The sequence below is a fragment of the Micromonospora sp. L5 genome (assembly GCF_000177655.2).
GTDB classification, from domain to species: Bacteria; Actinomycetota; Actinomycetes; order Mycobacteriales; family Micromonosporaceae; genus Micromonospora; species Micromonospora aurantiaca.
In genome coordinates this window covers 3,175,351-3,404,788 of record NC_014815.1, presented here as the reverse complement: position 1 = coordinate 3,404,788, position 229,438 = coordinate 3,175,351, and the positions used below count along the sequence as shown (strand labels likewise).

Genomic DNA, 229,438 nt, shown 5'->3' with positions numbered 1-229,438 from the left:
CGCGCGACGGCGGCGGTGACCGCGGCGTCGTCGCGGGCCGACTTGCGCTCGGTCAGCACCCGGCGCTGCTCCAACTCCACCTCGTGCGAGATGCGCAGGATCTCCAGGTCCTTGGCGACGGTGCCGGTGTGGCAGTTGACGCCGACGATCCGCTTGTCGCCCTTCTCCAGCGCCTGCTGGTAGACGAACGCCGACTCGGCGATGTGCCCGGTGAACCAGCCGTCCTCGATGCCGCGCAGGATGCCGGAGGTCATCGGGCCGATGGTGTGCGGACCCTCGCCGCCGAGCTGCTTGATCCGGGCGAAGATCTCCTCCGCCTCGGCCTCGATCCGGTCGGTGAGCGCCTCGACGTACCAGGAGCCGCCGAGCGGGTCGGCCACGTTCGTCACCCCGGTCTCCTCCATCAGCACCTGCTGGGTACGCAGGGCGATCTCGGCCGACTCGTCGGTGGGCAGGGCGAGTGTCTCGTCGAGGGCGTTGGTGTGCAGCGAGTTGGTGCCGCCGAGCACCGCGGCCAGGGCCTCCACGGCGGTGCGTACCACGTTGTTCACCGGCTGCTGGGCGGTCAGCGACACCCCGGCGGTCTGCGTGTGGAACCGCAGCCACTGGGCCTTCTCGCTGGTGGCGCCGTACACGTCGCGCAGCCAGCGGGCCCAGATCCGGCGCGCGGCGCGGAACTTGGCGATCTCCTCGAAGAAGTCCACGTGGGAGTCGAAGAAGAAGCTCAGGCCGGGGGCGAACGTGTTCACGTCCAGGCCGCGCGACAGGCCCAGCTCGACGTACCCGAATCCGTCGGCCAGCGTGTACGCCAGCTCCTGCGCGGCGGTCGAGCCGGCCTCGCGGATGTGGTAGCCGGAGACGGACAGCGGCTTGTACCGCGGGATCTCCCGGGCGCAGTACTCCATCAGGTCGCCGATGAGGCGCAGGTGCGGCTCGGGGTCGAACAGCCACTCCTTCTGCGCGATGTACTCCTTGAAGATGTCCGTCTGGAGTGTTCCGTCCAGCGTGGACAGGTCGGCGCCCTGCCGTTCGGCGGCGACCAGGTACATGCAGAAGACCGGCACGGCCGGGCCGGAGATGGTCATCGAGGTGGTCACGCCGGCCAGGTCGATGCCGTCGAACAGCACCTCCATGTCGGCGGCCGAGTCCACAGCGACACCACAGTGGCCGACCTCGCCGAGGGACTGCGGGTCGTCGGAGTCGCGGCCCATCAGCGTCGGCATGTCGAAGGCCACGGAGAGACCGCCGCCGCCCGCGCCGAGGATCATCTTGTAGCGCTCGTTGGTCTGCCGGGCGTTGCCGAAGCCGGCGAACTGCCTGATGGTCCAGGTCCGCCCGCGGTAGCCGGTCGGATACAGACCCCTGGTGTACGGGAACTCGCCCGGCCAGCCGATCCGCTCGAACCCGGGGTACGCGGTGTCCTCCGGCGGGCCGTACACCGGCTCGACCGGCATTCCGGACAGCGTGGTGAAGTCCGCGTCGCGCTTGCGGGCGGCGTCGTAGCGGGCCTGCCAGCGGGCCCGACCGGCGGCGATCTCGTCAGCGTCCATGCGCGGAGCTCCTTCTCAAGTCGTCGTCCCGAGTCCGAGTGTAGAGCGAGATCCTGAACGATCCTTAAGGGCTCGCGTACCGGCCGGTAACCCGGCGACCGGCCCCGCCGGGGCGACCCATCACCGTCGATCCGCAGGTCAGGGCGCTGTCTCACGTGGCGGACGACTGCCCGGCGCAGCCTCCCGGCAGCCGGGTTCCCGTGCCACACTCCCGCCGTGGGCAATCGAATCGCGACCCGGCTGATTACCTAGGCGGCGTACGCCTCCGCGTGCGTCGCCGGCCAAGCGATCCTGTCCGCTCGTCCTAGTGAGGCCCCGTGAGCGTGTCCGCATCCACCCCCGCAACCGTCGACCATCCCCGGCCCGCCCCCGGCCGCCCGTACGACGAGCCCGCCGCCGAGCACGGCACGCCGAGCACGATGGTGATCCACCTCGGCGTGGGCCACTCCACGACCGGCCTGCTCAAGGTGCTGTCCGTGCTGCACTCCCGCCGGGTCGCCGTCTCACACGTCCAGTACGTGCAGTGCCCCGACCGGTCCGCGGTGATGATCGTCGAGTGCACCCCCGGCACGGCGCCGCTGGAGACGGTCCGCAAGAGCGTCGCGAACGCCGTACCTGTCGTCAGCGTCAGCGTGCACAGCGCGCCGGCCCGCGACGGCGTCCGGCGCCTGCGGTCGGGCCGCGGCACCCACAGGTGACGGGTCAGCCGGTGGCCTCCGGGCCACCGGCGCGCATGACGTCCCGGGCGGTGAGCGCCACGTGCAGCGACAGGCGCCGCTCGCTCGAATCCAGGTCGACGCCGAGCACCCGCTCGATCAGCTCCAGCCGCTGGTAGAGCGCCGACCGCGACAGCGACATCGCATCCGCCGCGCGCCGCTTGTTGCGCCCCTCCACCAGGTACGTCTCCAGCAGCGCGACGTGGTTCGTGCCGTGGCGCTGGTCGTAGGAGAGCAGCGGGCCCAGCTCGCGCTCGACGAACGTCTGGAGGCGCACGTCGTCGCGCAGCAGGTACAGCAGGCCCCGGAGGCGGACGTCGTGCAGCCGGTAGAACGGGCGCGGCTCGGCGGTGTGCACTGTCGCATCGGCCACCTGCGCCGCCTCGACCAGCGAGCGCCGGGCCAGGTCGAGCGTCCGGACCACCGACCCGGCGGCGACCACGACGTCCGCGCCGGCCCGGTGGCCCGCCCGGGTGAGCGCGGCGGACAGGCTCCCCAGCGCCGCCTCGTCGGAGCCGGTCTCGTCGAGCGCGACGAGGAGGGTGACGCCGGTGCCGCCGGCCGCCTCGTCCACGTCGCCGGCGAGCGCGGCGAGCCCGCACTCGCGTACCGCCGTCTCCACCGCGTCGAGCAGTGCCCGCCGGTTCGCGTTCCCGTCGGCGCCGGTGCCCGGGGCCGGCCGGCGCCGCCGGACCACGACGCCGAGCAGCAGTCGCTGCTCCAGGACGACACCGAGCCCGCGCGCCCGCAGCGCCACGTCCCGGGTGGGCGCGGAGTGGTTGACGATGCTCAGCAGCAGACTGCTGCGGGCCTGCCGCTCGACCGACGACGAGTCCCGGGCGACGAGCTGGTTCAGCGCGATGGTGGACGCGGCGCGTTCCAGCAGCACCCGGGTCCGGGCCGGTGGCTCCTGGTCGCACAGCAGCACGAGCCGCCCCCACCGGTTGCCCCGCGCCTCGACGCTCGTCACCAGCCAGCCCGAGCGCGGCTCGTAGCCGGTGCCGGACGGGACCTCGACCGCGCGCGAGCGGGTCTCCCAGCGGTCGAGCAGCTCCTCGGCGGTCAGCGGGCCGGTCTCGTACGCCAGCACCTGGTGGGCGAGGTTCTCCAGCACCGCGGGACGCCGGGACAGGCGGGTGACCTCGCGGAGCACCTGCCGGGGCTCGGCGCCCTCCACCGACAGCTCGGTGAAGATGCGGTGGATCTCGTCCTTCGCGAGCAGGTCCGCCGTCTGTTCCTCGACGATCACCGAGTGGACGACCTCGGTCACCGCGACGAACCGCATCTCGCGCCGCAGCGCGATCAGGGGCAGGTTCCGGCTGCGGGCGTGCTCGACCAGCCCGGCCGGCAGCGTGCCGCCGAACCGGCGGCCCAGCTCGACCACCACACCCGCCACCCCGACGGCCGCGAGGCCGTCGATCCACCGGCGCAGGCCATCGTCGTCGGGGGGCAGGCCGATGCCTGTGGTCAGGACCAGCTCGCCACCGCGGAGCAGGTCGGCGATCTCGGGGATCTCGGCGACGTGCACCCAGCGCACCGGCGCGTCCAGCCGGTCCCGGCCCGCCAGGACGCGCGGCCCGGCCTGCTGCAGAGCCGGCAGTTCGAGCACGTCACGGACGGTCATCGGCATCGGAGCGCCTCCCCCTCTCCTCCGGCGCACAGTATGTGCGCTTCCCGCGGACGGGAACGACACAGTGCCCATTGCCCGGACCTGGGGAAGCACAGATGATCCCGGGCATGACCCAGACAGCACCCGGCACCGCGCCCGCTCCCGTCCCGCTGGAGCGGGTGACCCACTGGATCGACGGCAAGCCGTTCGCCGGCGTCACCGAGCGTACGGCCCCAGTTTACGATCCGGCGCTGGGCGCGGTCCGGACGGAGGTGCCGCTGGCCTCGGTCGACGAGGTGGACCAGGCGGTCGCCTCCGCCGCCGCCGCGTTCGCCTCCTGGCGGACCTCGTCGCTGACCAAGCGCACCCAGGTGCTGTTCGCGTTCCGGGAGCTGGTCAACCGGCACAAGCAGGAGCTGGCCGAGCTGATCACGGCCGAGCACGGCAAGGTCGTCTCGGACGCCCTCGGCGAGGTCACCCGCGGTCTGGAGGTCGTCGAGTTCGCCTGCGGCATCCCGCACCTGCTCAAGGGCGGCTACTCCGAGGGCGTCTCCACGAACGTGGACGTCTACTCGATCCGGCAGCCGGTCGGCGTCTGCGCCGTCATCTCGCCGTTCAACTTCCCGGTGATGGTCCCGATGTGGTTCGTGCCCATCGCCATCGCGGCGGGCAACACCGTCGTGCTCAAGCCCAGCGAGAAGGACCCGTCCGCGTCGCTGCTCGTGGCCCGGCTGTGGGAGCAGGCCGGCCTGCCCGCGGGCGTCTTCAACGTCGTGCACGGCGACAAGGTCGCGGTCGACCGGCTGCTGGAGCACCCCGAGGTCAAGGCGGTGTCGTTCGTCGGCTCCACGCCGATCGCCCGGTACGTGTACGAGACCGGCACCCGCAACGGCAAGCGCGTCCAGGCCCTCGGCGGCGCGAAGAACCACATGGTGGTGCTGCCGGACGCCGACCTCGACCTGGCCGCCGACGCGGCGGTCAACGCCGGGTTCGGCTCGGCCGGCGAGCGGTGCATGGCCATCTCGGCCCTGGTGGTCGTCGAGCCCGTCGCCGACGATCTGGTGGCCCGGATCCGGGAGCGCATCGCCACCCTGAAGGTCGGTGACGGGCGGCGCTCCTGCGACATGGGTCCGCTGGTCACCAAGGAGCACCGCGACCGCGTCGCGTCGTACCTCGACGCGGGTGTCGAGGCCGGCGCCGAGCTGGTGGTGGACGGCCGCGACGTGCGGGCCGACGGCGACGAGTCCGGGTTCTGGCTCGGGCCGAGCCTGCTGGACCGGGTGTCGCCGGAGATGAGCGTGTACACCGACGAGATCTTCGGGCCGGTGCTCTCAGTGGTGCGCGTCGGCAGCTACGACGAGGCGCTCGCGCTGGTGAACGCCAACCGGTACGGCAACGGGACGGCCATCTTCACCAACGACGGCGGCGCGGCCCGCCGCTTCCAGAACGAGGTCGAGGTCGGCATGGTCGGCGTCAACGTGCCGATCCCGGTGCCGATGGCCTACTACTCCTTCGGCGGCTGGAAGGACAGCCTCTTCGGCGACTCGCACGCCCACGGCGCCGAGGGCGTGCACTTCTTCACCCGCGGCAAGGTCGTCACCTCCCGGTGGCTCGACCCCAGCCACGGCGGCATCAACCTCGGCTTCCCCGAGAACGTCTGAGCAGCGGAGAGAGAACGCCGATGAGCAGCAGCGCACAACGCACCTACGAACTCGACCGGGCGCACGTCTTCCACTCCTGGTCCGCCCAGTCGCTGCTCGACCCGATGGTGGTCGAGCGCGCCGAGGGCTCGTACTTCTGGGACGGCGACGGGAACCGCTACCTGGACTTCTCGTCGCAGCTCGTCAACACCAACATCGGCCACCAGCACCCGGTGGTGGTCGCGGCGATCCAGGAGCAGGCGGCCCGCCTGTGCACGATCGCGCCGTCGTACGCCAACGACGCCCGCGGCGAGGCGGCCCGGCTGATCACGGAGCTGACCCCGGCCGGCCTTTCCAAGGTGTTCTTCACCAACGGCGGCGCGGACGCGATCGAGCACGCCGTCCGGATGGCCCGGCTGCACACCGGCCGGCCGAAGGTGCTGTCGCAGTACCGCAGCTACCACGGCGGCACCCAGACCGCGGTGAACCTCACCGGCGACCCGCGCCGCTGGCCCAGCGACAACGGCACCGCCGGGGTGGTGCACTTCTTCGGCCCGTTCCTGTACCGGTCGGAGTTCGGCGCCACGACCGAGGAGGAGGAGTGCGCGCTCGCGCTGCGCCACCTCGAACGCGTCGTGGAGATGGAGGGCCCGTCCACCATCGCGGCGATCGTGCTGGAGACGGTGCCGGGCACCGCCGGCATCATGCCGCCGCCGCCGGGCTTCCTCGCGGGCGTACGGGAGCTGTGCGACAGGCACGGCATCCTCTACATCGCCGACGAGGTGATGGCGGGCTTCGGGCGTACCGGTGCCTGGTTCGCGCTGGACCACTACGGCGTGACGCCCGACCTGATCACCTTCGCCAAGGGCGTCAACTCCGGTTACGTCCCGCTCGGCGGTGTGGTGATCGCCGAGCACGTCGCGGAGACGTTCGCCACCCGTGCCTACCCCGGCGGCCTGACCTACTCCGGTCACCCGCTGGCCACCGCCGCCGCCGTCGCGACCATCAACGTGATGCGGAACGAGCGGATCGTCGAGAACGCCGCCACGATCGGCGCCGACGTGCTGGGCCCGGGGCTGCGCGAACTCGCCGAACGGCACCCGAGCGTCGGTGACGTCCGCGGACTCGGCGTGTTCTGGGCGCTGGAACTGGTACGCGACCGCGGGACGAAGGAGCCGCTGGCGCCGTACGGGTCGTCGTCGCCGGAGATGAACGAGGTGCTGGCCGCGTGCAAGCGCGGCGGCCTGGTCGCGTTCGCGAACTTCAACCGGATCCACGTGGTGCCGCCGTGCACCGTGTCGGAGACGGAGGCCAAGGCGGGCCTGGCGATCCTCGACGAGGCGCTGACACTCGCCGACCGCCACACGGTCTGAGGCACTGCCCACCACCGCCCGCCGGGTCCACCCCGGCGGGCGGTCCCGTATCCGAGAGATCCGCGAGACGGCCGGCGACCCCGGTGACGCGGAGACCGACGCACCCAGAAGGTGACGAATGACTACCGTAGATCTCGCCGACCCACCGGTCACCAACCCCTTCACCGGCACCACCGACCTTCCGCGTACGTCCGAGGGCTGGACCCAGCTCGTCACCCCGGACGGGCGCCTGCACCCGGACGTCGACGCCGACCGCGACGCCCTCGGCCGCCTCACCCGTGACCTGTACCGGGGGATGCGGCTCGCACGCCGCCTCGACGACGAGGCGTTCGCGTTGCAGCGGCAGGGCGAGCTGGGCCTGTGGCTGCAGTGCCGCGGCCAGGAGGCCGCCCAGGTCGGCTCGGTCGCGGCGGTACGCGCCGACGACTACGTCTTCCCGAGCTACCGGGAGCACGCCGCGGCGCTGTGGCGCGGCATCGGCCCGGCCGACCTGCTGCGTCAGTGGCGCGGCGTCGCGCACAGCGGCTGGGATCCGGAGCCGTACTCGTTCCACATCTACACGCTGGTCCTGGCCGCCCAGCTGCTGCACGCCACCGGGTACGCCCTCGGGGTGCAGCGCGACGGCAGCGACACGGTGGTCGTGACGTACTTCGGTGACGGCGCCGCGAGCGAGGGCGACGCGAGCGAGGCCATGAACATCGCCGCCGTCAACGCCGCCCCGATGGTGTTCTTCTGTCAGAACAACCAGTGGGCCATCTCGACGCCGACGGCGTCGCAGACGCGTACCCCGATCCACCGGCGCGGCGCCGGGTTCGGCCTGCGCAGCGAGTGGGTCGACGGCAACGACGTGCTGGCGGTGTACGCGGTGACGTCCGCGGTGACCGAACACGCCCGGTCCGGCCACGGCCCCGCGATCGTCGAGGCCACCACGTACCGGATGGGTGGGCACAGCACGTCGGACGACCCGACCCGGTACCGCACCGACGACGAGCTGGCGGCGTGGCGGGCGCGGGATCCGCTGGCCCGGGTCGAGGCGCTCATGCGCGCCGAGGGCTGGAGCGACGAGGCGTTCCTCGGCGGGATCCAGGCCGAGGCGGACGAACTGGCCGACCGTACCCGCCGGGAGTGCCTGGCGCTGGAGGCGCCGGACCTCGCCGACGCCTTCGCCACAGTGCTGGCCGACGTGCCCCCGCTTCTGCGGGAGGAGCGCGACGCGTTCGTCGCCTACCGCACCTCCTTCCTCGACTGACGCCCGCCCCGATCGGAGAACTCGTTCATGCTCACTCTCTGTCAGGCACTGAACTCCGGCCTGCGCCGCGCCATGGAGGACGACGACAAGGTCCTCCTGATGGGCGAGGACGTCGGCCGGCTCGGCGGCGTCTTCCGGGTCACCGACGGTCTCCAGAAGGACTTCGGCGAGGCCCGGGTGGTGGACACCACCCTCGCCGAGTCCGGGATCGTCGGCACCGCCATCGGGCTGGCGCTACGCGGGTACCGCCCGGTCTGCGAGATCCAGTTCGACGGCTTCGTCTACCCCGCGTTCAACCAGATCGTCTCCCAGCTCGCCAAGATGCGGGCCCGCACCGGCGGCCGTACCGCCCTTCCGGTGGTGGTGCGCATTCCGGTCGGTGGCGGCATCGGCGCGGTGGAGCACCACAGCGAGTCGAACGAGGCGTACTTCGCGCACACCGCCGGGCTCCGGGTCGTCTACTGCGCCAGCCCGGACGACGCGCACTGGATGATCCGGCAGGCCGTCGCCGGTGACGACCCGGTGATCTTCTACGAGCCGAAGCGCCGCTACTGGGTCAAGGGCGAGGTGACAACCGCCGGGCCGCCGCTGCCGCTGGACCGCGCCCGGACCGTGCGGCCGGGCACCGACGTGACGCTGCTGACGTACGGCGGCACGGTCGCCACCTGCGTCGCCGCCGCCGAAGCCGCCGCTCAGGAGGGCCGCGACATCGAGGTGATCGACCTGCGGTCCATCTCCCCGCTGGACGTGGCGACCATCGAGGAGTCCGTGCGCCGTACCGGCCGGGCGGTGGTGGTCCACGAGGCCCCCACGTTCGCCGGGTTCGGCGCCGAGGTCGTCGCGCAGGTCACGAGCCGGTGCTTCTACTCGCTGGAGGCGCCGGTCGAGCGGGTCGGCGGCTTCAACCTGCCGTACCCGCCGGCCAAGGTCGAGGAGGAGTACCTGCCCGACCTGGACCGGATCCTCGACGCCGTCGACCGCGTCCTGGCCGCGTGAAGGGAGAGGTACCCGTGAGCGTTCAGCAGTTCCGTCTGCCCGACGTCGGCGAGGGCCTCACCGAGGCCGAGATCGTCACCTGGCGGGTCGCACCGGGCGATCCGGTCGGCCTCAACGACGTCATCGTGGACATCGAGACCGCCAAGGCCGTGGTCGAGCTGCCCAGCCCGTACGCCGGTGTGGTGGACCGCCTCCTGGCCGGGGAGGGACAGACAGTCGAGGTCGGCGCGCCGATCATCGCGATCCGGACCGGGGACGACGCGGACGCCCCGGATGCCGCGCCGGCCGCCGCGCCGCCGCCCGCCGACGAGCCGGCCGTGGAACGTACCGCGGTGCTCGTCGGCTACGGGGTGTCCGCGCAGGCGCGGACACGCCGGCTACGCCGCGCGACGCCGTCCGTCCGCCCGGCCGAACCCGCCCGCCCGGCGCACACGTCCCGGCCGCCGGTGCTCACCAAGCCGCCGCTGCGCAAGCTCGCCAAGGACCTCGGCGTGGAGCTGGCCGACGTCCGCGGCAGCGGCCCCGACGGCCGGATCACGCGCCAGGACCTGCTCGACCACACCACCGGCCCGGCGCCGGTGGCCGACCACCGGCGGGACGAGCGCCTGCCCGTGCGCGGGGTGCGCAAGGCGACAGCCGCCGCGATGGTCGCCAGCGCGTTCACCGCGCCGCACGTCACCGAGTTCCTCACCGTCGACATGACAGGCACCGTCGAGTTCGTGGACCGGCTGAAGCAGGACCCGGCGTTCCAGGGGGTGAAGGTCAGCCCGCTGCTCGTGGCGTCGCTCGCGGTGCTGGACGCGGTCCGCCGGTATCCGGACGTCAATACCCGGTGGGACGAGGAGAACCAGGAGATCGTCCGGTTCGCCGACGTCAACCTGGGCATCGCCGCCGCGACGCCGCGCGGCCTGCTGGTGCCGAACGTCAAGGCCGCGCAGAACCTTCCGGTACGCGATCTCGCGGTCGCCCTGAACGAGCTGGCGAGCACCGCGCGGGAGGGCCGCACCCGTCCCGCCGACCTGTCCGGCGGGACCATCACCATCACCAACATCGGGGTGTTCGGGGTGGATGCCGGCACCCCGATCCTCAACCCGGGTGAGGCGGCGATCCTCTGCCTCGGCGCGCTGCGCCGGATGCCGTGGGTGGTCGACGAGCAGGTCGTTCCCCGGTGGACGGCGCAGTTGTCGCTGTCGTTCGACCACCGGCTGGTGGACGGGGAGCTGGGCAGCCGGGTGCTCGCCCACGTCGGGCGGTTCCTGGAGGACCCGCTCTGGGGCCTGGCCCTGCGCTGAGGCCCGACAGACGGACGGCGCGTGGACAGACGAGGAGGTCCGTCCACGCGCCGTCGTCGTACGCGCGGGCGCGCGTCAGTCCACCACCTCGAACCCGACGCCGGCCGACGGACGCGGCGCGACGCCGCCCGCCGGTGCGATCGGCTCGCCGACCTCCTCGGACGCGGCGAGCCGGAACCGCACGTACTCCAGTTCGCCGGAGAACTCGTGCCGGGCCGGGTAGCTCTGTGACACCGGCGAGTGGATGCTGCGACCGACGTCCATGCCGGCGAACCCGTGGAAGAACGGCAGCAGTCGCGGGAACAGCGCCTCCCCCGCCGCCTCGCCGTCCACGTACAGGCGGCCGGTGCCCTGGCAGTCGGCGGTCTTCGTCAGCTCGAAGGTCAGCTCCACCGGGCCCAGCGGCAACTCGCCCTCGGACCGCAGCACGTAGTGGGTGCCGAGGTGGTTGTACTCGTACACCAGGTGGTTGTCCTTGATGTGCAGCACGTACCCGCCGCTGACGTTGCCGAGCACCACGATCACGCCGCCCTGCGCCGCGTCGGTGCGGTGCACGCGCGCGGTGATGGCGTGCGAGCGGTTCATCGTCGGCGGCACCGCCGCGCCGGAGATCGTCGGCACGCCGGCCAGGTAGGTGAAGTCCAGCCGGTCCCGCACCGATCCGGGGCGCGGCACCCGGGCCCGGATCGCGAATCCCCTGTCGTCCAGCGGCAGCACGTCGTAGCGGGCCGCCTCGATCCAGAACTCCTCGATGAGACGCCGCAGCACCTCCGGATGCTCGGCGGCCAGGTCCCGGCTCTCGGTCGGGTCCTCGTCGATCCGGTACAGCTCCCAGCGGTCCTCGTCCCAGGAGGTGCCCCGCTCGTGGAACGCGACAGCCTTCCAGCCCTGGTGGTAGATGCCGCGGTGGCCGAACATCTCGAAGTACTGGCGGTCCCGCGACGGCGGCGCCGCCGGGTCGCGCAGCCCGTCGCGGAAGCTGCGGCCGTGCAGCGGCATCTGCGGGACGCCCCGGCGCACCGCGGGCGGCTGCACCCCGACCAGGTCCAGCACCGTCGCGGTGACGTCGATGCTGTGCTGGAACTGCGTCCGCACCTGCCCGCCGGGTACGTCACCGGCCGGCCAGCTCAGCACGAACGGCACCCGCACCCCGCCCTCGTGGGTGTGCTGCTTGTAGCGGCGGAACGGGGTGTTGCTGACCTGCGCCCAGCCCAGCGGGTAGTTGCTCTGCGCCCGCGGGCCGCCGATCTCGTCGATCCGGTCCAGGCTGTCCTGGAGGTTCTCCGGCACCCGGTTCTGGAACGCGGTGGGGTTGAGCGTGCCGAGCGGCGTGCCCTCGGGGCTCGCGCCGTTGTCCGACATGACCACGAAGATCGTGTCGTCCAGCCGGCCGATCCGCTCCAGGAAGTCGACCAGGCGCCCGAGCTGGGCGTCGGTGTGGTCGACCATCGCCGCGTACGCCTCCTGCATGCGGGCGAACAGGCGCCGCTGCTCCGGCGGCACGTCGTCCCACGGCACGACGCCCGGGTTGTGCGGCGGCAGCGGCGCGTCCGGCGGGATGATGCCCAGCCCGATCTGCCGCCGGTGCCGGTCCGCGCGGATGACGTCCCAGCCGGCGTCGTAGCGGCCGCGGTACTTCGCCAGGTACTCCGGCGGGGCCTGGTGCGGCGCGTGCGCCGCGGCGTACGCCAGATAGAGGAAGAACGGCTTCTCCGGGGTGAACGACGTCTGGTCCCGGACGAACCCGATGGCCCGGTCGGTCAGGTCCTCGGTGAGGTGGTAGCCCTCCTCCGGGGTGGCCGGCGGGTCCACCTGATGGTTGTCGTACACCAGCTCCGGATAGAAGTTGTCGGTCTCGGCCTCCAGGAAGCCGTAGTACCGCTCGAAACCGCGCCCCAGCGGCCACTGGTCGTACGGCCCGGACGGCGTGGTCTGCTCCAGCGGCGCGACGTGCCACTTGCCGACCGCCATGGTGTTGAACCCGGCGTCGGCGAGCATCTCCGCGACGGTGGCGGCGGCGTGGGTGATCCGCCCCCGGCCGCTCGGGAAGCCGCTGTCGAAGTTGGACAGCATGCGCATGCCGACGCTGTGGTGGTTGCGGCCGGTGAGCACGCTGGCCCGGGTCGGCGAGCACAACGGCGAGGTGTGGAAGTTGGTGTACCGCAGCCCGGAGGCGGCCAGCCGGTCGATCGTCGGGGTGTCGATCTCGGCGCCGAAGCAGCCGAAGTCGGCGAACCCGACGTCGTCCAGCAGCACGTACACCACGTTCGGCGTACCCGCGGCGGCCGACGGCGGCGTGCTCCAGTGCTCCGTCGACTCGCCGTAGGTGCGTCCGATGGTCCCCTCGTACGGAGGGTCCGCCAGAGGTCCGGTCACGGTACGCCTCAGCCGGCCGTCGTGCCGCCGTCGAGGACGAGCGTGTGGCCCGTGACCATGCGCGCCTCGTCGCTGGCGAGGAACACCACCGCGTCGGCGGAGTCGCGCGGCGTCGCCATGCGGCCCAGCGGGATCGACGCCCGGAAGTTCTCCCGCGCGCTGTCCGGCACGTCACCCATCCCGCCCAGGAACGCCGAGAGCATCGGCGTCTCGGTCGCCGCCGGGGCGATCGCGTTGACCCGGACGCCGTGCGGCGCGAGTTCCAGCGCCAGCGCCTTCATCAGGCCGATGACGCCGTGCTTGGCGGCGGTGTACGGCGCGTACCGGGGGCGGGCGATGACGGCCTGGAGGGAAGCGGTGAACACGATCGCGCCGCCACCGGCCTCGATCAGCGCGGGCGCGGCGGCCTGCGCGGTCCAGAACGCCCCCTTGAGGTTCACGTCGACCACGCGGTCCAGCGTCGCCTGGTCCACCTCGTCCAGCGGGCCGGTGAACGGCGTACCGGCGTTTGCGTGCATGAGGTCGAGCCGGCCGAACCGTTCGACGGCGGTCTCGACGGCGGCGCGGCAGTCAGCGGCCCGGGTGACGTCGCAGGCCACGCCCACGACGGCGGACCCGAAGCCGGCGGCCGCCTCGGCGGCGCGGTCGCCGTCGAGGTCGGCGATGACGACGCGCGCGCCCTCCTCGACGAGCCGGCCGACTGTGGCCAGTCCGATGCCGCTGGCGCCTCCGGTGACGACGGCGACGCGGTCAACCAACCTCATGTGCTGCTCCTGTTGAATCGGTCCAGGAGGTCGCCGCTCAGGGTGGGCACCGCGGACAGCAGCCTCTGGGTGTAGGGGTGCCGGGGGTCGGAGTAGATCGATTCGGTGTCACCCGTCTCGACGATCCGGCCCTGGTTCATCACCGCGATCCGGTCGCAGAGGTACCGGACGACGGACAGGTCGTGGGAGACCAGGATCATGGTCAGCTTGAACTGTTCGGCCAGGTCGGTGAGCAGGTTGAGGATCTGCGCGCGCACCGAGACGTCGAGCGCGCTGACCGGCTCGTCCCCCACGATGACCTTCGGCCCGGCCGCGAGGGCGCGGGCGATGGCGATGCGCTGCCGCTGGCCGCCGGAGAACTGGTGCGGGTAGCGGGTCACCGCCTCCTCGGGCAGACCCACGGAGTGCATCAGCTCGGCGACGCGGGCCCGGTGGTCGCCGGGCAGGCGCAGCGCGCGCATCGGCTCCGCGATGATGTCCGCGACGCGCATGCGCGGATTCAGCGACGACATCGGGTCCTGGAGCACCATCTGCACGTCGCGGCGCAGGAACCCGAGCCGCCGCTCCGGTACGCCGCTGATCCGCTGCCCCTGGTAGAACGCGGTGCCGGAGGTCGGCTGGTCGAGGGCCATGAGGATGCGCGACAGCGTGGACTTGCCGGAGCCGCTCTCCCCCACGATGCCGAACGCCTCGCCCTCGTGGACCTGCACGCTCACGCCGTCGAGCGCGCGGATCGGCCGGCCCGGCGTACGCAGCGACCGCCGCGGGGCGCGGTACTCGCGCACCACGTCGACGGCTTCCAGCAACGGGGTGGTGGTCATGCGCTGGCCTTCCCGCTTCCTAGGGGCTGGTCGCTCTCGATCGGGTGGTGGCAGGCCGCCCGCTGGGTGCTGCCGGGCGGCGCCGTCAGCAGCGGCACCGTGCCGCAGACGTCGTCGGCGCGCGGGCAGCGGTTGCGGTACACGCAGCCGGTGGGGAACGACCCGAGCGACGGGACGCGGCCCGGGATGGTGGACAGCCGGCCGCTCCCGTCGGTGCTCTCCAGCACCGTGGACGCCCGCAGGCCCGCCGTGTACGGGTGCCGGGGCGAGTCGAACACCGTCGCCACGTCGCCGTACTCGACGATCGAGCCGCCGTACATGACGAGCAGTTCCTCGCAGATGCTCGCGACCACCGGCAGGTCGTGGGTGATGAGCAGCAGCGACGCGCCCTCCTCACGCACCAGCGTGTCCATCAACCGCAGCATCTCCGCCTGCACCGTGACGTCCAGCGCCGTGGTGGGCTCGTCCGCGATCAGCACGGCGGGGTCGCACGCCAGCGCGATGGCCAGGACGACGCGCTGGCGCTGGCCGCCGGAGAGCTGGTGCGGGTACTTGCGCGCGGTGCGGTCGGGCTCGGGCAGCTGGACCCGTTCGAGCAGTTCGACGGCCCGGGCCGAGGCCGCCGCGCGGCTCATCCCCTTGTGCAGCCGCAGCGACTCGGCGACCTGGTTGCCGACCCGCATCAGCGGGTTGAGCGCCGTCATCGGCTCCTGGAACACCATGGCGATGTCGTTGCCGCGGACCGCGCACATCTGCTTGTCGGACAGGTCGAGCAGGTTACGGCCGTTCAGCAGCACCCGGCCGGACGCTGTCACGCCGTGGGGCAGCAGGCCCATCAGCGCGAGCGCGGTCAGGGACTTGCCGCAGCCGGACTCGCCGATGAGTCCCATCCGGCGGCCCGGCCCGATCTCGAACGAGACGCCCTTGACGGCCTGGATGTCGTGGACCTCGACGACGAGGTCCTCCACCACGAGCCCGCTCACGCCGCTCACCGTCCTCTCAGCCGCGGGTCGAGGGCGTCGCGCAACCCGTCGCCCATGAGGTTGAAGCCGAGCACCGACAGGGCGATGGCCAGACCGGGCCAGACGGCGAGCATCGGCTGCACGACGAAGTAGTTCTGGGCCTCCTGGAGCATCCGGCCCCAGGTGGGGGTCGGCGGCGGGGTGCCGTACCCGAGGTAGGACAGCGCCGCCTCGGCGAGCACCGCGTGCGCGAACGACACCGACGCCTGCACGATGAGCAGGGCCGCGATGTTGGGCAGCACGTACCGGACCATGAGCACCACGCCCCGGCGGCCGTAGCTGCGCGCGGCCAGCACGAAGTCGCTCTGCAGCACCTGCATCGCGCCGGCCCGGGTGAGACGGCCGAACACGGGGACGTTCGCGACGCCGATCGCGATCATGCCGGTGAGCGTGGAGGCGCCGAAGCCTGCGGCCAGGATGATCGCCAGCAGGATGGCCGGGAAGGCGAACACGATGTCCAGCGCCCGCATCACCGGCTCGCTGAGCCAGCGGTGCCCGGTGGCGGCGAGCAGACCCAGGGGTACGCCGACGGCGGCGGCGATCGCGACGGCGACCACACCGACGAACAGTGTGGTCCGCGCGCCGACGAGGAGCTGGCTGACGATGTCCCGGCCGAAGTGGTCGGTGCCGAGCCAGTGGTCCCCGCCCGGGGACAGCAGCGTCTGCGACGGGTCGACCCGGGTGGGGTCGTACGGCGTCCAGAGGAACGACACCAGCGCGGTGAGGACGACCAGGCCCACCAGGCCGGCGCCGATCACCAGCGTGAGGTTCCAGCGGCGGCGCGGCTTGACGGGGCCGGCCGCGACGACGTCGGCGGTGGCGTCCGGTGGGGCGTCGGCGACTGATGTCATGCCTTGCTCCTCAGCCTGGGGTCGACCGCGTGGTACACCACGTCGACGACGAAGTTGATCAGAAGCACCGCGGCGGTCAGCACCATCACGGTGCCCTGCACCTTCAGCAGGTCGCGGTTGCCCACGTCCTGGAGCAGCATCCGGCCGAGACCGGGCAGGCCGAAGACGTTCTCGATCACGACGGTGCCGATGAGCAGCGTCGCGAGTTGCAGACCGAGGACCGTGATGACCGGGATGGCCGCGTTGCGCAGCGCGTGCCGGGTCAGCGCCTGCGAGCGGCTCAGCCCCTTGGCCCGCGCGGTCTGGATGAAGTCCTCCTGCATGACCTCGACCACAGCGGACCGGACGTAGCGCATCAGGATCGCGCCCTGGGCCACGCCGAGGACCAGCGCCGGCATCAGCAGGGCCTGCACGGCGCCGCCGACGTCGTCCCATCCGGTGAACCCGCCGGCGGGCAGCCACTGCAACTTCACCGCGAACACGGTGATGAGCAGGATGCCCAGCCAGAACGACGGCACGGCGATGCCGACCTGGCTCAGCGCCGACAGCGCCGTTCCGATCGCGGTACGGCTCTTCACCGCGGCGAGGATGCCCAGCGGTACGGCGATGAGCAGCGCCAGCGTCATCCCGGCCAGGATGAGCGGCACCGTCACGCCGAGCTTGTCGGCGATCTCCGAGCCGACCGACACCCCGCTGAGCGGCGAGATGCCGAAGTCACCGCGGATCAGGCCGCCGGCCCATTCGAGGTACCGCTCGGTGAACGGCCGGTTCGTCCCGAACTGCTCCCGCAGCGCCTCCAGCGCCTCCGGGGTGGCGTTGACGCCGAGCATCGCCTGCGCCTGGTCGCCCGGCAGCAGCGCCAGCATCGTGAAGACGAGGATCGACGCGGCGAACAGCGATACCGCGAGGATGGCCAGCCGCCGGACGAAGTAGATCACCATGCGTGTGTGCTCCCACTCCGAGTCATGGCCTGATCATCACCATCTTGGTCACGGTCAGCTCCTCCATGGCGAAGCGCGGTCCCTCCCGGCCGATGCCGGAGTCCTTGACGCCGCCGTACGGCATGTTGTCGGCGCGGAAGCCGGGCACCTCGTTGACGAGCACGCCGCCGACGTCGAGGCGGCGTACGACGTCCAGGGCGACAGCCAGGTCGCGGGTGAAGACGGCGGCCTGGAGCCCGTAGCGGGACCGGTTGACCAGCTCGACTGCCGCGTCCATGTCGGGCACCGACCGGACGCAGACCACCGGACCGAAGATCTCCTCCGCCCAGCACTCGGCGTCCTCGGGGACGTCGACGAGCACGGTCGGTTGCAGCACCCGGCCCTGCGCCGTACCGCCGGCCAGGCAGCGCGCCCCGGCGGCGACCGCGCGGTCCACCCACGAGTGGACCCGCTCGGTGGACGCCTCGTCCACCAGGGCGGACACCCGGGTGTCGGCGGACCGGGGGTCGCCGGTGGTGACCGAGGCCAGCAGCGGCCGGAGGCGGTCCAGCAGCGCCTCCCGGACCGGCTCCTCGACGATCACCCGCTGCACGCTGATGCACGCCTGGCCGGAGGCGTAGAACCCGCCGCGTACGACGGCTTCGGCGGCCCGGTCGAGGTCGGCGTCGCGGCCGACGACGAGCGCCGCGTTGGACCCGAGTTCGAGCAGCACCTTGCGCGGGGCCGCGGCGCGGGCGATCTGGTGGCCGACGTGCGCCGACCCGGTGAAGGACACGGCCGCGACGCCGGGGTGCGTGGTCAGGAGCTTGCCGACCTCGACGCCGCCGGTGACGAGCTGGACCCCGGCGGCCGGGCAGCCCGCCCGGCGGAACAGGTCGACCAGCACCAGCGTGGCCAGCGGCGTGTTCGGCGCCGGCTTGACGATCACCGGGCAGCCCGCCGCGACCGACGGCGCGACCTTGTGGGCGGCCAGGAGCAGCGGGTAGTTGAACCCGGTGATGCCGACGACGACACCGACCGGGCGGCGTACCCAGAAACCGAGCATGCCCTCGCCGGCCGGCTGCATGTCCAGGGCCACCGTCTCGCCGGTCAGGTGCCCGACCTCCTCGGCGGCCGTCTCCAGCGTGACCAGCGTGCGGGCGACCTCGACCCGGCAGTCCACGAGCGGCTTGCCGGTCTCCAGGACCAGCAGCTCGGCCAGCGAGCCGGCGCGGGCGCGCACCTCGGCGGCGACTGCCGTCAGGATCGCGCGCCGCCGGTGGCCGGGCAGCCCGGCCATCTCCGCGGCGATCTCCTGCGCGGCTTCGACAGCCGCTTCCGCGTCGCCGGGGTCGCCCCACGGCGCCTGGGTGACGGTGCTGCCGTCGTACGGGAAGCGCACCGGCGCGGTCTGCGCGGTGCTGGTCCAGCCCGCGCCGATCGGCAGGCCGGTGGGCAGCGCGGTCAGCAGCTCCTGCGCGGTCACGACGCCGCACCCGTCAGGGCGCCGGTGGCCCCGGTGAGGAAGGCCAGGGCCGCCTCGGCGTATACCTTCGTCTTGCGGACGACGTCGTCGACCTCGACGTACTCGTCGGGCTGGTGGGCGATCCACTTCGGGCCGGGTCCGTACACCACGTTCGGGATGCCGCTGTCGCGCCACAGGATGGTGCCGTCGGTCGCGCCGGGCACGCCGCCGAAGACGGGCTCGGCGCCGGTGACGGCGCGGTGCGCCTCGGCCACGGCGAGCGAGACGGGGTGGTCCTCCGGGGTGACCGCGCACGGCCGGTCGTCGACGACCTCGACGGCGAAGGTGACGCCGTGCCTGGTGCCGATGGCGTCGGCGTCGGAGCGGACGCGCGCGGCGAGCGCGGCGTGGTCGACACCGGGTACGGTCCGGCAGTCCACGCCGAGGACGGCGCGGCCGGGGATGACGTTGAGCTGGTCGGCGGAGCCGGCGTCCAGGACCGTGGGGGTCAGGTACGTCAGGCCGAGGTGCTCGTGCTCACCCGGGTCGGCCTGCAGCTCCTTCTGGTACCGGCCGAGCGCGGCGACCAGCTCGGCCACCGCCGGCACGGGGTTGCGGCCGTGCTGCGGCATCGCGCCGTGCGCCATCTTGCCGGTGCAGGTGACAAGCAGCCGGACGGCGCCCTTGGCGACCGCGCAGATCTCCTCCGCCTCCGGCTCACAGATGATCGCGGCGTCCACCTCGCGGGCGAGCGCGGTGGTGGTGAAGTGCTTCGCCCCGAGCATCTGGCCCTCCTCGTCCACCAGGGCCGCCACCACGATCCGGCCCGGGAACGGCCCGGCCAGCTCGACGGCCCGGGTCGCGTGGATCATCGCGGCGACACCGGCCTTCATGTCGGCGGAGCCGCGACCGTACAGCCGCCCGTCGACGATGTCGCCGCCGAACGGGTCGACGGTCCACTCCTCGGGAGCGCCCTCGGTGACGACGTCGGTGTGCCCCTCGAACATCAGCGTCGGGCCGGGCAGGCCGCCGTCCACCACCGCGACGACGTTGGGGCGCCCGGGGACGACCTCGGTGACCTCCGGCCGCCAGCCGAATCCCCGCATGACCTGCGCGACGAGTTCCGCCACTGGCTGCTCGCTACGCCCTCGGCCCGCGTCCCAGGTCGAGGGGATGCGGACCAGGTCCTGGGTGAGCGACACGACGGCTTGTTCGTCCACGAGATGGCCGGCGCGGAGGGAGGCGTGGGTGTCCGACGTCATGGCGTCGGAGGTTACGAACTCCGCCCTCGGAGGGGAACGTCCAGTTTCCGGGTCGGTGGGGGTACCAGCCGTGGCCGGACCTGGTCTTCTACGGCCGCGGCGACCCGCCGCACCCCCTCCTCGATGCGGTCCAGCGGCATCACCTGGTACCCCAGGCGCAGGTGGTGACGCGGGGCGGGCCGGGTCGCCCAGTACGGCGCGCCGGGGTCCAGCAGGACGCCCTGCCGGCGCAACTCCCGGGCCAGTTCTCCGGCGTCCAGCCCCGGCGGGCCGGTGATCCAGCGGGCCAGCCCGCCGCGCGGCACCGGCTGCGGTCCCCAGCGCACGTGCCGCTCGACCGCCCGCACCATCTCCTCGTACAGCCCCTGGTAGTGGGCGCGGACGCGTCGCACGTGACGGGCCAGGTCCCGGCTGGCGATCATCTGCGCGAGCGCGCGTTGCATCGGGCCGGGCGGGTGACGCAGCACGTAGCGGGAGCGGGCCCGCATGGCGTCCACGAGCGCCGGGGACGCCACCACGTAGCCGAGCCGCAGCCCGGGTGCCAGCAGCTTGCTGAAGCTGCCGAGGTAGACCACGCGGTCCTCGTCGTCGAGCGCCCGCACCGCCACCGCGGGCATCCCCCGGAACGTCATCTCCGGGTCGTAGTCGTCCTCGATCACGACCGCGTCCGCCGCGCCGGCCCGGCGCAGCAGCTCCTCACGCCGGGACGCCGACATGGTCGCGCCGGTCGGGTACTGGTGGCTCGGCGTGACGTACACGAGCTGGGCGCCGTGCAGGTCCGCCGGCAGGTCCTCGACGACCAGGCCGTCCTCGTCGACCCGGCCGGGCACCACGTCGGCGCCGGCCATCTGCATGATCGTCCGGGCGTCCGGGTAGCCCGGGTCCTCGACGAGCACCACGCTGCCCGGCCGGACGAGGACGCTCGCCAGCAGGTGCAGCGCGTGCGTCGAACCCAGCGTGATCATCACCTGATCCGGGTGGGCGGAGATGCCGCGCGCGGGCAGCACGTGCTCGCAGAGCTGACGCACCAGCTCCGGGTCGTCGGCCTGGCCGGCGTCCCCGATGACCCGGGACAGCCCGTCCTGCCGCAGCGCCTCACGCTGCGCCCGCTCCCACGCGCCGATCGGGAACATGGACGGGTCGGGCTGGCCGACCACGAACGGGAACGGCGCCCGCGCCCAGGCCGGATCCCGGTGCACCGGAGTGGGCGGCGGTTCCGGCAGCCGCGCCTCCCAGTCGATCGGCTGCATCGGCGAGCGGGCGGTCCGCCGCGCGGCCCGCATCCGCACCACCGCGTCGGAGGAGACGTAGAGACCGCGCCGCGGGACGGTCACGATCAGACCCTGCTCCATGAGCCGGTCGTACGCGGTCAGCACGGTGTTCCGGGAGACGCCGAGCGCCTCGGCCAGGCGGCGCGTGCTCGGCAGCGGGCCGTCGTCGTACTGCCCCGCGAGGATGGCGTCCTCGAGCCCGGTGATGATCTGCTCGTAGAGCGGAACCGTGCTCTGCGGGTTGACCGGCAGCAGGAAATCCGCCACCTCGACCTCCCACTCCCGCGGGGGTCTCGCCTCGTCCCGTCGTCGTACGCCCTGCACACGCCCTGTGCGTCCCGCTGGTACTAGCCTAGCCGGAGACCTGGACCTGTTGCGGAGGGCCCGTTCCCGCCACGCTTGGCCGGGCGATGGCAGGTGACGGTCTCCTGCACGCGGACAGGGGTGGACTCATGAGCGCCCAGCGAATCGCGCTGGTGCCCGGCGACGGCATCGGACCGGAGGTCACCGCGCAGGCGGTCAAGGCGTGCGACGCCGCCGCCCGACGGTTCGGGATCGACCTGGTCTGGGAGGACTACGAACTCGGCGCGGACTACTGGCGGATAACCGGCCAGGTCGTGCCGCCGGACGTGGAACAGGAACTGGCGAAGGCGGACGCCATTCTCTTCGGCGCCGTCGGTGACCCGTCGGTGCCGCCCGGCGTGCTGGAACGCGGCCTGGTCATCCACCTGCGGACCGCGTTCGACCAGTACGTGAACCTGCGGCCGGTCAAGCTGCTGCCAGGCGTGCCCACGCCCATCGGCGGGCTGCGCCCCGAGCAGTGCGACCTGGTGATCCTGCGGGAGAACACCGAGGGCGCGTACGTCGGCGCCGGAGGCTTCATCCACCGCGGCGGGCCGGACGAGATCGCCACCCAGGAGTCGGTGAACACCCGCAAGGGCGTCGAGCGCCTCATCCGGCACGGTTTCCGGCTGGCCCTGGGCCGCCGTAAGCACGTCACGCTGGTGCACAAGGCGAACATCCTCACCTATGCCGGCGACCTGTGGCAGCGGACCTTCGAGGAGGTCTCGGCGGAGTATCCGGACATCGCTGTGGACTACGTACACGTCGACGCGATGTGCCTCTACCTGGTGACGCAGCCGGAGCGGTTCGACGTGGTGGTCACCGACAACCTGTTCGGCGACATCATCACCGACCTGGGCGCCGCCGTGCAGGGCGGTCTCGGCCTGGCCGCCAGCGGCAACCTCAACCCGACCGGGTCGGCGCCGAGCATGTTCGAGCCGGTGCACGGTTCCGCGCCGGACATCGCGGGCCGCGGCTGGGCGAACCCCGCCGGGTCGATCCTCAGCGCCGCGCTGATGCTGGAGCACCTGGGTCACCCGGAGGCGGCCCGCAGCCTGGAGGACGGGGTGAAGGCGGTGCTGCCGCGCCTGGGCGCCATGCGCGGGCCGGAGATGGGCATGTCGACCGAGGACTTCGGCGACGCCGTCGCCGCCGTCATCGGCGAGGGCGCGTACCAGGCGGACGCCCTGCCGGCGTGACACGGATGTGAGCACCGAACCGGTCGATCCGGACGACGGCGGGGGCACTCCCCCGCCGTCGCCGTGTTGCGCGCCGAGACGCCCGCCCGCCGCCGGCACCGGCGCCGCGGCGGGGGCGAGCGCCGTCCGCTCACCACGAGGGGGTACGGACGACCTGATCGCGCTGCCCGGCGGCACCTTCCTCATGGGCACCGACGACCCGGAGGGCTTCCCGGAGGATCTGGAGGGACCGGTCCGCCCGGTGGCTGTGGCCCCGTTCGAGATCGCCGCGACGCCGGTGACGAACCGGCAGTTCGCCCGCTTCGTCGACGCCACCGGCTACCGCACGGACGCGGAACGGTACGGCTGGTCGTTCGTCTTCCACCTGCTCCTGGTGCCGTCCGCGCACCCGTACGTGCTCGACGCGTCGGTGCCGCAGGCGCCGTGGTGGCTGGCCGTCGAGGGGGCGTACTGGGCCGCTCCGGACGGACCCGGGTCGGACGTACGCGGGCGCGAGCAGCATCCCGTCGTGCACGTCTCGCACCGGGACGCCGAGGCGTACTGCCGCTGGTCCGGCACCCGGCTGGCGACCGAGGCCGAGTGGGAGTACGCGGCGCGCGGCGGCCTGTCCCAGGCCCGCTACGCCTGGGGCGACGAACTGACCCCGGACGGGCGGCACCGCTGCAACATCTGGCAGGGCGCCTTCCCCGCTGTCAACACCGCTGAGGACGGGTTCGCCGGCACCTCTCCGGTGACCACGTTTCCGCCGAACGGCTACGGCCTCTACGACGTCGCGGGCAACGTTTGGGAACTCACGGCCGAACCCTGGCGCGACCACCGCGGCCGTATCTCACCAGGTGAGAGCGTCATCAGGGGTGGTTCGTACCTGTGCCACGACTCTTATTGCAACCGTTACCGCGTGGCAGCACGGAGTCGGACCACCGTTGACTCCTCAAGTGGCAACACCGGGTTCCGCGTGGCGCGGTAGTCCGGCGCTGATTGGTACCTGCCGACCCCGCTGAACTGGCCCTTTTGCATCGGGTAGCACGCTCATAGTGTCCCGCCTCACAGGCTACGAGCGCCCTTGGCGTTCTTCGCGATGGGACACACGAATGAATCGGCTGAAGATAACGCTGCCCGCCGTGCTGCTCGCCACGGCGCTGGCTCTGACCGCGTGCAGTAGCGATGGTGACTCGGAGACCACCACCGGCGGTGGTTCCGGCAACGGTACGGTCACCCTCGGCGCCTACCTGGAGCCGGTGAGCCTCGACCTGACCGCCGAGGCCGGCGCCGCGATCCCGCAGGTCCTGCTCTACAACGTGTACGAGGGCCTGGTGCGCCAGAACGCCGGCACCGGCGAGGTGGAGCCGCTGCTGGCCAGCGAGTGGAAGGTGTCCGACGACGGCACCAAGTACTCGTTCAAGCTGCGCGACGGCGTGACCTTCCACGACGGCCAGAAGCTCACCGCGCAGGACGTGGTGTGGAGCTTCAAGCGGGTCACCGCCGAGGGCTCGACGAACCCGTTCAAGTCGCAGATGACAGTCGTGAAGACCGTCGAGGCGCCTGATGCCTCCACCGTGGACGTGACGCTGTCCCGGCCCAGCCAGAGCTGGCTGTTCGACGTCGCCGGCCGCGTCGGCGTGGTGCTCAAGGAGAACGCCACCGACCTGGGGACGAAGCCGAACGGCACCGGCCCGTTCAAGTTCGACAAGTGGAACCGCGGCGACAGCATCACGCTGGTGCGCAACGACGGCTACTGGGGTGAGAAGGCCAAGGTCGGCACCGCCGTCTTCCGGTACATCACCGACGCCAACGCGCTGAACAACGCGATGCTCTCCGGGCAGCTCGACATCGTGGCCAACATCCAGGCGCCGCAGCTGCTCGAGGTGTTCAAGGGCAACAAGCAGTTCGAGGTGGTCGAGGGCAAGACGACCGGTGAGGTCGTCCTGGCGATGAACAACGCCAAGGGCCCGCTGGCCGACGCCCGCGTGCGCCAGGCCATCCGCCACGCGATCGACCACGACGCGCTCATCAAGACCGTCTGGTCCGGGTACGGCACGAAGATCGGCAGCATGGTGCCGCCGAGCGACCCGTGGTACGAGGACCGCACCGGAGACTTCCCGCACGACCCCGCCAAGGCCAAGCAGCTGCTCGCCGAGGCCGGCCACGCCAACGGACTCACCCTGACCATGGACGTCCCGCCGCCCGGCTACGCCCGCGCCTCCGCGCAGTTCGTCGCCTCGCAGCTCGCCGAGGTCGGCATCAAGGTGACCCAGAACAACGTCGAGATGCCGCAGTGGCTCGACAAGGTGCTCGGCAAGGCCAACTACGACCTGTCGATCATCGCCCACGTCGAGCCGCGTGACCTGGTCCGCTACAGCCAGCCGGAGTACTACTACCGCTACAAGAACCCGGCCGTCACGCAGCTCATGAACGAGGCCGACACGGCTCTGGACGCGGCGACCCGGGACAAGAAGTTCGCCGAGGCCGCGAAGGTCATCTCGCAGGAGGCCGCCAGCGACTGGCTGTTCCTGCTGCCGAACCTCGCGGTGATCCGCGACGGCGTCGAGGGTTACCCGAAGGACGCGGTGACCCAGTCCTTCGACGTCACCAAGGTGTCCAAGAAGTAGCCCAGCACCACGCACAGAAGGACCTGGTGGGCTCCCGCCCACCAGGTCCTTCCGTCATTCCCCCGCTCCCCCTCCCCGCTCCCCCTCCCCGCGATCTTGCACTTGCTGCCCCTGGTGCGGGGGATTTGACCCCGTTCGTCGGGACACCAAGTGCAAGATCGACGGTCCAGGAGGGCCGGGGTTGTCCGGGAGCCGTATTCGGTGCGCAGTGGACTGACGCAGTCGAGGTGTTTTGCCTCCGTGAAACCCTGCGTGCCCGGGGGCTCGGGGCGTCGACACAACGCACTGCCGAGTGAGGGCTGAACCGCGGGTGTACGCGTTCCGCCCCGTCGACGACCACGCCCGGCCCTACGGTGTGGCCTCTGTGCTCTGCGCCAGCGCGACGCAACGAGCTGCCGAGGGCAGCTCGTTCCCGCTCCCTCGGCACACCGAAGGGCTGACGTGCTGCCAAGTGGCTCGGCTTTGAACGCCCTCCTCCGTCGATCTTGGAGTTGTGGCGCCTGGGATGCGCTGTATGCGAGCTGTGCGAGGTGCCACAACTCCAAGATCGACGGTCATACCGGGCGCGGACGATCCACCGGCCGGCGACCTGGGAACGACGCGAGGCGGGCCCCGTCCGGGTGGACGGAACCCGCCTCGATCGTCACGCGCCTACTGTGCCGGCGCGAGGTGAGACAGCGTGTGTGTCAGCTGAGCCGGGCGGACGGCGCCCGGCGACGACCCCGCAGGTGCATGCCCAGCAGGCCGACGCCGAGGACGGCGGCGGCCAGCAGGCCCGTGGTCACGCCCGTCGAGAGCGTGGGGCCACCGGTGTTGCCGGAGGCGAGAACCATGCCGTTCTGCGACTCCTGACCGGCGTCGTTCGTGGTGTTGCCCGCCGGAGCGGCGTTCGGCTTGCCCTTGTCCTTGCCCTTGTCGGCACCGGCCGGCGCGGGGACCGGGGTCTGCGCCAGCGCCTGGGTCGCCTGGGCAAAGGTCTCCGGCGTCACGTCCGGGGCGTTGCCCTGCGTACGCCACTGCTTGAGCTGCTTCATGCCCTTGCAGGCCGAGGGGTAGCGGTCGCAGTAGCTGGTGGTGTTGCCGATGCTCTCGGACGAGAGGACCGCCTTGGCGATGGCACGGGCGAGCGTGCTGGCGCCGGCGTTGAAGATGGCGTTGAGCTGGCGGCTGTCGGCCGGGTCGTTGATCTGGAGCGCCTCGCCCTTGCCGGTGGACACCGCGAACACGGTGTCGCCGTCGCCGAGCGTGTGGATCGGGCTGATCGCGCGGGCCATGCCGTCGTGCGCGTTGCCGGACATGCGCTGCGCGGCGGCCTTCTCCAGCGGGGCATTGGTGGCCACCACGGCGATCGTGGTGTTGGCCGGCTGCTCGGCGGCGGCGGCCGGCGGGGTCGGCGGGTTGCACTCCTTCTTCTTGGGAGCCTTGTACCCGGCGAACTCGTTGCCGATGCCGTACTTGACGCCGTACAGGGTGCAGTCGGCCGGGTCGACCGGGGAGCCGGCCGGGTTCACGATCACCATCGCGCCGACGTAGATGCCGTCGCCGAGGTGGACGCTCGCGGTGCCGACGCCGCCGCGCATGCCGCCGCCACGGGCACCGGTGCCGCCGCCGACGCCGCCCTGGCGGACGGGACCGTCCGAGGTGGCCTGTGCCGCGAGGTAACCCCACTCGGCGGAGGTGCGGGCCTTCGGGTCGCCGCCGCGGCCGAGGTCGAAGATGTCCGCGGCCGGCACGATCGGGGCCACGCCGCCGGCGCCGACGCGTACGCCCTCGCCCCGGTCCTCCAGCCAGCGGATGATGCCGTTGGTGGCCGACAGCCCGTACATGCTGCTGCCGCCGAGCTGGATCGCGTTGACGCCCGGGTTGGAGTTGAGCGGGCTGAGCAGGTCGGTCTCCTTGGTGGCGGGGGCGCCACCACGCTGGTCCACACTCGCCACGGACATCTGCGGCATGTAGACGACCGAGGTGCCGGTCAGGTACGGAGCGGTGTCGGACTGGACCTGGCCGACCTGGATGCCGGGAACGTCGGTGATGGCGTTGTGGGCACCCGGTGCGCCGGCGGCGGGGTTGGCCGACGCGGGCGACGCGACGAGCACGAGTCCCGGACAGACCAGGGCTGCCGCGGCGAGCGCGGCGAATCTGGACGACTTCATGCAGCTTCTCCCATGCGAAGCGGTGCGACCTCCGCCCCGATCCGGGGCGGTCGATGCATTGGGCAACTGGTGGTCCCCCGTGGTACACGACGAGATGTGGGGGAGGCTACTGGTCAGACCAGTTGAAGGGAAGAGCCTGCTCAGCTGATGGCCGCCTCGGATAATCCGAGGTCAGGCCACATCAGGCGGATTCAGAGCAATACGTCCACCATCGAGCGCCGCGCCTCCGGCACGTACTCGGCGTAGTAGTGGTGCAGCTCCTGGCGGGTCAGCCGGGCCACCTCGTCGGCCTCGCCCGCGCGCATCGCGTCGATGACCCGGCGGTGGTGCGCGAGCGTGCGCTCCATCAGCGCCTCACGATCCGGGGCCTCCGCGAGCTTCGTGGAGATCAGATCGAGCACCATGCTGCGGACCGCGTCGAGGCAGAGCACCAGAAGTTCGTTCCCGGACAGGCGGGCGACGTGCTCGTGGAAGCGGACGTCCGCCGCGCTGAACGCCTCGTAGCCGTCGGCCACCGCGTCCCGCATGCCCGCCAGCGCCTGCTCCAGTTCGTCCAATTCGGACGGTGACGCCTGCCGGGCCGCGACCGATCCCGCCGCCGATTCGATGATCATGCGGAACTGGAGCAGCTCCGCCACGCCGAGCCGCCGGCTGTCCACGACCCGCGCGAACAGCTTGCGCATCGCCGAGGCGGTCGAGGCGATCACCTGGGGCCCGAGCGGGTCACCGGGGCGCGAGCGGACCAGGCCGCTGCTCTCCAGCACGCGCAGCGCCTCACGCACGGTCGACCGGCTGACGTCGAACTGGGTCGTCAGCTCGCGCTCGCTGGGCAGCCGGTCCCCCGGCCGCAGATCGCCGGCGGCGATCCGCTCCTCGACCTGCCGGACGATCCCCTCGTACGCCCTCACGGTTCGCACTGGAGCGAACGAGACAGCCTTCGGCATGGCGAACCTCCCGACGCACGGCGGCCTCGCGCCGCTGGGAACAACGGTACGGGTCGTCTGCCCGCCGGAGGGGCAGGGTCAGGCGGCAGGAGGCGGCGAGCCCATCGCCACGTCGTCGACCTTGATGTTGATCTCGTCGACCCGCAGCCCGTACGCCTCGACGGCGGACGCGACAGCGGCCCGCACCTCGTCGGTGACCTGCGGAACCGGGTGACCGGCCGCGATCACGAGGACCAGGTTGATCACCGCCGCGCCGTTCGTGACGTGGGCCGAGCAGCCCCGGCGGGCGTCGCCGACCTGATCGAGCCCGACCCGGTCGAGCACCGCGTTGAAGAACCGGGCCACGTCACCGCCCAGCTCGGCCACCCCGGGCACCCCGCGGGTGGCGGCCACCGCGATCTTCTCCACCACCTCGTCGGAGACGTGCGTGGTCCCGCCCGCCACCGCGTCCGGCGTGATCGACAGTTCCTGGGTCGCCTCGTCAGCCATGCTCTCCCACCCGTCGCACCGCCCCGCGCCGACGGCGTGGGGCGGTGCGAGCGTACTAGGCGCGGGCGCTCCGCAGTGGACGGAGCCCGGTTCAGCGCGCCCCGGCCGGCGCCGGCTCGCCGACGATCCCGTCCAGCCCGCCGGAGGTGTCCGGCGCCGGGTGCGGCCCGGTTCCGCCGGCCGCCCGCTCCCGGCGCCGGAGCCACCAGTCGACGCCGAGGTTGAGCAGCAGGCCGACCGCTGCCCAGATCGCCACGACGGCGAGGTTCCGCCCGACGCCGACGCCGTCGAAGTAGGTGAGCGACCGGGCCGTGTCCACGGCGGCGGGCAGCGGCAGGACGCCCTGGAGCGTCCGGAAGAACTCCGGCACCATGTAGATCGACAGGCCGCCGCCGGAGGCCGGTACGCCGGCCATCATCAGCACCACCATCATCGGGACGATCGCGGCGAGGCCGAAGGTGCGGGTGAAGACCCCGGTCACCGACGACACGGCGAAGATGGTGAGGGCCCCGAAACCGATCATCTCCAGGGCGCTCCCGTCGACCGCGCCGATGATCACGTCGAACAGCAGCCACAGCCAGGTGGCCATGCCGATCGCCCAGCCGCCGAGGATCGGCAGGAACTGGCGCAGCCGCCGCAGGTGCGGTGCCCCGCCCCGGAGCACTGCGAGCATCAGGAACCCGGACATGATCCAGGACATGCCGACGTACAGGCTGTTGCTGCCCATCGTGTCGGTCCCGCTGAGCGGCGCCACGTCGGTGACCGCCAGCGGCGTCTGCTGCCCGGCGGCGACCTGGCGGAACATGGTCTGCACCATCATGTGCTGGCTGGAACCGGCGGCCGACGACGAGTACAGGGTCGCCTCGCCGCCCGGTGTCGCGGGCAGCACGTACGCGGCGACCAGGTCCTGGGCGAGGATGCGCTCCCTCGCCTCGTCCACCGACGCGGCCACGGAGATGTCGGCGACCCCGCCGAGACCGGCCCGCAGGCCGGCGGCGACCTGCTCCGCCTGCTCGGGGACGGCGGCGACCACGGCTACCGGGATGTCGTGCGGCTCGGGCTTGTGCATGGAGAAGCTCATCAGGCCCACCACGGCGACCAGGATGCTCAGCGGGAACGCCGCCACCGTCACGTACCGGAACCGCTTGGACCGCGGCGGGCCGCCGGCGAGTGCGGGCAGCGGCGTGTCCGGGCCGTCGACCTGCGGCGCCTGCGGGATCGGCGCCCCGCCGCGCTCCTTGAGCAGGCAGAGCAGCACGGCGGCGACGATCCAGGCGGCGAGCGTCAGCAGGTGGACGCCGATGCCCCGGCCGTCGAAGTAGAGCGCCGACCGCAGCGCCTCACCGGCCGCCGGCAGGGGCAGCACCCCGTGCAGGAACTGGAAGAAGCCGGGCATCGTGTCGACCGGCAGCGCCAGGTTCGACGCGGGCATGCCGAGCACGACGAAGAACAGCATCCCGAGCAGGACCGCCAGCGGCCCCATCACCTTGGTGAAGAGCAGCTGGGCGAGACCGACGGCACCGGTCGTGAGCATGCCGACGCCGAGGAACGTGAGGTAGTGGCCGTCGACCGCGCCCACACCGGGTCCGAGGATCAGCCAGATGATCGTGCTGGTCAGCGCCGACCAGCCGGCCGCCAACGGAACGAACCGCCGCAGGCGCAGCAGGTGCGGGGTGGCCATCAGGAGCATGCTCAGCGGTACGTAGCCGGCGAGCATCATGCCCATCGCGGCGAACAGCACCGAGATGCCGGCCCGGTCGTCGTCGGGCAGCGGCGCGACGTCCTCGGTCGTGGACGCCCACTGCTGCTGCACGGCGACCGGGGCGAGGAGCTGTTGCGCGGTGCCGGCGCGGGAGGCGCCGGCCGCCGACGCGGTGATGATCGTCGCCTGGTCCGAACCCGCCGCCGGGAGCTGCAACGCGCCGCTGATCTCCCGGTCCCGCAGGAGTTCCACGGCGGCGTCCCGGGACGCGACCAGCCGGGCCTCGACCGGCTCGCCGGCTGTGGCGTTCAACGCGTCGACGACGCCCTGGGCCTCGGCGCCGCTGCCGATCACCGCCACCGGCATCTGGCGGGGGTGCGGCGAGTGCATCGTTCCCACGTAGGTCGCGAACATCATCGTGACCATGAGGAACGGCATGACGAAGAGGGCGACCGAGCGGATGATCCGCTCCTTGCGGTCGGCGGCGGTCGGCTCGGCGGGCGCCGGGTCGGTGGAGGGCGGCACAGGCAGGCTCCGGAGGGGTTCACGGCTGCGTCGGCAGCCAAACGTAAGTCAAGTGACTTACGAAGTGTAGGTGACGCGTCCCCCGGAAGACGAAACGACTAGGTTTGGCCTGCGCCACAGCTGGGCGCCGGTCCAGGGGAAGAGAGGGTTCATGGCACGGTCGGAGGCGGCCCGTACCGCGCTGCTCGACGCCGCCGAACGCCTGTTCGCCGAGACCGGGATCGCGCAGGTCTCCGACCGCAGGATCGCCGAGGTCGCGGGCAACACGAACCACTCCGCGGTGCGGTACTACTTCGGCGGCCGGGAGGGCCTGCTCCGGGCACTGGTCGCCCGGCACATGGACGCCCTGGCCGAACCCCGCCGGGCCATGCCCGCGCAACCCGACTCGGTGCTCGGCGACGTCCGCAGCCTCGTACAGCCGTCCATGGCGGTGCTCGCCGGCCTGCCCCGGCCGAGCTGGCGGGCACGTTTCCTCGCCCAGGCCCTGCACGACCCGACGCTGCGGGTGCTGATGCGCGAGGCGTTCGAGTCGGCCTTCGTCGACCTGCCGGTCCGCGCCTCACTGGCGTCCCGCCTGGCGCACCTCGATCCGGGGGTGGTGGCCGGCCGGGCGGCGCTGATCGCCCGCATCGTCATGACCGCCACCGCCGAGGTCGAGGCCCGCGCCGAACAGGACGGGCAGGACCCGCGCTGGCTGGACGTCGGGGACTTCCTCGCCGACGCCATCGCCGGCATGCTGACGGCCCCGGTCAGCCGGGCCGCCGGAACCGCCAACCCGCTCACCGACGCGGAGATCTGAGAGGCCGGCCGGGGTGACCCCGGCCGGCCCGCGTCTCAGGAGCCGAGCTGGGAGAGCAGTTCCTCCGCCGCGGCGTACGGATCGATGGCGCCCTCGGCCACCTTGGCCGCGAGCGTCGGGAGCTGCGTACCGTCGCGCAGTGAGCCGATCCGGGCGCGCAGCACGCCCAGCGCGATGGCCTCGATCTCGGCGGCGGCCCGCGCCTCCCGGCGGCGGCGCAGCTCGCCGTGGCGCTCCAGCCAGTCGCGGTGCTTGTCGATCGCGGCGGCGATGTCGTCGATGCCCTCGGCGCGGGCGGCGATCGAGCGCACCACCTGCGGCCGCCACTCCCCCGGCCCGCGCTCGCCGAGCGCGATCATGCCCTGGATGTCGCGGACGGTGGCGTCCGCGCCGTCCCGGTCGGCCTTGTTCACCACGAAGACGTCGGCGATCTCCAGGATGCCGGCCTTGACCGCCTGGATCGCGTCGCCCATGCCCGGCGCGAGCAGCACGAGCGTGGTGTCGGCCAGCGAGGCCACCTCCACCTCGGCCTGCCCGACGCCGACGGTCTCGACGAGCACCACGTCGCAGCCGGCACCCTCCAGCACCCGCACCGCCTGCGGCGTCGCCGCGGAGAGCCCGCCCAGGTGGCCCCGGCTGGACATCGAGCGGATGTAGACGCCCGGGTCGGTCGCGTGGTCCTGCATCCGGACCCGGTCACCGAGGATCGCGCCGCCGGTGAACGGGCTGGACGGGTCGATGGCCAGCACGCCTACCCGGTGACCGCGCGCCCGCAGCGCCCGGACCAGCTCGTTCGTGGTCGTCGACTTGCCCACGCCGGGCGAGCCGGTCAGGCCGACCACCTGGGCGTGCCCGGCGTACGGCGCGAGCGCCGCCGCCACCTGCGGCAACACCTCGTCGCCGGACTCGACCAGGGTGATCAGGCGGGCCACCGCGCGGGGGTCGCCCGCGCGGGCCCGTTCCACCAGCATGGGTACGTCCCGGCTGCGGCGCACCGGGCCGGTGGCCGCCGCCGGGGCGTTACTCGCGTCGTTCAAGACAATCAGCTCTCGGCGCCGTTCGGTACGTGGATGATCAGCGCGTCGCCCTGCCCGCCACCGCCGCAGAGCGCGGCCGCGCCGGTGCCGCCGCCGCGCCGCTTCAGCTCCATCGCGAGCGTGAGGACGAGGCGGGCGCCGGACATGCCGATCGGGTGGCCGAGCGCGATCGCGCCGCCGTTGACGTTGACCTTGTCGGGGCTGATGCCGAGGTCACGGGTGGACTGGATGCCCACCGCCGCGAACGCCTCGTTGATCTCGATGAGGTCGAGGTCCTCGATGCTCAGGCCGCCCTTCTTCAGGGCGTGGTTGATAGCGTTCGAGGGCTGCGAGTGCAGGGAGTTGTCCGGGCCGGCCACGTTGCCGTGGGCGCCGATCTCGGCCAGCCAGGTCAGGCCCAGCTCCTTGGCCTTGGCCTTGCTCATCACGACCACGGCGGCGGCACCGTCGGAGATCGGCGAGGAGCTGCCGGCGGTGATGGTGCCGTCCTTGGCGAAGGCGGGACGCAGCTTGCCGAGCGACTCGGCGGTGGTGTCCGGGCGGATGCCCTCGTCCTCGCTGATCACCAGCGGGTCACCCTTGCGCTGCGGGATGACCACCGGGGTGATCTCGTCGCCGAAGTGGCCATTCTTCTGCGCGGCGGCGGCGCGCTGGTGGCTGGCCGCGGAGAACGCGTCCTGCTCCTCGCGGGTGATGCCGTGCTTCGCGCCGTGACGCTCGGTGGACTCGCCCATCGAGCAGCAGTCCCAGGCGTCGGTGAGGCCGTCGAGGGCCATGTGGTCCTTGACGGTCACGTCGCCGTACTTGTAGCCGGAGCGCTGTCCGAGCAGCAGGTGCGGGGCGTTGGTCATCGACTCCATGCCGCCGGCCACCACGACGTCGAACTCACCGGCCCGGATGAGCTGGTCGGCGAGCGCGATCGCGTCCAGCCCGGAGAGGCAGACCTTGTTGATGGTCAGCGCCGGGGTGGACATCGGGATGCCGGCCTCGACGGCCGCCTGCCGGGCCGGGATCTGCCCGGCGCCGGCCTGGAGCACCTGGCCCATGATCACATACTGGACCTGCTCGGGCGCGACGCCGGCGCGCTCCAGGGCCGCCTTGATCGCGATGCCACCCAGCTTGGTCGCGGGGAGGTCCTTGAGGTTGCCCAGCAGGCGCCCCATGGGGGTCCGCGCGCCGCTGACGATCACCGAAGCCATTGCCTGCCTCCGAGGGGGTGCCGACCTGTACGCCTTAACGATTGTTCGGTCAGACTAGCGTCATGGCTGAGAACTCCCCCGTCGAGCCCGCTGCCGAGTTTGTCACAGACATCGGCCTGCGCCGCATCGACCACGTCGGGATCGCCGTCGGCGACCTGGACGCCGCGATCGACTTCTACCAGCGCACGTTCGGGATGCGCTGCGTGCACACAGAGACCAACACCGAGCAGGGCGTACGCGAGGCGATGCTCGCGGTCGGCCCGGACGCCTCCGGCGGCATGGTGCAGCTGCTCGCCCCGCTCTCGCCGGACACCACGATCGGCAAGTTCCTGGACAAGCGTGGTCCCGGCATCCAGCAGGTCGCGTACACGGTGGCGGACATCGACGTGGCCTGCGCGGCGCTGCGCGAGCGCGGCGTACGACTGCTCTACGACGCGCCCCGGCGCGGCACGTCGGACTCCCGGGTCAACTTCGTGCACCCCAAGGACGCCGGCGGCGTGCTGATCGAGCTGGTCCAGCCCGCCTGAGCCGCAAGGAAGGGCCCCTTCTTAACAGACGTCTGTTAAGAAGGGGCCCTTCCTAACACGTGGGAACACGCGCGGCAGTGCGCGCTTGCACGTTCCCACGGACACCTCCACGCATCGGTGGATGCAGTTTTTCACAGAGGGGTTCCCGCTTTAGCTACCGTTCAGTAACGTCCGCCCGAACAGCAGCGGCGACCGGTGCCGGAAGTGTCGATTGCCGACATGGCGGTCCCGTCGCACCGGCGCCGACGATGGCAGCACCCCTGCCCGCGTCGTGCGGGTGCGGACTAACGGGAGGTCACCGTGCAGGACATCCTCGAAGCGATCATGGCGGCGGAGGGTTCGTCGCAGCCGGAGCGGGAGCTCGCCGGCCTCGCCGGACTGCCCGTGCCGGAGAGCTACCGGGGCGTGGTGGTGCGCGCCGAGGACACCCGCATGTTCGAGGGCATGGCCACCCGCGACAAGGACCCGCGCAAGGCGCTGCACGTGCAGGAGGTGCCCACCCCCGAGCTGGGCCCGGGTGAGGCGCTCGTCGCGGTGATGGCCAGCGCGATCAACTACAACACGGTGTGGACGAGCATCTTCGAGCCGCTGCCGACCTTCAAGTTCCTCCAGCGCTACGGCCGGCTCTCCGAGCTGACCCGCCGCCACGACCTGCCGTACCACGTGGTCGGCTCGGACGCCGCGGGCGTGGTGCTGCGTACCGGGCCGGGCGTGACCAAGTGGAAGGCCGGCGACGAGGTGGTCGCGCACTGCCTCTCGGTCGAGCTGGAGGACTCCGCCGGCCACGACGACACGATGCTCGACCCGCAGCAGCGGATCTGGGGCTTCGAGACCAACTTCGGCGGCCTGGCCGAGCTGGCGATCGTCAAGGCCAACCAGCTGATGCCGAAGCCGCGCCACCTGAGCTGGGAGGAGGCGGCCAGCCCGGGGCTGGTCAACTCCACCGCGTACCGGCAGCTCGTCTCGCACCACGGCGCGAACATGAAGCAGGGCGACGTGGTGCTGATCTGGGGCGCCTCCGGCGGCCTCGGCGGGTACGCCACCCAGATGGCCCTCAACGGCGGCGCGATCCCGGTCTGCGTGGTCTCCTCCCCGGAGAAGGCCGAGCTGTGCCGGAAGATGGGCGCCGAACTGGTCATCGACCGTACCGCCGAGGGATTCAAGTTCTGGTCCGACGAGCAGACCCAGGACCAGGACGAGTGGCGGCGCTTCGGTGAGCGCATCCGCGAGCTGACCGGCGGCGAGGACCCGGACATCGTCTTCGAGCACCCGGGCCGGGAGACGTTCGGCGCCAGCGTCTACGTCGCCAAGAAGGGCGGCACGATCGTCACCTGCGCCTCCACCAGCGGCTTCAACCACCAGTACGACAACCGCTACCTGTGGATGCACCTCAAGCGGATCGTCGGCAGCCACTTCGCCAACTACCACGAGGCGTGGCAGGCCAACCGGCTGGTCGCGCTCGGCAAGGTGCACCCGACCGTGTCGAAGACATACGCGCTGGAGCAGACCGGCCAGGCCGCGTACGAGGTGCACCGCAACGCGCACCAGGGCAAGGTCGGCGTGCGGTGCCTCGCCCCCACCGACGGGCTCGGCGTCCGCGACATCGAGATGCGTTCGCGCCACGAAAGCGCCATCAACCGGTTCCGCGGTCACTGACCGTACGGTCGCCCCGGATTGCCTTTCCGGCCGACCCGGTCACCATTCGACTGACGTACGCAACAAAGGGCCGCGGGTTCCGACCCGCGGCCCTTTCGCGCCACCTTCCCCGGTGACGTCCCACTCGACCGACCCGCGCGGGAGCTGCCAAGATCGCCGATTGGTCCGGTCCGCACGGCCGACGGAGTTGACCATGTAAACCGGACGCGAAAGCTGCCGACCACTCTTGCGAACCACCCTGGGGGGTCTGCGAGTATGTCCCAATGCCCCAGCAGCAGTCCTCCCCTCTTGCGTTCTTCGATAACGCGAACTCACAGCCCGATTTCACCGTTGGCCTGCGTGGTTACAACACCAACCAGGTCGACGACTTCATCGGCCGCCTCAGCGCCGCCCTGAGCCAGTCCGAGCAGGCCCGTGCCGAGGCCGAGCAGCGGATGAACGACGCGCAGCGCCGCCTGCGGCAGGCCGAGCAGCGCCAGAGCGCGCTGGAGCAGAAGCTCACCGAGACCAACAAGCAGCTCGAGGAGAACAGCCGGCCGACGCTCTCCGGCCTGGGCACTCGCGTCGAGCAGATCCTGCGGCTGGCCGAGGAGCAGGCCAACGACCACCGCAACGAGGCCAAGCGCGAGTCGGAGGGCATCCTCTCCGCCGCCCGCCTCGAGGCGCGTGAGATCACCGACAAGGCGCGCGCCGAGGCCGCCGCCATGAAGGCGACCGCCGAGCGTGAGGCCGGCAGCGTCCGCACCGCCGCCGAGCGCGAGGCCGCCGAGGTCCGCGTGCAGGCCCGCCGTGAGGCCGACACGCTGCGCGCCGACGCCGACCGCGAGACCAAGCAGCTGCGTACGGTCACCGCGCACGAGGTGGCCGAGCTGAAGTCGACTGTCGAGCGCGAGGTCGCCACGCTGCGCGCCACCGCCGAGCGGGAGATCACCCAGCAGCGGGCCAAGGCCGCCCGGGAGGCCGAGGAGAAGCGCGCCGAGGCGACCAAGCTGCTCACCGACGCGCGCGACAAGCGCGACAAGGACCTCCAGGCCCTGGAACTCCAGCTCGCCGAGCGGCGGGAGAAGGCCGAGCGCGAGGAGTCGGAGCGGCACGCCGCCCAGGTCGCGCAGACCCAGAAGCTGGTGAACGAGGCCGAGCAGCGGGCCCGTGCCGCGCAGGAGCGCGCCAAGGAGATCGAGCAGCGGGCCGAGGCCCGGCGGGTCGAGTCCGAGCGCACCGCCAACGAGACCGTCGACAAGGCCAAGGCGCTGGCCGACAAGACGCTCAACGAGGCCCGCGCCGAGGCGCAGCGGGTGCTCAACGAGGCCCGCACCGAGGCCGAGCTGACCACGCAGGCGGCCCGCCGCGAGGTCGAGGACCTGACCCGCCAGAAGGACGCGGTCACCTCGCAGCTCGGCCAGATGCTGTCCGGCCTGGCCGGCATCGTGCCGGGCGTGCCGGCCGGCGGCAAGGCCGAGACGCCGAAGGCGGACGCCTCCGGGCAGAAGGTGACGGCCGAGTCGGCCGGCTGATCGGAACACCCGCTGTCGGGGGCATGAGCCACGGCGCGGGGTGACACCGGGTGACCGGTGTCGCCCCGCGCCGTCATGCTTGTGCGGCCCGTTTCGCCAGGAGGGTGAAGTAGCTCCCAGAAGGGGCGTCCGTATCGCCCCAGCAGAGCCGGATGCGTGTGAGGATGGGGGCATGTCGCACGGCGAGGAACTGTTCGCGCTCGGCGGGGACGTGACGACGGAGCCCAGCTTCGAGTCCGCCCTGCGGGGATACGAGAAACGACAGGTCGACCGCTACGTCGCTCGCGCGGAGCACGAGATCGCGGCGTTGACCACCGAGCGGGAACAGGCGTACACCCAGATCCACAAGCTGGCCGGTCAGGTCGAGGTGCTCCAGCGCGACCTGGCCCAGGTGCGCAAGCAGGCGGCGGTCGTTGACCGGGCGTCGTTCCGGCACCTGGGTCCGCGCGTCGAGCAGATCCTCACGATGGCCGAGGAGCAGGCCGACGAGATCCTGGCCGCCGCGAACGAGGAGATCGAGGCCCGTCGCGCCGCCGCCGAGCACATCGTCGAGGAGGCCCGGGAGCAGGCCGCCCAGGCGCTCAAGGACTTCGAGATCGCGCTGGCGGCCCGCCGGACCGAGGAGGAGCGGCACACCGCCGCCCGCAAGGCCGAGGCCGAAGCCACGCTGAAGGCCGCCAAGGACGAGTCGGCGAAGCTGCGCAAGGACGCGCAGGACGAGTCGACGAGGCTGCGGACGGCGGCCCAGGACGAGGCCGAGAAGCTGCGCCGGACCGCCCAGGACGCGCTGGCGAAGGCCCAGCAGGAGGCCACCCAGCTCCGCGACACCGCCAAGGAGATCCACTCCCGGGCACAGCAGGAGGCCGCGCGGCTGCGCGAGGCGGCCAAGGAGGCGCTGGCCAAGGCCCAGCAGGAGGCGAGCCAGCTCCGCGAGGCGGCCAAGGAGGTGCACGCCAAGGGCCAGCAGGAGGCCAAGCGGCTCACCGACGCCGCCGCCGAGGCCGGCCGGGCCACGCACGCCAAGGCGCTGGCCGAGGCCAAGAAGATCGTGGACGACGCGGAGGAGGCCGCCAAGGCCACCCGCGGCCGGGCCCGCAGCGAGGCCAACCGGCTCACCACCGAGGCCGCCGACGCCGGCAAGCGCAACCGCGCCGAGGTCGAGGCGTACGTGCAGCGCATGCGCACCGAGACCGAGGCGTACGTGCAGCAGGCCCGCGCGCAGACCCAGCAGGAGCTGGGCGCGTGGCGGGCCGGGGTGGAGAAGGAGGTCGCCGAGCGGCGGGACGGCGCGGAGAAGGAGCTGGCCCAGCGCCGGGCCGCCGCCGAGCAGGAGTTCGCCAAGCGCCGCGACGAGCTGGACAAGCAGCACGCCAAGCGGCAGGAGGAGTTGGAGCAGGCGTACACCACGCGGCGCGACGAGATCGAGCGCACCGCCGCCGACGTCCGGCAGGCCGCCGAGGCCGACGCGCTGAGCATGCGGCAGCAGGCCGAGCTGGAGGCCGCCGAGCTGCTGCGCCGCGCCGAGGCGGACGCCGGCGCGCAGCGCCGCAAGGCCGACGAGCACGTCGCGGCCTCGCGCCGCCAGTTCGAGGAGTACGCGGCCACGACCCAGCAGCACCTCGCCACCACGCAGCAGCACCTGGCCGCCACCCAGCAGGAGGTGGCCGCCGGCCGGCAGCAGCTCGCCGGCGTGATGCTGGAGATCGCCAAGGCCCAGCAGGAGCTGGCCGACCTGCGTACCGAGACGTGGAAGTCGCGGCAGGAGTCCGACGACCTGCAACGCCGCCTCACCGACCTGCGGCGCGACGCCGACTCGGCCGGCATCGCGGCCACCCCGGTCGACCCGGACGATCTCGCCGCCGCCTCCACCGGCCGGTCCACCGGCGACGGCACGCCGGCGGGCGAGGGCACGCCGGTCACCAGCGGCGCGGAGAGCCCCGGCGACACCCCGGCCGGCGGCGGTGCGCCGGTGGCCGCGAAGGGCACCGCCACCGCGGTCCCCAACGGCGCCGGGCCGGCCAAGGGTGACGGTGAGCCCGCCGACGCGGGCAAGGCGAAGCCGGTCGGCGAACCGGTGACCACGATGGACTCCCCCGGCGGAGCAGGCGTCGACGGCGAGCCCACAGTGGCTGCCGTGCCGGGTGAGGGCGGCCGGGGCGCCACCCCCACGAAGATCACCAGCACCGGTGAGAACGGCAAGCGCCCGACCAAGCCGACCACCGACGAGCGCAGCGCCAAGCCCAGCACGGTGACGGTCGACAAGGACTGATCCACCCCGAACTGGCGGGCCCAGCGCCACGTCGGCGAAGTGGCGGCATCCCACCCACCCGGACCACACCACCTCCCCGAACTGGCGGGCGACCCGGCGGGCCGGCCCGCCGGGGCGGCCCGGCGGGACGGCCCGGCGGGACGGCCCGGCGGGTGGTGGTGGGATGGTCGGGGCGGACGGCGGCGACTACCCTGCGGGCATAGGGCCGCGCGTCGGCCGTGGACGGCACCGGCGGGCGAGCCGGGCAGCGGGGAGGCACGGGTGTCACAGGAGGGTTCCGCCGCCCGGGACGACGAGGCCGCGGACGTGAACACCTCCGGCTCCCCCACCGGCGACGCGAGGCCCGCAAGCGACACCACGGGCACCGCGAGTGAGACCACGCGCACCGCGGAGCACGCGCGGACCGGCACCGGTATGAGCGGCGAGCGGCCCGTCGACGTCGAGCCGGGTGAGTTCGAGCCGAGCGGGCGCTTCGGCGTACCGGGGCGGCCGCTGCGGCGCAGCGCCTTCCTGGTCGGGTTCACCGGCGCGCTCGGCGTGCTGCTCGCGTACGCGTTGTTCCTGGGCATCCGCAACGCCGCCGGCATCCTGGTGCTCGTGGTGATCGCGCTGTTCCTCGCGGTCGGCCTGCACCCGGCGGTGGTCCGGCTGCGCAAGTGGGGCCTGCCGCGCGGGCTGGCGGTGGCGGTGGTGACGCTCACCGTGGTGCTGCTGATCGTCGCCGGCCTGCTGGCGCTGGTGCCGCCGGTGGTGACCCAGTCCGGCCAGTTCCTCCAGCAGCTACCCGGCTACGTCGAGGAGCTGCGCCGCAATCCCACTGTCAACGACCTGGTGATCCGGTACGACGTGATGGAGCGGGTCCAGGCGGCGGCGAACGCGGACACGATCGGGCGGGCGCTCGGCGGCGTGCTCGGCGGGGCCCAACTGATCTTCGGGACGATCTTCCGCCTGCTCACGGTGCTGGTGCTGACGATCTACTTCCTGGCGTACTTCGACAAGCTGCGCGAACTCGGGTACGCGATGGTGCCGCGCTCGCGCCGGCAGCGGGTCCGGCTGATCGGCGACGAGATCCTCACCCGGGTCGGCGCGTACATGGTCGGCGCGCTCGCCATCGCGGTGCTGGCCGGGGTGACGACGTTCGTGTTCGCGCTGGCGGTCGGCCTGCCGTACCCGTTCGCCCTCGCCGTGGTGGTCGCGGTGACCGACCTGATCCCGCAGATCGGCGCGACGCTCGGCGCGGTGGTGGTGACGCTCGTCGGGCTCGCCACGGACCTGCCGGTGGGCATCGCCTGCCTGGTGTTCTTCGTGCTCTACCAGCAGGTGGAGAACTACCTGATCTACCCGAAGATCATGCGCCGGGCGGTGTCGGTCAACGAGGTGGCGGCGTTGCTCGCCGCGCTGCTCGGGGTGGCGCTGCTGGGCGTGGTGGGCGCGCTCATCGCGATCCCCACCGTGGCCGCGTTGCAGCTGATCCTGCGCGAGGTGGTGCTACCCCGCCAGGACGCCCGCTGAGCGGTTACTCGGCGCGCCGCTGGGCCGGGCCGGGAACCGGGGTGTCCGCGAACGCGGCGACGGTGCGGTCGGCGTACGCGCTGACGTCGCCGGTCTCCATCGGGCCGTCCCAGGTGGTCGGCAGCGGCAGCGGTACGCCGGGGGCGACCCGCCGGACGATCTCGTCCAGCACCTTCTCCGCGTCGCCGACCCACAGGTGCTTGGCGCCGTCCACGCCCACCACCTCGGCCTGCGGCACGGCGGCGAACCGCTCCCGGGCCTCCTCCGGGCGCAGGTAGTCGTCGAACTCGGGGACCAGCGCGGTGAGCGGCTTACCCGTCTCGGCCCAGACCCCCAGGTCCTCCGGCGCGGAGTAGCGCAGCGGCGGGGAGAGCAGGATCGCGCCGGCCACCGCCGGGTCGCAGCCGTACTTCAGCGCCAGGTCGGTGCCGAACGACCACCCGACCAGCCAGATGTTCGGCAGCTCGTGGAACTCGGCGTACTCGATCGCGGCGGCCACGTCGAACTTCTCGCCGACCGCGCCGTCGAACGTTCCCTCGCTGGTGCCGCGGACGCTGCTGGTCCCCCGGGTGTTGAACCGGAGCACGGCCAGGCCGGCCAGCGCGGGCAGCCGCCAGGCCGCCTTGCGGAACACGTGGCTGTCCATCATCCCGCCGTGGGTGGGCAGCGGGTGCAGGCAGACGAGCGTGGCGGCCGGTTCGCGGTCCAGCGGCCGGGCCAGCTCGCCGACGAGCGTCAGCCCGTCGGCGGTGTGCAGCTCGATGTCCTCCCGGCGACCGGGCAGGATCGACGACGCGCGAATCGGAGTGCTCACGCCTGCCAGTCTCCCGCGTCGGCGGCCCCGCCGCCCAGCGGGACGGGAACCGGGTGATCCAGATCGCTCAGCCGTAGCGTGGGGCGCCCCGGCCGCGCTGGAGGTTCGGCCCGCGCCGGTCCCGGGCCCGCCAGCAGCCGGAGTGCCAGTGCCGGCGGTCGGTCAGGTCACCCCGGTCGTCGGCCGGCCAGGCCACCAGATGTGCCACGCCGGGACGGATCTCCTGGTCACAGCCGGGACAGCGGTACGTCTTGACTGATGCCCCGCCGCTGATCGCGCGTACCTGCCAGTCGCCGTCGCGCCACTGCTGCACGGTCGGCACGCCGTGGCGGGCACGCTCGGCGTCCAGGCCGGGGTTCTCCTCCCGGCGAGGGCGGTTGCGACGAGGGCTCACGGTCACCAAGCGTACGGTCCGCCGGCCGGACCGGCCCGGGTCGGGCGGTCCGGCCGACGGGCGGCCGCTCAGTCCCAGGTCTCCGGACGGGTCGGGTCCGGCGCCACCTGCACGCCACCCAGCACGAGCGCCGCGTCGAGTTTGTCGAACCCCTGCTCCGGCCAGCCGTAATCGGCGAGCAGGCGCGACTTCGGCACGCCCAGCAGCTCGACCCGGCCCTGTTCCGGGTAGAGGTGGGCGGGCCGCCCGGCGATCGTCATGTTGCCGTCCACCGTGCGGGGCGAGATCTCGGCCGCGTACTGGTAGGAGACGCTCATCGTCCGGGTGGAGGTGCCGACGATGCCGAACCGGGCGGTCACCAGCCGCGGGAAGCCGGTCACGTCGACCCGGCAGCCGGCAACCCGGGCGCCGTCCGGCACGGTCGTGAGGCGGACGGGCGCACCGCAGCGGCGCGCCTCGGTCAGCCGCAACGCCTCCACCGCGACGGTCAGCGCCGTGTCCTGCGGCGCCCACACGCTGGCCCGCGCGTACAGGCCGGGGGCCGGCTTCCACTGCCGGACCTGGATCGGTAGCCCGTCGACGGTCGTGCTGCTGGTCCGGCCGTCGAACGCCGCTTCCTCGGCGAACATACTGATCTTGAAGGGCACCCCCTCGGCGCCGGACTCCCGTAGCGTCCGCGACGAGCGCGCCAGCTCGACGGTGACCTTTCGCCCGCCGCCGACGTCCAGCTGGGCGCTCTCCAGGCCCTGCGCCACCTCCCAGCGCAGGTAGCGGACCTTGGTGGTGTCGACGCCGAAGTGCAGCACTCCGGCATCGGTGCCGACGACCTCCGGCGCGGCCGCCGCTCCCGGCGCGGCCGGCATCAGCGGTGGCGCCGCCTCGGCCGGGATGGCCGGGGCAGCCGGGCCGGTGAACGGCCGATCCAGGCCCGGCAGGGCCGGGACGACGGCGAGGCCGCCGAGCAGCGCGACCAGGGCGAGACCGCCACCGAGCACGGCCCGGCGACGGCGTAGCCGACGACGGCCACCCGTCACGGCCCCGGCGGTCAGCCGGTCGATGTCCACGTCTCCTTCGGCCTGCTCCCGCAGCACCGAGGCGATCCGCTGGTCGAGGTCGGTCACGGCCGGCTCCCCTTGGTCATCGGGACGCCGCAGCGCTCCCGGAGGTGGGCGAGCGCCCGCATCGCGTGGGTGCGGACGGTGACCGGGGAGCAGTCGAGGATCTGGGCGATCGTGGCGTCGTCGAGATCCTCGTAGTAGCGCAGCACCAGCACGGCGCGCTGGCGGTCCGGGAGGGCGCGGATCAGCCCCCACATCTCGTCCCGGTCCGCCGCCTCGCCACCGAGGTCGCCGCGCTGGGGCCGGTCGGCGAACGTGTCCACCGCCAGCTCGCGGTTGGACCGCCGCCGCCACCAGGACGTGTTCGCGTTGACGAGCATCCGGCGCACGTACACGTCGGGCCGGTCGGCCCGGGCGATCCTCCGCCAGTGCACGTACGCGCGGGCCAGCACGTCCTGCGTCAGGTCCTCGGCCCGGTGTGTGTCGCCGGTGAGCAGCCGGGCCAGGCGCAACAGCGCCGGGCCGCGGCTGCCGACGTACTCCTCGAATGTCACACCAGGAAGACGCCGTCACCGCCGCCGGGCGTTGACCGGGATCAGCGCCGGGTGTGGTCGCGGAAGCCCCGGCCGGACTTGCGGCCCAGGTAGCCGGCCGTGACCAGGTGCTCCAGCAGCGGGGCCGGGGCGAAGCCGGGCTCGCGCAGCTCCAGGTACAGCTCCCGCTGGATGGCCAGCGAGACGTCCAGGCCGACCACGTCGAGCAGCTCGAACGGACCCATCGGGTAGCCGCAGCCCAGCTTCATCGCGTAGTCGATGTCGTCGGCGGTCGAGTAGCTGGCCTCCAGCATCTTCACCGCGTCGTTCAGGTACGGGAACAGCAGCGCGTTGACGATGAAGCCGGACCGGTCGCCGCAGACCACGCCGGTCTTGCCGAGCTTCGCGCAGACCGCGCGGGCGGTGGCCGACGTCTCGGCGGAGGTGCGGATGGTCTGCACGATCTCCACCAGCGGCATGATCGGCGCCGGGTTGAAGAAGTGCAGGCCGACCACGTCGGCCGGGCGCTGGGTCGCCATCGCCACGTCGATCACCGGCAGCGACGAGGTGGTGGTGGCGAGCACGACGCCCGGCTTGCAGATCTCGTCGAGGCTGGCGAACAGCGCCTTCTTGACGCTCAGCTCCTCGATCACGGCCTCGACCACCAGGTCGACGTCGGCCAGGTGCTCCAGCGTCGCGGACCAGGTGATCCGGCCCAGCGCGTCGTCCCGGTCGGTCTCGCTGAGCTTGCCCCGCACCACGCCCTTGTTCAGCGAGGTCTTTACCGCCTCGCAGACCTTCGCGGACTTCTCCGCGCCCCGGGTCACCGAGATGACCTCGTACCCGGCCTTCGCGAACACCTCGATGATGCCGGTGGCCATGGTGCCGGAGCCGACCACGCCGACCTTCGCGATGGCGCGGGCGCCGTCGGCGAGCGCGGCGTCCGCGGCGAGCGGCGTGTACTCGTCGGGTACGACCTTCGGCGAGCCGGGCCGCTCGTAGGTGTAGAAGCCGCGGCCGGACTTGCGGCCCAGCAGCCCGGCGGTGACCATCTGCTTGAGCAGCGGGGCCGGGGCGTGCCGCCGGTCCCGGCCGCCGCGCCGGTACATGGTGTCGAGGATCTCGTACGCGGTGTCCAGGCCGATCAGGTCCATCAGCGCCAGCGGGCCCATCGGCAGGCCGCAGCCGAGCTTCATGGCGGCGTCGATGTCCTCGCGGGTGGCGTAGCGGGCCTCGAACATGCCGACCGCGTGGTTCAGGTAGCCGAACAGCAGCGCGTTGGCGATGAAGCCGGCCCGGTCGCTGATCGTCACGTCGACCTTGCCGAGCCGCTCGCAGAGCGCCTCCACGTCGGCGACCACGTCGGCGGAGGTGACCACCGTGCGGACCACCTCGACCAGCTTCATCACCGGGGCCGGGTTGAAGAAGTGGATACCGATGACCTGGTTGGGCCGGGTGGTGGCGACGGAGATCTCGGTGACGCTCAGCGAGGACGTGTTGGTGGCCAGGATCGCCTCGGGCTTGCAGACCCGGTCCAGCTCGGCGAAGATCCGCTGCTTGAGGTCCAGGTGCTCGGGCACCGCCTCGATCACCAGGTCCACGTCGTGCAGCGCGTCCAGCCCGACCCGGAAGTCGACCCGCGCGAGCAGGGCGTCCCGCTCGGCCTCGGCGAGCTTGCCCTTGGCGACCGCCCGGTCGGTGGAGCCGGTGAGCGTGGCCCGGCCGCGTTCCAGCGCCGCGTCGGAGATCTCGACGGCTGTGACGTCGACGCCGTTGCGGGCGAACACCTCCACGATGCCGGCACCCATGGTGCCCAGACCCACCACGCCCACCCTGGTGAACTCCCGCGCCACGACCGGCCTCCCCTGGCTCGACTCCGCCGTCCGCGACATGAACGGCCGCTAAGGTTATGCGCCGGAGTCTGCCACGTGACGCTGTGTTGTCGAGACGCCGTGGGATATTTCACGCACCGCGCCTCACCCGGTGGCGTTCTCCCCGGCCAGCGCCAGCAGTTCGGCGACGAACTCCGCCGGCCGCTCCAGGTGCGGGCTGTGCCCGCAGCCGGGCAGCACCACCTCGCGGTACGTCCCGCCGGCCGCCGCGTACCGGTCCAGCACCGCGCGGGTCTGCCCCACCATCGGCTGCGGCGGGCACTCCGCCTCACCCGGCCAGCCGGGCACCACACCGAGCCGGCCGAGGTACGCCAGGTCGAACAGCGAGGTGTCCGAGACGATCACGTCGGCGTCCCCGCGTACCCAGGTCACCGGCGGCTTGACCGGCACGGCGACCAACTCGTCGGCGAGCCGGAAGTGGGCCGGGGCCAGCGCGTTGAGGACGCCGCGCGGCCCGGCGGCGGTCCCCGGCCAGTGCGCCGAGGCGACGGCCGTGCCCGGGTAGTTGTCGTCGCCGGTGGCGGTGGTCAGCATGCTCTCCAGCAGCAGGTCCTCGTCGTCGCCGAGTGACGCCGGGTCGGCCACGTACGCGGCGCGCAGCACCGCGCGCGGGCTGGTCGGGCCGTCCGCGCTCCGGTCACCGGCGGCGAGCCGGGCCACGAAGTCGGGGTTCGCGCCGCCGGCGCCGGTGCCGGCGAAGTCGGGCGTGGTGGGGGTGCCGTCGAGGTCCCGGGTGCCGCCGAAGCCGTACGGGGACACCGGCGCCTCCAGCAGCAGCGCGGCCACCCGCTCGGGGTGGCCGACGAGCAGCCGCATCGCCACGCCGCCGCCCAGCGAGTGCCCGGCCACCACCGGCCGGGCGCCCGGCGCGAACAGCCCCGGGGCGTCCAGCAGCGCGGCCACGTCGTCGGCGAAGTCGTCGAGCCCTCGGGTGGCGTCGACCGGCGCGGTGTCGGTCTCGCCGTAGCCGCGCAGGTCGGGCGCCACCACCCGCAGCGTCTCCGGCAGCCGGGCGAGCAGCGGTTCCCAGAAGGCGGAGGAGGAGACGTTGCCGTGCACCAGCAGGACCGGTACGCCGTCCGGTGGACCGGCCACGCGGACCGCCTGGGTGATGCCGTTGGCCTGGACGGTGAGCCGTGCGCTGCGCATCCGCGCATGCTGGCACGGGCACCGACCACCGGTCCATGTGCCCCACCGACACACCGGCCCGCCGAGAGGTGGGCGCCGGACCACCCCGCCCCCTCACCGCGTCGATCATGAGGTTGACGGCGACATATCGGACGCAGAACACCGCCAACTTCATGATCGACCGGGCCTGGGAGCCCAACCCATCAGCGGCCCCGAGGGCCCGGCGGATGCCCGGAGGTCTAGCTGACGTCGGCCGGCTGCGCCTCGCGCGCCTCGATCGGCTGGCGCGGCCCGGGGACGGGCAGCGGCAGGGTGGGACGCTGGTCGCGGCGCAGCGCGCCGAAGCTCATCCCGACCGGGTCGGTCCGGGCCACGCCCGGGTCGTAGAGGCGCAGGTCGGTGCGGCCCAGCCGGACCACGTCGCCGTCGGCGATCGCCACGCTGCCGGTGACCCGGGTGTCGTTGAGCCAGGTGCCGTTGGTCGAGCCGAGGTCGGTGAGCATCACCCCCTCCGGGGTGGCCCGGACGGTGGCGTGCCGCCGGCTCAGGTGCGGGTCGGCGAGCACGATGTCGGCGGTCGGCGCACGGCCGATCACCTGCGCGTCCTGGCCGACCCGGAACGTGAGCCCCCGCATCGCCCCGCCCGACACCGTCAGCAACGGCATCAGCTCAGGATGCTCCTCCATGGACAGTCGACCTCCACCCCACATCGCCCCGCGGCGTCAGCCTGCCACCTCACCGTAGTGGCTTGCACCACCGCGCGGTCACCCCCGCGACCCCGGCCGGTCATCTCCCGTTCGCCGTTTCGGACGGCACTTCCGTCGATGCGACGGCTGATCGTCGGCGCAGCGTACGGAGCGTTCGACACCTACCGGCGAGTAATCCTCGGGTCTAGACTTCGGCCATGACCGCTGTACACGTGCCGGGCGCCCCGCTCATCTCCGAGGGTCTATTGGTCTCGACCAGCCCGGCCACCGGCGCCGAGGCAGGCAGATTCCCGCTGGCCGACGAGGCGGACGTGCGTGCCGCTGTCGACCGCGCCCGGGCGGCCGGCGACTGGTGGGCCGGGCTCGGCTTCGCCGGCCGGCGGGACCGCCTCCAGCGCTGGCGCGGCGTGCTCGCCCGGCGGATCGAGGAGCTGGCCGACCTGATGCACACCGAAGGCGGCAAGCCGGTCGGTGACGCCGTGGTGGAGATCCTCACCGCGCTGGAGCACATCGACTGGGCGGCCCGCAACGCCCGGCGGGTGCTCGGGCCGCGCCGGGTCCGCTCCCGCCTGATCCTCGCCGAGTTCACCGGTCACCTCGAATACCAGCCGTACGGCGTGGTCGGCGTCATCGGCCCGTGGAACTACCCGGTCTTCACGCCGATCGGCTCCGCCGCGTACGCGCTCGCGGCCGGCAACGCCGTGGTGTTCAAGCCGAGCGAGTACACCCCGGCGGTCGGTCAGTGGCTGGTCGACCGGTTCGCCGAGGTGGTGCCGGAGCAGCCGGTGTTCCAGGCGGTGCACGGTTTCGGCGCGGTCGGTGCCGCGCTGTGCCGCGCCGGGGTCGGCAAGGTCGCGTTCACCGGCTCGACCGCCACCGCGAAGCGGGTGATGGCCGCCTGCGCCGAGTCGCTCACGCCGGTGCTGCTGGAGGCCGGCGGCAAGGACGCGATGATCGTGGACACGGACGCCGACCTGGACGCCGCGGCGGAGGCGTGCGTGTGGGGCGGGCTCACCAACGCCGGCCAGACGTGCATCGGCATCGAGCGGGTCTACGCGGTCGACCAGGTCTTCGACACCTTCGTGGAGAAGGTGGTGGCGAAGGCCGGGCGGCTCACTGTGGGCGCCGACGGGTCCGACCTCGGCCCGATCACCATGCCGTCGCAGATCGACATCATCCGCCGGCACATCGACGACGCGCTCAGCCGGGGCGGCCGGGCCGTGCTCGGCGGCCCGGAGGCGGTCCAGCCGCCGTACGTGCACCCGACGGTCCTCGTCGACGTGCCGGAGGACTCGGCCGCCGTGAAGGAGGAGACGTTCGGCCCGACGCTCGTGGTCAACCGCGTCCGCGACGTGGACGAGGCGGTCGAGCGGGCCAACGCGCTGCCGTACGGGCTCGGGGGTTCGGTCTTCGGCCGGGCGCGGGCGGTGGCGGTGGCGCGGCGGCTGCGTTCCGGGATGGCCTCGGTCAACTCGGCACTGACGTTCGCCGGGATGTCGACGCTGCCGTTCGGCGGCACCGGCGAGTCCGGCTTCGGCCGCATCCACGGCGAGGAGGGGCTGCGCGAGTTCGGCCGGCCCAAGTCGGTCACCCGCCGCCGGGCCCGGTCGCTGCTGCCGGCGATGACGTTCGAGCGCACCCCGGCCGACGTCGCCCGCCTGGTCAAGATCGCCAAGCTGATGTACGGCCGGGGCCGCTGAGGCGGCGCCTCAGAACAGCGTCAGCTCGTCGCGCTCGATGCCGCGCAGCTTGTCGTAGTCGACCACCACGCACCGGATCCCCCGGTCGGTGGCGAGCACCCGCGCCTGCGGCTTGATCTCCTGCGCGGCGAACACGCCGGCCACCGGCGCGAGCAGCGGATCGCGGTTCATCAGCTCCAGGTAGCGGGTGAGCTGCTCCACGCCGTCGATCTCGCCGCGCCGCTTCACCTCCACCGCCACCGCGCCGCCGACCGCGTCCCGGCAGAGCAGGTCGACCGGCCCGATCGCGGTCATGTACTCGCGCCGGACCAGCGTGTACCCCTCCCCCAGCGTCGCCGGGTTCGCGGCGAGCAGCTCCTGGAGGTGCGCCTCGACGCCGTCCTTGCGCAGGCCCGGGTCCACGCCCAGCTCGTACGAGGTGTCCTGGAAGATCTCCTCCAGGGTGATGCGCAGCTCCTCGCCGGCCTTGTTCACCACCCGCCAGACGCCGGGCGCCTCCTCCAGCCGGCAGGGCGGGCTCATCCAGTTCAACGGCTTGTAGGCCCGGTCGTCCGCATGGATCGACACCGACCCGTCCGCCTTCACCATGAGCAACCGGGTAGCCGGGGGCAGGTGGGCCGAGAGCCGTCCGACATAGTCCACCGAGCACTTCGCAATCACCAACCGCACCCGCCGAGGGTAGCCGAGGCCCCCGCGGACGCCGACGAGCGCCACTGGCGTACCGGTGCCATATTGAGATCGTGCTCGAAGTCCTCACCGGTTCCGGCCTGGCCGCCTCGGCGGGCCTGAACGCCTACATCCCGCTGCTGCTGATGGGGCTGCTGTCCCGCTACACCGATCTGGTCGAGCTGCCGAGCGGCTGGCAGTGGCTCGGCAACGGCTGGGTGGTGCTGATCCTCGCCGTGCTGCTCGCGGTCGAGGTGGTGGCCGACAAGGTGCCAGTGGTCGACCACGTCAACGACGTGGTGCAGACGGTGGTCCGGCCGACCGCGGGCGGGCTCGCGTTCGGCGCGGGCGCCGGCTCGGAGACGGTCACCGTGAGCGACCCGGACACGTTCTTCTCCACCCATCAGTGGGTGCCGGTGGTGGTCGGCGTGCTGATCGCACTCGGCGTACACCTGCTCAAGGCCGCCGCCCGGCCGGTCATCAACGCGACCACGGCCGGGGTGGGCGCGCCGGTGGCCAGCACCGCCGAGGACGCGACGAGCGTCGTCATGTCGGTGGTGGCGCTGCTGCTGCCGGTGCTGGTGCTGGTGTTCCTGGTCGCCCTGGTGTTCTTCGTACCGTGGCTGTTCCGCCGCCGCCGGGAGCGGCGCCGCGAGCGCGCCGCGGCCCGCGCGGCCGGCTTCCGCGTCTGACCCGCACCGACTCCCGAAACCCCTAAAATCGGGGCAAGAAACCCAAGGAGGTACGGGAGATGACCGCGTCGTTGGAGATGCCCCGGGTCCAGGAGTGCGCCGTCCGGTCCTGCGCCTACAACCACACGAACGACTGCCACGCGTTCGCCATCACGATCGGCAGCAGCGACCACGCGCACTGCCACACGTTCGTGGAGATGCCGGTGCGCGGCGGCCTCGACCAGTTGGTCGCGCAGGTGGGCGCGTGCTCGCGCGCCGACTGCCGGCACAACGCCGACCTGGAGTGTCACGCCCCGGCCATCACCGTCGGCCCCGACATGGACATGGCCGACTGCATGACCTACGAGAGCCGCTGACCCACCAGCGCGGACGCGGCGCCTGCTTGCGGGCGCCGCTTTCGCGCGCGGTTGTTAAGAAGGGGCCCCTTGCCTACCGGAGGCGTTAATAAGGGGCCCTTCCTTTCACGACAGGGTGTTCGCCTCGCGGATCACTGTGACCAGATCGTCGATGATGCCGGTGAGCGCGAAGTCCTTCGGCGTGAACACCCGGGCCACCCCGGCGGCCCGCAGCGCCTCGGCGTCGGCCGCCGGGATGATCCCGCCCACCACCACCGGCAGGTCGCCCCGCCCGGCCGCGCGCAGCCCGTCCAGCACCGCCGGCACGGCGGCCAGGTGCGAGCCGGAGAGCACGGAGAGGCCGACCAGGTCGACGTCCTCCTCCACCGCCGCCGCCACGATCTGCCCGGCGGTCAGGCGGATGCCCTGGTAGACCACCTCGAAGCCGGCGTCGCGGGCGCGTACCGCGATCTGCTCCGCGCCGTTGGAGTGCCCGTCCAGCCCCGGCTTGCCGACCAGCAGCCGCAGCCGCCCGCTGCCCAGCTCCCGGGCGGTCGCAACGACCCGCTCCCGCACCCCGGCGAGGGTCGCGTCACCGGCTGTCCCGACCGCCCCGGCCAGTCCGGTCGGCGCGCGGTACTCGCCGTACACCTGGCGCAGCGCGCCCGCCCACTCGCCGGTGGTGACACCGGCCCTGACACATCCGAGCGTCGCCGGCATCAGGTTCGCCGTGGTGGCGGCATCGGCGCGCAGCCGGTCCAGCGCCGCCTCGACCGCCGCCGCGTCCCGGTCGGCCCGCCACCGGCGTACGCCGTCGGTGGCCGCCTCCTCGACGGCCGGGTCCACCTGCTCGATCGCCTCCGCGCCGGCCGCTGTGAGCGGCGACGGCTCGGTCTCGGTGAACCGGTTGACGCCGACCACCACGTCCGAGCCGGACTCCATCCGGCGGCGCCGGTCGGCGAGCGAGGCCACCAGCGCGCTCTTGAGGTAGCCGGACTCGACGGCGGTGACCACGCCGCCCATCTCCAGCACCTTCTCCAGCTCGACCCGGGCACCGGAGACGATCTCGTCGACCAGCGCGGTCATCACGTGTGAGCCGGCGAACAGGTCCGGATACTCCAGCAGGTCCGACTCGTACGCCAGCACCTGCTGCATGCGCAGCGACCACTGCTGGTCCCACGGGCGGGGCAGGCCCAGCGCCTCGTTCCAGGCGGGCAGCTGCACCGCGCGGGCACGGGCGTCGCGGGACAGCGTGACGCCGAGCATCTCCAGCACGATCCGCTGGATGTTGTTCTCCGGCTGCGCCTCGGTCAGGCCCAGCGAGTTGACCTGGACGCCGTAGCGGAACCGGCGCTGCTTCGGGTTCTCCACGCCGTAGCGGTCGCGGGTGATCTCGTCCCAGAGCGCGCCGAACGCGCGCATCTTGGCGATCTCCTCGACGAAGCGCACCCCGGCGTTGACGAAGAACGAGATCCGCTGGACGACGTCGCCCATCCGCTCGGGCGGCACCTGACCGGAGTCGCGCACGGTGTCCAGCACGGCGACGGCGGTGGCCAGCGCGAAGCCGACCTCCTGCACCGGCGTCGCGCCGGCCTCCTGGAGGTGGTACGAGCAGATGTTCACCGGGTTCCACCGGGGCATCTCGCGCAGCGTGTACGCGATCACGTCGGCGGTCAGCCGCAGCGAGGCCGCCGGCGGGAAGATGTACGTCCCCCGGGACAGGTACTCCTTGATGATGTCGTTCTGCGTGGTGCCGGCGCAGCGGCTCAGCTCCGCGCCCTGCTCGGCGGCGACGGTGCCGTAGAGGCCGAGCAGCCACATCGCCGGGGCGTTGATGGTCATCGAGGTGTTCATCTCGGCCAGCGGGATGCCCTCGAACAGCGCCCGCATGTCACCCAGGTGCGCCACCGGCACGCCGACCCGGCCCACCTCGCCGGCGGCCAGCTCGTGGTCCGGGTCGTACCCGGTCTGGGTGGGCAGGTCGAAGGCGACCGACAGGCCGGTCTGCCCCTTCGCCAGGTTGCGGCGGAAGAGCGCGTTGGTGGCCGCGGCGGAGGAGTGCCCGGCGTACGTGCGCATCACCCACGGGCGGTCCCGCTCGGGCAGCCGTCCCGGCATCGCGTCGTCCATGGCCGGAGTTTAAGTTACCGTTCAGTAAAAGGGAGTGTGGAAAACCACACAACCCGATGCCCGCACCGGTGGGCCGGCGGGCGGCCGGCCCACCGTACGGGTCATTCGCTGCGGGCGGTCTCCGGGCCGGTGATCCGTTCCAGCAGCGGCAGGGTGGCGGCGACGACCGCGAGGCAGCCCAGGACGCCGAGGGCCGTCACCGCGGCGAACCCGATCCCCGGCAGGCGCAGGTCGTACTGCATCTGCGCGCGCAGGAACAACTGCGCGGCGACCAGTCCCATCCCGACCGCGACCACGGCGACGGTCAGCAGCGGCACCACGCTCTCCACTGCCACCACCCGGCGCAGCAGCCGTACCGGGGCGCCGCTGAGCCGGAGCAGGCTGAACGGCCGCTTCCGTTCACTGAGGCCGGCCGCCACTGCGACGGCCAGGCTGCATCCGGCGAGCACGAGACCGGCCACCACGACGATGTCGGCCAGCCGCTGCCAGCCCCGCATGGTGTCGGCGAAGTCGGCCTCGAAGTCGCCTGGCACGTTCGGCGCCACGAAGAAGGCGGGGAACGCCGCTTCGAGGACCGTCCGGGCCCGCTCCACAGCGACCGGGTCCGCCGCCTCGACCGCCACCGAGCCCGCCGGGAGCCCCGCGAGGGCCGCCGGGTCCACCGGGGACGACGGCCAGATCCGGTCGGCCGAGGCGGACCCCCGCCAGGGGATCAGGTCCGGCGGCACCTCGGCGACGCTCGCCCCCGGAGCGCACCGTCCGTAGGCGGGCGGGATGTCCGCGCAGGCGATCACGCCGAAGTCGCGGCCGTTCTCGCGTACCGGGTTCTCCCGCACGAGCACCGGGTTGCGGACGCCGGGAATCGCCGCCAGGTCGGCCGGCAGCGTGCCGGGTACCGGCGGGTCGTCCGTCAGCACCATCGACAGCCGGCCGGCCTCCAGGGAACCCCGGGGTGCGGGACCGCGCTCGTACGTGATCGTCCCCATCACCCCGACCGCCACCGTCGTGACGAACAGCGCGAGCATCACCCCGCCCACCGCGCGGAACCCGGCGGCCGGATTGTCGGCGAGCCGGCGCGCGGCGATGAGCGCGGCGGGCCGGCCGGCGCGAGCGGCCATCGCCCGGGCGCCGACCATGGTCAGCCACGGCCCGGCCGCGATCAGCCCGACCATGACCAGCAACAGCGCGGGCAGGAACAGCGCGGTCTGACCGTCCGAGGTGGGCGGCCGGTACACCAGGGCGAAGCCCAGCCCGGCCAGGCCGAGCGCGAGCGGGATCAGCCGGTACACACGGGGCGGCCGGGGCGTGACCCGGCGGGTGACGCCGAGCGGGGAGATCCGGACCCGGCGCAGCGCGATCCAGGCCGCGGCCGCCGCGCCCGCCGGCACGCCCACCGCCACCACGAGGGCCTCCGGCGCCCCGACGGCCATGTCCTCCGGGAAGAACGGCATGCCGGTGAACGGGATGCCGGCGAGCTGCCCGCGGAGCGCGAAGAACATCGCGAAGCCGACCGCCGCCCCGGCCGCCGCCGCGAGCGCGGCCTCGACGGCCGCGATGGCCGAGATCTGCCGGGGCGTGGCACCGACCAGCCGCATGGCGGCGAACCGCTGCTCCCGGCGGGCGGCGCCGAGCCGGGTCGCCGTGCCGATGAAGACGAGTACGGGGAACAGCAGGCCGCCCGCCACCACGCCGAGGATGAGGTCGACCGCGGCCCCGGGCAGCGGAGCGCTGTTTCCGTCGAGCCGGGTGACCTTCCGGACCTGGTCGAGCCCGCCCACCTGCTCCGGAGTGCCGCCGACCAGGACGAGCAGGGTGTCCGGCGAGGTGAGCGCCGCCGGCCCGACGGCACCGAGGTCCCGGCCCGGATAGCGGTCGGCGAGCTGGTCGGCGGGGACGGTCGCCAGCAGCTTCCGCAACGCCGGGGAGGCGTAGAACTCGCCGGGCCCCGGGGCTCGGGGAACACCGACCGGCGTGGGCGCGTCCGGGCCGGTCGCGGCGACGTCGACGCGGATGATCTGGTCGCCCCGGAAGTAGTCGGTCCGGGTGGACCACAGCAGCGGGTCGGCGGCCCCGTCGGCCGTCTCCTGCGGGTACATCGACGCGTACCGGGTGAGCTGGGCGTCGGTGGCGTGCACACCGGCGAGCGTGGTGAGCAGCAGCCCGGTGCCCACAGCGACGGCGGCGGCGATGGCGACCAGCCGGACCAGCGCCTCCCGCCCGCCGGCGACGGCGAGCCGGAGCGCGAGCCCGATCACGAGGCGACCCCGGCAGGGGCGTTGACCCGGCCGTCGCGCACCATGACCTCGCGGTCGGCGTACGCGGCGATGCGCGCCTCGTGCGTCACCAGGACGACAGTGGTGCCACGCTCGCGGGCGGCGTCCACGAGCAGCGTCATCACCTCCTCGCCGGTGAGCGAGTCGAGCGCGCCGGTGGGCTCGTCGGCGAACAGCACACGGGGCTCGGCGACCAGACCGCGGGCCAGCGCGACCCGCTGGGCCTGCCCGCCGGACAGTTCGCCGGACCGGCGGTGCTCCAGGCCGGCCAGGCCGAGCCGCTCGAACCAGCCCCGGGCGGCGCGCAGCGCCGGAGTGCGGCGGACGCCGCGCAGCAGCAGTGGCAACGCCACGTTCTCCGCCGCGGTGAGTTCCGGCACGAGCTGCCCGAACTGGAAGACGAAGCCGAAGCTGTCGCGGCGCAGCGTGCTGCGGTCGGCCTCGCCGAGGGTGTCGATCCGGGTGCCGTCGAACCGGACCTCGCCGGAGTCGGGGCGCAGGATGCCGGCCAGGCAGTGCAGCAGCGTCGACTTGCCGGAGCCGCTCGGTCCCATCACGGCGACGACCTCACCGGCCGACACGGCGAGGCTCGCGCCGCGCAGGGCGGGTGTCTCGCCGAACGCGTACGTGACGTCCCGGGCCTCGATCATCGGGCTCATGGCCGAACCGCCTTCCTCAGGGCGTCCAGCCGGGCGCCTGTCGTCTCGATCCACCGCAGGTCCGCCTCCAGGTGGTAGAGGCCGTGGTCGGCGAGCATCACGTCGACGAGTTCGCCGCTGCGTTTGATCTCGGTGAGTTCGCGCATCCGGCGCAGGTGGGCGGCGCGCTGGGTGTCCAGGTACTCCTCGGCCGGGCGGTCGAGCATCAGCGCGAGCACGACCTTGGTGAACAACAGGGTCTGGAGGTGCGGTTCCGGCTCGACCGGCTCGGTCAGCCAGTGCTCGACCTCGGTGGCGCCCCGGTCGGTGATGACGTAGCGCTTGCGGTCCGGCCCGGCGCCGGGAGCGACGTCCCCGACCACCACCTTGCCGTCGCGGGCCAGCCGGCTCAGCGTCGAGTAGACCTGCCCGTACGGCAGCGGCTTGCCGCGCCCGAAGAAGGTGTCGTAGTCGCGCTTGAGGTCGTAGCCGTGGCTCGGTTCGCGTTCGAGCAGCCCGAGCAGGGTCAGGGGAACCGTCATGACCGGAGACTACACCGAGTGTATACCCCGCGTATATAGCTGACCCGGCAGTGGAACGGGCGACCGCACGACGCACACTTGACGTCATGGAGAACGAGCTCGCGATTTCCGTGCGAGGGCTGCGCAAGGCGTACGGCGACAACGTCGCGGTCGCGTCGGTGGACCTGGACGTCCGCCGGGGCGAGGTGTTCGCTCTGCTCGGTCCCAACGGCGCCGGCAAGACCACCACGGTCGAGATCCTGGAGGGCTACCGGCAGCGCGACGCCGGCGAGGTACGCGTCCTCGGCGCCGACCCCGCCCACCCCGACGCCGGCTGGCGCTCCCGCGTCGGCATCGTGCTCCAGGGCACCGGCGAGTTCGACGAGCTCACAGTCGGCGAGGTGGTCCGCCACTTCTCCGGCTTCTACCCCGACGCCGACGACCCGGACAAGGTGGTCGAGCGGGTCGGGCTGGGGGCCAAGGCCAAGGCGCGTACGCACACGCTCTCCGGCGGGCAGAAGCGCCGCCTCGACGTGGCGCTGGGCATCATCGGCCGCCCCGAGCTGCTCTTCCTCGACGAGCCGACCACCGGCTTCGACCCGGAGGCCCGGCGCGAGTTCTGGGAGCTGATCCGGGACCTGTCCGCCGCCGGCACCACGATCGTGCTCACCACCCACTACCTGGACGAGGCCGAGGCGCTCGCCGACCGGGTCGGCGTGATCGCCGCCGGTCGGGTGATCGAGGTCGCCCCGCCGAACGCGCTGGGCAACCGGCAGGAGTCGCTCGCGACGGTCTCCTGGCGTACCCCCGACGGGACGCCGGCCTCGGCGGAGACCGCGACGCCGACGGCGCTGGTGGCCGACCTGGCCGCGCGCTTCGGCGGCGAGGTGCCCGGCCTGACGGTGACCCGGCCGACCCTGGAAGACGTCTACCTGCGGATGATCGGACACTCATGACCACCACGACGAAGCCGGCGGCCCCGGTCGCCGCCACCTCCGCCCGGCGGTCCGGGGCGGGCGCGCTGGCGCTGCGTCAGGGGCGGCTGGAGATCACCCAGTTCCTGCGCAGCCGGGAGTCCGTCGTGTTCACGATGGGCTTCCCGATCATCATGATCCTGATCTTCGCGGCGATCTTCAGCGACGAGATCGCCCCCGGGGTCAGCTACACCCAGTACTTCATCACCGGCATGATCGCGACCGGCCTGATGACCGTGAGCTTCCAGAACCTCGGCATCTGGATCCCGATCGAGCGGGACCGGGGCGTGCTCAAGCGCTACCGCGGCACGCCGATGCCGAAGTGGGTCTGGTTCGCCGGCAAGGTGATCATGGTGGTGGTCATCGGCATCGCCGAGACCGCGCTGCTGCTCGCCGTCTCGGTGGCGATGTTCGACCTGCAACTGCCGCAGACCACCGGCAAGTGGCTGACGTTCGCCTGGGTCGCCGTCCTCGGCGTCACCGCCTGCACGCTGTGCGGCATCGCCATCTCGTCGCTGGCCCGCACCGCCCGCAGCGGCTCGGCCGTGGTCACCCCGGTCGCGCTGGTGCTCCAGTTCATCTCCGGCGTGTTCTTCGTCTTCACCAGCCTGCCCACCTGGATGCAGCAGGTCGCGGCGATCTTCCCGCTCAAGTGGATGTGCCAGGGGCTGCGCTCGGTCTTCCTGCCGGACAGCTTCGGCGCCCGGGAGCCGGGCGGCTCATTCGAGCTGGGCACCGTCGCGCTGGTGCTGGGCGCCTGGTGCGTCATCGGCCTGGTGCTCTGCCTGACCACGTTCCGCTGGACCACCAAGCGCGACGGCTGAGGTGTAAGGAAGGGCCCCCTCTTAACGCCTGCGGTAGAGGAAGGGCCCCTTCTTAACGCGCGCCTCGCGGTGGCACACTCGCCGGCATGGCATCGACGCTGACCCGGCGTACCCTGCTCGGCGCCGCCGCCGGCGTGGCCGGCGCCGCGGTGGTCGGCGGCCTCGCCGCCCGGCAGCTCTCCGGCCCTCGCCCGGGACCGGCACCGGCCCTGCCGGACGCGCCGGCCGGCGACGAACGGCTCATCCGCATCGCGTCCGGCGCGCGCGGCCGCGAGGTGGACTTCTGGACGGCCGTCCCCGAGGGGTACGGCGACGGCCGCGGCCTGCCCGTCTGCCTGGTGCTGCACGGCGCATCGGCCACCCCGCGCGACTACGGCCGGTTCGGGCTGGCCCGCTTCCTCACCGACGCGGTACGCCGGGGCGCCCCGCCGTTCGCGCTCGCGGGCGCCACCGGCGGGCGGCTGTCCTGGCGCGCCGCCGGTGACGACGACCCGCAGCGGATGGTGCGCGAGGAGGTGCCCACCTGGTGCGCCCGGCGCGGGTTCGACAGCAGCCGGCTGGCCGTGTGGGGCTGGTCGATGGGCGGCTTCGGCGCGTTGCTGCTCGCCGAGACGTACCCGAAGTGGCTGCGGATGGCCGCGGCCTTCTCCCCCGCGGTCAGCGCCGGCGACGCGGTCTTCACCGGCGTGGAGAGGCTGCGCGGCACCCCGGTCGGGCTCTGGTGCGGGCGGCAGGACAATTTCCTGAAGGACGTGCGCGCGCTGGCCCGGGCGCTGCCCGAGGAGCCGGTACGCGCCGCCTGGGCCGACGGGCGGCACAACTTCGGCTACTGGGGCACAGTCATCCCGGACGCGTTCGCGCTGATCGGCGCCGCGCTCAACCCGCCCCGGACGTGAACCGGCACCGCACGTGAACCGCCCCCGGCCGCGCGGGCCGGGGGCGGAACGACGGGCCGGTCAGTACGAGTAGAAGCCCTGGCCAGTCTTGCGGCCCAGGTCGCCGGCGGTCGCCATGCGCTGGAGCAGCTCCGGCGGGAAGAACTTCTCGTCGGCGGTGTCGGTGTAGATGTTGCGGGTGGCGTTGAGCAGCACGTCCACGCCGGTCAGGTCGACCGTCGCGAGCGGGCCCATCGCGTGGCCGAAGCCCAGCTTGCAGGCGGTGTCCAGGTCCTCGGCGGAGATCACGCCGGACTCGACGAGCTTGACCGCCTCCATCGCCAGCGCGCAGATCAGCCGGGTGGTGACGAAGCCGGCGATGTCCCGGTTGACCACCACGACGGTCTTGCCGATCTCCTCGGCGAACGACTTGACCGTGTCCATGGTCGCGTCGCTGGTCTTGTAGCCGCGTACCAGCTCGCAGAGCTTCATCATCGGCACCGGCGAGAAGAAGTGCGTGCCGACGACCGACTCCGGGCGCTCGGTGGCGGTGGCGATCTGGGTCACCGGGATGGCCGACGTGTTGGTGGCGAGCACCGCGTCCGCCTTGCAGATCTTGTCGAGCGCGCGGAACACCTCGTGCTTGATCTCGATCTTCTCGAAGACCGCCTCGACCACGATGTCCGCGTCGGCGGCGGCCTCCAGGTCGGTGGTCGGGGTGATCCGGCCCAGCGTCGCCTCGACGTCGGACGCCTCGATCTTGCCCTTCTCGGCGAACTTCGTCAGCGACTTCCGGATGCCGTCCACACCGCGCTTCGTGGCCGCGTCGTCGATGTCGCGCAGCGTCACCTGCCAGCCCGCCTGCGCCGCCACCTGGGCGATGCCCGAGCCCATCAGCCCGGCACCGACGACCGCGAGTCGACCCGCCATCTGCTTCTCCCTCGCCGTGTTCTGCAACGTCTGGGAGAACCCTACTTAACGAGGGATAAGCCCCGGCCGTCAGATGGCCAGGTCCGGCTCCTCCGGCGCGGTGCCGCGCTCCACCTCGACGCCGAGCGCCCGCAGGTCGGCCACGAAGTCCGGATAGCCCCTGTCGACGTGGTGCACGTGCGAGACCTCGGTGAGGCCGTCGGCGCAGAGCCCGGCGATGATCAGGCCGGCACCGGCCCGGATGTCGGTCGCGCGTACCGGGGCGCCGGACAGCCGCTCCCGGCCGCACACCAGGGCGTGGTGACCGTCGGTACGGATCTCCGCGCCCAGCCGCATCATCTCGTTGGCGAACATGAACCGGCCGTCGAAGATGTTCTCGGTGATCAGCGAGCCGCCCTCGCTGACCGCCGCCAGCCCGATCGCCATCGGCAGCAGGTCGGTGGCGAAGCCCGGGTAGGGCAGCGTGACCACGTCGACCGCCCTCGGGCGGTCGTCCATGCGTACCCGGAAGGCGTCGCCTCGCGTCTCCACCAGGCCGCCGGCCGCGACCAGCTTGTCCAGCGCGACCTCCAGGTACGCCGGGTCCAGGCCGGTCACCGTCACGTCGCCGCGGGTCATCGCGGCGGCGAACGCCCACGTGCCGGCCACGATCCGGTCCCCCACCGTGGCGTGCCGGACCGGCCGCAGCTCGGGTACGCCGACGATGTGCAGCGTCGACGTGCCAGCCCCCTCGATCCGCGCGCCCATCCGGTTCAGCATCGTGCAGATGTCGACGATCTCCGGCTCCCGGGCCGCGTTGTCGATCGTCGTGGCGCCCCGGGCCAGCACCGCCGCCATGACCAGGTTCTCGGTCGCGCCCACGCTCGGGAAGTCCAGCACGATGTCGGCACCGTGCAGCCCGCCCGGCGCCTCGGCGATGACGAAGCCGTGCTCACCGGAAATCTCCGCGCCCATCCGGGCCAGCCCGGCGATGTGCATGTCCAGACCGCGCGAGCCGATGGCGTCGCCGCCCGGGTGGGCCACCCGGACGTACCCCCGGCGGGCCAGCAGCGGGCCGAGTACGCAGATCGACGCGCGCAGCCGCCGCACCAGGTCGTAGTCGGCTTCCGCACCCGGCCGTTCCGGCACGTCGATGAGCACCGAGCGGGACCGCTCCACACCGCCGTGCGCCACCATCGGGTCGACCGGGTCGTCCGGCCCGAAACGTACGCCGCAACCGAGCCGCCGCAGCACCTCGCCCATGATCGCGATGTCGGTGATCCGGGGCACGTTGGTGATCAGGCTGCGGCCGGGCGCGAGCAGCGCGGCGGCCATCAGCTTCAGCGCGGAGTTCTTCGCACCCACCACGTGCACGGTGCCGGCGAGCCGGGCGTCACCGCGTACCCGGATGACGTCGACGTCGTTGACCGCCGGATCTCCCGCGTCCCCCGGCCCCACCGGGCTCGGCCGGGCCGGGATGGTCAGGTCCGGTATCCGTAGGCTGTGCGTCATGGCCGTCCACCTCACGCGCATCTACACCAAGGCCGGCGACGCCGGCATGACCAGGCTGAGCAACAACGAGCAGGTGCCGAAGACCGATCCGCGCATCGCCGCGTACGCGGACGTGGACGAGTGCAACGCCTCGATCGGCGTCGCGCTCGCCCTGGGGCAGCTCTCGGACGAGCTGCGGGCCGTGCTGGAATCCGTGCAGAACGACATGTTCGACGTCGGCGCGGACCTGGCGACGCCTGTGGAGCCGGATCCGAAGTACCCGCCGCTGCGGGTGACCGAGGAGTACGTCGAGCGCCTCGAGGGCTGGTGCGACGAGTACAACGCGCGCCTGAGCAAGCTCGACTCCTTCATCCTCCCCGGCGGCACCGCGGGCGCGGCACTGCTGCACGTGGCACGGACGACCGCCCGGCGCGCCGAGCGTGCGGCATGGGCGCTGGTCGCACACGACCCCGATCGGACCAGTCCCCTCCCGGCAAAGTATCTCAACCGGCTCTCCGATTTGCTCTTTATCCTGTCAAGAACGGCAAATCCGGACGGCGACGTGCTATGGGTGCCGGGCGGGAAGCGCTGACCATCGGCGGCCTCCATCACGTGGAGGTGTGGGTACCCGACCTGGCCGCGGCCAGTCGTTCCTGGGGCTGGCTTCTCGGCGAACTGGGCTGGACGCCGTACCAGGACTGGCCCGCCGGCCGCTCCTGGCGGCTCGGCGCCACATACGTCGTGCTGGAGGAGTCACCCGCGCTCACCGGCCGCACCCACGACAGGCGTGCGCCCGGCCTGAACCACCTGGCCTTCCACGCCGGCCCGCCGGCCGCCGTCGAACGCCTGGTCGCTGCCGCTGGAGAGTACGGCTGGACGCTGCTGTTCCCGGACCGGCACCCACACGCGGGCGGCCCGGACAGCTACGCCGCCTACCTCACCGACGGGCAGGGGTACGAGGTCGAGTTGGTCGCGGAGACGTGAGAAAGGCCGGCACCCCGTTGGTTCGGGGTGCCGGCCTTCAGCTTGGTCTGACTTGTTGGTCTCAACTGTTCCAGTGCTGGGCGACGAGGTCGGCGGCCTGCTGCTCCCACTGGGCGTAGTGGTCCGGGTAGGCCGACACCTGGACGGTCTGGGCGGCCTTGGTCAGCGGCATGTCCTGCCAGCCGTCGACCTGCTTCAGACCCTTCAGGAACGCCGTGGTGGAGTATTCGGGGTCGGTGATCTGCTCCACCGTGCCCCACCCGCTGGACGGGCGCTGCTGGAACAGGCCCTGCGAGTCGTGGTCGTTACGGTCGCCGAGGTGGCCGAGGTTCTCCAGCTTCGACTCCTGCAACGCCGTCGCGATCGACACGACAGCGGCACGCTCGTCCATACCGGCCTTCTTCGTCGCCGCAATGATCGCCTTCACATTGGCGGTCTGCTCGTCGTTCAGGTCGATACGCGACTGCTCACCCTGCACACCGTGCGGGATCAGCTTGTCACCCTGCACGCTCACACTGACCGGCTTCGCCACATGCGTGGTCTCCGCCGCATGAGCGGCCACCGGACCGGCGAACACGCCACCGGTGAAAGCCAGACCAGCAACACCCAGAATGCTCTTACGCAGAATCGTGTTCATGGAGGGCTCCATTCGGGGGATCGACGCCCACACCGACAGGGGGGCCGGCGCGGGTGCGAGCACCGTCAGGCGCTCAAAAAAGTCTTCGGGGGATCCGGCTGCTCGCGAGGGCAGGGGGCCTCGTCGCGGCGCCGGAACACTGTTCAACGACCCGCCACCCGCCACCATTCCCGGAGGCACCACACGCCACCAGAAAGCGGCGGGGGTTCACGTCGTCGGAACCGTGTTCAACGACCAGCCGGCCAGGATGATTCCCTGGCCTGCGGACACCACCCCGCTCGCAGGGCGCGCCGCCGACGCTCGGTCGTTCACCCGGTTACAACGCCACCCACCCGCCCGCGATTCCACCCCCAGAGTGCCACCCACCACCCCCGAACCAGACACCCCGGCCCACACGGTCACAACACTCCCGCGCCCCGCACCTCGCGCCGTCGATCATGAAGTTGACGCCGACAAACCGGACACCAAACACCGCCAACTTCATGATCGACCCCGAGCCGGGCCGGGCTGCCCCGGGGCGGGCTGACCCAGGCAGGACTGACCCGGGGCGGGCTGGCCCGAGCGGGGCTGGCTCGGTGCGGGAGCGCGACGCCAATCGGGTCGCCCGCACGACCACCCGCGCGATCTTGCAGTTCGAGCCCTCTGGGCGTCTCATTTTGCGAGGTTTGCCGGGCACCAAAGTGCAAGATCGCGGGAGGTGCCGGGAAGGGTGCGGCGATCTTGGAGTTGTGGTGCCTCACTAATGGCGCGAACCGGGCATTTCCTGGCGCCACAACTCCAAGATCGGCGTCAGCGGCGGCGACCCGGCACGACCCCCGTGACCCGTTGACGGGGTGTTGGGGTGAGGGTCAGGCGGCGGGCCAGTCCTGGGAGGCCAGACGCGGCGAGGCCGCCCCGGGTGGGGCGGCCTCGAGCCAGGACAGGAATCCGGTGACCGTGGATCGCGCCATGGCGATCTCGATCGGCGCGTGGTGGCTGGTACAGCGCAGGATCACCCACTCGGCGGGCATCGACATGCGCTCCTGCCCCTCGGGCAGCCGGCGGCGCTCGACCGCCAGCCCCTTGCGGGAGAGCACCCGCTTGGGGCGCAGCGCGAAGCTGAACATGCGGTACCAGCGGAGTTCGTCGCCCACGAAGCGACCGAACCCGGGTGACCAGCCACGACCGTCGAGGATCGTGTTGACCCGGACGCTCAGCCGGATGATGCCACCGCTACGCGTGAACAGGGCCCGCCGGATGAAGAGGATCAGAAGCGCGACGACGACGATCGCGAAGCCGATTCCGATCCCTTCGACGATCTCCATCGGCGGGTCGGCTCAGCGGGCCGGGGTGGCGGGGGTTGCGCTCTCGGCGAGGACTGTGACGCCCTCACCGGTCACCGACAGGAAGCCGCCGGCCACGTCGTACGCGATCTGCTGGCCACCGGCCTGCTTGATGCGTACCTGGCTGGGTTCGGCGAGCTGGCCGAGCAGCGGTGCGTGCCCAGGCAGCACACCGAGCTCACCCTCGGTCGTCCGGGCGACGACCATCTCGGCCTCGCCGGTCCAGACCTTCTCCTCGACGGCTACGAGCTCGACGTGAAGCTGCTGTGCCACGCTGTCTCCTTGCTGCGGCGGCGGATTGCCGAAAGTCTAGTCGCGACCCCGCAGCCCACCCAACGCGGGTGGTGAGAGCCGGACCACCACGGTCCCGCACCCGCTCAGGCTACTTGGTCTTCTGCTTGAAGTCGGGGTGCTCCAGCAGGAATGCGTCGAGCTGTTCGGTACGCAGGGCGGTGAAGAAGTCCTCCGCCGGTTCGAGCAGTTGCTCACCCCGGTAGTTGCTGCCGGTACCGATCGGGCCGCCCGGCAGCTTGATCGTCTCGATCGCCTCGGGCCGGATGTCCTTCAGGGCCAGCCCGAAGTCGACCACGCTGTTGCCGCGGCCGTTGAACACCAGCGACTTCCCGGCCGCGCGCAGCACCCGGTCCAGCTTGACCGGGTTGGCCACCACGTCGGCGCTGAACGCCTGGCTCACCATCGCCTTGACGAACTGCTGCTGGTGCCGCTGCCGGCCGTAGTCGGCGTCCGGCACGCCGTTCTTCGGGTAGCGCTGCCGGACGTAGTCCAGCGCCTGCCAGCCCTTGAGGTGGGCGTTGCCCTTCTTGTACACGGCCTGCGGCCCGAGGTAGCCACCACCGCCGGGCTTGAGCTGGCGCGGCGTGCCGTCCGGCTGGAGGTGCTCCGAGCGCACCTCCCGCTCGATGTACATGTCGACGCCGCCCATGGCGTCGACGATCTTCTTGAAACCGCTGAAGTTGATGATCGCACCGGCGTCGAAGCGCTTGATGCCGGTGACCTCCTGCACGGTGTTGGCGAGCAGCTCGAAGCCCTGCGCGGTGCTGGGGTTCTGCCCCGGCACGTTGCTGCCGTGCGACATGGCCGCGTTGAGCCGGTCGTTGGCGCCCGAGTAGTCGGCCTTGGGGAACTCCGGGATGTCCACCCGCAGGTCACGCGGCAGCGAGAAGAGGTAGCCGCGGTCCATGGTGGCGGGCACGTGCAGGACCATGATCGAGTCGGCGAGCGGGCGGGCGGTCGCGGTCCGGGGGTCCACGCCGACGAGCAGGATGTTGAGCGGGCCCTTGATGTCGCTCTTCTTCTCGTTGGCGCCGGCGGCCTGGTCACCGAAGAGGTCGGCCTTGCCCACCGATCCCTCGTAGCGGGCGACGAGGGCGCGCGAGCCGATCAGCACGGAGCCGCTGAGCACCACCATGACGATGCCCAGGATCGTGCAGACGCGGGCCCACCGGGGCACGCCGCGCCACATGGACCGCTTCCCGCGATCCGCGCCGCCCTTACCGCCCACGAGCATCTCCAATCGTCGCGCCCACGGGTAGGAAGACGGGCGCGGGGGTCCGTTTGGTTGCAGAGATCAACGGCCGAATGTGAAGTCGTGTCAGGAACGGTACCGCGCGATCCGGCGAACTGCTTGCCGGAGAACCGGGCATCTGGTAGTGCAGTGCCCGGAAAAGGCGAAGGCCGCCCCGGCTTTCGCCGGGACGGCCCTCGTGGGTGTGAGCGGGCTCTCAGCCCTCCTCGCCCATCAGCTCCTTGGCCTTGGCCCGCAGGTCGTCCAGGCCGCCGCACATGAAGAACGCCTGCTCCGGGAAGTGGTCGAACTCCCCCTCGCTGATCCGGCGGAAGGCGTCGATGGTCTCGGCGATCGGGACCGTCGAGCCGGGCACGCCGGTGAACTGCTCCGCCGCGTACGTGTTCTGCGAGAGGAACCGCTCGATCCGGCGGGCGCGGCCGACGGTGAGCTTGTCCTCCTCGGAGAGCTCCTCGATACCGAGGATGGCGATGATGTCCTGCAGGTCCTTGTAGCGCTGCAGGATCCGCTTCACCTCGGTGGCGACGGCGAAGTGCTCCTCGCCGACGAACTCCGGGGCGAGGATCCGGGACGAGGACGCCAGCGGGTCCACGGCCGGGTAGATGCCCTTGTCGGAGATCGACCGCTCCAGGTTGGTGGTCGCGTCGAGGTGGGCGAACGTGGTGGCCGGCGCCGGGTCGGTGTAGTCGTCGGCGGGCACGTAGATCGCCTGCATCGAGGTGATGGCCTGGCCCCGGACGGAGGTGATCCGCTCCTGGAGCTCGCCCATCTCGTCGGCCAGGGTCGGCTGGTAACCCACGGCGCTCGGCATGCGGCCGAGCAGCGTGGAGACCTCGGAACCGGCCTGGGTGAAGCGGAAGATGTTGTCGATGAAGAGCAGCACCTCCTGCTTCTTCACGTCACGGAAGTACTCCGCCATGGTCAGCGCGGACAGCGCGACCCGCAGGCGGGTGCCCGGCGGCTCGTCCATCTGGCCGTAGACCAGCGCGGTCTTGTCGATGACGCCCGACTCGGTCATCTCGGCGATGAGGTCGTTGCCCTCGCGGGTGCGCTCACCCACGCCGGCGAAGACCGAGGTACCACCGAAGTTGCGGGCGACACGGGTGATCATCTCCTGGATGAGCACCGTCTTGCCCACGCCCGCGCCGCCGAACAGGCCGATCTTGCCGCCCTTGACGTACGGGGCGAGCAGGTCGATGACCTTGATGCCGGTCTCCAGCATCTCGGTCTTCGGCTCCAGGTCGGCGAAGGCCGGGGCCTTGCGGTGGATGCCCCACCGGTCGTCGGCCTGGATGGTCTCGCCCTCGGTGAGGTTGAGGCACTCGCCGATCGCGTTGAACACGTGGCCCTTGACCGCGTCGCCCACCGGCACGCTGATCGGCGCGCCGGTGTCGCGCACCTCGGTGCCGCGGACCAGGCCGTCGGTCGGCTGCATCGAGATGGCGCGGATCAGGTTGTCACCCAGGTGCTGGGCGACCTCCAGGGTCAGCGTCTTCTCACCGCCGGAGAGGGTCACGTCGACGTGCAGGGCGTTGAACAGCCCCGGCATGGCGTCGCGCGGGAACTCGGCGTCGACGACCGGGCCGATGACCCGGACCACGCGACCCGTGGCCGTCTTGGTCTCAACTGCGGATACAGTCATCACACTTCACTTCCCGACGCGGCCAGCGCGTTCGCGCCGCCGACGATCTCACTGATCTCCTGGGTGATGCCGGCCTGACGAGCCGAGTTCATCTCACGCGTGTACTTCTCGATCATCTCTTCGGCGTTGTCGGTGGCGCTCTTCATCGCCCGCCGACGGGCGGCCGACTCACTGGCCGCCGACTCCAGCAACGCCGCGAAGATCCGCGTGTTGATGTACTTCGGCAGCAGGGCGTCGAGCAGCGACTCCGGCTCCGGCTCGAACTCGTACGCCGGCAGCAGGCCCTCGGACCGGGGCCGGTCCTCGACCTGCATCGGACCGACGATCCGGGTCACCGGGTTCTGCGTCATCAGGGACTTGAACTCGGTGTAGACGATGTGCAGCTCGTCCACGCCGAGGATCCCGTCGGCGCCGGCCTCGTTGTCGGTGTCGTCCGCGCCGGCGGTGAACGCCTTGATCAGCGTCTCACCGACCTCGCGGGCGTCCTCGAACGACGGCTGCTCGGAGAAACCCGTCCAGCTGGCGGCGATCTGCCGGTTGCGGAACCGGTAGAACGCCACGCCCTTGCGGCCGATGACGTAGAGCACGGGCTCCTTGCCGTCGGCACGCAGGCGGGCGATCAGCGACTCGGCGGTCCGGATCGCGTTCGAGCTGTAGCCACCGGCCAGGCCCCGGTCGGCGGTGACCAGCAGGACGCCCGCCCGCCGCACCCGCTCGCGCGGGGTGAGCAGCGGGTGGTCGATCCGCGCGTTCGAGGCCAGCGCCGTCAGCACGCCGGTGATCGCCTCGGCGTACGGCAGCGAGGCCGCCACCTTGGCCTGGGCCTTGGCGATGCGGCTCGTCGCGACGAGCTCCATCGCCTTGGTGATCTTCTTCATCCCCTTGGCGGAACGGATCCGCTGCCGGAGAACGCGTACCTGGGCGGCCATCGGATCAGCTCTCGGCCGGGCGGTCGGTGGTGCCGTCGCGGAAGCGGGTCACCGTCTCGCGGGTCTCCTCGCCCTCCAGCGGCTTGGCCGGCGCGTCGTTGACCCGGACCTCGTCCTCCTTGCCCAGGAAGACCTGCTTGAACTCGCTGATCGCGGAGTCGAGCGAGGAGATGATCTCGTCGTCCCACTTGTTGTCGGCGATTCCGGCCAGGACGCCCTCGTGCTTGTGGCGGAGGTACTGGAGGAACTCGGACTCGAAGCGGCGGACCTCGCCGACCGGGACGTCGTCCAGCTTGCCCTCGGTGCCGGCCCAGACGGAGACGACCTGCTCCTGCACCGGGTACGGCGAGTAGTTCGGCTGCTTGAGCAGCTCGACCAGGCGGGAACCCCGGTCCAGCTGGGCGCGGGAGGCCCGGTCCAGGTCGGAGGCGAAGGCGGCGAACGCCTCCAGCTCGCGGTACTGGGCCAGGTTCAGCCGCAGCGAGCCGGCGACCTTCTTCATCGGCTTCACCTGCGCGGCGCCACCGACCCGGGAGACCGAGGTGCCGACGTTGATGGCCGGCCGGACGCCCTGGTTGAACAGGTCGGTCTCGAGGAAGATCTGGCCGTCGGTGATGGAGATGACGTTGGTCGGGATGAACGCCGAGATGTCGTTCGCCTTGGTCTCGATGATCGGCAGACCGGTCATCGAGCCGCCGCCCAGCTCGTCGGAGAGCTTGGCGCAGCGCTCCAGCAGACGCGAGTGCAGGTAGAAGACGTCACCCGGGTAGGCCTCGCGGCCCGGCGGGCGGCGCAGCAGCAGCGACACGGCGCGGTACGCCTCGGCCTGCTTGCTCAGGTCGTCGAAGACGATCAGGACGTGCTTGCCGCCGTACATCCAGTGCTGCCCGATGGACGAGCCGGTGTAGGGGGCGAGGTACTTGAAGCCGGCCGGGTCGGAGGCCGGGGAGGCGACGATGGTGGTGTACTCCATCGCGCCCGCCTCCTCCAGCGTCCCCTTGATGGAGGCGATGGTGGAGGCCTTCTGGCCGATCGCGACGTAGATGCAGCGGACCTGCTTCTTCGGGTCGCCGGAGCGCCAGTTCTCGCGCTGGTTGAGGATGGTGTCCAGGGCGACAGTGGTCTTGCCGGTCTTGCGGTCACCGATGATCAGCTGGCGCTGGCCACGGCCGATCGGGGTCATCGCGTCGACGGCCTTGATGCCCGTCTGCAGCGGCTCGTCGACCGACTTGCGGGACATCACGTTCGGGGCCTGGAGCTCCAGCTCGCGGAAGCCCTCGTTGGCGATGTCGCCGAGGCCGTCGATCGGCTCGCCGAGCGCGTTCACCACGCGGCCGAGGAACGCGTCGCCGACGGGCACGGAGAGCACCCGGCCGGTGCGCTTGACGCGCTGACCCTCTTCGATCCCGCCGAAGTCACCGAGGACGACGACACCGATCTCCCGGACGTCGAGGTTCAGCGCCACGCCGAGCGTGCCGTCCTCGAACTCCAGGAGCTCGTTGGTCATGGTCGAGGGGAGACCCTCGACGTGGGCGATGCCGTCACCGGCGTCGGCGACGGTGCCGACCTCCTCGCGGGAGACGTCGGCCGTGTAGGAGGAGACGTAGCGCTCCAGGGCGCCGCGGATCTCCTCCGTCGAGATGGTCAGCTCGGCCATCCTCTGCTTCCTTAAGTATCAGGGGCCCGGGATACCTAGTACCGACCGGTCCGATGGCGTCGAATCAGGGCTGCTAAGACGCTGGTCAGCGCTTCGCGAGCGCGTTGCGGGTCTCGTTGAGGCGGCGCAGGACGGTCCCGTCGTACAGGTCGGATCCGACCCGCACGCGCACTCCGCCGAGCACGTCGGGGTCGACCGTCTGCTTGACGGAGACCTCCCGACCGTACATCTGGGAGAGGCGGGCGCCGAGGCGTCGCTCCTCCTCGTCGTTCAGCGGAGCCGCCACGGTCACGTACGCGACCTGACGGTCCCGCCGGTCGGCGGCCAGCTCGACCAGCCGGGTGAGCGCACCGGTGAAGGAGCGTCCCCCGAAGCCGGCGAGCGCGGCCTCGACGAGGCGGACGGTGACCGGCCGGGCCTTGCCGGCCAGCAGCTGCTGGGCCAGTTCGGCCCGCCGCTGCACCGGGGCCATCGGGTCGGAGAGCGCGTTGGACAGCTCGCCGGAACCGGAGACGACCTTCCCGAAGCGGAACAGCTCGTCCTCGACCTCGCCCAGATCGCCGGTCGAGTCGGCGCTCGCGAGGAGCGCCTCCACGCCGATCCGCTCGACGCCGTCGAGCAGCTCCGACGGGGCCGACCAGCGACCGGAGACCAGCGTGGTGAGCAGGTCGAGCGCGTCCGCGCCGACCTTCCCGCCCAGGATCCCGGTGAGCAGAGCCGCGCGGTCCTCACCCGAGCGCGCCGGGTCGGCCAGCGCCCGGCGCAGCCGCGGCTCGCGCCGCAGCAGGTCGGCGACGGAGAGGATGTCGTCGGCGGTGGAGGCCACCGCCGACGGCTCCGCGCCGCGGGCGTACGCGTCGAGGCGCTCGGCCCCGGCGGAGTACGACTCCCGGCTGGCGGCCTGCATCAGCGGGCCCCCGTGCTCTCGAGACCGCTCAGGAACCGGTCGACGGTGCCCTTGCGACGCGCCTCGTCGGCCAGCGACTCACCGACGATCTTGCTGGCCAGGTCCACCGCGATGGTGCCGACCTCGGTGCGCAGCTCGCGCACGATGGTGGCCCGCTCCGCGGCGAGCTGCTCCTTGCCGGCGGCGATGATCCGGTCGGACTCCTCGCGCGCCTTGGCGAGGATGTCCTGGCGGATGCCCTCGGCGTCGGCCCGGGCGTCGTCCCGGATCTTGGCGGCGTCGGTACGCGCCTCCGCGAGCTGGGCCCGGTACTGCTCGAGCAGCTGGTTCGCCTCGGCCTGCGCGGCCTCGGCGCGCTTGATGCCGCCCTCGATCGCGTCGACCCGGGCCTGGAACGTCTGCTCCATGCGCGGGAAGACGAACTTCATCAGCACGAAGCAGAGCACGATGAAGGCGATCCCACCGACCACGATCTCCTGCCAGACAGGGATGATCGGGTTGTGGGTCGTCTCACCACCCTCAGCGGCGAGGAAGTACATCGGAAACCTCCCGGTCTCAGGGCCGAATTAGAGGTTGCCCTGCCAGATGAAGCCGAAGGCGATACCCAGCAGCGCGAGGGCCTCGATGACGGCGAAGCCGATCCAGACGTACGGCAGGGTCATCCGGGACGACTCCGGCTGGCGGGCGGTCGACTGGATGTAGGCCGAGAAGACCAGGCCCACGCCGATGCCCGGGCCGATGGCCGCGAGACCGTAGCCGATGGCGGCGGTGCTGCCCTCTACCGCGGCGTAGATGTCCATTGGTTGGTTCCTCCTGGTTATCACGCGTGACGGTCACGCGGGACGACAACGGTTGGTGCGAAAGATCGGATCAGTGCTCGTCGGCGAGGGCGCCCTGCACGTAGCTGGCGGTCAGCACCGTGAAGACGTACGCCTGCAGACAGATCACCAGGAACTCGAGGAAGGTCAGCGCCACAGTCATCGTCCAGGACAGCACCGAGACCGGTGCCAGCCAGGCGTTGGCGCTGATCATGGCGAACCCGCCGAGCGTGAAGACCAGCAGGAGCATGTGGCCGGCGAACATGTTCGCGAAGAGACGGACGGCCAGCGAGAACGGCCGGACGATGAAGGTCGAGAACAGCTCGATCGGGATCAGCAGCGGCAGGATGAACCAGGGCGCCGGCGGGACCAGAGCGTTCTTGAAGTACTTCACGAAGCCGTGGTGCCGGATGCCGACGTAGTTGAACATCACGTAGCTGATCACGGCGAGGAAGGCCGGGAAGGCGATGTGCGAGTTCGGCGAGATCTGGAAGAACGGCACGATCGCGAAGAAGTTCGTCAGCAGGATGAAGCAGAAGAGCGTGGTGAAGTACGGCGCGAACCGCACTCCCGCGTGACCGATCATGTCCACGGCGATGTTGTTGCGCACGAAGCCGTAGATCGACTCGGCCAGCCACTGCTTCTTGGTGGGGACCAGCTGCGGCTTCCGGTACGTGGCCAGGAAGAAGATGATCAGCACGCCGACGGCGATCCACACCATCGCCGTGATCTTGGTGAACCAGTACGAGTTCTCCGCACCCCAGGGCAGGATGCTGGGCAGGTAGAAGTCCCCCACGCTCGGTGGGAATTCCGCCTGGCCCTGAGCCAGGACGTTCGCCTGTCCGAACACCGCGTCCCTTCCTAAGTAGGCGTGCCAAGTCGGCGGACGACCAGGATGATCCCCCCGGCCATGCCGAGCACGACCCCGATACCGGTGGCGATGCCGCCGGTGTCGAGCCAACGGTCGACCAGCCAGCCGATGAAACCCCAGACGAGCATGCCCCCGATGAGGTATGAGAGCGCGGTCCAACCCTGACCGGCACCGGACGGAACGTCGCCCGAGCCGCCAGTGTTGGGGGGTTTCTGGTCACCGGCCATGACGGGGCGAACGATATCAGTCGAGCAGAAGAGGTTGTGCCTCACCCCCCGCACAACCTGGTTGTGTGGGACACGGGCGGGCGAAGTCGTCTGGAGGAACGGTACTCCTCCCCCGCCACTGAGAGAATGACCGATCGCGGACAGAACCACGCGTCGCCCGAAGGGTGGGACGGCTCAGCGCAGCATCCGTCGGGCATGGACGGTCGTGAGCCACCAGACGTGCACACCGGTCCAGACCACCACGCCCGCGGCGATGCCGAAACAGAACGGGATCAGTCCCGGCCAGCCGGTCGAGGCCACCAGCACCATCACCCCGCCGAGCGCGGTGATCTTGGCGACGTAGAGGCCCAGCCCGAACGGCAGCACGAGCTGCGGATCCTTCGAGTCCGCCCAGGCAAGCACCACTGTGGTGAGCGTGTAGCTCGCAGCCGTGACGGCCACCCCGGCCGCCGCGCCGAGCGCGCCGTCCGCGCCGCGCCACACCCCGCCGACCACCGCCGCGACAGCGGCCAGCACCGCCACCGCGGCCAGCAGCACCGGCAGATGGCGCAGTCGCCAGCCGCGGTCCGCCGTCGCCTCCGCCGCGCGCGTCCCGGGCTCAGCCACGGGGGTACGCCGGGAACTCGGTGACCAGCTCGGTCACGTCGGCGGCGATCCGGGTCAGCTCGTCGCCGCCCCCGGGGGACTCCGGATCGGTCCGCACCGCCCGACCGATCAACGTGGCGATCCGGCGCATCTCCCCTTCCCGCATGCCCTGGGTGGTGACGCTCGGCGAGCCCACCCGGATGCCGGAGGCCACCGCCGGCGGCTGCGGGTCGTACGGGACGGCGTTCTTGTTCAGCGTGATGCCGGCGGCGTCGCAGCGGGCCTCGGCCTGGGCGCCGGTCACACCGGTCTCGCGCAGGTCGAGCAGGGCCAGGTGGGTGTCGGTGCCGCCGGACACCGCCGGCAGTCCCTCCGCGGCCAGCCCGTCGGCGAGCGCGCGGGCGTTGGTGACCACCTGGGCGGCGTACGTGCGGAACTCGGGCTGCGCGGCCTCGCGCAGCGCGACCGCCTTGGCGGCGACGGCGTGCATCAGCGGGCCGCCCTGGGTGAACGGGAAGACCGCCTTGTCGATCCGGGCCGCCAGCGGCTCCCGGCAGAGGATCATGCCGCCGCGCGGGCCGCGCAGCACCTTGTGGGTGGTCGCGGTGACCACGTCGGCGTACGGCACGGGCGACGGGATCGCGCCGCCGGCCACCAGGCCGATGAAGTGCGCGGCGTCCACCATCAGGTACGCGTCGACCTCGTCGGCGATCTCCCGGAAGCGGGCGAAGTCGATCAGCCTCGGGTAAGCCGTCGCGCCGCAGATGATCATCTTCGGCCGGTGCGCGCGGGCCAGGTCGCGTACCTCGTCGTAGTCGATCGTCCCGGTGTCCCGCCGGACGGTGTAGCCGACCGGGTGGAACCACTTGCCGGAGAAGTTCACCCGGCTGCCGTGTGTCAGGTGCCCGCCGTGCGGCAGGTCCATGGCCAGCACCGTGTCACCCGGCTGCACCAGGGCGGCGTACGCGGCCAGGTTGGCGCTCGCCCCGGAGTGCGGCTGGACGTTCGCGTGCTCGGCGCCGAACAGCTCCTTCGCCCGGGAGATCGCCAGTTCCTCGGCCCGGTCCACCTCGGCGCAGCCGCCGTAGTAGCGCCGCCCCGGGTAGCCCTCGGCGTACTTGTTGGTGAGCGTGGAGCCCAGCGCGGCCAGCACCGCGGGCGAGGTGAGGTTCTCGCTGGCGATCAGTTGCAGGCCGCCGCGCAGCCGGTCCAGCTCACCCAGCACCACCTCGGCGATCTCCGGGTCGACGGTACTGAGCTGCTGAAAGTCCGGCCCCCAGAAGGTGTCCCTCGCGTTCTCCACAGCGAAGGAGTCTACGGAGCCGCACACTGGATGCCGTGAGATGCCTCGTCACCGGTGCGACCGGCTACATCGGCGGACGCCTCGCGCCCCGGCTGCTGGCCGAGGGGCACACCGTACGCTGCCTGGCCCGGACCGCCGGACGGCTGCGGGACGTGCCGTGGGCGGCCGAGGCGGAGGTCGTCGAGGGCGACCTCCGCCGGCCGGAGACGCTGCCGGCCGTGTTCGCAGGCGTGGAGGTGGCGTACTACCTGGTCCACTCGCTGGGCCAGCGTGGTTTCGAGGCGGCCGACCGGGAGGCGGCGACGAACTTCGCCGAGGCGGCGCGCGCCGCGGGCGTACGCCGGATCGTGTATCTCGGCGGGCCGGAGCCGGCGGAGCGCGACGGCCTGCCCTCGGCGCACCTGCGCTCCCGGGCGGAGGTCGCGCGGATCCTGCTGGACAGCGGCGTGCCCACTGCGGTGCTGCGCGCCGCCGTGATCATCGGATCCGGTTCGGCCTCGTTCGAGATGCTGCGCCACCTGACCGAGCGGCTCCCGGCGATGGTCACCCCGCGCTGGGTGCGCAACCGGATCCAGCCGATCGCGGTCCGGGACGTGCTGCGCTACCTGGCCGGCTGCGCGCACCTGCCGGCCGACGTCAACCGGGCCTTCGACATCGGCGGCCCGGACGTGCTGACGTTCTCCGAGATGATGCAGCGGTACGCCCGGGTGGCCGGGCTGCGGCGCCGGGTCATCCTGCCGGTACGCCCGCTCACCCCGTCGCTCTCCTCGCACTGGGTCGGCCTGATCACGCCGGTGCCGAACGCGATCGCCCGGCCGCTCGTGGAGAGCCTGGTGCACGAGGCGGTGGCGCACGAGCACGACATCGCCCGGTACGTGCCGGACCCGCCGGACGGGCTGATCGGCTTCGACCAGGCGGTCGCGCTGGCGCTGACGAAGGTGCGCGACGCGGAGGTGGAGACGCGCTGGTCGAACGCGAGCGGACCGGACGCGCCCGCCGAGCCGCTGCCGTCGGATCCGCACTGGTCCGGCGGCACCGCGTACACCGATCTGCGGGAGCGGACGGTGGACGCGCCACCGGCGGCGTTGTGGCGGGTCATCGAGGGCGTCGGCGGCGAGAACGGCTGGTACTCGTTCCCGCTCGCCTGGTCGGTGCGCGGCTGGATGGACCGCCTGATCGGCGGCGTCGGGCTGCGCCGGGGCCGGCGCGACCCGCACCGGCTCCAGGTCGGCGAGGCGCTGGACTTCTGGCGGGTCGAGGAGATCGTCCCGGGTGAGCTGCTGCGGCTGCGCGCCGAGATGCGGCTGCCCGGGCGGGCCTGGCTGGAGATGCGCGCCGAGCCGGACGGGGACGGCCGCAGCAGGTACGTCCAGCGGGCCGTGTTCCTCCCGCGCGGCCTGCCCGGCCACCTCTACTGGGCCTCGGTGGCCCCCTTCCACGCCGTCGTCTTCGGCGGCATGGCCCGCAACATCGCCCGGGGCGCCGAACACCCCGCCGGTTAGGACGGAGAGCCGTTCTTCAGTGCGGGGCCGAGGAGCAGCCCTCCGTCGATGACGTACTCGGCGCCGGTGATGAAGGCCGCGTCCGGCGACGTGAGGAACAACAGCAGCGCGGTGATGTCGGCGGGCTGCCCGAGTCGCGGGACGGCGAACGGCTCGGGCGAGTAGAAGTCGGCGATCGGGGCGTCGCTGCCGGCCGCCGGCTCGGTGATGAACGGGGTGGCGACCACGCCGGGGTGGATCGCGTTGACGCGGATGTTGTCGCGGCCCAGTTCGAGGGCGGCGGTCCGGGTGAGCCCTCGAACCGCCCACTTGCCGGCGACGTAGGGCGCGTAGAGGGCGGTACCGCCGAGGCCCGTGGTGGAGCCGATGTTGACGATCGTTCCTCCCCCCGCGCGCCGCAGCGCCGGGGCGGCTGCCCTGATGCCGAGGAACGTGCCGGTGAGGTTGACGTCGAGGATGCGGGCCCACGTGGCCAGGTCGGTGGACTCGATGACGGCCGGCGGGTTCTGCACCCCGGCGTTGTTGACGAGGATCGTGAGCGCACCGAATGTCTTCTCGGTCTCCGCGACGGCGGCGGCCCACGACTCCTCCCGGGTGACGTCCAGGCGGACGGAGAGGGCCCGGTGTCCCAGCTCGGCGGCGAGGCCGGCGCCACGGTCGGCGTCGATGCCACCGATGACGACGTTGGCGCCTTCGGCGTGCAGGGCGCGGACGTGGCTGGCCCCCTGCCCGCCGCTGCCTCCGGTGACGAGAACTGTCTGATCGGCGAAACGGGACATCGGATCCTCCGGTACGTACGGGACGACCACCCGGGACGGGTGGTGAGTCGAGCGACTCACCACTCGAAGCTACGCCCCTGCGGATGGTGAGTCAACCCACTCACCTCGCTATGATGGGCGCATGACCCCAGCGCCGTCGGCCTATCACCAGCGCGTGGCGGAGGAGAAGCGCGCGCTGATCCTGCAGGCCGCCACCGAGCTCTTCCTGGAGTCGGGCTACGACCGGGCGTCACTGGCGCGTATCGCCGAGAGCGCCGGCGTGTCGAAGGCGACGCTGTTCAAGCAGTTCCCGACGAAGGCGGCACTGTTCGATGCCATAGTCATCGACTCGTGGGCCCGCAACGACGTCGCCGACGTGCCGCCCGCCGGTGACCTGACGGCCGGCCTCACGGTTCTCGGGCGGCACTACGCGACGCTGTTGAGCCGGCCGGAGATGACCGATCTGTTCCGCATCGTGATCGCCGAACTGCCACGCTTTCCCGAACTGGCCCGAGCGCACTTCTCCCAGGGCAAACTGCCGTACTTCGAGTCCGTCCGGACCTACCTCGTGGCCGAGCACGAGGCGGGAGCCGCGGACGTCGACGACCCGGAGATGGCCGCTACGCAGTTCCTCGGGATGATCTCCAATTACCTGTTCTGGCCGCGCCTGGTCCTCCCGGACTGGACGGTCACCCCTGACCGCACGACAGCGGTGGTGGACGAAGCCGTCCGGACCACTGTCGCGCGGTACGGCAGGTCGACGAGCTGACGGAAGTCTCTCAGTTGCCGGTGCGCGGGCTGGTGTGCTGGAAGGCCACCGCCTGGCCGGGCGGGACGAAGTCGCGTACCGGCTCGTCGCGCAGCGACCACGCGAGGATGCGGCCCACGGCGGCGATCTGCCGCTTCTGCACGCCGCCGCCGACCGCGTCCCGGGGGTCGTCCGGGTTCGCGGCGATCGTCGCCACCGACAGCTGCGGGGTGAACGCGACGACCGTCTCGGTGGCGTTCCGCTCCGAGCTGCCGGTCTTGCCCGCCACCGGCCGGCGCAGACCAGGGGCCAGTTCCTCGGCGGTGCCGCCGTCGCAGCGCCGGTACATCGACTGGTCGCCGACCGGGCAGCGACTGGCGTCGGCCGCCGCGCGGGCCACCTCGGTGTCGAGCACCTGCCGGCAGTCGGTGTTCCCGGCCGGCACCGTCCGGCCGCCCGGATCGGTGATCGAGGTGACCGGCGTGGGCCGGCACCAGGTGCCCTCGGCGGCCACCGCGGCGTACGCGCCGGCCAGGTCCAGCGGCGTGGTGGCGGAGACGCCGAGCGTGAACGGTCCCCAGCTCTTGGCGCCCTCGCGGGCCATCCGGGCGTCCGCCGGGGCACGGAAGACGATGCCCAGCCGCTGGGCCATCTCGACCACCCGGTCCGCGCCGACGCGCTCGGTCAGCCACGCGAAGTACGTGTTCACCGACCGGCCGAACGCGTCCCACATGTCCCGGTCGCCGTCCATCCAGTAGGTGTTGGCGTTCGCCGGGCACCACCGGCCGCCGCAGCTCGCCGGGCCGGCGCCGACCGGGTACTGCGTCACGTAGACGCGCGGCGCGTCGAACTCGGTGTCCAGCGGCAGCCCGGACTCCAGCGCGGCCAGCAGGGCGAACAGCTTGAACGTGGAGCCCGCCTGATAGCCGGTGATGCCGCCACCACCGGCCACCAGCTGGTTGACCGTGTTCGGGTAGTTCTGCTGCCCGTCCGGGTTGGCGGTCGTGCCGTAGGTGCGGTTCACCGCCATGGCCAGCACCCGGCCGGTGCCCGGCTGCACCACGGCGGTCGGTGCCGCCCGCGCGATCGTCTCCGGGTAGATCTCCCGCACCTGCTCGCTCGCCTTGGCCTGCACGTCCGGGTCGAGCGAGGACACGATCTTCCAACCGCCGCGGCGCAGCGTCCGCTGCCGCTCGTCGACGTTCTCGCCGAACGCCGGCTGGGCGTTCCACCACTGGGTGAACCAGTCGCAGAAGAAGCCCCAGTCGTTGTGGTCGGCGGGCACCGCGGCGCAGTCGTTCGGTGTGGTGTTGGGCTTAAGGGCCAGCTCCGTTGCCTTCGCCGCCTCGGCGTCGGCCGCGCTCACCCGGCCGGTCTCCACCATCCGGTCCAGCACGTACGCCCGCCGCTGCCGGGCCGCGTCGGCGTCGCCGTTGATCGGGTCGTCGGCCGGGGACCGGACCAGCCCGGCGAGCAGCGCGGCCTGGGCCAGCGTGAGCCGCTCCGGGGTGGTGGAGAAGTAGCGCTTGCTGGCGGCGGCGATGCCGTACGCCCCGGCGCCGAAGTACGCGATGTTCAGGTAGCGCCCGAGGATCTCGTCCTTGCCGATCTGCCGTTCCAGCGTCAGCGCGTACCGCATCTCGCGGATCTTGCGCCCGACGGTGATCTCGGTGGCGGCGGCGCGCTGCTCCTCGGTCAGCCGGGGGTCACCGGCGAGCGCGTTGCGCACGTACTGCATGGTCAGCGTGGAGGCGCCCTGGCGGGTGCCCTCGCGGCGGTTGGCCGTGAACGCCCGCGCCACGCCGCGCACGTCGACGCCGTGGTGCTCGTAGAAGCGCACGTCCTCGGCGGCCACGATGGCGTCGCGCATCACCGGCGCCACCTCGCCGACCGGCACGTCCACCCGGTCCTCGACGTAGAACGAGGTGATGAGCGTCCGCCCGTCGTTGGCGTACAGGTTGGACCGCTGCGCCGGCTGCGGCGTCTTGAGCGCCTCCGGCAGCACCGTGTACGGCATCAGGTTCTTCACGCCCAGCCCGAAGACCAGCGCGGCCGGCAGCGCGGCTGCGGCCAGGGCCAGTCCGGCGAGCACGCCGGCGAGCACAACGGTGAACAGCTTGTCGAGATAGGCCCGGTTCATCAGCTCTCCCCGCAGGAGCCGGCCGTACGGACCCGTTCAGAATGACCGGAATGGCCGCTTTCGCCGCCGTCTTCCGCGAAATGCGCAGGAAGTTCGCGAGGAAGGATGAACCGCGATCAGGGGAGCAGCACGGCAGCCAGCGGCTGCACCGTCTCCTCGATCTCGTCGGCGACCCGGCTGAAGCACTGGTCGCCCCGCCCCCACGGGTCGTCCAGGTCGTCGGTGGGCAGCGCGGAGGCGTTCTGCCGCGCCGCGTCGACTGCCGCGACGAGGGCGACGCCGCGCGCGTACACGGCGTCCGGCGTCGGCTCGGCCGGCGGCAGGGCGGACCGGTCCAGCGCGCCGAGCAGGCGGCCGAACTCCCCGAGCACGAACGTGCGCGCGGCGGCGTCCGGTCGCAGCGCCACCACGTACTCCTGCTGGTCGGCGGTGGCGGTGAGCACCAGGTCGGCGGCGTCGATCAGGTCGGAGCGCAGCCGCCGGGCGGCGAAGCCGTCGGTGTCACCGCCGCGCGAGATCACCTGCCGGGCGGCGGGCGGGTTCATCTCCTCCCCCGCGTGCCAGCCGCCGGTGCCGGCGCTGTGGCTGTGCACGAGCGCGTCCGACCCGGCCGGATCGACGTCGAGGCGGGCCAGCCGCTCCCGGACCGCGAGCAGCAGCAGCCGCTCGGCCATCGGCGACCGGCAGATGTTGCCCATGCAGACGTGCAGGACGGTGAAGGGCGGCACTCAGACCCCCCGCTCGTCGAGGATGTCCGGCACGACCTCGCGCAGCTTCGCCAGCGTCACCGCGCCCTCGCGCAGCACCCGCGGCACGTCGCCGGTCAGGTCGACGATGGTGCTCGGCACCGGGTCCACCGCCGGCCCGGCCTCCAGGTACGCCCGGACGCCGTAGCCGAGCTGGTCACGCGCCTCCTCGGCGGTGAGCGCGGCGGGCTGGCCGATCTTGTTGGCCGACGCGACGGCCATCGGCCCGGTCTCCCGCAGCACCTCCAGCGCGACCGGGTGCAGCGGCATCCGCACCGCCACCGTGCCGCTGGAGTCGCCCAGGTCCCAGGCCAGGCTCGGCGAGTGCTCCACCACGATGGTCAACGCGCCGGGCCAGAACGCCTCGACCAGGTCGCGGGCCGCGCCGGGCAGCGAGAAGACCAGGCCGTCGAGCGTGTGCCGGGAACCGATGAGCACCGGGGGCGCCTGCCGGGCGCCACCCTTCGTGTCCGCCAGGGCCTTCACCGCGTACGGGGTGAAGGCGTCCGCCCCGATGCCGTAGACCGTGTCGGTCGGCAGGACGACGAGTTCCCCGTTCTTGACCGCCTCGATGGCAGCGGCGATGCCGCGGTCCCGGTCGGCGGGCGACCGACAGTCGTAGAGCATCACGAGGAGTCAGTCTGCCACGCCCGGGCGGGGTCGGCGTGGGTGCCGTCCGCCCGCCGGGACGCGCTCGCCCAGCGGGGCCGCCCGGCCAGGTCCCGGTGCTCTTCCACGCGGTCGTAGCGGCCGTCGCCGCGCAGCAGCGCGGGCACCGCCGCCGCGTGCGTGTCGTCGTGCTCGATGCCGATCGCCCCGCCCGGACGCAGCAACGCGGCGGCCCGGCCGACCACCGGACGGATCACGTCCAGCCCGTCCGCGCCGCCGAACACCGCCTCGTCCGGGTCGTGCCCGGCCACCTCCGGCGGCACCGCCACCGACCTCGGCACGTACGGCGGGTTGCACAGCAGCACGTCGACCCGCCCGGCCAGGTCGGCCAGCAGGTCCGGATCGGTCACGTCGGCGGCCACCACCTCGACCGGCCGGTCCCCGGCGGCGGCGCGCCCGGCCACGTTGCGCCGCAGCCACGCCAGCGCGGCCGGGGACCGCTCCACCGCCACCACCCGGGCTGCGGGCACCTCCTGCGCGACAGCGAGGGCGATCGCGCCGGAACCGCTGCACAGGTCGACCACGAGCGGCGCGGCGTGCTCCCGGGCACGCTCGATCCCCCACCCGGCCAGCAGCTCGGTCTCCGGCCGGGGCACGAAGACGCCCGGCCCGACGGCCAGCTCCAGGTGCCGGAAACCGGCCGAGCCGAGCAGGTGCTGCAACGGCTCGCGGGTCACCCGCCGCCCGACGAGCGCGTCCAGGCGGTCGCGTTGCGCCGGGGTGAAGCCGTCGGCGAGCGCCAGCCGGCCACGCGGCACGTCCAGGACGTACGCGGCGAGCTGCTCGGCCTCGGCGCGGGGTGCCTCGACGCCCGCCGCGGCGAGCGCGCGCGCCACCCGGATGATCACCAGCGAGGGGCGTTCGCGTTCTGTCCCTTCGGACGGGTGTTGCGGGAGTGCGGTCACGCAATAATCATGAGGCGTCGCGGCCCACCTCACGAGCGGGTGCGTCCGGGCGCACACCGCAGGGAGGTCGCGAGTGGGCTGGCTCGACCAGGTCGAGGACCAGGTTGACGCTCTCCGACGCGCTCGGTCACTCCAGGAGGCCAGCCGGTCCGCGGAGGCGTGTGCCCTGCTCGACCGCGTCATCCGCACCACCGACGACCCGTACGCCCGCGCCGACGCGCTCGTGCAACGCCTGTCCGCGCTGATCAATCTCGGCCGGACCGCCGAGTTCACCCGGGCCGTCGAGGACGCCTCCGCCGCCGTACGCGACCTGACCGAGCCCTACCTGCACGGGCACCTCAACGCGCTGGCCGCGCTCGCCGCACACCACCAGGGCGCGCTGGACCGATGCGTGATGCACCTGGTCCGGGCCGCCCGCGCGCTCAGCGCCGACGACACGCCCGACCGGGACACCGCCTGGGGCTGGCACGACCTGGCGATGGCGTACTCGTACCTGAGCTTCCACGGCCACGCGCTCGGCGCGATCGAGCGGGCCCGGGAGGTCGGGCTCAGCGTCGGCATCCCCGAGGAGACGTTCGCCGCCCCCGGGATCCGGCTGCGCAACGCGGTCGCGCTCGACCACAACGGCGACAGCGACGGCTGCCTGCGGGTGCTGCGCGACGTCGCCGGTGACCTCGCCCGGTTCCTGCGCGGCGGGGGTGCCGGCAACCTGCGCCCGAGCAGCCTGGCCGCGTACGGCTACGCCGCCGCCCGGCGGGCCGCGCTCGGCGACCGGGTGGAGTCCGCCGGGGACGCCGACCCGAACCGGCTGCTCGGCCACGGCGGTGACAGTGCCCGCGCCCGCGACCTGCGCCAGCTCGGTCAGGTCTGCCTCGCGGTGGCCGCCGGCCGCCCGATCGAGGCGGTCACCCGCCTGGACTCGCTGCGGGTATCCGACGAGACGCTCGGCGCGGCCGAGGCACCCCGGCTGCGCAGCGTGGCGCTGGCCCGGGCCGGTGACCATGCGGGCGCGCACCGGGCCGACCGGCACGCGTTCCGGCTGGCGGCGCGGCGCAGCGACCGGCTGCGGGACGTCTACATCGACGGCATCGCCGCCCGGATCGACCACGAGGAGATGCGCCGCGAGGCGGCCCGGTACGAGGGCGAGGCGCTCACCGACCCGCTCACCGGCCTGCCCAACCGGCGCCGGCTGGAGCGCTACCTGGGCGCCGTGGTGTCCCGGGGCGAGCGGGTGGTGATCGGCGTCTGCGACCTCGACGGGTTCAAGGCGGTGAACACCCGGCACGGCCACCACTCCGGGGACCTGGTGCTGCAACGGGTCGCCGGGGTGATCAACCGGGTGATGCGGCGGGGAGACTTCGTGGCGCGCTACGGCGGCGACGAGTTCGTCGTGGTGCTGCCCGACACCGGCATGCCGGAGGCGGTCGAGGTGGCCCGCCGGATCGAGGCGGCCGTCCGCACCGAGGACTGGGAGTCCCTGGTCCCGGGCACGCCGGTCGGGGTGACGATCGGCTTCGCCGAGGTCGACGGCAGCACCACCGTGAGCGTCCGGGAGGCGCTGGGCGCCGCGTTCGAGCTGGCCGACCGGGAGATGCTGCGCGCCAAGGCGCGCTTGCGGGCGAGCTGAGCCGTAAGGAGGGGGCCCTTGTTAACGCCTCCGGTAGAGGAGGGGGCCCCGCTTAACACCCCCGGCGGTCAGCGGCGGGACAGCTCGGTCTCGCCGGCCAGCCGGGCCGCGCGGTCCGCCTCGGCCAGCGCGTCGAGCACCCCGTCCAGTTCGCCGGCCAGCGCCAGGTCCAGGTTGTACGCGGTGTAGCCGATGCGGTGGTCGGTGATCCGGTTCTGCGGGAAGTTGTAGGTGCGGATCCGCTCGGACCGGTCCACGGTCCGGACCTGCGCCTTGCGGGCGTCCGACGCCGCCGCGTCCGCCTGCTCCTGGGCGGCGGCCAGCAGCCGGGCGCGCAGGATGCGCATGGCCTGCTCCCGGTTCTGCAACTGCGACTTCTCGTTCTGGCAGGAGACCACGATGCCGGTCGGCACGTGGGTGATCCGTACCGCCGAGTCGGTGGTGTTCACCGACTGTCCACCGGGGCCGGACGAGCGGAACACGTCGATGCGCAGCTCGTTCGGGTCGATGGTGACGTCCACGTCCTCCGCCTCGGGCAGCACCAGCACGCCGGCGGCGCTGGTGTGGATCCGCCCCTGCGACTCGGTGACCGGGACGCGCTGCACCCGGTGCACACCGCCCTCCCACTTGAGCCGGGACCAGACGCCGTTGCCGCCCTCCGGGACGCCCTTGCTCTTGATCGCCAGGGAGACGTCCTTGACGCCGCCGAGGTCGGAGTCCTGCGCGTCGATCACCTCGGTGACCCAGCCGTGCCGCTCGGCGTACCGGGTGTACATCCGCAGCAGGTCACCGGCGAACAGCGCGGACTCCTCGCCACCCTCGCCGGCCTTGATCTCGACGATCACGTCCTTGGCGTCGTGCGGGTCGCGCGGGATGAGCAGTTCCGCGAGCCGTTCCTCAAGGGCCGGCAGGGAGGCGGCGATGGTGTCCGCCTCGACGGCGAACGTCGCGTCCTCGGCGGCCAGTTCCCGGGCGGCGGCCAGGTCGGCGCGGGCCTGCTCCAGCTCACCGGCCGCCTTGTGCAGCGGGACCAGTTCGGCGTACCGACGGCCGACCCGCCGGGCGGTGCCCTGGTCGGCGTGGATGGCCGGGTCGGCCAGCCGCCGCTCCAGCTCGGCGTACTCGTCGAGGAGGGCGGCCAGGCGCTCACTGCTCATGCTGCGGATGCTCCTTGGGGGAGATGAAACCGGCGCAAACGGACGAACGCCCGTGCCCGGCAGGAGCCGGACACGGGCGTCGTCGACGGAGCTACTTGGCCTTCTTGGCCTGAACCTTGGCGTACTTCTGCTGGAACTTCGCGACCCGGCCGGCGGTGTCCAGCACGCGCTGCTTACCGGTGTAGAACGGGTGGCAGGCGCTGCAGGTCTCGACGCTGATGGCGCCGCCCTTGGCGGTGCTGCGGGTCGTGAACGTGTTGCCGCAGGAGCAGCGGACCTCGGTGGTCACGTACTCCGGGTGGATGTTGGGCTTCATGTCGCCTCGGTCCTTTCGTCGGTGGTCGCCGGGTCGCCGTCGGTGCGCCCCGTCGTCACGACGGGCTCGGGCGTGAACCGGAACCGGTGGCCGATTGACCAGTCTGCCACGGGCATCTTCCACCCGGCACAGGAGGTCCGCCACCCCCAACGCCGGCCCACCCGTCAGCATTCCCACCCCCACCCCACCCACTCCCCCACCTGCCCGGGGCCGGGCCGGTCCCCGGGCCGGCCCCGGGCCCGGCGATCATGAAGTTAGCGGCATTTCCTGTCGCTTTTGTCCAGGTCAACTTCATGATCACCGGGGCGAGAGCCAGGGCAGGACCGGGGGTTACGGGGTGGTGGTCACCTGGGCCTCGGCCTTCACTCCGTTCACCGTCACAGTCAGCTGGACCTGGGCGCCGGGGCGCAGGGCGGTCAGTTTGCCGGTCAGCGGGTCGAATCGGGCGGCGTGCCAGGGACGTACGCCCGCGGCGCCGCCGATGTGCAGGTTCGGCGACCCGGACCAGTCGGCGCTGACCGGCGCGGCGACCGGCACCACACGCCCGCTGGGCTGGGTGAGCGTGGCCGTGACGTCGGCCGGCGTACGCCGGGACACCTGCGCGGGTGCGGTCAGCGCGAGCCGGTCGACGTGCGCGTGCATCTCCGCGCTCACCCACCGCGGTCCCTCGGCCAGCGGGTCACGGCGGGCCCGCTCGGCCTCCCCCGGCGTCACCGGGTCCACCCCGAACTCGGTCCACCCGGTGAACCCGCCGAGCGCCGCAGGGGTGGACGGGTCCTTGCCCGAGTTGCCGTTGATCACGTACGGCACGCCGTCCACCCGGTCGGCGTGGAACGTGCCGACGTGGCCGTTGACCATCAGCGCGCCCTTGCCGGTGCGGTGCTGGAAGTCGGCCAGCCACTGCTCGACCAGTGCCGCCTCCTTGCGGTCGCCGAGCTGGCTGGCCTTGGCCGGGCTCGGGTCGCGCGGTGGGTGGTGGAAGAACACCGCTACCGAACCGACCGAGCGGTCGGCGGCGGCCTGATCGAGCGTCCGGCGCAGCAACTCCACCTGGTCGAACCCGCCGCCGCGCAGCGACCCGGTGGCGGTGCTCAGCGTCAGGAATCTGGTGCCCCGGTGGTCGAAGACGCGCGAGGTGTCCCCGAAGACGCTGCGGAAGTTGTCGATCGGCGCGCCCATGATCTCGTGGTTGCCGGGCACGTAGTGGTACGGCACCTCGCCGCCCAGTTCCTCGTCCAGGATGCGCTTGGCCAGGGCGAAGTCCGCCGGGTAGGCGGTGTCCACGAAGTCACCGTTGATGATCAGGAAGTCCGGCCGGGCGGCGCGGACCTCGCGCAGCGTACGGCGGGCCTGGGCGACCAGGTCGCTGTCCGGGTTCGCGGCGACGAACTGGGCGTCGGAGAGCACCGCGAAGCGCCAGGGCGCGCCGTCCACAGTGCCGTCACGCACCACCACCCGGTCGGTGCGGTTCGGCTCCGGCGGCGCCTGCACGTCCGGCGGCACCCGCGCCACCAGGTCGTCGATCACGACCTCGCTGCGGTACTGCTCGGCCGGGTCGGTCTCGGCCACGTAGAACCGGCGCACCCGCACCGGGTACTGCACGCCCGGCGGTACGGCGAACTCGACGTACTTCCAGCCGGTCCAGTCCAGGTACGGGCCGCGCAGCACGAACTGGGTGTCCTGCGCGTCGTGCAGGTGCAGGCTGGGCCACTCGCCGGTGCCGTTCGCCTTGATCCACATGCCGAACGCCTGCGGCTGGCCGGGTACGTCGATCCAGGCGGGCGGGTCGGCGTACGCGGCCCGCGTTCCGGTGGACTGGCTGAAGTCGTACGACATCCGCAGCCCGCCCCCGGTGTGCCCGTCGGCCGGTGCGACCGACCCGGAGGCGCGGGCCTGGCTGAACTTCCAGGACGCCGCGTCGTCGAACCCGGCCACCGGCACGTCGGTCAGCCCGACGGTCACCGGCAGGACCGTGGTGCGGTTGCCGACCCGCGCGGTGACCAGCGCCGAGCCGGTCGCGGCGAGCGCCGTGACGGACAGGTTGCCGTCGGCGGTGGGGGTGACGGAGAGCAGGTCGCTGTCGTACTCCAGCCTCAGGTCGGCCGGCTCGATCGGCGCGGTGTTGCCCTCGGCGTCGTAGCCGACGACGCCGAACAGGCCGCTGTCGCCAGCCCGGTCCAGGCCGACCCGGTCGACGGTGCCGTCGATGCGCGCGAGCGGGCCGAGCACCGTCAGCTCGATCGCGCCCCGGGCGCGGCCGCGGGCGGCGGTGACGGTGCTGCGGCCGGGGACGGCGGCCCGAAACACGCCGTCGCCGTCGACCCGTCCGTGGGTGGCGTGCCAGCGCGGCTCGCCGGCGGCCGGGCCGTACGTCTCGTCGTATCCGGCGGCGGTGAGCCGACGGGTGAGGCCGGGGAAGACCCGGTCCGGCCGGCCGCCGCGCACCGGCGCGACACCGGGTGCGGCGGTCGGGTCGCTGGCGGTCTCCAGCCAGTAGCCGGTGAGCCGGCCGCTGCCCTTCGGCGCGTAGACGGCGAGCCCGTTGGGCACCGGCCGCTCGCTGCCGTCGGACGGACTGTTCTCCACCTGGACCGTGGCCGCGCCCGGCTCCCGGGCGAGCAGCGTGGAGGAGCCGCCGCCGTCGAGGTTGAGCGCGTTCGCGGCGCCCAGCTCGGCCATCATGCGGCCCATCTCGGTCTGGGTGACGCCCCGGCTGTCCACCTGCCGGCCGTCCACGGTCAGCATGATCATCTTGCGGCCGTCGGCGGAGAAGCCGACAGCGGTCCGCGGGGCCAGCGACGCGTCGGCGATGCTCTGCACCACGCCGTCGCGGACCAGCACGTTGCCGCCGCCCACGGCGGCGCGCAGGTCACCGCCGTCGGAGGCACGCGGCCGCCAGGTCAGGTCCACCGCGTCGCCGGGACGCAGCGCGGCGAGCGCGTCGGCGCCGGCCTCGCGGCCGAGCAGCACGGTGCTGCCAGCCGGGATCGGCCCCTCGCCCGCCGTGGTGGCGACGCTCGCCACCCGGCCGCCGGTCAGCGTCACCTCGACCGTCCGGGCCGCGCCCTCCACGGCCCGCTTGCGGGTGTACGAGCCCCAGAGCGGCGTGAACACTCCGACGCCGTCGCGCTGCACCATGTTGTTGAACTGGGTGAGCGGCACCGGCCCGGCGGGCAGCGTCGCGGTGCCCTCGAAGCCGACCTGGACGACCCGGCCGATGCCCTGGGCGCTGATCCCGACGGCGTTGGGGTGCCCGGCGACTGGCGACTGCACCAGTTCGCCGGAGCGGACGCCGACGCCCTGGGCGGCTCCGGAGTTGTTGATGTCGAAGAAGTCGCCGTTCACCGCCGCGACGGCACGGGACCGGTCCACCGCGGCGCGCAGCGGCTCGTCCTTGGTGACCTCGCCGGAGTTCACGTAGTCGACTGTCAGCCCGCCGGCCAGGTCGGCGGTGAGGGCGTCGGCGCGCAGCCAGCCGGCCGCGTCGTACCTGTCGAAGGAGGTCAGGTCGAGGCCGGGCGCGACCGGCCGGGTGGTCTTGGCGGTCTCCAGGCCGCCGGCCGGTTCCACACCGGCCAGCGCGACGGCGGAGTCGGGGCGGGACGAGGCGCGTGGCGCGTCCTCGGCGGCGGTGCCCGGCGGCGCGACGGCCGACGGCGCTGCAGTGGCGGCGGACGGTGCCGGCGCGGTGAGGGTCAGCAACGGCGTCAGCAGCAGGACGCCGGCGAGGCGGGCGGGTCGACTGCGGGTTCGCATGGACGACAGTCAACCCGACGATGAACAGAAGTTTCAATACCTAGCGGCTTAACCGTAGAAAAACTTCACGACCTCCGACCCGGTACGCGACGAGGGGCACGGCCGATGCGGCCGTGCCCCTCGTTCGTCGGATCCGTCAGCTCACTCGCCCGGAGTGGACTTCGCGATCTGCATCAGGAACTCGATGTTGGTGCGGGACTGCTTGAGCCGGTCCAGCAGGAGGTCGAGCGCCGCCTGCGAGTCCAGCGAGTGCAGCACCTTGCGGAGCTTGTGGATGATCGCCAGCTCCTCCGGCGCGAGCAGGACCTCCTCCTTGCGGGTGCCGGAGGGGTTGATGTCGATCGCCGGGAAGACCCGCTTGTCGGCGATCTTCCGGTCCAGCTTCAGCTCGGCGTTACCCGTGCCCTTGAACTCCTCGAAGATGACCGTGTCCGCCATGGACCCGGTCTCCACCAGCGCGGTGGCGAGAATGGTCAGCGAACCGCCGTTCTCGATGTTGCGCGCCGCGCCGAGGAAGCGCTTGGGCGGGTAGAGCGCGGTGGAGTCGATACCACCCGACATGATCCGGCCGCTGGCCGGTGCCGCCAGGTTGTACGACCGCCCGAGCCGGGTCACCGAGTCGAGCAGCACGACCACGTCGTGGCCCAGCTCGACCAGGCGCTTCGCCCGCTCGATCGCCAGCTCCGCCACCGTGGTGTGGTCCTGCGGCGGACGGTCGAACGTGGCCGCGATGACCTCGCCCTTCACCGACCGCTGCATGTCGGTGACCTCTTCCGGCCGCTCGTCGACCAGCACCACCATCAGGTGGCACTCCGGGTTGTTGCGGGTGATCGCGTTCGCGATCGCCTGCAGCACCATCGTCTTACCGGCCTTCGGCGGCGACACGATGAGCGCCCGCTGGCCCTTGCCGATCGGCATGACCAGGTCGATCACCCGGGTGGTGAGGATGTGCGGCTCGGTCTCCAGCCGCAGGCGCTCCTGCGGGTAGAGCGGCGTGAGCTTGTAGAACTCCGGCCGGCGCTTCGCCTCGTCCGGCTCCATCCCGTTGATGGTGTCCAGCCGGACCAGCGGGTTGTACTTGTCGCGCCGCTGCTCGCCGTCCCGTGCGGCCCGCACGGCGCCGGTGATCGCGTCACCGCGGCGCAGGCCGTACTTCTTGATCTGGGACATCGAGACGTACACGTCGTTCGGGCCGGCCAGGTAGCCGGTGGTCCGGACGAAGGCGTAGTTGTCGAGCACGTCGATGATGCCGGCGACCGGGACGAGCACGTCGTCCTCGCCGACCTGCGGCTCGCGACCGCCACCGCTCTCGCCTTCGCCCCGCTCGCCGCGGCCGCGACGACGGTCCCGGAACCGGCTGCGCCGGCCCCGCCGGCCGCCGCCCTCGCCGTCGTCGTCGCCGTCGTTGTCCCGCTCGGCGCGCTGACCACGGTCGTTGCGGTCACCCCGGTCGTTGCGGTCGCCGCCCCGGTCACCGCGCTCGTTCCGGTCGTTGCGCTCGGCGCGCTCGCCCCGCTCGTTGCGGTCGCCACGCTCGGCCCGGTCGCCACGCTCGGCACGGTCACCACGCTCGGCACGGTCACCACGGTCGTTGCGCTCACCGCGCTCGGCCCGATCACCGCCGCGCTCGCCACGGTCGGCCCGCTCGCCGCCACGCTCGGCCCGGTCACCGCCGCGCTCGCCGCGCTCACGGCCCCGGCCCTCGTTGCGCTCACCGCGCTCGGCCCGGTCACCGCCACGCTCGGCGCGCTCACCGGTCTCGGCGGGCGCCTCCTCGGCGCGCGTCGTCTCGGCCGGACGCGCCTCGGTCGCCGGCGCCTCGGCCGGTCGCGCCTCGGTGGTCGCGGCGGCGGCCCGGCTGCGGCGACCACGGGTACGACCCTCGGTCACCTCGGCGGCCGGCGCCTGCTCGGCGGGGCGTGCCTCGGCCCGCTCCTCACGGACCTCCGCGTGCACCTCCTCACGGGCGGGAGCGGACGCAGCCGCCACCTCGGCTCGCGGTCGAGGGGTTCCGGCCGCGCCGCCCTGCTGCCGCTCGGTGATGGCACTGATCAGCTCGCCCTTGCGCATGCGAGCGGTACCAGAGATGCCGAGCGACGCGGCCAGGCTCTGCAGCTCCGGCAGCAGCATCGCCGACAGACCGGTGCCGCTCCGCCGGCGGCGCGTGGGGGCGGCGGTGGTGGCATCGCCAGCGACGTTGGAAACATCCGACGTCACGTCGGTGGTGTCGCTCAATGGATTCCTTCCCTCGATAGGCCGGGGCTGCCCGGAGTCGTGGAACCAGGTGGCCGGGCGGCCTCGGTGCACCCGCCTCGCATGGACGCGTCGCGGGAGTCTGTGACACAGCAGCCGGTGGTTTCCCAACTCACCACCATCGGTGAGCAGGTCTCGCCGTCTGCGGCGACCTGTGGAAACTGCGGTGCGGCGTGGGCCTTGAGCAGGGGTGACGGGCTACCGCCGAGAGCTTCGGGGGTGCGCCGAACCGCAGGAAGATCGCATGCTTCGCGGCTGTGCTAGGTCTAGAGCGTAATCGCCTCGTCCGACCTGCGGCAACAGGGCCCCGCTCGGCGTGTCAAAGTCTACCCCGGATGACCCGGGCACCGCTGACGTCTATCGGCAACTCCCACCGGCGCCAATCTGTTCCCGCCTGGAATCCCGCCGGGACCTCGGAGAGCGCCAGCACCGTCGGCCCCGCCCCACTGACCACAGCCGCCACACCCGCCGCACGCAGCTCACCGACGAGCGCCGCCGTGGCGGGCATCCCTGGCGCCCGCTGCTCCTGGTGCAGCCGGTCGACGGTGGCCGGCAGCAGCAGCGCGGGATCAGCGGTCAGCGCGTGCACCAGCAGGGCCGCCCGGCCCGCGTTCGACGCCGCGTCGGCGTGCGGCACGGTGGCGGGCAGCGCCGCCCGGGCCACCGAGGTCAGGCCGCGCTCGGCGGGCACGAACACGGTCGGGCGCACGGCCGGCGCCACCGGCAGCGAGACCGCCCGCGCACCGCCCGGTTCGGTCCAGGCGATCGTGAAGCCGCCGAGCAGACAGGGAGCGACGTTGTCCGGGTGCCCCTCCAGCTCGGCCGCCAGTCGCAGCGCGGCGTCGTCGTCCATCCGCCGGTCGCCGTCGGCCACCAGCGCGCGGGCCGCCAGCACCCCGGCCACGATCGCCGCCGACGACGAGCCGAGCCCTCGGGCCTGCGGGATGCGGTTGACGCACTCCAGCGCCAGGCCGGCCGGCTGCGCACCGAGCGCGTCGAAGGTGGCCCGCATGGCGGTGACGATCAGGTGCCGCTCGTCCGACGGCAGCTCGCCGGCGCCCTCCCCGGTGACCGACACCCGTACGCCGCCGTCTGTCACCTCGGCCGTGACGTCGTCGTGGCGGCCGAGGGCCAGCCCGAGCGCGTCGAAGCCGGGGCCCAGGTTGGCGCTGGTCGCGGGCACCCGGACCCGCACCGGGCCGGGGGTGAATGTGGTCGGCACCGGCTCATGCTAGGACGTCACCCCGACAGCCCGGCCGGACCGCCCGGAGCGTGGGACCGGCGTGTCAGGCGGCGCGCTCGGGGGCCGGCGCGTCGACCGGGTCGGTGAGCGAGAGCCGTCGGGTGGCGAACCGCCAGCCGATCGCGTACACGACGGTGACCAGGCCGCAGCCCGCCAGCACGGTGCGCTCGTCCACCCGGTCCACCACGAGCGCCACCACGAGCTGGCTCACCGCGATGGCGAGCGTCGCCAGCATCATGTCGGTGGCGAAGACCCGCCCGCGCAGCCGGTCCGGCACCTCGCCCTGCAACGCGTAGTTGGACAGCACCCAGTTGCTGCCGCCGCCCAGGTGGGCCAGGAACACCAGGACCAGCACCAGCGGGAACCAGGTCACCACCGAGGCGCCCAGGTAGGCCAGGCCGTACAACGACATGGACAGTGCCAGTCCGGTGAGCAGCCAGGCCCTGTTGCTCAGCACCCGGCGCATCATGATCGGGCCGACCAGGGCTCCGGCGCCGCGGGCGGCGAAGAGCAGCCCGGCGCCGACCGCGCCCACCCCGTACACCCCGGCGAGCAGCGGGAAGACGGTGAGCACGCCGTTGCCCAGGCCGACCGCCGACTTGACCGTGACCAGCGCCAGCACGCGCGGGCGGTGGGCGATGTAGCGCAGCGCCTCGCGGATCGCCGCCCAGGTGCGCGGCACCGTCGCCGCCGGGTCGCGCGGCGCCTGCAACGGCCGGCGGATCAGCGCGGCCAGGCCCGCGGCGGCGACCAGGCCGACTGCCGCCACCCAGAAGCTGGCGTACGGGCCCGCGACGGCGCTCAGGATGCCGCCGAGCGAGGCCCCGACCACAGTCATCGTGCCCCACGCCGAGCCGGCGACCGCGTTGCCCGCAGCCAGGTCCTCCGGGTCGACCACGTTCGGCAGCGCGGCCTGGGCAGCGGGCGAGTAGAACGCCTTCGCCACCGCCACCAGCGCGATCGCCGCCAGCGCCAGCCAGGCCGTGCCGGCGCTGCGCACGCCGAGCAGCAGCAGCACACCGGCCAGCGCGCCCACGTTCGCCACCATCATCACCTTGCGGCGGTCGAACCGGTCGGCGATCGTTCCGGCGTACGGGAGCAGCAACGCGGTCGTGCCGGTGTCCACCGCCAGCACCAGCGCGCCCCAGACACCGCTGCCGGTCAGGTCGGGCAGCAGCACCAGCAACGGCACCATGACGAACCAGTCCGCACCGAAGACCACCAGCTCGGCGAGGAACAGATGGCGGAAGTCGCGGTTGCGGACGAGGACCGAGAGGGTGGGTGACACGCGGGCACCCTACCGGGCCGCCCCGGGCGCGGCAGCGCGGCGCAGCAGGTCGGAGACCGTGACGAAGGTGTATCCCCGGGCCCGCAGACCGCCGATCATGTCGGGCAGGCCGCGGAGCGCGACGAGCCGGCCGTCGTTGCCGACGTCGTGGCCGAGCACTATCGTGCCGGGGCGCACGTCGGCGACGATGCGCCGGGCGTGCCCGGCCGGGTCGTGCGGGAACTCGCTCTCGACCATCTGGAGCGTCCAGAGCACCAGGCGGTAGCCCAGCCGGGCCGACGCGTACAGCACCGACCCGCCGAGGTGCCCCCAGGGCGGGCGGAGCAGCCGGGGCGCCGAGCCGGTGGCCGCCGTGATCGCGTCGTGGCTGCGGCGCAGGTCGTCGTAGACCGTCGCGGCGTCCATCCGGGCCAGGTCGCGGTGCGCCCAGCTGTGGTTGCCGACCTCGTGGGCGTCCATCCGGCCGCGGACCAGCGCGGCGTGCTCGCGGGCCCGCTCACCGACCAGGAAGAAGGTGGCCGGCACCCGGTGCTCGGCGAGCGTGTCGAGCACCATCGGGGTCCACTGTGGGCGGGGACCGTCGTCGAAGGTGAGCGCCACCAGGGGCTCTTCGGTGCGTACCCCCCAGACGACCTGCACCCCGCCGGTGCCGACGTCCTGATGGCGGTTGCCGAGCGTGGCGCTCGCCGGGCCGCCCGCGATCGGGAGCCTCCGGTCGGCCACCCAGGTGCTCTCGGCGGTCGCGACGGCGCCGACCACGGCCCCGCCGAGCAGCAGCGCGGAGCGGCGCAGCACGGTACGCCGATCCCACCGGCCCGCTCCCCCCGCCATCGCACCCCCGAACCGAAAGTAGGCAGCAGCTCACTGAGCGTACCGCCCGGCGCGGTTCGGGTGTGTCCCGCACGCCGAGGTGCCGGGAGGGGCCCGCGCGGGGCCCTTCCCGGTCCGTCACTCGGTCGGCGGGAGCGGCGACTGGCGGCTCTTGGGCAGGCGGAGCACCTCGAACTGGTCGGTGCCGTCGACCAGCGCGCCCGACGGGCGGGCCGGCGGCGGCGCCACCACGCCCCGCTCCTCGGCGCGCTCCCCGCCACCGACCGCCACCGGCACCGGGTCCGGCTCCGGCTGCGGCTCGACCGGCTCGGAAGCGCCGCCCCGCCGCCGGTTCCGGAACGAGCCCTTGGTGTGCTCGACCATCGTGTAGAGCGTCGGCACCAGCACCAGCGTCAGCAGCGTCGAGCTGAGCAGGCCGCCGATCACCACGATCGCCAGCGGCTTGGAGATGAAGCCGCCCTCGCCGGTCAGGCCGAGCGCCATCGGCAGCAACGCGAAGATGGTGGCGACGGCGGTCATCAGGATGGGCCGCAGGCGGCGCCGGCCGCCCTCCACCACAGCCTCGGTCACGTCCATGCCCTGGGCCCGGTACTGGTTGATCAGGTCGAGCAGCACGATCGCGTTCGTCACCACGATGCCGACGAGCATGAGCACGCCGATCAGCGCCGGCACACCCAGCGGCGTACCGGTGACCAGCAGCAGCCCGATCGCGCCGGTCGCGGCGAACGGCACCGAGATCAGCAGGATCAGCGCCTGGGTCAGGCTGCGGAACGTCGCCACCATGATCAGGAAGACGATCGCGATGGCGGCCAGCACCGCGAGGCCGAGGTCCGCGAACGCGTCGGCCTGGTCGGCGCTGACGCCGCCGATCACGTACGTGGCGCCCGGCACGTCCAGCGCGTCCAGCCGCTTCTGCAGCTCCTGCGTGGTGGCGCCGAGGTTCGAGCCGGTCGCCGTACCGGTGACCGAGACGCTGCGCTCCCCGTCGATCCGGGTCACCTGCTGCGGGCCGTCGACCTGCTCGACGTCCGCGATCGCGTCCAGCGGCACCGCGCCGACCCGCAGCGCCCGCAGCTCGTCGACTGTCAGCGGCGGCCGGGCACCGCTGCTCAGCACCACGCTCTGCGCCGTACCGTCGAGCGTCACCTGCCCGAGCGGCGCTCCCCGGTACGTCTGCGCGACGAGCTGCCCGACGGCCGCCTCGGTGAGACCCGCACGGGCCGCGGCCACCCGGTCCACAGTCACCTCGACGCGCGGCACCTGGGTGGCCAGGCTGCTGGTGACGTCCTCCACGCCCGGCGTGCCGGCCATCGCGCCCCGTACCGCCTCGGCCGCCCGGGTCAGCGTCTCCTGGTCGGCGGCCTGCACGACCACCTCGACCTGGTTGGCGGAGGCGTTCTGCCCGCCGCCGAACGTCAACTCGCCGACCTCCGGGCCGAGCGCGTCGAACTCCTTGCGCAGGCCCTGCCGTACCGCCGCGGCGTCGGTGTCGTCGGAGAGCGACAGCGACCAGGTGGCCTGGTCACTGCCGCCGCCGGCGAACGGGTTGTCCCCACCGCCGGCGCTGACCTGGTAGGTCTCCACCCCCGGGGTACGCCGCAGCACCTCCTCGACCCGGGCGGCGGCCCGGTCGGTGCCGGCGAGCGAGGTGCCGGCCGGCATCTCCTGCCGGATGGCGAGCGTGTCCTGGCCGGAGTCGTCCAGGAAGTTCGTCTCCAGCTTCTGCGCCAGGCCGAACGTGCCCAGGAGCACCAGCAGGCCCAGACCCACAGTGGCCCAGCGGGTCTTCCGCGAGCGGGTGGCGAAGTCGATCACCGGCAGGTACGCCCGCTGCAACGGGTTGCGCAGCTCCTTCTCCTCGGCGGCGCGCCGGGCGGCGGCGTCGTCCGCACCGCCCCGCGGCCGCAGGAACCAGTACGCCAGCACCGGGATGACGGTCAGCGACACCAGCAGCGAGGCGAGCAGCGCCACCGTCACGGTGATCGCGAACGGGGCGAACAGCTGCCCGACGAAGCCGCCCACCAGGGCGATCGGCGCGAACACGGCGACAGTGGTGAGCGTGGACGCGGTCACCGCGCCGGCCACCTCGCGTACCGCGGTGAGGATCGCGTCCCGCTTCGGTTCGCCGTACTCCAGATGGCGTTTGATGTTCTCCAGCACCACGATGGAGTCGTCCACCACCCGCCCGACCGCGATGGTCAACGCGCCGAGGGTGAGCAGGTTCAGCGAGTAGTCGCCGGACCAGAGCACGATCAGCGCGACCAGCACCGACAGCGGGATGGACACCGCGGTGACCACCGTGGAACGCACCGACAGCAGGAACACCAGGATCACCACGACCGCCATGACCAGGCCGAGCAGGCCCTCGGTGGTCAGGCTCTCGATGGACTTCTCGACGAACGGCGCCTGGTCGAAGACCACAGTCAGCTCGGCGCCCGCGGCGTCACCCAGCTCGTCCAGCCGGTCCCGGATGTCGTGCGAGATGTCGACCGCGTTGCCGTCCGGCGCGGCGGTCACCGCGATGCCGAGGCTGGGCTTGCCGTTGGTCCGGGTCAGCGAGGTGGCGGGGGCGAGCTGCTGCTCCACGGCGGCCACGTCGCCGAGGCGTACCGGGGCGGCGGGAGCCGTGGTCAGCACGATGCCGCGCAGGTCGTCGATGGTCCGGATCGGCGTGCCCACCTGCACCGGCAGCGACCTGTCGCCGTCGGCGAGCGCACCGGCCGGCACGGCCACGCCGTTGCTCTTGAGTGCCGACGCGATGGCGGTCGGCGCCACCTTGGCGGCGGCCAGCTTCGCCGGGTCCGGCGTGATCGTCACGACCTGGTTGCGGGCGCCGGTGACGTCCACCGAGCGGACGCCGTCCAGCGCCTCCAGCTCCGGTACGACGGCGTTGCGCAGCTTCTCCGCCAGCGCACGCTCGTCGCCGTCACCGGTCGCGGCGACCACCACTGCGGGCAGGTCGTCGGTGCTACCGGCGATCACCTGCGGGTCGACGCCCTCGGGGAGCTGGGAGTCGATCCGGTTGAGCGCGGTCTCCATCTTGTTGACCACGTCGTCCAGGTCGGTGCCGAACTCGTACTGCACCTGGACCGTGGCCGCGCCCTCGCGCGAGGTCGAGGTGACCTTGTCGAGGCCCGGGATGCCCTGGAGGCTGTTCTCGATCGGCTCGGCGACCTGGGATTCCACGATCTCCGGCGCGGCGCCCGGGTACGTCGCCACGATGAACGCGGCGGGGAACTCCAGCGACGGCAGGAGCTGCTGCTTCAGCGACGGCACGGCGAACAGGCCGAAGGCCGTGGTCACCAACGCGACGAGGGCGATCAGCCCCCGGTTGGCGAGGCTGAATCTGGCGAGCAGCGACATCGGCGTTACTCACTCCTGAAGAGGTGTCCGGCGGGGGTGTCTGAGTCTGCCGCACGCCCCGACACTCCCGGCATCCGCCCCAGCCGATGACACTTCCGCGCTCGGGGGTCGCCCGTGCCCGCCTTGATCGACTCCACCTCGCCGAAGTGGCGGCATTCCACCCACCCCGATCCCGCCACCACCCCGAACTGGAGTGGATCAAGACGGGGGATGCCACCACCTCCCCGAGCTGGTGCAGATCGGGGGATGCCGCCACCTCCCCCAAGTGAGGTCCGGCAGAGGAAGCGCGGAGGCCCGCGAGGTCCAGCGGAGTGCGTCGCCCGAGGCACCCCGGACGGAGGTGTGAATCGGGGCCGGGCAAGGCCCGGGGAAGCCGCGGGGACGGAGCGATCAGACCAGGTCGAGCGAGCGGGCGGCGGCCAGCGCGTCGTTGGCGATGGTCACCGGGGCCGGCGCGGTGGAGATGGCCCACTCCGGGTCCTTCAGGCCGTGCCCGGTGACCGTGCAGACCACCCGCGACCCGGCCGGCACCCGCCCGGCTTCGGCCTGCTGGAGCAGACCGGCGACGCTGGCCGCGCTGCCCAGCTCGACGAAGGCGCCCACCTCGCGGGCCAGCAGCCGGTACGCCGACAGGATCTCCCGGTCGGTGACCGCCGAGATCAGGCCGTCGGAGGCGTCCCGCGCGTCGATGGCCTTCGTCCAGCTCGCCGGGTTGCCGATCCGGATGGCGGTGGCGATCGTCGACGGCTCCGGCACCACCTGACCGGTGACGATGGGAGCGGCGCCGGCCGCCTGGAAGCCGTACATCCGGGGGGCCTTCGTGGCGTTGCCGTCGCGCAGGTCCTCGGAGTAGCCCATCCAGTACGCGGTGATGTTGCCGGCGTTGCCGACCGGCAGGCAGTGGATGTCGGGCGCGTCGCCGAGCGCCTCGACGATCTCGAAGGCGGCGGTCTTCTGGCCGTGCAGCCGGTCGATGTTGACGGAGTTGACCAGCGCGACCGGGTAGTCCTGGGCGAGCTTGCCGGCGAGCCCGAGGCAGTCGTCGAAGTTCCCCTGCACCTGGAGCAGCTTCGCGCCGTGCACGAGCGCCTGGGCCAGCTTGCCCAGCGCGATCTTGCCCTGCGGCACCAGAACCGCGCAGGTGATCCCGGCACGGGCCGCGTACGCGGCGGCGGATGCGCTGGTGTTGCCGGTGGAGGCGCAGATGATCGCCTTGTCACCGGCCTCGACGGCCTTGGAGACCGCGACAGTCATGCCGCGGTCCTTGAACGAGCCGGTCGGGTTGGCGCCCTCGACCTTGAGCCACACGTCCGCGCCGACCCGGGCGGAGAGCACCGGTGCCGGCAGCAGCGGCGTGTTGCCCTCGTGCAGGGTGACGACGGGAGTCGCCCCGGTGACCGGCAGCCGATCCCGGTACGCCTCGATCAGTCCCCGCCACATGTCGTGCTCCTCGCCTCCGTCGCCCCGCTCCGGGGCCTGTCACCAGCGTGGACCAGCCTGCTCGGCCGGCCACCGGCACACCCTGCTCTAACCATCAGGCGGGACGCGCGGGTTACGCGCCACCCTCCACCCGCAGCACACTCGTCACCGAACGGACGATGTCGAGTCCGCGCAGCTCACCGACGGTGGCCGCGAGCGCGGCGTCCGGCGCGACGTGAGTGACGATGACCAGTTCGGCGTCCCCGCCTGCCGGACCCTGCCGGACGGTGGCGATGGACACCTCGTGCCGGGCGAAGACGCCTGCCACCCCGGCCAGCACGCCCGGCCGGTCGGCCACGTCGAGGCTGATGTGGTAGCGGGTGAGCGCCTCGCCCATCGGGCGCACCGGCAGGTCCGCGTACGCCGACTCGCTCGCCGCGTGCACCCCGGCGAGGCGGTTGCGGGCCACCGCCACCACGTCGCCGAGCACCGCACTGGCGGTGGGCGCGCCACCGGCGCCCCGGCCGTAGAACATGAGCTGCCCGGCGGCGTCGGCCTCGACGAAGACCGCGTTGAACGCGTCGCCGACGCTCGCGAGCGGATGCGTCAGCGGGATCATCGCCGGGTGCACCCGGACGTTGACGGTCTCCCGGCCCTCCGCGTCGACGCCCCGGGCCGCGATGCAGAGCAGTTTGATCGTGCAGCCCATGGCCTTGGCGCTGGCCACGTCGGCGGCGGTCACCTCGGTGATGCCCTCGCGGTGCACGTCGGCGGCGGTCACCCGGGTGTGGAACGCCAGCGAGGCGAGGATGGCGGCCTTGGCGGCGGCGTCGAAGCCCTCCACGTCGGCCGTCGGGTCGGCCTCGGCGTACCCCAGCTCGGTGGCCTCCTCCAGCGCCTCGGCGAACCCGGCGCCGGTGGCGTCCATGGCGGAGAGGATGAAGTTCGTGGTGCCGTTCACGATGCCGGTGACCCGGGTGATCCGGTCGCCGTGCAGCGACTCGCGCAGCGGGCGCAGCAGCGGGATGGCCCCGGCGACGCTCGCCTCGTAGTAGAGGTCGGCGCCACCCTCGGCGGCGGCGTCGTGCAGGGCCGCGCCGTCCTCGGCGAGCAGCGCCTTGTTGGCGGTGACCACGCTCTTGCCGGCGCGCAGCGCCTCGACCAGCCAGCCGCGGGCCGGCTCGATGCCGCCGACCACCTCGACCACCACGTCCACGTCGTCGCGCTTGATCAGCCCGAGCGCGTCGGTGGTGAACAGCGCCGGGTCGACCGGCAGGTCGCCGCGGTCACGGCCGATCCGGCGTACGGCGATCCCGGCGATCTCCAGCGGGGCGCCGATCCGGGCGGCGAGGTCTTCCGACTGCTCGTGCAGCAGCCGGACCACGTCGCTGCCGACAGTGCCGCAGCCGAGCAGCGCCAAGCGAACCGGTGAGGTCATCCCACATCCAATGCCAGCAGGTCGTCTTCGGTCTCCCGGCGGACGATCAGCCGCGCCCGACCTTCGCGGACGGCGACGACCGGGGGCCGCGGGACATGGTTGTAGTTGCTCGCCATGCTCCGGCAGTAGGCCCCGGTGCCGGGCACCGCGACAAGATCTCCGGGCTGCACGTCAGCGGGCAGGAATTCATCCTTCACCACGATGTCCCCGGACTCACAGTGCTTTCCCACCACGCGGGCGAGCATCGGCGGCGCGGTTGACGTGCGGTTCGCCAGCGTGGCCGAGTACGAGGCGTCGTAGAGCGCGGTACGGATGTTGTCACTCATCCCCCCGTCCACGCTCACGTAGGTCCGCAGGCCGTCCACATCTTTCACGGTCCCGGCCTGATAGAGCGTGAACACCGCCGGGCCGACGATCGCGCGGCCCGGCTCGACGGACAGATGCGGCACGGCCAGGTTCTCCGCCGCGCACTCCCCGTCCACGATCTTGCGCAGCCGCTTCGCCAGGTCGTGCGGCGACGCCGGGTCGTCCTGCGTGGTGTACGCGATGCCGAAGCCGCCGCCCAGGTCCAGCTCGGGCAGCTCAACGCCGCGGGCGTCGCGGATCTGCGACTGGAGGGCGAGCACCCGGCGGGCGGACACCTCGAAGCCGCTGGCGTCGAAGATCTGCGAGCCGATGTGCGAGTGCAGGCCGCGCAGCTCCAGCACGTCCTCGTCGAGGATCTTGAACGCGGCCGCCGCGGCGGCCCCGCCCGCGAGGGAGAAGCCGAACTTCTGGTCCTCGTGGGCGGTGGCGATGAACTCGTGGGTGTGCGCCTCCACGCCGACGGTGACCCGGACCAGCACCTTGGGGCGTACCCCGCGCTCGCGGGCCAGCTCGGAGAGCCGGTCGATCTCGGTGAACGAGTCGACGATGATCCGGCCCACGCCGGCGTCGACCGCCCGGGTCAGCTCCGCCACCGACTTGTTGTTGCCGTGGAAGCCGATCCGCTCGGGCGGCATCCCGGCCGACAGCGCGGTGGCCAGCTCGCCGCCGGTGCAGACGTCGAGGAACATGCCCTCCTCGGCGATCATCCGGACCACGGCGCGGCACAGGAACGCCTTGCCGGCGTAGTAGACGTCCGCGTCCGGGAAGGCCGCCCGGAACTCGCGGCAGCGCTCGCGCAGGTCGTCCTCGTCCAGCACGTACGCCGGGGTGCCGTACTCCGCGGCCAGGTCGCGGACGTCCAGGCCCGCGACTGTGAGCGCGCCGCCGGAGCCGCGCGCCACGTTGCGCGGCCACAGTTGCGGCACCAGGGCGTTGACGTCGACCGGGGTACGCAACCAGGCCGGTCCCCGGGTGCCGATCTCGCCGTGCAGCGCGCCTGCCTCGTGAGCCCGCATGTCGCTACATCCGCTCCGGCGCGGACACCCCGAGCAGGTGCAGGCCGTTGGCGATGACCACCCGGGTGGCGTCGTTGAGCCAGAGCCGCGCCCGGTGGGTGTCGGTGATCTCCTCGTCGCCCTGCGGGGCGATCCGGCAGTTGTCGTAGAACCGGTGGTACGCCTGCGCGACGCTCTCCTCCAGGTAGCGGGCCACCCGGTGCGGCTCGCGCAGCTCGGCGGCGGTGGCCACCACCGCGGGGAACTCCGCGAGCGCCTTGAGCAGCTCGTTCTCCTTGTCGTGGCCGAGCAGCTCCGGCTGGAACGCGGCGGCGTCACCCCGGGTCAGCCCGATCTCGGCCGCGTTGCGGGCCACCCCGGCGGTACGGGCCGCGACGTACTGCACGTAGTAGACCGGGTTGTCGTTCTTGGCCCGGGTCCACAGCTCCACGTCGATGTCGATGGGCGAGTCGGCCGAGTAGCGGGCCAGCGCGTACCGGGCCGCGTCCACACCGATCGCGTCGACCAGGTCCTCCAGCGTGACCACGGTGCCGGCCCGCTTGCTCATCCGCACCGGGGCGCCGTCGCGGACCAGGTTGACCAGCTGGCCGATGAGGATCTCCAGGTTGCGCGCCGGGTCGTCGCCGAAGCACGCGGACATCGCCTTCATCCGGCCGATGTAGCCGTGGTGGTCGGCGCCCAGCATGATCACGACCCGGTCGAAGCCGCGCTCCCGCTTGTTCAGGTAGTAGGCGCAGTCGGCGGCGAAGTACGTCCACTCGCCGTTGGACTTGCGCAGCACCCGGTCCTTGTCGTCGCCGAACTCGGTGGTGCGCAGCCAGGTCGCGCCCTCGGACTCGAAGACGTGCCCCTGCTCCCGCAGCCGGTCCAGCGCCGCGTCCAGCGCACCCCCGTCGTGCAGGTCCTTCTCGTTGAAGTAGGTGTCGAACTCCACACCGAAGTCGCGCAGCGAGGACTTGATCTCGGCGAACATCAACTGGACGCCCTCGTTCCGGAACACCTCCTGGGCGGCGTCCTCGGGGAGGTCGAGCACGTCCGGCCGCAGCCGGACCACCTCGGCGGCGATCTCCGCGATGTACGCGCCGCCGTAGCCGTCCTCCGGCGCGGGCTCACCCTTGGCGGCGGCCAGCAGCGAGCGGGCGAACCGGTCGATCTGCGAGCCGGCGTCGTTGAAGTAGTACTCCGTGCCCACGTCGGCGCCGGTGGCGCGGAGCAGGCGGCTGAGCGCGTCGCCGACGGCCGCCCAGCGGACCCCGCCGATGTGCACCGGGCCGGTCGGGTTCGCCGAGACGAACTCCAGGTTGATCCGCTGGCCGGCGAGCGTGTCGCTGCGCCCGTACGCCGGACCGGCCTCAACGATGACCTTGGCGAGCTGACCGGCGGCGGCCGCGTCGAGGCGGACGTTCAGGAAGCCGGGCCCGGCGATCTCCACCGACTTGATCCCCGGCGCCTTGGCCAGTTCGTCGGCCAGCGCTGTCGCCAGCTCCCGCGGGGGTACGCCCACCTTCTTGCTGAGCTGGAGCGCCAGCGTCGAGGCGTAGTCACCGTGATCGGGATTACGGGGTCGCTCGACGGTGGTCTGCGCGGGCAGCGCGGCGCGGTCCAGTCCCCGCTCGTCGAAGACGGCGTGGGCTGCGGCGAGGACGACCTCGGCGAGTTCTGCGGGAGTCACCGAACCATGTTATCGGGGGTAGACTCGGGCACCGCGGAGGCGACCCAGCATGTGAACCGGCCCCGCGCTCCCCTGACCGACCGACCTGACGAGGCACGATGAGCATCAGCACCCCGGGCGGCCCGGAGCGCCGTCCCACCGTGGTCAGCACCGGCAAGAAGCCGGCCGCCGGCCGGCCCGCGGCTGCCGACAAGCCCGCCGCGAAGGCCGGCTCGGGCAAGGCCGGGGGCGGCAAGGGCACGCCACGGCAGGGCGCCGGGGGCAAGGGCCGCAAGCCGGTCACCCCGGTGAAGGTGAGCCAGGGCCGCTCCTGGGGCCCGATCGCCCTCTTCGTCGCGGTCGGCGTTCTGGCCGTGGGCATCATCGGCGTCGGCGCCTGGGCGGTCTACCAGGGCGGCCAGCCGTGGCAGAAGCGCGCCGAGGCGATCGACGGCATCGTCGACTACCGCGCGAAGGACAAGGACCTGGTCAAGGGCGGCAACCACCAGCCCGGCGCGATCAAGTACGACATCACCCCGCCGGTCGGCGGCCCGCACAACCAGGCGTGGCAGAACTGCATGGGTGACGTCTACGACGCCCCGATCGCCAACGAGCACGCGGTGCACAGCCTGGAGCACGGCACGGTCTGGATCACCTACCGCCCGGACCTGCCCGCCGACCAGGTGGAGAAGCTCCGCAGCAAGGTGCAGGGCAAGGAGAAGCTGATGCTCAGCCCGTTCGAGGGGCTGGACAAGCCGATCTCCCTCCAGGCCTGGGGCTACCAGCTCAAGGTCGACAACGCCGACGACGGCCGGATCGACGACTTCATCAAGACCCTGCGGGTGAACGCCTCCATCGAGGGCCCGAACGCGCTCTGCGACCAGGGCGTCACCGCCACCGGCACCACCCCGCGCGACAACCTCCAGAACACCATGCCCCAGCAGCCCACCCAGTAAGGACGCCGCGATGACCGCTCCGGTGACCACCGACAGCGAGACCGACGAGGCTCCGGCCGCCGACCAGGGCGGCCGGGGCGCGGTGCGCCGTTACGGCCTGCTGGCCGTGGCCGCCGCCCTCGTGGTCGGGCTGGTCCTCGGGTACGCGGGCGGCCTGCTCACCCCGACGCTCACCCGTCCGGGTGAGAACTCGGCGGAGGCCGGGTTCGCCCGGGACATGACCGCCCACCACAACCAGGCCGTCGCGATGGGTCTGCTGGCGTTCAGCCAGGGCCAGGACCCGGAGGTACGCCAGGTCGGCGTGGACATCGCCACCGGCCAGCAGGGCGAGATCGGCACCATGCAGACCTGGCTGCGTTCCTGGAAGCTGGACCCGACCGGTGACCAGGCCCCGATGGCGTGGATGAAGGACGGCGGCGGGTTGGTCAAGAACGGCCTGATGCCGGGCATGGCGACGCCGGAGGAGATGGCGAAGCTGCGCGCGGCGAGCGGCCGCGAGTTCGACGTGCTCTTCCTCCAGATGATGATCCGCCACCACATCGGTGGGGTGCACATGATCGACGGCATCCTCGACGAGGGGCACGACGACGACGTGCTGGCGGTCGCCCAGACGATGAAGAACACCCAGCAGAACGACCTGACCAACCTGGGCGCGGCGCTGAAGCGCCTGGGCGGCACCCCGTAACCACCCGCCCCACCCGATCCACCGAGGCCCGGTCCCCCTCCCAGGGGCACCGGGCCTCACCGTCCCCGCGCTCCCTCGCCCCCGCCCCGCGCCGCGCCGCGCCGCGCCGGCGATCTTGCAGTTGCTGCCCCGGTGATGCCGGATTCACCCCGTTATCGGAGGGCGGCAAGTGCAAGATCGCGGGGACGGGGGCGGCGGGGTCGCGCCAGGAGATCTTGGTACGGAGGGGCCCTCAGGAGGGCCGTTTCGTACCAAGATCTCGAACTCGGGAGCCTCAGGGCTGCCCGGAATGTTCTGTATGGGTGTTTGTAACGGTTTGGGGTTAACGGGTCATTGTGGAGGTTGGAGAGTTTTCTACCCACATATCGTGACCAGTTGCGATTCGGGCTCGTTGCCCAAGACGTGGGGGTTGCACTCAGAGACGCAGGGCGGTCGGTGACCAGCTGGTGCCGACGCCACACCATCGGCGGTGACGGAGCGGTGGCAGCCGTCCGTCGCGGACTGCGGCAGGGCGAGCCGGGAACGCTCAGCCGCGAACAGGAACTCGAACTCATCGACGTGCTCCGGGGGGTCCACCCCGACGAGTTCGGCCTCGACGAGGAGCTCTGGACACGACAGAGCCTGACCGCCCTCATCGAGCGCCGGTTCGGGCTGGCGATGGACGCCGGCACCGTCGGGGCGTACCTCCGGGCCTGGGGTCTGGGGCCGCGCGAGCCGCGCGAGCGGGCCTGCGGCCTGTGCGTCGGCGCGGTCGAGCGCTGGGTACGCAGCGAGTACCCGGCGATCACGCGGGCGGCCCAGGAGCACGCCGCGGAGGTCTACTGGATCGGCCGGGTACGCCTGCGCGGCACCATGCCCGCCGCCGACGTGGTGTCGGCGGTCTCCTCGCGGGGACGGGTGCGGTTCATGGTCACGACGCCGTCGGTGGATCCGCCACTGCCCCGGGACTTCGTGCTGCGGCTCAGCGGCACCGAGGAACGCACCGTGCACCTGATCGTGGACGGCTCGTGGCCGCGCAACGAGTGGCCCCGCCGGCTGCCCCGCCGGGTCGTGCTGCACCCGCTGCCGAGCTGCGGTCGCGCCGTCGCCGCGGCCTGATCCGACGAAGATCGACTCGCGGGGGTACCGATTCGGTGATCCGGGAGGGGGTTTGCTACTCTTCTCGGGTCGCTGAGCCCCCGTAGCTCAGGGGATAGAGCACCGCCCTCCGGAGGCGGGAGCGCAGGTTCGAATCCTGCCGGGGGCACCTTCCATGAACAGCACAAAAAGGCCCCTGACCAGGCGAAACCCGGTCAGGGGCCTTCATCATCTGTCCGGCCATGTCCGGCCGTCACCGGCCCATGGCGGGCATCTGTGCCAAATGCGTGCCACGGAACGCGGGCACCCTCAGCCGTGCCCGAGCGCTCTTTCGATGCGCTGCCGGAGAGCCGCGTCACCGCCGTCAAGGCACTTGGCATAGATCCTGAGCAACACCTCCACCGACTGCCCTGCCCACTCGGCGACCTGCGTTGGCGGCACTCCCCCGTTGAGCCACGTCGACACGGCAGCGTGCCGCAGGTCGTACGGGGTACGGGCCAGCGGCGAGGCATGCACCTCGGGCGTGAACACAGCGGCCCGCGCCCACCGCCACACGCGGTTGATCGTGCCCTTGGGAAGTTCCTCCTTGTTGCGCTCCCCCACGAACAGGCGACCGTTCGGTCCGTAGCCGAACAACCCGACGTGCGCGTGAATGATCGCGGTCAGCTCGGGCGGACAGGGAACCGTTCGCGTCTCCCCTCGCGCTCGCTGCTTGAGTTGTCGACTGTCACGGTTCTTTCCGCTGTCGGTCCATTCACGACCGGCGTGAGGATCGGCTCCATCAAGGATGAATTCCCCCCAACCTTTATCGGGCAGGTGGAGGTTCGGTTTGGCGAGGCGTACGGCTTCCTCCGGCCGGAGTGCGGCGTAGTACAGGCAGGCGTAGAAAGCCACCATTCGCGGACCGATACGGCCCTGCTCTCGCACCCCTTCCAGCAGGGTTCGCACCTGCACCGGGTTGGCGACCGAACGCCGGTCGATGGTGGAGACGGTTTTCGGTGGCTTCCACTTCAGCTTCGGGAGCGGGTTTGCCGGTAAGAGTCGCCTCTCCACCGCGTATTCGATCGCGGTATTGAATATCTTCCGGCGTCGGCTGATGACGCTCGGGGCGGCCGGCGCTCCGTCGAGTCGAACGGTGAGGCCGTCCAACACCGGGCGCAGCACCTCGGCGCGGCTGAGGCTTGCCACGTCACGGGTGTTCCGCCGCACCCAATCGAGCGTCTTCCGCACCTGTTCGGGCACGTTGTCGGCCGTGCGGCGCGGGGTGTTGAAGGCCCAGCGGCTGAGGGCGTGGCGGAGCACTTTGCCGTCTGGGCGACCCCTCGCGTTGCTCAGCATGAGCACGGTCAGCGCCGTCAGGGCTTCCGCATGTGTACGCCTGGTCGTGGCGGCCACGTGCGGCCATTTCATGTCGGCGAAAGCGCAAGCCAGGTCGTACCAGGACATGACGGCGGTGTCGCGGCGCATCGAGATCGGATAGCCCGTCTCGATATCGAATGCCTCACCCTTGCGGGACGCGGTGACCAGCTCCGAGCGGAAGCCTTCCGCGAGAGCCTTTGTCTTGAAGACCTGCTTCTGTCGTCGCTCGGCCACGCGCCAGCGGACGCGATAGGTGCGGCCCCTCTGCCCTTCGTACGTTTCGATTGACCAGATACGCACTTCGTAGGTGGTGTTCAAGCGGCCTCCTCATAGAGCGATTCAAGCCAGGATTCGTAGTCGCGGCGTTCGATCCGAATCTCGCCGTTCGGCAGCTTGCGGGCCGGTGGCCCCTTTCGCTTTGCTCGCCAGTCGTAGAAGGTTGACCGGCTGATTCCGAGGTCGTCGCAAACGTCGGCGATGGTGAGGTGACGAGCGGTGCGAGTCGTCCCCCGCTCCGGGCGCTTCGGGACAGTCATGGGCGGGTGTCCTCCCTCGGGGTGGCGTGGAGGTAGATGCGCTGGAACATCTGGGATCGGTGGTCGGGGTAGGGCTGGGAGACGTGGCGGATGTGCAGCACTTGGGCGATGGCGGTGAGCGCTGCGGCTGTTTCAGCGGGTGTGCCGTGCAGCCTGATTCGCACGGTGAGCGCCTTTCGGTCGGTGCGGGTCGGGTGTGGAGGGTGTGGGTGGCGGTGCGGCAGAACGGCGCAGAGCGGCCCGCTGAGAGCGACGGAGACGCGAGATCCGAGCAGGGTTGGTGTACGGCATAGGGCCGATCCGTCTCTGCGGCTCTCAGCGGGCCGTTTCCGGGCGGTGGCGAGGTCGGACCGGAGCGCGGCGGTCCGGGAAGCGTTGACACGTTGACAATCGGCCGACAGCAGCGCGTTTCCGCAGCTAGAGGCCAGTTTCGGAGTGTCAACGGCGGGCGTTGACAGGCGTTGACACCCGTTGACAGCTGAAGTGACCCCTATCGGCCGGACACCTCGATGTCTGTCAGGGACTCTTGGTGGAGCTTCTCGTAGGTGTCGGGGCTGACGTTACCCAGACGGCTGTGCCGACGGCGAGGGTTGTAGAAGCCCTCGATGTAGGAGAACACCTCCATCTCCAGTTCATGCCGCGATGGCCAGGCCCGGGTGTAGACCAACTCGGTCTTGAGGGTGGCGAAGAACGACTCGGCCATGGCGTTGTCGTAGCAGTCGGCGACCGAACCCATTGAGGCCAGGACGCCGCAGGAGCGCAGGGTGCGGCCGAACTCGAACGAGGTGTACTGGGTTCCGCGGTCGGAGTGGTGAACCAGCTGCTCGCGGGCGGGTCGGCGGTGCTGGATGGCCATGCCGACGGCGTCGAGGATCAGCTCGGTGCGCAGGTGATCGGCCATTGCCCACCCGACGACGCGGCGGGAGTAGGCGTCGACCACGACCGCGAGGTAGAGGAAGCCTTCCCAGGTGCGTAGGTAAGAGATGTCGGCGACCCAGAGCCGGTTCGGTGCGGTCGTGCTGAACTGCCGCTGGACCAGGTCCGGGGCGGTCGCGGTCGAGGCGGCTTTGCGGCGGGGCTTGCCGCGTCGGCGCCGGTGGGCGCCCTCGATGCCGGCCAGGCGCATCAGCCTCGCTACCGCTTTGCGGTTCCAGCGGTGGCCGCGCTCGTGCAGCTCTGCGGTCAGCCGGCGGGCGCCGTAGACGCCGCGGTGCTCCGACCAGGCCTGCCGGGTCAGCTCGACCCGGGCGTGGTCGTGGCGTTCTCTGTCGGTGGCGCGTTGCCGGCCGGCGCGTAACCACTGGTAGAAGGCGCTGTGGCCGACGCCGAGGAGCCGGCAGAGCAGACGGACCGGGTAGGTGGTCTTCTCCGCGTCGATGAACCGGTACACGTCGGCACGGTTCACCGCTCCGTCTCGCGTGCGAAGAAGACCGCGGCTTTTTTCAGGATCTCCTTCTCCAGTTCCAGCTGGGCGACCTGGCGCCGCAACCGGATCAGCTCGGCCCGCTCGTCAGCGGCCAGGTCGCTGGGCCGGCCGCCGTCGCGCTCCTGCCGCAGCCGGTCGACCCAGTTGCGCAGCGTCTCGTGGTTGACGCCCAACTCCCGACCGACGTCACGGATCGGGCGACCGGAGTCGAGCACCAATGCCGCGGCCTGGCGCCGGAACTCCTCGGGGTACTTGCTCTGTCGAGCCACAGCGTTTCCTCCTCCTCGGCAGAATGCCAAGTCAGGAGGTGTCCGGCTTCAGGGGGTCACTTCAAGCGGCCGAGGTGTCAACGCCTGTCAACGGCTGTCAACGCGACCCGTTGACAGCATCGCGGGCGTCCTGAGCTGCGGAAACGTCGTCGTTCGGGGCGGGTGTCAACGTGTCAACGCTTCCGGGGTTCTCCGCCACGGCGCGGGGGTGCAGTTCGTAGCGGCCGTCCGGCCCGTGGCGGACCCATCCGAGGGCGGCCAGTTCGGCGAGCACCGCCGACACCTCATCCGACTTGGGCAGTCGCCGGGAAACGCGGCGGTGCAGTTCCCGGCGGGTGAAGGTGGTCATGCCCTTGGTGGTGAGCACGCCGAGCACGTAGCGGGCGTTCTCTACCGCGCTGTCGGTGCCGATGGTGGTGAGCGCGGCCCGGTAGTGCGCGGCGAAGAACTCGGCGAGGCGTACGGCGTCGGCCATGCGGTCGGCGTCGATGGGGCATCGCCAGGCGTCGGCGGGGTGGTGGGCGACGTGCAGCAGTCCGGCCAGGCGCAGCGTCGCGCCGGAGAGCTTGTTGCCCCACTCCCGCATGTCGTACAGGCTCCCGCCGGGCCGTAGCTCTGTCTCCACCGCCTCGGCGGCGGCCCGCCGCACGGTGCCAGCCTCGGGGGTGAGGGCGACGACGGCCGGGTCTTCCCATTCCGCGAGGGTGGCGGCCAGATCGTGCACCCGCCGGGCGTAGCCGGTGGTGACCTGTTCGGGCACCGGATCACTGTCGACCGCCCGGTACCCGGCCAGAGAGCGCGGGAGCGCGAACAGGAACCGGGCCGGTAGGCCGCGTCCGGCGAGGTCGGCGTTACCGCCGAACTTGCGCAGCACGGTCGGTTGCGCCATCACGCACACGGTCAGCGCGGGCTTGTCGACCGAGGCACCCTCGCGGGTCTGCCGTTCGTTGCTCATCGGCTGCCCCGCGTGGCCCTTCAAGTAGGGGTCAAGGTTCGGGGCACCGGAGTAGCGGCCGGCGAGGGTGTCGAAGATGCCGCCCTCGTCGCTGATGATGGCCATGCGTCCGCCGTTGGCGGCCATCAGCCCGATGAGGGCTTCGGGGGTGGCGTCGTCCACGATCAGCCTCGGGAGGCCGGGCACGGTGATGGCCTCGGCGGCGATCGCGGCGGCTACCGCTTCGGCGGCGGCGTCGTCGCGCTTGTGCGGGTCGGTGGCCTTGGCCGCTTGGGCTTTGGCCTGTTCGGCTTGCCGGTCGGCGATGTCGCGCAGCGCGGCAGCCTCGGCGATGCGTGGCCGCATGGCGTCGGCCAGGGTGGATTGCGCGGCGAACAGCGGCGCGGTCATCGCCCGGTGAACGGGTGACTTGCGTTCGCCGGGACCGGCGATGACGGCGGCGAACACGTTGACCGGCTCGCGCCACCCGGCCACCGGCTCCACTTCCAACCGCCCGCCCGCGCACGCCGAGAGGACGGCGACCGCGAGGGTGCCGGCCATCGCGGGATCGGTCTGGGTGAACCGGGCGACGCCGGTCACCATGTCGCCGAGCCAGCGGGGGAACACGTCGACCGGGAACGGCGGCGGCGCGGTGTTCGCGCTGTTCAGGGGCACTGGAACATCCCACAACGGGGCGCCCGCGGCTTCCTCGCCGGTGGCGTCCGGGTGGTCGGTGACGAGGTGGAGGCGGGCGGTGCTCATGCGGCCACCTTTCGGGGTCGGCGGGAGCCAGCGGCTAGCCCGGATCGGATGGTGCGTGCGGTCTCGACGCGGCCGAGCCCGGCGGATGCTGCGGCTTGTTCCAGCACGCTTTGCGCGTCGGCCTCGGTGAGCGCGCCTCCGGCGGTGAGCTGGCCGAGGGCCACGGCGGCGATGTATAGCGACCGGTTGCGCTCCCCGGCGGGCGCGGCGGTGACCCGTGCCGTCTCCCGGTCGATCGCGGCTCGCACGTACGCGCCTGTGCGGTCGGCGGGCAGGTCGACCACCACCGGGCGTTGCGGCGGCAGCGGGGCCGGGGCGAGCAGCGCGGCGAGCCACCCGGGCAGCGGCGCGAGGTCGGTGTCCAGGTCGACGGTGTACGGGCGACCGGCCACGGTGGAGCCGGGGGCGACGACGTAGCCGCCGTGGGCGCGGGTGTCGACCATCGGGCCGAGCGTCCCGGCGGTGTTGCGCAGCGCCGGACCGGTGTCGGGGTGCCGGTAGTACAGGTGGGTGCCGCCTCGGCCGGTGGTCACGGTGTAGGTCGGGTCGATCGTGGCGGCGTGCGCGGCGGCCAGCTCGGCGAGCACGGTCAGGCCGTCACGCCCACCCGCCCCGCCGGTCTTCGGGGTGTCCAGGTCGACCACCACCAAGCGGGACGGCCCGCAGGCGAGGCCGATGCCGTACGGGCGGGCCGACCACGCGCGGCGGATGCGGTCGGGGTCGGTGGTCGCGCGGGCCTCCCACCCGACGTGACCGGCCCGGCAGCGCGGGTCACGGCCGGTGCAGTCGTCGGCCGCATGGTCGGGGAACGCGGGCCGCTTGTCGTCCGGGCGCAGCGGGAAGACGCGCCACCCCCTGGCGGCGTGGCCGAGGGCGGCGGTGAGCAGGTCATGCATTAGGGCGTCTCCTAGGCGGGTCGGCGGTGAGCGCGGGCGGCGTCAAGGTCGATCAGCGCGCCGCCCTGCTCCGGGCCGCGTGCGGGCCGCTTGGCGGCGGCGGTGACGGCCACCCGCAGATAGAGCCGGTGGCGACCGGTGTCCGCGCCGGTCAGCGCCCGGCGGGTGCCGCGCTGTGTGAGGTGCCCGGCGGCGATCAGGGCGGCGGTGAGGGCGTCCAGCTCGGCCGGGGTGCCGGTGAGCCACACCTCCGCACCGGACAGACGCGGATCGCGCGGTGACGCGCCGTCGCGGCGCGGGCCGCTCACCGCGCGGCCCGCCTCGGCCGAGGCCGCGCGGCGATCGCGGCACGGGTGACGGCCTCGCGCAGGTCGCCGAGCAGCCCGACCAACTGGCGGCGGGCGGACAGCTCCCCGGCGGCGAGCGCCACGCGGACGCGCACCTCGGCGTGCTCCCGCCCGGCAGCGGTCCGGACGCGCACCAGCACGGCGCGGGCGTGACCGGGAATGTCGACCACGATCTCTGGCGAGCGGTGCTCGCCGAGGCCGCAGCGGTGGTCCCGCCCGCACCAGTCGGTGTGAGCGTTGCGGCGGTTCATCGGTGGGCCTCGGCGCGCAGGCGGTGGAGGACGTTGTAGATGCGCCGTCCGGTGCGTAGCCGCATGCCTCGGTCGCAGCGGCGGCAGGTGCGCGGTCGGTGGAGGATGCGGGTGGTGGTGTGGCCGGTGCCGGCGCATCGCTGGCAGGTTTTGAAGGGGATGACCCAGCACAGCCCGGCGTAACCGAGCGTGATCAGGGCGAGGATGGTGGCGGTGACGCTAGCGAGGGTGAGCAGGGGGTCCACAAGTGCCTCCCGGGCCGGTTTTTGGGTGTGAGCGGCCGTGAGCTGCTAGCTACTAGCGGGCAGCTCATGATTCGGATGGGGTGCTAGCGGGGGTGCTAGCGCTAGCAGAGCGGGCCGCTAGCGCTAGCACCCTCAGACCGGGTTATCCGGCGGACCGTTTGCGGTCACGCTCCGCGATCGCGGTCAGGAGGTCGGCGTGCTTGATGCCGCGCCGGGTGACGGGCTTGCCGTCGATGCGGCGGCCGACGTCGGCGACCTTCACGGCCGGGTGGGGCTTGAGCGCGGTGGTGAGCTGCGCCGCCTCCCACCCGCCATAGACGTCGGGTCGCAGCTCTGCGAGGAGGCCGCACAGGGTCTCGTTCCAGGCGGCCTTGTCGTCGCCCGGCCACACGCGGGCCAGGTCGCCGAGCACGTCCGCGACCGGGGCAACCTCGCGGGTCTGCTCGTCCGGCTTGGGCAGCGTGCCGGCGGTCTGGCGCAGGGCGACGGCGCGGGTGACGATGCGGGCGGCGGCGGTGGTGTCGACGTAGAACGAGCGCACCGCCGACGCCTTCGGCCCGAAGCCGCGCAGGATGCCCCACCCGGCCTCAATGACCGGCTGGAAGACGGTGGCGCGGTAGCCGTTCTTGTAGGCCGAGGTGCCCAGGATCATGTCGTTCGCGGTCTGGTCGGCCACGCTCAGGCAGAAGCGGCTGTTGACGTTGCGGGTGATGCCGGTGGGCAGGCTGTCCTTGTCGGGGATCTGCGTGCCGATCATGATGATCACGCCGAGCGCCCGGCCGAGCTTGATGACCTTTTCCAGCAGTTCCCCGGCGTCTTTGCCGTACTTGCTGGTCATCAGCTCTTGCAGCTCATCGAACCACGCGACGAGGGGGTGAAGTCCGGAGCCCTTGAGCGACGCCAGCTCGGGCGTGACCTTGTTCTCGGGTGCCTTGCCCAACCTGGCGTAGTGCTCGATGCGCTTCGAGCGGCGGCGGCATTCCTCGTAGAGCCATTCGATGAAGCCGAAGCAGCGGGCGAGGGTGTCGTCATCGAAGCCGTTGCCGTACTCGGCCATCACCGGCTCAAGCACGGCGAAGTCCCCGACCCCCTTGAGTTCGTAGCCTCGGATCTCGGCGCGGGGGTCGAGGGCGGCGGCGAGGATCAGATCCCGCAACGCGAACGTCTTCCCGGAGCCGGGCTGCCCGCCGAACAGGAAGTTGCGGAACATCAGATCCACGCTCACGGCGTCCAGACGCGGGGTGGTGGCGAACGGGAACGCCTTGAACACGTCCACCTTCGCGGCGCTGCTCAGCAGCGGCCACGGCGGTTGCTTCATCTGCGACGCAGGCTCGTAGCCGACCCACAGCGCCAGGCGGCCGGTGTGACCCGGGGCGGGCTCGGGCCACACCTGATCCAGCGGCAGCCGCATCGCCGAGGCCAGCTTGCCTCGGCGGGCGACCACCTCGGCGGCCTCCACCCCGTACGGGAGGTCGACCACGGCGAGGTGGCCGGGGCCGTCCCGGTGGATGTCCACCGGGAAGCTGATCGCCTTCGGATCCTTGGCGACCGCACTGTTGATGCCGCTCATTTGCAGCGACGTGAGCGCCCGGCGCACCAGGTCGGCGGTGAGCTTGCGGTACCGGTTGCCCTCGGTCACCCGGTCGGTGAGCGGCTTGTCGGCCGGGCGGCCGAGGGTGGCCAGCAGCGGCACCACCAGGACGAGGGCGGCGTAACGCCACCAGACGGGACCGAGCGCCAACACCACCCCGCCGACCACGGTGGCGGCGGCCGAGGCGGCGAGTACCCACCACCGCCAGACGGTCTGGCGTTGGCGGCGGGCGTCGAGCTTCATCCACGTGTCCGCGTCACCCCGACTCGCGGCGGCTTGCCGTAGGTGCCAGTTGCCTTCCTCGGCGCTGGCCCAGTGCAGCGCCCGCCCGGCACCCCGGAACAGGCCCAGCGGCGCGTAGAGCGCGGTCTTCGCCGCGTACTTCGGCAGCCTGACTGCGTGGTAGGCGGTGACGTATCCGGCGTCCTTGACCTGATGCCGGGCAGCGGCGCGGAAGGCGCGCCAGGAGCGCGCCCAGTCGGCCAGGATCGGCCGGCGGTCTCGCTGCCGGGCCAGCACTTCACGGGGGATGTCGTCGGCGGTGTCGACCGGGCCGCCGTCGCGGTCCGGGCCGTCGTCCACACTCTCCGCATCGTCGGCGTCGGCGTCCGGGGCGTCGTTGTCGGCCGGGGGCCGCGGCCGGGGCGTGCGGCGGGCGCGGGCGTCGTCCAGGTCGACCACCTCGGCACCCTCACCGCCCGTGGGGTCGGTCAGGTCGGCTTCGGCGGCCTGCCAGTCGAAACGGTCGTCATCAGGGGCAGTCATGATGGGGGTTCCTCCGGTCATGGATCGGTGGGGTCCGGCGGCACGGCGCGGTTTGCGAGGCCAGGGCCGTGCCGCCGGGCGCGGGGGTCAGTTCTTGACGGAGACGCGGTTGCCGCAGTCGCCGCAGGTGGCGTAGGTGCGCCGGTCGTCGGCGGTGATGTCGCGCCAGTTGCTGTCGTTGCCGCAGGGCGGGCACCACAGCGTTGAGGTGCCGGTGGTGATGCGGCCGGTGGATCGGCCGATCGAGATGCGTGCCATCAGGGGTGTCTCCTTCGCGGGGTGACTGCCGGCGGGGGCGGGGTTAGGCGGCGCAGAACAGGGCGGCGATGAACAGGAAGCCGTAGTGCCAGGACTGGTCGAGGGCGTAGAGGCCGCCGCCTCGGGTCAGCCAGTGCGGGTCTTTGCCGAGCACCTCGGCCAGGCGGCGCAGCGGGGTACGCCGGTCGGCGATGTAGTGCGACACCGCCGACACCGCCAGCCCGATCCCGACGCCCCACAGGTCCAGGCGCAGCCCGGTCGCCAGAACGACGGTGGTCAGGGTGACGGCGGCGGTGAGGGTGTAGGTGGCCACGTGCGCGGCGCAGGCCAGGCGGCCGAGCCACCCCGGCTCGCTCTTGCAGTCGGCCTGCCACTGGGTCTGCACCCAGTGATCGGCGACCTGATGCGCGACGTAGAGCGCGGCGAACACGGCGGCGAACACGGCAGCACGCGCGCCGGTCGGATCTGCGAACATGAGGGGTATCTCCCGAGGTCGGTAGGTACGGCTGAAGGGGGGTGGACCGGCGGCACGGCACGGTTCCTAGGCCGAGGGGCCGTGCCGCCGGGCGTAGTCAGTCGGTGATGGTGATGCCGTCTGCGCGGCGCTGCCGCTCGTCGGCGGCCCACCCGTGGATCTGGCCTTGCACCTCGGGCGACAGGCTGCGGAACGCCTTGCGGGTGTTGTCGTTCCGGTGGATCTCCCGGACGGCCCATTCCGCGACGATGTTGGCCAGATCCTGCTCAGTGGCCTTGCGCTTCTTGGGCATGTCAGTGGCCCTCTCGGACGAGGTGCGCGAGCGCGGCGCCCATGCCGAGCACGGCGACCGGGAGGCAGGACACGAGGGTGGTGATCCACCATGGGGCGGCGGTGACGTCGTAGGCGGTGAGCAGGTGGTAGGCGACCTGGCCGAGCGCGCCGACCGCGAGGGACGCCAGCGCCGACCACTTGGCGAACGTGCGCGCCCGGGTCGGCACCCTGCCGGACAGCCACACGTACAGCGCGTACGCGGCGTACGCCTCTACCCCGATCGGCAGGGTGATCGCGGAGTCGATGGTGGCCCACGAACCCGGCTCCACGATCCCGGGCAGCAGGTCCACCTTCCCGAAACCGGTGAGCTTCCCGAGCCCGACCCAGCCGGACCACACGGCCACGAACGCGCCGAGGGCCATCAGCACCACCGGCCACACCACCGGACGGCGGCCCGGCTCGTCGGCGGTGGGCGTGTCCGGGCGACTGACCGGCGTGGCCTCGTCGTCCGGCTCGGTCGTCGCGCTCTCCGGGGCGGGCGTCGGGTCCACCGTGACCGGCGCGGCGGGTGCGGCGGGCTCGGGTGCGTCCGGCGCGGCGGCCGGGTCCGGGGCGGTGGTGTCGGCCGGAGGGGCGGTGGGCTCGGCCTTGAGCAGGGCCAGGAGTTCCCCGGCCTTGGGTGCGCCGATGCGGAACTCGCGCATGAGGCGGTTGCGCGACGGGAACGTCTCACCCTCGGGCAGGTCCAGCGCGCGGGCGGCGGGCAACAGGTCTTCGATCGGCTGTGGGTAGCGGGTGCCGTTGATCGTGGGGGCAGTCATGGCGAATGGCCTCCGGTCAGTGGGTGAGGGCGTGGGCGATGAGGTCGCGGTGGGCGGGGAACACGACGCCGCTGTAGGTGTCGGCCAGGTGCCGCACCACGGCGTAGAGGTCGTCGGCGGGGATCCAGGCGGCGCGGCGGGCGTCGTCGTGGCCGGTCACCTCGGGCAGGCCGCGGCAGCCGTCGCCGAGGTGGATGCGAACCGGGGTGGTGACCATCCACGCCTCATCCGAGGCGCGCGGGTCGGGCACGTAGCGGGCCGGCAGGGTGGTGTCGGCGTGGTTGCGGACGATCAGGCCGGTTTCCTCGGCCAGTTCCCGGTACGCGGCGGTGGTCGGGTCTTCGCCGGGGTCGACGTAGCCGCCGGGCAGCGCCCATCCGTGCCCGTCGGAGCGTTCGACCATGAGCAGCCAGCGGCAGCCGTAGCGGTCGGTGGCGGTGACGATCGCGTCGGCGCACTGCTGCTCCCCCCAGTGGCCCAGCTCGTTGCGGCCGTAGCGGATGCCGGTCGGGGCGTACGGGTTGACCGGCCGCCCGTCCACGAGCGGGAACGGGATGGCGGCGGCGGTCCGGCGGGGCGTCCAGTCGATGGCGGTGGGATCCATGGTCGGGTCGGCCCACGACGCCCCGGCGGCGATGCCGTCCAGGACGCTCGGGTGGGTGTAGGTGCGGGGGGTCACGCGGCAACCTCCAACGGGTATACGCAGCTCAGGCATTCGCCGAGCGAGCGCGGGATGTAGTAGCCGCGTACCTGCCGGCAGGTCGGGCAGGTACGGCGGGCGAGCAGCGCGGCGCGGACCGCGCGGAGTTGGGCGGGGGTGGCGGTGCGCTTCGGGGCGGCCAGGTCCAGCCGGTACAGGTAGGCGGCGCGGATGCCGCCGACCCCGGCCCAGAGGATCTGAGCGGCGACCGGCTGACCACCGGGACGCAGCCCGGCAGCGCGGAGTTGGCGGCGGGTGGCGTAGCCGGGCGGGGCACCGCGCCACCAGTAGGTGGGGATGCCGTACCGCGCTCCGTCCGGATCGTGGAAGGCGGCGCGGATGCGGGACATCAGGCCGCGCGGTGCGGGTCGGTGCGGGTGCTCAGGTCGGCGGCGGCGCGGGTGACCCGGGCCTCGGCCCGGCGCAACCGCCGCCAGTCCAGAACGGTCGGGCCGCCGTGGTCCTCGGCGTAGAGCATCGTGATCTCGGCGTCGAGCACGTCCAGCTCGGCGGCGATCAGCGGCCACTCCGTGTCGATCGCGGCCAGGTCGGCGGCGGTCGGCTCGGCGGCCACGGGGGCAAGGTGCTTCCTCACGGGAAACCTCCGGGAGAGTCGCTGAAGTCGGGAAAGCCCCGGGGCGCGACCAGACCGGCCGCGCCCGGGACGAACAGAAATCAAGAGGCAGAAGTCCATGCCGCGCGCCGGATCCGGCCCGCTCGCCCCGCTCGCCCGGGAAGACACCGGGGTCGGCCACCGTGTGGCTCAAGGCGGGGATGCCGCAGACGGATCTACGCGGCGCTTCTGCTGTTCAGTTCTCAATGACCAAGTGCGCGGGTGGCTCGTGGGCGCGCAGCGCTGCGAAGCGCTGCCTTCCCCGGGACCAACCGGCGGCGTAGCTGATTTCAGCGCTAAAATTAGCGCTGATGTTGTGCGGTGTCAACGAGGGTGGAGGAACTAGGATCAGCGGATCAGGCAGTCAGACAGGGAGGCAGTCGGTGGAGGATTGGCAGGCGGTAGCCAGTGCCATGAACAGCCGGATGACCGAGTTGCCGATGACCCAGCAGGAGTTGGCCGAGCGATCGAAGGTGTCGGTTGCGACCCTGCGTGAGCTGCAATACGCGACCGCGACTCGCAAGCGGTCCGCTCGCACGCTCGCTGCAATCTCTCAGGCTCTCGGCTGGCCGGACGACTACCTCCGAGCCGTGCTGACGGGGTCCGCACCGCCGAGCGGCAGCGGGAAGGCGGGACAGACGGACGGTTCCTCGTTGGTGCTCGCGCGGCTGGATCAGCTCCACGCCGAGGTACGGCGGCTCGCGGATGCCGTCGAGCGGATCGCGGTCGATGTCGGTCATGGCGACAAGGACACCAGTTCCGGACGCACATCCAAACGCCGTTCAACAGGCGAGTAAGCGCCGTTCACTAGGCATCAACTAGGCACGGGTGGTGCGCGTCCCGGTGCCTACGCCAGCAAAGGAGGGCGGCTATGCCTGCTCGCGCCAGAGATGCCACCCCGAATTTCGCGCTCTACAACCTCCGCGACGCTGCGGGTGAGACTCAGCAGGACGTGGCGGACGGGCTCAATCACCTTGGGGCGGGGCGCGGGAAGCGGTTGGCCGTCACCGCCAACCAGGTGAGCAGGTGGGAGCGGGGAATCACGTTCCCGTCGGCGCTCTACCGACAGCTCCTCGCCGAGCACTTCGGTGTATCGGTGCAGGATCTTGGCCTGACGCGGCAGCGCGTCACGCCGCAGCAACGCGATAGTCCCGAGAACGACTCTGGAGGTTTCGCGATCCACCAGGAATCCGAGTCTCACCCGCACGCCGAGGAAAGCCAGGAAGAGTGGCGGGCTGTCCGCCGGAAGCTGAACGTCCACCGGGTGCAGCTCGCGCGGGAGGCAGCGCGGCTCTACGACGCGAAGGACCGGGTAGGCGACACTGGCCTGATCGCGCCACCGGAATGGCTGCCGTCGACCCCCATCGAGTTGACGCAGTTCGGCATCGACCTCGCGCCGGAAGAGACCACCCCTGCCGTCACCGGTACCGAAGACGCGTCGGCCTGCGTACGGCCGTTGGCGTCGGACGGACGGCGCCACCAGCGCTACAGCCTCGCCCTGCGGGACGTCGAACAGCCCCGGCTCTTTGAGAACCGGCTCGCCTGGCATCTCGCGGGAGTCGACTGGAGCCAGCCCGACCAAGCACTCACCTTCACCACCGGCACGTACTTCGGTGGTGTCGACGTCTCAGAGGCGCTCGCGCACGAGATGGCGATGTACCACGTTGCCGGCGACGGAAGCGGCGTCCTGCCGGCGTCCTGGCGGAACCTGGGCTTTCGGCGGCTTGTCGGTGACCCGTTCACGCCGAGCCGTCGGCCGACGGCACCGTCAACCGACACGCTCACCCTACGGGTGGACGAAGACGGGGTGTCCTTCGTGCTGCACAACCGGGCGGCCGGCAACGTAGCCGTGGCTGGGGGAATGCTGCACATCATGCCGGCGGGGGTTTTCCAGCCGTCGAGCGTCCTACCTGCGGCCTTAGCGGCCGACTTCGACCTGTGGCGCAACATGATGCGGGAGTACAGCGAGGAATTTCTCGGCACGGCCGAGCACGGTGGTGACGGTGAGCCGGCGGATTACACCGCCGAGCCGCTGGCAAGCTTCCAACGCGACTACGCGGCGGGTGGGATACGAGTCTTCTGCCTCGGCGTCGCTCTCGACGCCCTCACTCTCTGGGGCGAAATCTTGACCGTAGCGGTGTTCGATGGCCCCACCTATGACCGCCTATTCGCCGACATGGTCAGCGCCAACGACGAGGGGACCGTGGTGAAGACCGGGCGGGTGCGGCCCACGTCGGCACTGCCATTCACCCGCCACACCATCGACGAACTGACCGCCAGCGGGCGGCTAGCTCCGGCGGCGGCCGGCTGCATCCAGCTCGCGTGGGAGCACCGCCGTACGATCCTGGGGAGAGGCTGACGTGCACGTACTGGTAACCGGTGGCCTCGGATTTCTCGGCCGCGCCGTCGCCCGTGACCTGCTCGCCGCCGGACACCGGGTCACCGTCATGAGCCGGGGCCACGGGAACCGCAAGCCATCGGCTGATGTCGCGATCGTGACGGGAGACATCCGAGACCGCGCCCGGGTCGCCCAGATCGTCAAGGAAGGCGGGTACGAGGGAGTTGTTCATCTGGCTGCCTTGACCAGCGGCCGGGACTCGTTCGCCGACCCGCTGAGCTACTTCGACGTCAACGAGACCGGCACCCTGAACCTGCTTATGGCTCTCGACACCGTGCGGACGACCACCGACCCCGTCGCCCTGGTTTTCACCTCCACCAACATCGTCTACGGATCGCAGCACCAAGGCGCGCTCTCCGAAGACCTCCCCCCGCACCCCGAGAGCCCATACGCGGCTTCGAAAGTCGCCGCAGAGCACATGGTCGCTGCCTACGCGGCGACCGGGGCAATCGGGGCGATCACCGTTCGGCCCTTCAACATCGCCGGAGCCGTCGACGGGGTCACCGACACCGACCGCGCACGGATCATCCCGAACGTCTTCCGTGCGATCAGCGGCCAGCTCGACCACGTCACCCTCAATGGCGACGGATCAGCAGTCAGGGACTTCGTCCACGTCGCCGACGTCGCTACTGCCATCCGGCAGGGCCTGGCCGCCTGCTCCCCCGGCGTCTGCCCGACCATCAACCTCGGCTCCGGGACCGGAACGAGCATGGCCGCGGTGGTAGCCACCGCCGAGCAGATCACCGGCCACTCGGTGACCGTCCACCGCCAGCAACCCAAGCCCGAGCCGCCAAACCTGATCGCTGACATCAGCCGCGCCCAAGCCCTTCTCGGCTGGACCCCTGCCAGGTCCAAACTCAGCGACATCCTCTCGGACGTGTGGAAAGCATGGCCTGGCAGCTAGGGTCTGCGTCTAGGTTGGTGCTGCGCGGGCGGCTGGAGTGCGGGTGATGGGCTACGCGAGTGGTCGAAGATTCCGGGCCGCCGGGGCGGTCGGAGTGATTATGAGCACCGGCGAGTTGGGCTATGCAGGCAACTGCAACGGATAATCAAGTCGGATAGTTGCCGATGGCCTCGAATCCCCCAGAACAGAAATCGTGGTGTGCGGCGAGTGACCAGTAGAGGGCCGTCTTCCAGTCGTTCAACCCACGGGCCTGAGCGATGCTGGCATACCGCGCACTCAGCCACCGTTGGACCTCGAATGAGTTCTCATCAGGGCCGTACACGTCGCATAGCTGCCCGTGCATCTCAGTCAGCTCTGCTGCGGCATCCAGGATGTAGGTATCGCCTAGACTAAGAGTCCTGAAGTGATAGCGCGCATTTCGGATCAGTTCGGGCGAGACCGCAGGGTGATCGACGATGCTAAATATTGCTGAAACTTCTGATCCGACATCGACATGGGCCGCGAGTATCGGCTGACTTGGCAGCTTATCAAAATAAGGGTGCAGGAACCTGGCATCGCCAGGACTATGCATCCTGTCCAACTTCTTGTTGTTGCAGCGATAGCAGGCCGGTACGAGATTTTTGGAAAGTATGCTGAACTCTGGGTAGTTGCCTTTCGGTAGGTAATGGTCAAGCGTATACACTCGTCCGCGGCCGCACAGCGGGCATTGCCCTTTGCGAGTGATGGACTGGAGGAGTTCCTGCCTGAGTTCGTTCAGGACGCGACCCTCGTTCAAGGCGTCATAGTTGGCCAGGAGCTCCTTCTTCAGGTCATCCGAGACAGTGATCGGATCAATGTGTGCACCATGCTTCATCGCCCCTTCGTACGACTTGTAAGCGTCCGCCACAGAAGGAATAGCCATACGCAGGGTTTGACGGGCCTCGGTTGACCGGCGGCCATCAGCGACACGCACATAGTCAGCCATATCGTCACGATCAGGAGGGGTGAGGTTGTACACTAATCCAGCTCCCGAGATCGCTGAACACCCCTGACGTATGCACGAGCCTGGGCGCTCATTCCCTCGCCACCAAACATCTCATCTATCTCTTGAATGGTATGATTTTTGCTCAACTGTTCAAGAATCGAGTGATAATCAGTGCTTGAGCTATCGAGGTCGAATACATGGCGAGTTAGTGTTCCAACATTCTCACCGAAAGTCTCGATCTCGGGTTCATGCACGAACGTTTGTTGGACATTTCTTCGAAGCACGCGCACATAGCGGCGTGGAACTTCCTGAAGCACCACAGGCGAATGGGTCGCTATCACTGCATAGCTATCCCTCCGCTCCAGCAGGACATTTATGCTCTTGAGCAATGCAGCCAACAGTGGTGGGTGAAGGTGACTTTCCGGCTCGTCAATAAGAACCAGCGATTTACGCTCCAAGTGCGCTGCAAGGTGAACGACGATATTCAGAACGATTTTGTGACCAGTACTTAGCGATGGAAATATCTGACTGCGGAAGGTCTTCTCGTGAAGAAGTCGGGGCGACACGCCCAGCCTTCCAAAGGAAGGCTCCTCCTCGATCGGCTCCAAAGCTGCGTCGAGTAAGCTCCTCCTCGGCTCATCCTCCGTTCGGCGCAACGCCTCGAAGAAGTCGTGAGAAATCTCGCCAATGCTCTTAAGAGTATGAGCGTCTGAACCCGAGAGCGGACGGTCGGTCTGGCGCTTTTGTTCATTAGAGAACTTCCGAAGACCGCAGTAGACGTATCCCCAAAGATCTCCCGATCGCGCGATCCTCTCTCTCTCCAACGCATCTCGACCAGGGACCTCGAATGTATCGAAAGCACTATAGGAGATGGCCAGAACTGCACCGAAGCGCAACTTCTGAGGGGTGACTATTCTACCGAACTCCATTGCGAACCTATGGTGTTCACGTTCATCCAAGTTCGCGTTGGCAACCCATGCCAGGTTGGCGAGAAGGCGGGTTTTCCCCGTGCCGTTGTAGCCGATAATCGCGTTTATCCGGGAAGGGATTTCCTTGAGGTCGTTATACGCAAACTTCGTAGTAAATTCTGATCCGCCGACGCTCGAAAGAAAGGAGAATCTGAGCGGCGGAGAATCTTTTGGTGACGGGAGTTGGAATGCATTACGAAAGAGGGGCGCGGCATCCTCGATGGCGCGGGCCGAACTACTGAAGCGTTCGAGGGAAACCTCAAATCCCTCCTCTTCAATGAACTCCTCACGGATTGATGGCTGGAACACCACATCCCGGAGTCCCCGCAGGACCTCCCGCGTAATTTCCGACCCCAAAGCATGGAGCGTTTCGTAGTAGGACAGTGACTGACCCAGCGAACAATAATTGTTATCAAGTTGATTAAACGTGCGCTGGATGGGCGTAAATCCGCCTTCTTGGCCCTTGGTCAGGATTTTTACCGGACCGAGATCGACAACTCGCCCATCCTCAAGGAATATCTCGACGGTGAAGGTGGTCTTGTACCCCCAATCGTCCCAATTGTCTCGGCGAAGCAGGACGAACCCGCGCCTTGGCGGTCCAGCCAGAGGCTCGCCCTTCTCCTGCACCCGGAACAACATGGGCTCCACCTCCACCAAGCCGTGAGGCTCCATCATGGCAGGCGCTGGGCGCCGTCGGGGGCTGCTGTCTATCAGATAGACGTCGGACAAGACCATGTGAACGAAAAGCTAGCCGGCATGACAACGCGAAAGGGCTTAGGCGGACCGAGCGCTTCCTCGCCGCTGACCGCTGCTCTGGCGCGGCAAGCCGTGTCCGTGTTCGACTGACACGGCAAAATCCCAGAGGAGTCTCGTGCCACATGCGTGCCAAAGCTGCCCGCCCTGCCCCACGACTGCCAGCCCTCTCGCAGCTCAGCCGTATGGCGCGGCCATGACTCTCACCGCCCTCCGGAGGCGGGAGCGCAGGTTCGAATCCTGCCGGGGGCACACTTGCTAAGAAATCGCACCAAGAGACCTTCACGAGCCCGACAGCCGCCCTGGCTGCCGGGCTCGTTCCGTTTCCGGGCGCGCCGGCTCCCTTGACCACCGATCCACTGCTTTACTACGTTACTAGTAAAGCAGTGAGGAGCACCGTGTTCGTCTTCCGGCTCGACACCCACTCCGGCGTGCCGCCGTACCTGCAACTCGTCCAGCAGGTCCGGCAGGCGGTGCTGCTGGGCTTCCTCCAACCCGGTGACCGCCTCCCGCTCATCCGCGAGGTGGTCGAGGACCTGGCGATCAATCCGAACACCGTCGCCAAGGCGTACCGGCAGATGGAGCAGGAGAACCTGGTCACCGGCCGGCCCGGCCAGGGCACGTTCGTCAACGCACAGCAGTCGGCCGTGATGTCGGCGTCGACGTACACGTCGCTGCGCCGCGGCCTGGAGACCTGGTTGCGCCGCGCCTACGCGGCCGGCCTCGACGAACAGGCGGTCGACGCGCTCTTCACCTCCGTCCACCAGCAGACGAGGAACGAGGACGTGGCGTGACAGCGACCGGGTTCGCGCTGCGCACCGACGGTGCGGGCAAGCGGTACCGGAAGGGCTGGGCGCTGCGTGACTGCACCCTGGCGCTGCCGGCGGGCGGCGTGATCGCCCTGGTCGGGCCGAACGGCGCGGGCAAGACCACGCTGCTGCGCCTGGTCGTCGGGTTGCTGGCACCGAGCACCGGCACGGTGGAGGTCCTCGGCCGGGACGTCACTGCGAGCACCCCGCAGACGCTGTCCCGGATCGGGTTCCTGGCCCAGGACCACCCGCTGTACAAGCGCTTCACAGTCGCCGAGATGCTCCGCTTCGGCCGGGCCTGCAACCTCCGCTTCGACCAGGGGTTGGCCGAGCGCCGGCTGGCGAAGCTGGGCATACCGCTCGACCGCAGGGCCGGCACGCTCTCCGGCGGGCAGCAGGCCCAGGTCGCGTTGGCCCTGGCGCTGGCGAAGCGGCCGGACCTGCTCGTCCTCGACGAGCCGGTGGCCAGCCTCGACCCGCTGGCCCGGCACGAGTTCCTCCAGGTCCTCATGGGCGCGGTGGCCGAGGGCGGGGTGACCGTCCTGTTCTCCTCCCACGTCGTGCACGAGCTGGAGCGCGTCTGCGACCACCTGGTCGTGCTCAACCAGGGCCGGGTCACGCTCACCGGTGACATCGACACCCTTCTCGCCGAGCACCGGCTGCTCGTCGGCCCGCGCACGGCCGACGACCTCGACCGGGCCGGCACCGTCGTGGAGGCCGTCCACAGCGACAGGCACACGACCCTGCTGGTACGTGACGGCGGGCTCCCGGCCGCGCCCGGGTGGCAGGCCCAGCCGGTCGCGCTTGAGGATCTGGTGCTGGCGTACCTGCGCCGGCCGTCCGAGCCGGGCGCCGCGGTCACCTCGGGGGTGCCGGCGTGACGTGGTTGATCTGGCGCCAGCACCGGACCGAGGTCTGCGTCCTGGGTCTGCTCGTCGGCGTGTTCGGCGTCGCCCTGCTCGTTCTCGGGACGCAGGCCCACGACCTGTTCCCCGGCGGTCCCGCCCGGTGCGCGGGACAGGCCGGCGTCGACACGGCCTGCACGGCCTCCTTCCGCCGGCTCGACGAGAGGTACGGGTACGTCGAGAACCTCCTGGCGGCCTTCTACCTGGTCCCCGTCGTCATCGGCGCGTTCCTCGGCGCACCGCTGCTGGCGCGCGAACTGGAGGACGGCACCTGGCAGCTCGCCTGGACGCAGGCCGTGCCGCGGATGCGCTGGCTGGCGGCAAAGCTCGCGGCACTGGCCGGCGTCACCGTCGCGCTCACCGGGGTGTTCACAGCGGTGCTCACCTGGTTCCGTCAGCCGTTCGACGCGTGGGAGGGGCGGTTCCAGTACGACGCCTTCGACCTGGAAGGACTCGTCCCGGTGGCGTACGCGTTGTTCGCGTTCGGTGTCGCCACCGCCGCGGGGGCGATCCTGCGGCGCAGCCTGCCCGCGTTCGGCGTCGCGTTCGGGGCGTTCCTCGCCGCCCGGATGTCGGTGGGGCTGTTGGCCCGTCCCGCGTACGCCACGCCGCTCACCACCATGGAGCCGGTCCCCGCCGGCGGTTCGACGGACCGGGCGGGGCACCTGCCGGGCGTCGCCGACTGGGTGATCGAGCGCGGCTACGCCGACGCCACCGGGCGGCGGCTGAGCGGGGCCGAGTACGCCGAGCTGGCGGACGCCGCCGACCGGGCCGGCACCAACCTCAACCAGTTCCTGCACGCGCGCGGCGTCCAGCAGTTCGGGGTCTACCACCCGGCGGACCGGTTCTGGACGTTCCAGCTCATCGAGGCGGCAGTGTTCGTCACCGTCGCGGCGATCCTGGTCGGTGTGGTGGTGTGGCGGGTCCGGCGCCGCGTCATCTAGCGGCCCGCACCGGAGATCCGGAGCCGCCCTCACCTTTGTCCCCCGATTCGGGGATGAGCAGGTCGTGAGCTGGCTAACCTCGCGGTGAACGGGTCGAAACCCAGCACCTGCGAAGGTGAGCCAGTTGCCCGAGACGCCGTTGACCAACCGTCCCAAGATGCACACCGGCGTACCCTCGTCGCTCACCACTGCGCAGCGGTGGGTCCTGCGCGGCGTCGCCGTCGCGGACGCCCCCTGCGGCCTGTGGTTCCTCGAAGCGGTGGCCGTTCGCACCGGCACCACGCCGGACGAGCCGGTCGACGCGACGGTGGAGGAGCTGATCGCGCGCGGGTTCCTCGTCGACACCGCGGCCGGGCTGCGACTGGCCTCGATCGCGCTGCGCGACGACGTCCTGCGGGACACGCCGGCCTCGGTGCGCCAGGCGCTGCGCGAGGCGGCCGCCGAGGTGCTCGCCGACGCCGGACGCCCGGCCCAGGCCGCCCGGCAGCTCCTGCGGGTCCTGCCGGCGGTGAGCCGGTCCGCCCGGGCGCTCGCCACGCGGCTGGCGGCCGACCCGGCGGTCGGACCCAGCCTCGCCGCGGACCTGCTGCTGGCCGCCCCGGCACCGGGCCCGGCCGACGAGCGCCTGGCCTGGCTGGTCGACGTCGCCGACAACCTCTACCTGGCCGGCCGGTTGGACGAGACGCTGCGCATGCTGCACCGGGAGGTCGCCGCCGACAGGTACGGGCCACGGCAGCGGGCGATGCTGCTCGGGTGGCTCGGGGCCTACTACGCGACGCAGCGCCCCTCGCTGTCCCTGACGTACCTCGGGCGGGCGCTGAACCAGGAGCTGGACGCCGCCGGGCGGAGCTGGACGCTCACCATGCTGGCGCCGCTGGCGGCCCGGTTCGGGCATCCCGACGCCGCCGAGCTGGTGGCGGCGGCGGAGCGGGCGCACGAGCGCAGCCCCTCCCCCGGCGGCGGTATCCGGCTGGCCCTGGCGAACGCGTCCCGGGCCACCGCCACCGGCGACCTGCCCCGCGCCGCGCGGATCCTGCGGGAGGTGGACGCGGGCGAGCCGGCTGCCCGTACCCAGGCGATCTTCCTGCGCGTCGACCGGGTGGCGAACCAGATCGCGCTCGGCCGGTACGTCGACGCGGCGACCGCGCTCGACGGCGTCGCCGGGGAGATCGACACGCTGGGCGCGGTGGCGCAGCCGCTGGTGACCGCGCTGGACTGCGTCCTGCGGCTGAGCACCGGCGAGCTGGCCGAGGCCGAGGCGCGGGCCCGCCTCGCGTTGGCCGAACGCGGTGTCGCCCTGCCGGCGCAGGCCCGGGTGGACCTGCTCGCCACGGTCGTGGAGGTGCTGCTGCGCCGGGGTGAGGTGGCCGCGGCCCGGAAGCTGCTGGCGGACGAACGCCCCACGGTGGGCTGGCCCGACGACATGCAGTGGTTCCGTCTGGGCTGTGCCGCCGCGGGCGACCCGGAACCGGGCCGGCACGCCGCGCTCCTGGGGGCCGCGTTGGCCATGCCGGACCGCTCGATGGCTCCCCTGCTGCTGGTGCCGCACCACGGCCCGCGGCTGGTCCGCGCGGCACTGGCGCTGGGTGACCGGCAGCGGGCCGAGATCCTCGCCGACCACCTGAAGCGGGCCGCCGGGATGGCGAACAACGCGCTCTGGCGCGGGGTGGCGCACCAGGTCGACGGGCTGCTGACCGATGATCCGGCGGCGCTGCGCGCGGCGGTACGGCTGCTCCGCACCACCTCCGCCCGGCCGGCCCTGGCCGGCGCGCTGCACGACCTGGCGCGGTCGCCCGGGCTGCCGCCGGCGGAGGCGCCCGGCCTGCTCGCCGAGTGCGCCGCGATGTACACCCGGATGGGTGCCGGCGTCGCCGGGGACGGGACGCCGGAGCCCGACGGCACGACGGGAGACGACGCCTGCCGCCCGGCCGTGGCCGCGCTGACCCCCGCCGAGGTGCGGGTGGCCGAACTGCTCGCGGTCGGCATGACGAAGCAGGAGGCGGCCCGGGACCTGTTCGTCTCGTTCCACACCGTCGACACCCACCTGCGGTCGATCTACGCGAAGCTCGGCGTCCACAACCGGGTGGAGCTGGCGCTGGTCTGGGAGTCGCGGGACGAAGGTTGAGGAATGCGGCGCGGAGCGCGGACACCACAGGGTCGCGGCGTCCGCGCTCGGCATCGCGTTCTCAGTGCCGTTGCAGCGGGCTCTTCGTCTTCGGAAGGGCCTCGATCAGCTCGCGTGGCACGTTGATCGTGTCCGCGACCACCTCCGGCGGGACGTTGGCCAGCCACTGGGCGAGCGACACGTCCTCGAACTTCGCGGTCCGGAACAGCTCCAGGTAGACGAAGGGTTTGTCACCGATGTTCTCGATGTAGTGGCCCATCGAGATCGGCACGTAGCCGACGTCGCCGGTCTCCATGTTGAAGGTGCGCGCGGTGCCGTGGTTGGCGAAGACGCCCATGCGTCCCTTGCCCGAGATCACGTACTGCATCTCCGCGCCGTTCGGGTGCCAGTGCAGTTCCCGCATCGCGCCGGGTTCGATCTCCACCATGGCGACCGTGGTGGTGATCGCCGCGGCGAAGTTGCTCGAGTCGGCGATGCGTACGCTGCCGCCCTCGAACTTCTCCGGCGTCTGGGCGAGCAGGCTGTGCTTGAACGTCCGGGGCACGTCGCCGGTGGGGCTGAAGACCCGGTCCTCGGCCAGCGGCGGCGGGCTCTGCCCCGGGAAGATGTACCGCTCGGACTCCGGCGGGAAGTTGGCCATCTGCTGCATCGTCCAGCCGAAGTTCTTGGCGATGACCTCCTTCGGCACGTGCGAGAAGAAGTCCGTGAGCTGGAACGTGGCGTCCTCGGAGTAGCAGCCGTCGTCGAAGACGAGCAGGAACTCCACGCCCTCGTCGTAAGCCTGGATGTGGTGCGGGATGCCGGCCGGGAAGTACCAGAGGTCGCCGGCCTTGACGTCCTCCAGGAAGTTGCGGCCCTCCTGGTCCACGGCGGCGATCCGGCAGCTGCCGGTGAGGACGAAGGCCCACTCGGACTGGATGTGCCAGTGCAGTTCCCGGTACGCCCCGGGGTTGAGCTTCATGTTCACGATCGCCAGGTCGTGGGCGATCGGCAGGAGTCGGTTGGTGACCTCCCGGGTCCAGCCGCCGCTCTCCTGCCGGGTGTGCGCCAGCGAGAACGGGAACACCAGGTTCGGCATGAGCCCGTTGTCTGTCGACGGCGGATGCACCAGGTCGGGGTGTGACTGGTCGATCGCCGGATTCCGCGGGACCGTGCCGACCATCTGGTGGTCCTTGGGCGATGATCCCATTCCGGCACGGTCATTGGATCGGGGCATGACGGATTTCCTTCCGGGTGTGGACCGCCGATTCGGCGGCCCGGGACGGGACGAACAACGCCCGCAGGTGTTCCGGGCTCTGAAAGGCCACTGCGAGCGGAATCGCGACACAGAGGAACAGCGACGCCGCGATGCTCCAGACCGGAGCATCCGTGGCGACCCCGGCGACGGCCAGCGCCGCGATCGAATAGAACGTGACGCGGATTCTGGCGACGGGGAGCACGAACATGCGCTCGGCCTCCTTCGGCTTCGAGTCTCGCCGTCGAGACGCAATTGCGATGCTGCCGAACCGGATGCCATTGGTGAATAACGCGATCGCGCCATTCACCGGAAACGACAGGAAACACTTTTCCCGGCACTTCTGCGCATCGCGGGCCGCAACGGTTTAACGGGCGGAACGAGGGGTAGGGAGGGCGATGTCCAATAACGCGGAGGATCGCTGGCGGGTGGGGGAATACGACTTCCACATACCGTTTCTGGCACTTGCGCTCTCCACCGGCCTCGCCGGTGTGGTAGACGCCTTCTCGTTCCTCAAGTACAAGGTGTTCGTGGGTATTCAGACCGGCAACGTGGCGTTCGTCGGAATGGGTGCCGCCGATCACCTGCCGGCGTGGCCGTCCGCGCTGGCGTCACTTGTCGCGTTCGGCCTGGGCGGCCTGCTCGGCGCCGGGATCCGCCGCGTGCGCCCGGCCGGACCGCTCACCCCGCCGGGCATGGAACTGCTCGCCATGCTGGCGCTGCTCGTGCTCTGGGGGCTGGTGGACCGGTCCCTCGACTCGGGGCGGGACTCGCTGACCGAGCGCACGATCCTGACCGCGCTGCTGGCGTTCCCGGTCGGCATCCTCGGCGGGCTCGTCGTCCGCACGTTCGGCGTGCAGACCGCCACGTCGTACCAGACCGGCACAGTGCTGCGCACCACGAAGGGCATCGCCGACTGGGTGTTCGAGCCGGAGGGCCGCAGCGCGGCCGGGCGGCTCGCCGCGACCGGCCTGCTCTGCCTGGTCAGCTACGCGATCGGCGGGTTCGTCGGCGCGGCCACCGAGACCCGCCCGATCTGGACGATGATCGTCACCTGGGCGCTGGCAGTGGTGCTCATCGCGTTCACCTGGGGCAAGCGGCCACCGGCGACGGCGACCCGGCGCCACTGACGCGGACCGGCGTCACCCGGCCTCGCGGCGGGCCTTGGCGCGGCGCTTGCCCTCGTGCATCGCCTGCACCCGGGCAACCGGGATGGTCCGCCCCTGCTCGACCAGGTCCGCCGGCAGGCGCTGCGGCGCGGGCAGCGCCTCCGCCCAGGGATCCCGGTCCCCCAGCAGGCCCGGCACGGTCCGCACGGTGAAGTCGGCCGGGGTCGCGCTCTCCAGATCGGTCCAGCCCACCGGGTACGACACCGGGGCGCCGGGCCGGATCCGGGGGCTGTAGGCGGCCACCACAGTCGCGCCGTACGCCCGGGTGGAGTCGACGAAGACGCGGCCGCCGCGGTCGGCGACGATGAACGCGGTGGTCGCGGCCGCCGGGTCGAGCCGTTCGGTACGGACGGCGAGAGCGCGGGTCGCGGCGGCGGCCTCCTCCGCGGTGGTGGCCGGGTCCACCGGCACGACCACGTGCAGCCCCTTGGCGCCGCTCGTCTTCACCGCGCCGGCGAGCCCGGCGTCGGCGAGCGCCTGCTGGACCAGCAGGGCGACCCGCACCACGGCGCCGAACGCGTCCCCCTCCGGCGGGTCCAGGTCGAGCACCAGGTGGGACGGGTGCTCGGGCGCACCGGCGCGGGCCAGCGTCGGGTGGTACTCCACCGCCCGCTGGTTGGCGAACCAGAGCAGCGTCCGCCGGTCGTCGCAGAGCGCGTACGAGATCCGCCGGTGCGACGCCTCCGCCCACACCTCGGTGCGGCGCACCCAGCCGGGCGTGTACTTCGGCAGGTTCTTCTGCATGAACGGCTCCTGGCCGGGCCGCACCCGCAGCACCGACAGCGGCCGGTCCCGCAGTTCCGGCAGGATCCGGTCAGCCATCGCGTCGAGGTAGTCGACCAGGTCGCGTTTGGTCGCCCCGGCGCCGTCGAACAGCGGCTGGTCGAGGTTGGTCAGCGACACTCCGGCCCGGGTCTCGTCGGCGGCGCCCATCGGACCACCATCCCGGGCCGGGCCCGGCTCGGCAACCCCGACACGGTGCCCGGCGCGCCGCACCGGCCGGCACCTGCGACGATCGGGGGCGTGGGTGAGGCGGAGTCGGAGCGGTGCGGACCGGACGCGGCGGTGCAGGCGAGCGCCTGCACCGTGCGGGAGGCGCTGGACCGGGTCGGCGGCAAGTGGGCCATCGGCATCCTGATCGCCGCCTCGGCCGGTCCGGTCCGCTTCACCGAGCTGGAGCGCCGGGTGGAGGGGATCAGCCGCCGGATGCTCACGCTGACGCTGCGCAATCTGGAGCGGGACGGGCTGCTTCACCGGCACGTGCATCCCACCGTGCCGCCGAAGGTGGAGTACACCGCCACGCCGATGGCCCGGGAGCTGTACGAGTCGCTGGTGGCGCTGACGAGCTGGGCGGAGCGGCACCGGGAGGCGATCAGCGCGGCCCGGGCCGAGTACGACCGCACACACGGCCGCCCACCGGCCTGACCTGCGAAAACGGTTCGCTGTGGCGAACGCCACGCGTGCGATCTGACCGATCGGTCAGCACCTGACCGATCGGTCAGGCATGCTGGAGGACATGGCGCGACCCACCACCGCCACCCACGACGAGCTGCTGGCCGCGGCCGCTCGCCGGTTCGCCGTCACCGGGTACAAGGGCACCTCGCTGCAGGACATCGCCCGCGATGTCGGCTGCTCCAAGGCGACGGTGCTCTACCACTTCGCCAGCAAGGACGCCCTGCTCTGCGAGCTGATGGCCCCGGCCATCACGATGCTGGAGGAGCTGGACGTCCGCATCGCCGCGCACACCGGCGCCGAGGCCCAACGCGTCGCCGCGGACGGCTTCGTCGACCTGGCGGTCCGCTTCCGCCGGGAGATCGCGCTGCTCCGGGGAGAGTTCCCCGACCTGCTCCAGCAGCCCGCGTTCGCCCACATCCAGCAGATCTCCGAACAACTCATCGCCGCCTTCTCCGGCTTCTCCGACCGTCCGGAGGCACGCGTCGCGGCGCTCGTCGTGCTCGCCGGCATCGCCGAGACCTGCGGTGAGTTCCTGGACATCCCCGACGACCAGCTGCGACCCGCGCTGCTCGCCGTGGCGTACCGCGCGCTCGAAGTCACCACCTGATCCGAACCCCGAGGACAAGGAAGGTCCATGGCGACCCTGCTGTACCGGCTCGGCCGGGCATCCCTGCGCCGGCGGCGACTCGTCGCCGTCGTCTGGCTCGTCGTACTCGTCGGACTCGGCCTGGCCGCGGCCACGCTGAGGGGCCCGACGGCGAGCAACTTCACCATGCCGGGCACCGAGTCGCAGAAGGCGATCGACCTGCTCGCCGACCGCTTCCCGGCGGCCAGCGGCGCCACCGGCACGATCGCGATCAAGGCGCCGCAGGACGGCGCGCTGACCTCACCCGCCGGACAGGCGGTGGTCAAGCAGGTCACGCAGGAGGCGGCCACGCTCCCGGGCGTGGTCGGCGCGGTCGACCCGTACCAGGCGCAGGCGCTCACCCCGGACGGCCGGTACGCGCTGATCCAGGTGCAGTTCGCCGGCGGCGCGGACGAGGTGACTGACGAGCAGCGCGACGCGTACGAGAAGGTCGGCGCGCAGGCCGAGGCGCAGGGCTGGCAGATCGCCCCCGGCGGCGAGGTGCTCAACGGTGAGCCGGAGGTCGGCTCGACCGAGGCGATCGGCGTGCTGGTCGCGGCGATCGTTCTGGTGATCACGTTCGGCTCGCTCGTGGCGGCCGGGATGACCATGCTGAACGCGCTCATCGGCGTCGGCGTCGGCATGGCCGGTCTGTTCGCGCTCAGCGGCGCGGTCGAGCTGACCAGCACCGCGCCGATCCTGGCGCTGATGCTCGGCCTCGCGGTCGGCATCGACTACTCGCTGTTCATCACCTCCCGGCACCGGCAGAACCTGCTCGACGGACTCTCCCCGGAGGAGGCGGTCGGCCGTGCGGTCGGCACCGCCGGCTCGGCTGTGGTCTTCGCCGGCGCGACGGTCGTGGTGGCGCTCGCCGGCCTGGCCGTGGTGGGCATCCCGTTCCTCACCGTGATGGGCCTGGCCGCCGCCGGCACCGTCACAGTGGCCGTGCTGGTGGCGATCACGCTGGCTCCGGCGCTGCTCGGCTTCGCCGGACACAAGGTGCTGCCGCGCAAGCTGCGTGACCGCAAGGCGGTCGAGGACCCGACCACCGGCTCGGAGGACCGCTCCGGCTTCGGCTTCCGCTGGGCGCGGTGGGTGACCAGACTGCGCATCCCGGTGATCCTGGTCGGGCTGCTCGGCCTCGGCCTGCTCGCGATCCCGGCCCAGGACATGCGCCTGGCGCTGCCGGACGCCTCCGCCGCCGCCGAGGGCACCCCGGCCCGGGTCAGCAGCGATCTGATCCGCGAGGGCTTCGGCCCCGGCTTCACCGGCCGGCTCGCGGTCGTGGTGACGGCCGACTCGCCGCAGGCCACCCAGGCCGCCATTCCGCAGGTGACCGCGCTGGTCCAGAAGACCGACGGGGTGCTGGCGGTGGCCCCGCCGCAGGTCGACCCGTCGGGGCGTACCGCGCTGATCGGGGTGATCCCGAAGACCGGGCCGACCGAGGAGGCCACCGAGACGGTGGTGCACGACATCCGCAAGCAGGTGTCGGGCATCCAGAACGCCGACGTGCTGCTCACCGGCGTCACCGCTGTCGGCATCGACGTGTCGGAGAAGCTCTCCGACGCGCTGCCGGTCTACCTGCTGCTGGTGGTGGGCCTGTCGATCCTGCTGCTGATGCTGGTGTTCCGGTCGATCCTGGTGCCGGTCAAGGCGGCGCTGGGCTTCCTGCTCACCGTGGCGGCCACGTTCGGCATCACTGTGGCGGTGTTCCAGCAGGGCCACCTGGCCGACCTGGTCGGCCTGGACACCCCGGCCCCGCTGGTCAGCTTCCTGCCGATCCTGCTCATCGGCATCCTGTTCGGCCTGGCCATGGACTACGAGGTCTTCCTGGTCTCCCGGATGCGCGAGGACTTCGTGCACGGCGACACCGCCCAGCAGGCCACCATCAACGGCATGGGGCACGGCGCCCGGGTGGTCACCGCCGCCGCGCTCATCATGATCTCGGTGTTCGGCGGCTTCGTCTTCCTGGAGGACCCGATCATCAAGTCGATGGGCTTCGCGCTCGCGATCGGTGTCGCCATCGACGCGTTCGTGGTCCGGATGACGATCGTGCCGGCGGTGATGTCGCTGCTGAACAACGCCGCATGGTGGCTGCCGCGCTGGCTGAACAAGATCCTGCCCAACGTGGACGTCGAGGGTGAGGGCCTGCGCGCCCACCTCGCCGAGAAGCAGCACGCGAACGTGTGATCCGCACGGGTGGGGCCCCCGCGGGGCCCCACCCGTCACACACCCGCCGGATACGTCTCCATCTCACCGGGCGTGACGCACGTCGGCAGCGGGTGCAGCGCTGTGGCCTCGTCGCACCAGATGAACGCGTCGTAGCGTTCACCCAGCCGGGTCGGCACGTAGTTGCCCCAGGACTCGAAGCTCGGGTCGTACACCACCCCGATGGCCCGGTGGTCCGCCTCGCCGGTCACCCATTCCGGCTGGTCGTCGCCGCCGAAGACCAGCACCGCCCGGTCCGGCATCAGCTCGTGCAGCCGATGCTCCACCGAGCCCTCCCGCGCCGGTGGGACCACCATCGTCTCGGCCGGTGAGCCCCAGCGCGGCGCGGCCACCACGCTGCCGCGCCAGCTGCCGAAGCCGATCAGCGCCACCGCGTCCCGGCCGTGCCGTTCCCGGCCGAGCTGCCCGATGTTGACCATGCCGTCCGCCGCCATGTCGGTGGCCCGGGCATCGCCGACGTGCGTGTTGTGCGCCCACACGATGCCCCGCGAGCCCGGCCCGTACCGGTCGAGCAGCCGGTCGAGCGTGTCGGCCATGTGGACGTCACGGACGTTCCACGACTCGGGGCCGCCGCCGACCATGGCCCGGTAGTACCGCTCCGCGCCGGCCACCACCTCCGCGTTCTGCCAGGCCGAGAAGCGGTCCGGGCCGTCCGCGGCGGCCTGTTCCCGGGTACGCGCCAGCAGCCGGACCACCTCCTCCTCGCACCGGGCGGAGACGAACCGGCTGGCCGTCCCGTACTCCTCGGCCCGTTTGCCGTACGGCTCGAAGCAGCGGTACGCCTCCTGGGCCGCCTCCAGCGAGGCCGGATCCTCCTCACCGAGGTAGTCGAAGATGGCCTGCATCGACTCCCAGAGGGAATACACGTCCAGCCCGTGGAAGCCGGCCCGCTCCCCCTCGGGGCGTTCCAGGTTCCACGCTCGCAGCCAGCGGCAGAAGCGGGCCACCTCGGCGTTCGCCCACATCCAGGTGGGCCAGCGTTCGAACCGTTCCAGCGCGGCGAGCGGATCGGCCGGCCCGTCCGGCGCGCCCACCACCGACCGGTGCACCCGGTCGCAGTCCGGCCAGTCCCCCTCCACCGCCACGAAGTCGAACCCCTGTTCGGCGATGAGCCGCCGGGTCAACTGCTCCCGCAGCCGGTAGTAGTCGTAGCTGCCGTGCGTCGCCTCACCGATCATCACCACCCGGGCGTCCCGCACGCGGTCCAGCAAGGGGTCGAAGTCGCTCGGCGCGCCGAGCCGCTGTACCAGCATGTCAGCGGCTACCCGGGGCCCGCCGGGACAAACCGCCGCCGCTGGGTCCGGCGGCGGGCGTACGGCGGACCCGGGCCGCACCCGCCGGCGGGCATGGTGCCGGGCTCAGTGGGTAGCCGGGCGGCATGACCGTCACCGGTGCGCAGTTGCGGGAGTTCCTGGCCGGGCTCGACTACCCGGTCTCGCGGGAGGACCTGGTCCGCTGGGGCCAGGAGAACGGCGCCGACACCGAGGCGCTGCAGGCGCTGCGGTCCCTGCCGGCCGAGGAGTTCCACACCCCCACCGAGCTGGGCGAGGCGCTGGTCACGCTGGCCGACGCCTGACCGGTGGGTGTTAAGCGGGGGCCCCTCCTCTACCGGAGGCGTTAAGAAGGGGCCCTTCCTTACATCTCGACGGTGCGGCCCTGGGCGCGGGCGGTCTGCGCGGCGTCCAGCACCGCCACCACCTCGCGGCCGAACCGCACGTCGCAGCGGTGGTCGCGGGTGCCCGCGTCGACCTCCTCCAGCAGCTGGTCGAGCGCGGCGCCGAACGCCTGGAGCGCGCTGCCGTCGCCGGGCGGGACGGTCTCGGTGCCGTTCTCGCCGAAGAAGACGAAATCCCGGGTGACCGCCTCGGACGGCGCGTCCAGGGTGAGCGAGAGCGAACTGGTCGCGCCGCCGTCGTGGGTGAGCAGCAGGTGCACCAGGCCGCTCGGGCCGTCCATCGCGGCGACCCGGGTGACCCGGCCGAGCACCGGCAGGATCAGCGACAACGCGTGCGGGCCGATGTCCCAGAGCGCGCCGCGCTTTCGCCGCCAGGTCGAGTCGCCGTACGGGTTCCCGGGCTGGAAGATCGACGCGAACATGGTGGCGCGGGCGTGCTGCCAGCCGCCGGCCGCCGCGGTCGAGGCGAGGAAACCGGTGACGTTCGGGTGGAAGCGCTGGGTGAAGAAGACCACCGAGGCCACCCCGGACGCCTGCGCCGCGTCGACCACCCGGTCGGCGTCGGCGAGGTCGAGCGCCAGCGGCTTGTCCAGCAGCAGGTGCCGGCCGGCGGTGGCCGCCCGCACGGCGATGTCGGCCTGCACGTCCGGCGGGAGCGCCACGGCGACCGCGTCGCAGGCGTCGATGAGCGCGTCGACGTCGGTGAAGGCCGGTACGCCGTGCCGGGTGGCCAGTTCCTCCGCCTTCGCGGGGTTGCGCCCCCAGACGCCGGCGAGCCGGGCCCGCGGGTGCGCCTCGATGGCCGCGGCGTGCGTCTCCGCCGCCCAGTAACCCGTGCCGAACAACCCGAACCGCACCCCGGCCCCCTGCCGTCGACGTCCGCCACCGGCGTACGCCGGGACCGTGATCCACGCTAGTCCCCCGGCCCGTCCGGCGCGCCCCGACCCGGCGGGCGAGCCGCTACTACACGGATTAGTAGGCTGTGCCGGTGAACGACACCGTGTCGACGACCAGCGCGGCGGCCGCCTCCGCCTCCCCGGTGGAAGGGCCGCTCGCCACGGTCGCGATCGTGATCTCGCTGGCGCTCGCCGTCTGGGCCCTGGTGGCGGCGGTACGCCACCGGCCGCCGGACCGGATCCAGTTCGTCGGCCTGGCCGTGCTGGAGGTGGCGCTGCTCGCGCTCACCGTGACGGCAATCGTCGCGCTCGGCGGCGGCGAGCGGCCGGGCGAGCCGGGCGCGTTCTTCGGCTACCTGGCGACGCTCGTCTGCCTGCCGCCGCTGGCCTGGGTGCTGGCCCGGATGGAGCCGACCCGCTGGGGCTCGGGCATCGTCTGCGCGATCTGCCTGGTCACGCCCGTGGTGGCGGTACGGCTCCAGCAGACCTGGGAGGTCCTCGGTGGCTGACACCACGACCGCGCACGAGCAGCGCGCCACCAACCGCGGCCCGGGACGGCTGCTGATCGCCGTCTACATCGTCTTCGCCATCGCCGCGACCTCGCGGGCCGGCTTGCAGATCGCCACGAAGTTCGACGAGGCGCCGGTGGCGTACCTGCTCTCCGCGCTCGCCGCGCTGATCTACATCGTGGCGGCGGTCGGGCTGGCCCGCGCCGGGCACACCGGCCGCCGGATCGCGCTCGCCTGCTGCACAGTCGAACTGGTCGGCGTGCTCGGCGTGGGCGTGCTGAGCATCGCCGACAAGGAGCTGTTCCCGGACGAGACGGTGTGGTCCGACTTCGGCAGCGGCTACGGCTACGTGCCGCTGGTGCTGCCGGTGCTCGGCCTGTTCTGGCTCTGGCGCACCCGGCGCGACCCCGCCTGAGCGGGCCCGCGCCGGGTCGGGCCGGTCAGTCCTTCGGACCGCCGGCGACGTAGATGACCTGACCGGAGACGAACGACGCGCCCTCGCTGGCAAGGAACGAGATGGTGTGCGCGACGTCCTCCGGACGGCCGGGACGGCGTACCGGGATCTCGGCGGCGGCGTGCTTCTGGAGATCGTCGAAGTCGACCTTCATCCGCGCCGCGGTCGCCGCGGTCATGTCGGTGACGATGAAGCCCGGCGCGACCGCGTTGACGGTCACCCCGAACGGGCCCAGCTCGATCGCCAGCGTCTTGGTGAAGCCCTGGAGGCCGGCCTTGGCGGCCGAGTAGTTCGCCTGGCCCCGGTTGCCGAGCGCGGAGGTGCTGGACAGGTTGACGATCCGGCCCCACTTCGCCTCGACCATGTGCTTCTGCGCGGCCTGGCTGAACAGGAACGCCCCGCGCAGGTGCACGCCCATGACCGTGTCCCAGTCGCCCTCGGTCATCTTGAACAGCAGGTTGTCGCGCAGCACACCGGCGTTGTTGACGAGCACTGTCGGCGCGCCCAGTTCGGCGGCGATCCATTCCACGGCGGCCTCGACCTGGGCCCGGTCGGACACGTCGGCGCCGACGCCGAGAGCCCGGCCGCCGGCCGAGCCGATGGCGTCCACCGTCTCCTTGGTGGCGGACTCGTCGATGTCGACCACGGCGACGGCCATGCCGTCGGCCGCCAGCCGGCGGGCGGTCGCCGCGCCGATGCCGCGCGCGGCTCCGGTGACGATGGCGACGCGGGGCTCCTCCGACATGCTTACCTCCCGGTAACTTGTGGCTCGATCGAAGGAGCTTAACCCGCCGGTACGCCGCCCCCTACCGCTCGTGGCCCCGGCAGAGCCGGATCCACCGGTAGCCGTACCCGCCGAGCTTGAGCCGGTCGAGCTTGCCCACGTCCTCGTAGTTGCGGTCGCTGAGCACGTCGATCGGCAGGTCCGCCTCCGGCGCCAGCGTGCTCAGGTCGACCTCGACGTCTTCGGTGCCGAGGTTGTGCAGGAAGACCATGGTCCCGGTACGACCGTCGGCGCGGTGCGCGAGCACGCCCGGCGGCATCGGCACGTCGATGTGGGTGGTGCTGCCCGAGCCGGTCTCCGGCGCCTCGCGCAGCGTCCGGATCATCCGCTCGAACCAGCCGAGCAGCGACCGCGGATCCTTGCGCTGGGCGGTGACGTTGACCTTCTGGTAGCCGTACTCGCCCTTGTCGATCACCGGGCGGACCAGCTTCTCCGGCTCGGCCGTGGAGAACCCGGCGTTGTCCGCGTACGACCACTGCATCGGGGTACGGATCGCGTCGCGCCCGTCCAGCGACAGGTTCTCCCCCATGCCGATCTCCTCGCCGTAGCGCAGCACCGGCGTGCCGCGCAGCGAGAACTGGAGCGAGTACGCCAGCTCCATGTGCCGGCGGTCGTTGCCGAGCATGGGCGCGAGACGACGGCGGATGCCCCGGCCGTAGAGCTGCATGTTCTCGTCCGGCCCGAACTTCGCCAGCACGTCGTTGCGCTGGTCGGCGGTGAGCCGGGACAGGTCGATCTCGTCGTGGTTGCGCAGGAACGTCGCCCACTGGCCGCCGGTGGGCAGCTTCGGGGTGTCGCGCAACGCCTCGATGATCACCTCCGGGTCCTCCCGGGCCAGGGCGAGCATCAGCCGGCCGTTGAGCATGAAGTCGAAGAGCATGTGGATCCGGTTGCCCGAGCCGCTGCCGTCGCCGAAGTAGACGGGCAGCTCGTCCGGCTCGACGTTCGCCTCGGCCAGCAGGACCGCGTCGCCGCGCCGCCACTGCACGTGCTGGCGCAGGTCGGTGAGGAAGTCGAAGTCCTTCGGCGAGTTCGGGTTGCCCGGCTCGGTGCGCTCGATGATGAACGGCACCGCGTCCATCCGGAAACCGGAGACGCCGAGCTGGAGCCAGAACGAGGTGATCTTCTTGATCTCCGCGCGGACCTTCGGGTTCTCGATGTTCAGGTCCGGCTGGAACTTGTAGAAGCGGTGGTAGTACCACGCCTTGGCGGTCCGGTCGTAGGTCCACGTCTCGTGCTGCTCGCCGGGGAAGACCATGCCCTGGTGGCGGTCGTCCGGCTCGTGGTCGGCCCAGACGTACCAGTCCCGGTACGGCGAGTCGGGCGAGGACCGGGCGGACTGGAACCACGGGTGCTGGTCCGAGGTGTGGTTGACCACCAGGTCGATGATCACCCGGATGCCCCTGTTGCTCGCCTGGTGCAGCAGCTCGGCGAAGTCGCCGAGCGTGCCCAGGCGCGGGTCGACGTTGTAGAAGTCCGTGGCGTCGTACCCGTCGTCCTCGTTCGGCGAGGGGTGGATCGGGTTCAGCCACAGGCAGGTCACGCCGAGCCGGGCCAGGTAGTCCAGCCGGCCGATCAGCCCCTGGAAGTCACCCACCCCGTCGCCGTCGGAGTCCGCGTACGTGTCGACGTCGAGGCAGTAGACGACCGCCTCCTGATACCACCTGTCACCCATGCGAGGACTACTTCTCCGAACGCGCGCGACGGCAAACCCGGTACGGTGCTCCGATGAGCGAGGAGGCGTACGACTGGTCCGCCGGCACCTGGCTGAACCCGCCGGAGCGGGCCGAGCCGGTCGGTCGCGGCCTGCTCGTCGAGCCGCGCGGCGGCAGCGACTTCTGGCGGCGCACCAGCTACGGCTTCGTGCACGACGACGGCTCGGCGCTACTCGCTCCGTTCGGCGTGGACAGCGCCGTGGAGGTGTCGTTCCTGCTCGACTACTCGGAGCAGTTCGACCAGGCCGGCGTGCTGGTGCGGGTGGACGAGCGGCGGTGGACCAAGGCCGGGGTCGAGGTGAGCGACGGTTCGCCGCAGGTGGGCGCCGTGGTCACCGACGAATTCTCCGACTGGTCGGTGGCGCCGGTGCCGCAGTGGTCGGGCCGGGGGGTGACGGTCCGGGTGAGCCGGGCCGGCGACGCGCTCACCGTGCGGGCCCGGTGCGAGGACGAGCCGTGGCGGCTGGTCCGCGTCGCCCCGCTCGATCCGGCGGCGCAGGCGTCGGCCGGGCCGTACTGCTGCTCGCCCAGCCGGGGCGGCCTGCTGGTCCGCTTCACCGGCTGGCGGCGGGGTCCGGCGGACGCCGCGCTGCACCCGGAGGGCTGAGTCACAGGTGTGACAGCCGCCGGTCCGGGTAACACCTTCGGATCTCCGGCTCTCGCGTGGAAGGACCCCCCATGGCCCTGGCCCAGGACGTCGACCCGAACCAGTTCACCGGGCTGACCGGCTGGGTGGCGAGCGTGATCGACTCGCTCGGCGCGGTCGGCGTGGCACTGCTGGTGGCGCTGGAGAGCATCATCCCGCCGATCCCGAGCGAGATCGTGCTGGCGATGGCCGGTTACCTGTCCGCCGAGGGCCGGTTCAACGTGGTGTTCATCGTGGTCGCCGCGACGGTCGGCTCGCTGCTCGGCGCGCTGGTGCTCTACTGGCTCGGCGCGGCGCTCGGCGAGGAGCGGCTCAAGCGCTGGCTGGACCACATCCCGCTGGTCGACCTGCAGGATCTGGAGAAGGCCGACCGCTGGTTCGAGCGGCACGGCCGGTGGGCGGTGCTGATCGGCCGGGTGGTGCCGGTGGTCCGCAGCCTGGTCTCCATCCCGGCCGGCGCGAACCGGATGCCGCTCGGTGAGTTCATCCTGCTCACCACGCTCGGCAGCGGGGTGTGGAACGCCCTGATCGTCGGCGCCGGGTTCACCCTGGGCTCGCGGTGGGAGGACGTCGACAAGTACAGCCAGTGGTTCAACTACGCGATCTTCGCCGTCTTCGGTTTCATGATCGTGAGCTGGGCGGTGAAGAAGGTGCGCCGGCGGCGCGCCCGGCAGTCGGTGACCACCGGGCGCTGACCGCCGCGCGGGTCAGAAGCCCGCGGTGATGCCGGTGAACTCCCAGGTGTTCTGCGCGATGCCGGAGCAGTTGGCGACCACGCCGCCGCCGGGGCAGGGCCGGTCCCGGTTGACCGACCAGAACGTGAACCGGGCCAGGCCGCGCGCCTTCGCCCAGTCGCGGATCTGCGTCCAGGTGGCCGGCGAGGTCAGCTCCTGCTGGTCGGAGAGGCCGTTCATGCCGGACAGGCCCATGTGCGCGTACGCGGTGGCGTCCGACCAGCCGAACGCGTTGCGCAGCGCGGTCTTCAGGCCCTCGGCCGCGTTCACGGTGTTCTGGTACATGTTCGCGCCGCCGCCGAAGTCGAACGGCATGATGGTGAACACGTCGATCCCGGCGCCCTTGGCCGCCGCCTGGTTGATCAGCCGGGTGCCGTAGTACGACGGCCCGGTGGTCGAGGTGCCGAACGTGATGATCGTCTTGATCCCCGGGTTGTTCTGCTTGACGATCTTCAGGGCGTCCAGGATGCGGTCCTGCACCACCTCGTTCTCGAACTCGTCGCTGTTCTCGATGTCGATGTCGATCGCCTTCAGCCCGTACGCGTTGATGACCTGCTGGTACGCGCCGGCCAGGGCAGCGGCGGACGAGCAGTTCGGGCCGAGCTTGTTGCCGCTCCAGCCGCCGAAGGACGGGATGACGTCGCCGCCGGCCGCCTTGATCGCGGCGATGGTGGTGGCGTGCGTGCCGCCGGTCAGCGGGCCGCTGCCGTCCCAGGCCGGGGTGCAGCCGCCGCCGGAGAGCACGAACGCGATGGTGAACCACTTGACGCCGGTCGCGCCCATCACGGTGGCGGGCGCGGGCGGGTCGCCCCAGCCCGGGTAGAGGTACGGCGCGGCGGCCATCGCGCCTCCGCCGCCACCGGTGCACCCGCTCGTGGTGGCCGCGACCGCCGCCGACTTCGCCGACTCGCCGGTGCCGTTGTACGCGGTCACGGTGTAGCTGTGCCCGCTGCACGCGGCCAGCCCGGAGACGGTGGCCGAGGTGCCGGTGACTGTGGCCTTGACCGTGCCGCCCTCGTACACCCGGTAGCCGGTGACGGTGCCGGAGACCGCGTTCCAGGCGAGCGAGACGGCGGACGCGGTGGTGCCGGTGACCCGCAGCCCGCCCGGCGTGGCCGGTGCGCCCGGGTTGCCAGGGTTGCCGCCGCCGGTGCAGGAGGCGCCGTTGACTGTGCAGTTCACCGGGTCGCCGGTGCCGCTGACGACGAAGCCGAAGCTGGTGCTGGCGCCCGGGGCGAGCGCGCCGTTCCAGGACTGGTTGACGGCTGTGACGTGCTGGCCGGAGGTGGTCAGCCGGGCGTCCCAGAACGAGCCGAGCGTGCTGCCGGACGGCAGGTCGAACTGGACGTTCCACGAGGAGATCGCGGCGGAGCTGTCGTTGGTGACTGTGAACCGGGCCTCGTACCCGCTGCTCCAGCTGGAGGTGCGGACGAACGCGGCGGTGGCGGCGGAGGCGGGTGGCGCGGCGAGCAGGGCACCGGCGACCACGGCGGTGGTCAGCGCGGCGGCGAGCGTCGCCAGGCGGGGGCGGAGTCTCACGGCGTCCTCCAGGGGACGGGCGGGGGTGGAGAGGGATTCACAACCGTCGACGTGCGCCTATTATTAAGAGTGTTAACTGTTTCTGTCCAGCACCGGCGCGGCCCGAACCCCGGAGGGGGTCCGGGCCGCGTCCCGGCCGCACTCAGCGGCGGAAGGTGAACCAGTTGACGTTGACGAAGTCGGACGGCTGGCCGCTGCTGAACGTCAGGTAGACCGTGTGCCGCCCGGTCACCGCGCCGACGTTGCCGGGCACCGAGCGCCAGGTCTGCCAGCCGCCGGTGTTGCCTACTGCGAAACTGCCGATCGGCGGCGCGGTCGGGCTGTCCACCCGGACCTCCACCAGCCCGCTCACGCCGGACGCCGCGCCGGAGGCGACCCGGGCCACGAAGTCGCGCGGCGGCGTCGAGCCGAAGTCGACGTTGTCGTAGCGGGCCCAGTCGCCGTTGGCGAGCCAGCCGATGTCCTGGCCGCCTTCGGCGCACGCCTCCACCTGCACGCCGTTCTGCGCGTTGAACGACTCGGCCTGGATCGTCGCGTACGCGTCGCGCACCCCGCCCGGCGGCGGCGTGGTCGGCGTGGGCGACGGGTTGCTCCCGCCGCCCCGGGTGTAGACGGCCACGTAGTCGACGAGCATCGACCGGCCGGGCACCGTCGCCGCGGTGGGCGTCGCGGAGCCGGCCACGCCGTCCGGGAAGCCGCCACCCATCGCCACGTTGAGCAGCAGGAAGTAGCCGGCGTGGTTGGTCATCTGACTCCAGTACGGCTCACCGATCTGGTTCTGCCCGACGGTGTGGAAGAGCTGGCCGTCGACGTACCAGCGCAGTTGCTGCGGGCTGGTCGAGGCGTCCCACTCGAACCGGTAGGTGTGGAACGCCGACTGGCAGGTGCTGCCCGGGCAGGCCCGGGAGGCGCCGATGCCGTTGAACTCCCCGCACGGGCCGCCCGGCGCGACGCCGCAGTGCAGCACGCCCCAGACCGAGTTGATCCCGTTGACGTTCTCCATCACGTCGAACTCACCGATGCCCGGCCAGTTCTGGTAGTTGCCCCGGTACGGCGAGCCGAGCGCCCAGAACGCCGGCCAGTACCCGGACGCCGCCGCGCCCGTCACGTTCGGCATCTGGATCCGGCCCTCCAGGGCCAGCACACCACCCGACGGCGGCTTGAAGTTCGCCCGTACCGTCTCGATCCGGGCCGAGGTCCAGCGGCCGGCCGAGTCCCGCAGTGGCGTGATGCGCAGGTTGCCCGAGCCGTCGTGGGCCAGGTTCGCGGTGCTGGACGTGTAGGTCTGGATCTCGCCGGTGCCCCAGTTGGCCGGGCCGCCCGGGTAGCCGGTGCCGGTGTCGATGATCCAGTTGGCGGACGAGGGCAGCGTGCCGGCGGAGCCGGTGAAGTCGTCGCTCCACACCAGGCTCCACCCGGGCGGTGTCGGGGGCACCGCGGCCTGGGCGGTCATCGAGACGCCCGCGAGCGCTGTGGTGAGCGCGAGGACACCGGCGGCCAGGGCGAGCCGGCGGCGTGTTCGGGGCACGGTGGCGGAGGCGGCCGGGGCCGCCGGGATCGGATTCATTCGGGGTGCCTCTCTGCGGGGACGGGTCCGGGAGAGCGCTCTCTGAGAGCGATTTCTACGCGCCCGCCCCCGCACTTGTCAACGCTTGTCGATGGCCGCCGCCGGCTGCGGCCGGCGCAGCACCACCTGCTCCAGCGCCGTCCACGCCGTGGTGGTGACCAGATAGAGCACCGCCGCCAGCGGCACCACGAGCGCCACCAGCACCGTGCCGTACGGCAGCAGCGGCAGCACCCGCCCGAGCACCGCCGCGCCCGGACCCTCGGCCGGCGTCCCGGCCACGGTGCCGGTGGCGGCCGACGCCCGGCGCATCCGCCGCGACGACCACCAGGCCAGCGCGAGCAGCGCGGCCAGCAGCACGCCGAACACCAGCGGCACCGGGCCGGCCAGGCCGTCGCCGAGGTGCCACCCCAGCGGTACGCCGGCGAGCCGCTCCCCCAGCAGCTCCGGCGCGCCGTCACCGGTGGCGAACAGGCGGTACATGACCAGGAAGAACGGTGCCTGCAACAGCGCCGGCAGGCAGCCCGCGACCGGGCTGGCACCGGCGTTGCGGTAGAGCGCGAACAGCTCGCTCTGGAGGCGGGCCGGGTCGTCGGCGTACCGGCGCTGGAGTTCCCGTACCTCGGGGGCGAGCGCGGTGCGACGCCGCTCCCCGCGGACCTGGGCCACTGTCAGCGGGGAGATCAGCAGCCGGACGGCGACTGTGAACAGGACGATGGCGGCCGCAGTCGCGGCGCCGCCGGTGAGCGGGGCGAGCACGTCGGCGAGCCAGGTGACGACTGTGGCCGCGGCCGAGGCCGCGGAGTGCAACGGTGCGAAGGCGAGCATGGGTGGACCCCTCGATGGCGATTCCGGGTGTCCCGGGCAGCGACGTGCCGCACGGCGGGACGGATGACGACGGAATCGGCCGCGGAAGCCGGGATGGAGGGATCTACCGGCCCGCCGACGCGGGCCGGAAGAAGGTGGCTACGCGGCCGAGGGGTGCAGACCGGGAGCGCGGGGGCGCGGACGCCCCGGTGCGTCCGGGTCGACCTGCCGGGGCACCCCGCGACGGCGGGCGCGGGCTCGCAGCGCGGCGGCGAACCGGGTGCCGGGCGGCGTGGGCAGCGCGCGGACCCGCAGCGCGAGCAGGGTGGCGAGCAGCAGCGCGGCGACGACGGCCGCACCGGCGATCAGCCCGGCCGGCCGGTCGGCGAACAGGGCGAGGGCGTACGCCCACGCTCCCGTCAGCACCGCCAGCATCCCCGTCACACGGCCACCCTAGCCCGCCGTGTCACGCCCCGCGGGCCCGTGCACGCCCACCGGCGGCACGACCCGTTCGGGCGAACCGGCGCCGACACGCCCAGCGGCACGTTTCCCCAAACGGACACGGTGGGTAACAGGTCCTCGACCACGCGGCACGGTGCCGCGAGCGGTCCGGAGGAGACGGTGGTGACGATGAGTGGCTCAGTGGCGGAGCGGGAGCGGAGCGCCGCATCGGGCGGAACCGACCTGCTGACAGTCGGCGTCGAGGAGGAGTTCCTGCTCGCCGACCCGCACACCGGGACCGCCGTACCCGCCGTCGACCTGGTCATGGAGCAGGTGCCGGCCGAGCTGCGCGGTCAGGTGGAACGCGAGTTCCAGACCAGCCAGATCGAGATCGGCAGCCCGCCCGGGCTGGACCTGTCCTCGATCCGGCACTCGCTGTCGATGCTGCGCGCCGAACTGGCCGACGCGGCCGAGCGGGCCGGCGTACGGCTGCTCGCGATCGGCACCGGGCCGGTCGACGGGCCGGTGCCGCCGGTGGTGGACAAGCCGCGCTTCGACCGGATGATCGAACGGTTCCGGCTGCTGGTGCCCGGTCCCGGCAACAACGGCATGCACATCCACGTCGGCATCCCCGATCCGGACACCGGTGTGCAGGTGCTCAACCACGTCCGGCCCTGGCTGCCGATCCTGCACGCGGTCACCGCCAACTCCCCGTTCTCCCGGGGCGAGGACACCGGGTACGCGAGCTGGCGCTCGGTGGAGTGGGAACGCTGGCCGTCGGTCGCGCCCACCCCGTACCTGGAGTCGCACGAGCACTACGAGCGGCTGATCCGGCAGCTCATCGCCAGCGGCGTGATGCTGGACGAGGGGATGCTCTACTGGTACGCCCGGCTGTCCGCGAAGTACCCCACGGTGGAGATCCGCATCGGCGACGTCTGCCCGTCGGTGGACGACGCGGTGCTGGTGGCGGCGCTGGTCCGCGCGCTCGTCGCCACCGCGCTCACCGACATCGCCGCCGGCCGCCCGGCCGTCAACACCGACCACCACCTGCTGGTGGCGGCGCACTGGCGGGCCGCCCACGACGGGCTGGAGGGCGAGGGCGTCGACCTCACCGACGGTGAGCTGCGCCCGGCCTGGGAGCTGCTGGACCGGCTCGTCGACCGGCTGCGCCCCGAACTGGAACGGCACGGCGACCTGGACCGGGTGACCGACCTGCTGGGCGGGCTGCGGCGGCACGGCAGCGGCGCGGCACGACAGCGGGCGGTGTTCGCGCGTACCGGCAGCCTCGTCGACGTGGTCGCGGACGTGGCGCGGCAGACCCGTGGCTGAGCGGCCACGCGGCCGTGGCCCGGCGTGACAGGATGGGCGACGTGGCCGAGCGCATGATCGTCATCGGCGGCGACGCCGCCGGGATGTCGGCGGCGTCGCAGGCGCGTCGCCGCCGCGACCGGTCCGAGCTGGAGATCGTCGCGTTCGAACGCGGGCACTTCACCTCCTACTCGGCCTGCGGCATCCCCTACTGGGTCAGCGGCCTGGTCGAGGAGCGGGACGAGTTGATCGCCCGCGACCCGAAGACCTTCCGCGACGACTTCGGCATCGAGGTCCGCACCCGGCACGAGGTCACCGCCATCGACCTGGACCGCCGCGAGATCCTCGCGCGTGACCTGGACGGCGGCGGCGAGGTCCGCGCCGGTTTCGACACCCTGGTGTACGCCACCGGCGCGTCCCCGGTGCAGCCGGACTGGGCACGCGACGACGTGTCAGGGGTGTTCGGCGTGCAGACGCTCGACGACGGCGCGGCGCTCATCGGCTGGCTCGAACGCGAGCCCCGGCCCCGGCGCGCGGTGGTCGTCGGTGGCGGCTACGTCGGCGTCGAGATGGCCGAGGCGCTCGTGCAGCGCGGGCTCTCCGTCCAGCTCGTGGAGCAGGCCGACCAACCGATGTCGACAGTCGACCCGGACATGGGCGAGCTGGTGGCCGACGCGATGCGCGCGACCGGCATCGGCGTCCGCACCGGCCTCCAGGTCACCGGTCTCCAGGAGCGGGACGGCCGGATCTCCGCGGTGGTCACGAACGAGGGGCCGATCCCGGCCGACGTCGTGGTGCTGGGTCTCGGCGTACGCCCCAACACCGCGCTCGCCGAGGCCGCCGGCCTGCCGATCGGCCCCTCCGGGGCGGTCCGTACCGACCGCCGGATGCGGGTGCCGGGCGTACCCGGCGTGTGGGCGGCGGGCGACTGCGTCGAGTCGCTGCACCGGGTCAGCGGCATGCCGGTGCACATTCCGCTCGGCACGCACGCCAACAAGCAGGGCCGGATCGCGGGCATCAACATCGGCGGCGGGTACGCCACCTTCCCCGGCGTCATCGGCACCGCCGTCACCAAGGTCTGCGAGCTGGAGGTGGGCCGCACCGGGCTGCGCGAGCGGGACGCGCGGGAGGCCGGCTTCGAGTTCGTCACAGTGCTGGCCCAGTCGACGAACCGGGCCGGCTACTACCCGGGGTCGCGGCCGATGACGGTCAAGCTGATCGCCGAGCGGCTCAGCGGGCGGTTGCTCGGGGCGCAGATCGTCGGCTGGTCCGAGGCGGCCAAACGGATCGACGCGCTCGCGGTGGCACTGTGGAACGGCATGACAGTGGACGAGATGACGGCGCTCGACCTGGGGTACGCGCCGCCGTACGCCCCGGTGTGGGATCCGGTGCTGATCGCCGCCCGCAAGGCCGTCGACGCCCTCGCCGCCGTGTAAGGAAGGGCCCCCTATTAACGCCTCCGGTAGAGGAAGGGCCCCTTCTTAACATCGACACCCGGGTTTGTCGGTGCCCGGCGTTAGCGTGTGCGCGTTGCCGGTTCGGCACTTCCCCTCGGAGGTATACCCCCATGTCCCAGGAGACGACCTACCTCGAACTGTCCGAAGTGGATGGTGGAGCGCACAAGTTCTACGAGGTGGTGGTCGACGACACCGCGATGACAGTGCGCTACGGGCGGATCGGCGACCAGGGCCAGGTGAAGACCAGCACCTTCCCGGACAACGCCCGCGCCCGCGCCGCCGCCGCGAAGAAGATCGGCGAGAAGGTCCGCAAGGGGTACGCCCCGGCGGTGCCCGGCGTACGCCAGAAGCGGACGGTGTCGCGCCGGCAGATCGTCAGCACCCGCTCGACCGCCCGCACCGCCCCGGTCCTCTGGCGGTACGCCTCGGGCGCGCCCGCCTTCGGCATCTTCGTCGACGACCGGCACTGCATGGTCGGCAACGAGCACGGCGTGATCACCACGCTCGACCACGACGCCCGGCTGGTCAACCAGGTCCGGCTCCCCGACGGGGTGAAGTGCATCGTCGCCGACGACGCCTGGGTCTACGCCGGCTGCGACGACGGCAACGTCTACGACCTGTCCGGCAAGGTGCCGCGCGCGGCGTACGCGATCGCGCCCGAGATCGACATCTACTGGCTCGACATCCACGACGGCGTGCTGGGCGTGTCCGACCGCGACGGCGGCATCTCCGCGATCGACCACGAGGACGAGTTCCTCTGGCGCCGGCCGGGGCGGGGCCGGTCGGCGTGGATGGTGCGCTGCGACGCCGACGCGCTCTACCACGGCCACTCGCAGGGGGTCACCGGTTACGACTGGCGCACCGGGCGCGAGCTGTGGCACACCGGCACCGGGGCCGTCCTGTTCGGCTGGCAGGAGCGGGACGCCGTCTTCGCCGGCACCGGCACCCGCGAGGTGGTGCGCCTGCGCAAGGACGGCCGGGCCGAGCAGGTCTACCGCTGCGACGCCGCGGTCTTCTCCTGCGCCACCGCCGAGGGCGGCCGGTACGTGTTCGCCGGTGACAGCGCCTCCTCGATCTACTGCTTCGACCAGGCCGGCAACCGGCTGTGGAAGCTCGGCACCGGCTGCGGCTCGGCGTACTCGATGCAGTACCACGACAACCGGCTCTACGTGGTCACCACGAGCGGCTACCTGGCCTGCATCGACGCGAGCGAGGCGGCGATCCGGGCGGCCGAGGCGGGCAGCGTCCCCGACGTGGTCGACGTCAAGGCGCCGGCGCGGATGCCCGAGACGGCCGCCTGGACGTCGGTCGAGGTGACCACCGACGACCGCGACGGCGTGCTGGTGCAGTGCGTCGAGCAGGGCGGCCGACTGCGGGTGCACGTCCTCGCCGACGGTTACCGGCGGGACTGGTCGGTGCAGTTCCCCAAGGGCATCCGGGAGCCGGGCGCGCGCTACCTGGTCACCGAGGTCCGCGAGTCCGGCCGGGGCGGCTTCTACCGGGCGTACGGGGACATCCGCCGGCTGCGCTGACCGCAGACCGGCGAGCCCCGGCCCGGGACAGCGGATCGTCGCCGCACCGGTCAGGATGTCTGGATGCGGTGCGACATTCCTGACGGGCTGCGCTGGGTCGAGCAGACCGAGGCCGGCCGGGCGTGGCTCGCGGAGCTGCCCGGCCGGCTGGCCCACTGCGTCGCGCGGTGGGAGCTGACGGTCGGCCCGCCGTTCGCGTACGCGTTCGCCTCGCTGGCGCTGCCCGCGACACTCCCCGACGGCACCCGGGCGGTGCTGAAGCTCCAGTACCCGGACGACGACAGCGTCCACGAGGCAACGGCGCTGGCGCACTGGGACGGGCGCGGCGCGATCCGGCTGCTCGCCCACGACGCCGATCGGCGCGCACTGCTGGTCGAGCGGTGCGACCCCGGCACGCCGCTGCATTCGCTGGCCGCCGACGCGGCGCTCGACGTCGCGGTCGGCCTGCTACCAGGGCTCGCGGTGCCGGCCGGTGAACCGTTCACGCCGCTGGCCGAGGAGGCGGCCGGCTGGGCGGAGCGGATGCCTGGTAACTGGCGACGGGCCGGCTGCCCGTACGAGCGGCGCCTGCTCGACACCGCGCTCGGGCTGCTCGCGGAGCTGGCGCCGAGCCAGGGTGAGCAGGTGCTCGTCAACCAGGACCTGCATGCCGGCAACATCCTGGCCGCCGGGCGCGAACCGTGGCTGGTGATCGACCCGAAGCCGCTGGTCGGCGAGCGGGAGTTCACGGTGGTGCCACTCGTGCGCGGCGCGGAGCTGGGTCACTCCCCCTCGGCGGTGCGGCACCGGCTCGACCGGCTCAGCGCCGAGCTGGGCCTCGACCGGGAGCGGGTACGCGGCTGGGCGATCGGCCAGACGGTGGCCTGGAGCATCGGCGGCGACCAGGTCTTCCCCGGCAACGTCGAGGCGGCCCGCTGGCTGCTCGACGAGATGTGACTCAGCCCGCCTGGCAGGTGGGGCACCAGTAGAGGTTGCGTCCCGCGAGCGCGCCCCGGCTGACCGGGGTGCCGCAGACGTGGCAGGGCGCGCCGGGGCGGCGGTAGACGTACACCTCGCCGCCGTGCCTGTCGACGCGCGGCGCACGGCCGGTCGCCTCCGGCAGGTCGGCGTCGCGCACGGTGTCGATGCGGCCCCGCTCGACCGCGCGGGTCATCAGCGTCACCAGGTCCGCCCAAAGCTCGGCCCAGCCGGCCGGCGTCAGCTCCCGGCCGGGCAGCAGCGGCGGCAGGCCGGCCCGGAACAGCGCCTCGGTCACGAAGATCAGGCCGGTGCCGGCCACCACCGACTGGTCGAGCAGCAGCGCGGCCAGCGGGGTGGGACTGCGGCGGATCCGGGCGTACGCCCGGTCCGGGTCGGCGTCGGCGCGCAGCGGGTCCGGCCCGAGCCGGTCGCGCAGCGCCGCCACCTCGGGCGGGGTCAGCAGCTCGCAGGCGGTCGGGCCGCGCAGCTCCAGCCAGTGCCGGTCGCTGTGCAGGCGCAGCCGCAGCTGCCCGACCGGGGCCGGCGGCTCCCCCGGCCCGTCGGCGAACTTCCCGTACAGACCCAGGTGTACGTGCAGCGTCAACTCGCCCGCGTAGTGGTGCAGCAGGTGCTTGCCGTACGCCTCGGTGCCGTCCAGAACGGTGCCGCTCAGGCGGGCCGCGCCCTCGGCGAAGCGCCCCTGCGGGCTGTCGGCGTGCACCTTGTCGCCCGCGAACAGCTCGGCGTGCCGGGCGGCGAGGCGGTGGATGGTGTGTCCCTCTGGCACAACGACCAAGCGTAGCCAGCGGATCGGACCGCCGGCGACGTCGGGTCCTGGGACGACATTGAATCGATGTTCGTCGACTGAAAGACTGGCGGCGGCAGCGCTCGGGAGCCAGTGCGAGCCGCTCGATCTCGCCGGAGGGACAAGCGCGGGGTGATGCGCCACCCCGGTGCCGGGCAGTCGTCTCCGGCGCTCCGCCGTGTCGTCACGGCGGCGACATCGCGGTCCACCACCACTCCGGCGCCGACCGCCCCCGGCGCCCCCAGCTCGGGAGAGACAGATGCTCCGTACGCTCGGCGCGGCACTGGCCGCCGCCCTCGCCCTCACCGGCCTGGCCGCCTCGGCCGGCGCCGACCGGTCGCCCGCCACCACGACGACGCTCGCCACGGCGGCGACGCCGACCCCGACGCCCACGTTCGCGTGCCCGCCGGCGTTGCCGGTCAGCGGCCAGGTGACCGGGGCCACCACGACCAGCATCACCATCACCTACTGGATGGTGCTCAGCCCGCCCTGCGGATACGACCCGCCGCTGGTCGTCAGCCTCTTCGCCAGCCGCGAGGACGCCACCGGGTGGCGCGATCCGGTGGCCGAGGCCGTCACCGGGCCGGAACGATCCGGGACGGTGACCATCGGCGGCCTGGCCCCTGGTACCGAGTACTGGTTCCGGTTCGGCGACACCAAGGGCACGCGGGATCCGTACGTGATCGGCGGGCCGGCGCGCACGCTGTCGCTCTGCTCCGCGACGGCCACGATCGACAGCAGGTGGGGCGGTGGCTTCGTCGCCACTGTGACGGTGCGCAACGACGGCACCGATCCGGTCCCGGGCTGGCTGGTCTCGTGGCGGTGGTCCGGTGACGAGCGCATCCAGTCGGTCTGGGGCGGGGTGGCCGAGGGCTCCGGCCAGGACGCCGAGGTCCGCAACGCCTCCTGGAACGGGACGCTGGCGCCGGGTGCTTCGACGACGTTCGGCCTGCTCGTGGCGACGAGCGCGACGCCCGCCGCCATCACGCCGGTCTGCGGGCGGTGACCGGCATGCGGTGGACGGCACGGCACGGCGGCGCCGGCCGCCTCCTCGCGGCGGGGCTGGCGCTGGCAGTGGCCGTCGCGGCGACGGTGGTGGGACCGGCAGCGGGTGCGCTGGCGGCCCCGGTGACAGTCACCAACGGCACCCAGTTCACCGACACCACCGGCGCCGTGGTGCACGCCCACGGCGGCGGTGTCCTCAAGGTCGGCGACTACTACTACTGGTTCGGCGAGAACCGCAACCCGGACAACACGTTCCGGGCGGTCTCCGTCTACCGCTCCACGGACCTGCGCACCTGGGAGTTCCGCAACAACGTGCTCACCCAGTCGTCGGCCGCGGAGCTGCGGGTCGCCAACATCGAGCGGCCGAAGGTCGTCTACAACGCGGGCACCGGCCGGTTCGTGATGTGGATGCACAAGGAGAACGGGTCCGACTACAACGAGGCGCGGGCCGCTGTCGCCTCCTCGGCAACCGTGGACGGGAACTACACGTACCACGGCAGCTTCCGGCCGCTCGGGCAGCACATGTCCCGCGACATCACGCTCTACAACGACAACGGCACCGCGTACATGATCTCGGCGGCCGACGACAACTACGACCTGAAGATCTACCGGCTCACCTCGGACTACCTCAACGTGGCCGCCCTGGTGGGCAACTTCTGGGACGGCGCGCACCGCGAGGCGCCCGCGATGTTCAAGCGGGGCTCCACGTACTTCCTGCTGACCTCGGGGGCGACGGGATGGAGCCCGAACCAGGCCCGGTACGCCACCGCCCCGAGCATCTCGGGACCGTGGAGCGGCTGGACCGACGTGGGCAACGGCACCACCTTCAACTCCCAGCCGGCCTTCGTGCTGCCGATCCAGGGCACGTCCGGCACCAGCTACCTCTATCTGGGTGACAGGTGGGCGGGCGCCTGGGGCGGACCGGCCAACGACTCCCAGTACGTGTGGCTGCCGATCGCCTTCCCGACCGCCACCAGCATGAGCCTGACCTGGTATCCGTCAGTCACCGTCGACACGGCGGCGGGCACGGTCACCGGCAACTCGCCCACGTACTACCGCGTCACCGCCCAGCACAGCGGCCGGGTGCTCGACGTGATCAACGGCTCCACGGCGAACAACGCCGAGGTCAAGCAGTGGGGCTGGAACGGCGGCGGCAACCAGAGGTGGGAGTTCCAGGACGCCGGTGGCGGCTGGTTCCGCCTCGTCAACGCGGCGAGCGGCAAGTGTCTCGACGTCGCGAACGCGTCCACCGCCGACGGCGCCAACATCATCCAGTACACCTGCGGCAGCGGCGCCAACCAGCAGTGGCAGTGGGCCGCGCTCGGCGGCTGGTTCCAGTTGCGGGCCCGGCACAGCGGCAAGTGCCTGGACGTGGTGAACGCGGGCACCGGCGACGGCGCGGACGTCCAGCAGTACGCCTGCGGTGCGGGCACCAACCAGCAGTGGTCACGCACGGTGTCGTGACCGGACGGCACGCCTGAGCGTGCGGAGCGAACCCAGGGGTGTCGATTTCGGCACACCTGGGTACTTCCTGCTTGTCATGCGCGGCCTCCGCGCCTGGATCAGGAGGTGCCATCGTGAAGATCTTGTCCCGCCGGAACTCTCCGGCGACCAGTACCGATACCAACGGCGACGGCGTGGTCGACGAGCGCGACCGGACCGCCGAGCAGCCGGCCGACCGGCCCGTGGTCACCGACCGCGACGAGGAGCGGACCACGTACCGCAGCGCCGCCACAGCGACCGACGACGAGCGCGCCCGGGACGCGGCGACCGACCGGGACGCGCGCGACCTCGGCGCGACGACGACCGACGGCCGGACGGCGGCCACGACGACCGACGCCCGGATCGCGGCCGACGACGAGCGGGACGCGGAGGCCCGGCGACGGGCGGCGGACCGGGGCGCGGCGGCGCGCGCGGTCACCGGCCGGCGGGTCGACGCCGACACGCGGACCGCTCCGGTGACCGACGCCCGGACCGTCGGCGCGGCGCCCGCCGCCGAGCGCACCGTGGACCTGGACCGCGACGGCCGTCCGGACCGCACCGACCTCGACCGGGACGGCCGCCCCGACGGTACGGACACCGACCGCGACGGCCGGGTGGACCGGCCGGAGCCGTACACCACCAAGCGTCCCCGGGCCAGCCTGCTCGCCACGCTCGGCCTGGTCGTCTCGGTCGTCGGGGCGCTGTTCGTGCTCTCCGGCACGCTCGCCGGGTACGGCATCGGCGTCGGCGCGGTCGGCGCCGTGCTGGCGGTGCTGGGCCTGATCGCCACCCGTCGCCGGCACGTGGCGGGCAAGACCGACGCGCTGATCGGCATCGCTGTCGGCCTGGCCGCCGTGGTGCTCGGCATCGTGGCGATGACCGGCCAGTTCGACTGGCCGACCACCGACGGCGACTGGGTGGGCCGCTTCCGCGAGTGGCTCGACTCACAGTTTGGCAACTGGTTCTGACGGGCACTGTCCCGATCGCCGGCAGGTCCGGCCAGCCCGATCAGTTCCGGTGGTTCACCGGCCGGGCAACACCTCTTTCGGGGGCGGCGGTTCGCCGCCCCCGAAGTGTGTCCGGGGTCGGCGCAACGATCACTCGCTGCTGACCGATTCAACGCAACGATTCGCTGCTCAACGCAACTTCCCGCGGTGGATGTCGTCTACCCGGGCCGCATAACGTTGGACCACGGCGCCAGCCCGTGGGCCGACGGTGGCCGGGCGCGCCCGACTCTGGGAGCACGACATGACGATGGACGCCATCCGCCAGCGCTTTCTGATGTGCCGGCCGACGTACTTCGCCGTCGACTACGCGATCAACCCGTGGATGGACCCCACCGCCCCGGTCGACGCCGACCTGGCGATCCGGCAGTGGGAGCAGCTTCGGCGCACGTACCTGGACCTGGGCCACGAGGTCGACCTGATCGAGCCGGTCGCCGGCCTGCCGGACATGGTCTTCGCCGCGAACGGCGGCACCGTGATCGACGGCAAGGCCATGGCGGTGCAGTTCCGCGACCCGCAGCGCGCCGACGAGGCGCCCGCGTACCGGGCCTGGTTCGAGGGCGCCGGCTTCGAGATGTACGACCCGAAGCACGTCAACGAGGGCGAGGGCGACGTCCTGCTGGCCGGTGACCACCTGCTCGCCGGCACCGGGTTCCGCACCGCGCACGCCTCGCACGCGCAGCTCCAGGAGGTCTTCGGCTACCCGGTGATCACCATGCAGCTCGTGGACCCCCGCTTCTACCACCTGGACACCGCGCTGACAGTGCTCGACGAGCGCACCGTGGCGTACCTGCCGGAGGCGTTCTCCCCCGGCAGCCGGGCGGTGCTGCGCCGGTTGTTCCCGGACGCGATCCACGCCACCATGGCCGACGCCGAGGTGCTGGGCCTGAACGCAGTCAGCGACGGCCGGCACGTGGTGCTGCCCGCGCAGGCCACCGACCTGGCCGCGAAGCTGCGCGACCGGGGCTACGAGACCATCGGGATCGACCTGTCCGAGCTGCGCAAGGCCGGCGGCGGACCGAAGTGCTGCACGTTGCGACTCCGTCAGGGAAAGGCGAGCAAGTGATCATCGACGACATGCTGCGGACTCCGTCCGCGGTCCGGGACGCGGAGCGTCACACGGCGCACAACTACCACCCGCTGCCCGTGGTGATCTCGTCGGCCGAGGGCGCCTGGCTGACCGACGTGGACGGCCGCCGCTACCTGGACTGCCTGGCGGGATACTCGGCGCTGAACTTCGGCCACCGGCACCCGAAGCTGATCGAGGCCGCGCACGCGCAGCTCGACCGGCTCACGCTGACCAGCCGCGCGTTCATCCACGACCAGTTCGCCGACTTCTGCCGCGAGCTGGCCGCGCTGTGCGGCAAGGACCTCGTGCTGCCGATGAACACCGGCGCCGAGGCGGTGGAGACCGGCATCAAGGTGGCCCGCAAGTGGGGCTACCAGGTCAAGGGCGTCACGCCGGGCCAGGCCAACATCGTGGTGGCGGAGGGCAACTTCCACGGCCGTACGACCACGATCGTCAGCTTCTCCACCGACGAGGACGCGCGCGCCGACTTCGGGCCGTACACCCCGGGTTTCACAGTGGTGCCCTACGGCGACCTGGACGCGCTGACCGCGGCGATCGACGAGAACACGGTGGCCGTGCTGCTGGAGCCGATCCAGGGTGAGCAGGGCGTCGTGGTGCCGCCGGAGGGCTACCTGCCGGGTGTGCGCCGGGTCTGCACCGAACGCAACGTGCTGTTCGTCGCCGACGAGATCCAGTCGGGTCTGGGGCGTACCGGCGCGACGTTCGCCTGCGAGCACGAGGGCGTCGAGCCGGACATGTACCTGCTGGGCAAGGCGCTCGGCGGCGGCATCGTGCCGGTGTCGGCGGTGGCGGCGAACCGCGACGTGCTGGGTGTGCTCCAGCCGGGCCAGCACGGCTCGACGTTCGGCGGCAACCCGCTGGCCTGCGCGGTCGCGACCGAGGTGGTCCGGCTGCTCGCCACCGGCGAGTTCCAGCGCCGCTCGGCCGAGCTGGGCGAGCGGCTGCACGCCGGGCTGCGCGGCCTGATCGGCAAGGGCCTGGTGGCGGTACGCGGGCGCGGGCTGTGGGCCGGGCTGGACATCGACCCGGAGCTGATGACCGGCCGGCAGGCGTGCGAGCGGCTGATGGAGCGGGGCGTGCTGGCCAAGGACACGCACGGCTCGACCATCCGGCTCGCCCCGCCGCTGGTGATCACCGCCGACGAGATCGACCACGCGGTGGCGCAGCTCGCCGCAGTCCTGGCCGGCTGAGGCCGTACGCGGCCGACTCCGTACGCGAGAAGGCGCCGGGACCGCGACGGTCCCGGCGCCTTCGCACGTGCCCGTCAGGGACGCGGCAGCCGCATCGCCATGGTCGGCGCCTCGGCCATCACCGAGTTCGGGGTGTACTTCGCGTCGCTGCTCATGTCGTCCGCGCGGCCCACCTGCACGCCCGGGTACAGCTCGATCAGGTCGCTCTCGGCGAGCACCCGTGACTGCTGCGGCGCCAGCGCGATCCGCTCGTGCTCGGCCATCGAACCACCGGGGCGTACGCCGGAGCCGTTGGTGCTGGTGTCGGTGACCACCACCTCGCCCACCCGCAGCTCCAGCCGGATGTGGCTGCGGCTGATCCAGCGCCGGGCCTCGTCGTTGAGCCACTGGCCGAGCGTCACCCCACCCGGGCCGTCCGGCGCCCGGCCGATCGCCACCGGCTCGGTCTCGGTGAGCACGAACCGCTTGCGGACCAGACCGCCGATGCGCACGGCGAGCACAGCGGTACGCGGGCGCGGGCCGGCGTCGGAGAGCCGTGCGCCGTGCCGGGGGCAGGTCGGCGCGCCGGTACGCAGCGTGGGCGGCGGCTGCTCGGCCGGCACCCGGTCCACGGCGGCCAGGTCGGCGAAGGCGCCACCGCCCCCACCGCCCCCGAACAGCGCGCAGCCCGGCTCGGGACAGCGCCACTTCCGGGAGAGCACCTTGACGCCCGCGGGTGAGCGACTGCCGGTGGCCGGATCCTGGCCGCCGCCGACGTGCGCGATGAACACCGGCCCGCCGGCGCCGGGCACCGGGGCGAGCACGCGGCCCGCCTGCCCGACCCACGGGTACCGCCCGACGAGCCCGTCCAGCCGCGCCCGGGTGAGCACCGGCAGGCCGAGCAGGTCGGCCACCTCCAGCATCCGGTCACCGGGCTGGTCGAGCACCTCCACCAGGCCGTCGTCGGCCCACCGGCGCACCACCATCCGCTCGTTGGAGGTCAGGTCGGCGTCGGACAGCAGCGCCCGGTGCACGATCGCGTAGACCGGGACGCTGTCCTCGCCGATCTGCCGGGACAGCGCGTCGATCACCATGCCGAGTCGCAGCAGGCTGGCCGGACGGCCGCCGTCCAGGTTCTGCCAGCGGATCACCTCGGCCAGGTCGACCACGGCCCGGGCCAGCGACGGATCGGTGCAGACCCGACCCTCGATGGCGTCGAGCACCTTGCTGATCTCGAATCTCATGCCGCAGCTCCGCACGATGTCGTCCCGTGACGCGGCCGGGGCCGGTCGGCCCGCCGCGCCGCGCGCCACCACCGCGGCGCGTCCTCCACCATGCGACGACCCTACCGGCCGCCCCCGTCGGCGGCGTGGCGGCGCACTCCCGAAAGGGGCGCACGCCACCGGGCGGGCGCCGCTCGCCCCCGCCCGGCCCGCCGCGCTCAGGCCGCGCGCAGCGGGCGGCCCACGTCGTGCAGGTGCACCAGGGCCTGCCGGTACGACTCGAACAGCCCGGTCTCCGCATACGGGACGCCCTGCTCGGCGCAGTACGCCATGACCAGCGGCCGGGCCCGGCGCAGGTTGGCGCGCGGCATGTTCGGGAACAGGTGGTGCTCGATCTGGTAGTTGAGCCCGCCCAGCGCCAGGTCGACGAACCGGCCGCCGCGTACGTTGCGTGAGGTCAGCACCTGCTTGCGCAGGTAGTCCAGCTCGTCGTCGGCGGTGGGCATCGGCATGCCCTTGTGGTTCGGAGCGAACGAGCAGCCCATGTAGAGGCCCCACAGCCCCTGGTGCACGGCGACGAACAGCAGCGCCTTCGCCGGTGACATGACCGCGAACAGCAGCCCGAGGTAGCCGGCGGCGTGCGCGGCGAGCAGCAGCGCCTCCACGGCCCGGTGCCGCATCGGCACCCGCCACCGCCCGTCCGGTTCCCGGCCGATGAGCGCCTGCACGCTCGCCACGTGCAGCGCCAGCCCTTCCAGCAGCAGCAGCGGGAAGAACAGCCACGCCTGGCGGCGGGCCATCCACCGGCTCAGGCCGCGCGTCGCCATCGCCTGCTCGTACGTCCAGACCAGCGCGCCCGCGCCGACGTCCGGGTCCTCGTCGGTGTGGTTCGGGTTGGCGTGGTGCCGGTTGTGCTTGTCCACCCACCAGCCGTAGCTGAGCCCGACCGCGAGGTTGCCGGCGACCAGTCCGGCCGCCTCGCTCGGCCCGCGCCGGCGGAACATCTGCCGGTGCCCGGCGTCGTGGCCGAGGAACGCCACCTGCGTGGTGGCCACCGCCATCACCACCGCCAGCGGCACCTGCCACCACGAGTCACCGACGAGCGCCACCACGATCCAGCCGGCCAGGAACGCGCCGAGCGTGAGCGCGATCCGCAGCGCGTACCGGCCGGGCCGCCGCTCGAGCAGTCCCGCCTCGGCGATCCGGCGGGACAGCCGCGCGTAGTCGCTGCCCCGCCGTGCTGCGGGTTCCGTCGACGTGGAAGTGGTCATGTCGCCCCCGATGCCGCGAGCCACGCTCCGTACGCGACTCTCCGTCACCGATTCTGGCGATGACCGTCGCCGTGGGTAATCCCGCAGACCCCCGGCTCGGAGGTGGTGCTGGCCCTACCTCTCTGGGCCGGCGCGGCGCAAACGATCTTCGTCACACCGCAGCGAGCCCGTACGACGGTGGGCGCACCCGCTCTGACCAGCTAATCTGTACGTAAAGATGAGTACCACTCAGCTGAACGGCCGATAGGCAGGCTGCACGGTCATCGACAGACGGGAGACAGCGCGGTGCGTGGATTGACGGACAAGGTGGTGTTGGTGACGGGCGGCGGCTTCAGCCCCGACCAGGTGGGCTCCGGACTCGGCATGTCCATGTGCGTCGAGCTGGCCGCCGAGGGCGCGAAGGTGGTCGTCTCCGACCTCTCCCTGGAACGCGCCGAGGCGACAGTCACGCGCGTCAAGGAAGCCGGCGGCGACGCGGTGGCGGTGGCGGCCGACGTCACCGACGAGGACTCGGTGCGCGCCATGGTGAGCGCCGCCCTCGACGCGTACGGGCGCATCGACGTGCTGGTGAACAACGCCGGCGTGTTCGGCGCGTACGTGCCGCTGCTGGAGATCGAGAACAGCCAGTGGGACCGCGTCATGGAGGTCGACCTGAAGGGCGTCTTCCTCGCCACCAAGGCCACGCTGCCGCACATGCTGGAGCGCGGCAAGGGCGTCGTGATCAACGTGTCGTCGGCGTCCGGCGTGGTCGCCAGCGAGGTCGGCGCGGAGTACACCACCGCCAAACACGGCGTCATCGGGCTGACCAAGCAGATCGCCTACGACTACGGCCACCAGGGCATCCGTGCGGTCGGCATCGGCCCCGGCGTGATCAAGACCGCCGCCTTCGAGGGCGCGGAGATCACCAGCGACTTCCCGTTCTACGACCTGACCATGCAGGCGCCCGCCGGCCGGTACGGCGAGCCGCACGAGATCGCCCGCGCGGTCTGCTTCCTCGCCAGCGACGACGCGTCCTTCATCCACGGCCACACCATCCCGGTCGACGGTGGTTCGCCGATCAGGTGAGGCGAACGGATCGGCCCGGGCGGGATCGTCTCCCGCCCGGGCCGCGTCCCCGCCGGGTCAGCCGAGCCGGGCGACGGCGTCGCGCAGCCGGACCAGGTCGCGCCGGCGCCGCTCGTAGGTGGCGGCCAGCCCGATCAGCAGCAGCCCGCCGAGGCCCAGGAAGATCCAGCGGGGCAGCAGGTCCCAGCCCCGGGCCAGCTCGTGCAGCGCCAGCGGCACCAGCGTGGCCGCGCCCAGCACCACTGGCGCCTGCCAGCGCCGGGCCGCCCCGCCGAGCACGACGGCGAGCGCCGCCGCGCCGAGCGCCAGCCGCCGCCACGGCTGCGGCTCACCTGACACCAGCACCGACACGAGGCTCGGCAGGAACGCCGCACCGAGTCCCGGGCCGAGCGCCAGCCAGCTGGTCAGCCCGGGCCGGCGCCGCAGCGCCAGTAGCCCGGCGCCCAGGGCGAGCGCCGCCGCCGGCAGCGTGTACGCCTCCAGCACGACCACCCCGCCCGCGGCGAGCAGCAACCACCCGCCGACCAGCTCGCTGCCGGCGGCCACCGCCGCCAGCACGCGACGCCCGGCCGGCGACTCGCCCCGGCGCGGCACCCGGACCGCGACGGCCACACCCCACAGCACGCAGACCGCCGCCGCGTACCGCAGCGAGCCGCCGGTGAGCAGCAGCGCGAGCAGCGCCACGGCCTGCGCCGCCGCCTCCAGCGCCCACGCACCGGCCCGCCCCGCGCCGACGCCGCCCGGCCCTCGGACCACGCGCAGCAGCGGCGCCGTGTGCAGCGTCACCGCCGCGACGGCCAGGGCGGCGAACGCCGCGGTACGCAGCGGCAGCCCCGCCGCCAGCGACGCGGTGACCGCGAACCCGGTGGCAGTCGCGACCGCGCCCAGCCACCCCGCGATCCGGACCACCGCCGGCCGCCCGGCCGCCCCGGTCACGGCACCGGCCACCACCAGCGCCCCGAGTGCGGCGAGCGTTCCCGCCCGGGTGGCGAGCAGGCCACCGAACCCGGGTACGGCCAGCACCGCCCCGAGCGGCACGAGCACCACCGGGCGCGCGCCGGTGAGCGCGACGACCAGCAGCGCTGCCAGCCCGACGCCGAACGCGACCGCCGGCACCACCGGCCAGGGCGCACCGGCCGCCTCCGCCAGCACCGGCAGCGCGACAGCGCCGAACGGCAGCGCGGCGAGCCACCAGGCGGCGCGGCGATCCGTGGCGGCGTACGCCCCGGCGGCGACGCCCAGGAGCAGCAGCACCAGCCCGGCGCGGGCGGTCCCGGCCGAGGCAGCCGCGGCGGCGGGCACCCCGGACCAGGGTTGCACCGGCAGGTCAACGAGCAACGTCAGCACCACCGGGGACACGGCCAGCAACGCCATGGCGGCCAGCACGGCGCCGACCGCGCGCAGCGCGACCGCCGGCCGGGAGCCGGCCCCGGCGGCGAGCGCCAGCAGCACCCCCACCGCTGCGTACGGCGCCACCGGTTCCCCGCCCGGCGCGACGAGCGGCCCGAGGCCGACCCCGGCGAGCGCGACGGCGAGCCCCGTCGAGGCGTACCCGCTCAGGTCGGTCCACAGGCGACGGACGGCGAGGACGACGACGACCGGCACCACGACGGCGGCGGTCGCGCCGCGCAGCTGCCACCAGGCCGGCGCGCCGAGGCCGAGCAGCGCGACCGCCACGCCCGCCGGTACGGCGAGCAGCGAAACGGCCAGCGCGACGCCGCCGACGACCGGCTGCGCGCCCTGTCCACGCCGGCCCAGCGTCGCGAGCGCCGCGCCGAGCACCGCCGTGACGGCGAGCACGGCCACGGCCCCGCCCGGGGCGGCGCAGCCGACGAGCAGCGCGTGCCCGAGCAGTACCGCCCCGGCCGACGCGGTGACCGGCACGACGACCCGCCCTCCACGCGGCCGGGCCACCGCCGCCAGCAGCAGCGCGGCGGCCGTCGCGAGGTCCACGACCAGCACCAGCGGCCACGGCGTCGCCGTCACGGCCGGCGCGGCGAGGGCGACCAGACCGGCGGCGGCCACGCCGGCGAGCGGCCGGACGGCCCGGGGCGTCAGCAGCGCGACCGCCCCGGCGGTCAGCAGCAGGGCCACCGGAAGCTGCCAGCCCCAGGACGGGACCGGCACGTCCCGGCCGCCCTGCCAGGCCGGGAAGCCGACGCTCGCGGTGGACGCGCCGACCAGGCCGGTGAGCACGACCACCACCTGGCCCAGCGCGGCGGCCACGGCGAGCGCGCCCACGAGCGGACCGGTCCGGACCGGCGCCGGCAACGCCCGGACCGCACCGGCGAGCGCCGCCACCACGAGGCCGGCGGCGAGCAGCAGCAGCCCGGACCGCCACTCGCCGACCGGCCGGATCAGCGCGACCGCGAGCACCGGCACCAGCAGCCCGGTGGCCGTCGCGCGCCAGAGGCGGCCACCCGCGGCGAACCCGCCGGCGACCAGCGCCAGCGCCACCACCAGCAGCGGACCGCCGGCCAGCAGCGGCGTGCCCGCCGCGTGGCCGACCGCCAGCGGCACCAGCGCGCAGCCGGCCGCCAGGACCAGCGCCGTGCCGTGCCCGGTCCAGCCCAGCACCCGCCCGGCCACCAGCGCCGTGCGATTGCCGGAGGTACGGCGGCGCAGCACGACCACGACCGCGAGGTCACCGAGCGCCACGGCGGTCAGCACCAGCGCCCAGCCGGCAGCGGTGGGCCGGAACGCGGCAGCGGCCAGCGGCAGCACCGGCTGCGCGAGCAGCCACGCCGCGAACCAGGGTGCGGTGAGGCGGCTGACCAGCGCGTAACCGGCGGCCACCGCGGCGCTGCCCGCCGCCACCAGCGCCGCGTACCGGCTGCCGGGCAGGCCGGTCACCCCGAACAGGTCCACCGACCAGGCGGCGGATCCGTCCAGGACCACCAGGAGCAGCGCCACCGAGGCGAGCGTCTCGGCGGTGCCGCGCAGACCGCGGGCCCGGGCGACGAGCGGCGCGACCAGGGCCAGCGCGGTGACGGCGAGCAGGATCAGCGCCCGGCCAGCCACCCCGAACGTGCTCCAGGCGACGGCGGTGAACACCACGGCGGCGGTGCCGAGCAGCAGGCCACCGAGGACGAACAGCAGGCCCTGGACCGCGCGGGTGGAGGTCTCCGCGCCGCCGGGGCGTACCGCGACGGGGGTGGGCGGAAGCTGACGCGGCGGCGCCGGCGCCGGGAACGGCGCGGGACCGGCGGCGCGCGGCGCGGGGATCTCCTGCCGGATCCGGGCCGCCAGCACCGCCCGCCGCTGCCGGGCCGTGACCAGCCGGCCGGACAGATCCTGGTACGTCAGCCGGGCCGCCTCGACGCGCGGCACCAGCTCGGTGATCTCCCGGTCCAGCCGGACAACCTTGGCGGCGGGCGGGTAGGGCGGGCGGCCGCAGGCGCGGCATCCGGCGACGAGGTCGGCCGGGGCGCCGCAACCGGGGCAGGGGTAGCCGGTGTTCTCCACCCCGCCAGCTTCGTCAACGGCGGAGCGGACCGACAGAGTAGGAGTACCTAGGGCCGGGTCTGCTCGTGTACCCAGGCGGTGTAGCCGGGGTTGCCGCTGTCCTCCCGGCTGACCAGGATCTCCGGCACCTCGTACGGGTGGTTGGCGCGGAGCTGGTCGACCAGGGCGTCCACCCGGTCCGGCGCGGTCTTGAACCGCACCTGCCACTCGGCGGTGGTCTGGATCGCCGACTGCCACCAGTAGGTGCTGTCCACCGGGCCGCCGACCTGGGCGCAGGCCGCCAGCCGGCCGGCGACGGCCGCGGCCGCCAGCACGTCCGCGACCCCGCGGGCGTCCACCACAGTCGTCACCACGCAGATCTGATCCACCAGCGCACCCTACGTGGCGTACCGCCGCCACGCCGAGCAGGCGCGGGGGAATCGGTCAGGTGTCGGCCGCGCCGTTGCGGTTGGCGGCGATCCACGTGTCGATGCGGGCCCACCAGTCGAACAGCCAGTCGATGCGTTCCTGCTTGCCGGCCGGGATCTCCTCCGGCGGCACCGACCAGAACCGCATCACGATCCGCTTGTCCATCGGCAGCTCGCGCCACACGTCGGCGACGGTGAGCATCTGGTCCAGGCCGGTGTGCGCCACGAAGATCACGCCGGCGTCCGGCGCGGCGTCGAGCGCGGCGAGCAGCCCGCCCGGCTGCGGGGCGAGCACGTGCCGCAGCCGCTCGGCGCGCCGCGCCATCCGTTCCAGGCCGAGCGACCGCAGCCGGTCGATCGCGCGCAGCCGCCGCGACGGGGTGAAGTTGCCGCCCTCCGGGAAGATCACGAAGGCGTCGTCGTCGTCCAGGCCGGTGGCCAGGTGCCCGATCTGCCGCACCACCGACTCCCGCCCGTCCGGCCCGGCCGCGATGAACCGGTTGGGCAACCGGTTGAGCAGCACGTCGATGGCCGGATCCCACTGGAGGGTCTCCTTGAGCACGATCCGGGGTTCCCGCCTGAACCAGTTCACCAGCGCGTGGATCAGGATGAACGAGTCGCCCGGCCCGGCGTGCCGGCAGACCACGAGTTCGGGACGGCCCGGCAGGGCAGTGTCCGGGTCGGTGCCGACCACGTCGATGCTCAGCCGCAGCGTCCACCGGGCCTGCCAGAACATGATCCGCAGGAACCACCCGGCCAGGACGTAGTGGGCCCGCTGGAAGGCCGGCGCGCGTTTGTACGCGCCGAAGCCCGAGGCGAGCCAGAGCAGGAACAGGGCGAGCAGCGCGGCGGCGTCCCAGACCAGGTAGACGGTGCCGATCCAGAGCAGCCGCAGCGGGCGCAGCCGTCCCGGCACCAGCGGGGACGCGGCGAGCGCCAGCAGCGCCCAGGCCGGCAGCGTGGTCACCACGAGGAAGGCCAGCAGCACCACACCAGGGGCGAGCACCAGCCGGCGTAGCCAGCGGGGTGGCAGCGGCATTCAGCGCTCCAGCGCGGTGTCCAGGTATCGGCGGGAGGCAGTGTACGCGCGACTGATCCGCCGTCCCACCGCCGCCGTGTCCCGGTACGCCCACGGGCTGTCGTCGCGCGGCTCCAGCCCGCCGGTGGGCAGCACGTGCACCTCGACGTCCTCGGGCAGCGCCGCCATCTCCCGCGCGAACCGGTGCCGGCGGGCGATCTCGAACGCCACCTGGGCGATCTCCCAGGGGCGGCGCGGCGGCGTCAGCTCGCGTTCGATCCGGCCCACCTGGAGCACGAAGATCTGCTTCGCGCCGAGCAGCACCGCCTCGCCGACCGGGATCGAGTTGACCACCCCGCCGTCGATGTAGTGCTGGCCGTCGAGCTGGGTCGGGGGCAGCAGCCCGGGCACCGAGGCGGAGGCGAGCACCGCCGGCACCAGCGGTCCGGTGTGGAACCAGTGCTCGGCCGCGCGCTCGATGTTCGCAGCGCAGCAGCGGAACGGCACGGCCAGGTCGGCGAACGTGGTGTCCTCGCCCAGCGCGCTCTCCAGCAGGCGGTACAGCGGCCGGGGCGAGTGCAGGTGGGTACGTGCCGCGAACCGGCGCAGCTGCCGGGCGACCGAGTCGCCGTACACCTCGCTGGCCTCGGGCGACGCCCAGAGCCGGACCAGCCGGTCGGTGACCGCCTCGGTCGGGTCGGCGGCGACCAGGGCGCCGTTGACCGCGCCGATCGACGTACCCAGCACGAGGTCGGGTCTGATCCGGGCGCGGAACAGGGCACGCAGCATGCCCACCTCGACCGCGCCGAGCACTCCCCCGCCGCCGAGCACGAACGCCACCGGACCTGCTGCCATGCCGTTCATCCTGGCACGCGGCCCACACCCGGCCGGGTGGCCGCCCCGACCGAGGTGGGAGCGTCACGCGACGCCGCCCGGGTTATGACACAGCGCGATCGTCAACGGGACGACTGTTGACAGGTCAGACACATTCCCGCAACCTGATAGCGCTCCCGAGCCCAGGCAGGTGCGAGCTGATGGCGACACTCCAGGCCGGCCGTCTGCTGGCCCGGCGGTACCGGCTCATCGACCGGATCGGTGCCGGTGGCATGTCGGTGATCTGGCGTGCCCGCGACGAGGTGCTCGACCGGGTGGTGGCGGTGAAGGTGCTCGCCCCCTCGCTCGCCGCCGACGCGCGGTTCCGCGACATGGTGCGCGAGGAGGCCCGCTCGGCCGCCCAGCTCGACCATCCGCACGTCACAGCCGTGCACGACTACGGCGAGACGGTTGCCCCGGACGGCTCCATCACCTCGTTCGTGGTGATGGAATTGCTCAGCGGCGAGGAGCTGGAACACCTGCTGACCCAGGGGCCGCTGCCCTGGCCGGCGGCGGTGGAGACGGGCGCGCAGGTGGCCGAGGCGCTGGCCGCGGCGCACCGGCTCGGCATCGTGCACCGCGACGTGACCCCGGCCAACGTGATGATGACCGGCACCGGCGCGAAGGTGCTCGACTTCGGCATCGCCACCCGGATCGGCACGCCGGACGACGACGAGGACGGCGGCACGTTCGGCACCCCGGCGTACGTGGCCCCGGAACGGCTCGACGGCGCGCCCGCCCAGCCGGCCACCGACGTGTACTCGCTCGGCGTGCTGCTGTTCGAGACGCTGACCGGGCACCCCCCGTACCCGGCGGAGACCTGGGAACAACTGAGCGCGGCGCTCGCGGACTGTCCGGAGCCCACACTGGACGACGTACCGGGCCTGCCCGGGCCGGTCGCTGACATCTGCCTGCGCTGCCTGGCCCGCGACCCGCGTCACCGGCCCACCGCGCACCGGGTGGCCGCCGTGCTGCGCGACCAGATGCTGCCCGCCGACCCGCAGGCGGCCACCATGCTGGCGCCGACCATGACGCTGCCCGCGCTGACCTCCCCGCCGCCGGCCGGCCCGGAACCGGCGGGGCCGCCGGCCCCGGGCCAGGCCCCCGCGGCGCAGCCGATCCCGGAGCCGGGGCAGGATCCCGCCGCGCAGCCGGTTCCGGGCCGGCGGCGGACCCTCACGCTGGCCGCAGTCGGCGTGACTGTGGTCGCCGCGGCGGCGCTGCTGGCGTCCGCGCTGACGCCGGACCGGCCCGCCGGCCCCCGGGTGCTGCCGACCGCCGGGCCGGTGCAGCCGTCGCCCGCCGAACCGCCGGTGACCGAGGAGCCGGCCACCACGCCGCCGGCCGGGCCGACCACTCTGCCGTCGACCGGCGGCGTGCGCCCGCCGGCCGCCGGTCAGGCCGACGCCGCCGAACGGGTGGACGGGCTGATCGAGGCCGGGCTGACCGAGGGCCAGATCCGCGAGGACGTCGGGGTGGACCTGCGCAACCTGCTGCGCAACGCGGTCGCCGCGAACGGCGAGGGCGAGGTGACAGCCGCCGTGGACCGGCTCCGTGGCAAGATCGACGAGCGTCGCCGCGAGGGCAGCATCAGCCCCGGGTACGCGCGGCGACTCGACGCCGCCGCGGCGGAACTCGTGGCCGGGCAGACCTGACGGGTCAGCCGGCCACGACCGGCGTGACCGCCCGCTGTGCCCGTGCGGGCGCCCGCGCGGCCAGGAAGCCCCGGTAGACCGCCTCGTAGTCGGCGGCCATCCGCTCCACCGAGAAGTTCTCCGCCACGTGCGCCACGCAGTCCGCCGGGTCCAGGTCCGCCGCCGCCCGCAACGCCGCCGGCAGCTCGCCCGGGTGGTCGCAGACGAAACCGGTCACCCCGTCGCGGACCAGTTCCGGCACCGCGCCCCGGCCCAGCGCCACCACCGGCGTACCCGTCGCCATCGCCTCCACCATCACCATGCCGAACGGCTCCGCCCACTGGATCGGCATGATCAGGCAGCGGGCGTCCAGCAGCAGCCGCAGCGCGGTCACCCGATCCGCGTTCACCACGGGCGTCACGTCGTCGCCGAGCAGCGGCCGGACCACCTGCTCCAGGTAGCGGCGCTCAGCGGGCTCGTTGCACTTGCCCGCGAGCGTGAGCGGCAGCCCGGCCGCCCGGCAGGCCGCGATCGCCACGTCCGGGCCCTTGTCCGGGCTGAACCGGGCCAGCCAGAGCACCGGGCCCGCGCCCGGGCTGCGCTTGCGGGGGATGTCCCGCAGCGGCATCGCGTTGTGCACGGTGCCCGCCCAGGGCAACCCCGGGTTGGCCCGGCGCTGGGCGTGCGAGATCGCGATCAGGCCCACACCCCGGTCGGTGTTGCCGAGCACAGTGCCGTACTCGCCGACCGGGTTGCCGTGCACGGTGGCCACAGTGGGCACGCGGCGGCGGCCCGCCACCATCGGGCCGATCGTGGTGTGGTCGTGGATCAGGTCGAAGTCGGCCGGGTCGACCAGGCGGTCCACGTGGGCCAGGTGCGCCAGTTCGGGCAGCGACTCGCCCATCCGCTCGTACTGGAGGTCGTCGCAGGTGGAGACGAAGTCGGCGGCGGTGCCGTGCTCGGTCCCGGCGCCGAACAGCGTGACGCGGTGCCCCCTGTCGACGAGCGCGTCGACGAGCCCCGCCACCACTGTCTCCAGCCCGCCGTAGCCGGGCGGCGGCACCGACAGCCACGGCGGCACCACCATGGCGATCCGCAACGGCCCGGCCCACGCGCGCTCCGAGGACTGCTGGTTCACGGCCACGAGTCCTCCCCGTCGGTCCCCGGCGTACCCCGCTGCGCGCGGGTTCCCGGCCCGGCCCGCGGTAAACGACGGGCGGTCAGCCGGACACCACGATCGCGACGTGCACCTCCCGTACGCCGGGCAGCGCCCAGGCGGCCCGTTCCGCGTCCTCCCGCTGCCACCAGGCGCTCACCACTCCGTCGAGCACCACCGTGTCGCCGTCGACCCGGGCGTCGATCCGCTCGGTCCCGGTACGCCGCAGCAGCAGGCGGCGCAGGTCGATCCGCTTCTGCTCGTCACTCGGCGGGGTCGGCGGCCGCACCTCGACCAGGTTCGTCACCCCGCGTACGCCGCGCAGCCGGCGCAGTTCCCGTTCGGCGGTACGGCGCTGGAAGCCGAACTCGACCTCGCCGCGCAGCATGATCCAGCCGTCGGCGACGGTCACGTCCAGCCGCTCGGCGGGCACGAAGCTGTCCCACTCCAGCGCCCGGCTCGCAGCGATCGCGATGTCGGCGTCGGTACGCCGGTCCGTGGCGGGCAGGTCGACCGCCAGATCACTGGCGACCGCCCGTACGCCGCGTACCCGGTGGGCGCAGCGCTCGACGGCCCACCGCCGGGCGTAGCTGTCCACCTGGCCGGTGAGCGTCACGACGCCCCGCGCGACTGTCACGCCGACCTCGGTGGCCCGGGTCTGCGCGTCCCAGTCCAGTTCGGCGAGGACGTCGCGCTGGATCTGCTGGTCGGTACGCACGGCGGACGTGGTGGTCATGCCCCGACCCTCCCGCCGGTACGGGTGAGGCGCGCTCACCCGTACCGGGTGAGAAGCGAGGAGGGGCGGCGGGTGACGGAGCCAACCCCCTTGGCTCCGTCACCCGCCGCCCGGGAGGGAGGCAGGTCCTCGGGACTATGACGTCTCGGCGAGCGTCACGGTTGCGTTCTCGGTGGATCCGTTTCGCTTGTACTGCACCTCGACCCGGTCGCCGACCTTGCCGGCCTGCACGGCGCCGACCAGGTCGTTCGAGTCGTTGATCACCTTGTCGCCGAACTTGGTGATCACGTCGCCGCGCTGGATCCCGGCCTTCTCGGCGGGGCTGCCGGGCGTGACCGCGGCGACCAGCGCGCCGCCGTCCTCGGCGCCGTTCACGCTCACCCCGAGCGAGGGGTGGCTGATCTTCTCGCCGCGCTGGAGCTTCTCGGCCACGTTCTTGGCCTTGTTGCTCGGGATGGCGAAGCCCACGCCGATGTTTCCGGTGCTGCCCTGCCCGGCGGTGGCGATGGCGGTGTTGATGCCGATCACCTCGCCCCGGGTGTTGACGAGCGCGCCGCCGGAGTTGCCCGGGTTGATCGGGGCGTCGGTCTGGAGCAGGCCGGAGATCGAGCTGGCGCCCTGCTGCGGGTTCTGCTGGCCGCCCTCCCCCGCCTGGATGGTGCGGTCGCGGGCGCTGAGGATGCCGGCGGTGACCGAGCCCTGGAGGCCGAGCGGGCTGCCCAGGGCGAGCACCTGGTCACCGACCTGCATGGCGTCGCTGTCGCCGAACTTGGCCGCCTTCAGGTTGCTGACGCCACTGGCCTGGACCACAGCGAGGTCGGTCTTCGGGTCGGTGCCGACGATCTTCGCGGAGGCGCTCTTGCCGTCGGCGAAGACCACCCGCACGGTGTCGCCGCCGGCGCCGGCGACGACGTGGTTGTTGGTGAGCACGAACCCGTCGGCGCTGAGGATCACCCCGGAGCCCTCACCGCTGTTCGTCATGATCGTGACGATGCTGTCCTGGACGGAGGCCGCGATCTTGGGCAGGTCGGCGCTGTTGATCACCGGCGCGGCGGAGTAGGTGCGGGTGGGGCCGTCCCCGTCGAGCGCGAGGGCGAGCGCGCCACCGGCCGCGCCGGAGCCGAGCATCAGGACCAGCGCCAGCGCGCCCGCGCCGACGAACTTCCCGGCCCGGCTGGGGCGTGCCGGCTGCTGCGGGCCCCACTGCGGCATCGGCTGCCCGGGCTGGTACGACTGGTATCCCTGCTGCGTCTGGTACGGCTGTGCCTGGTACGACGGCACCGGCCCACCGTGCTGCGTGGACGGGTAGCCCGCGGCGGTCTGCTGGTTCCAGCCGCCCTGCTGGTGCTGCTGCCCGTACCAGGGGTGCGGCTGCCCCGAGGCCGGGTACGGCGGCGCGGACGGCGTCGCCGGCTGCGGCGGGTACGGCCCGGCGGGCGCGGTGTTTCCGGCGCTCTCCGCCGGGTTCGTGTGCCCGGCGGGCGTGCTGGTTCCGGCGGCCGGGGAGTCGGCCGGAACCGACGCCGCGGCCGGGGTGCTGGAGGAGTCCGACGTCCCGCTCTCGAGGCGGGGCAGCTCGGCGGTGTGGTGCGACGGCTCGGCGTCGGCGGGGGCCGGCGACCGCTGCGGATCGGTCTCGTGGTCGGTCATGCCATCAGCTTTCCCCGTAGCACTGTCACCAGCCTGTAATCCGCCTGGAAGTTTTCTGAATGTCACTCGCCGGGCTCGGGCTCCTCGGGCAGCAGCGGCAGCTTCACCCGGAAGGTCGCCCCTCCGCCCGGTGTCTCCGCCACCTCGACGGTGCCGTGGTGCGCGGCGACGAGCGCGGCCACGATGGCCAGGCCGAGGCCGGTGCTGATCGGCCCGCCGGCCCGGCGGGTACGGGCGGCGTCCACCCGGTAGAACCGCTCGAAGACCCGTTCGGCCTGCTCCGGGGTGAGGCCGGGACCGGTGTCCGCCACCTCCACCACGGCGAGGTTGCCCGCCTCGGCCCGCAGCCGCAGCGTCACCGAGGTGTCCGGCGGCGTGTGGGTGAGCGCGTTCGTCATCAGGTTGCCGATCACCTGGCGCAGGCGCGCGTCGTCGCCGAGCACCACCAGCGGCCCGGCGCCCGGTTCCCGCTCCAGCTCGATCCGCCGGTCCGGGGCGACCACCCGGGCCGCCTCGACCGCGTCGGAAGCCAGCACCGGCAGCTCGACCGGGGCCAGCGCGATCGGCCGTTCCCGGTCCATCCGCGCCAGCAGCAGCAGGTCCTCCACCAGCAGACCCATCCGGGACGCCTCGTCCTCGATGCGGCGCAGCAGGTCGGCGGTCTGCTCCGGCGCCCGCGCCGCGCCCTGGCGGTACAGCTCGGCGAAGCCCCGGATGGTGGTCAGCGGCGTGCGCAGCTCGTGCGAGGCGTCGGCGATGAACTGCCGCATCCGCTCCTCGGACCGGCGGGCCCGCGCCTCCGACGCCTGCGCGTACGCGGCGGCGTCCCGCGCGCCCATCTCGGCGCTGCGCGCCGCCGCCTCGGAGGCGGCCCGCGCGGTGAACGCGGCCTCGATCTGCGCGAGCATGGCGTTCAGTGCCCGGGACAGGCGGCCCAGCTCCGAGGTGGGGCACGGCCGCCCCATCTCCGGGTCGGGCACCCGCCGGGTCAGGTCGCCGCCGGCGATGGCAGCCGCCGTACGCTCTATCTCCACCAGCGGCTTCAGGCTGGTACGGACGATCCCGGCGCCCACCGACGCCAGCGAGATCAGCACCGCGCCGCCGACCAGGAGGTCTATCCAGACCAGCCGGCCGACCGCGGAGTCTACGCCGGTGAGGTGCTGCCCGAGCGCGATGATCCGCCCGTCGGGCAGGGCGGTGTAGAGCATCCGCCACCGGCTGCGGCCGTCCTCGGAGCGCACGGTGAACGGGTCGCCCACCCGCTCCTGGTAGCCCGCGTAGTCGGCGGGGAACCGGGGCAGTTCCTCTTCGCGCAGGCCCTCGTAGCGCGTCGGCTCCTCCGGCAGCTCACCGGGCGCCATGACGGACGCCACGTAGTCCGACGGAATGGTGATCTTGATCCCGCCGCCGCCGGCCTTGTCGAGCGTGTTGGCCACCGTGTACGCGCCGCCGCGGAGCTGGTCGTCCGCCTGCCCGATCAGATAGTTCCGCAGCAGGAACGCCGTCAGGCCGCTGATCACCACCAGCGCCACAGCCACGAGCGCGAGGACCGCGGCGACGAGCTTCAGCCGGAGCGGGACGCTGCGCAGCCTGCCCTTCGCGTCGTGGACGACGTTCACGCCGCCGGCTTGCGGAGCACGTATCCCACTCCCCTGAGCGTGTGGATCAGCCGGGGCTGGGTGTTGTCGACCTTGCGCCGCAGGTACGAGATGTAGGACTCGACGATGTTGTCGTCACCGCGGAAGTCGTAGTTCCAGACGTGGTCGAGGATCTGCGCCTTGCTGAGCACCCGGTTGGCGTTGAGCATCAGGTAGCGCAGCAGCTTGAACTCGGTCGGCGACAGCTGCACCCGCTGGCCGGCCCGGTGCACCTCGTGGGTCTCCTCGTCCAGCTCCAGGTCGGCGAAGGTGAGGCGGGACGGAGCCTGCTCACCGGTCGCGGTACGCCGCAGCACGGCCCGGATACGGGCGGTCAGCTCCTCCAGGCTGAACGGCTTGGTGACGTAGTCGTCGCCGCCCAGGGTGAGCCCGCGGATCTTGTCGTCGGTGGCGTCACGCGCGGTCAGGAACACCACAGGGGTACGCGTACCGCCCTCGCGCAGCATCCGGATGACCTCGAAGCCGTCCAGGTCGGGCAGCATCACGTCGAGCACCACCAGGTCGGGCCGGTGGTCCTTGGCGGCGTTGAGTGCGGCGCTGCCGCTGGTCGCGGTGGCCACGTCGAAGCCCGCGAAGCGCAGGCTCGCGGAGAGCAGTTCGAGGATGTTGGGATCGTCCTCGACGACGAGAAGCCGGGCCTCGGTCTGGGTAGCCGCCATGGCACCCATCATCCGTGCTCCGGCTGCGGCCGCGCTGGGTGCTCCCTGGAAACAACCTGTGAGATCAGCGGAGCAGCCGCCGCAGCCCTTCCAGCGCACCGTCGAGCAGCCGGATCGCGGTACGGAGCTGGTTGTCGCTGAGCCGCCGGGCCCGGACCAGCGCCCCGACCTCGACGGTGAACGCGGCGAGCCGCTGGTCGAAGTCGGCGAGCAGCGGCGACTCCTCCGGGCGGGCCGATCCCCCGTCGCCCGCCGGCCGGGTGGTCGCGGACGCCGTCCAGCCGCCCTGCCGGGTCTGCCGGGTCTGCCGGGCCACCTCGCGCAGCTCCCGCTTCAGGTCGCGCACCGATCCGCGTACCTCGGTGCGGATCTCACCGGCCAGCGCGGAGAGGTCCTCGACGGCGGCGCCGATGTCGCTCTCCAGCGTCGACAGCTCGTCGGCGCGCTGCCGCAGTTCGGCGCGGCCCGCCTCGGTGATCTCGTAGACCTTGCGACCGCCCGCGGCGGTGTGCGTGACCAGCCCTTCCGCCTCCAGCCGTTGCAGGCGCGGGTAGATGGTGCCGGCGCTGGGCGCGTACAGGCCGAGGAAGCGCTCCTCCAGCAGACGGATCAGCTCGTAGCCGTGCTTCGGGCCGTCGTCGAGCAGCTTCAGCAGGTAGAGCCGGAGCCGGCCGTGGCTGAACACGGCGGTCACGGCACGTCCTCCACATGGTCGGCGGGCGCGACCGGGCGGGCGAGCAGCGCGATGCTGCCGGAGGTCGCGGAGGCCCAGAGCCTACCCGCACCCCCACCGAGCACACCGTGGCTGTCCTTGATCGAGCCCAGCCCGCGCCCACCGCCGTCCACCTGGGGGAAGCCGCTGGTGATCTTGCCGGAGGTGGTGTGCAGGTGCACTGTGAGGTCGCTGTCCTCGCGGACCCGCACGGTGATGCTGCCGGAGATGGCGCTGAGCCGGATCTCGCTGCCGCGCGGGTTGTCCAGGTCGCAGGTGATCGAGCCGGAGACGGCGTGCGCGCGGACCCGCTCGGGCGCGCTGTCGGCGAGGATCAGCTCACCGGAGACCGTCTCCAGGTCCAGGTCGCCGCCGATGCCGAGCGCCTCGACCGGCCCGGAGATGACCTTCGCGCTGGTGCGTCCCCGCAGCCCCCGCAGCGTGACCTGCCCGGAGGTGACGTCGACCCGGGTCTCCCGGCGCAGCCCGGAGGCGACGAGCGCGCCGCTGACCACCGACAGGGTGGCGAGCACGTCCGGCGGAACGGCGACCGACACCTCGGCCCGGATCCGGTTGCCGAACCAGGAGAAGATGCCGAGCAGGCCGGGCTTGCGCTTGTGCCGGATCGTCAGCCGCCCGTCGCGTACCTCGACGAGAAGCGGCCGGCTGCTGATCCGGGTCACGTCGACCCGGGCCGGACCGTCGGCGCCGACCACGTTCAGCCGGCCGCTGATCAGCTCGGCGTCGAGCCGGGTGATCGGCTCGTCCAGCGTGATGCGCTGCGGGTTGTCGACCGTCCAACTGGCCATGACACGCTCCCCTCGTCGGCGTACCGGCCCACGGCACGCCAGGTGTTGCGAGGAGCGTAACGCGATACATCGCGACTGAACAAGACACTATCGCGACTATGTCGCGTCTCCGACGGCTGAGCGGTCAGGCCGCCAGGTCGAGCTGGGTCGCGAGCACGGGACGCGGGGCCGGGCGGACCGCGGCCTCGGCGATCCGGGCCAGCGCCCGGCGGTCCGCGCCCTCGGCCGGGTGCAGCGCGGCGCTCACCGTCACCGACACGGTCAGGTCCCGGGCGGCGAGCACCCGGCGCATCGACGCCCAGAGCGTCTCCTCGCCGAGGAAGGCGGGCAGCGTGCTCGGGTCGCCCGCGTACCGGTAGCCGAGGCTCAACGGCACCACCGGCGCACCCGCCGCCACGGCGGCCTCGAACATCGCCGGACGGAAGCCGCGGCTCGGGCGGCAGTCCGTCGCGGCGCCGCACCAGGTCGTACCCTCCGGGAACACCGCCACCGACCGCCCGGACCGCAGCGCGCCGGCCACCCGCGCGACGGTGGCCGGCAGGTCACGCGGCCGGGACCGGTCCACGAAGACGGTGCCCGCCGCGGCGGCCAGGGCACCCACCAGCGGCCAGCTCCGGACCTCGCGCTTCGCCAGCATCCGGGCCGGCGACACGGCGAGCACCGCCAGGACGTCCAGCCAGGACACGTGGTTGGCGACCAGCAGCGCGCGCCCGCGCGGCGCCCGGCCGCGGACCAGCAGACGCACCCCGAGGGTACGCAGCGTCCACCGCGCCCAGCCCCGCGACGCGGCCCGGCCCCGGGCGGCGGGCAGCACCGGCAGCAGCGCGGCCAGACCCGTCCCGGCCAGGAGCATTCCGAGTACGCCGAGCAGCCGCCCGGCACGGCGCAGCCACGACACGTCCGGGGCGGCGTGCGGCGGCAGACAGTCCGGCCCGCAGCCCGAGGCGGGCCGCCACAGGCCCTCCGCGTCGGCGCCCGCGCACGGGTCCGCGCCGAGCCCGGGGACAGCGGCGGTCACGACCCGGCCTCGCCGAGGAAGTGCCGCAGGTAGCGCGGGTTCATCCGGTCCAGCGAGAACAGCACGTAGAAGTCGGCGCAGCCGAAGTCCCTGTCGTACGCGGGCTCGCCGGCCACCCAGGCGCCCAGCCGCAGGTAGCCGCGCAGCAGCGGCGGCACGAGCGCCCGGCGTCGCGCCGGGGTGAGCGCGGCGAGGTCGGCGGCGGGCGCCTCGGCGAACCAGGGCCGGCGCGGGGTGACCCGCAGCAGCGGCGGGGCGAGGTGCCGGGCGGTGACCTCGGCCCACACCTGCGCGGCGGCGGTCCCGCCGTCGGCGACCGGCACCGAGGCGCAGCCACCGAGCCAGCGGGCGCCGCGCAGGTGCAGGTAGCGGCAGATCCCGGCCCACATGAGGTTGATCACGGCGCCGGTGCGGTGGTCCGGGTGGACGCAGGAGCGGCCCGCCTCGACCAGGTCGTCGCGGAGCGGGGCGAGCGGGCCCAGGTCGAACTCGGCGTCGGCGTACCGGCGGTCGGTGCGGCCGGGCGGCAGCAGCCGGTACGTGCCGACGACCTCCCCGGTCCCCTCGTGCAGCACCACCAGGTGGTCGCAGTACGCGTCGAACCCGTCGGTGTCGAGCCCGGTGGCGGCGGTCGGCAGGGTGGCGCCGAGTTCGCCGGCGAACACCTCGTGGCGCAGGCGTTGCGCGGCCGCGACCAGTGTCGGGTCGTCGGCGATCAGCAGGGTGTAACCGCTGGTCGTGAGCGGTGCGCCAGCGGCGTGCAGAACGGCCATGACTCCTGTGTAGGTGCCCCGGGTTGCCACCGGGCGGGATGAGGGGTGTCGATCCGGTGAACGCCGGTCGGCGGCGGCGTGCGAACCGGGACGGCCGGGACGGGACCGGCGTGTGCGAGGCTTCCGGGCGGACCGCCCGCGACGGCGCCGGCGGAGGGGAACCGGAGGTGCACATGCTGGTCGAGGCCCGCTTCCAGGGGCCGGACGGCTCCGGCAACGGCGGCTGGAGCGCCGGGATCTTCGCCGCGCTGATCGACGATCGGGGCCCGGTGGAGGTCACGTTGCGCCGGCCGCCGCCGCTGGACACGCCGCTGACCGCCGCCGACGGCGAGGTACGCGATCCGGACGGACACCTGATCGCCCAGGTACGCCGGGTCGAACCGGTCGACGCGGTGGTGCCGCCGGTGGACCGGGCGACGGCGGCCGACGCCGCGCGGGCGTACCCCGGTCTGGTCGACCACCCCTTCCCCCGCTGCTACGTCTGCGGTCCGGCGAACCCGGACGGGCTGCGGATCTTCCCCGGGCGGCTGCCGGACGGGCGGACCGCCGCGCCGTTCCGAGCGCCGGCCGACGTGGTGCCCGCGACTGTGTGGGCGGCGCTGGACTGCCCGGGTGGCTGGGCGGTGCTCGCGCCCGGCCGGCCGTACGTGCTGGGGCGGATCGCCGCGCAGGTCACGGCGCTGCCACGGCCCGGCGACGAGTGCGTGGTGACCGGCCTCGCGGTCGGCGGTGAGGGACGCAAGGCCGAGGTGCACACCAGCCTGTACGGTTCGGACGGCGCGCTGCTCGGCCGCGCCCGGGCCACCTGGGTGGCGCTGCCGACCCGGTGATCTCCTCCCTGAGGAGGACGGCGCGTACGCGTCCCGCCTGATTGACCCCCTTGCGCCGGGTTGGAAGGCTGTTGCCGGGTGCCCCCGCAACGGCGCCCCCACCGGCGCGCGACGAGCCCGCCGGGGCAGGAGAGGAGAATGATGTCCGACGGGCAGCCACGCCCCAGTGCCGGGACCGGCCAGATCATCGTGTCCGGCCTGACCAAGCAATACAAGACCGTCCGCGCGGTGGACAACCTGTCGTTCACGGTCGAGCCGGGCCGGGTCACCGGCTTCCTCGGCCCCAACGGCGCCGGTAAGACGACCACGCTGCGCATGCTGCTCAACCTGGTGACGCCGAGCGCCGGCACGGCCACCATCGGCGGCAGCAGGTACGCCGACCTGCCCGATCCGCTGCGTACGGTCGGCGCGGTGCTGGAGGCGTCCAGCGCGCACAAGGGCCGCACCGGCATCAACCACCTGCGGGTGATCTGCGCTGCGGCGGGCCTGCCGAAGGAGCGCGCCGACGAGGCGCTCGCCCTGGTCGGGCTCTCGCCCGCCGCCAAGCGCAAGTTCAAGGGCTACTCGCTCGGCATGAAGCAGCGGCTCGGCATCGCCGCCGCGATGCTCGGCAACCCGCAGGTGCTGATCCTGGACGAGCCGGCCAACGGCCTGGACCCGGAGGGCATCCGCTGGATGCGCGGCTTCCTCAAGGGGCTGGCCGCCGAGGGACGGACGGTGCTGGTCTCCAGCCACCTGCTCTCCGAGATGCAGCTGCTCGCCGACGACGTGGTGATCATCGCGGCCGGCAAGCTGGTCCGGCAGGGCCCGGTCGACCAGGTGATGGCGTCGATGACGCACGACGTGCGGGTGCGGGTGCGCACCCCGCAGGCCGACGAACTGACCGCGGCGCTGCGCGAGCAGTCGGCCGTCGTCGACACCGACCCGCACGGCGCGCTGCTGGTGACCGGCGTGGACGCGCCGGCTGTGGGCCGCGCCGCGCTGGCCGCCAAGGTCGAGCTGCACGAGCTGACCACCGAGCGCCCCGACCTCGAAGGGGTCTTCCTGGAGCTGACGGCCGGAAAGGCGGAGATCCGATGACGCTTGTCCGATCCGAACTGCTCAAGATCCGTACCACCAGCACCTGGTGGATCTTCGGGCTGATCAGCCTGGCGCTGTGGGCGCTCACGCTGTTCTTCAACTGGTTGCAGACCGAGGCGCTGGCAGGCGGGGACTTCGGCGAGGTGCCGGCCGACCAGTCCGACCAGTTGCAGGCCATCTCGGCCGCCGACAACCTGGCGGCCAACCTCTACACGAACGGCCAGTTCTTCGGGCTGCTCATCGTGCTGCTGCTGGGCATCGTGGTGGTGACCAGCGAGTTCTTCCACCAGACGGTGACCACCACGTTCCTCACCGCGCCGCACCGCACCGCTGTGATGCTGGCCAAGCTGGCCGCGGCCGGCGTGCTGGCGCTGCTGTTCTGGCTCGTCACCACGGTGCTGAACCTGGTCACCGCGCCGCTGATCCTCAGCTCGGTGGACGTCGGCTCGCAGCTCGGCAGCGGCGCCGTGTGGCGGGCGATCGCGCTCAACGGCCTGGCGTACCTGCTGTGGTCGGTGCTCGGCGTCGGGCTCGGCGTGCTGATCCGCAGCCAGATCGGCGCCACCGTGACCGGCATCCTGTTCTACCTGGGCGGCGCGATCGGCGCGGTCATCGTCCTCAGCCTTCTCGCGGCGCGGTACGGCGACTGGATCAACAAGCTCCAGCTGCTGGTCCCGTCGCTGGCCTCCGGGCTCATGGTCGGCGGTGACACGGACATCCCGGGCAACCCGCCGCAGTGGGCCGGCGCCCTGGTGCTGATCGGGTACGCGGTGGTGGCCGGCGCGATCGGCGTGGCCACGATCCGCAAGCGCGACATCTCCTGACCTCGCGTCGGGGACGGACCCCGGTCGGTGACGGACGTCATCGGCCGGGGTCTCGCTCGTCTAGCAGGAGTCGGCGGATCACGCAGCGTTTGCCGAACTTCTGGCATCTTCTGTGAAACGGACCACCAGCCGGAGGCGAGAATGCCTGCGCGCAGCGCACGGCGTAGCCTTGGCATCGGTTTACCCAGCGTCGGCAACCGGGGGTCACCGGGGGCCACCGTGACATTCACAACCGCGTGAAAGAGGCGATTAGCGGCCGTGTCGACCCAGCAGACTTCGCAGGAGAACCCACTGGCGGGTTTCGGCCCGAACGAGTGGATCGTCGAGGAGATGTACCAGCGCTACCTCGCCGACCCCTCGAGCGTCGATTCGGCCTGGCACGACTTCTTCGCCGACTACCGGCCGGCCCCGGGCGCCGCCACACCGCGCCCGGACGGGCAGGCCAAGCCGGCCGCGAAGCCGGAGCCGGCCGAGCAGCAGGAGGCGGTGGCGACCGTCACCGCGCAGCCCGCCAAGGCCGAGCCGAAGGCCGCCCCCAAGGCCGCGCCCGCTCCGGCCAAGCCCGCCGCCAAGCCGGCGGCGAAGGCGCCCGAGCCGGCCAAGAAGTCCGCCCCGGCCAAGCCGGCCGCCAAGGCGCCGACCGCGAGCGCCGCGGGCACCACGCCGCTGCGCGGCGTCGCCGCCAAGATCGTGCAGAACATGGACGCGTCGCTCGCCGTCCCGACCGCCACGAGCGTGCGCGCCGTCCCGGCCAAGCTGCTCGTCGACAACCGCATCGTGATCAACAACCACCTGACCCGCGGTCGCGGTGGCAAGGTCAGCTTCACCCACCTGATCGGGTACGCGCTCGTCCGCGCGGTCGTCGAGCACCCGGAGATGAACAACTCCTTCGCCGAGGTCGACGGCAAGCCGGCGATGGTCCGCCCGGAGCACGTCAACCTGGGCATCGCGATCGACCTGGTCAAGCCGGACGGCTCGCGCAACCTGGTGGTGCCGTCCATCAAGGGCTGCGAGCAGATGGACTTCCGGCAGTTCTGGCAGGCGTACGAGGACGTGGTCCGGCGCGCCCGCCGCAACGAGCTGACCATGGAGGACTACTCCGGCACCACGATCTCGCTGACCAACCCGGGCGGCATCGGCACGGTGCACTCGATCCCGCGCCTGATGCAGGGGCAGAGCGCCATCATCGGCGTCGGGGCGATGGAATACCCGGCCCCCTACCAGGGCATGAGCGAGGCCACCCTGGCCCAGCTCGCGGTCAGCAAGGTCATCACGCTGACCAGCACGTACGACCACCGGATCATCCAGGGCGCGCAGTCCGGCGAGTTCCTGAAGGTCATGCACGGGCTGCTGCTCGGCGAGCGCGGCTTCTACGACGACATCTTCACCTCGCTGCGCATCCCGTACGAGCCGGTGCGCTGGATGCGCGACGTGGCCGTCGACAGCGAAGGCCAGATCAACAAGACCGCTCGGGTGCACGAGCTGATCCACGCGTACCGGGTGCGCGGCCACCTGATGGCCGACACCGACCCGCTGGAGTTCAAGATCCGGAAGCACCCGGACCTGGACGTGCTCCAGCACGGGCTCACGCTCTGGGACCTCGACCGCGTCTTCCCGGTCAACGGCTTCGCCGGCCAGCAGCGGATGAAGCTGCGGTCGATCCTCGGCGTGCTGCGCGACTCGTACTGCCGCCGGGTCGGCATCGAGTACATGCACATCCAGGACCCGGAGGAGCGGCGCTGGATCCAGGAGCGGGTCGAGCGCAAGTACGAGAAGCCCAGCTCCGACGAGCAGAAGCACGTGCTGAACCGGCTCAACGCCGCCGAGGCGTTCGAGACGTTCCTCCAGACCAAGTACGTCGGCCAGAAGCGCTTCTCGCTGGAGGGCGGCGAGTCGCTGATCCCGCTGCTCGGCGAGGTGCTGGAGTGCTCCGCCGAGGCCGGGCTGGACGAGGTCGTCATCGGCATGGCCCACCGCGGCCGGCTCAACGTGCTGGCGAACATCGTCGGCAAGCCGTACGAGAAGATCTTCTCCGAGTTCGAGGGGCACCTCGACCCGCGGTCCACGCAGGGCTCGGGCGACGTGAAGTACCACCTCGGCCAGAACGGCAAGTTCACCACCCCGGACGGCGAGCACGCGGTCAAGGTGTCGGTGGTGGCGAACCCGTCGCACCTGGAGGCCGTGGACCCGGTGCTGGAGGGCATCGTCCGGGCCAAGCAGGACCGCATCGACCTCAAGCTGGAGGGCTACACCGTGCTGCCGCTGGCGGTGCACGGTGACGCCGCCTTCGCCGGCCAGGGCGTTGTGGCCGAGACGCTCAACCTGTCCCAGCTGCGCGGCTACCGCACCGGCGGCACCGTGCACGTGGTCGTCAACAACCAGGTCGGCTTCACCACCGCTCCGGAGTACAGCCGGTCCAGCCTCTACAGCACCGACGTGGCCCGGATGATCCAGGCGCCGATCTTCCACGTGAACGGCGACGACCCGGAGGCCGTGGTCCGGGTGGCCCGGCTCGCGTTCGAGTACCGGCAGGCGTTCAACAAGGACGTCGTGATCGACATGGTCTGCTACCGCCGGCGCGGGCACAACGAGGGCGACGACCCGTCGATGTCCAACCCGGAGATGTACAAGATCATCGACTCGAAGCGGTCCGTCCGGAAGCTCTACACCGAGGAGCTGATCGGGCGCGGCGACATCACCGTGGAGGACGCGGAGGAGCTGCTGCGCGACTACCAGGGGCAGCTTGAGCGGGTCTTCAAGGCCACCCGGGACGCCGCGACCACCCCGCGTCAGCTCAGCCGCCCGGCGCGGGAGGAGGAGCCGGAGCCGCAGGTCGACACCGCCACCGACGCCGCAGTGGTCAAGGCGATCGGCGAGGCGCACGTCAACCTGCCGGAGGGCTTCACCCCGCACAAGCGGATCCAGCAGCTGCTGGAGCGGCGCCGCAAGATGTCCGTCGAGGGCGGCATCGACTGGGGCTTCGCCGAGATCATCGCGTTCGGCACGCTGCTGCACGACGGGGTCACCGTCCGGCTCGCCGGGCAGGACTCGCGCCGCGGCACGTTCGTCCAGCGGCACGCCTCGGTGGTCGACGCCAAGACCGGCGAGGACTACCTGCCGCTGAAGTCGCTCACCGCCGACGGCGAGCGGTCGCGCTTCTTCGTCCACGACTCGCTGCTCTCCGAGTACGCGGCCATGGGCTTCGAGTACGGCTACTCGGTGGAGAACATCAACGCGCTGGTGGCCTGGGAGGCCCAGTTCGGTGACTTCGTCAACGGCGCCCAGTCGGTGATCGACGAGTTCATCTCCTCCGGCGAGGTGAAGTGGGGCCAGCGCTCCGCGGTGACCCTGCTGCTGCCGCACGGCCACGAGGGCCAGGGCCCGGACCACACCTCCGGCCGCCCGGAGCGGTTCCTCCAGCTCTGCGCCGAGGACAACATGCGGGTGGCCATCCCGACCACCCCGGCGAACTACTTCCACCTGCTGCGCCGCCAGGCCCTGTCGCCCAAGCGCAAGCCGCTGGTGGTGTTCACGCCGAAGTCGCTGCTGCGGCACAAGCTCTGCGTGTCGCCGGTGGAGGACTTCACCACCGGGACGTTCCAGCCGGTGCTGGCCGACACCGCGGCTCCGGCGCCGGAGCAGGTCAAGCGGGTGCTGCTCTGCTCGGGCAAGGTCTACTACGACCTGTTCCAGGCCCGGCAGGAGCGGGGCGTCACCGACACCGCGATCCTCCGGATGGAGCAGCTCTACCCGCTGCCCGTCGAGGAGGTCCGAGCCGCGCTGGCGCAGTACCCGAACGCCGAGGACTTCGCCTGGGTCCAGGAGGAGCCGGCCAACCAGGGCGCCTGGTCGTTCGTCGCGCTCAACCTGCTGGAGCACCTGCCCGAGGTCCGGCTGCGCCGCATCTCCCGCCCGGCCGCCGCCGCCCCGGCGGTCGGCTCGGCGAAGATGCACGAGGTCGAGCAGAACGCGCTGATCGAGGCGGCTCTCCCCCGCCCGTGACATCACCGGCAGCGGCCCGTCCCGACCCGGGGCGGGCCGCTGCCGTACGACGACGAGAGGAACACCGTGTACTTCACCGACCGTGGCATCGAGGAGCTGGTCGAGCGCCGTGGCGACGAGCAGGTCAGCATGGAGTGGCTGGGCGAGCGGCTGCGTGACTTCATCGATCTGAACCCGGAGTTCGAGACCCCGATCGAGCGGTTCGCCACCTGGCTGGCCCGCCTCGACGACCCGGACGACGACTGACCCGGGCGACGGACCGACGCGCCGCGCGGCCGGGTCTCAGCCGGTCGCGCCCCGCCCGGCGACCCGGAGGTCTCCGGTACGCCGCAGCTTCTGCCAGCCGAGCCGGCCGCCCGTCAGCGCGGTGCCGACGGCCTGGAGCAGCACCAGGTACATCACCTGCCGGTAGACGAACTGCTGCAACGGCAGCACCCAGAGCACGCCGAGCTTCTCCCGGTCCAGCCGGAAGGCGAGCACCGCGGTGAGGAGCTGGAGCGCGAGCATCGCCAGCCAGGCCACCACTGTGTCGCTGCGATCCAGGAAGATCAGCCCGTAGATCGCGAGCAGGTCGATCACCGGGGCGGCCAGCGGCAGCAGCACACCGAACAGCGTCAGGAACGACAGGCACCGGCGGCCGAACCGGCCCGACCGGCCGCTGTCGATCACCGAGCGCCGGTGCTTCCACATCGCCTGGAGGGTGCCGTAGCTCCACCGGTACCGCTGTTTCCACAGCTGGCCGACGGTGGTCGGGGCCTCGGTCCAGGCGCGGGCGCTCTCCTCGTACACGATGTGCCAGCCGGCCCGGCCGAGGGCGATGGTGACGTCGGTGTCCTCGGCCAGCGTGTCGTCGGTCATGCCGCCCACCTGCTCCAGCGCCTGGCGCCGGAACGCGCCGATCGCACCCGGGACGGTGGGCATGCAGCGCAGCGTCTCGTAGAGGCGGCGGTCGAGGTTGAAGCCGATGACGTACTCGATGTGCTGCCACTTGGCGATCAGGCCGCGGCGGTTGCCGACCTTGACGTTGCCGGCGACCACGCCGACCCGGGGGTCGGCGAACGGCTGGACCAGCCGGCGCACCGAGTCCGGCTCGAAGATCGTGTCGCCGTCGACCATGACGATCAGGTCGTGCCGGGCCAGCGCGACACCCGTGTTCAGCGCACTCGGCTTGCCGCCGTTGGGCTTGCGCACGACCCGGACGTTCGGCAGGCGCAGCGCCGCGACGATGTCGGCGGTGCCGTCGGTCGAGCCGTCGTCGACCACCACCACCTCGATGCCGCCGGGGTGGTCGCCCAGGGCCAGCGAGCGGACCGCCGCGGCGATGCCCTCCCGCTCGTTGTACGCGGGCACGATCACCGAGACCGGTTCGGTGACCGGCGGCCCCCAGGACCAGTCGCGGCGACGGCGGCGGGCCGCGTGCCGTGGTGCCATGACGAACAGCAGCAGGGTCCGGCCGACGGTGAGCACCCCGACGAGCACGAAGAAGACGCCGAGCATCCCGAACATGCCGTCTGCCACGCGTACCGCGCCGACCAGCACGTGTCCCCGCCACCGCTCGTCGAGCGGGGCCGCCGTCTGCCCGCCGACCGGGCCTGATACACCTGCCGCAGCGAACGTCTGGTTGAGCCCTTCGCTGACCGTGGTGAAGCGGTAGCCGCGCTCCAGCATCATCGGGATGTACCGGTCCAGCGCGGCCACGGTGCCGGACCGGTCGCCGCCCGCGTCGTGCCAGAGCGCGATCGTGCCCGCCGTCCCGTCCGGCGTGGCGTTGGCGACCATCTCCTCGACCGACGGAAGCTCCCAGTCCCGGCTGTCGACGTCGTTGACCACCGTGAGGTAGCCCAGTTCGCCGGCCTGCCGCAGCATCGGCCAGTCCCGGTCGGTGTAGGCGTCCGCGCGGGACGAGTACGGGAACCGCAGCAGCGACGGCCGGACGCCTGTGGTGCTGGCGACGGCGAGCTGCGTCTGCGCGTACTCCAGTTCCCGCCGCCAGTCCGGCAGCGCGGCGAGGTCGGGATGGGTGAACGTGTGCACGCCCAGCTCGTGTCCCTCGGCCACCAGCCGGCGGGTCACCTCCGGGTTGCGGACGACCTGTGAGCCGATGACGAAGAAGGTGCCCTTCACCTGGTACTTGTCCAGGACGCGCAGCACCTCCGGCGTCCACCGCGGGTCGGGCCCGTCGTCGAAGGTGAGCGCGACGGTACGCGGCGGCAGCCGGTGCGACTGGGTCCGGCCCTCCGCGCCGACGTTGACGATCGGGCCGCCCCCGATGACCGAGCTGGGGACCTCCCGCTGGCTGCCGGGCGTCACCCGGTTGTCGGGCACGAACGCGGCGTTCGTGTACGCCTCGACGACCAGCAGACCGGCCAGGACGACCACGACCATGGTGACCAGGGCCCAGCTCGGCCGGGGCAGCAGACGCCGCCCACGGGACCGGCGCGCGCCGGGGATCTGCCGCGCGCCGGGGATCTGCCGGACGTCCAGCACGACTGTCGGCGCGTCGTCCGGCCGCCGCCCGGCCCGGTGCCGGCGGGCGGCGTGCACGCGGCGGGGGTCCAGTGGGGCGGTGGGCTGGTCACCTGTCGACGGGCGGGCGGGCGCCTCGTCACTCATCGGCGGGATCGGCCGGCGCGACGGGGTCGGCGGGCGGGTCGACGACCGGCGGTGGATCGACAGCGGGTGGCGGCGGCACCTCGGCGGTGGGGGCGGTGGGCGGCGCGGTGGTGGCCGCCGGGGTGGTCCGCGGCACGGTCGGGGCGGTCCGGGTCGGCCGTGGGTACCGAGGGCTCGGCGAGGCCGTGGCGGCGGGGGCGACGGAGGTGGCCGGCACCCGCACCGGAGCGGTCCGGACGTCGGCGGGCGCGTCCGGCGTGGGACGGGTCACAGCGGGCGCGGGCGACGCCGGCGGGTTCGGCGAGGGCAGCCGCTGCTCGCTGGTCGGCTCGACGAACGGGATGACGCTGTCCGGGGTGATCGGCCCGCCGGCGAAGCTGACCCCGACCATGACCGTGTAGACCACACCCGCCGCGCCGGCGCAGTAGGCGAGACGGCGCAGCCGCCGGCGTCGCCGCCCGCTCGGGTCGACGAAGACGGGGGGCGATTCCGGTACGACGGGAATCAGTGCGGTCGGGCCATCCACGCGGCAAGTGTAGATGCGAAAAAATCCCGCCTTCTCCCCTGGCTAGCCGGTGTGACCAGGCAGAACGGGCAGCAGTGACCTCGATCTTGTAGGTTGGGTGCCGTGGCGCGCAGCGTGTACCTGACCGGCGTTGGTTCGGGCGGGGGAAAATCGACAGTGGCGCTCGGCCTGGCCGAGTTGTTGTCCCGCCAGGTGGAACGGATAGGTGCGTTCCGGCCGCTCGTCGCCGGTGACGGCACCGACCCGATCCTCGCCCTGCTCACCGAGCGCTACCGGATGGAACTGCCGGTCGACGAGCTGTACGGCGCCACGTACGCCGAGGCGAGCGCGCTCGTCGCGGACGGCCGCCGGGAGGAGCTGATCTCCCGGATCGTCACCCGCTACCGGGAGGTCGAGCGGCGCTGCCCGGCGATAGTGGTGGTCGGCAGCGACTTCGCCTACGGCGACGGCACCGGCCCCCGTGAACTGGCCTTCAACGCCCGGCTGGCGACCGAGTTCGGCAGCGTCGTGGTGCCCGTCGTGGACGGGTTCGGGCAGACGCCCGACACGATCGCGGCGGCGCTGCGCGGCGCGTACCACGATCTGGCCGACCTCGGCGCGACGGTGATCGCAGCGCTGGCCAACCGCGTGCCGGAGCCGATGACGCTGCCCGAGCTGCCGGTGCCCGCGTACGCGATCCCCGAGGTGCCGACCGTGTCGGCGCCGACGGTGGCCGAGGTGGCGGCGGCGCTGCGCGGCACCGTGCTCACCGGTGACGAGACCGCGCTCGACCGCGACGTGCTCGACTACGTGGTGGGCGCGGCGCACGTGCCGACGCTGCTGGACCACCTCACCGACGGGGCGCTGGTGATCACCCCGGGCGACCGCGCGGACCTGCTGGTGGCCGCCGGCGCCGCACACGTGGCCGGGCAGGTGTCGCTGGCCGGGCTGGTGCTCACGCTCGGCGAGCAGCCCGACCCGCGCGCGATGCGCCTGGTCGAGCGGATGAACACCGGGCTCCCAGTGCTGTCGGTACCGAGCGACAGCTATGACACGGTGGCCGCGTCCAGCCGGATCGAGGGCCGCCCCAGCACCGCCAACCCGCGCAAGGTCGAGGCCGCGCTCGGCGCGTTCGAGCGCTGCGTGGACACCGACGACCTGGCCCGCCGGCTGCGGGTCAGCCGGTCCGCGCGGGTGACCCCGCTGATGTTCGAGAACGACCTGATCGACAGGGCCCGCGCCCGGCGCCGCCGGCTGGTGCTGCCCGAGGGCGCGGACGAGCGCATCCTGCGCGCGACCGAGGTGCTGCTGCGCCGGGGCGTCGCCGAGATCACCCTGCTCGGCCGCCCGGACGAGATCGCCCGGCGGACCCGGGAACTGGGCGTCGACCTCGGTGACGCCCAGGTCGTCGACCCGGTGACCAGCCCGTGGCGGGACGAGTTCGCGCAGGCGTACGCGCAGTTGCGCGCCCACCGCGGCGTCACCGTCGAGCTGGCGCACGACATCGTGGCGCAGCCCAACTACTTCGGCACGATGATGGTGCAGACCGGCCACGCCGACGGCATGGTCTCCGGCGCCACCCACACCACAGCCGCCACCATCCGGCCCGCCTTCGAGATCATCCGGACCGTGCCGGGCGTCTCGGTCGCCTCCAGCGTCTTCTTCATGCTGCTCGCCGACCGGGTACTGGTGTACGGCGACTGCGCCGTCAACCCCGACCCGGACGCCGACCAGCTCGCCGACATCGCCATCTCGTCGGCCGACACGGCGGCCCGGTTCGGCATCGAGCCGCGGGTGGCGATGCTGTCGTACTCCACCGGCAGCTCCGGCGCCGGCGCCGACGTGGAGAAGGTCGCGGCGGCCACCAAGCTGGTCCGGGAACGCCGGCCGGACCTGCTGGTCGAGGGCCCGATCCAGTACGACGCGGCGATCGACCCGCAGGTCGCGGCCACCAAGCTGCCGGACAGCCCGGTCGCCGGGCGGGCGACGGTCTTCATCTTCCCGGACCTGAACACGGGCAACAACACGTACAAGGCGGTGCAGCGCTCGGCCGGGGCGGTGGCGGTCGGGCCGGTCATGCAGGGCCTGAACCGGCCGGTGAACGACCTCTCCCGCGGCGCCACAGTGCCGGACATCGTCAACACGGTGGCGATCACCGCCATCCAGGCCGCCGCGGAGGCGTCGGAATGAGCCGCATCCTGGTCCTCAACAGCGGATCCTCGTCGGTCAAGTACCGGCTGTACGACGGCGACGACGTCCTGGACAAGGGCACCGTCGAGCGGATCGGCGAGCCCGGCGGCGGGCCGGCCGACCACGAGAGCGCGGTCCGGGAGATCATCGGCCGGCTCGACCTGAGCGGCCTCGCCGGAGTCGGCCACCGGGTGGTGCACGGCGGGCGGAAGTTCAGCGCGCCGGTACGCATCGACGACGCGGTCGTCGCCGCGATCGAGGATCTGGTGCCGCTGGCGCCGCTGCACAACCCGGCCAACCTGGCCGGCATCCGGGTGGCCCGGGAGGCGCTGCCGGACACGCCGCAGGTGGCGGTCTTCGACACCGCGTTCCACCACACGCTGCCCGAGGCCGCCGCCACGTACGCGATCGACAAGGCCACCGCCGAGCGCTACGGCGTCCGCCGCTACGGCTTCCACGGCACCTCGCACGCGTACGTCTCGCGTCGCGTCGCCGACCTGCTCGACCGCCCGTACGACGAGCTGAACACCATCACCCTGCACCTGGGCAACGGGGCGAGCGCGTGTGCCGTCCAGGGCGGGCGCAGCGTGGCCACCTCGATGGGCATGTCCCCGCTGGAGGGCCTGGTGATGGGCACCCGCAGCGGCGACCTCGACCCGACAGTCATCTTCCACCTGCGCCGCGAGGGCGGCATGGTCGTGGACGACATCGACGACCTGCTCAACCACCGCAGCGGCCTGCTCGGGCTGACCGGGGTCAACGACATGCGGGAGGTGCTGGCCCGCCGCGACGCCGGTGACCCGGACGCGACGCTGGCGTTCGACGTCTACTGCCGCCGGATCACCGGCTACGTGGGCGCGTACTACGCGCTGCTCGGCCGGGTCGACGCGATCGCGTTCACCGCCGGGGTCGGCGAGCACGCCGCTCCGGTGCGGGCGGCGTCGCTGGCCGGGCTGGAGCGGCTGGGCGTCACTGTCGACCCGACGCGCAACGACGGCCACGGCGACCGGGTCGTCTCCCCGGACGGCGCGGAGGTGGCGGTGCTGGTGGTCGGCACCGACGAGGAGCGGGAGATCGCCCGCGAGACCCGCGAGGTGCTCGGCGTCTGACCGCCCGACCCTCCGCGCGGCCGGGCCGGATCAGCCCGGGTCAGCCCGGGTCAGCCGGGTCAGCTCGGGTCAGCCCAGGGCGATCCAGGCGACCAGGGCGACCACCACGACGGCGGCGACGGCCACGCCGGCGATCAGCGGCAGGCGGGACGGCGCCGACGCCGACGCGGCCGGCTCGGGAGAATCGACGAAAGCGCGGAACTGCGCGGTGTTGCCACTCGGGTCGGTGTAGTTCTCAGCCATGCGGCTGACCCTAGCGAAGCCGACCGGACCGGAATGTCCCGCCGGGCCGCCACCTGCGGATCCGGGTGGCGGGATCGGGCAAACCCGGCCACCCGGTGGAGGCGGGAGCCGCCCGGGTGGCGGCACCGACCGGCCCGGACGGCGGGCGCGGGCCGACCGCTCGGCTGCCTACCGTGCAGGTGTGAGGGGGCAGCGGCTGGTCGCCGCGCTGATGACGGCGCTGCTGGCCGGTTGCGGCCCGGCCGTGGCCACGCCCGACCCGGTCCCGGCCGCCGTCGGGCCCGCGCCGGAGCGCCCGTACTCGGTCGGGATGCGACAGTTCACGCTCGACCCGGACGGCAGGCGGCCGCTGCCGGTCACCGTCTGGTACCCGGCGCAACCGTCCCCCGCACCCCCTGACGTCGTCGACCCGCCGGTCGCTCCCGCCGCCGGGTCCGACGTGTCCGGGCCGCGCGCTGCGGCGGCCCTGCCGTCTCGCCCATCGGTCTTCGCGGCCCCCTCCGGCTCCGGCCACGCCACACCGGCGAGCCCCGGCCCGGAGCGCGGACCGCGTGTGCGGCCGGGTGCGCCGTTCGCGGCCGGACGCTTCCCGGTGGTCCTCTACAGCCACGGGCTGCGCAGCCTGCCCACCCTGCACGCCGCGCTGACCACCCGCTGGGCCGCCGCCGGGTTCGTGGTGGTCGCACCCACCTATCCGCGTACGAACCAGCGCGCCCGCGCCTACACCCGCGACGACGTCCGCAACCAGCCCGCCGACGCCTGGCGACTGATCCGCCATCTGGTCCGGCTGGGCGCCCGCCACGGGGATCCGCTCGGCGCGCACATGGCCGTGGACCGGTTCGCCGCCGCCGGGCACTCGGCCGGCGGGCACACCACGCTCGGCATGTTCGCCTCCGGGCAGCCGTCCCCGCTACGGGCCGGAATCGTGATCGCCGGTGGCCGGATGGTCGCCGGGCTCTCCCGCCCACTCGCACCGATGCTGTTCGTGCACGGGAGCGCCGACCGGATCGTGCCGGAGTCGATCGGCCGGGCCGCGTACGCCCGCTGCCTCGGGCCGGCCGCCTTCCTGAGCCTCACCGGCCAGGGCCACGGCGAGTACCTGACGCCGGGACGGCCCGGCTTCGCCCAGGTGCTCGCCACCACCACCGACTTCCTGCGCTGGACGCTCTACGCCGACCGCGCCGCCCTGCACCGCCTCCCCACCGACGCGACAGCGCCCGGCACCACCCTCACCACCCGCGCCCTCCCCACCTGAAGCGTCCGCCTCCCACCTCCCACCTCCCGCCTCCCACCCTCCCCCTTGTCCCGTCGATCATGAAGTTGACGGCGTTCACTGTCCGGTTTGTCGCCGCCAACTTCATGATCGACCGGGTCTGGGCCCCGGGGGGGGTGAGGGTCTGGGCGGGCAGCGGGGTCCGGGCGGGGTGGGTAGCGTGCGCGGGGTGGACGGGGTGGCGGGCCGGCAGTTGGGGGCGATCCGGGAGGTCGTCGACGTCGCCGGCGCGTGCGGGATCGACGTGTGGCTGCGCGGGGGCTGGGCGATGGACTTCCACCTCGGCGAGGTGACCCGTCCGCATGTCGACGTCGACTGGTACTGCTGGCGGCGCGACGCCGAGACGCTGGCCGACCGGCTCGGTGCGCTCGGCTGGCGCCCCGACCCCCGGATGCCCGCCACGACGCAACTCGACCTGCTGCGCGACGACGTCGAGCTGAGCTTCGCGTACCTCGACCGGGACGCGGACGGCCGGGTCGTCGTCGGCGCCGGACCGTGGGCGGGCACCGCCCTGCCGGAAGGCATGCTGGCCGGGCCGCCCGGCCGGATCGGCACGCTCGCGGCACCGGTGATCAGCGTCGCGGCGCAGATCGAGTTCAAGGAGATGTTCCCGGTCTGGATGCCGGAACGCCAGCGCCGGGCCAAGGACGCCGCCGACCTGGCTCGTCTCCGGGCGTCAGCGGGCGGTCACCCGCCGCGCTGACCGGGCCTGGTAGCCGCGATCGCGAGGCACAATCGAGTTCATGCGCCGTCGTCCCGCCGCCCTGATCACCGCCGCCGTGCTCGGCGCCGCCCTCACCGGCTGCTCGGAGCAGCCCACCGCCCCGGCCGGGCGGCCCGCCCCCGACGCCCCACCGACCAGTGCCACGCCGGCGCCGCGCGTACCCGCCGGCAAGGCGCCCACGGAGAGCTTCGCGGTCGGCGTACGCCAGGTGAAGCTGAACCGCGACGGCGACCGGCCGTTGCCGGTGACGCTCTGGTACCCGGCGGCGGGCGCGGCCGGTGGCGCGGTCGAGCGTTCCGCCCCGGCGGCGGACGGGCGGTTCCCGGTGGTGCTGTTCAGCCACGGGCTCAGCGCCCGGCCGGAGGACTACCAGGCGCTGCTGACCCGCTGGGCGGCGGCCGGGTTCGTGGTCGCCGCGCCGCGTTTCCCGCACACCTCCCGGGGCACCGACGGCAACCCGCTGGACGTGCTCAACCAGCCGGCCGACGTGTCGTACGTGCTGACGCGCGTGCTCGCGCTCGGCGAGAAGGCGGGCGATCCGCTGCGCGGCCGGCTGGACCCGGAGCGGGTGGCCGCGACCGGGCACAGCGCCGGTGGCGTGACCACGATCGGGCTGTTCACCGCGGGCCGGGACGAGCGGCTGGACGCGGGCATCGTCTTCGCCGGCACCGCGCTCGGTGTGGGCACCGCGTTCGCCGGTGCCGCCGCGCCGCAGCTGTTCGTGCACGGCGAGGCCGACGAGGTGGTGTCGTACGCCGCCGGCAAGGCCGTGTACGACGTGGTGCCGTGGCCGAAGGCGATGCTCAGCCTGCCGAAGGGTGACCACGGCCGGGCGCTGCTCGGCGACGGCAAGGCGCTGGGCGTGGTCGCCGACACCACTGTCGAGTTCCTCCGCTGGACGCTCTACGGCGACCCGGCGGCGAAGAAGCGCCTCCCCGCCGACGCCGCCCGGGGCGGCCTGGCCACCCTCGACGACCGCCTGTAAGGAAGGGCCCCTTCTTAACGTCTCCGGTAGAGAAGGGGCCCCTTCTTAACACGCCGCCCGCGCCGCGCGCCGTCCGCGTCAGGCGGTGTGGTCGACGACCACCTTGCCGAAGACGTCGCCGGAGTGCAGCCGGGCGAACGCCTCGGAGATCTCGCTGAACGGCACCACCCGGTCGACCACCGGGCGCACCTCGTGCTCGGCGCAGAACGCGAGCAGCTCGGTCAGCTCGTCCGGGGTGCCCATCGAGGTGCCGAGGATCTCCAGCTGCATGGCGAAGACCCGCCGCAGGTTGATCTTGGGCTCGTGCCCGGAGGTGGCGCCGGAGACCACGATCCGGGCCGTCGGGGCGGCCGACTTGAGCGAGTGGTCGAAGGTGGCCGCGCCGACCGTCTCGATCACCACGTCGACCCGTTCCGGCAACCGCGCGCCGGGTTCCAGCGCGGTCGCGCCCAGCTCGGCGATCCGTTCCCGCTTGGCGGCGTCGCGGCTGGTCGCGTACACCCGCTTGCCGAGCGCGACGCCGAGCGCGACGGCCGCGGTGGCCACGCCACCGCCGGCGCCCTGGACCAGCACCGACTCGCCGTCGGCGACCCGGCCCTTGGTGGTCAGCATCCGCCACGCGGTGAGCCAGGCCGTGGGCAGGCACGCCGCGTCGGTGGCCGACAGGCCGTCGGGCAGCGGCAGCAGGTTCATCCGGGGTACGGCGACACGCTCGGCGAACGTGCCCTGGTAGTGCTCGGAGAGGATGGAGACCCCGCGCGGGTCACCGGGGGTGGGCACCACCGGGTAGATGACCACCTCGTTGCCGTCCGGGTCGGTGCCGACCGCGTCGCAGCCCAGGATCATCGGGAGCTGGCCGGCGGTCAGGCCCACGCCGCGCAGCGACCATAGGTCGTGGTGGTTGAGCGAGCTGGCCCGGACCTGCACGGTGACCCAGTCGTCCTGCGGATGGGTCGGCTCGGGACGGTCGCCGACGGCGAGCGCGGCGAGCGGGTTGTCGGCGTCGAAGGCCGAGGCATAGGCAGCACGCATGATCGGCACGGTAACAAGCTGAGCAGCAGTTAAGAAGGGGCCCTTCCTCTACCGGAGGCGTTAGGAAGGGCCCCTTCCTTACATCTCAGCGGCGGGCGACCCCGTCGCGGCGGGCGGCCTCCGCGACGGCCTCGGCCACCGCCGGGGCGACGCGCGGGTCCAGCGGCGACGGCACGATCGCGTCGGCGGTCAGCGACTCGGCCACCACGCCCGCGATGGCGTCGGCGGCGGCCACCTTCATCGAGTCGGTGATCCGGGTGGCCCCGGCGTCCAGCGCGCCCCGGAACACACCCGGGAACGCGAGCACGTTGTTGATCTGGTTCGGGTAGTCGCTGCGCCCGGTGGCGACCACCGCCACGTGCCGGGCGGCCACCTCGGGGTGCACCTCAGGGGTGGGGTTGGCCAGCGCGAACACGATCCCGCCGGGGGCCATGCCGGCCACCGCCGCCTCCGGGATCTGGCCGCCGGAGACGCCGACGAGCACGTCCGCGTCGCGCAGCGCCTCGGTGATGTCGCCCTGGCGGCCCTCGGCGTTGGTGAGCTCGGCCAGTTCGGCCTTGGTGCCGGTCAGCTCGCGGTGCCGGCCGATGATGCCGCGCGAGTCGCACACCACCACCCGGTCCGGGTCGACGCCGCCGGCGATCAGCATCTTGGTGACCGCCACCCCGGCCGCGCCCGCGCCGCTGACCGCCACCCGCAGGTCACCGAGCTTGCGGTTGAGCAGCGCCGCGGCGTTGCGCAGCGCGGCGAGCACCACGATCGCGGTGCCGTGCTGGTCGTCGTGGAAGACCGGGATGTCCAGCGCCTCGTCGAGCCGGCGCTCCACCTCGAAGCAGCGCGGGGCGCTGATGTCCTCCAGGTTGATCCCGCCGAACGAGGGCGCGAGCGCCTTGACCGTCGCCACGATCTCGTCCACGTCCTGGGTGTCCAGGCAGACCGGCACCGCGTCCACGCCGGCGAACTGCTTGAACAGCACCGCCTTGCCCTCCATCACGGGCAGCGCGGCGCGCGGGCCGATGTTGCCCAGACCGAGTACGGCGGAACCGTCGGTGACCACGGCGACGGTGTGCGACACCCAGGTGTAGGTGTCGACGAGCGCGGGGTCGGCGGCGATCGCCTCGCACACCCGGGCCACACCCGGGGTGTACGCGAGGGAGAGGTCCTCGCGGCTGGTCAGCGGCACTGTGGAGGCGACTGCCATCTTGCCGCCGACGTGCAGGCGGAAGACGGGATCGGCGGGGTCCGGGGTGGACGAAGACATGGTGACTCCAGGATCTGTCGAGCAGACGGACCGGCCGGCGTGGTCAGCGGTGGTCAGCGACCGGCGGCGCGGCGGTGCGGGGGTCACCCGGGCACTTTTCGAGCATAGTCACGCTTCGGCACCCAGTATGTGAGCGGGGTCATATCCGCTCCGGTCGTTACCGTCCCCTGACCCGTCCCGGACGCGGCCACCAGCGGGCCACCACCCGGCCCCGGACGTCGGCCACGCCGTACGCGCGGGAGTCGTCGGCGACGAACTCGTTGTCGCCGCGCAACCACCATCCGCCGTCGCGGGGTTCCACCGCCCGCTTGACGACGAGCAGGTCGGGACGGCTGCGGAACACGGCGACGACCACGTCGCCGGGGCGTACCGGCCGGCCTTTCGTGCGGACCAGCACCGCGTCGCCGTGACGCAGCGTCGGGGCCATGGACGGGCCGGTCACCAGCACCGGCACCAGCGGGCCGCGCAGGGCCGGAGGTTCACCGGTGGGCGCCATGTCACCTCCCAGCCCCGGAGGGCGTCTCCAGGAGTAATGTCGTCTTGGATCATCGCAAACAACCCATGGAGGACCCTGATGCGCCTTCCCCGCATCCTCACGCCCCGGGTGACGGCCAGCGCTCACTGCGACCTGCCCTGCGGCGTATACGACCCGGCCCAGGCCCGGATCGAGGCCGAGTCGGTCAAAATGATCTGCGAGAAGTACCAGGCCAACACCGACCCGGAGTTCCGCACCCGCGCCATCCTGATCAAGGAGCAGCGGGCGGAACTGGTCAAGCACCACCTGTGGGTGCTCTGGACCGACTACTTCAAGGCGCCGCACTTCGAGAAGTACCCGCACCTGCACCAGCTGTTCAACGAGGCCACCAAGCTGGCCGGCGCGGCCGGCGCCAAGGGCGGCACCGACCCGGCCAAGGCCGACGAGCTGCTGGCGAAGATCGACGAGATCTCGAAGATCTTCTGGGAGACCAAGCAGGCGTGACGTCGCCCGACGGCACTCCGACGATCCGGCCGGTACGTCCCGAGGACGTACCGGCCGTCGTCGCCATGGTGCACGAACTCGCCGAGTACGAGCGCGCGCCCGAGCAGTGCCACCTCACCACGGCACAGCTCGACGCGGCGCTGTTCGGCCCGTCCCCGGCGCTGTACGGCCACGTCGCCGTCGACGCCTCGGACCAGCCGGTCGGCTTCGCGCTCTGGTTCCTCAACTTCTCCACCTGGGCCGGCGTGCACGGCATCTACCTGGAGGACCTCTACGTCCGCCCGGACGCCCGGGGCACCGGCGCGGGCCGGATGCTGCTCGCCACGCTGGCCGCGATCTGCGTCGAGCGCGGCTACCAGCGCCTGGAGTGGTGGATGATCCACTGGAACCCGGCGGCCCGCTTCTACGCCGCGATCGGTGCCACGCCGATGGACGAGTGGACGCCGTACCGCCTGGCCGGGCCGGCGTTGCACGAGCTAGCGACGCACGCGACGGCCGCGCCCACGCGCCCCGCCCGCTGACCGGGTAGAGTCCCGCACCGGGGGGAGGAGCCGTGACTCAACTGACCGGGCACCCGACGACCGATGACGACGTCGTCCACCTCACCGTGCCCGCCGACGGTGGTTACCTCGGCGTGCTCCGCACCGCCACGGCCGGCCTCGCGGCCCGGCTCCAGTTCGCCCTCGACGAGATCGAGGATCTGCGCATCGCCGTCGACGAGGCGTGCGCCATGCTGCTCGCCATCGCCACCCGCGACGCCGAGCTGGAGTGCCGGTTCGCGGTCACCGACGACGCGCTCACCGTCGAGGTGACGGTGCCGACGGTCCGGGGCGCCACGCTGCCGTCCGAGTCGTCGTTCGCCTGGAAGGTGCTGACCGCGCTGACCACCGGGGCGAACGCCCACGCATCAGGCGGCCGGGCCACCATCTCGCTGCTGACCCGCCGCGCCGGCGTCTACTGACCGACGCGCGGCTTCTGACCGACGCGCGGCCACGGCCCGGCAGCGGCCACGGCCCGGCAGCGCCCCAGGCCCGGCTGCGGTCCAGAAAGGGCCGCGTCAAGACCGGGCGGCGCTCAGCCGGCCGGCTCGCCGAATCCCAGCGCGCGGTTGGTCGGCCCGCTCACCAGCAGCCCGACCATGCCGATACCGAGCGCCATCAGCGGCACCCCGAGCCAGCCCATGCCGCCCTCGATCATGAACCAGCCGACCGGCAGCAGCATGAGCTGGAGCACGATCGCCGGCGCACGAGCCCCGGCTCGGCGGCGGGACAGCGCGCCGCCGAGCGCCCAGAGCGCCACCGCGCCGCCGACGGCGAAGACGGTCACCAGCAGCGCCGAGGTCAGATCCGTCGTGTCGGCGGTGAGGTCGGACCAGATGAGCCACACCGCGATCAGCCCCAGCGCCACCGCCTGGGCACGTAGCAGGAGCACCGCGGCGCGCAGCGTGCCGGGGAGCGGGTCGGAGTCGATCGTCACGGGCGCCACGATACCGGTGGGTAGTCGCGGTACAGTGCCGCCCATGCGGGCCGTCCTGGTGGTCAATCCGAAGGCCACCACCACCAGCGAGCGCAGCCGGGACGTGCTGGTCCGGGCGTTGCGCAGTGAAGTCGACCTGTCGGTGCGCTACACCCGCCGACGGGGCCACGCCACGGATCTGGCCCGGGAGGCCGCCCAGGAGGGCGTCGACCTGGTCGTCACGCTCGGCGGTGACGGCACAGTCAACGAGGTGGTGAACGGCCTGATGGCGGCGGAGCCGCCGACGTTCCGTACCGGACAGACCTCGGCCGAGCGGCTGCCCGCGCTGGCCACCGTGCCGGGCGGTTCGACGAACGTGTTCGCCCGCGCGCTCGGGCTGCCCCGGGAGTGGCCGGACGGCACCAGCATGATCCTGGAAGGGCTGCGACTGGGCCGGTCCCGCACGATCGGGCTGGGCCGTGCGGACGACCGCTACTTCACGTTCTGCGCCGGCTTCGGGCTGGACGCGGCCGTCATCCGCCGGGTGGAGCAGGCCCGCAAGAAGGGGCGCGTCTCCACTCCGGCGCTCTACTTCCGTTCCACGGCGAGTCAGTACTTCGTCGGCTCGGACCGCCGCCACCCGTCGATCACGCTGGAGCGCCCGGGTGAGGCGCCCGCGACGGAGTTGGCCACGGCGATCATCCAGAACACCGCGCCGTGGACGTACCTGGGCGACCGCGAGATCAACCCGAACCCGGAGGCGTCGTTCGATCTCGGGCTCGACGTGCTCGCGTTGCGGCGGCTCCGGGTCGCCAGCACGGCCCGTACGGCGGTGCAGTTCTTCTCGAAGCAACCGGATCCGCACGGCAAGCAGGTGTTGCGGCTGCACGACGTGGCGGAGTTCACGCTGGTCTCGGACCGGCCGTTGCCGTTCCAGCTGGACGGGGACTACCTCGGCGAGCGGGAGAAAGTCCGATTCACATCCGTACCGGCCGCACTGAGAGTAATCTGCTAGGTCTCGGGTATCTCAGTCGGTTGACGCGGACCGCCCGCCGCGCGGGCGCGGTGGCCGCCACGCCGAGGAAGGGTGCCGGAAATGTCAGCAACGTCACGCAGACCGTACTACATTGATTATCGACTGTGGCACGCCGGGTAACCAGGGCTCTGGCAAACCCGGACAAATGGGTGGTGAGCCCGCTCACTGTTCGGAGTTTTTCCGAGCGTCACCCTTGACATCGCTGTAGTTCGTGAAAGTATTCACAAGCGAACTCGTGTTGCCGGGACATTGCCTGGATATGCTCGTTCGGTTGAGCTGTTCCAGCAGGTCCGGGCACCCCACAGCCTGCTCACGCTGCGCCGAATTGATGGATGCTGACCGTCACCATTCGGCAATGCGGACGCATATAGAAATAGCAACAACGAAGCGTTATCTGGCCACCCACTAAGAATGAGGAGTGTTGCCGCCATGGACTGGCGCCACGATTCGGTCTGCCGCGACGAGGACCCGGAGCTGTTCTTCCCGATCGGGACGTCCGGCCCGGCCCTCCTTCAGGTGGAGCAGGCGAAGGCCGTCTGCCGGCGCTGCCCCGTGACCGACCAGTGCCTGCAGTGGGCGCTGGAGTCCGGTCAGGACGCCGGCGTCTGGGGTGGGATGAGCGAAGAGGAGCGTCGCGCGGTGAAGCGCCGCGGCGGCCTCCGGGTGCTGCGCGCTCACTCCGCCTGACCCGTACACGCTGACCGCCCCGGCCGGAATTCCGGCCGGGGCGTTCTGCTGTCCCGGACCGGGTCAGCCCGTCACCGCCTCCACCCGCCGCCGGACCAGGTCCGCCAGCTCCGGCAGGTCGGTCAGGGGGTCCGCCACCGCCACCGCGCCGGCCGACCGGGCCGACGCGCGTACCCCGTCGTGGAACCGGCCCGGCGCCAGGAAGTAGGCGGCCACCGCGACCCGGCGGGCGCCCGCGGCGCGCAGTCGCGTGACCGCGCCGCCGACCTCCGGGGGCGCCGCCGAGGCGTACGAGACGCGGCAGGGCACTCCGAGCCCGGCGCCGAACGCCGCGGCGACCCGGCCAACCGAGGCGCGCGCCGCCGGATCCCGGGTACCGGCCGCCGCCAGCACCACCGCGTCCAGACCACCCGGCCCGTCACCGGTCGCCTCCGCCAGACGGCGGCGCAGCCCGTCCAGCAGCCCGCCGTCCACCCCGCCACCGGTCGGCCCCAGCACATCCGTCACCCGTACCTCGATGTCCGCGCCGGCCGCCGCGACCGCCGCCGGGATGTCCACCTTCCGGTGGTACGCGGCGGTCAGCAGCAGCGGCACCAGGACCGCCCGGGAGTGACCGGCGTCGGCCAGCCCGCGCAGCACCTCGGCCGGCCCGGGATCGGTGTGATCGAGCCAGCTCGGCAGCACCGGACGGCCGGGGCAGGTGTCCGCCACGGCCCGGGCCAGCGCCCGGGTCGCCTCCGCCGCACGCGGGTCACGGCTGCCGTGCGCCACCAGCACCACCGGCGGCCCGGCGCTCAGGTGTGCAGGCCGCACTCGGTCTTCTCGAACATCGCCCAGCGCCCGGCGCGCGGGTCCTCCCCCGCCTTCGTCCGCCGGGTGCACGGCCAGCAGCCGATCGAGCCGTAGCCGCGGGCGAACAGCTCGTTGACCGGGATGTCGTACCGGGCCACGTAGGCGTCCACCTCCCGCTGCGTCCAGGCCGCTATCGGGTTCACCTTGACCTTGCCGCGCCGCGCGTCGAAGCCCACCACCGGCGTGTTCGCCCGGGTCGGCGACTCGTCCCGGCGCAGCCCGGCGGCCCAGGCGTCGTACCCGGACAGCGCCCGCTCCAGCGGCTCCACCTTGCGCAGCTGGCAGCAGTCGTCCGGGGACCTGTTGAACAGGCGCGGACCGTACTGGCCGTCCTGCTGCCCCACAGTCATCCGCGGCCGGATCGAGCGCACCCGCACCGGCATCCGCCGGGCCACCTCGTCGCGGACGCGCAGCGTCTCCGGGAAGTGCAGGCCGGTGTCCAGGAACACCACGTCGACGCCGGGCGCGACCCGGGAGACCAGGTGCGCTACCACGCCGTCGGCCATCGAGCTGGTCACGCAGAACCGCTCGCCGAACGTCTCCGCCGCCCACCGGGCGATCTCGATCGCGGGCGCGTCGGCCAGCTCCCGGCCGGCCTCCTCGGCCAGCGCGCGCAGCTCCTCCGGGTCGCGGCGCGTCGGCTCGGCCGCGCCGATCAGGCCGAGGCCGGCGGCGGAGACGAGGCCGCTCACCGGGTCACCGCCCGGCTCAGCAGGCCGGTGAACTTCACCGCGAAGACCCGTGCGCAGGCGTGGCACTCCCAGGCGCCGTGCCCGGCCTCGTGCGGTCGCAGGTCCTCCTCGCCGCAGTACGGGCAGTAGAGAGGCGCAGATCGGGCATCGCTCATCGGAGCTCCTCCTCGTCGACTCTGATCACCCAGTTGGCGAACGTCTCACCCTCGGTCCGGCCGGCCAGGTAGCGGCGGGCGAGCCGTTCCACGTACTCCGGAAGCTCCTCGGCGGTGGTCTTCAGACCGCGCAGCTTGCGGCCGAAGCCGGCGGTCTGCCCCTGCGCCATGCCGAGGCCGCCGCCGAGGTGCACCTGGAAGCCCTCGACCTGCCGGCCGTCCGGGCCGACCACGAGCTGGCCCTTGAGCCCGATGTCGGCGACCTGGGTGCGGGCGCAGGCGTTCGGGCAGCCGTTGAGGTGGATGGAGATGTCCGCGTCGAAGTCGCGCAGCCGCTCCTCCAGGCGGGCGACCAGCTCCTCACCGCGCCGCTTGGTCTCGACGATGGCGAGCTTGCAGAACTCGATGCCGGTGCAGGCCATCGTGCCGCGCCGCCAGGCCGACGGCCGGGCCTCCAGGCCGATCCCGCGCAGCGCCGTGACCAGCGAGTCGGTCCGCTCCGGCGCCACGTCCAGCACGAGCAGCTTCTGGTACGGCGTGAGCCGCACCCGGTCGCTGCCGTGCGCCTCGACCACGTCGGCGAGCTGCGCCAGCTGGGTGCCGGACACCCGGCCCACCACCGGGGCCGCGCCCACGTAGTTCGCGCCGTCACTCTGCCGGTGCACGCCGATGTGGTCGACCGGCTTCGCCGGCAGGTCGGCGGCCGGACCGTCGAGCAGCGTGCGGCCCAGGTACTCCTTCTCCAGCACCTCCCGGAAGCGCTCCACGCCCCAGTCGGCGACCAGGAACTTCAGCCGGGCCCGGTTGCGCAGCCGACGGTAGCCGTAGTCGCGGAAGATGCCGACCACACCGGCCCACACGTCCGGTACCTCGTTCAGCGGCACCCAGACGCCGAGCCGCTTGGCGAGCATCGGGTTGGTGGAGAGCCCGCCGCCGACCCACACGTCGAACCCGGGCCCGTGCTCCGGGTGCTCCACGCCGAGGAACGCGATGTCGTTCGCCTCGTACGGCGTGTCGACCAGCCAGGAGATCGAGGTCTTGAACTTGCGGGGCAGGTTGGAGTACGCCTTGTCGCCGACGTACCGGCGGACGATCTCGTCGATCGCCGGCGTCGGGTCGAGCACCTCGTCCCGGGCCACCCCGGCGACCGGGCTGCCCAGCACGATCCGGGGGCAGTCGCCGCACGCCTCGGTGGTCTGCAGGCCGACCGCCTCCAGCCGGCGCCAGATCTCCGGCATGTCCTCGACCCGGATCCAGTGGTACTGGATGTTCTGCCGGTCGGTGATGTCGGCGGTGTCCCGGGCGAACTCGCGGGAGATGTCCGCGATCACGCGGAGCTGGGCCAGGTTGAGCTGGCCGCCGTCCACCCGGACCCGGAGCATGAAGAACTCGTCCTCCAGCTCGTGCGGCTCCAGCACCGCGGTACGCCCGCCGTCGATGCCGGCCTTGCGCTGGGTGTAGAGGCCCCACCAGCGGAACCGGCCGCGCAGGTCCTGCGGGTCGATCGAGGCGAAACCGTTGTGGGCGTAGATGTTCTCGATCCGGTCCCGCACGTTCAGCGGGTCGTCGTCCTTCTTGATCCGCTCGTTGGGGTTGAGCGGCTCACGGTGTCCGAGCGCCCACTGCCCCTCGCCGCGTGGCCGGCGGGGCGCACGGGCGGCAGGCGCCGGGGTGTCGGGACGGGTCGGGGTGCTGCTGACCGCCATCGCGGCGTCCTCCATGGTCTGCTGCGGTGCCTGGAGCGCGGACACGGCGGCCGGCCCTGGAGAGGGCCGTGGACGGCGATGTCGATGACGGCCGGCGCGAGTACGCGCCCGAGACGGAAAGGTCGGGCGTCGTCAGTGGGCCGGACAGATCGCGCTGCGCACGCGGCCGTAATCGACGTGGCGACGAGCCACGAAGCGGCGGACGACAGCGGCGGTCATGTGCCTCATGCTGCCACACCACGCCCCGCACGACCACAGCTCCGCACTGTGATCCCACATCACGGGCCCACCACCCCCACATCGACCCCCATCCCCCTCCCCGCCCTCTCCCCCTCCCCGCCCTCTCCCCGGTGATCAAGGAGTTAACGTCCCCCAACCCACCACCCCGGGCCGCAATCTCCTTGGTCAACAAGCTCAACCCCACCCACCCGCTCCATTGATCATGAAGTTGGCGGGGACAAAAGGGACGGTGCGTGCCGTCAACTTCATGATCGACCGGGTCCGGGCGTGGGGCCGGGGCGAAGGCCGGGTCGGGGGGCCGGGTGGGTGGGAATCGGTGGAGCGGACGGGCGGGAAGGGCTGGGCGTGTGAGGCTGCGGGGGTGAGGAGGTTCGCGCCCGCGTCCGTCCGCAGCCGGCCGGGTCCGGTGGTGTGGGTGATACCCGGACTGCTCACGCTTGCTGTGACACTGACCGGCATCGGGCACGCCCAGCCGTGGCGGGACGAGCTGGCGACCTGGAGCGCCGCCGTTCGCCCGGTACCGGACCTGGTCCGGATGACCCGCACGATCGACGCCGCTACCGGGCCGTACTACCTGCTCATGCACGGCTGGACCGCCCTGGCCGGCGCGTCGCCGACCGCGCTGCGGCTACCCTCCGCGCTCGCGATGGCAGTGGCTGCCGCGCTCACCGCCCGCCTCGGCGCGATGCTCGTCGGCAGTCGCGCCGGGCTGCTGGCCGGACTGCTGTTCGCGGTGCTGCCGGTCACCTCGCGGTACGGCCAGGAGGCCCGCCCGTATGCCCTCGCCACGCTGTTCGCCGTGCTGGCCACGCTGTTGCTGGTCGAGGCGCTGCGCCGGCCGACCTGGCGACGCTGGGCCGGGTACGCCCTCGCCGTCGCCGCGCTCGCCCTGCTCCACCTGATCGCGCTCACCCTGCTCGCCGCCCACGCCGTGGTGGTACTGCTGACCGCCGCACGTGGCCCCGCGGCGGTCGTCGATCCGCCCGGCCGGTCCCGAGCCGAGATGCCCGACGCGAGCCGGCCATGCCGCAGACACCCGTGGCGTTTCACCCAGCCACGAGATCGAGCGCCGGTGGAACGCCACGGGTGTCACGGCGCCCCGCAGACACCCGCGGCGCTCCACCCAGCCACGAGATCGAGCGCCGGTGGAACGCCACGGGTGTCACCGCATCCCGGGAGCAGGGAGCACGGCACGGACGCGCCGGAAGCGGAACGGCAGGACGTGACCGGCGAGGCTCGGGAGGGGTCGGCGCCCGGCCGACGGGTGCTGGCCGGGTGGCTGCTGGCGCTGGTGCCGGTCGTCGTGTTCGTCACCCCACTGGCGCTGGTGGCGCGGGGGCAGCGTGGACGGCAACTCGACTGGGTGGACCCGGCGCGCCTGCCCGACCTGGCGGCGTTGCCGGGCGCGCTGGCGCAGAGCGGTGTCGTCGGCGGGTTCGTGCTCGCGCTCGCGGCGCTCGGCGCGGCCCGGCTGGGTCGCCGGGCGCTGCTGCCGGTCGCCGCCGTGCTGCTGCCGGTGGTGCTGGTCTTCGCCGCCGGAACGATTGTGCCGCTGTGGGTGACCCGCTACCTCGTCTTCACCGTGCCGTTCGCCTGTGTACTTGCCGGCGCCGCGCTGGCTGCCGCGCGGGTCACTCCCGCGCCGGCCCGAACGCCGGGAACAGCGACGCCCGCCGAACCCGAGTGCACGGCGACACCCGCCGCAGCCGGCCGCACTGCCGCGTCCGCGGAAGCAGAGCAAGGACCGACGTCGCCGCGCGGACGGATCGCGGCGGGAATCGCGGTGGTGGTCCTGGCCGGGCTGCTCGGGCTGCCCGACCAGGTGGCCCTGCGCCGTACCCACGAGTGGCCGCGCAGCGCACCGGTCGACTACGCGGGCGCGGCCGGGATCATCCGCGCCGAGCAGCGGCCGGGCGATGCGATCGTCTACTCGCCCCGGGACGGGTGGCTGTTCCCGGATCTCGGCATGGCGTACCACATAGGGCCGAGGCTGCCGCGCGACGTGCTCGTGGTCCGCGACCAGCGGCAGGACGCGAGCCTCTGGGCCGTGGAGTGCGACGACCCGGCGCGGTGCCTGGCCGGGGTGGACCGGGTGTGGCTGGTGGTCACCGGCCGCCGCGCCGACCCGCCGGCGGCGGTGCCTGGCGCGAAGGGCGACGCGCTGCGCGCGGGCTACACGGTGCGGCAGGTGTGGCCGCGGCCGGGGATCACGGTGGCCCTGCTCGTCCGGTGAGGCGGTCGGTGGTGCCGCGGGCCAGCGGTACGACGATGGCCGCCTCGGTGCCGCCGTCGGCGCCGTTGCGCAGGTCGATGGTGCCGCGCAGCTCGCCGGTGACGAGCGCCCGGACGATCTGGAGGCCCAGGTTGCCGCCGCGTTCGGCGTCGAACTGCTCGGGCAGCCCTCGGCCGTTGTCGGTGACAGTGACGTGCAGTTGCTTGCGGGCCCGGTGCGCGGAGACCACCACTTCGGGCCGGGGCGCGGAGACCACGGCCTCGGGCCGGGCCGCGTCCGCGGGCGAGGGCGAGGGCGAGGGGGCACCGGCCTCCTCGTCGGCCGGCGGGAAGCCGTGTTCGACGGCGTTGAGCAGCAGCTCGTTGAGCACCATCACCAGCGAGGTGGCGATCTCGGCGGGCAGTACGCCGAAGGTGCCGCGGCGGCGCATGCCGACGCTCACCTCGGTGGCGGCGACCTCGGTGGCGGCGCTGGCGACCCGGTCCACGATGCCGTCGAACTCGACCGCCTCGTCGCTGGACATGGAGAGCGTCTCGTGGACGAGAGCGATCGAGGCGACCCGGCGTACCGACTCTTCGAGCGCCACCCGCGCCTCGGGCATGGCGACCCTCCGGGCCTGGAGGCGCAGCAGCGCGGCGACGGTCTGGAGGTTGTTCTTCACCCGGTGGTGGATCTCCCGGATGGTGGCGTCCTTGGTGATCAGGGCGCGGTCGCGGCGGCGTACCTCGGTGATGTCGCGGACCAGCACCAGCGCGCCGATCGGCACTCCGGCGGGCATCAGCGGCAGCGCCCGGGTCAGCATGGTGGCGCCCCGCGCGTCGATCTCCCGGCGGGGTGGCGCCTCGCCGCGCAGCGCGGCGAGCACGGCGTTGCCCGCGTCGGTGCCTTCGAGTGGGTCGCCGGCGAGCCGACGGTGCAGCTTGGCCAGGTCCTCCCCGACGAGGTGGGAGGCGTAGCCGAGGCGGCGGTACGCGGACTGCGCGTTCGGGCTGGCGTAGGTGACCTTGCCGTTGGCGTCGAGCCGCACCAGGCCGTCGCCGACCCGGGGCGCCGAGGTGGTCTCGCCGGGGTGCCGGGGCGGCGGGAACGTGCCGTCGGCGATCATCTGGGCGAGGTCGTCGGCCGTGGTCAGGTAGTTCAGTTCGAGCTGGCTCGGGGTGCGCGCGGTGGACAGGTTGGTGTCCCGGCCCACCACGGCGATCACCTCGCCGGCTTCACCGTCGCCGGTGCGCAGCCGGACCGGGATCGCCTCGTGGCGGGCCGGGACGTCGCCGTACCAGACCGGGTCGCCCTCGCGCCAGATCCGTCCCTGCCGGTGGGCCACCTCCAGGTGGGCCACCTCGGCCCCGCCGACGATGCGCCCGACCTGGTCGTCCAGGTAGGCGGTCGGCGCGGTGGTGGGACGGACCTGGGCCACGCAGAGGAACGTGCCGTCACCGTCCACCGGCACCCAGAGCAGCAGGTCGGCGAAGGACAGGTCGGACAGCAGCTGCCAGTCGCCGGCGATCCGGTGCAGATGGTCGATGTCGGCCGGGCGGAGCGCGGTGTGCTCCTCGGCGAGGTCACGGAGGGTGGACACGCCACACAGCGTGCCACGCCGGACCTCACATCGTCGCCGTGACCTTCTTCAAGCCGCGCGGCGCGTCCGGGTCCTCGCCCCGGGCCAGGGCCAGGGCCAGCGCGAGCCGTTGCAGCGGCAGGATGTCGAGCAGCGGCGCGTACCGCTCGTCGACCTCGGGAACCGCCATCCGGGTCTCGCCGACCTCGGCGGAGCCGACCACGACCACGTCGGCGCGGCGTTCGCCGAGGCGGGGCAGCACCTCGCGCATCGACGTGCCGCCGGGGCCGGAGCCGACCACGGCGAGCACCGGGACGTCCGGGTCGGTCATGGCGAGCGGGCCGTGCAGCAGGTCGGCGCCGGAGAAGGCGAGCGCCGGGAGGTACGACGTCTCCATCAGCTTCAGCGCCGCCTCCCGGGCGGTCGGGTACGCGTACCCCCGGCCGGTGGTGACGAGCTGGGCGGCGAACCGGTAGCGCGGGGCGAGCCGGGCCGGGGTGTCGTCGGCGAGCGTCTGCGCGGCCAGCTCGGGCAGGCGGCTCAGGGCGGCGTGCTCCTCGGCGGGCAGCACGCCGTCGCCGGCGCGTACGCCCTCGATCAGCATGAGCAGCGCGAGCAGCTCGGCGGTGTAGGTCTTGGTGGCGGCGACCGCGCGTTCGTGGCCGGCGGCGATGTCGACGCTCAGCTCGGCGGTCTCCACCAGCGGCGAGCCGGGGTTGTTGGTGACCGCGAGGGTGAGCGCGCCGGACGCGCGGGCGACCCGCAGCACCTCGGCCAGGTCGGGCGAGCCGCCGCTCTGGCTGACGCCGACGACGAGCGCGTCGGAGAGGTCGGGCCGGGCGCCGAAGACGGTGATCGCGCTCGGGGAGGCCAGCCCGGCGGGCAGTCCGAGGCGGATCTCGGTCAGGTAGGCCGCGTAGAGCGCGGCGTGGTCGGAGGTGCCCCGGGCGGTGAAGACGACGTGCCGGGGGCGGCGTTCGGCGACGACGGCCGCCACCTCGGCGATGGCCGCCGCGTGCTCGGTGGAGAGCAGACGCTCGTAACCGGCCGGCTGCTCGTCGATGTCGGCGGCCATACCGGCCCCTGCTTGCGTCACTCCGGAACCTCCTTCTGCGCGTTTCCCGCGCGTTCGATGCTCAGTCTTGCACGTTTCAGTAGCCTCAATCAACGCAACGAGCAGGAGTGCGCAGTGGATCACTAACTGACGGAAGATCCCCTAGGCTTGCCCGGCTGACCGACCCGACCGGCGAGAGGACGACGTGCCCGAGGACGACGCCGCGCTGTCGGCGGAGGAGGAACTCGCGCTGGCCCGCCTGGCGCTGGGCGAGGGCGACCTGCGGCACGCCGCCGACCACGTGGCCGCCGCGCTGGTCCGCTCCCCCACGCTGCCCGAGGCGCACGAGACGCTCGCCCGGCTGAACGCGGCCAGCGGCGGCGACCTGGACCTCTTCCCGCTCGGTCAGCAGGCGTTCGTCGGCGCCGTGGTGGCCCGCGCGCACCTGCTCGCCGCCGCCGGCCGCCCCGCCGAAGGGCTCGACCTGCTCGCCGCCGCCACCGGCTACGCGCCGGCCGCGCCCTGGGCCGCCGTACCCTGGGTGACCGCCGCCGACCTGCCGGAACGCCTCGATCCCGAGCGCACCGCCCGGATCCTCATGCAGGTCTGCGCGGCGGCGCCGGACCCCGCGCCGCGCCGGCTGCGCGAGCCGCTCGCGCCGTACCTCACGCTGGCCCGCAACGCGATCACCGTCCATCCGGCCCATCCGCTGCTGCTGGGCGCGGCGTCCGCGCTGGCCCGGCGCCTCGGCGAGGTCACCCTCGCCGTCACCTGGGCCACCCGGGGGGTACGCGCACAGCCCACCAAACTCGGCGAGGTGTGGCTCGGGTACGCGTACCGCGGCGCCGGCCGGACCGCCGAGGCGCTCGCCGCACTGGAACGCGCTGTCGCGCTCGACCCCGACGACCTCGCTGTCTACGCGGACATCGCCGGCACGCTGGCCGACAACGGCCGGCTCGACGCGGCGCTGGGCTGGATCGACCGGGCGCTGGCGAAGGACCCCACCTTCGACTGCGCGGTGCACACCGCGCACCGGCTGCGCTACCTGCGCGACGGCGACGTGGACCACCTGGTGGCGCTCGCCGACTTCGTCCGCGACCACCCCGACGACACGCACGAGCACGGTGACCTCGCCGAGTGCTGCCGGGGCCGCCCTTGGCTCGGGCAGGTGACCCCGGCCGGCGACGACACCCCGGCCCTCGACGGTCCCGCCCCCTCGGCGGCAGCGGTACGGCGGCTCCAGCAGCTCGCGCACCCGGCGTGGGCGCATCCGCCGGCCGCGTACGACGCCGCGGTCGGGCTCGCCACACTGGACCTCGCCGACCTGCTCGCCCTGCTGGCACACCCGCCGGAGGCACCGGCGACAGCGCTGGGCCGGGTGCTCGGCGGGCAGGATCCGGCACTGTGGACGCGCTGCGCGCAGGTCTGGGCCTGCCTCGGCCTGCTGCACCACCGCACCGACGAGCCGTGGGAGCTGTCGACCCGGCGTCGGGTGCTGGGGGAACTGGCCGCCGGTGATCTCGGCCCGGCCGCCGAGGCGGCACTGTTCGCCCTGGTCACCGCCGCCTGGGTGCACCCGGACACCCGCGCCGACGTAGCAACGCTGGTGTCCGGGCGGATCGCCGAGGTGGCGGCCGGGCCGATGCGGCGCACCCCGGTGGCGGTGTCGCTGGCGTACCTGGCGCGGGCCACCCCGGCCCTCGACCCGGCCGCACGTGCCACCGCCGACTCGCTCATCGCCGGCGCCGCCGGCGGTCCGCTGCGCCGTCTCTGGCGACGGTTCACCGCCCTGTTCCGCCGGAACTGACCGCCGCCACTTCGCCGAAGTGGCGCGATCAACTCGCCCTCGAACCCGCCACTACCCGAGCTGGCGAGCAGCGGGCGCGAGGCACGTCAGGCGACGGGGGCCTTGCCGAGCGCGGCCTCGGCCTCGTCCTCCGGTGTGGCGCCGGCCGGCGGTACGTCGTTCGTCGCGCGCAGCGGCACCTCCTTGATGAACCAGGCGAGCACCGGTACGGCCACCGTGAAGAGGACCGCCCAGAAGAAGACGTGCGAGATGGCGTCGGAGAGGCCGCCGAGCACCGCCTCGCGCATCGGGCCGGTGAGCTTCTTGAGTGCCTCCAGGTCCATCGCGCCGCCCTCGCCGCCCGAGCCCGCGAACGCGGAACCGGCGGCCGAGTCGGCGAGGCGGTTGGCGAAGATCGCGCCGAAGAGGGAGACGCCGAACGAGCCGCCGATGGACCGGAAGAAGGTCGCAGCGCCGCTGGCCGCGCCGAGGTCCTTCTGTTCCACGCTGTTCTGCGCGATCAGCATCGAGGTCTGCATGAGGAAGCCCATGCCGACACCGAGCACGATCATGTAGATCGAGGACTGCGCCTTGCTGGTGTCCACGTCCAGCAGGCTGAGCAGGCCCATCCCGGCGACCATCACCACGCCGCCGACGATCGGGAAGAGGCGGTAGCGGCCGGTCCTGGTGATGGTCCGGCCGACCACGAGCGACACCACGAGCATGCCGAACATGAGCGGGAGCAGCAGCAGGCCGCTGTTCGTGGCCGACGCCCCCTGCACGGTCTGCTGGTAGAGCGGCAGGAAGTTCATCGCGCCGAACATGGCGAAGCCGAGCAGGAACCCGATCACCGAGATCAGCGCGAAGTTGCGGTTGGCGAACAGGCTCAGCGGCAGGATCGGCTCCGGCACGCGCCGCTCCACCACCGCGAACGCGCCGAGGGCGAGCACCGCCAGCACGGCGAGGCCGAGGATCTGTGGCGATACCCAGTCGTACTCGTTGCCGCCCCACGTGGTCACCAGCACGATCGCGGTGATGCCGACGGACAGCAGCGCCGCGCCCAACCAGTCGATCTTGTGCTCGGTGCGGTACTTGGGCAGGTGCATGGTGGTGGCGAGGATCAGCAGCGCCGCGCCGCCCAGCGGCAGGTTGACGTAGAACGCCCAGCGCCAGGAGAGGTTGTCGGTGATGAAGCCGCCGACCAGCGGGCCGGCGACCATGGCGATGGCCATGATCCCGGCGATCATGCCCTGGTAGCGGCCCCGCTCGCGCGGCGGGACCAGGTCACCGATGATCGCCATGACGCCGACCATCAGGCCACCGGCGCCGAGGCCCTGGACGGCACGGAACGCGATCAGCTCGGTCATGCCGGTGTCGGCGCCGCCGAAGACGCCGGAGCCGGACATGCCGCAGAGCGCGGAGCCGACCAGGAACACCACCACAGCGGTGAGGAAGACCGTCTTGCGGCCGTAGAGGTCGCCGAGCTTGCCCCAGATCGGCGTGGAGACCGTCGTGCCCAGCACGTACGCGGTGACCACCCAGGTGAAGTGGTCGGCGCCGCCGAACTCGAAGACGATCCGCGGCAGCGCGGTGCTGACGATCATGTTGTCGAGCATCGCGAGCATCATCGCGATCATCAGACCGAACAGGACGACCCGGACATTGGGTCTCGTGGTCACCTGGGCTGGTTGACTCATCGGTAGGCTCCCCCGCAGATCGGATGATCGACTTACTTGCCGCCCGGCTAGTTTGCTTACTAGCCGGACGGTAAGCTGATGGCGGGCGCACGTCAAGCGGATTGGAAGGATGTCGGCCGGTGAGGGAGACCACAGGTGGCACGCGCGAGCGGATCCAGGCCGTCGCCTTGGAACTCTTCACCGAGCAGGGCTACGAGAAGACGTCGCTGCGGGAGATCGCCGAGCGGCTCGGCGTGACCAAGGCGGCGCTCTACTACCACTTCAAGAGCAAGGACGAGATCGTCACCAGCCTGGTCGACGACCGGCTGCGCCGGATGGACGAGCTGATCGCCTGGGCCGCCGACCAGCCGCCCACCCTGGCCACCCGGCGCGCCCTGATCGGCAGGTACGCCGACAGCATGTTCGCCGGCGACCTGCCCCAGGTGATGCGCTTCTTCGAGCAGAACCAGACCGTGCTCAAGAGCCTGGTCGCCGGCCAGCAGATGCGGGACCGGATGATGCGGCTGGCGCACGAGCTGTGCCGGGGCGACGACTCGCCCGCCGCCCAGCTCCGCGCCGCGCTCACGCTGTTCGCGGTGCACAGCAGCTGGTTCGCGGTACGCGTGCCGGGCATCACCGACGACGAGCGCAAGCGGATCGCGCTCCAGGTGGCCGACGAGTTGCTCGCCAAGATCGGCGAGACCGGCCAGGGCTGAGCCGGTTCAGCCCGCCGCGGCCAGATCCAGCCGCAGGCCGCGCAGGTCGATACCGGGCAGCGGCGTCCAGTCCTTCTCCGGGTACCTGACGAAACCGAGCCGCTCGTAGAGGCGGTGTGCGTTCGCCGCCATCCCGGCGCGGACGCAGATCACCACGGCGGTGCAGCCCAACTCCGTGGCGCGCGCCACGCACGAGGCCGCGAGCGCGGCGCCCGCGCCCCGGCCCTGCGCGGCCGGATCCACAGCGAGCATCCGGAACTCGGCCTCGCCCGGGCCGGCCAGTTCGGCGTACGGGGTGCCGGGCAGCACGAACGTCACCGCGCCGAGCACCTGGCCGGTGGCGTCGTCGACGGCCACCAGCACCTCGCCGGTCTCGGCGCGGCCGGCCACGTCGGCGAGCACCGGCGCGTACCCGCTCTCGTCCTTGAGCTGGCCGTCCGCCTCGTACGCGGCGACTGTCAGCCGGGCCACGGCCGGGAAGTCCGCCGGCTCGGCGCGGCGCACCCGGAGGCCGGTCAACCGATCTCCGCGATCAGGTCGCCGTCCTGCACCACGTCGCCCTCGTTGACCGCCAGCTTCTGCACCACGCCGTCGGACTCGGCGACCACCGGGATCTCCATCTTCATCGACTCCAGGATGACGAGGGTGTCGCCCTCGGACACCGTGTCACCGGCCGACACGACGACCTTCCAGACGTTCGCCACCATCTCGGCGCGGATCTCCTCGGCCATCTCGGCCCTCCCTCTCCCCGACAGCTCCCCGACAATCCTGCGAACGGTATCCAATCATGACGCCGGTCACGCCGGGCCGCGCACCACCGCCGCGCGCGATCCGCCCCGCCGCGCCCCGACCGCCGGCGACGGCACTAGCATCGTGCAGGTCGGCCACCGGCGAGCCCGGAGGGCCGCACCGCGACCTCCGCCGCGCCCAGCCGCGGACGGAACCGTGACCAGCACAAGGAGGCAGAGCATGGCGAAGAAGGCCCGCAAGAAGAAGGCCCGCAAGAAGAGCAGCGCCAACCACGGCAAGCGCCCCAACTCCTGATCATCCGATCAGGCGGCGCAGTCGCCGGACAGCGCAACGGCCCGGGTCCGTGTCGGACCCGGGCCGTTGCGTCGCTTGTCAGTCGGCCAGTTCGCGGGACTCGGTGCTCTCGAAGACCACCAGCTCGGTCAGCCGCAGGCGCAACCGCTCACGCAGCTTCTCCGGGGCCGCCTCGTTGCCGCAGCACCGGGCCACGAGCGCCTTGACCTCCTGCTCGATGCCGTACTCGCGCAGGCACGGCCCGCACTCGTCCAGGTGGTGCCGGATCAGCACCCGGCGCTCCTCGGCGCACTCCAGGTCGAGGTAGAGGTAGACCTCGGCGAGCACCTCGCGGCAGTCCGTCTCGTGCGGTTGTCCACAGCTCACGGTCACACCTCCCGGCCGGCGGCGGCGGTCGAACCCTTCTTCGACGAGGCGGCGCTGAAACCCCGCTCCGCCGCGTACTGCTCCAGCAGCTTCCGCAGATTACGTCGGCCACGGTGCAGACGGGACATCACGGTGCCGATCGGCGTGCCCATGATGTCGGCGACCTCCTTGTAGGAGAAGCCCTCGACGTCGGTCAGGTAGACGGCCAGGCGGAACTCCTCCGGCAACTGCTGGAGGGCCTCCTTGACGTCGCTGTCCGGCAGCCGGTCGAGCGCCTCCGTCTCGGCCGAGCGCAGGCCGCTGGACGTGTGCGACTCCGCCTCGGCGAGCTGCCAGTCGGTGATCTCCTCGGTCGGCGCCTGGATGGGCTGGCGCTGCCGCTTGCGGTAGGTGTTGATGTAGGTGTTAGTCAGGATCCGGTAGAGCCAGGCCTTCAGGTTCGTGCCCTGCTCGAACTGGTGGAAGGCGGCGTACGCCTTCAGGTACGTCTCCTGAACCAGGTCCTCCGCGTCCGCCGGGTTGCGGGTCATCCGCAGTCCGGCAGCGTAGAGCTGATCGACGAAGGGCATCGCGTCCCGCTCGAAGCGGGCCCTGCGCTCGTCCGTCTTCTCGGTGGTCAACCGCACATCCCCTCGCGTCGGATGCTTTCCCGCCGAGGATACGCGTACCCACCTACCGGCAGATTCACTTCCGGAGTGTGTGCCGGTGCTCACGACCGACGCCGCCGCGGGCCACTCCGGCGCGTCGAGCAGCCGCCGGAGCTGACGCTCGTCCCGTTCGTCCCGTTCCCGGCTCCGTGTCTCGATCGGCACCGGTCACCCCCCTCGCGCTGGCTCTGTCGTCGTCCAACGGGGATAACGCGAGTTGTGGGGCATGGCATTCCTCCGGCCCCACCCGATCCTGGTCCCGGCCTCGGCCGCGACCGACGCTGGGACCAGGAAGGGCCTGGGAGGGTGGCCCCGGCGCGCCCGAACCGGGCGGCCGGCACCAACCGGTGCAACGACCCGCCGCGGCGGACGGTCACGGCGCGCGCCGCCCGGTCAGGACGACCACCCGTGTACGCGCAGCCAGTCCCGCACCACGGCGGCCGTGCCGGCCGGGTCGCCGCGCAGGTCGTGGCGCTCCCCCGGCCGGACCACCACCTCGATGCCGGGGCCGGACTCGGGCACGCCGAACGGATCCCGGTCGCCGTTGACGACGAGCGTGGGCAGGCCGGTGAGCAGTTCCCCGGCCCGGGATCGCTCCGGTCGTCCCGGCGGGTGCAGCGGGAACGCCAGTGCGACGACTCCGGCCGCCCCGACGGCGGCGGCGGTACGGCAGGCCACCCGGGCGCCGCTGGACCGACCCCCGACCACCCAGTGGCGCACCCGCGGGGCGCGCCGGCGCAGGTCGGCCAGCACCGCCGTCCACGCCTCGTCGAGGTGCCCGGCGGGAGCGGGCGCGCGTCGCCCGGCAACCCGGTACGGCTGGGTCACCAGGGCCACCCCGGCCCCGGCGGCGAGCACCGCGTCCCGGACGGCGGTCAGGTCGGGCGCGTCCACGTCACCGCCGGCGCCGTGACCGAGCACCAGCATCGTGGTGCCGTCGGCGGGTGGGTCGAACCGGAGCCGGGCGGGCCCCCGTGGTGTGTCGATCTCGTCGTCGTGCCGCACCGGCTCATTCTGCGCGGCCGGCCGGCCCGCCGGTGATCGGGCGCGGAAACGGACGTCGCCCGCGGCCTGCCGGAGCGGGCCACGGGCGACGTCGGGATCAGCTCAGCGGGACCAGCGTGAGCAGGCGGTCGCGCACCGGCGGACCGGCGTCGTCGAGCGCGTCCGGATCCGGCTGCACCTCGCTGCGCCAGGCCACCAGCATGGCGCGCCGCTCACGCGGCGTGGTGCCGCCCCAGACGCCGTGACAGTCGCCCACCTCCAGCGCCCAGGCCAGGCAGGAGCCCTGGACGTCGCAGGTGCGGCAGAGCGCCACCGCCGCGTCGGCCGGTTCGTTCGGTGCCGGAAAGAACGTCTCCGGATCGACGTTCTGACAGGTGCCTCTGGTGCGCCACGCGTCGTCCTGGCGTCGTTCGCTCAGCGCCCGCAGCAGTCGCGGATCGCGCCGCGCGGCGGCTACCTCGTGCGGACGCGGCATACGTGCCCGTGTCAATACACCCACCTCCCCCGTGGGAACCGGCGTAGATCTTTACAAGATCGATGGGTGTCATCCGCCCCGTGCGAACAGACGCCCATCACCGGCGCTGTGTTCTATCGCATTCGAATACGTAAGGACAAGAGTCTTCAATGAAACTGACTGAACGTCCGGGCGACTTTTCCGGCCCAACCCCGGCAAACGGGGCACGCAAATGTGGCGGAGCGTGATCAGAAGAGCGTCGGTCCGGCGGCCGTCCCGACACCCGCCGGAGCCACCGCGGCGATCAGCTCCGGGCCGTCGTTGCGGACGTCGCCGACGGCCCGGGACACGGGCCGGATCTCCAGCCCGGCGAGCAGGCCGGCGTCCGGCGGCGCGAGCAGTTCCGCCGGCTCCTCGGCCGGGCCGAGCCATTCCGCCCAGCGCTCCGGCGACAGCAGCAGCGGCATCCGGTCGTGCACCTCGGCCAGCTCGCCGACCGCAGCGGTGGTGAGCACGCTGAACGTGAGCCGGGCCGCGCCCGCCGACTCCCACACGGACCAGATGCCGGCGAAGGCCAGGACCGAGCCGTCCCGCGGGGTCATGAAGTAGGGCTGGCGTCCGCCGTCGGCGAGGCGGACCCACTCGTACCACCCGTCGGCGGGGACCAGGCAGCGGCGGCGGGCGAAGGACGGCGCGTACGCCCGGCTGGTGGCGACCGTCTCGGCCCGCGCGTTGATCATGCGGGCGGCCCCGGCGGCGCTGCGCGACCACTGCGGGAGCAGGCCCCAGCGGCCGAGGGAGAGCAGCCTGTGCCCCTCCGGGGCGAGCCGGACCAGCGGCACCGGGTCGGTCGGCGCGACGTTGTAGTCCGGCGCCACCCCACCGGTCTCGTCGGCCGACTCGAACAGCGCGCTCAGATCGGCGGCGCTCCGGGTCGTGGCGTACCTCCCGCACATGGCGCCCACGCTAGCCGCATCCGGACGTTCCGGCTGTCCCGCCCAACGGGAGCAGCGGCGACGGGCGGTTCCACCGGCCCGTGAGCTTGGCAGAATGTAACGGTGAGCAATCCGACCGCGACGAGTCCGCCGCAGCCGTGGACCGCGCCGACCGCGAGCGACCCGGTCGCCGCGACGCTGCGCCTGCCCGGTTCCAAGTCGATGACCGCCCGGGCCCTGGTGCTCGGCGCACTCGCCGGCGGGCCGTCGACACTCGCCCGTCCACTGCGCGCCCGGGACACCGAACTGATGGCCGGTGGCCTGCGCGCACTCGGCGCCCACATGTCGATCTCGGACGACGACCGCTGGCTGGTCCGTCCCTATCCGCTGGCCGGCCCGGCGCACGTCGACGTCGGCCTGGCCGGCACCGTGATGCGCTTCCTGCCCCCGGTGGCCGGGCTGGCCGCCGGGCGGGTCACGTTCGACGGCGACCCGCACGCCCGGACCCGCCCGCTCGGGCCGCTGATCGGCGCGCTGCGCACGCTCGGCGTCCGCATCGACGCGCCCCCGGCCGGCAGCCTGCCGCTCGTCGTGCTCGGCGCGGGGCGGGTGACCGGCGGCGACGTGGTGATCGACGCCTCCGCGTCCAGCCAGCTCGTCTCCGGTCTGCTGCTCGCCGCGCCGCGTTTCGACAGGGGCGTCGTGGTCCGGCACGAGGGGCCGCCGGTGCCGTCCGCGCCGCACCTGCGGATGACGGTGCAGATGCTCCGCGCCGCCGGCGCCGCCGTCGACGACACCACGCCCGACGTCTGGACGGTCGAGCCGGGCCCGCTGTCCGGGCGCGGGTGGGAGATCGAACCGGACCTGTCCGGCGCCGCGCCGTTCTTCGCCGCCGCGCTGGTCACCGGCGGCGAGGTGACGCTCCAGGGCTGGCCGCGCAGCAGCCTCCAGCCGGTCGAGCAGCTCCGCGAGCTGCTGCACCGGATGGGCGGCGAGGTGAGCCTCGGCACCGACGGCCTGACGGTGCGGGGCACCGGCACCGTGCGCGGGCTGGACGCCGACCTCTCCGACGTGGGCGAGCTGACCCCGGTGCTGACCGCGCTCACGCTGCTCGCCGACGGCCCGTCCCGGCTCACCGGCATCGGCCACATCCGCGGTCATGAGACCGACCGGGTCACCGCCCTGGCCAAGGAGTTCACAGCGCTCGGCGCGGACATCACCGAGACCCGCGACGGCCTGGACATCCGGCCCCGGCCGCTGCGCGGCGGGACGTTCCGCACGTACGCCGACCACCGGATGGCGCACGCGGCGGCGGTGGCCGGGCTCGCCGTCCCCGGCATCGAGGTCGACGACGTGGCGTGCACCTCCAAGACCATGCCGGAGTTCCCGGCACTATGGTCGGGGATGGTGACAGGCAAGAACTGACAGCGGGGGGACGTCCTGACGACGAAGCGGCGCGAGTACGACGAGGACGACGTCCGGGTACGACCGGGCCGGTCCTCGCGCCCGCGTACACGCACCCGGCCCCTGCACGCAGACGCCGTCGACGGTTTCGTCATCGCCGTCGACCGGGGCCGCTACACCTGTGTGATCCCCGGCGCCGGACCGGACGCGCCGCTCGTGACCGCCATGCGGGCCCGCGAGCTGGGACGCAAGTCGGTGGTGGTGGGCGACCGGGTGGGGCTGGTCGGGGACACCTCCGGTGCGCCGGGCGCGCTGGCCCGCATCGTGCGCATCGCCGAGCGGACCTCGGTGCTGCGGCGTACCGCCGACGACGACGAGACCACCGCCGAGGGGCGGCTGGAACGGGTGGTGGTGGCGAACGCCGACCAGCTGGTGATCGTCAGCGCGCTCGCCGACCCCCCGCCGCGTACCGGGTTCATCGACCGCTGCCTGGTGGCCGCGTACGACGCCGGCATCGAGCCGCTGCTCTGCCTCACCAAGGCCGACCTCGCCGGCCCGGAGGCGGTGCTCGGCTACTACACCGAGCTGGAGCTGCCGTACGTGCTGATCCGCCCGGACTCCGACCTGGCCGCGCTGCGGGCGCTGCTCGCCGGCCGGGTCTCGGTGATGGTGGGCCACTCCGGGGTGGGCAAGTCGACGCTTGTCAACCGCCTCGTCCCGGACGCCGAACGGGCGGTGGGCACGGTCAGCGCGATCGGCCGGGGCCGGCACACGTCGACCAGCGCGGTCGCGCTGCGCCTGCCCGCCGAGCCCGGCGCCGACGGCGACACCGGCTGGATCGTCGACACCCCAGGGGTACGCAGCTTCGGGCTGGCCCACGTGTCCGCCGAGAGCCTGCTGCACGGCTTCCCCGACCTGGTCGAGGCGACAGTCGACTGCCCGGCCAACTGCCCGCACACCGCCGACGAGGCGGACTGCGCGCTCGACGCCTGGGTGGCCGCCGGGAAGGCCGACGCGCGCCGGCTCGCCTCGTACCGCCGGTTGCTGGCCTCCCGCAGCGGCGAGGGCGACCCGCGCGAGCCGGAGCGCAACCCCGGCGACCCGCTCGCCGGGTCCTGAGCGGCAGACCGGCGGCGACCCGCCGTCGAAGGCCGGGCCGCCGCCACTAGCGTGTCAGTCATGACCGGGTACGCCGACGACCTCGCCCTCGCCCACCTGCTCGCCGACGCCGCGGACGCCGTCTCCTCGGCCCGGTTCCGCGCGCTCGACCTGCGCGTCGAGTCGAAGCCGGACCTGACGCCGGTCTCCGACGCGGACACCGCCGTCGAACGGGAGATCCGGGCGCTGCTGGCCGCCCACCGTCCCGGTGACGGCCTGCTCGGCGAGGAGTACGGCGAGCAGCCGCCGGCCGGCCCCGACGGGCGGCGCTGGGTGATCGACCCGATCGACGGCACGAAGAACTTCGTCCGGGGCGTACCGGTCTGGGCCACCCTGATCGCGCTGCTGGAGCACGACCGGCCGGTGCTCGGCCTGGTCTCCGCCCCGGCGCTGGGCCGCCGCTGGTGGGGCGCGCTCGGCGCGGGCGCGTTCGCCGGCACCGGTCCGGCGGACGGCACGCCGATCCGGGTCTCCGGCGTGACAGCGCTCGGCGACGCGAGCTTCTGCTACTCGTCGCTGACCGGGTGGGAGCAGGCCGGGCGGCTGGACGCGGTGCTCCAGCTCATGCGCGACACCTGGCGCAGCCGGGCGTACGGCGACTTCTACGGCTACATGCTGCTGGCCGAGGGGGCACTGGACGTGATGGTGGAGCCCGAGCTGTCGCTGTGGGACATCGCCGCGCTGGTCCCGATCGTCACCGAGGCGGGCGGAATCGTCACCGATCTGGCCGGGCGGCCCGCCCCGGCCGGCGCCGACTCCGCAGACATCAGCGCCGTGGCCAGCAACGGGGCGCTGCACGACGACATCCTGGCCCGGCTCGGCCGTCCAGCCGAGCGCTGACCCGGGGGAAGCCTCTATCCTCGCCAGGTGGTTTCCTCCGGTTGGTGCTTCCTGGCGGCGATGATCATCGCGTACGGCTTCGCCAACCTTCTCCAGTCGGTCGCCGCCGCGCGGACCACAGTGCACCACACGTTCGATCCCGGGCTGCTGCTGCGCCTCGCCGGGCACCGGACGTACCTGATCGGCCTGGCCTGCCAGGTCGTCGGCTTCGTGCTGGCCTTCCTGGCCCGCCGTGACCTGCCGTTGTTCCTGGTCCAGGCCAGCGTGGCGGCCGGGCTCGGGGTGACCGCCGTCCTCGGCGTGCTGGTGCTCAAGTGGCGGCTGCCGGCAGCCGAGGTGGTGCTGCTGGTGCTGCTGTTCGCCGGCATCACCGCGCTCGTCCTCTCCGCCCAGCCCGCGCCGTCGCGGCAGCTCGGCACCGCCGGGCTGGTCGGCCTGGCGGTGGCGGTGGTCGCGATCGCCGCTTCCGGCTTCTTCGCCGCCCGGCTGCACGGCGCGCTCGGGTCGGTGGTGCTCGGCTCACTGGCCGGGATGGCGTTCTCCGCCGCCGCGGTGGCGGCCCGCCCGCTCGCCTCGGCCGGGTCGGTGGAGGCGTTCGTCCGTGACCCGCTGCTCTACCTGCTGATCGTCCACTCGGTGATCGGCCAGCTGCTGCTCGGGCTGGCCATGCAGCGTGGGTCGACCACGGCGGCGGTGGCCGCGATGGACGCCGCCGGCGCGGTACCAGCGGCGATCGTCGGCCTGCTGCTGCTCAACGACAAGATCTGGCCCGGCCGGGAGTGGCTGGCCGGGCTCGGCTTCCTGGTGACGCTCGCGGCGGTGGTCGGCCTGACCCGGTACGCCGAACCGCAGCACCACCACGCCGGCGCCCGCCAGAAGGCAATGGTGGGCGCCGGGATGGTGCCGGTTCAGGCCGCCTCGACCGGCCCGCGTTCGGAGACGACCACCTCGACCGGCGGCGTCACCTCGACCGGCGTCGGCTCGATCGGCGTAGCCGGGCGGCGCCGCCCGATCACCCGCTCGTAGAGACGCTCCAGCGCGGCGGCGGTCCGTTCCCAGGTGTAGCTGCACCGGACCCGGTCCACCGCGGCGTGTCCGTACGCGAACCGGCCGGCGTTGTCCGACAGCAGCCGGCGCAGCGTGACTCCGAGCATGCGCACGTCACCCGGCGGCACCAGCTTGCCGGTCACCTCGTCCACCACCGCGTCCGCGATGCCCCCCATGGCGTAGCCGACCACCGGCACGCCGCAGGCCATCGCCTCCAGCGACACCCGCCCGGCCGACGCGTAGTGCGGCGTGCAGGCCACCAGGTCGGCGGAGCGGTACCAGGTGGCCATCTGGTCGTGCGGCACCGCGCCGACCAGCTTCACCTGCTCCGCCACGCCCGCCCGCTCGGCCAGCTCGCGCAGCCGGCGCGCCTCGGTGTGCCCGTCCAGCCGCTCGGCCGGCGGGCCGCCCGCGATCACCAGCTCCGCGTCACCGACCAGCCGCATCGCCCGGATCAGGTCGTCCTGGCCGTGCCCGGGCGCGAGCCCGCCGACGGAGAGGATCCGCGGCCGCTGGTCCCGCGGCGCCGCCTCGCCGTCCGGGTGGAACTGGCCGGTGTCCACCCCGGTCGGCACCATCGCCACCGACGTCCGTTGCAGGCCCATCCGGGTCAGCTCGTCGACCTCGTCGTTGCACTGGGCCACCGCCACGTCCACGGCCCGGGTCAGCGCCCGTTCCAGCGGGATGCGCTCCCCCGGCCCGCTGTACTCCCGGCCGAGGTGACGCAACTGCTCCACGCCGAGCGAGTGGAACGTCTGCACCACCGGGATGTCGGTCGCGCGTACCGCGTGGGCGGCCGCCAGCCCGCCGACCCAGTAGTGCCCGTGCACCACGTCGGGCGTCCAGTCCCCGGCCCACTGCCCGGCCAGCCAGCGGCCGTACTCGGCGACGAACGGGACCAGCTCGGCGGTGGAGAGCATGTCGGGCGGGCCGACCGGGACACGTTCCACCCGGTAGCCGTCGAGTTCGGTCAGGGCGGGCTGGGCGGACGCGGCACGACGCTCGTAGACGCGGACGTCATGGCCCCGGGCGGCGAGCTCCGCCGCCACGCGCGCAATGTGCTCCTGCGTCCCGACAGTGGGACCGTCGGTGGACGAGCCGGCGTGCGCGCATACAAGGCCGACGCGCATGGTGCACCTCCATGCGTTTCTCGCGAGCGGGGTCTCCGGTCAGAGCGTCCCATTAACCCAGGTCCGGTGCGTCCAAACCTGACAGATCGAGGTCACCCGGCCAGTGCGTCCCGTGGGCGGGACAGCCGACCGATGCCGATCACCGGCGAAAACGATCGGCATGACCGCCCCGGCCCGGGGTACCGACGGGGAATGCCGCTGACCCGCAGCCTCTCCGACGCCACAGTCGTCATCACCGGCGCCTCCAGCGGGATCGGCGCGGCCACCGCGTACGCGCTGGCCCGCCGGGGCGCCGACGTGGTGCTGGCCGCCCGGACCGAGTCCGCGCTGCGCCGGGTCGCGTCGTTCTGCCGGGAACTGGGCGGGCGCGCCCTGGTGGTGCCCACCGACGTGACCGACCCGGAGGCGGTGGAGCGGCTGGCGGGGCGGGCGGTGGCCGAGTTCGGCCGGATCGACGCGTGGATCAACAACGCGGCAGTGGGCACCGTGGGGCTGTTCGACGAGATCCCGGTGGCCGAGTTCCGCCGGGTGGTGGACGTGAACCTGCTCGGCGCCGTGTACGGGACGCGGGCCGCGCTGCCCTGGCTGGGCGCGGCCGGCGGCGGGGTGCTCGTCAACAACGCCTCGGTGCTGGCCGAGGTGGCGATGCCGTACCAGTCGGCGTACAACGCGACGAAGCACGCGATCCGCGGGCTGGCCGACACGGTGCGGCAGGAACTACGGGTGACCGGCCGGGGGAACATCTCGATCTGCACCGTGCTGCCCGCCACCATCGACACGCCGTTCTTCCGGCACGCGGCCAATCACTCCGGCCGGGAGCTGACCCCGCCGCCGCCGGTGTACCCGCCCGAGATGGTCGCCGAGACGATCGTCCGGCTGCTGCGCCGGCCCCGGCGCGAGGCGTACGCGGGCGGCGCGGCCCGGCTGATCGGGCTCCAGTGGCGGCTCGCCCCGGCGCTGGCCGAGCGCGTGCTGGGCTGGTATACCGCGCGCACCCAGTTCGGCCCCGGCGTACGCGACGACTCGACAGGCGCCGTGTTCACGCCGGACTCGGCGGCGGAGCGGACCGACGGATGGTCCGGCCGGCGCGGGCAGGTGCTGCGGCTGACCGCGGCGGTCGGGCTGGCCGCCGGCACGGCTGTCGGCACGGTGGCGGCGCTCAGCCGCCGGTCCCGGGCCGGCCGGCCGTGAGTCCCGTCGACCGGACCGGTGCGCGGGCACGGACCGACGTGCACAATGGGGCGATCATGCCGACGGATGCGCGTTGCCTGGTGGAGACCGACGAGTCCTCCCCGACGGTCCGGCTGACCGGGGTCCTCGACAGCTCCGAGGTGGAGGCCGTACGGGACGCGCTGCTCGCCCGGCTGTGGCGGCACCCCGGGGTGCTGCTCGTGGACCTGTCCGGGGTGCGGATCCCCGACCCGGTGGCACGCGACGCGCTGGACGAGGTCTGCCGGGCGGTCGACGACTGGCCCGCCGCGCGGCTGCTGCTCGACCCGCACGGGCCGCCACCGGACGCCCCGCCCGAGCCGCTCGACGCCGAGCTGCCCCCGGTGGCCGAGGCCGCCCGGGAGGCGCGGGTTCTGGTGACCGGCGGCTGCGCCAGGTGGGGACTGCCGGAGCTGACCGAGCCGGCCTGCATCGCGGTCACCGAGATGGTCAACAACGTGGTGGCGCACGCGGTCACGCCGATGACGCTCCGGCTGGCCCCGCGCGGCGGCGCGCTGCACGTGGCCGTCCGGGACCACTCGACCGGGCGGCCCGCGTACGGCGGGCCCGCGCCGGTGGACTCGGTGGGCGGGCGGGGGCTGCTGCTCATCGACACGGTGGCCCGGCGCTGGGGCAGCACGGCGCTGCCCGACGGCAAGGTGGTGTGGTGCGTGCTGTACGCCGAGGACGAGGCGGCGTACCGCAACTGAGGTGCTTTTCGCACTGTTTCTCCCGATCCACCCGGCCGGAGGCGGTTAGGCCGGGGAGCGCAGTGGGTAGTTCCCGGGCATGCGCGACGACGAGTACCCCACCCCCGTGTCCGATCCCGAGGCGGCGGGCCTGCCCGACACCGCCGACGACGACTCCACCGCGAACGACGACGTGCTGACCGGGCGCGAGGCGGACGGCCCCGAGCCGGCCCAGCTCCCCGGTGACCGCACGCCGGTCGCAGTGGACCAGTTCGGCACCACGGCGGAGGAGCAGCTCGACGGCGAGTCGCTGGACTACAAGCTCCAGCGCGAGCAGTACGAGCGTCCCGCCGACGACCCGCTCGCCGGCCCGGTCGACCCGGACATCGCCGCCGAGGCGGACAGCGAGGAGGCCGCCGCGCAGGCCCAGCTCGACGCCGACGTGATCGACCCGGGCCCGGTCTCGGACCCGCACTCCCCGGTGTCGGTGTACGACCACGGCCAGCTCGGTACCGTCGCCGACCACCAGGTGGGCCGGCTGGTCGAGCCGGACGAGGGCGCACACACCGACCAGGAGACCGACAACGTCGCGTACGACGCAGGCGCGGCCGGTGGCGGGGCCAGCGCGGAGGAGCTGGCGGTGCACGAGACCCGGCCGCCGGAGGCGCGCTGACCGCTCAGTCGTCCAGGCCCCGCTCGATGGCGTACCGGGTCAGCTCGACCCGGTTGTGCAACTGGAGCTTGCCCAGGGTGTTCTGCACGT

The 229,438-nt window shown here is 72.5% G+C and carries 212 protein-coding genes, 2 tRNA genes and 1 pseudogene (2 of these 215 running past the window's edge); 84 read left to right on the top strand and 131 right to left on the bottom strand.

Annotation, left to right across the window (positions count from 1 at the left end):
- Nucleotides 1-1,550, bottom strand: partial view of a methylmalonyl-CoA mutase gene (locus ML5_RS16105; RefSeq protein ID WP_013288195.1) — the 5' portion only. The gene continues 139 nt to the left of window position 1, outside the view; only the first 1,550 of its 1,689 coding nucleotides appear in the window; the start codon lies at nt 1,548-1,550; the stop codon falls past the left edge of the window.
- A gap of 317 nt (nt 1,551-1,867) precedes the next feature.
- Here ML5_RS16105 and ML5_RS16100 point away from each other — a divergent pair, with 317 nt between their 5' ends.
- Nucleotides 1,868-2,248, top strand: coding sequence for a hypothetical protein (locus tag ML5_RS16100; RefSeq protein WP_013288196.1), 381 nt, complete (start codon nt 1,868-1,870; stop codon nt 2,246-2,248).
- A 4-nt stretch (nt 2,249-2,252) separates the two neighbouring features.
- On the opposite strand, the gene ML5_RS16095 is transcribed toward ML5_RS16100, so the two are convergent.
- The gene (locus tag ML5_RS16095) at nt 2,253-3,896 is read right to left on the bottom strand and encodes a PucR family transcriptional regulator ligand-binding domain-containing protein (protein WP_013475394.1); all 1,644 of its coding nucleotides are present in this window, start codon (nt 3,894-3,896) and stop codon (nt 2,253-2,255) included.
- A 107-nt stretch (nt 3,897-4,003) separates the two neighbouring features.
- On the opposite strand from ML5_RS16095, the gene ML5_RS16090 reads away from it, so the two are divergent.
- The 5 genes from ML5_RS16090 (at nt 4,004) to ML5_RS16070 (ending at nt 10,425) form a co-directional block, all read left to right on the top strand.
- The gene (locus tag ML5_RS16090; RefSeq protein WP_047890592.1) at nt 4,004-5,536 is read left to right on the top strand and encodes a CoA-acylating methylmalonate-semialdehyde dehydrogenase; all 1,533 of its coding nucleotides are present in this window, start codon (nt 4,004-4,006) and stop codon (nt 5,534-5,536) included.
- 20 nt (nt 5,537-5,556) lie between these two features.
- On the top strand, nt 5,557-6,888 hold the full coding sequence (locus ML5_RS16085) for an aspartate aminotransferase family protein (protein WP_013475393.1): 1,332 nt from the start codon (nt 5,557-5,559) through the stop codon (nt 6,886-6,888).
- A 118-nt stretch (nt 6,889-7,006) separates the two neighbouring features.
- Nucleotides 7,007-8,137, top strand: a complete 1,131-nt coding sequence (locus ML5_RS16080) for a thiamine pyrophosphate-dependent dehydrogenase E1 component subunit alpha (RefSeq protein WP_013475392.1) — start codon at nt 7,007-7,009, stop codon at nt 8,135-8,137.
- Nucleotides 8,138-8,164: 27 nt separating this feature from the next.
- Nucleotides 8,165-9,133, top strand: a complete 969-nt coding sequence (locus ML5_RS16075; protein ID WP_013475391.1) for an alpha-ketoacid dehydrogenase subunit beta — start codon at nt 8,165-8,167, stop codon at nt 9,131-9,133.
- A gap of 14 nt (nt 9,134-9,147) precedes the next feature.
- Nucleotides 9,148-10,425: a dihydrolipoamide acetyltransferase family protein gene (locus ML5_RS16070; RefSeq protein ID WP_013475390.1), complete on the top strand. Its 1,278-nt coding sequence runs from the start codon at nt 9,148-9,150 to the stop codon at nt 10,423-10,425.
- Nucleotides 10,426-10,500: 75 nt separating this feature from the next.
- Here the strand turns inward: ML5_RS16070 and ML5_RS16065 are convergent, their stop codons facing one another.
- Genes ML5_RS16065 through ML5_RS16025 form a run of 9 tightly spaced genes read right to left on the bottom strand, consistent with a single transcriptional unit; the run spans nt 10,501 to nt 21,444 of the window.
- Nucleotides 10,501-12,801, bottom strand: coding sequence for an arylsulfatase (locus tag ML5_RS16065; protein WP_013475389.1), 2,301 nt, complete (start codon nt 12,799-12,801; stop codon nt 10,501-10,503).
- 8 nt (nt 12,802-12,809) lie between these two features.
- The gene (locus ML5_RS16060) at nt 12,810-13,565 is read right to left on the bottom strand and encodes an SDR family NAD(P)-dependent oxidoreductase (RefSeq protein ID WP_013475388.1); all 756 of its coding nucleotides are present in this window, start codon (nt 13,563-13,565) and stop codon (nt 12,810-12,812) included.
- Nucleotides 13,562-14,386 carry an ATP-binding cassette domain-containing protein gene (locus tag ML5_RS16055; RefSeq protein WP_013475387.1) on the bottom strand — a complete coding sequence of 275 codons (825 nt, stop codon included), beginning with the start codon at nt 14,384-14,386 and terminating at the stop codon, nt 13,562-13,564. Before ML5_RS16055 ends, ML5_RS16060 begins: the two co-directional genes overlap by 4 nt.
- On the bottom strand, nt 14,383-15,369 hold the full coding sequence (locus tag ML5_RS16050) for an ABC transporter ATP-binding protein (protein WP_236619421.1): 987 nt from the start codon (nt 15,367-15,369) through the stop codon (nt 14,383-14,385). The genes ML5_RS16055 and ML5_RS16050 overlap by 4 nt, the downstream gene beginning before the upstream one ends.
- 5 nt (nt 15,370-15,374) lie before the next feature.
- Nucleotides 15,375-16,259, bottom strand: coding sequence for an ABC transporter permease (locus ML5_RS16045; protein WP_013288207.1), 885 nt, complete (start codon nt 16,257-16,259; stop codon nt 15,375-15,377).
- Nucleotides 16,256-17,200 (bottom strand): ABC transporter permease, encoded by a 945-nt coding sequence (locus ML5_RS16040; RefSeq protein WP_013288208.1) that lies wholly within the window; start codon nt 17,198-17,200, stop codon nt 16,256-16,258. The genes ML5_RS16045 and ML5_RS16040 overlap by 4 nt, the downstream gene beginning before the upstream one ends.
- A 22-nt stretch (nt 17,201-17,222) precedes the next feature.
- Nucleotides 17,223-18,665 carry an aldehyde dehydrogenase family protein gene (locus tag ML5_RS16035; protein WP_013475385.1) on the bottom strand — a complete coding sequence of 481 codons (1,443 nt, stop codon included), beginning with the start codon at nt 18,663-18,665 and terminating at the stop codon, nt 17,223-17,225.
- The gene (locus tag ML5_RS16030) at nt 18,662-19,906 is read right to left on the bottom strand and encodes a M20 family metallopeptidase (protein ID WP_013475384.1); all 1,245 of its coding nucleotides are present in this window, start codon (nt 19,904-19,906) and stop codon (nt 18,662-18,664) included. Before ML5_RS16030 ends, ML5_RS16035 begins: the two co-directional genes overlap by 4 nt.
- Nucleotides 19,907-19,917: 11 nt before the next feature.
- A complete protein-coding gene (locus ML5_RS16025; protein WP_013288211.1) occupies nt 19,918-21,444 on the bottom strand; it encodes a PLP-dependent aminotransferase family protein in 1,527 nt (508 codons plus the stop codon).
- A 185-nt stretch (nt 21,445-21,629) separates the two neighbouring features.
- Here ML5_RS16025 and ML5_RS16020 point away from each other — a divergent pair, with 185 nt between their 5' ends.
- From ML5_RS16020 to ML5_RS16010, 3 genes are all read left to right on the top strand, one after another.
- Entirely contained in the window at nt 21,630-22,718 is a 1,089-nt protein-coding gene (locus ML5_RS16020; protein WP_013475383.1) for a 3-isopropylmalate dehydrogenase, read from the top strand.
- Nucleotides 22,719-22,725: 7 nt separating this feature from the next.
- Nucleotides 22,726-23,685, top strand: coding sequence for a formylglycine-generating enzyme family protein (locus ML5_RS16015; protein ID WP_013475382.1), 960 nt, complete (start codon nt 22,726-22,728; stop codon nt 23,683-23,685).
- Between the two features lie 124 nt (nt 23,686-23,809).
- Complete coding sequence (locus ML5_RS16010; protein ID WP_013288214.1) at nt 23,810-25,327, top strand: ABC transporter substrate-binding protein; 1,518 nt, start codon at nt 23,810-23,812, stop codon at nt 25,325-25,327.
- Nucleotides 25,328-26,013: 686 nt separating this feature from the next.
- On the opposite strand, the gene ML5_RS16005 is transcribed toward ML5_RS16010, so the two are convergent.
- From ML5_RS16005 to ML5_RS15990, 4 genes are all read right to left on the bottom strand, one after another.
- Nucleotides 26,014-27,480 carry a P1 family peptidase gene (locus tag ML5_RS16005; protein ID WP_013475381.1) on the bottom strand — a complete coding sequence of 489 codons (1,467 nt, stop codon included), beginning with the start codon at nt 27,478-27,480 and terminating at the stop codon, nt 26,014-26,016.
- 191 nt (nt 27,481-27,671) lie between these two features.
- Nucleotides 27,672-28,388: a FadR/GntR family transcriptional regulator gene (locus tag ML5_RS16000; RefSeq protein WP_225319458.1), complete on the bottom strand. Its 717-nt coding sequence runs from the start codon at nt 28,386-28,388 to the stop codon at nt 27,672-27,674.
- Nucleotides 28,389-28,502: 114 nt separating this feature from the next.
- On the bottom strand, nt 28,503-28,913 hold the full coding sequence (locus tag ML5_RS15995) for an Asp23/Gls24 family envelope stress response protein (RefSeq protein WP_013288217.1): 411 nt from the start codon (nt 28,911-28,913) through the stop codon (nt 28,503-28,505).
- Nucleotides 28,914-29,004: 91 nt separating this feature from the next.
- Nucleotides 29,005-31,140, bottom strand: a complete 2,136-nt coding sequence (locus tag ML5_RS15990; RefSeq protein WP_013475380.1) for an ABC transporter permease — start codon at nt 31,138-31,140, stop codon at nt 29,005-29,007.
- 151 nt (nt 31,141-31,291) lie between these two features.
- Between ML5_RS15990 and ML5_RS15985 the strand changes: the two genes are divergently transcribed.
- On the top strand, nt 31,292-31,939 hold the full coding sequence (locus ML5_RS15985) for a TetR/AcrR family transcriptional regulator (protein ID WP_013475379.1): 648 nt from the start codon (nt 31,292-31,294) through the stop codon (nt 31,937-31,939).
- Between the two features lie 35 nt (nt 31,940-31,974).
- On the opposite strand, the gene meaB is transcribed toward ML5_RS15985, so the two are convergent.
- Together meaB and ML5_RS15975 are read right to left on the bottom strand one after the other, a co-directional pair.
- Complete coding sequence (gene meaB / locus ML5_RS15980) at nt 31,975-32,976, bottom strand: methylmalonyl Co-A mutase-associated GTPase MeaB (RefSeq protein WP_013288220.1); 1,002 nt, start codon at nt 32,974-32,976, stop codon at nt 31,975-31,977.
- A 5-nt stretch (nt 32,977-32,981) separates the two neighbouring features.
- Nucleotides 32,982-34,175 carry an acetyl-CoA C-acetyltransferase gene (locus ML5_RS15975; RefSeq protein WP_013288221.1) on the bottom strand — a complete coding sequence of 398 codons (1,194 nt, stop codon included), beginning with the start codon at nt 34,173-34,175 and terminating at the stop codon, nt 32,982-32,984.
- A 62-nt stretch (nt 34,176-34,237) separates the two neighbouring features.
- Here ML5_RS15975 and mce point away from each other — a divergent pair, with 62 nt between their 5' ends.
- The 5 genes from mce (at nt 34,238) to ML5_RS15950 (ending at nt 41,653) form a co-directional block, all read left to right on the top strand.
- A complete protein-coding gene (gene mce, locus ML5_RS15970; protein ID WP_013475378.1) occupies nt 34,238-34,702 on the top strand; it encodes a methylmalonyl-CoA epimerase in 465 nt (154 codons plus the stop codon).
- 300 nt (nt 34,703-35,002) lie between these two features.
- Nucleotides 35,003-36,358 carry a crotonyl-CoA carboxylase/reductase gene (gene ccrA / locus ML5_RS15965; protein ID WP_013475377.1) on the top strand — a complete coding sequence of 452 codons (1,356 nt, stop codon included), beginning with the start codon at nt 35,003-35,005 and terminating at the stop codon, nt 36,356-36,358.
- A gap of 263 nt (nt 36,359-36,621) precedes the next feature.
- Nucleotides 36,622-37,872, top strand: a complete 1,251-nt coding sequence (locus ML5_RS15960) for a DivIVA domain-containing protein (protein ID WP_013475376.1) — start codon at nt 36,622-36,624, stop codon at nt 37,870-37,872.
- Nucleotides 37,873-38,044: 172 nt separating this feature from the next.
- Nucleotides 38,045-40,141, top strand: a complete 2,097-nt coding sequence (locus ML5_RS15955; protein ID WP_013475375.1) for a hypothetical protein — start codon at nt 38,045-38,047, stop codon at nt 40,139-40,141.
- Nucleotides 40,142-40,555: 414 nt separating this feature from the next.
- Nucleotides 40,556-41,653 (top strand): AI-2E family transporter, encoded by a 1,098-nt coding sequence (locus ML5_RS15950; RefSeq protein WP_174361816.1) that lies wholly within the window; start codon nt 40,556-40,558, stop codon nt 41,651-41,653.
- Nucleotides 41,654-41,657: 4 nt separating this feature from the next.
- Here ML5_RS15950 and ML5_RS15945 read toward each other — a convergent pair whose 3' ends face one another.
- The 7 genes from ML5_RS15945 to ML5_RS15915 form a co-directional block, all read right to left on the bottom strand.
- The gene (locus tag ML5_RS15945) at nt 41,658-42,467 is read right to left on the bottom strand and encodes an alpha/beta hydrolase (protein ID WP_013475373.1); all 810 of its coding nucleotides are present in this window, start codon (nt 42,465-42,467) and stop codon (nt 41,658-41,660) included.
- A 67-nt stretch (nt 42,468-42,534) separates the two neighbouring features.
- Nucleotides 42,535-42,867, bottom strand: a complete 333-nt coding sequence (locus ML5_RS15940) for a hypothetical protein (protein WP_013288228.1) — start codon at nt 42,865-42,867, stop codon at nt 42,535-42,537.
- Between the two features lie 62 nt (nt 42,868-42,929).
- Nucleotides 42,930-43,982 (bottom strand): hypothetical protein, encoded by a 1,053-nt coding sequence (locus ML5_RS15935; protein WP_013288229.1) that lies wholly within the window; start codon nt 43,980-43,982, stop codon nt 42,930-42,932.
- Nucleotides 43,979-44,473: a SigE family RNA polymerase sigma factor gene (locus tag ML5_RS15930; protein WP_013288230.1), complete on the bottom strand. Its 495-nt coding sequence runs from the start codon at nt 44,471-44,473 to the stop codon at nt 43,979-43,981. Before ML5_RS15930 ends, ML5_RS15935 begins: the two co-directional genes overlap by 4 nt.
- A gap of 41 nt (nt 44,474-44,514) precedes the next feature.
- Nucleotides 44,515-46,305: a 3-hydroxyacyl-CoA dehydrogenase family protein gene (locus ML5_RS15925; protein ID WP_013475372.1), complete on the bottom strand. Its 1,791-nt coding sequence runs from the start codon at nt 46,303-46,305 to the stop codon at nt 44,515-44,517.
- 123 nt (nt 46,306-46,428) lie between these two features.
- Complete coding sequence (locus ML5_RS15920; protein ID WP_013288232.1) at nt 46,429-47,493, bottom strand: alpha/beta fold hydrolase; 1,065 nt, start codon at nt 47,491-47,493, stop codon at nt 46,429-46,431.
- 218 nt (nt 47,494-47,711) lie between these two features.
- Nucleotides 47,712-48,158, bottom strand: a complete 447-nt coding sequence (locus tag ML5_RS15915) for an FHA domain-containing protein (RefSeq protein WP_013288233.1) — start codon at nt 48,156-48,158, stop codon at nt 47,712-47,714.
- 218 nt (nt 48,159-48,376) lie between these two features.
- On the opposite strand from ML5_RS15915, the gene ML5_RS15910 reads away from it, so the two are divergent.
- Complete coding sequence (locus tag ML5_RS15910) at nt 48,377-49,879, top strand: aldehyde dehydrogenase family protein (RefSeq protein ID WP_013475371.1); 1,503 nt, start codon at nt 48,377-48,379, stop codon at nt 49,877-49,879.
- Nucleotides 49,880-49,888: 9 nt separating this feature from the next.
- On the opposite strand, the gene nucS is transcribed toward ML5_RS15910, so the two are convergent.
- Nucleotides 49,889-50,548 carry an endonuclease NucS gene (gene nucS / locus ML5_RS15905; protein WP_030271426.1) on the bottom strand — a complete coding sequence of 220 codons (660 nt, stop codon included), beginning with the start codon at nt 50,546-50,548 and terminating at the stop codon, nt 49,889-49,891.
- A 71-nt stretch (nt 50,549-50,619) separates the two neighbouring features.
- On the opposite strand from nucS, the gene ML5_RS15900 reads away from it, so the two are divergent.
- Both ML5_RS15900 and ML5_RS15895 read left to right on the top strand, forming a co-directional pair.
- Nucleotides 50,620-51,237, top strand: coding sequence for a DUF4126 domain-containing protein (locus ML5_RS15900; protein ID WP_013288236.1), 618 nt, complete (start codon nt 50,620-50,622; stop codon nt 51,235-51,237).
- A gap of 59 nt (nt 51,238-51,296) precedes the next feature.
- Entirely contained in the window at nt 51,297-51,593 is a 297-nt protein-coding gene (locus tag ML5_RS15895) for a DUF1540 domain-containing protein (protein WP_013288237.1), read from the top strand.
- Between the two features lie 105 nt (nt 51,594-51,698).
- Here the strand turns inward: ML5_RS15895 and ML5_RS15890 are convergent, their stop codons facing one another.
- The 4 genes from ML5_RS15890 to ML5_RS15875 form a co-directional block, all read right to left on the bottom strand.
- Nucleotides 51,699-53,702, bottom strand: coding sequence for a protein meaA (locus ML5_RS15890; protein ID WP_030271427.1), 2,004 nt, complete (start codon nt 53,700-53,702; stop codon nt 51,699-51,701).
- 101 nt (nt 53,703-53,803) lie between these two features.
- Nucleotides 53,804-55,957 carry an FtsX-like permease family protein gene (locus ML5_RS15885; RefSeq protein WP_013475368.1) on the bottom strand — a complete coding sequence of 718 codons (2,154 nt, stop codon included), beginning with the start codon at nt 55,955-55,957 and terminating at the stop codon, nt 53,804-53,806.
- The gene (locus tag ML5_RS15880; RefSeq protein ID WP_013475367.1) at nt 55,954-56,634 is read right to left on the bottom strand and encodes an ABC transporter ATP-binding protein; all 681 of its coding nucleotides are present in this window, start codon (nt 56,632-56,634) and stop codon (nt 55,954-55,956) included. The genes ML5_RS15885 and ML5_RS15880 overlap by 4 nt, the downstream gene beginning before the upstream one ends.
- Nucleotides 56,631-57,155, bottom strand: a complete 525-nt coding sequence (locus ML5_RS15875) for a PadR family transcriptional regulator (protein ID WP_013288241.1) — start codon at nt 57,153-57,155, stop codon at nt 56,631-56,633. Before ML5_RS15875 ends, ML5_RS15880 begins: the two co-directional genes overlap by 4 nt.
- Nucleotides 57,156-57,241: 86 nt before the next feature.
- On the opposite strand from ML5_RS15875, the gene ML5_RS15870 reads away from it, so the two are divergent.
- The 3 genes from ML5_RS15870 (at nt 57,242) to ML5_RS15860 (ending at nt 59,828) form a co-directional block, all read left to right on the top strand.
- A complete protein-coding gene (locus ML5_RS15870; RefSeq protein ID WP_013288242.1) occupies nt 57,242-58,090 on the top strand; it encodes an ABC transporter ATP-binding protein in 849 nt (282 codons plus the stop codon).
- The gene (locus tag ML5_RS15865) at nt 58,087-58,932 is read left to right on the top strand and encodes an ABC transporter permease (RefSeq protein ID WP_013288243.1); all 846 of its coding nucleotides are present in this window, start codon (nt 58,087-58,089) and stop codon (nt 58,930-58,932) included. The genes ML5_RS15870 and ML5_RS15865 overlap by 4 nt, the downstream gene beginning before the upstream one ends.
- Before the next feature lie 86 nt (nt 58,933-59,018).
- The gene (locus ML5_RS15860; protein ID WP_013475366.1) at nt 59,019-59,828 is read left to right on the top strand and encodes an alpha/beta hydrolase family protein; all 810 of its coding nucleotides are present in this window, start codon (nt 59,019-59,021) and stop codon (nt 59,826-59,828) included.
- Between the two features lie 60 nt (nt 59,829-59,888).
- Here the strand turns inward: ML5_RS15860 and ML5_RS15855 are convergent, their stop codons facing one another.
- Both ML5_RS15855 and murA read right to left on the bottom strand, forming a co-directional pair.
- Nucleotides 59,889-60,737: a 3-hydroxyacyl-CoA dehydrogenase family protein gene (locus ML5_RS15855; RefSeq protein WP_013475365.1), complete on the bottom strand. Its 849-nt coding sequence runs from the start codon at nt 60,735-60,737 to the stop codon at nt 59,889-59,891.
- 69 nt (nt 60,738-60,806) lie between these two features.
- Complete coding sequence (murA, locus tag ML5_RS15850; RefSeq protein WP_030271442.1) at nt 60,807-62,228, bottom strand: UDP-N-acetylglucosamine 1-carboxyvinyltransferase; 1,422 nt, start codon at nt 62,226-62,228, stop codon at nt 60,807-60,809.
- Here murA and ML5_RS15845 point away from each other — a divergent pair.
- Together ML5_RS15845 and ML5_RS15840 are read left to right on the top strand one after the other, a co-directional pair.
- Nucleotides 62,227-62,799: a cob(I)yrinic acid a,c-diamide adenosyltransferase gene (locus ML5_RS15845; protein WP_013475364.1), complete on the top strand. Its 573-nt coding sequence runs from the start codon at nt 62,227-62,229 to the stop codon at nt 62,797-62,799. The genes murA and ML5_RS15845 overlap by 2 nt on opposite strands.
- Nucleotides 62,775-63,191, top strand: coding sequence for a VOC family protein (locus ML5_RS15840; protein ID WP_013475363.1), 417 nt, complete (start codon nt 62,775-62,777; stop codon nt 63,189-63,191). The genes ML5_RS15845 and ML5_RS15840 overlap by 25 nt, the downstream gene beginning before the upstream one ends.
- 61 nt (nt 63,192-63,252) lie before the next feature.
- Here ML5_RS15840 and ML5_RS15835 read toward each other — a convergent pair whose 3' ends face one another.
- From ML5_RS15835 to glyA, 14 genes are all read right to left on the bottom strand, one after another.
- Complete coding sequence (locus ML5_RS15835; protein WP_013475362.1) at nt 63,253-63,828, bottom strand: hypothetical protein; 576 nt, start codon at nt 63,826-63,828, stop codon at nt 63,253-63,255.
- An 848-nt stretch (nt 63,829-64,676) separates the two neighbouring features.
- Nucleotides 64,677-65,132: a DUF2550 domain-containing protein gene (locus ML5_RS15830; protein WP_013475361.1), complete on the bottom strand. Its 456-nt coding sequence runs from the start codon at nt 65,130-65,132 to the stop codon at nt 64,677-64,679.
- 12 nt (nt 65,133-65,144) lie between these two features.
- A complete protein-coding gene (locus ML5_RS15825) occupies nt 65,145-65,423 on the bottom strand; it encodes a F0F1 ATP synthase subunit epsilon (RefSeq protein ID WP_013288251.1) in 279 nt (92 codons plus the stop codon).
- A 109-nt stretch (nt 65,424-65,532) separates the two neighbouring features.
- Nucleotides 65,533-66,678 (bottom strand): LCP family protein, encoded by a 1,146-nt coding sequence (locus tag ML5_RS15820; RefSeq protein ID WP_030271777.1) that lies wholly within the window; start codon nt 66,676-66,678, stop codon nt 65,533-65,535.
- 214 nt (nt 66,679-66,892) lie between these two features.
- Nucleotides 66,893-68,338 (bottom strand): F0F1 ATP synthase subunit beta, encoded by a 1,446-nt coding sequence (gene atpD, locus ML5_RS15815; RefSeq protein WP_013288253.1) that lies wholly within the window; start codon nt 68,336-68,338, stop codon nt 66,893-66,895.
- The gene (locus ML5_RS15810; RefSeq protein WP_013288254.1) at nt 68,338-69,267 is read right to left on the bottom strand and encodes a F0F1 ATP synthase subunit gamma; all 930 of its coding nucleotides are present in this window, start codon (nt 69,265-69,267) and stop codon (nt 68,338-68,340) included. Before ML5_RS15810 ends, atpD begins: the two co-directional genes overlap by 1 nt.
- 4 nt (nt 69,268-69,271) lie before the next feature.
- Nucleotides 69,272-70,924 carry a F0F1 ATP synthase subunit alpha gene (gene atpA / locus ML5_RS15805; protein ID WP_013288255.1) on the bottom strand — a complete coding sequence of 551 codons (1,653 nt, stop codon included), beginning with the start codon at nt 70,922-70,924 and terminating at the stop codon, nt 69,272-69,274.
- Nucleotides 70,925-71,009: 85 nt separating this feature from the next.
- Complete coding sequence (locus ML5_RS15800) at nt 71,010-71,831, bottom strand: F0F1 ATP synthase subunit delta (protein ID WP_013288256.1); 822 nt, start codon at nt 71,829-71,831, stop codon at nt 71,010-71,012.
- Complete coding sequence (locus ML5_RS15795) at nt 71,831-72,370, bottom strand: F0F1 ATP synthase subunit B (RefSeq protein WP_013288257.1); 540 nt, start codon at nt 72,368-72,370, stop codon at nt 71,831-71,833. Before ML5_RS15795 ends, ML5_RS15800 begins: the two co-directional genes overlap by 1 nt.
- 27 nt (nt 72,371-72,397) lie before the next feature.
- On the bottom strand, nt 72,398-72,631 hold the full coding sequence (locus ML5_RS15790) for an ATP synthase F0 subunit C (protein ID WP_013288258.1): 234 nt from the start codon (nt 72,629-72,631) through the stop codon (nt 72,398-72,400).
- Between the two features lie 70 nt (nt 72,632-72,701).
- A complete protein-coding gene (gene atpB / locus ML5_RS15785; RefSeq protein WP_013288259.1) occupies nt 72,702-73,499 on the bottom strand; it encodes a F0F1 ATP synthase subunit A in 798 nt (265 codons plus the stop codon).
- A gap of 11 nt (nt 73,500-73,510) precedes the next feature.
- Nucleotides 73,511-73,747, bottom strand: a complete 237-nt coding sequence (locus ML5_RS15780; RefSeq protein ID WP_013288260.1) for an AtpZ/AtpI family protein — start codon at nt 73,745-73,747, stop codon at nt 73,511-73,513.
- 174 nt (nt 73,748-73,921) lie between these two features.
- Nucleotides 73,922-74,353, bottom strand: a complete 432-nt coding sequence (locus ML5_RS15775; RefSeq protein WP_013288261.1) for a hypothetical protein — start codon at nt 74,351-74,353, stop codon at nt 73,922-73,924.
- Nucleotides 74,346-75,635 carry a serine hydroxymethyltransferase gene (glyA, locus tag ML5_RS15770; RefSeq protein WP_030271779.1) on the bottom strand — a complete coding sequence of 430 codons (1,290 nt, stop codon included), beginning with the start codon at nt 75,633-75,635 and terminating at the stop codon, nt 74,346-74,348. The genes ML5_RS15775 and glyA overlap by 8 nt, the downstream gene beginning before the upstream one ends.
- A gap of 35 nt (nt 75,636-75,670) precedes the next feature.
- On the opposite strand from glyA, the gene ML5_RS15765 reads away from it, so the two are divergent.
- Nucleotides 75,671-77,137, top strand: coding sequence for an SDR family oxidoreductase (locus tag ML5_RS15765; RefSeq protein WP_013475359.1), 1,467 nt, complete (start codon nt 75,671-75,673; stop codon nt 77,135-77,137).
- Here the strand turns inward: ML5_RS15765 and ML5_RS15760 are convergent.
- Nucleotides 77,134-77,976: an SDR family NAD(P)-dependent oxidoreductase gene (locus ML5_RS15760; RefSeq protein ID WP_236619420.1), complete on the bottom strand. Its 843-nt coding sequence runs from the start codon at nt 77,974-77,976 to the stop codon at nt 77,134-77,136. The two genes, ML5_RS15765 and ML5_RS15760, sit on opposite strands and share 4 nt — an antisense overlap.
- Before the next feature lie 61 nt (nt 77,977-78,037).
- On the opposite strand from ML5_RS15760, the gene ML5_RS15755 reads away from it, so the two are divergent.
- Nucleotides 78,038-78,664, top strand: coding sequence for a TetR/AcrR family transcriptional regulator (locus tag ML5_RS15755; RefSeq protein ID WP_013288265.1), 627 nt, complete (start codon nt 78,038-78,040; stop codon nt 78,662-78,664).
- Nucleotides 78,665-78,674: 10 nt separating this feature from the next.
- Here ML5_RS15755 and ML5_RS15750 read toward each other — a convergent pair whose 3' ends face one another.
- From ML5_RS15750 to prmC, 4 genes are all read right to left on the bottom strand, one after another.
- A complete protein-coding gene (locus tag ML5_RS15750; protein WP_013475357.1) occupies nt 78,675-80,783 on the bottom strand; it encodes a transglycosylase domain-containing protein in 2,109 nt (702 codons plus the stop codon).
- Between the two features lie 116 nt (nt 80,784-80,899).
- Nucleotides 80,900-81,511, bottom strand: a complete 612-nt coding sequence (locus ML5_RS15745) for a low molecular weight phosphotyrosine protein phosphatase (RefSeq protein WP_013475356.1) — start codon at nt 81,509-81,511, stop codon at nt 80,900-80,902.
- The gene (locus ML5_RS15740) at nt 81,512-82,156 is read right to left on the bottom strand and encodes an L-threonylcarbamoyladenylate synthase (RefSeq protein ID WP_013288268.1); all 645 of its coding nucleotides are present in this window, start codon (nt 82,154-82,156) and stop codon (nt 81,512-81,514) included.
- Nucleotides 82,156-83,046, bottom strand: coding sequence for a peptide chain release factor N(5)-glutamine methyltransferase (prmC, locus tag ML5_RS15735; protein WP_013475355.1), 891 nt, complete (start codon nt 83,044-83,046; stop codon nt 82,156-82,158). Before prmC ends, ML5_RS15740 begins: the two co-directional genes overlap by 1 nt.
- 130 nt (nt 83,047-83,176) lie before the next feature.
- Here prmC and ML5_RS15730 point away from each other — a divergent pair, with 130 nt between their 5' ends.
- Nucleotides 83,177-84,730 (top strand): GGDEF domain-containing protein, encoded by a 1,554-nt coding sequence (locus ML5_RS15730; RefSeq protein ID WP_013288270.1) that lies wholly within the window; start codon nt 83,177-83,179, stop codon nt 84,728-84,730.
- 68 nt (nt 84,731-84,798) lie between these two features.
- Here the strand turns inward: ML5_RS15730 and prfA are convergent, their stop codons facing one another.
- From prfA to argS, 12 genes are all read right to left on the bottom strand, one after another.
- Nucleotides 84,799-85,887, bottom strand: a complete 1,089-nt coding sequence (prfA, locus tag ML5_RS15725) for a peptide chain release factor 1 (protein WP_013288271.1) — start codon at nt 85,885-85,887, stop codon at nt 84,799-84,801.
- Nucleotides 85,888-85,978: 91 nt separating this feature from the next.
- Entirely contained in the window at nt 85,979-86,203 is a 225-nt protein-coding gene (rpmE, locus tag ML5_RS15720) for a 50S ribosomal protein L31 (RefSeq protein WP_013288272.1), read from the bottom strand.
- 330 nt (nt 86,204-86,533) lie between these two features.
- Nucleotides 86,534-89,959 carry a phosphodiester glycosidase family protein gene (locus tag ML5_RS15715; protein ID WP_013475354.1) on the bottom strand — a complete coding sequence of 1,142 codons (3,426 nt, stop codon included), beginning with the start codon at nt 89,957-89,959 and terminating at the stop codon, nt 86,534-86,536.
- 141 nt (nt 89,960-90,100) lie between these two features.
- On the bottom strand, nt 90,101-92,194 hold the full coding sequence (gene rho, locus ML5_RS15710) for a transcription termination factor Rho (RefSeq protein ID WP_013475353.1): 2,094 nt from the start codon (nt 92,192-92,194) through the stop codon (nt 90,101-90,103).
- A 337-nt stretch (nt 92,195-92,531) separates the two neighbouring features.
- Nucleotides 92,532-93,434, bottom strand: a complete 903-nt coding sequence (thrB, locus tag ML5_RS15705) for a homoserine kinase (RefSeq protein WP_013475352.1) — start codon at nt 93,432-93,434, stop codon at nt 92,532-92,534.
- Between the two features lie 64 nt (nt 93,435-93,498).
- Nucleotides 93,499-94,743: an MFS transporter gene (locus ML5_RS15700; RefSeq protein ID WP_013288276.1), complete on the bottom strand. Its 1,245-nt coding sequence runs from the start codon at nt 94,741-94,743 to the stop codon at nt 93,499-93,501.
- 9 nt (nt 94,744-94,752) lie between these two features.
- Entirely contained in the window at nt 94,753-95,574 is an 822-nt protein-coding gene (locus ML5_RS15695; protein ID WP_013475351.1) for a polysaccharide deacetylase family protein, read from the bottom strand.
- Nucleotides 95,575-95,691: 117 nt separating this feature from the next.
- A complete protein-coding gene (locus ML5_RS15690; protein WP_013475350.1) occupies nt 95,692-98,937 on the bottom strand; it encodes an efflux RND transporter permease subunit in 3,246 nt (1,081 codons plus the stop codon).
- A 390-nt stretch (nt 98,938-99,327) separates the two neighbouring features.
- Nucleotides 99,328-100,377, bottom strand: coding sequence for a threonine synthase (gene thrC, locus ML5_RS15685; protein WP_013288279.1), 1,050 nt, complete (start codon nt 100,375-100,377; stop codon nt 99,328-99,330).
- A 112-nt stretch (nt 100,378-100,489) separates the two neighbouring features.
- Entirely contained in the window at nt 100,490-101,794 is a 1,305-nt protein-coding gene (locus ML5_RS15680; RefSeq protein WP_013288280.1) for a homoserine dehydrogenase, read from the bottom strand.
- Nucleotides 101,791-103,176, bottom strand: coding sequence for a diaminopimelate decarboxylase (gene lysA, locus ML5_RS15675; RefSeq protein ID WP_013475349.1), 1,386 nt, complete (start codon nt 103,174-103,176; stop codon nt 101,791-101,793). Before lysA ends, ML5_RS15680 begins: the two co-directional genes overlap by 4 nt.
- Nucleotides 103,177-103,180: 4 nt before the next feature.
- The gene (argS, locus tag ML5_RS15670; protein WP_013288282.1) at nt 103,181-104,848 is read right to left on the bottom strand and encodes an arginine--tRNA ligase; all 1,668 of its coding nucleotides are present in this window, start codon (nt 104,846-104,848) and stop codon (nt 103,181-103,183) included.
- Between the two features lie 98 nt (nt 104,849-104,946).
- On the opposite strand from argS, the gene ML5_RS15665 reads away from it, so the two are divergent.
- The 4 genes from ML5_RS15665 to ML5_RS15650 all read left to right on the top strand — a co-directional run bounded on the left by ML5_RS15665 (nt 104,947) and on the right by ML5_RS15650 (nt 107,714).
- Nucleotides 104,947-105,783, top strand: a complete 837-nt coding sequence (locus tag ML5_RS15665; protein ID WP_013288283.1) for a DUF3105 domain-containing protein — start codon at nt 104,947-104,949, stop codon at nt 105,781-105,783.
- Between the two features lie 10 nt (nt 105,784-105,793).
- Nucleotides 105,794-106,468, top strand: coding sequence for a DUF305 domain-containing protein (locus ML5_RS15660; protein WP_013475348.1), 675 nt, complete (start codon nt 105,794-105,796; stop codon nt 106,466-106,468).
- Between the two features lie 402 nt (nt 106,469-106,870).
- Nucleotides 106,871-107,566 (top strand): winged helix-turn-helix domain-containing protein, encoded by a 696-nt coding sequence (locus ML5_RS15655; protein ID WP_013475347.1) that lies wholly within the window; start codon nt 106,871-106,873, stop codon nt 107,564-107,566.
- A gap of 76 nt (nt 107,567-107,642) precedes the next feature.
- A tRNA-Arg gene (locus ML5_RS15650) sits at nt 107,643-107,714 on the top strand.
- Nucleotides 107,715-107,854: 140 nt separating this feature from the next.
- Here the strand turns inward: ML5_RS15650 and ML5_RS15645 are convergent.
- The 17 genes from ML5_RS15645 to ML5_RS15575 all read right to left on the bottom strand — a co-directional run bounded on the left by ML5_RS15645 (nt 107,855) and on the right by ML5_RS15575 (nt 120,048).
- Nucleotides 107,855-109,222: an integrase gene (locus tag ML5_RS15645; protein WP_013475346.1), complete on the bottom strand. Its 1,368-nt coding sequence runs from the start codon at nt 109,220-109,222 to the stop codon at nt 107,855-107,857.
- Nucleotides 109,219-109,440, bottom strand: coding sequence for an AlpA family transcriptional regulator (locus ML5_RS31545; protein WP_013475345.1), 222 nt, complete (start codon nt 109,438-109,440; stop codon nt 109,219-109,221). Before ML5_RS31545 ends, ML5_RS15645 begins: the two co-directional genes overlap by 4 nt.
- 490 nt (nt 109,441-109,930) lie before the next feature.
- Nucleotides 109,931-110,845, bottom strand: a complete 915-nt coding sequence (locus ML5_RS15640) for an IS3 family transposase (RefSeq protein WP_013289209.1) — start codon at nt 110,843-110,845, stop codon at nt 109,931-109,933.
- Nucleotides 110,842-111,135, bottom strand: coding sequence for a transposase (locus ML5_RS15635; protein ID WP_013289208.1), 294 nt, complete (start codon nt 111,133-111,135; stop codon nt 110,842-110,844). Before ML5_RS15635 ends, ML5_RS15640 begins: the two co-directional genes overlap by 4 nt.
- Nucleotides 111,136-111,232: 97 nt before the next feature.
- Complete coding sequence (locus ML5_RS15630; RefSeq protein ID WP_013475344.1) at nt 111,233-112,831, bottom strand: YfjI family protein; 1,599 nt, start codon at nt 112,829-112,831, stop codon at nt 111,233-111,235.
- On the bottom strand, nt 112,828-113,727 hold the full coding sequence (locus ML5_RS15625) for a bifunctional DNA primase/polymerase (RefSeq protein ID WP_013475343.1): 900 nt from the start codon (nt 113,725-113,727) through the stop codon (nt 112,828-112,830). The genes ML5_RS15630 and ML5_RS15625 overlap by 4 nt, the downstream gene beginning before the upstream one ends.
- Before the next feature lie 11 nt (nt 113,728-113,738).
- Entirely contained in the window at nt 113,739-114,035 is a 297-nt protein-coding gene (locus ML5_RS15620; RefSeq protein WP_013475342.1) for a hypothetical protein, read from the bottom strand.
- Nucleotides 114,032-114,325 carry a hypothetical protein gene (locus ML5_RS15615; protein ID WP_013475341.1) on the bottom strand — a complete coding sequence of 98 codons (294 nt, stop codon included), beginning with the start codon at nt 114,323-114,325 and terminating at the stop codon, nt 114,032-114,034. Before ML5_RS15615 ends, ML5_RS15620 begins: the two co-directional genes overlap by 4 nt.
- The gene (locus ML5_RS15610; RefSeq protein WP_013475340.1) at nt 114,322-114,570 is read right to left on the bottom strand and encodes a hypothetical protein; all 249 of its coding nucleotides are present in this window, start codon (nt 114,568-114,570) and stop codon (nt 114,322-114,324) included. The genes ML5_RS15615 and ML5_RS15610 overlap by 4 nt, the downstream gene beginning before the upstream one ends.
- 142 nt (nt 114,571-114,712) lie before the next feature.
- Nucleotides 114,713-116,926, bottom strand: a complete 2,214-nt coding sequence (locus ML5_RS15605) for a cell division protein FtsK (protein WP_013475339.1) — start codon at nt 116,924-116,926, stop codon at nt 114,713-114,715.
- Nucleotides 116,927-117,013: 87 nt separating this feature from the next.
- Entirely contained in the window at nt 117,014-117,184 is a 171-nt protein-coding gene (locus tag ML5_RS32365; RefSeq protein ID WP_013475338.1) for a hypothetical protein, read from the bottom strand.
- A gap of 43 nt (nt 117,185-117,227) precedes the next feature.
- Nucleotides 117,228-117,659: a helix-turn-helix transcriptional regulator gene (locus ML5_RS15600; protein ID WP_013475337.1), complete on the bottom strand. Its 432-nt coding sequence runs from the start codon at nt 117,657-117,659 to the stop codon at nt 117,228-117,230.
- Nucleotides 117,660-117,756: 97 nt separating this feature from the next.
- Entirely contained in the window at nt 117,757-117,951 is a 195-nt protein-coding gene (locus ML5_RS15595; protein ID WP_013475336.1) for a hypothetical protein, read from the bottom strand.
- Between the two features lies 1 nt (nt 117,952).
- A complete protein-coding gene (locus ML5_RS15590; RefSeq protein ID WP_013475335.1) occupies nt 117,953-118,753 on the bottom strand; it encodes a hypothetical protein in 801 nt (266 codons plus the stop codon).
- 16 nt (nt 118,754-118,769) lie between these two features.
- Nucleotides 118,770-119,432: an NUDIX domain-containing protein gene (locus ML5_RS15585; protein WP_013475334.1), complete on the bottom strand. Its 663-nt coding sequence runs from the start codon at nt 119,430-119,432 to the stop codon at nt 118,770-118,772.
- Nucleotides 119,429-119,803, bottom strand: a complete 375-nt coding sequence (locus ML5_RS15580) for an RRQRL motif-containing zinc-binding protein (RefSeq protein ID WP_013475333.1) — start codon at nt 119,801-119,803, stop codon at nt 119,429-119,431. Before ML5_RS15580 ends, ML5_RS15585 begins: the two co-directional genes overlap by 4 nt.
- A complete protein-coding gene (locus tag ML5_RS15575) occupies nt 119,803-120,048 on the bottom strand; it encodes a DUF6284 family protein (protein ID WP_013475332.1) in 246 nt (81 codons plus the stop codon). The genes ML5_RS15580 and ML5_RS15575 overlap by 1 nt, the downstream gene beginning before the upstream one ends.
- Nucleotides 120,049-120,449: 401 nt before the next feature.
- Here ML5_RS15575 and ML5_RS15570 point away from each other — a divergent pair, with 401 nt between their 5' ends.
- The 3 genes from ML5_RS15570 (at nt 120,450) to ML5_RS15560 (ending at nt 123,368) form a co-directional block, all read left to right on the top strand.
- Nucleotides 120,450-120,863, top strand: coding sequence for a helix-turn-helix domain-containing protein (locus ML5_RS15570; RefSeq protein WP_013475331.1), 414 nt, complete (start codon nt 120,450-120,452; stop codon nt 120,861-120,863).
- Between the two features lie 74 nt (nt 120,864-120,937).
- Nucleotides 120,938-122,425, top strand: coding sequence for a helix-turn-helix domain-containing protein (locus ML5_RS15565; RefSeq protein ID WP_013475330.1), 1,488 nt, complete (start codon nt 120,938-120,940; stop codon nt 122,423-122,425).
- A 1-nt stretch (nt 122,426) separates the two neighbouring features.
- Entirely contained in the window at nt 122,427-123,368 is a 942-nt protein-coding gene (locus ML5_RS15560; RefSeq protein ID WP_013475329.1) for an SDR family NAD(P)-dependent oxidoreductase, read from the top strand.
- A gap of 145 nt (nt 123,369-123,513) precedes the next feature.
- Here ML5_RS15560 and ML5_RS32025 read toward each other — a convergent pair whose 3' ends face one another.
- Both ML5_RS32025 and ML5_RS31540 read right to left on the bottom strand, forming a co-directional pair.
- A complete protein-coding gene (locus ML5_RS32025; RefSeq protein ID WP_143766941.1) occupies nt 123,514-124,332 on the bottom strand; it encodes an HNH endonuclease in 819 nt (272 codons plus the stop codon).
- 32 nt (nt 124,333-124,364) lie between these two features.
- Nucleotides 124,365-125,939, bottom strand: a complete 1,575-nt coding sequence (locus ML5_RS31540; protein ID WP_013475327.1) for an AAA family ATPase — start codon at nt 125,937-125,939, stop codon at nt 124,365-124,367.
- Between the two features lie 294 nt (nt 125,940-126,233).
- Here ML5_RS31540 and ML5_RS32230 point away from each other — a divergent pair.
- The 5 genes from ML5_RS32230 to ML5_RS15540 all read left to right on the top strand — a co-directional run bounded on the left by ML5_RS32230 (nt 126,234) and on the right by ML5_RS15540 (nt 130,836).
- Nucleotides 126,234-126,305 (top strand) — tRNA-Ser (locus tag ML5_RS32230).
- Between the two features lie 146 nt (nt 126,306-126,451).
- Entirely contained in the window at nt 126,452-126,847 is a 396-nt protein-coding gene (locus tag ML5_RS15555) for a GntR family transcriptional regulator (RefSeq protein WP_013288286.1), read from the top strand.
- On the top strand, nt 126,844-127,743 hold the full coding sequence (locus ML5_RS15550) for an ABC transporter ATP-binding protein (RefSeq protein WP_013475326.1): 900 nt from the start codon (nt 126,844-126,846) through the stop codon (nt 127,741-127,743). Before ML5_RS15555 ends, ML5_RS15550 begins: the two co-directional genes overlap by 4 nt.
- Entirely contained in the window at nt 127,740-128,711 is a 972-nt protein-coding gene (locus ML5_RS15545) for an ABC transporter permease subunit (protein ID WP_013475325.1), read from the top strand. The genes ML5_RS15550 and ML5_RS15545 overlap by 4 nt, the downstream gene beginning before the upstream one ends.
- A gap of 115 nt (nt 128,712-128,826) precedes the next feature.
- Nucleotides 128,827-130,836, top strand: a complete 2,010-nt coding sequence (locus tag ML5_RS15540; RefSeq protein ID WP_013475324.1) for a helix-turn-helix transcriptional regulator — start codon at nt 128,827-128,829, stop codon at nt 130,834-130,836.
- A 61-nt stretch (nt 130,837-130,897) separates the two neighbouring features.
- On the opposite strand, the gene ML5_RS15535 is transcribed toward ML5_RS15540, so the two are convergent.
- Nucleotides 130,898-131,998: a cupin domain-containing protein gene (locus ML5_RS15535; protein WP_013475323.1), complete on the bottom strand. Its 1,101-nt coding sequence runs from the start codon at nt 131,996-131,998 to the stop codon at nt 130,898-130,900.
- Between the two features lie 37 nt (nt 131,999-132,035).
- The gene (locus tag ML5_RS15530) at nt 132,036-132,380 is read right to left on the bottom strand and encodes a hypothetical protein (RefSeq protein ID WP_225319765.1); all 345 of its coding nucleotides are present in this window, start codon (nt 132,378-132,380) and stop codon (nt 132,036-132,038) included.
- A gap of 88 nt (nt 132,381-132,468) precedes the next feature.
- Here ML5_RS15530 and ML5_RS15525 point away from each other — a divergent pair, with 88 nt between their 5' ends.
- A complete protein-coding gene (locus ML5_RS15525) occupies nt 132,469-133,200 on the top strand; it encodes a DUF1275 family protein (protein WP_013475322.1) in 732 nt (243 codons plus the stop codon).
- A 12-nt stretch (nt 133,201-133,212) separates the two neighbouring features.
- Here ML5_RS15525 and ligD read toward each other — a convergent pair whose 3' ends face one another.
- Nucleotides 133,213-134,172 (bottom strand): non-homologous end-joining DNA ligase, encoded by a 960-nt coding sequence (gene ligD / locus ML5_RS15520; RefSeq protein ID WP_013475321.1) that lies wholly within the window; start codon nt 134,170-134,172, stop codon nt 133,213-133,215.
- Nucleotides 134,173-134,262: 90 nt separating this feature from the next.
- Here ligD and ML5_RS15515 point away from each other — a divergent pair, with 90 nt between their 5' ends.
- The 3 genes from ML5_RS15515 to ML5_RS15505 all read left to right on the top strand — a co-directional run bounded on the left by ML5_RS15515 (nt 134,263) and on the right by ML5_RS15505 (nt 137,509).
- Nucleotides 134,263-134,664 carry a helix-turn-helix domain-containing protein gene (locus ML5_RS15515; RefSeq protein ID WP_013475320.1) on the top strand — a complete coding sequence of 134 codons (402 nt, stop codon included), beginning with the start codon at nt 134,263-134,265 and terminating at the stop codon, nt 134,662-134,664.
- A 91-nt stretch (nt 134,665-134,755) separates the two neighbouring features.
- Nucleotides 134,756-135,301, top strand: coding sequence for a TetR/AcrR family transcriptional regulator (locus tag ML5_RS15510; protein WP_013288294.1), 546 nt, complete (start codon nt 134,756-134,758; stop codon nt 135,299-135,301).
- A gap of 27 nt (nt 135,302-135,328) precedes the next feature.
- Entirely contained in the window at nt 135,329-137,509 is a 2,181-nt protein-coding gene (locus tag ML5_RS15505) for an MMPL family transporter (RefSeq protein ID WP_013475319.1), read from the top strand.
- Between the two features lie 35 nt (nt 137,510-137,544).
- Here ML5_RS15505 and ML5_RS15500 read toward each other — a convergent pair whose 3' ends face one another.
- Nucleotides 137,545-138,801 carry an erythromycin esterase family protein gene (locus ML5_RS15500; RefSeq protein WP_013475318.1) on the bottom strand — a complete coding sequence of 419 codons (1,257 nt, stop codon included), beginning with the start codon at nt 138,799-138,801 and terminating at the stop codon, nt 137,545-137,547.
- Between the two features lie 125 nt (nt 138,802-138,926).
- On the opposite strand from ML5_RS15500, the gene ML5_RS15495 reads away from it, so the two are divergent.
- Complete coding sequence (locus ML5_RS15495; protein ID WP_013288297.1) at nt 138,927-139,124, top strand: DUF2795 domain-containing protein; 198 nt, start codon at nt 138,927-138,929, stop codon at nt 139,122-139,124.
- Between the two features lie 59 nt (nt 139,125-139,183).
- Here ML5_RS15495 and ML5_RS15490 read toward each other — a convergent pair whose 3' ends face one another.
- The gene (locus ML5_RS15490; RefSeq protein WP_013475317.1) at nt 139,184-140,080 is read right to left on the bottom strand and encodes a Gfo/Idh/MocA family protein; all 897 of its coding nucleotides are present in this window, start codon (nt 140,078-140,080) and stop codon (nt 139,184-139,186) included.
- A gap of 131 nt (nt 140,081-140,211) precedes the next feature.
- Here ML5_RS15490 and ML5_RS15485 point away from each other — a divergent pair, with 131 nt between their 5' ends.
- Nucleotides 140,212-140,628: a hypothetical protein gene (locus ML5_RS15485; RefSeq protein ID WP_013475316.1), complete on the top strand. Its 417-nt coding sequence runs from the start codon at nt 140,212-140,214 to the stop codon at nt 140,626-140,628.
- A pseudogene (locus tag ML5_RS15480) lies at nt 140,621-141,096 on the top strand (hypothetical protein). Before ML5_RS15485 ends, ML5_RS15480 begins: the two are co-directional and overlap by 8 nt.
- Here ML5_RS15480 and fabG read toward each other — a convergent pair.
- Both fabG and ML5_RS15470 read right to left on the bottom strand, forming a co-directional pair.
- Nucleotides 141,069-141,827, bottom strand: a complete 759-nt coding sequence (fabG, locus tag ML5_RS15475; protein ID WP_013475314.1) for a 3-oxoacyl-ACP reductase FabG — start codon at nt 141,825-141,827, stop codon at nt 141,069-141,071. The pseudogene ML5_RS15480 and the gene fabG sit on opposite strands and share 28 nt — an antisense overlap.
- Before the next feature lie 61 nt (nt 141,828-141,888).
- Nucleotides 141,889-143,541, bottom strand: coding sequence for an alpha-amylase family protein (locus ML5_RS15470; protein WP_013475313.1), 1,653 nt, complete (start codon nt 143,539-143,541; stop codon nt 141,889-141,891).
- Between the two features lie 53 nt (nt 143,542-143,594).
- On the opposite strand from ML5_RS15470, the gene ML5_RS15465 reads away from it, so the two are divergent.
- Nucleotides 143,595-144,188: a DUF1349 domain-containing protein gene (locus ML5_RS15465; protein ID WP_013475312.1), complete on the top strand. Its 594-nt coding sequence runs from the start codon at nt 143,595-143,597 to the stop codon at nt 144,186-144,188.
- A gap of 71 nt (nt 144,189-144,259) precedes the next feature.
- Complete coding sequence (locus ML5_RS15460; RefSeq protein ID WP_013288304.1) at nt 144,260-144,922, top strand: DedA family protein; 663 nt, start codon at nt 144,260-144,262, stop codon at nt 144,920-144,922.
- A 12-nt stretch (nt 144,923-144,934) separates the two neighbouring features.
- Here ML5_RS15460 and ML5_RS33190 read toward each other — a convergent pair whose 3' ends face one another.
- The 4 genes from ML5_RS33190 to ML5_RS15440 all read right to left on the bottom strand — a co-directional run bounded on the left by ML5_RS33190 (nt 144,935) and on the right by ML5_RS15440 (nt 149,306).
- A complete protein-coding gene (locus ML5_RS33190) occupies nt 144,935-146,500 on the bottom strand; it encodes a cellulose binding domain-containing protein (protein WP_013475311.1) in 1,566 nt (521 codons plus the stop codon).
- Nucleotides 146,501-146,642: 142 nt separating this feature from the next.
- The gene (locus ML5_RS15450) at nt 146,643-148,067 is read right to left on the bottom strand and encodes a carbohydrate-binding protein (protein WP_013475310.1); all 1,425 of its coding nucleotides are present in this window, start codon (nt 148,065-148,067) and stop codon (nt 146,643-146,645) included.
- A gap of 78 nt (nt 148,068-148,145) precedes the next feature.
- Nucleotides 148,146-148,892: a YidC/Oxa1 family membrane protein insertase gene (locus ML5_RS15445; protein ID WP_013475309.1), complete on the bottom strand. Its 747-nt coding sequence runs from the start codon at nt 148,890-148,892 to the stop codon at nt 148,146-148,148.
- Between the two features lie 138 nt (nt 148,893-149,030).
- Nucleotides 149,031-149,306: a DUF6412 domain-containing protein gene (locus ML5_RS15440; protein ID WP_013288308.1), complete on the bottom strand. Its 276-nt coding sequence runs from the start codon at nt 149,304-149,306 to the stop codon at nt 149,031-149,033.
- A gap of 186 nt (nt 149,307-149,492) precedes the next feature.
- On the opposite strand from ML5_RS15440, the gene ML5_RS15435 reads away from it, so the two are divergent.
- The 4 genes from ML5_RS15435 (at nt 149,493) to ML5_RS15420 (ending at nt 154,545) form a co-directional block, all read left to right on the top strand.
- Nucleotides 149,493-150,641, top strand: coding sequence for a glutamate--cysteine ligase (locus ML5_RS15435; protein ID WP_013475308.1), 1,149 nt, complete (start codon nt 149,493-149,495; stop codon nt 150,639-150,641).
- Nucleotides 150,642-150,682: 41 nt separating this feature from the next.
- On the top strand, nt 150,683-152,056 hold the full coding sequence (locus ML5_RS15430) for an FAD-dependent oxidoreductase (protein WP_013475307.1): 1,374 nt from the start codon (nt 150,683-150,685) through the stop codon (nt 152,054-152,056).
- Between the two features lie 131 nt (nt 152,057-152,187).
- Entirely contained in the window at nt 152,188-153,609 is a 1,422-nt protein-coding gene (locus ML5_RS15425) for a WGR domain-containing protein (RefSeq protein ID WP_013475306.1), read from the top strand.
- Nucleotides 153,610-153,672: 63 nt separating this feature from the next.
- Entirely contained in the window at nt 153,673-154,545 is an 873-nt protein-coding gene (locus ML5_RS15420; RefSeq protein WP_013475305.1) for an aminoglycoside phosphotransferase family protein, read from the top strand.
- A gap of 1 nt (nt 154,546) precedes the next feature.
- Here ML5_RS15420 and ML5_RS15415 read toward each other — a convergent pair whose 3' ends face one another.
- Nucleotides 154,547-155,356 carry an Fpg/Nei family DNA glycosylase gene (locus ML5_RS15415; RefSeq protein ID WP_013475304.1) on the bottom strand — a complete coding sequence of 270 codons (810 nt, stop codon included), beginning with the start codon at nt 155,354-155,356 and terminating at the stop codon, nt 154,547-154,549.
- 277 nt (nt 155,357-155,633) lie between these two features.
- On the opposite strand from ML5_RS15415, the gene ML5_RS15410 reads away from it, so the two are divergent.
- The 5 genes from ML5_RS15410 to rocD all read left to right on the top strand — a co-directional run bounded on the left by ML5_RS15410 (nt 155,634) and on the right by rocD (nt 161,145).
- Nucleotides 155,634-156,380 (top strand): cellulose binding domain-containing protein, encoded by a 747-nt coding sequence (locus tag ML5_RS15410; RefSeq protein WP_013475303.1) that lies wholly within the window; start codon nt 155,634-155,636, stop codon nt 156,378-156,380.
- A 5-nt stretch (nt 156,381-156,385) separates the two neighbouring features.
- Nucleotides 156,386-157,843, top strand: coding sequence for an RICIN domain-containing protein (locus tag ML5_RS15405; protein WP_013475302.1), 1,458 nt, complete (start codon nt 156,386-156,388; stop codon nt 157,841-157,843).
- Nucleotides 157,844-157,956: 113 nt separating this feature from the next.
- Nucleotides 157,957-158,829, top strand: coding sequence for a thrombospondin (locus ML5_RS15400; RefSeq protein ID WP_013475301.1), 873 nt, complete (start codon nt 157,957-157,959; stop codon nt 158,827-158,829).
- Between the two features lie 286 nt (nt 158,830-159,115).
- Complete coding sequence (gene ddaH, locus ML5_RS15395) at nt 159,116-159,931, top strand: dimethylargininase (RefSeq protein ID WP_030271835.1); 816 nt, start codon at nt 159,116-159,118, stop codon at nt 159,929-159,931.
- Complete coding sequence (gene rocD, locus ML5_RS15390; protein ID WP_030271837.1) at nt 159,931-161,145, top strand: ornithine--oxo-acid transaminase; 1,215 nt, start codon at nt 159,931-159,933, stop codon at nt 161,143-161,145. The genes ddaH and rocD overlap by 1 nt, the downstream gene beginning before the upstream one ends.
- A 74-nt stretch (nt 161,146-161,219) precedes the next feature.
- Here the strand turns inward: rocD and ML5_RS15385 are convergent, their stop codons facing one another.
- Together ML5_RS15385 and ML5_RS15380 are read right to left on the bottom strand one after the other, a co-directional pair.
- Nucleotides 161,220-162,368 (bottom strand): FHA domain-containing protein, encoded by a 1,149-nt coding sequence (locus ML5_RS15385; protein ID WP_041784533.1) that lies wholly within the window; start codon nt 162,366-162,368, stop codon nt 161,220-161,222.
- Between the two features lie 197 nt (nt 162,369-162,565).
- On the bottom strand, nt 162,566-163,618 hold the full coding sequence (locus ML5_RS15380; RefSeq protein WP_013475299.1) for an acyl-CoA desaturase: 1,053 nt from the start codon (nt 163,616-163,618) through the stop codon (nt 162,566-162,568).
- 285 nt (nt 163,619-163,903) lie between these two features.
- On the opposite strand from ML5_RS15380, the gene ML5_RS15375 reads away from it, so the two are divergent.
- Nucleotides 163,904-164,683 carry an SDR family NAD(P)-dependent oxidoreductase gene (locus ML5_RS15375; protein WP_013475298.1) on the top strand — a complete coding sequence of 260 codons (780 nt, stop codon included), beginning with the start codon at nt 163,904-163,906 and terminating at the stop codon, nt 164,681-164,683.
- A gap of 57 nt (nt 164,684-164,740) precedes the next feature.
- Here ML5_RS15375 and ML5_RS15370 read toward each other — a convergent pair whose 3' ends face one another.
- Genes ML5_RS15370 through ML5_RS15355 form a run of 4 tightly spaced genes read right to left on the bottom strand, consistent with a single transcriptional unit; the run spans nt 164,741 to nt 170,428 of the window.
- A complete protein-coding gene (locus ML5_RS15370) occupies nt 164,741-168,148 on the bottom strand; it encodes an SCO7613 C-terminal domain-containing membrane protein (protein WP_013475297.1) in 3,408 nt (1,135 codons plus the stop codon).
- 47 nt (nt 168,149-168,195) lie between these two features.
- Nucleotides 168,196-168,516 carry a divalent-cation tolerance protein CutA gene (gene cutA / locus ML5_RS15365; protein WP_013288324.1) on the bottom strand — a complete coding sequence of 107 codons (321 nt, stop codon included), beginning with the start codon at nt 168,514-168,516 and terminating at the stop codon, nt 168,196-168,198.
- 55 nt (nt 168,517-168,571) lie between these two features.
- Nucleotides 168,572-169,594, bottom strand: coding sequence for a 1-acyl-sn-glycerol-3-phosphate acyltransferase (locus ML5_RS15360; protein ID WP_013475296.1), 1,023 nt, complete (start codon nt 169,592-169,594; stop codon nt 168,572-168,574).
- On the bottom strand, nt 169,595-170,428 hold the full coding sequence (locus tag ML5_RS15355; protein ID WP_013475295.1) for a patatin-like phospholipase family protein: 834 nt from the start codon (nt 170,426-170,428) through the stop codon (nt 169,595-169,597).
- 179 nt (nt 170,429-170,607) lie between these two features.
- On the opposite strand from ML5_RS15355, the gene ML5_RS15350 reads away from it, so the two are divergent.
- Nucleotides 170,608-172,101 carry a serine/threonine-protein kinase gene (locus ML5_RS15350; protein ID WP_013475294.1) on the top strand — a complete coding sequence of 498 codons (1,494 nt, stop codon included), beginning with the start codon at nt 170,608-170,610 and terminating at the stop codon, nt 172,099-172,101.
- 4 nt (nt 172,102-172,105) lie between these two features.
- Here ML5_RS15350 and ML5_RS15345 read toward each other — a convergent pair whose 3' ends face one another.
- The 9 genes from ML5_RS15345 to ML5_RS15305 form a co-directional block, all read right to left on the bottom strand.
- On the bottom strand, nt 172,106-173,218 hold the full coding sequence (locus ML5_RS15345) for a glycosyltransferase family 4 protein (RefSeq protein WP_369752277.1): 1,113 nt from the start codon (nt 173,216-173,218) through the stop codon (nt 172,106-172,108).
- An 82-nt stretch (nt 173,219-173,300) separates the two neighbouring features.
- Nucleotides 173,301-173,972, bottom strand: coding sequence for a BON domain-containing protein (locus tag ML5_RS15340; RefSeq protein WP_013288329.1), 672 nt, complete (start codon nt 173,970-173,972; stop codon nt 173,301-173,303).
- Nucleotides 173,973-174,107: 135 nt separating this feature from the next.
- A complete protein-coding gene (locus ML5_RS15335) occupies nt 174,108-175,622 on the bottom strand; it encodes a S1C family serine protease (RefSeq protein ID WP_013288330.1) in 1,515 nt (504 codons plus the stop codon).
- Between the two features lie 62 nt (nt 175,623-175,684).
- On the bottom strand, nt 175,685-177,241 hold the full coding sequence (locus ML5_RS15330) for a cell wall metabolism sensor histidine kinase WalK (RefSeq protein WP_013475292.1): 1,557 nt from the start codon (nt 177,239-177,241) through the stop codon (nt 175,685-175,687).
- Nucleotides 177,238-177,939 carry a response regulator transcription factor gene (locus ML5_RS15325; protein ID WP_030271847.1) on the bottom strand — a complete coding sequence of 234 codons (702 nt, stop codon included), beginning with the start codon at nt 177,937-177,939 and terminating at the stop codon, nt 177,238-177,240. The genes ML5_RS15330 and ML5_RS15325 overlap by 4 nt, the downstream gene beginning before the upstream one ends.
- A 64-nt stretch (nt 177,940-178,003) precedes the next feature.
- A complete protein-coding gene (locus ML5_RS15320) occupies nt 178,004-178,633 on the bottom strand; it encodes a PadR family transcriptional regulator (RefSeq protein ID WP_013475291.1) in 630 nt (209 codons plus the stop codon).
- Nucleotides 178,630-179,460, bottom strand: a complete 831-nt coding sequence (locus tag ML5_RS15315; RefSeq protein ID WP_013475290.1) for a DUF4097 family beta strand repeat-containing protein — start codon at nt 179,458-179,460, stop codon at nt 178,630-178,632. Before ML5_RS15315 ends, ML5_RS15320 begins: the two co-directional genes overlap by 4 nt.
- A 124-nt stretch (nt 179,461-179,584) precedes the next feature.
- Nucleotides 179,585-180,478 (bottom strand): 1-acyl-sn-glycerol-3-phosphate acyltransferase, encoded by an 894-nt coding sequence (locus ML5_RS15310; protein ID WP_013475289.1) that lies wholly within the window; start codon nt 180,476-180,478, stop codon nt 179,585-179,587.
- Complete coding sequence (locus ML5_RS15305) at nt 180,475-181,251, bottom strand: GNAT family N-acetyltransferase (protein WP_013475288.1); 777 nt, start codon at nt 181,249-181,251, stop codon at nt 180,475-180,477. The genes ML5_RS15310 and ML5_RS15305 overlap by 4 nt, the downstream gene beginning before the upstream one ends.
- Nucleotides 181,252-181,424: 173 nt before the next feature.
- On the opposite strand from ML5_RS15305, the gene ML5_RS15300 reads away from it, so the two are divergent.
- The 5 genes from ML5_RS15300 (at nt 181,425) to ML5_RS15280 (ending at nt 188,233) form a co-directional block, all read left to right on the top strand.
- Nucleotides 181,425-182,081 (top strand): hypothetical protein, encoded by a 657-nt coding sequence (locus ML5_RS15300; RefSeq protein WP_013288337.1) that lies wholly within the window; start codon nt 181,425-181,427, stop codon nt 182,079-182,081.
- A gap of 138 nt (nt 182,082-182,219) precedes the next feature.
- Nucleotides 182,220-183,161, top strand: a complete 942-nt coding sequence (locus ML5_RS15295; RefSeq protein WP_013475287.1) for an ATP-binding cassette domain-containing protein — start codon at nt 182,220-182,222, stop codon at nt 183,159-183,161.
- Nucleotides 183,158-183,985: an ABC transporter permease gene (locus ML5_RS15290; protein WP_013288339.1), complete on the top strand. Its 828-nt coding sequence runs from the start codon at nt 183,158-183,160 to the stop codon at nt 183,983-183,985. Before ML5_RS15295 ends, ML5_RS15290 begins: the two co-directional genes overlap by 4 nt.
- 258 nt (nt 183,986-184,243) lie before the next feature.
- Nucleotides 184,244-187,987: a multifunctional oxoglutarate decarboxylase/oxoglutarate dehydrogenase thiamine pyrophosphate-binding subunit/dihydrolipoyllysine-residue succinyltransferase subunit gene (locus ML5_RS15285; protein ID WP_013475286.1), complete on the top strand. Its 3,744-nt coding sequence runs from the start codon at nt 184,244-184,246 to the stop codon at nt 187,985-187,987.
- A 66-nt stretch (nt 187,988-188,053) separates the two neighbouring features.
- On the top strand, nt 188,054-188,233 hold the full coding sequence (locus ML5_RS15280) for a DUF6104 family protein (protein WP_013288341.1): 180 nt from the start codon (nt 188,054-188,056) through the stop codon (nt 188,231-188,233).
- Between the two features lie 36 nt (nt 188,234-188,269).
- Here ML5_RS15280 and ML5_RS15275 read toward each other — a convergent pair whose 3' ends face one another.
- Both ML5_RS15275 and ML5_RS32550 read right to left on the bottom strand, forming a co-directional pair.
- Nucleotides 188,270-190,600, bottom strand: a complete 2,331-nt coding sequence (locus tag ML5_RS15275) for a bifunctional polysaccharide deacetylase/glycosyltransferase family 2 protein (RefSeq protein WP_013475285.1) — start codon at nt 190,598-190,600, stop codon at nt 188,270-188,272.
- Complete coding sequence (locus ML5_RS32550) at nt 190,593-191,126, bottom strand: hypothetical protein (protein WP_176921721.1); 534 nt, start codon at nt 191,124-191,126, stop codon at nt 190,593-190,595. Before ML5_RS32550 ends, ML5_RS15275 begins: the two co-directional genes overlap by 8 nt.
- Before the next feature lie 93 nt (nt 191,127-191,219).
- Here ML5_RS32550 and pta point away from each other — a divergent pair, with 93 nt between their 5' ends.
- Nucleotides 191,220-193,295: a phosphate acetyltransferase gene (gene pta / locus ML5_RS15265; protein ID WP_085983665.1), complete on the top strand. Its 2,076-nt coding sequence runs from the start codon at nt 191,220-191,222 to the stop codon at nt 193,293-193,295.
- Nucleotides 193,292-194,404, top strand: coding sequence for an acetate/propionate family kinase (locus tag ML5_RS15260; RefSeq protein ID WP_013475283.1), 1,113 nt, complete (start codon nt 193,292-193,294; stop codon nt 194,402-194,404). The genes pta and ML5_RS15260 overlap by 4 nt, the downstream gene beginning before the upstream one ends.
- Before the next feature lie 69 nt (nt 194,405-194,473).
- Here ML5_RS15260 and ML5_RS32360 read toward each other — a convergent pair whose 3' ends face one another.
- A complete protein-coding gene (locus ML5_RS32360) occupies nt 194,474-194,647 on the bottom strand; it encodes a hypothetical protein (RefSeq protein ID WP_013288346.1) in 174 nt (57 codons plus the stop codon).
- 181 nt (nt 194,648-194,828) lie between these two features.
- Here ML5_RS32360 and ML5_RS15255 point away from each other — a divergent pair, with 181 nt between their 5' ends.
- The 3 genes from ML5_RS15255 to ML5_RS15245 all read left to right on the top strand — a co-directional run bounded on the left by ML5_RS15255 (nt 194,829) and on the right by ML5_RS15245 (nt 197,629).
- Nucleotides 194,829-195,902, top strand: a complete 1,074-nt coding sequence (locus ML5_RS15255) for an alpha/beta hydrolase (protein WP_013475282.1) — start codon at nt 194,829-194,831, stop codon at nt 195,900-195,902.
- A gap of 178 nt (nt 195,903-196,080) precedes the next feature.
- On the top strand, nt 196,081-196,623 hold the full coding sequence (locus ML5_RS15250) for a nucleotidyltransferase domain-containing protein (protein ID WP_013475281.1): 543 nt from the start codon (nt 196,081-196,083) through the stop codon (nt 196,621-196,623).
- Nucleotides 196,624-196,663: 40 nt separating this feature from the next.
- The gene (locus ML5_RS15245) at nt 196,664-197,629 is read left to right on the top strand and encodes a chlorophyllase (protein WP_013475280.1); all 966 of its coding nucleotides are present in this window, start codon (nt 196,664-196,666) and stop codon (nt 197,627-197,629) included.
- 78 nt (nt 197,630-197,707) lie between these two features.
- Here ML5_RS15245 and ML5_RS15240 read toward each other — a convergent pair whose 3' ends face one another.
- From ML5_RS15240 to ML5_RS15230, 3 genes are all read right to left on the bottom strand, one after another.
- Nucleotides 197,708-198,670 carry a Zn-dependent alcohol dehydrogenase gene (locus ML5_RS15240; protein WP_049800099.1) on the bottom strand — a complete coding sequence of 321 codons (963 nt, stop codon included), beginning with the start codon at nt 198,668-198,670 and terminating at the stop codon, nt 197,708-197,710.
- 76 nt (nt 198,671-198,746) lie between these two features.
- Nucleotides 198,747-199,922: an NADP-dependent malic enzyme gene (locus ML5_RS15235; RefSeq protein WP_013288351.1), complete on the bottom strand. Its 1,176-nt coding sequence runs from the start codon at nt 199,920-199,922 to the stop codon at nt 198,747-198,749.
- Nucleotides 199,923-200,079: 157 nt separating this feature from the next.
- A complete protein-coding gene (locus ML5_RS15230) occupies nt 200,080-200,418 on the bottom strand; it encodes a S26 family signal peptidase (RefSeq protein WP_013288352.1) in 339 nt (112 codons plus the stop codon).
- Nucleotides 200,419-200,496: 78 nt separating this feature from the next.
- Between ML5_RS15230 and sodN the strand changes: the two genes are divergently transcribed.
- From sodN to ML5_RS15215, 3 genes are read left to right on the top strand one after another with little or no spacing between them, the layout of a single operon-like run.
- Nucleotides 200,497-200,901, top strand: coding sequence for a superoxide dismutase, Ni (sodN, locus tag ML5_RS15225; protein ID WP_013288353.1), 405 nt, complete (start codon nt 200,497-200,499; stop codon nt 200,899-200,901).
- The gene (locus ML5_RS15220) at nt 200,898-201,422 is read left to right on the top strand and encodes a GNAT family N-acetyltransferase (RefSeq protein ID WP_013288354.1); all 525 of its coding nucleotides are present in this window, start codon (nt 200,898-200,900) and stop codon (nt 201,420-201,422) included. The genes sodN and ML5_RS15220 overlap by 4 nt, the downstream gene beginning before the upstream one ends.
- A 32-nt stretch (nt 201,423-201,454) precedes the next feature.
- Nucleotides 201,455-201,862 (top strand): ATP-binding protein, encoded by a 408-nt coding sequence (locus ML5_RS15215; protein WP_013475278.1) that lies wholly within the window; start codon nt 201,455-201,457, stop codon nt 201,860-201,862.
- A gap of 113 nt (nt 201,863-201,975) precedes the next feature.
- Here ML5_RS15215 and ML5_RS15210 read toward each other — a convergent pair whose 3' ends face one another.
- Entirely contained in the window at nt 201,976-202,377 is a 402-nt protein-coding gene (locus ML5_RS15210) for a hypothetical protein (protein WP_041784529.1), read from the bottom strand.
- Between the two features lie 43 nt (nt 202,378-202,420).
- Here ML5_RS15210 and ML5_RS15205 point away from each other — a divergent pair, with 43 nt between their 5' ends.
- Together ML5_RS15205 and ML5_RS15200 are read left to right on the top strand one after the other, a co-directional pair.
- Nucleotides 202,421-203,371, top strand: coding sequence for a diacylglycerol kinase family protein (locus ML5_RS15205; RefSeq protein ID WP_030271872.1), 951 nt, complete (start codon nt 202,421-202,423; stop codon nt 203,369-203,371).
- A 450-nt stretch (nt 203,372-203,821) separates the two neighbouring features.
- Nucleotides 203,822-204,079 (top strand): WhiB family transcriptional regulator, encoded by a 258-nt coding sequence (locus ML5_RS15200; protein WP_013288358.1) that lies wholly within the window; start codon nt 203,822-203,824, stop codon nt 204,077-204,079.
- A 63-nt stretch (nt 204,080-204,142) separates the two neighbouring features.
- Here ML5_RS15200 and ML5_RS15195 read toward each other — a convergent pair whose 3' ends face one another.
- Genes ML5_RS15195 through ML5_RS15185 form a run of 4 tightly spaced genes read right to left on the bottom strand, consistent with a single transcriptional unit; the run spans nt 204,143 to nt 207,484 of the window.
- Complete coding sequence (locus ML5_RS15195) at nt 204,143-204,892, bottom strand: sirohydrochlorin chelatase (protein ID WP_030271875.1); 750 nt, start codon at nt 204,890-204,892, stop codon at nt 204,143-204,145.
- On the bottom strand, nt 204,874-205,623 hold the full coding sequence (locus ML5_RS15190; RefSeq protein WP_013475275.1) for a phosphoadenylyl-sulfate reductase: 750 nt from the start codon (nt 205,621-205,623) through the stop codon (nt 204,874-204,876). The genes ML5_RS15195 and ML5_RS15190 overlap by 19 nt, the downstream gene beginning before the upstream one ends.
- Complete coding sequence (locus ML5_RS32355; RefSeq protein ID WP_013288361.1) at nt 205,620-205,778, bottom strand: hypothetical protein; 159 nt, start codon at nt 205,776-205,778, stop codon at nt 205,620-205,622. The genes ML5_RS15190 and ML5_RS32355 overlap by 4 nt, the downstream gene beginning before the upstream one ends.
- Entirely contained in the window at nt 205,775-207,484 is a 1,710-nt protein-coding gene (locus ML5_RS15185) for a nitrite/sulfite reductase (RefSeq protein ID WP_041784527.1), read from the bottom strand. The genes ML5_RS32355 and ML5_RS15185 overlap by 4 nt, the downstream gene beginning before the upstream one ends.
- Nucleotides 207,485-208,085: 601 nt before the next feature.
- Here ML5_RS15185 and ML5_RS15180 point away from each other — a divergent pair.
- On the top strand, nt 208,086-209,957 hold the full coding sequence (locus ML5_RS15180; RefSeq protein ID WP_041784194.1) for a glycosyltransferase family 39 protein: 1,872 nt from the start codon (nt 208,086-208,088) through the stop codon (nt 209,955-209,957).
- Here the strand turns inward: ML5_RS15180 and ML5_RS15175 are convergent.
- Nucleotides 209,932-211,536: a PAS domain-containing sensor histidine kinase gene (locus ML5_RS15175; protein ID WP_013475272.1), complete on the bottom strand. Its 1,605-nt coding sequence runs from the start codon at nt 211,534-211,536 to the stop codon at nt 209,932-209,934. The genes ML5_RS15180 and ML5_RS15175 overlap by 26 nt on opposite strands.
- 25 nt (nt 211,537-211,561) lie before the next feature.
- Entirely contained in the window at nt 211,562-212,590 is a 1,029-nt protein-coding gene (locus tag ML5_RS15170; RefSeq protein ID WP_041784193.1) for an SIS domain-containing protein, read from the bottom strand.
- A gap of 184 nt (nt 212,591-212,774) precedes the next feature.
- Here ML5_RS15170 and ML5_RS15165 point away from each other — a divergent pair, with 184 nt between their 5' ends.
- Nucleotides 212,775-214,376, top strand: a complete 1,602-nt coding sequence (locus ML5_RS15165) for a tetratricopeptide repeat protein (protein ID WP_013475270.1) — start codon at nt 212,775-212,777, stop codon at nt 214,374-214,376.
- Nucleotides 214,377-214,462: 86 nt separating this feature from the next.
- Here the strand turns inward: ML5_RS15165 and ML5_RS15160 are convergent, their stop codons facing one another.
- Entirely contained in the window at nt 214,463-216,052 is a 1,590-nt protein-coding gene (locus tag ML5_RS15160; RefSeq protein ID WP_013475269.1) for an MDR family MFS transporter, read from the bottom strand.
- Nucleotides 216,053-216,171: 119 nt separating this feature from the next.
- Between ML5_RS15160 and ML5_RS15155 the strand changes: the two genes are divergently transcribed.
- On the top strand, nt 216,172-216,747 hold the full coding sequence (locus tag ML5_RS15155; protein ID WP_013288368.1) for a TetR/AcrR family transcriptional regulator: 576 nt from the start codon (nt 216,172-216,174) through the stop codon (nt 216,745-216,747).
- A 6-nt stretch (nt 216,748-216,753) separates the two neighbouring features.
- Here the strand turns inward: ML5_RS15155 and ML5_RS15150 are convergent, their stop codons facing one another.
- Together ML5_RS15150 and ML5_RS15145 are read right to left on the bottom strand one after the other, a co-directional pair.
- On the bottom strand, nt 216,754-217,266 hold the full coding sequence (locus ML5_RS15150; protein ID WP_013475268.1) for a GNAT family N-acetyltransferase: 513 nt from the start codon (nt 217,264-217,266) through the stop codon (nt 216,754-216,756).
- A complete protein-coding gene (locus ML5_RS15145; RefSeq protein ID WP_013288370.1) occupies nt 217,263-217,478 on the bottom strand; it encodes a biotin/lipoyl-binding carrier protein in 216 nt (71 codons plus the stop codon). Before ML5_RS15145 ends, ML5_RS15150 begins: the two co-directional genes overlap by 4 nt.
- 238 nt (nt 217,479-217,716) lie before the next feature.
- Here ML5_RS15145 and ML5_RS33270 point away from each other — a divergent pair, with 238 nt between their 5' ends.
- On the top strand, nt 217,717-217,791 hold the full coding sequence (locus ML5_RS33270; RefSeq protein WP_369752275.1) for a 50S ribosomal protein bL37: 75 nt from the start codon (nt 217,717-217,719) through the stop codon (nt 217,789-217,791).
- 78 nt (nt 217,792-217,869) lie between these two features.
- Here ML5_RS33270 and rsrA read toward each other — a convergent pair whose 3' ends face one another.
- The 5 genes from rsrA to ML5_RS15115 form a co-directional block, all read right to left on the bottom strand.
- Nucleotides 217,870-218,157: a mycothiol system anti-sigma-R factor gene (gene rsrA / locus ML5_RS15135; protein ID WP_013288372.1), complete on the bottom strand. Its 288-nt coding sequence runs from the start codon at nt 218,155-218,157 to the stop codon at nt 217,870-217,872.
- A 2-nt stretch (nt 218,158-218,159) separates the two neighbouring features.
- Entirely contained in the window at nt 218,160-218,969 is an 810-nt protein-coding gene (locus ML5_RS15130) for a sigma-70 family RNA polymerase sigma factor (protein WP_013288373.1), read from the bottom strand.
- A gap of 228 nt (nt 218,970-219,197) precedes the next feature.
- Nucleotides 219,198-219,809: an alpha/beta family hydrolase gene (locus tag ML5_RS15125; protein ID WP_013475267.1), complete on the bottom strand. Its 612-nt coding sequence runs from the start codon at nt 219,807-219,809 to the stop codon at nt 219,198-219,200.
- A 97-nt stretch (nt 219,810-219,906) separates the two neighbouring features.
- Nucleotides 219,907-220,299 carry a WhiB family transcriptional regulator gene (locus ML5_RS15120; RefSeq protein WP_013288375.1) on the bottom strand — a complete coding sequence of 131 codons (393 nt, stop codon included), beginning with the start codon at nt 220,297-220,299 and terminating at the stop codon, nt 219,907-219,909.
- 212 nt (nt 220,300-220,511) lie between these two features.
- Nucleotides 220,512-221,219, bottom strand: a complete 708-nt coding sequence (locus ML5_RS15115; RefSeq protein ID WP_013475266.1) for an SOS response-associated peptidase — start codon at nt 221,217-221,219, stop codon at nt 220,512-220,514.
- Between the two features lie 102 nt (nt 221,220-221,321).
- Here ML5_RS15115 and aroA point away from each other — a divergent pair, with 102 nt between their 5' ends.
- The 4 genes from aroA to ML5_RS15095 all read left to right on the top strand — a co-directional run bounded on the left by aroA (nt 221,322) and on the right by ML5_RS15095 (nt 225,626).
- On the top strand, nt 221,322-222,623 hold the full coding sequence (gene aroA / locus ML5_RS15110) for a 3-phosphoshikimate 1-carboxyvinyltransferase (protein ID WP_013288377.1): 1,302 nt from the start codon (nt 221,322-221,324) through the stop codon (nt 222,621-222,623).
- Nucleotides 222,624-222,785: 162 nt separating this feature from the next.
- Complete coding sequence (rsgA, locus tag ML5_RS15105) at nt 222,786-223,721, top strand: ribosome small subunit-dependent GTPase A (RefSeq protein ID WP_013475265.1); 936 nt, start codon at nt 222,786-222,788, stop codon at nt 223,719-223,721.
- Between the two features lie 60 nt (nt 223,722-223,781).
- Nucleotides 223,782-224,600 (top strand): histidinol-phosphatase, encoded by an 819-nt coding sequence (hisN, locus tag ML5_RS15100; protein ID WP_013475264.1) that lies wholly within the window; start codon nt 223,782-223,784, stop codon nt 224,598-224,600.
- A gap of 60 nt (nt 224,601-224,660) precedes the next feature.
- Nucleotides 224,661-225,626, top strand: coding sequence for a hypothetical protein (locus ML5_RS15095; RefSeq protein WP_030275121.1), 966 nt, complete (start codon nt 224,661-224,663; stop codon nt 225,624-225,626).
- Here ML5_RS15095 and ML5_RS15090 read toward each other — a convergent pair.
- On the bottom strand, nt 225,509-226,777 hold the full coding sequence (locus tag ML5_RS15090) for a glycosyltransferase (protein ID WP_013475263.1): 1,269 nt from the start codon (nt 226,775-226,777) through the stop codon (nt 225,509-225,511). The two genes, ML5_RS15095 and ML5_RS15090, sit on opposite strands and share 118 nt — an antisense overlap.
- 192 nt (nt 226,778-226,969) lie before the next feature.
- On the opposite strand from ML5_RS15090, the gene ML5_RS15085 reads away from it, so the two are divergent.
- The 3 genes from ML5_RS15085 (at nt 226,970) to ML5_RS15075 (ending at nt 229,348) form a co-directional block, all read left to right on the top strand.
- Complete coding sequence (locus ML5_RS15085) at nt 226,970-227,968, top strand: SDR family oxidoreductase (RefSeq protein WP_041784191.1); 999 nt, start codon at nt 226,970-226,972, stop codon at nt 227,966-227,968.
- A 56-nt stretch (nt 227,969-228,024) separates the two neighbouring features.
- Entirely contained in the window at nt 228,025-228,696 is a 672-nt protein-coding gene (locus ML5_RS15080; protein ID WP_083816942.1) for an ATP-binding protein, read from the top strand.
- A gap of 79 nt (nt 228,697-228,775) precedes the next feature.
- Nucleotides 228,776-229,348 (top strand): DUF5709 domain-containing protein, encoded by a 573-nt coding sequence (locus tag ML5_RS15075; RefSeq protein WP_013288384.1) that lies wholly within the window; start codon nt 228,776-228,778, stop codon nt 229,346-229,348.
- Nucleotides 229,349-229,352: 4 nt separating this feature from the next.
- Here ML5_RS15075 and ML5_RS15070 read toward each other — a convergent pair whose 3' ends face one another.
- Nucleotides 229,353-229,438 carry the 3' end of a response regulator transcription factor gene (locus tag ML5_RS15070; protein ID WP_030275127.1) on the bottom strand. Its footprint extends 547 nt past the window's final position, so 86 of the gene's 633 nt are visible here — the last part of the coding sequence; its start codon lies off the right edge, out of view — the gene reads right to left on this strand; the stop codon is at nt 229,353-229,355.

Excerpts from the sequence above, each read along its gene's own strand:
- ML5_RS16095 (WP_013475394.1), bottom strand. The coding sequence starts at position 3,896 with ATGCCGATGACCGTCCGTGACGTGCTCGAACTGCCGGCTCTGCAGCAG.
- ML5_RS16090 (WP_047890592.1), top strand. The coding sequence starts at position 4,004 with ATGACCCAGACAGCACCCGGCACCGCGCCCGCTCCCGTCCCGCTGGAG.
- ML5_RS16085 (WP_013475393.1), top strand. The coding sequence starts at position 5,557 with ATGAGCAGCAGCGCACAACGCACCTACGAACTCGACCGGGCGCACGTC.
- ML5_RS16080 (WP_013475392.1), top strand. The coding sequence starts at position 7,007 with ATGACTACCGTAGATCTCGCCGACCCACCGGTCACCAACCCCTTCACC.
- ML5_RS16075 (WP_013475391.1), top strand. The coding sequence starts at position 8,165 with ATGCTCACTCTCTGTCAGGCACTGAACTCCGGCCTGCGCCGCGCCATG.
- ML5_RS16060 (WP_013475388.1), bottom strand. The coding sequence starts at position 13,565 with ATGAGGTTGGTTGACCGCGTCGCCGTCGTCACCGGAGGCGCCAGCGGC.
- ML5_RS16055 (WP_013475387.1), bottom strand. The coding sequence starts at position 14,386 with ATGACCACCACCCCGTTGCTGGAAGCCGTCGACGTGGTGCGCGAGTAC.
- ML5_RS16045 (WP_013288207.1), bottom strand. The coding sequence starts at position 16,259 with ATGACATCAGTCGCCGACGCCCCACCGGACGCCACCGCCGACGTCGTC.
- ML5_RS16040 (WP_013288208.1), bottom strand. The coding sequence starts at position 17,200 with ATGGTGATCTACTTCGTCCGGCGGCTGGCCATCCTCGCGGTATCGCTG.
- ML5_RS16030 (WP_013475384.1), bottom strand. The coding sequence starts at position 19,906 with ATGACGTCGGACACCCACGCCTCCCTCCGCGCCGGCCATCTCGTGGAC.
- ML5_RS16020 (WP_013475383.1), top strand. The coding sequence starts at position 21,630 with ATGAGCGCCCAGCGAATCGCGCTGGTGCCCGGCGACGGCATCGGACCG.
- ML5_RS16010 (WP_013288214.1), top strand. The coding sequence starts at position 23,810 with ATGAATCGGCTGAAGATAACGCTGCCCGCCGTGCTGCTCGCCACGGCG.
- ML5_RS16005 (WP_013475381.1), bottom strand. The coding sequence starts at position 27,480 with ATGAAGTCGTCCAGATTCGCCGCGCTCGCCGCGGCAGCCCTGGTCTGT.
- ML5_RS15995 (WP_013288217.1), bottom strand. The coding sequence starts at position 28,913 with ATGGCTGACGAGGCGACCCAGGAACTGTCGATCACGCCGGACGCGGTG.
- ML5_RS15985 (WP_013475379.1), top strand. The coding sequence starts at position 31,292 with ATGGCACGGTCGGAGGCGGCCCGTACCGCGCTGCTCGACGCCGCCGAA.
- ML5_RS15975 (WP_013288221.1), bottom strand. The coding sequence starts at position 34,175 with ATGGCTTCGGTGATCGTCAGCGGCGCGCGGACCCCCATGGGGCGCCTG.
- mce (WP_013475378.1), top strand. The coding sequence starts at position 34,238 with ATGGCTGAGAACTCCCCCGTCGAGCCCGCTGCCGAGTTTGTCACAGAC.
- ML5_RS15960 (WP_013475376.1), top strand. The coding sequence starts at position 36,622 with ATGCCCCAGCAGCAGTCCTCCCCTCTTGCGTTCTTCGATAACGCGAAC.
- ML5_RS15955 (WP_013475375.1), top strand. The coding sequence starts at position 38,045 with ATGTCGCACGGCGAGGAACTGTTCGCGCTCGGCGGGGACGTGACGACG.
- ML5_RS15950 (WP_174361816.1), top strand. The coding sequence starts at position 40,556 with ATGAGCGGCGAGCGGCCCGTCGACGTCGAGCCGGGTGAGTTCGAGCCG.
- ML5_RS15920 (WP_013288232.1), bottom strand. The coding sequence starts at position 47,493 with ATGCGCAGCGCACGGCTCACCGTCCAGGCCAACGGCATCACCCAGGCG.
- ML5_RS15915 (WP_013288233.1), bottom strand. The coding sequence starts at position 48,158 with ATGGAGGAGCATCCTGAGCTGATGCCGTTGCTGACGGTGTCGGGCGGG.
- ML5_RS15910 (WP_013475371.1), top strand. The coding sequence starts at position 48,377 with ATGACCGCTGTACACGTGCCGGGCGCCCCGCTCATCTCCGAGGGTCTA.
- ML5_RS15895 (WP_013288237.1), top strand. The coding sequence starts at position 51,297 with ATGACCGCGTCGTTGGAGATGCCCCGGGTCCAGGAGTGCGCCGTCCGG.
- ML5_RS15890 (WP_030271427.1), bottom strand. The coding sequence starts at position 53,702 with ATGGACGACGCGATGCCGGGACGGCTGCCCGAGCGGGACCGCCCGTGG.
- ML5_RS15880 (WP_013475367.1), bottom strand. The coding sequence starts at position 56,634 with ATGAGCCCGATGATCGAGGCCCGGGACGTCACGTACGCGTTCGGCGAG.
- ML5_RS15875 (WP_013288241.1), bottom strand. The coding sequence starts at position 57,155 with ATGACGGTTCCCCTGACCCTGCTCGGGCTGCTCGAACGCGAACCGAGC.
- ML5_RS15870 (WP_013288242.1), top strand. The coding sequence starts at position 57,242 with ATGGAGAACGAGCTCGCGATTTCCGTGCGAGGGCTGCGCAAGGCGTAC.
- ML5_RS15865 (WP_013288243.1), top strand. The coding sequence starts at position 58,087 with ATGACCACCACGACGAAGCCGGCGGCCCCGGTCGCCGCCACCTCCGCC.
- ML5_RS15860 (WP_013475366.1), top strand. The coding sequence starts at position 59,019 with ATGGCATCGACGCTGACCCGGCGTACCCTGCTCGGCGCCGCCGCCGGC.
- ML5_RS15855 (WP_013475365.1), bottom strand. The coding sequence starts at position 60,737 with ATGGCGGGTCGACTCGCGGTCGTCGGTGCCGGGCTGATGGGCTCGGGC.
- ML5_RS15845 (WP_013475364.1), top strand. The coding sequence starts at position 62,227 with ATGGCCGTCCACCTCACGCGCATCTACACCAAGGCCGGCGACGCCGGC.
- murA (WP_030271442.1), bottom strand. The coding sequence starts at position 62,228 with ATGACGCACAGCCTACGGATACCGGACCTGACCATCCCGGCCCGGCCG.
- ML5_RS15840 (WP_013475363.1), top strand. The coding sequence starts at position 62,775 with ATGGGTGCCGGGCGGGAAGCGCTGACCATCGGCGGCCTCCATCACGTG.
- ML5_RS15835 (WP_013475362.1), bottom strand. The coding sequence starts at position 63,828 with ATGAACACGATTCTGCGTAAGAGCATTCTGGGTGTTGCTGGTCTGGCT.
- ML5_RS15830 (WP_013475361.1), bottom strand. The coding sequence starts at position 65,132 with ATGGAGATCGTCGAAGGGATCGGAATCGGCTTCGCGATCGTCGTCGTC.
- ML5_RS15820 (WP_030271777.1), bottom strand. The coding sequence starts at position 66,678 with ATGCTCGTGGGCGGTAAGGGCGGCGCGGATCGCGGGAAGCGGTCCATG.
- atpD (WP_013288253.1), bottom strand. The coding sequence starts at position 68,338 with ATGACTGTATCCGCAGTTGAGACCAAGACGGCCACGGGTCGCGTGGTC.
- ML5_RS15810 (WP_013288254.1), bottom strand. The coding sequence starts at position 69,267 with ATGGCCGCCCAGGTACGCGTTCTCCGGCAGCGGATCCGTTCCGCCAAG.
- atpA (WP_013288255.1), bottom strand. The coding sequence starts at position 70,924 with ATGGCCGAGCTGACCATCTCGACGGAGGAGATCCGCGGCGCCCTGGAG.
- ML5_RS15800 (WP_013288256.1), bottom strand. The coding sequence starts at position 71,831 with ATGCAGGCCGCCAGCCGGGAGTCGTACTCCGCCGGGGCCGAGCGCCTC.
- ML5_RS15795 (WP_013288257.1), bottom strand. The coding sequence starts at position 72,370 with ATGTACTTCCTCGCCGCTGAGGGTGGTGAGACGACCCACAACCCGATC.
- ML5_RS15790 (WP_013288258.1), bottom strand. The coding sequence starts at position 72,631 with ATGGACATCTACGCCGCGGTAGAGGGCAGCACCGCCGCCATCGGCTAC.
- ML5_RS15780 (WP_013288260.1), bottom strand. The coding sequence starts at position 73,747 with ATGGCCGGTGACCAGAAACCCCCCAACACTGGCGGCTCGGGCGACGTT.
- ML5_RS15755 (WP_013288265.1), top strand. The coding sequence starts at position 78,038 with ATGACCCCAGCGCCGTCGGCCTATCACCAGCGCGTGGCGGAGGAGAAG.
- ML5_RS15750 (WP_013475357.1), bottom strand. The coding sequence starts at position 80,783 with ATGAACCGGGCCTATCTCGACAAGCTGTTCACCGTTGTGCTCGCCGGC.
- ML5_RS15740 (WP_013288268.1), bottom strand. The coding sequence starts at position 82,156 with ATGCTCTACGACTGTCGGTCGCCCGCCGACCGGGACCGCGGCATCGCC.
- prfA (WP_013288271.1), bottom strand. The coding sequence starts at position 85,887 with ATGAGCAGTGAGCGCCTGGCCGCCCTCCTCGACGAGTACGCCGAGCTG.
- rpmE (WP_013288272.1), bottom strand. The coding sequence starts at position 86,203 with ATGAAGCCCAACATCCACCCGGAGTACGTGACCACCGAGGTCCGCTGC.
- ML5_RS15715 (WP_013475354.1), bottom strand. The coding sequence starts at position 89,959 with ATGCGAACCCGCAGTCGACCCGCCCGCCTCGCCGGCGTCCTGCTGCTG.
- ML5_RS15695 (WP_013475351.1), bottom strand. The coding sequence starts at position 95,574 with ATGGCGGGGGGAGCGGGCCGGTGGGATCGGCGTACCGTGCTGCGCCGC.
- ML5_RS15690 (WP_013475350.1), bottom strand. The coding sequence starts at position 98,937 with ATGTCGCTGCTCGCCAGATTCAGCCTCGCCAACCGGGGGCTGATCGCC.
- thrC (WP_013288279.1), bottom strand. The coding sequence starts at position 100,377 with ATGTGGCGGGGACTGATCGAGGCGTACCGGGATCGGCTGCCGGTCACC.
- ML5_RS15680 (WP_013288280.1), bottom strand. The coding sequence starts at position 101,794 with ATGACCTCACCGGTTCGCTTGGCGCTGCTCGGCTGCGGCACTGTCGGC.
- lysA (WP_013475349.1), bottom strand. The coding sequence starts at position 103,176 with ATGCGGGCTCACGAGGCAGGCGCGCTGCACGGCGAGATCGGCACCCGG.
- ML5_RS15665 (WP_013288283.1), top strand. The coding sequence starts at position 104,947 with ATGAGCATCAGCACCCCGGGCGGCCCGGAGCGCCGTCCCACCGTGGTC.
- ML5_RS15660 (WP_013475348.1), top strand. The coding sequence starts at position 105,794 with ATGACCGCTCCGGTGACCACCGACAGCGAGACCGACGAGGCTCCGGCC.
- ML5_RS31545 (WP_013475345.1), bottom strand. The coding sequence starts at position 109,440 with ATGACTGTCCCGAAGCGCCCGGAGCGGGGGACGACTCGCACCGCTCGT.
- ML5_RS15630 (WP_013475344.1), bottom strand. The coding sequence starts at position 112,831 with ATGAGCACCGCCCGCCTCCACCTCGTCACCGACCACCCGGACGCCACC.
- ML5_RS15625 (WP_013475343.1), bottom strand. The coding sequence starts at position 113,727 with ATGCATGACCTGCTCACCGCCGCCCTCGGCCACGCCGCCAGGGGGTGG.
- ML5_RS15615 (WP_013475341.1), bottom strand. The coding sequence starts at position 114,325 with ATGAACCGCCGCAACGCTCACACCGACTGGTGCGGGCGGGACCACCGC.
- ML5_RS15605 (WP_013475339.1), bottom strand. The coding sequence starts at position 116,926 with ATGACTGCCCCTGATGACGACCGTTTCGACTGGCAGGCCGCCGAAGCC.
- ML5_RS32365 (WP_013475338.1), bottom strand. The coding sequence starts at position 117,184 with ATGGCACGCATCTCGATCGGCCGATCCACCGGCCGCATCACCACCGGC.
- ML5_RS15600 (WP_013475337.1), bottom strand. The coding sequence starts at position 117,659 with ATGTTCGCAGATCCGACCGGCGCGCGTGCTGCCGTGTTCGCCGCCGTG.
- ML5_RS15595 (WP_013475336.1), bottom strand. The coding sequence starts at position 117,951 with ATGCCCAAGAAGCGCAAGGCCACTGAGCAGGATCTGGCCAACATCGTC.
- ML5_RS15590 (WP_013475335.1), bottom strand. The coding sequence starts at position 118,753 with ATGACTGCCCCCACGATCAACGGCACCCGCTACCCACAGCCGATCGAA.
- ML5_RS15580 (WP_013475333.1), bottom strand. The coding sequence starts at position 119,803 with ATGTCCCGCATCCGCGCCGCCTTCCACGATCCGGACGGAGCGCGGTAC.
- ML5_RS15565 (WP_013475330.1), top strand. The coding sequence starts at position 120,938 with ATGCCTGCTCGCGCCAGAGATGCCACCCCGAATTTCGCGCTCTACAAC.
- ML5_RS32025 (WP_143766941.1), bottom strand. The coding sequence starts at position 124,332 with ATGGCTGACTATGTGCGTGTCGCTGATGGCCGCCGGTCAACCGAGGCC.
- ML5_RS31540 (WP_013475327.1), bottom strand. The coding sequence starts at position 125,939 with ATGTTGTTCCGGGTGCAGGAGAAGGGCGAGCCTCTGGCTGGACCGCCA.
- ML5_RS15535 (WP_013475323.1), bottom strand. The coding sequence starts at position 131,998 with ATGGTCGGCACGGTCCCGCGGAATCCGGCGATCGACCAGTCACACCCC.
- ML5_RS15525 (WP_013475322.1), top strand. The coding sequence starts at position 132,469 with ATGTCCAATAACGCGGAGGATCGCTGGCGGGTGGGGGAATACGACTTC.
- ligD (WP_013475321.1), bottom strand. The coding sequence starts at position 134,172 with ATGGGCGCCGCCGACGAGACCCGGGCCGGAGTGTCGCTGACCAACCTC.
- ML5_RS15510 (WP_013288294.1), top strand. The coding sequence starts at position 134,756 with ATGGCGCGACCCACCACCGCCACCCACGACGAGCTGCTGGCCGCGGCC.
- ML5_RS15505 (WP_013475319.1), top strand. The coding sequence starts at position 135,329 with ATGGCGACCCTGCTGTACCGGCTCGGCCGGGCATCCCTGCGCCGGCGG.
- ML5_RS15500 (WP_013475318.1), bottom strand. The coding sequence starts at position 138,801 with ATGCTGGTACAGCGGCTCGGCGCGCCGAGCGACTTCGACCCCTTGCTG.
- ML5_RS15495 (WP_013288297.1), top strand. The coding sequence starts at position 138,927 with ATGACCGTCACCGGTGCGCAGTTGCGGGAGTTCCTGGCCGGGCTCGAC.
- fabG (WP_013475314.1), bottom strand. The coding sequence starts at position 141,827 with ATGTCGGAGGAGCCCCGCGTCGCCATCGTCACCGGAGCCGCGCGCGGC.
- ML5_RS15470 (WP_013475313.1), bottom strand. The coding sequence starts at position 143,541 with ATGGGTGACAGGTGGTATCAGGAGGCGGTCGTCTACTGCCTCGACGTC.
- ML5_RS15465 (WP_013475312.1), top strand. The coding sequence starts at position 143,595 with ATGAGCGAGGAGGCGTACGACTGGTCCGCCGGCACCTGGCTGAACCCG.
- ML5_RS15460 (WP_013288304.1), top strand. The coding sequence starts at position 144,260 with ATGGCCCTGGCCCAGGACGTCGACCCGAACCAGTTCACCGGGCTGACC.
- ML5_RS15450 (WP_013475310.1), bottom strand. The coding sequence starts at position 148,067 with ATGAATCCGATCCCGGCGGCCCCGGCCGCCTCCGCCACCGTGCCCCGA.
- ML5_RS15445 (WP_013475309.1), bottom strand. The coding sequence starts at position 148,892 with ATGCTCGCCTTCGCACCGTTGCACTCCGCGGCCTCGGCCGCGGCCACA.
- ML5_RS15440 (WP_013288308.1), bottom strand. The coding sequence starts at position 149,306 with ATGCTGGCGGTGCTGACGGGAGCGTGGGCGTACGCCCTCGCCCTGTTC.
- ML5_RS15425 (WP_013475306.1), top strand. The coding sequence starts at position 152,188 with ATGTCCCAGGAGACGACCTACCTCGAACTGTCCGAAGTGGATGGTGGA.
- ML5_RS15420 (WP_013475305.1), top strand. The coding sequence starts at position 153,673 with ATGCGGTGCGACATTCCTGACGGGCTGCGCTGGGTCGAGCAGACCGAG.
- ML5_RS15410 (WP_013475303.1), top strand. The coding sequence starts at position 155,634 with ATGCTCCGTACGCTCGGCGCGGCACTGGCCGCCGCCCTCGCCCTCACC.
- ML5_RS15405 (WP_013475302.1), top strand. The coding sequence starts at position 156,386 with ATGCGGTGGACGGCACGGCACGGCGGCGCCGGCCGCCTCCTCGCGGCG.
- ddaH (WP_030271835.1), top strand. The coding sequence starts at position 159,116 with ATGGACGCCATCCGCCAGCGCTTTCTGATGTGCCGGCCGACGTACTTC.
- ML5_RS15385 (WP_041784533.1), bottom strand. The coding sequence starts at position 162,368 with ATGAGATTCGAGATCAGCAAGGTGCTCGACGCCATCGAGGGTCGGGTC.
- ML5_RS15380 (WP_013475299.1), bottom strand. The coding sequence starts at position 163,618 with ATGACCACTTCCACGTCGACGGAACCCGCAGCACGGCGGGGCAGCGAC.
- ML5_RS15360 (WP_013475296.1), bottom strand. The coding sequence starts at position 169,594 with ATGCCGCTGCCACCCCGCTGGCTACGCCGGCTGGTGCTCGCCCCTGGT.
- ML5_RS15355 (WP_013475295.1), bottom strand. The coding sequence starts at position 170,428 with ATGGCAGCAGGTCCGGTGGCGTTCGTGCTCGGCGGCGGGGGAGTGCTC.
- ML5_RS15350 (WP_013475294.1), top strand. The coding sequence starts at position 170,608 with ATGGCGACACTCCAGGCCGGCCGTCTGCTGGCCCGGCGGTACCGGCTC.
- ML5_RS15340 (WP_013288329.1), bottom strand. The coding sequence starts at position 173,972 with ATGACCACCACGTCCGCCGTGCGTACCGACCAGCAGATCCAGCGCGAC.
- ML5_RS15335 (WP_013288330.1), bottom strand. The coding sequence starts at position 175,622 with ATGACCGACCACGAGACCGATCCGCAGCGGTCGCCGGCCCCCGCCGAC.
- ML5_RS15325 (WP_030271847.1), bottom strand. The coding sequence starts at position 177,939 with ATGGCGGCTACCCAGACCGAGGCCCGGCTTCTCGTCGTCGAGGACGAT.
- ML5_RS15315 (WP_013475290.1), bottom strand. The coding sequence starts at position 179,460 with ATGGCCAGTTGGACGGTCGACAACCCGCAGCGCATCACGCTGGACGAG.
- ML5_RS15305 (WP_013475288.1), bottom strand. The coding sequence starts at position 181,251 with ATGGCCGTTCTGCACGCCGCTGGCGCACCGCTCACGACCAGCGGTTAC.
- ML5_RS15300 (WP_013288337.1), top strand. The coding sequence starts at position 181,425 with ATGCTGGTCGAGGCCCGCTTCCAGGGGCCGGACGGCTCCGGCAACGGC.
- ML5_RS15295 (WP_013475287.1), top strand. The coding sequence starts at position 182,220 with ATGATGTCCGACGGGCAGCCACGCCCCAGTGCCGGGACCGGCCAGATC.
- ML5_RS15290 (WP_013288339.1), top strand. The coding sequence starts at position 183,158 with ATGACGCTTGTCCGATCCGAACTGCTCAAGATCCGTACCACCAGCACC.
- ML5_RS15275 (WP_013475285.1), bottom strand. The coding sequence starts at position 190,600 with ATGAGTGACGAGGCGCCCGCCCGCCCGTCGACAGGTGACCAGCCCACC.
- ML5_RS15260 (WP_013475283.1), top strand. The coding sequence starts at position 193,292 with ATGAGCCGCATCCTGGTCCTCAACAGCGGATCCTCGTCGGTCAAGTAC.
- ML5_RS32360 (WP_013288346.1), bottom strand. The coding sequence starts at position 194,647 with ATGGCTGAGAACTACACCGACCCGAGTGGCAACACCGCGCAGTTCCGC.
- ML5_RS15245 (WP_013475280.1), top strand. The coding sequence starts at position 196,664 with ATGCGCCGTCGTCCCGCCGCCCTGATCACCGCCGCCGTGCTCGGCGCC.
- ML5_RS15235 (WP_013288351.1), bottom strand. The coding sequence starts at position 199,922 with ATGTCTTCGTCCACCCCGGACCCCGCCGATCCCGTCTTCCGCCTGCAC.
- ML5_RS15230 (WP_013288352.1), bottom strand. The coding sequence starts at position 200,418 with ATGGCGCCCACCGGTGAACCTCCGGCCCTGCGCGGCCCGCTGGTGCCG.
- sodN (WP_013288353.1), top strand. The coding sequence starts at position 200,497 with ATGCGCCTTCCCCGCATCCTCACGCCCCGGGTGACGGCCAGCGCTCAC.
- ML5_RS15205 (WP_030271872.1), top strand. The coding sequence starts at position 202,421 with ATGCGGGCCGTCCTGGTGGTCAATCCGAAGGCCACCACCACCAGCGAG.
- ML5_RS15200 (WP_013288358.1), top strand. The coding sequence starts at position 203,822 with ATGGACTGGCGCCACGATTCGGTCTGCCGCGACGAGGACCCGGAGCTG.
- ML5_RS32355 (WP_013288361.1), bottom strand. The coding sequence starts at position 205,778 with ATGAGCGATGCCCGATCTGCGCCTCTCTACTGCCCGTACTGCGGCGAG.
- ML5_RS15185 (WP_041784527.1), bottom strand. The coding sequence starts at position 207,484 with ATGGCGGTCAGCAGCACCCCGACCCGTCCCGACACCCCGGCGCCTGCC.
- ML5_RS15170 (WP_041784193.1), bottom strand. The coding sequence starts at position 212,590 with ATGGCCGCCGACATCGACGAGCAGCCGGCCGGTTACGAGCGTCTGCTC.
- ML5_RS15160 (WP_013475269.1), bottom strand. The coding sequence starts at position 216,052 with ATGAGTCAACCAGCCCAGGTGACCACGAGACCCAATGTCCGGGTCGTC.
- ML5_RS15145 (WP_013288370.1), bottom strand. The coding sequence starts at position 217,478 with ATGGCCGAGGAGATCCGCGCCGAGATGGTGGCGAACGTCTGGAAGGTC.
- ML5_RS15115 (WP_013475266.1), bottom strand. The coding sequence starts at position 221,219 with ATGTGCGGGAGGTACGCCACGACCCGGAGCGCCGCCGATCTGAGCGCG.
- hisN (WP_013475264.1), top strand. The coding sequence starts at position 223,782 with ATGACCGGGTACGCCGACGACCTCGCCCTCGCCCACCTGCTCGCCGAC.
- ML5_RS15095 (WP_030275121.1), top strand. The coding sequence starts at position 224,661 with ATGATCATCGCGTACGGCTTCGCCAACCTTCTCCAGTCGGTCGCCGCC.
- ML5_RS15090 (WP_013475263.1), bottom strand. The coding sequence starts at position 226,777 with ATGCGCGTCGGCCTTGTATGCGCGCACGCCGGCTCGTCCACCGACGGT.
- ML5_RS15085 (WP_041784191.1), top strand. The coding sequence starts at position 226,970 with ATGCCGCTGACCCGCAGCCTCTCCGACGCCACAGTCGTCATCACCGGC.
- ML5_RS15080 (WP_083816942.1), top strand. The coding sequence starts at position 228,025 with ATGCCGACGGATGCGCGTTGCCTGGTGGAGACCGACGAGTCCTCCCCG.
- ML5_RS15075 (WP_013288384.1), top strand. The coding sequence starts at position 228,776 with ATGCGCGACGACGAGTACCCCACCCCCGTGTCCGATCCCGAGGCGGCG.